This is a genomic window from Kitasatospora atroaurantiaca (assembly GCF_007828955.1).
Classification (GTDB): Bacteria; Actinomycetota; Actinomycetes; order Streptomycetales; family Streptomycetaceae; genus Kitasatospora; species Kitasatospora atroaurantiaca.
The window spans coordinates 6457591-6685382 of the sequence record NZ_VIVR01000001.1 but is presented as its reverse complement, the minus strand read 5'-3'; the positions used below and the strand labels follow the sequence as shown (position 1 = coordinate 6685382).

The window sequence follows — 227792 nt, the reverse complement described above, 5'->3', positions numbered from 1 at the left end:
GGAGACGATGCTGGTGCCGTGCTTCTTGTTGAAGTCCTCGAGGTACGGGACGTGCTGGAAGTAGTTGGCGTCCGCCGAACCGTCCTGGACGGCCGTGTTGGGGGTCACGTAGTCGGTGACCACCTTGACGTCGAGCTTGAGCCCGGCCTTGTCGGCCAGGTTCTTCTTGACGTAGTCCAGGATCTGCGCGTGCGGGGTCGGGCTCGCGATGACGGTGAGCGCCTTGTCCGCGTTGGCGGAGGATCCGGCCGAGGAGGAGGAGCTGCTGCTGCAGGCCGCCACGGACAGGGCGAGGCCGGCGGTGGCGAGGACGCTGGTGAACTTCAGGACGTTGCGCACGAAAAGTGCCTTTCTCCATGGAACGGACGGCCGGTCGGACGGTTTCCGGGTCCGGCGGCCAGGTCTCGCTGCAGGCCCGGTCGGGCCGGCAGCGTGGTCAGTGAGGGAGGACGAGTTCCTCGTCGGCGGTGGTCTCGGCGGTGCCGCGCGGGCGCAGCAGGCGGGTCGCGCCGCCGGAGTGGCCGCGGTGGGTCAGACGGCGGACGATGACGTCGCCGATCAGCTGGACGGCCATCACGAGGACGACCAGCTCGGCGACGATGACCCACATGAAGGTGGTCTCGAAGCGCTGGTAGCCGTAGTTGACCGCGAGCGTGCCGAGCCCGCCGCCGCCGACGGTGCCGGCCATCGCGGAGAACCCGATCAGCGCGATGATCGTGGTGGTGACGGAGGAGACCAGAGCGGGCAGCGACTCGGGGAGCAGCACCTTGCGGACGGTGGTCCAGGTGCTGCCGCCCATCGCGTGGACGGCCTCCAGCAGCCCGCCGTCCACCTCACGCACCGAGGTCTCCACCAGCCGCGCGAAGAACGGGATGGCGCCGATGGCGAGCGGAACGGTCGCGGCCTGCCAGCCGATGGTGGTGCCGACCAGAGACCGGGTGAAGGCCTGCAGGGCCACCATCAGGATGATGAACGGCAGCGAGCGGCCGACGTTGACGATCGTGCCGAGCACCCGGTTGACCGGCATGTTCTGCAGCGCGCCGCCCTTGTCGGTGAGCACCAGCAGCAGGCCGATCGGCAGGCCGAGCAGGACGGTGGCCAGGGTGGCGACGCCGACCATCTGGAGCGTCTCCCAGGTGGCGGGCCACATCAGCTCCTGCATCTGGTCCCAGGTCATGCCACCGCTCCGTTCGTGTCCTTCAGTACGTCGACCTGCAGGCCCTGCTCGCGCAGGAAGCCGATCGGCACCACGTTGTCCTGGTGGCCGCCGGGCAGCTCGACCCGCATCCGGCCGACCATCCGGCCGGCGATGGTCTCCACGGCCGCGCCGAGGATGTTGATGTCGATCTGGTACGTCCGGGCCAGCTGGGAGACGAAGGGCCGGGCCGAGGTGTCGCCCTGGAAGGTGATCTCCAGCACGGTGTTGCCCGCGTGACCGTGGCCGAACTCGCCGAGCGGGAAGAGCTCACGGGCGAGTTCCGAGTTCTCGGTGGCGAGCAGCTCGGTCAGCGCACCGGCCTCGATCACCTTGCCGCCGCGCATCAGGGCGGCGGAGTCGCAGACGGACTTGATGACGTCCATCTCATGGGTGATCAGCAGGACGGTGAGGCCCAGCTGCTGGTTGAGGTCGCGCAGCAGGGCGAGGATCGAGCGGGTGGTCTCCGGGTCGAGGGCCGAGGTGGCCTCGTCGGAGAGCAGCACCTTGGGGTCGCCGGCCAGCGCGCGGGCGATACCGACGCGCTGCTTCTGGCCGCCGGAGAGCTGACCCGGGTAGGTGCGGGCCTTGTCGGAGAGGCCGACCAGGTCGAGCAGTTCGGCGGCCTTGCGGCGGCGCTGGGAGCGGTCGAGGCCGATGATCTCCAGCGGAAGCTCGACGTTCTCCTGGACGGTGCGCGAGGAGAGCAGGTTGAAGTGCTGGAAGACCATGCCGATACGGCGGCGGGCCTCCCGCAGTTCGCGGCCTGCGCGGTGCTCCTGGCCGGAGAGGGCGGTGAGTTCGAGCCCGTCCACGGTCACGCTGCCGGAGCTGGGCCGCTCCAGCATGTTCACGCAGCGGATGAGGGTGCTCTTGCCGGCGCCGCTGGTACCGACGACTCCGTAGACCTCGCCCTCGCGGACATGGAGGTCGACGCCGGCGAGGGCGGTGACCTCGCGGCCTCGGGACCGGTAGACCTTCGTGAGGTCCTTGGTGGTGATCACAGCTGCTTCCGATGGTCGGGGGCGGACGGCTTGTGGCCGCCGCACCTGGTGCGGTCAGCGGCATGCGGGGGCACGCCTGTGAAGGGGGATCAGGTCCGGCCATGCCTCGATCGCCGCCGAGCGGCGGGGATGTACGCGGGCATGGCTCTCACGTGTCAGAAGTGATCACGCGGGACGGCGCCGAACGGGCGGCGCGGGGTACTCGCTTCGGGGGCGCGAGGAGGGGTACGAGGGCCCTCAGCAGTGACACATTCGACAACACATGCAGAGCCCACCTGCCGGCACGGTGCCGGTGGGGATGCAGGTCGTCGTCGCAGTCATGGGTGCAAGTAAATCAGACATACGGACCGGGTCCCAGTTATCAGGACCTGATGTCCGCAATGCGGACACGACGCAGGCGTACCAAGCAGAAAAGCGCCCAGCCCGTGACGGGCCGGGCGCTTTCCGGGGTTTGCTAGGCCGTCGCCGCCAGCGGGACGTGGACGGGCTTCTCCAGGGTCACGATGCTCAGCCGGCGGCTGACCTCCCGCACGCCGCGCTGCTGGTACCCGTGGCGCGCGTACAGGCGCAGGTTGCCCAGGCTGCGGTGGCCGGTGAACAGCTCGAAGGACGTCACCGGGTACTCGGACTGCAACAGACGCTCGACGGCGTCCAGCAGGCGTCCACCCAGGCCGTGACGCTGCATCCGGGGGTGGACCACCAGGCGGCCGATCTTCGCGGTGCCGTGCTCGTCCACCCGGCCGCGGACGGTGCCGACGACCTCGTCGCCGAGCCTGGCCACCAGCACGTGCCGCTCGGCCAGTTCGGCCCGCAGGCTGTCCAGGGTCTGCGTCAGCGGCTCGATGGCCCAGTCGCCGTAGAGCTCGGCCTCGCTCTGGTAGCCGAGGTACTGGAGCTTGAGGATCTGCTCCGCGTCCTCCTCGCTCGCGACCGAGATGATCACACTCATGCCCATGTGTGGGGGCCTCCCCATCGTTAGTTCCCGGTGCACGTGAGGGTTCGCGCACCGGTTGCCCTGCCGGAGGTGTGCCCGGACGGGGATCTGCCCTGACCGGGAGTGGCGCAGCGACGTCCCCCGGCGGTCACCGGGGCCGGACCTGCGCTCACGCTCAGTATCCGGCCGGTCCGGCCATCGTCAAGAGGGACGTTCGCCACCGCTCTACCCAGCCGCCGCCTGCTCTCAACCTTCCGGCCGCCTGACGTGGTGAGCGTCACTACGAGCGTCCGCCAGCTAGTGGGCAGACGGGTAGCCCAGGGGCGCGTGGGGGCACCTCCCGGCCGAAGGCTGGGGGAGAACTGCGCGAGATCGGAAGGCGACGGCCTGTGCCCTACCGCTTCGCGCAGTTCCCCGCGCCCCTGGGCCACCCAATCCTGGTCGGGTGCTCGCCTACTGGCGGAAGCTCTATGGGCGGTGCCCCTGGAGGAGGGCGCGCAGGCAGGCCAGGCAGCGCGAGCGGGTCGGTCCGATACTGCCGCGTGGCACGCCGAGCTCGTCGGCGAGCTGCCGGTACGTCAGTTCGGGCGACTCGGCGAGGGCGGTCATCAGCTGCGGGCAGCGGCCGGGCAGCCGGGCCAGGGCCCGCCTGACGGCCCGTCGGCGCTCGGCCGCCAGCAGGTGTTCCTCGGGTGTGCGATGGCGCTGTGGGACCCGTCCCACCGGCGTCTCGACTCTCGTGTAACGCCCCGCCGCGAGCACCTCCCGGACCACGATCCCCCGGAGCCAGGCGCGCCGGTCACGCGGCAGCCCGCCGGCACGCGACCGCTCGACCACGCGCAGCCAGACCGCCTGTTCCACCTCCTCGGCATCGAGCCGGCGGCCGCGGGCCAGGACGGTCAGGAACGCGGCGAGTTCAGGGCGCAGCTCGGCTACAGGAACCACGCCCGTAATGACCGTCGATGACTCGACCGCGACACGGGGAGCGTCGGGTGACCACCCGGACGGGGCGCTCAGACGCTGGGCGGGATGTTCTGGTTGACGCGGAAGAGGTTTCCGGGGTCGTACCTGTCCTTCAGGGCGGTGAGCCGCTCGAACTTCGCCAGGCCGTAGGCCTCGAGCACGCGGCCACGGCCCTCCTGCCCGAGGAAGTTCACGTACACCCCGCCCGAGGAGTACGGCCGCATCGCGCTCCAGAACCGCCCGGTCCACGCGATGTGCTCGTCCGGCGCTCCGGTCTCCCAGCGCGAGTTGATGTTGAGCAGGCAGGGCGCCGCCCGGTGGGTGTACGCCGTGTCGTCGGCGCCAACCCTGGCGATGGCGCCGCCGAGGAAGGCGAGCTCGATGCCCGAGAGCGGGGAGCTGATCCGGGCGACGTGGTCGGCGATGGTCTCGATGGCGGCGCCGTTCAGCACGGTCAGGTACTCCGCCTTCCAGTGGTTGAGCGCACCCGGGCCCCAGCCGGAGTCGAGCATCCGCTGCCAGACGACGTACGGCCGGGTCTGCACGGTGTCGGCCAGCGCGCCCTTCCATCCCCGCAGCGGCGCCAGCACGCTCACGCCCCGGTCGGGCGGCCCCGCCCAGCACATCCCGACCCGGACCACCGGGGTGCCGTGCACCTCGGCGGGCAGGAAGGGCGCCGCCGGGGCGGTGCTGAGGACGCAGGACACGAACAGCTCGTCGGGCGCGCCCGCGAGGTGGTCGCGCACCGCGCTCAGCACCTCGGGCAACCGCTCGGCCGGCAGGAAGACCGCGCCGCAGAGCACCTGCCGCCCGACCGGGTGCAGGCGGTAGGTGAAGGAGGTGACGATGCCGAAGTTGCCGCCACCGCCGCGGATGCCCCAGAAGAGGTCCGGGTGCTGCTCGCTGCTGGCCGTGACCAGCTTGCCGTCGGCCGTGACCACATCGGCCTCCAGCAGGTTGTCGCAGGCCAGGCCGTACGCGCGGCTCAGCCAGCCGAAGCCGCCGCCGAGGGTGAAGCCCGCGATGCCGGTGCTCGACATCAGGCAGCCTGGCGTCGCCAACGAGAAGGCCTGGGTCTCGTGGTCGAAGTCGCCCCAGGTGACGCCGGGCTGGGCCCGGGCCGTCCACCGCGCGGCGTCGACCCGCACGCCCTTCATCGGGGAGAGGTCGATCACCAGGCCGCCGTCGCAGACCCCGAGTCCGGCGATGTTGTGGCCACCGCCCCGGACGGCGGTCAGCAGCCCGTACCGGCGGGCCATCTCGACGGCGCGGAGCACGTCGGCGGTGCCGGTGCAGCGGGCGATCACGTCCGGCCGCCGGTCGATCGCGCCGTTCCACACCGCCCTGGCCCTGTCGTACTCGGGATCCCCCGGAACGATGACCTGCCCGCGAAAGCCCCGACGGAGAGCCACCGCCGTCTTGGCGTTCATGCCCCCAGTATCGGCCAACGGGCCCACCCGTCACGACGGGCCAACCCATAGGGGCGCGTGGGGGCACCTCCCGGCCGAAGGCTGGGGGAGAACTGCGCGCAGCGGAAGAGCACAGGCCGTCGCCTTCCGAACTCGCGCAGCTCCCCGCGCCCCTGGGACACCCGAACCAGATCAGGTGTCCTCAGTGCTGGGTCCACTCGTGCTGGGTGGCAAGGTCGGCCTTGATTTCTGCCAGCTGGGTGGCGACGGCGCTCGGGGCGGTGCCGCCGCGGCCGTTGCGGGAGGCGATCGCGCCGTGGACGCTGAGCACGGAGCGGACCTCGGGGGTGAGGTGCTCGGAGATCTCGGCGAACTGCTGGTCCGTCAGGTCGGACAGCTCGATGCCCTGGCCCTCGCAGACCTTGACGCAGGCGCCGGCCACCTCGTGCGCGACCCGGAACGGCACGCCCTGCTTGACCAGCCACTCGGCGATGTCGGTGGCGAGCGAGAACCCGGCCGGGGCCAGCTCCTCCAGCCGCTCCCGGTGCACGGTGAGGGTGGCCATCATGCCGGTGAAGGCCGGCAGCAGCACCTCAAGCGTGTCGCAGGAGTCGAAGACCGGCTCCTTGTCCTCCTGCAGGTCGCGGTTGTACGCGAGCGGCAGCGCCTTCAGCGTCGCCAGCAGGCCGGTGAGGTTGCCGATCAGGCGGCCGGACTTGCCCCGCGCCAGCTCGGCGATGTCCGGGTTCTTCTTCTGCGGCATGATCGAGGAGCCCGTGGAGAAGGCGTCGTGCAGCGTGATGAAGCCGAACTCCTTGGTGTTCCAGATGATCACCTCCTCCGCGATGCGGGAGAGGTTGATCCCGATCATCGCCGTCACGAAGGCGAACTCGGCGACGAAGTCCCGCGAGGCCGTGCCGTCGATCGAGTTGCCGGCCGAACCGTGCTCGAAGCCGAGCTCGGCGGCCACCGCCTCCGGGTCCAGGCCCAGCGAGGACCCGGCGAGCGCGCCGGAGCCGTACGGCGAAACGGCCGTCCGGGCGTCCCACTGGCGCAGCCGCTCGGCGTCCCGGCCGAGGGCCTGCACGTGCGCGAGGACGTGGTGGGCGAAGAGGACGGGCTGCGCGTGCTGGAGGTGGGTACGGCCCGGCATGGCGGTGTCGGGGTGCGCCTCGGCAAGGCCGACCAGCGCGTGCTGGAGGTCCAGGATCAGCCCGCCGATGATCTTCGCGTGGTCCCGCAGGTACATCCGGAAGAGCGTGGCGATCTGGTCGTTGCGCGAGCGACCGGCCCGCAGCTTGCCACCCAGATCCGGGCCGAGCCGCTCCAGCAGGCCGCGCTCCAGCGCGGTGTGCACGTCCTCGTCGGCGATCGTGCCGGTGAGGGCGCCCGACTCGACGTCCGCGAGCAGCTGGTCGAGCCCGGCCAGCATGCCGGCCAGCTCCTCGTCGCTCAGCAGCCCGGCCTTGTGCAGGACCCGGGCGTGCGCCTTGGAGCCGGCGATGTCGTACGGCGCCAGGCGCCAGTCGAAGTGCACCGAGGCGGAGAGCTTGGCCAGCGCCTCGGAGGGGCCGTCGGCGAAGCGGGCGCCCCAGAGGCGTACGTCTGCGGTCTGGTCGGACGACATCGCGTTGGCTCCTTGCTGGGTAGGGGGAGGTCCCGGCTGCGCAGCTGCAGCCGGGACCGGGAGGGGTACGGCTCAGGCCAGGTCGCGCCGGGCCGCGATCTTCGAGGACATGCCGAAGATCTCGATGAAGCCCTTGGACATCGACTGGTCGAAGGTGTCGCCGGTGTCGTACGTCGCCAGGTTGAAGTCGTACAGCGACTGGTCGGACTTGCGGCCGTTGACGACGGCGCGGCCGCCGTGCAGGACCATCCGGATCTCGCCCGTGACGTGCTGGTTGGCCTCGTTGATGAAGCCGTCCAGGGCGCGCTTGAGCGGGGAGAACCAGAGGCCGTCGTAGACCAGCTCGGCCCAGCGCTGCTCGACCTGCCGCTTGTAGCGGGCCAGCTCGCGCTCGACGGTGACGTTCTCCAGGGCCTGGTGGGCGGTGATCAGGGCGATCGCGCCGGGGGCCTCGTAGATCTCGCGGGACTTGATGCCGACGAGCCGGTCCTCGACCATGTCCAGGCGGCCGATGCCCTGGGCGCCGGCCCGCTTGTTGAGCTCCTCGATGGCCTGCAGGACGGTCACCTTGCGGCCGTCGATGGCGACCGGGACGCCGGCCTCGAAGGTGATGACGACGGTGTCGGCCTCGCGCGGCTGCGCCGGGTCCTGCGTGTACTCGTAGACGTCCTCGATCGGGGCGTTCCAGATGTCCTCCAGGAAGCCCGTCTCGACGGCGCGACCGAAGACGTTCTGGTCGATCGAGTACGGGTTCTTCTTGGTGGTGACGATCGGGAGGTTCTTGGCCTCGGCGAAGGCGATCGCCTTGTCCCGGGTCATCGCGTAGTCGCGGACCGGGGCGATGCACTTCAGCTCGGGGGCCAGCGACTGGATGCCGACCTCGAAGCGGACCTGGTCGTTGCCCTTGCCGGTGCAGCCGTGGGCGACGGTGGTGGCGCCGTGCTTCTTCGCGGCGGCGACCAGGTGCTTGACGATCGCCGGGCGGGAGAGCGCGGAGACCAGCGGATACTGGCCCTGGTAGAGGGCGTTGGCCTTCAGCGCCGGGAGGCAGTACTCGTCGGCGAACTCCTCGCGGGCGTCCGCGACCTCGGCCTCGACGGCGCCGCAGTCCAGCGCGCGCCGGCGGATCGCGTCGAGGTCCTCGCCACCCTGGCCGACGTCGACGGCGACGGCGATGACCTCGGCGCCCGTCTCCTCGGCGATCCAGCCGATGCAGACGGACGTGTCCAGACCGCCCGAGTAGGCGAGTACGACGCGCTCGGTCACGGCTTTCTCCTTCACAACAGTGCGAACAGGGTTACGGCGATAGGCATAAGTATGCACTACACCGTATGAAACTCAAAACAGTCTGCGGTGGCCGGTCTACTGGGTCTTCGCCTGTGCCAGCTGCATCAGGTGGTCGGCCAGCGCCTGGCCGCCGAACGGATCGCGGCTGATCAGCAGCACGGTGTCGTCACCGGCGATGGTGCCGATGATCTCGAACACCTCGGCGGCATCGATGGCCGAGGCCAGGAACTGGGCCGCACCGGGCGGCGTGCGCAGCACCACGAGGTTGCCCGAGGCGGTGGCCGAGACCATCAGCTCGCCGGCCAGCCGGGCCATCCGCCCCTCGCTGGCCGACTCCCCCATCGGGGCACGCGGCGTACGGTCACCGCCCTCGGCCGGGACGGCGTAGATGAGCGCGCCGTCCCGGTTACGGATCTTCACCGCGCCCAGCTCGTCCAGGTCCCGCGAGAGGGTGGCCTGCGTGACCACCAGTCCGTCGTCGGCGAGCAGCTTGGCGAGCTGGCTCTGGGAACGGACGGGCTGACGGGTCAACAGGTCCACGATCCGCCGGTGGCGCGCGGTGCGGGTCTGCGGGACCTGCGGCGTCGGACCGGCGGCGGGCTGGTCGGCGTGGGGTGCGGTCATATTGATAATTCTCCCGGACTACGCTCGGCTGTTCGCGCCGGGGGCCGACTCACGCACGCTGCGCAGGATCCCCGGCAGCGCGGCCAGGAACTGGTCCGCCTCCGCGGAGGTGAGCACCAGCGGCGGCACCAGCCGTACGGCGTCCGGAACGGCCGCGTTCACCAGGAAGCCGGCCTCCTGGGCCGCCGCCTGGATCTGCGCCGAAACGGGCTCGTTGAGCACGATCCCGAGCAGCAGCCCGGCGCCCCGGACGTGGCTGACCAGCGGGTCGCCGATCGCCTCGATGCCGCTGCGCAGCTGCTCGCCGACCTTCTGCACGTGCTCCAGCAGGCCGTCGGCCTCGATGGTGTCGAGCACGGCCAGTGCCGCCGCCGCGACCACCGGGTTTCCGCCGAAGGTGGTGCCGTGGTGGCCCGGCTGCAGCAGCTCGGCGGCCTCGCCGAAGGCGACGGCGGCGCCGATGGGCAGCCCGCCGCCGAGACCCTTGGCGAGCGTGACGACATCCGGCTCGACGCCCTCGTACGCCTGGTGGGCGAACCAGTGGCCGGTCCGGCCGATGCCGGTCTGCACCTCGTCCAGGACCAGCAGCGTGCCGGTCGCCCGGGTGATCTCGCGGGCCGCCTTCAGGTAGCCGTCCGGGAGGGGGATGGCACCGTTCTCGCCCTGGATGGGCTCCAGGAACACGGCGGCGGTCTCGGTGGTGACGGCCGCGCGCAGCGCCTCGACGTCGCCGAACGGGACGTGCGTGACGTCGCCGGGCAGCGGGCGGAACGGGTCCTGCTTGGCGGGCTGGGCGGTGAGTGCGAGGGCGCCCATGGTCCGGCCGTGGAAGCCGCCCTCGAGGGAGACCAGGTGGGTGCGGCCGGTCCGCCGGCTGATCTTGAAGGCGGCCTCGTTGGCCTCGGCGCCGGAGTTGCAGAAGAAGACCCGGCCCTCGCGGCCCGACAGCCGGATCAGCCGCTCGGCCAGCTTCACGGTCGGCTCGGCGATGAAGAGGTTGGAGACGTGGCCGAGCTCGCCGATCTGCCGGGTGACCGCCTCGACGACCGCCGGGTGGGCGGTGCCGAGCGCGTTGACGGCGATGCCGCCGACGAAGTCGACGTACTCCTTGCCGTCGGCGTCCCAGAGCTTCGCGCCGGCGCCGCGCACCAGCGGGATCCGGGGCGTGCCGTAGTTGTTCATCAGCGAGTGCTGCCACCGCTGGGTGAGTTCGGTGTTGCCCGTCATGCCAGTCCCCCGGTCACGATCGTGTCGTCGTCCGGCACGACCATCGTGCCGATGCCTTCGTCGGTGAAGATCTCCAGCAGCAGGGAGTGCTGCACCCGGCCGTCCAGGACACGGGCGGTGTGCACCCCCGAGCGGACGGCGCGCAGGCAGCCCTCCATCTTGGGGAGCATGCCGGTCGCCAGCGTGGGCAGCATCTCCTCCAGCTCGGCCGCGCTGAGCTGGCTGATCACGTCGTCGGAGTTCGGCCAGTCGGCGTACAGGCCCTCGACGTCGGTGAGGACGACCAGCATCTCCGCGCCGAGCGCGACCGCGAGCGCGGAGGCGGCGGTGTCGGCGTTGATGTTGTAGACGTGGCCGTCGGCGCCCCGGGCGATCGAGGAGATGACCGGGATCCGGCCGTCCCCGATCAACGCCTTCACGGCGCCGGCCTCGATGTTGACGATGTCACCGACCAGGCCGATGTCCACCTGCTCGCCGTCCACGACCGCGTACCGCTTGACGGCGGTCATGGTGTGCGCGTCCTCGCCGGTCATGCCGACCGCGAACGGGCCGTGCTCGTTGAGCAGGCCGACCAGCTCTCGCTGCACCTGGCCGGCCAGCACCATCCTGACCACGTCCATGGTCTCGGGGGTGGTGACCCGCAGCCCGTTGGTGAAGGAGGACTGGAGGCCGAGCTTGTCCAGCTGCGCGCTGATCTGCGGGCCGCCGCCGTGGACGACCACCGGGTGCAGGCCTGCGTAGCGCAGGAAGACCACGTCCTGGGCGAAGGCCGCCTTGAGCGACTCGTCGACCATGGCGTTGCCACCGAACTTGATCACCACGGTCTTGCCGTGGAAGCGCTCCAGCCACGGGAGCGCCTCGATCAGGGTGAGGGCCTTGGGCAACGCGGTGTTGTTGCGGGCCTGTTCGCCCTTGGGTGCGATCTGCACGATGTCCTCTGACTGTCAGGTCTCAAGTCTCAGGTGGAGTAGGCGCTGTTCTCGTGCACGTAGTCGGCGGTGAGGTCGTTGGTCCACACCGTGGCACTCGCCTGACCCGCGTTCAGGTCGGCGGTGATGACCACCTCACGGCCCGTCATGTCGACCAGGTCGCGGTCCTCGCCGACGCTGCCGCTCTTGCAGACCCAGACGCCGTTGATGGCGACGTCCAGCCGGTCGGGGTCGAAGGCGGCCTTGGTGGTGCCGATCGCGGCCAGCACCCGGCCCCAGTTCGGGTCCTCGCCGTGGAGGGCGCACTTGAGCAGGTTGTTCCGGGCGACGACGCGGGCGACGTCCACCGCCTCCTCCTCGGTGGCGGCGCCGGTGATGTCGATCCGGATGTCCTTGCTGGCACCCTCGGCGTCGCCGATCAGCTGCCGCGCCAGGTCGGCGCAGACCGTACGGACGGCCTCGGCGAACTCGCCCTGGTCGGGGGTGACTTCGGACGCGCCCGAGGCCAGCAGCAGCACGGTGTCGTTGGTCGACATGCAGCCGTCGGAGTCGATCCGGTCGAAGGTGGTGCGGGTCGAGGCGCGCAGCGCGGCGTCCAGGGCCGGCGCCTCCACGGCGGCGTCCGTGGTGAGGACCACCAGCATGGTGGCGAGGCCGGGTGCGAGCATCCCCGCGCCCTTGGCCATACCGCCGACCGTCCAGCCGGCGCCGCTGCTCACCTGCGCGGTCTTGTGCACGGTGTCGGTGGTCTTGATGGCGATCGCGGCGGCCTCGCCGCCGTCCGTGCCGAGCGCCTGGGCGGCCTGCTCCACGCCGGGCAGCAGGATGTCCATCGGGAGGCGCACGCCGATCAGGCCGGTGGACGCGACGGCGACCTCGCCGGCGTTCAGCTTGAGCTCCTCGGCGACCTTCTCGGCCGTCGCGTGGGTGTCCTGGAATCCTCCGGTGCCCGTACAGGCGTTGGCACCACCGGAGTTGAGAACGACGGCCGAGACCTGCCCACCCTTGAGGACCTGCTCCGACCAGAGGACGGGGGCGGCCTTGACCCGGTTCGAGGTGAAGACGCCGGCGGCGGCCAGCGAGGGGCCGTCGTTGACGACGAGGGCGAGGTCGGGGGTGCCCGACGCCTTGATGCCCGCGGTGACCCCCGAGGCGCGGAAGCCCTTTGCCGCCGTGACGCCGATGCTCTGGTTCTCTGTCACGGTGCGACTCCGTTCATGGGGAGGCCCAGCTCTTCGGGCAGGCCAAGGGCGATGTTCATGCTCTGCACCGCGCCGCCGGCGGTGCCCTTCACCAGGTTGTCGATCGCGCTGATCGCGATGATCCGCCCGGCGTGCTCGTCCAGGGCGACCTGAATGAGCGCGGCGTTGGAGCCGTAGACCGAGCTGGTCTGCGGCCACTGCCCCTCGGGCAGCAGGTGGACGAAGGGCTCGCCCGCGAGGGCCTCCTGGTACGCCGCGCGCAGCGCCTCCGCGGTGACGCCGGGCTTGGCCTTCGCGCTGCAGGTGGCGAGGATGCCGCGGGGCATCGGGGCGAGGGTCGGGGTGAAGGAGACGGTGACCGGCTCCCCCGCGACCGGGCCGAGGTTCTGCGCCATCTCGGGCGTGTGCCGGTGGCCGCCGCCGACGCCGTACGGGCTCATCGAGCCCATGACCTCACTGCCGAGCAGGTGCGCCTTGACCGCCTTGCCGGCGCCGGAGGTGCCGGAGGCCGCCACGATCACCGCCTCGGGCTCCGCCAGCTTCGCCGCGTACGCCGGGAAGAGGGCGAGCGAGACGGCCGTCGGGTAGCAGCCGGGGACGGCGATGCGCTTGGTGCCCTTGAGCGCGGCCCGGTGACCGGGCAGCTCGGGCAGGCCGTAGGGCCAGGTGCCCGCGTGCGGCGAACCGTAGAACTTCTCCCAGGTCGCGGCATCCTTGAGCCGGAAGTCGGCGCCGCAGTCGACCACGAGGACGTCCTCGCCGAGCGCCTCCGCCACGGCGGCGGACTGGCCGTGCGGCAGCCCGAGGAACACGATGTCGTGCCCGGCGAGCACCTCGGGCGTCGTCGGCTCGAGCACCCGGTCCGCCAGCGGCAGCAGGTGCGGCTGCAAGGTCCCGAATCTCGCCCCGGCGTTCGAGCCCCCGGTCAGCGCACCGATCTCGATCTCGGGATGCCCGAGCAGCAGGCGCAGAACCTCACCGCCCGCGTACCCGCTGGCGCCGGCGACGGCAACTCGCAAAGCCATGACGTTTCCTCCTAGGGCTTGGCATGAATATACGCACCACGGAACATTCATGCAAGGAGCTTCGGAACTGCTGTCGGAGCGGGCGGTACCCTCGTCCCATGGACCAGGTACGCCTCGCCAACCTTGCGCACCTGCGCCGGGCGCGGGATCTGATCGACCGGGAGTATGCGCGACCGCTCGACGTGCCGACAGTGGCTCGCCACGCGCTGATGTCGCCGGGGCACTTCTCCCGGGCCTTTCGGGCGGCCTACGGCGAGACGCCGTACAGCTACCTCATGACCCGGCGGGTCGAGCGGGCGATGGCGCTGCTGCGCGCGGGCATGAGTGTGACCGACGCGTGCATGGCGGTCGGCTGCACCTCCCTCGGCTCGTTCAGCTCGCGGTTCACCGAGGTCGTGGGGATGACGCCGAGCGCGTACCGGGCCCAGGAGCACCATGCCGTGCTGGCGATGCCCGCGTGCGTGGCCAAGGTGCGCACCCGGCCGACCAGGGACCAACCGATCAGGATTGAAGAAGCGGTCCGCGCGGCCGCCACCTAGCGTTGGCTCCATGAGCATCTCACTCCAGTACTGCCACATCACCGTCAACGAGCTCGACGAGTCGCTCGCCTTCTACCGTGACGCGCTCGGCCTTGAGGCGCGCAACGACGTCGCCTCGGGCGGGTTCCGCTGGGTCACCCTGGGCACCGCGTCCCAGCCGGACCTCGAGATCGTGCTCTCCGAGCCGCACGCCGGCCGGTCCCAGGCCGACGGCGACGCCCTGCAGGAGCTGCTGACCAAGGGGGTCCTGCCGATGATCGTGTTCCGCACCGACGATCTCGACGCGACCTTCGAGAAGGTGAGGGCCAGCGGCGCCGAGGTGCTGCAGGAGCCCATCGACCAGCCCTGGGGCCCGCGCGACTGCGCGTTCCGGGACCCCTCGGGCAACATGGTGCGCATCTCGCAGGCGCCCAAGGCCTAGGCGCCGCGAGCACTCGGCTCCCGCGCGTTGCCGACACCGGGTCGCCCCACACTGGTGTCGGCAACGCGCGGAACGCACCAGCGGCGCGCGCCGCTGGTGCGTTCCGCCTGTATGACGCCCGGCCGTCGTGGTGAGCGGGCCCTCAGACGTGGTTGACGCGCGCTGCGGCGATCGGGCGTTCGTTCATCTTCCACGGGGTGGGCGCGGTGACGCTGTGGCGGTACCCGGCGAAGAGCTTGGTGGCCGCGTCCGCGTAGAAGATCATGTGGCCGTAGCCGACGCCGGTGTAGCTGTTCCAGGTCGACCGGCCGGCGGCGTCGACGGTCTCCTCCCACCGGGTGTCGGGGAAGGCGCGGAAGAGGTCGAGCGCTGCGGTGCCGGTCGGGTTGCCGTGCGGCTCGCTGGTGCAGTCGATGACCTCGAACACGTACGGGATCACGTTGGGGCCGACCTTGATGTCCACCGCCGGGTCCTCCCAAGTCCCCTTGCGCTCGCGGATCATGACGATGTGGCCGGTGTATCCCCCTGGCGTGGTCGAGGCGTTCGGGAGGTAGTCCAGGGCCACCAGGTCGCCCGGGCGCAGGTTCACCGGCTTGGTGACGGGGTCGATGTGCGGGATGGCTGATGCGTTGGCGAATCCGGCCCGGAACTGCTCGGCGGTGGGGAAGTGCCTGTCGGGGTCCTTGGGGTCGACGCCGAAGCGCGCCCAGAACGTCTCGTCCGCCCACGCGTACGCCGTGGACGGCCACGGAGGCGTCGTGGCCCCGATCGGAGGCGTGGTCGCCGGAGTCGTCCCGTAGGCCCGTTCCAGCATCATGCCGATGAACGACGCGCACTGCGCCAGCGCGTTGAACTCCTCAGGGTGGCCGGGACGGCCGAAGATCGCGTGCGTGCCCGTCTCCCAGGTCTTGTCGTTCGCCCGGTACCTGTTCGCCGAGTTGCTCCAGGGCAGCAGCCGCAGGTACTCCACCAGCTGCTCGGCCTCGATCTGGTGCGCCGGCTTGACCGGGTACGGGTTCGGCGGCGGCACGGTGGGGACGGGCATCGCGGTCTCCGGCGTCGGCGTTGTCGCGGCGATGACCCGGTCGGCCGACGAGGCGGCGACGAGCGCGGCTCCGACGGCGGTTCCGGCCATGAGCGCGCGGCGGCTCAACGGCTTCTGTGACATGACAGGCCCCCCAAGGACATGGTGATGATCAGTCAGCTTGGATCATAGGACTCCCAGCGCGACCGCCCCCAGCACTCGGGTCACTGCTTGTAGGCAGCCTCCAACGCCGGAATGTCGATCTTCTTCATCTGCAGCATGGCCCGCATGACCCGGTCGGCCTTGGTCGCGTCGGGGTCGCTCAGCATCTCGGTCAGCACCCGCGGGACGATCTGCCAGGAGAGGCCGTACTTGTCCTTCAGCCAGCCGCACGGGCCTTCTTCTCCGCCCTCACCGAGCTTCGCCCAGAGCTCGTCGACCTCCTCCTGCGACTCACAGTCGACCTGGAGCGAGATCGCTTCGCTGAACTTGAACTGAGGGCCGCCGTTCAGGGCGACGAAGCGCTGCCCCGCGAGCTCGTAGGTGACGGTCATGACCGTACCCGCCTCGCCCGGCCCTGCCTTGCCGTACCGCTGGACGTCCACGATCCGGCCGTCCTTGAAGATGGAGGTGTAGTGCTTCGCCGCCTCCTCGGCCTCGGTGTCGAACCACAGGAAGGTGGTGATCTTCTGCATGATGCGTTCTCCCGGCTACGCGGCGACCAACGGCTGATCCGACGCTAACCGGCACCACCGACAAGGGCGCTCGGACGCGCCAGCCGAGTCGCCCGGTCGCACCGCCGCGCAGACCTGCATCGCCCACAGTCAGGCTTCACTCCTGGGCCTGCGCCGCCACCAGGACGTCCCCGGCGGCCGTTCGGTAGTAGAGCACCGACTTTCCGGCGCGCCGCCGTCCGACCAGGCGGGCGTCGAGCAGGACCTTGAGGTGGCGGCCCACCGACCCCAGCCCTTGGCCGGTCAGCGCCACCAGCTGCGTCGTGCTCTTCGGGCTGCCGAGCAGGACGAGTACGCCCGCCCGCGCGGGCCCGAGCAGGCGGCCGAGGGCCTCGGGCACCGAGGCCGGGACCGGCTCGGAGAGCACGCCCGAGCACGGGTAGACCACGGCGTAGCGGTGCGACGCTTCCCAGGAGACCCAGCCCCGGCGGGGTGTGACGGGGACGAACATCAGCTGGGCCCCGGAGAGCTCCCGCGGCGGGTAGTCGTACGCGTTGATCTGCAGCCGGCTCTCCCCCAGCCAGCGCATCCCCGGGCGCATGTCCTCCAGGGCCGCGGCCCAACCGCCCTGGCTCACCTGCGCCGTACGCGCGATGACGTCGGCCTCGAGGATCCGCCGACGCCGAGGCCAGGAGGGGAGCACCGATTCCGTCCACACCCACTCCAGGATGTCGGCGGCGCGTTCCGGCAGATCCGACCTGCGCAGTCGGGCGGGGAGCGGGCCGCCCAGGGACACGGTCAGGTCCGCGCGGGCGGCCTCGGCCGGCGTCTCGCGGATCCGCGCCAACTCCTGCTCGAAGGACCGCTCCCCCTCGCCCGTAGGCGTCGGGGTGAGGAAGTCGGCGTTCCAGCCGCGCCCGAGGCCGGTCCGTACGAGAAGCGCGGTGACCGGGTCCCCGGCCAGCCGCTCCCGGTAGGCGCTTCGGTGGACGTCGAGCCAGGCGCGCTCGCCCGGGTGCGCGGCCGTTCCCCGATCCAGGGTCTGCAGGCTCGCGGTGACCTCGGCCAGCGGGGAGATGACGAACCGGCTCCCCGCGAGCGTGTCCGCGTTGACCTGCCACCAGCCCATTCGTTTCGCCTCCCCGCGAAACAGTAACGCCCCGGTGGCGGCGCCACGGAGCCTTGGGCGATGCGCACCTACCAAGAACTCTTCCGGACACCGGAGTTCATGCCGCTCTTCCTGACCTGCGCCGGGCAGGTGGCGGCCCAGACGGTGAGCGGCCTGGCCCTGGGCACGCTCGTCTACGCGGCCACCGGCTCGCCGCTGCTGTCGGCGCTCAGCATGTTCGGTTCGTCCTTCGCCCAGGTGATCGGCGCGGTGGCACTGCTGTCGGCGGCCGACCGGCTGCCGCCGCGCGCGGCCATGAGCGGGATGGCGCTGGCCTTCGGCCTCGGCACCGCCGTCCTGGCCGTTCCCGGCCTGCCGCTGTGGGCCGTCTTCGCCGTCGTCCTGAGCCTGGGGCTGGTCGCCTCGGTGGGTGGCGGGGTGCGCTACGGCCTCCTCACCGAGCTCCTCTCCGAGGAGGGCTACCTGCTCGGCAGATCCGTGCTCAACATGACCTCCGGCACCATGCAGATCTGCGGGTTCGCCATCGGCGGCGTACTCGTGACCACGCTGTCGCCGCGCGGCACCCTGCTGGCCGCCGCCGGCCTCCACCTCCTCGCGGCGGTCACCGCCCGGCTCGGCCTGAGCCGCCGTTCCCCGCGCACCGTCGGACGGCCGTCGGTGGCCGTGACCTGGCGGACCAATGCACTGCTGTGGTCCGCCACGCCCCGCCGCTACGTCTTCCTCGCCCTGTGGGTGCCCAACGGACTCATCGTCGGCTGCGAGTCGCTCTTCATCCCGTACGCACCCGGGAACCCGGGGCTCCTCTTCGCCGTCGCCGCGTGCGGCATGCTCATCGGTGACACGGCGACCGGCCGGTTCGTCCCTCAGCGGTGGCGGGCCCGGATCGGCCTCCCGCTGCAACTGCTGCTCGCCGCACCGTACCTGGCCTTCGCGCTGCGCCCGGGGCTGCCCCTCGCGGCGGCCGTCGTCGTGCTCGCCTCGGTCGGGTACTCGGCAAGCCTGCTCCTCCAGGAACGCCTGGTGGCGCTGACGCCGACCGACGTACGCGGGCAGGCCCTCGGGCTGCACTCCGCCGGCATGCTGACCATGCAGGGGATCGGCGCCGCACTCGCGGGCGCAGTCGCCCAGCGCTCGTCGGCGACGACGGCGATGGCCGTGATGGCGACGGCCTCCGTCGCGGTCACCCTCGTGCTCGCACCCGGACTGCGGCCCACCCGCGCACCGGTGGGCTCGGTAAGGTCGTGAGCCATGACCGCGTCAGAGCCCACCATCCTTGCCACTTCAGGTGGTCACCGCGTCGGGGACCGTACCAGGGTGACCTTCGACGCTCTCGTGCATCACGCGGTCGACCTGTCAGGGGTCCACGGACGACGTCCTCGCGTGATGTACGTCGGCACGGCGATCGGCGACGCCGAGCACTTCACCGCACGCATGGCCGAGGCCGCTCGGGTCGCCGGGTTCGATCTGACGCCGCTTCACCTCTTCCCCATGCCGAACCTCAAGGACATCGAAGGCGCCGTCCTCGATCAGGACGTCGTCTGGGTCATGGGCGGCTCGGTGGCGAACCTGCTGGCCGTGTGGCGCGTTCACGGGCTGGACACGATCCTCCGAAGCGCCTGGGAGGCCGGTGTCGTGCTCAGCGGAGTCAGCGCGGGATCGATCTGCTGGTTCCAGGGCGGCCCCACGGACTCCTTCGGACCGGAACTGCGGCCGCTCACCAACGCACTCGGCCTGCTGCCCTACGGCAACGGTGTCCACTACGACAGTGACAAAGGGCGCCGCCCGCTGGTCCACCGGCTCGTCGCGGACGGGACCTTGCCCGTCACGCACTGCACCGATGACGGGGTGGGCCTGGTCTACCGCGGAACCGAGCTGGTCGAAGCCGTCACGGAGACGGCAGGAAAGGGCGCCTACGTCGTCGTACGGGAGGGCGACTCGGCCGTCGAGCAACGCCTTGAGCCCCGCCGGCTGCCTGTACCCCGCCACTAGCGGCACGCTGAACAGGTAAATTGACTGGACCATCGCAGGCGCCCCGGGCTCCACTCGGGCCCGGACCGGCCACCGGCGGACGGCATCCGCCCGAGAACAACAGTGCAAGAGGACCCACGCGCAGTGACCGAGATACACGAGAACGCGGAGCTCGACCGGGCCCGTGACGGCCTCCAGGGTGACTGCGCGAGCTGCTTCGGGCTCTGCTGCGTCGCACTGCCGTTCTCGGCCTCCGCGGACTTCGCGGTCAACAAGCCCGCCGGGAAGGCCTGCTCCAGTCTGCAGGCGGACTTCCGCTGTGGCATCCACACCCGCCTCAGGCAGCAGGGCTTTCCCGGCTGCACCGTCTACGACTGTTTCGGCGCCGGTCAGAAGGTCTCCCAGCTCACCTTCGGCGGGCAGGACTGGCGGCAGGCTCCCGGGACCGCGCAGCAGATGTTCGACGTGTTCCCGATCGTGCGGCAGCTCCACGAGCTGCTCTGGTACCTGACCGAGGCCCTGACCCTGCTGCAGGCCCGCCCGATCCACGGTGACATCCGCCTCGTACTCGACGAGACCGAACGTCTCACCCGCCTCGACCCCGAGACCCTCCGGGAACTGGACGTGGCGGCCCACCGGCAGACGGTCAACGCCCTGCTGCTCCGTACGAGCGAGCTCGTACGCGCCGGGACCCGTCGCAAGAAGCAGGACCGCCGAGGCGCCGACCTCATCGGGGCCAAGCTGAAGGGCGCCGACCTCAGAGGCGCCAACCTGCGAGGGGCGTACCTCATCGCCGCCGACCTCACGGGCGCCGACCTGAGGTTCGCCGACCTCATCGGAGCCGATCTCAGAGATGCCGACCTCTCGGGCGCCGACCTCACCGACAGCATCTTCCTCACCCAGCCCCAGCTCAACTCCGCGAAGGGCGACGCCGGAACGAAGGTGCCGCGCTCGCTGAACCGCCCGACGCAGTGGTCACGGTAGAGACGCAGCGGTCACGGTAGAGCGGCGCGGCGTTCGGCCGTCCGGCAGGGTGTGAGGCGGCCGGGAACCCCGGATCCCCGGCCGCCGGTCAGGGGCGCCAGGCCGGGTCGACGGCGATGGCCTTCAGCTGGTCGGTCGTCAGCGCCGGAGTGTCTGGACGGAACGTATAGCCGTTCTCGCCGTTCCACTCGGCGACCGTCACCCGGGTGCCGTCGGGGTGGAAGGCCTCGACATTCCAGGAGACCGCAGGACCGCCCCCGGACTTCGTGGCACCGCTCTCCCGGATGATCACCAGGGTGCCGTCCGGGAGGTGCTCGTTCGACTCCGCCTCGGGCCCCGCGTCGAAGTTCTTCCTCGCGCTGCGGTTCATCTCCGACGGCAGGGAGACCGTGACGGACAGCATGCTGGTCCGCCCGTCGACGGTGACCGGCAGGTGCGCCTGCCCCCGCCCGTGCTGGCCACCCTGGTCGCCGGTCTTCACCCCTGTGGGCAGCATCGTCACGGCCTTGGCCAGGATGTCGGCCGGCGCCGGAAACGCGGTGGGCGGCCCACCACGTTGCAGCCGTTTCGTGAACGGCGCCGGAGAGGCCGTCAGTTCTTGACGGTCCGCAGGATGACGAACTTCGGGTCGCTGGTGACGACCTCGCAGTTCCCGAAGAGCCGGCGCAGCTTCACGTGGTAGCCGAGGTGGCGGTTTCCGATGACCCAGAGCTCGCCTCCGGCGCGCAGCGCGTTGCGCGCACCGGTGAACATGCGCCAGGCCGTCGCGTCGGTCGTCGCCTGGTGGGTGTGGAAGGGCGGGTTGTTGAGCACCAGGTCCACCGTCCCGGCCGGTACGCCCGCGAGGCCGTCGCCGACCCGGAACTCTGCGACGGCTCCCGCACCGGCGTTGGCCCTGAAGGTGGCTTCCGCCGAGGCCACCGCCTGGTAGGACTCGTCGACGAACAGCACCTCGGCCTCCGGGTTGGCCAGCGCTGCCGCCGTCCCGACCACGCCGTTCCCGCAGCCGAGGTCCACGACGCGCTCGGGGCCGTGGCGCTTGGGCAGGTTGCGCAGGAAGAACCTGGTGCCGATGTCCAGGCGTTCGGCGCAGAAGATCCCCGCGTGGTTGGTGACGGTCAGCCCCGAGACAGCGCCGACGTCGGCGGGCAGAGCGTAGCGGACCGGCCACGGACTCGCGGCTCGGGCGAGCGTCGGGTCGGGCGAGCAGAAGATGAGCCGGGCCTTCTTCGCCGCCAGGGACGTCCGGGTCGGTCCGAGGATCTGCTCGAAGAGCTTCAGCGTCGAGGTGTGGATCTCGGTGACCATGCCCGTGCCGACGACGACGGTGCCGGCGTGGATGCGGGGTGCGAGGCGGTGCAGCTGGTCCTCCAGGAGCGCGAGGCTCTTGGGTACGCGGATCAGCAGCACGTCGATCCGGTCGGGCGGCGTGTCCCGGGTCGACAGGAGTCGTACGGCGTCCGGGGCGGCCCCGCTGCGCGCCAGGTTCGCCCGGGCCGCCTCCTGGCCGAGGAACGAGTCGGTGATCTGTACGGGGCGGTGGGCGGCGAGCGCGGTGACCAGCGCACCCCAGCGGTCGCCCACCACGACCACGGTGCCGGACAGGTCCGTCGGCTCTGCGTCGATTCCCGCGAGGTGCCGCAGCAGGTACTCGTCGGCGGCGTCCCAGGCGCGGAGCTGGTCGCGGGGGTCCTCGGGGAAGCGGGTGAGGTCGAACTCGCCCCATGACGTCGTCAAACGGTTCATTGTGCCCTCAGGCTAACCGAGTCCCCGGCCTGCCGGGCAATCGCGCCGAACGCGTCGGGCGAGGGTCGGACCGGGTCGCGGCGGAAGCCGGGAAGCCGCAGGAGTCGGCCGTTGTCGGACCCGGGTGATGGGATGCACGGGACGGAGCCGTCCGAGCCGAGGCGGCTGCAGGTGACGACCGTGGACAGGAGTGGTCGAGGTGGCTGAGTGGGCCGGCGGGCCGCAGGTACGGATCGAGCCCTGGGCGGACCACGCCCTCGATCTGCTGCGGCGCCTCAACGCACCGGAGATGACGGAACACCTCGGAGGTCCGGAGACCGAGGAGCAGATCCTCGCCCGCCACCAGCGGTACCTCGCGATCGCCGGCTCGGGGACGGGCCGGATGTTCCGCGTCGTCCTGCTGCCGGAGCGCGAGGAGGTCGGCAGCGTCGGGTACTGGGAGCGGGTCTGGCGGGGCGAGACCGTGTACGAGACCGGCTGGGGAGTCCTTCCGCAGTTCCAGGGGCGGGGCATCGCGGCCGCGGCCGTCGCGGCGGCCGTCCGCTGCGCCGCGGCGGAGGGCAAGCACCGGTACCTGCACGCGTTCCCGTCCCTCGACAACCCCCCGTCGAACGCGATCTGCCGCAAGGCCGGCTTCTCCTTCCTCTCCGAGTGCGACTTCGAGTACCCGCCGGGCACCTCCATGCGCTGCAACGACTGGCGCCTGGACCTCACGGCGGTCATCTGAGGCCGCCCTCGCAGAGAGAACAGGTGATGTGACACGCCGTCAGGCCTTCGCTGTGTGGCGATGGCCACGGCCGTGCTCTGCGGCCGATACTGGCCGAAGGCGTATCAGGGACCAACGGTGCGGAAGGACGGTGCGGCGTGGACTGGAAGCTCGAAGTGGTGGTGGTTCCCGTGGCGGACGTGGACCGGGCGAAGCTCTTCTACGGCGAGCAGGTCGGGTTCGTGGTCGACCACGACACCCGGATCGGCGACGAGATCCGCGTCGTGCAGCTGACACCACGAGGGTCTGCCTGCTCGATCGTGCTCGGCACCGGGGTCGCCGAAGGTGTGCCGGGCTCGGTGAAGGGCCTGCAGCTGGTGGTGTCCGACATCGACGCGGCACGGGCCGAACTGGTCGAACGGGGCGTGGACGTCAGCAAGGTCCAGCACTTCGACAACGGCGTGCAGGTCGAGGGCCGGGGTGGGGACTGGAACTCGTTCCTCTTCTTCAGCGACCCCGACGGCAACAGCTGGACCGTTCAGGAGTGCCCGGCCGGCAGCTGAACCTCAGGGCGAGAGTTTGATGCTCGCCGCGATCGGGAGGTGGTCACTGCCGGTCGCGGGGAGCGTCCAGGTGTCGGTGGGCGTCGCCGCGCGGGTCATGATGTGGTCGATCCGGGCCAGGGGGAAGGCGGCCGGCCAGCTGAAGCCAAAGCCCGACTCCGCGGGCGTCATCCGGGAGGTGACGGGGGCGAGGCCGCGATCGTCGAGGGTGCTGTTGAAGTCGCCCAGCAGGATGACCCGCTCCAGCGGCTCGGCGGCCAGAGCTGCGCCCAACGCGACCGCACTCTCATCCCGGCGGCCCGAGCTGAAGCCGCGAACCCCGATCCGGACCGACGGGAGGTGGGCCACGTACACCGCTGTGTCGCCGTGCGGGGTCCGCAGGGTGGAGCGCAGCCCGCGATTCCAGTCGGCCTCGAGATCCTTCGGCTTGATGTCGACCGGACGGGAGTCCACCAGGGGGTACTTGGACCAGAGGCCGACGGTGCCGACGACTGCGTGATAGGGGTACACGGGGGTGAGGACGGCCTCGTAGGCGGGCAGTGCAGCAGGTATCAGCTCCTCGAGTGCGAGGAGGTCGGCGCCGGTCCGGGCCAGGGACCGGGCGGATCCGGCGGGGTCGGGGTTCTCGTCGCTGATGTTGTGCTGAACCACCGTCAGGTCGTGTGCCGCTCCGCGATGGGCGGGCAGGAGCTGCCCGCCGAAGAGGACCAGCCAGGTGGCTGCGGGCAACGCGAGGGCGCCCAGCGCCAGGGCCGAACGGCGCAGCAGCGCCGGGATCAGCAGCACGGGAACGGCCAGGCCGACCCAGGGCAGGAATGCCTCGAGCAGGCTGCCGAGATGGGCCGCCATATTGGGCACGGCGCTGTGGAACGCCAGGAGCACGGAGACCAGTACGGCCATCGCCGCGACGGCCCGTCCCGGTCGTCGCGGTGCCGCAGGACCGTCCGACTGCTCCACCACCACTGACCGTCCCCCCGTAAGACCATCTGCCTACCGGGGAGGGGACGCCGCCGAACGCCCGGTGGTTGCGGGCCGGCACCTGCCCGCAACCGCCGGCCTCAGCCAAGTTCTGAGCCCGCGTCAGCTTCGGGGAACCGGACGACGGCCGCGCGGCGTCCCAAGACCTGCTGCCGTCGTCAATCGCTGGAGGTCTCGTCACATGTGGAGCGCGCTGGGCCTGCTCTTCGCAGCCGTTCCGCTGATCGCCTGGGCGATGGTGGCGCGGACCCGGCAGGCCGGTCCCGTGGTCGGCGTGGCGCTGTTGGCCTGCGCGGGTCTGCTGGTCGCGGTGCAGCACGGCTGGGTGTCCGCGAGCCGGGCCGACGCCCATGCCGTCTACGTGCCGGTGACGGGGCTGCTGATCGGCTTCGGGGTCCTCCTCGAACGACACCAGGAAGGCCCAGGCCAGGGCCGGTGGGTCCACCGGAGGAGCGGCGCCGTCGGCCTGCTGGTGGCCCAGCTGGCCCTGACCCTCTGCGGCTGCGCACTGTACGTGCTCATGCTCGCGGAGCCGTCCGAACCGCCGTCCGCCCGTGACGTCCCCAAGCTGCCGCCCGGCCTCACGGTGGTCTCGCAGAACAGCGGCTGCGGGACCAGCAACTGCTACCGCACGCTGGTGATCGGCAGTACGACCGGGCTCTCCCCCGACGGGATCGTTCACGCCCTCGGCCGTCCGCACGAGACCTGCCGCCCCAACGGATGGCTGCTGGATCGGCGCGACCTGTGCATAGGGGTCACGGCCTCGGACGAGCGGGTCGTGCTCTACGTCGCCCTTAACGGACTGTTCGACTGAGCACCCGCAGAGTGAAGCGTGGCCGGGGGATGCGCTGGTAGCGTCCGGGGTCATGGAGACGACGCTGCACGGCACGGCCGTCACCCTGCGACCGGCCACCGGTGAGGACGTCCCGGTGCTGGCCGGGATCCGAGCTGCGCCGGAGGTGTACGCGCGCTGGCGCGGAGGCGAGGATCTGACGGCCGAGGTGGCGGACGGCCTGGCCGAGCCCGGTACTTCGACGTTGGCGATCGAGTACGGCGGGCGGGTGGTCGGCGCCATCCAGTGGCATGCCGAGACCGAGCCGGACTACCGGCACGCGGGCATCGACATCTACCTGGATCCGGCCGTTCACGGCCGGGGTCTGGGCACCGACGCCGTCCGGACGCTCGCGCGTCATCTGGTCACCGACCATCGCTTCCACCGCCTGGTGATCGATCCGGCGGCCGACAACGCCGCCGCGATCCGGTGCTACGCCAAGGTCGGCTTCCGGCCGGTCGGCGTGATGCGCGACTACGAGCGCGGGCCCGACGGGTCCTGGCACGACGGCCTGTTGATGGACCTGCTGGCCGACGACCTGACCTGACCCCGGGCCTGATTCCCGACCGAGGCCGCCACCGACTCGGCGAGCAGTTCCGCAGCCCGTACCAGCCGCCGCTCCGGCAGACCCGCGTAACCGAGGGTCAGCGCGGGGCCGCCCGGGCTGAGCCGCATGCCGGCCACCGGCTCGACCCGCAGCCGGCGGGCAGCGGCGGCGGAGACCACGGCCGCCTCCGGGACGCCCGCCGGGAGGTCGAGGTAGAGGTGCAGCCCGGCGGCGACACCGCGCACCGTGGCCGTGGGCAGCGTCCGGTGGAGCGCGCCGACCAGCGCGTCCCGGCGGCTGCGGTACCGGGCCCGCACCGCCCGCAGGTGCCGGTCGTACGCGCCGTCGGCCAGCAGCCCGGCGAAGGCCAGCTGGTCGAGCACCCCGGTGCCGAGGTCGGCGTACCGCTTGGCCTCGCGGAAGTCCGCCGTCAGCCAGGCGGGTACGACGGCCCAGCCGAGGCGCAGCCCCGGGGCCAGCGACTTGCTCAGCGAGCCGAGATGAACCACCCGGTCGCGGGCGAGGCCCTGCAGGCAGCCGACCGGCTCGCGGTCGTACCGGAACTCGGCGTCGTAGTCGTCCTCCAGCACCACGCCGCCCGTGTCGCGCGCCCATGCCACCAGCGCGGCCCGGCGCGCCGGGGAGAGCACCACGCCCGTCGGGTACTGGTGAGCAGGGCTGACCAGGACGACGCTCGCGCCGCTCGCGGCGAGGGCGGCCACGACGATGCCCTCGTCGTCCACCGGGACGCCCACCGGCTCGAACCCGTGGGCCCGCAGCAGTTCCAGGGCGCCGGGCGAGGACGGGTCCTCGACCGCCAGCCGCCGGTGTCCCCGCGCTGCCAGGACCCCGGTGAGCAGGGCGAGGCTCTGCGAGACGCCGCTGACCACCATCACCTCCGAGGGATCGACGGCCGCGGCCCGCACCCGGCCGAGGTAGGAGGCGAGTTCGGCGCGCAGCTGCGGCGAACCGGCGGGGTCGCCGTAGCCGAGGTGGGTGTGCTGGGCCTCGGCGAGCGCGCGCCGGGTGGCCGCCAGCCAGGCGGTCCGTGGGAACGCCGCGAGGTCCGGGGTGCCCGGCTTGAGGTCGTACGCGATCGCGGGCTCCGGCGGAGCCGGTGGCGTGGCCGAGCCCGGCGCGGCGATGCCGGACGCGACCCGGGTGCCCGAGCCGTGGCGGCTCACCAGATAGCCCTCGGCCACGAGTTGGGCGTACGCCTCGACCGCGACCCCGCGCGAGACGCCGAGGTCGGTTGCGAGCGTACGGGTGGCCGGGAGCCGGACCCCGGCGCCGAGGCGGCCGTCGCGGACGGCCTCCCGCAGCGCCCTGGTGAGCTGCCCGGTCAGGTCGCCGGAGCCGTGATCGACGGTGATCAGCAGATCGCGCAAGTGGTCCTCCCGGCCGGGCTCCGAGTGGACCTGTATCGAGGACCACCTCGCTCCTAGCGTGGCAGACATGCCGATCTCCGACACCGCCTCGGGCAGTCTGCGCGCCGCGACCGCCATGACCCTGCTGGGCTGCTCGACCGGGGCCACCGCCGCTCTCACCGACTATCCACTGCTCGGCGGCCAGGCCGCCCGGTACCTGCTCGCCGCCCTGATCCTGGTGCCCATCGCCCTGCGGGCCGGGCGGCTCACCCCTCGGTTGAGCGCCTCGGAGCTGGGCCGGCTGGTGGTGCTGGCCGGGACGGGGCTGTTCGCGTTCAACGTGCTGCTGGTCCAGGCCCTGCGCGACACCGATCCGGCGGCGGTGGGCAGCGTGGTGGGCTGCACCCCGCTGCTGCTCACCGTGCTCGGGCCGCTGTTGGAGCGGCGCCGCCCTCGGCTGCGCCTGGTCGCGGCGGCCGGCGTGGTGGTCGCCGGGGCGGCCGTCACCCAGGGCTTCAGCTCGGGCGGTCCGGCCGGGTTCGCGTACGCGCTGGGGACGCTCGCCTGCGAGGCGGCGTTCTCACTGGTCGCCCTGCCGCTCCTCCCCCGGCTCGGTCCGGTCCGGGTCTCGGCGTACGTCACGGTGCTCGCGGTCCCGATGTTCGCGCTCGCGGGGCTGGCCGTGGACGGCTCCGCCCTCCTGCGCCGGCCGAGCGGCGCGGAGCTGGGCGCGCTCCTCTACCTCGGGACTGTCCTGACCGTCATCGCGTTCCTGCTCTGGTACGCGGCATTGGGCCGGCTCGGTGCCGAACGCGCGGGACTGTTCGCGGGGTTGATCCCGGTGACCGCCGCCCTGTCCGGAGCCGCGGTCGGCGCCGGGGCGCTCCACCCGGGCGAGCTGCTCGGCACCCTGCTGGTCGGTCTCGGCGTGTGCCTCGGGGTCGCCCCCGGGGTCACGGCGTCCCGCGGCCTGCCGGGTCGGCGGAGGCCTGCTGCCGCAGCCGATCGAAGGCGGCCGGTGCCGTCCGCCGGCCCAGGTACTCCTTGACGAGCAGCGCGCGGTCCTCGGCGCTAGTGGTGCCGGTGTCGACCTCGACGTCGTAGACGCCGTGGGCGTGCACCCGCTCGACCTGGAACGCCGCCAGGCCGGGCATGATCCGGTCAAGGATCACTGAAGCGGATGCCGGGCCGGGGAGAGGATGGTGAACCTGACAGAGCAACACCTCGTCGGCAGTCATCCCGGTTAGTGTGCAGGCATGTTGAATGCCACGGTGGTCGACCGGTATCTGCGGCGCCTCGGTGTGCCCGATCCCGGGGAGCCGTCGGTGGCGGCGCTGCGCGCGCTGCACGGGCCCACGTCGAGCGCATACCGTACGAGACCCTGGAGATCCTCCTGGCGCGGCCGACCACGGTCTCCCCGCAGGAGTCGATCGACCGCATCCTGCGGGGGCGCGGCGGCTACTGCTTCCACCTCAACGGCGCCTTCGCGACGCTGCTCGACGCACTCGGCTACCAAGTCCGTTGGCACGTCGGCGGGGTGCAGGTGGACGCCGCGACGCCTGCCGGGGCCAACGGCAACCACCTGGCGCTGACGGTGGACTGCGAGGGCGAGGCCTGGTTCGTCGACGTCGGGCTCGGTGAGGGCCTGCACGAGCCGCTGCCGCTGCGCGAAGGGACGTACCGGCAGGGGCCGTTCACCTTCGGGCTCGTGCCGTCGACGGCCGAACCGGGCGGATGGCGGCTCGACAACGACCCTCAGGGCGGCTTCCCCGGGATGGACTTCCGGCCCGAGCCCGCCGGGCCCGCCGACTTCACCGAGCAGCACGACTGGCTCTCGACCTCCCCGGACTCGCAGTTCGCCCGCTTCCCCTGCGCGTTCCGGCGGGACGCCGACAGCATCGACGCCCTGCGCGGCTGCGTGCTGGTCCGGACGGACGGCACCGGCCGGTACAAGCGCGAACTCACCAACTCGGCGGAGTGGTTCGCGGTTCTGCGCGACACCTTCGGGCTGGCCCTGCCGGATGTCGGCCCGGCCGAGCGGGAAGCCCTCTGGCGGCGGACCGCCGCCGCCCACCTGGCATGGAAGGAAGAGCTGCCGCAGCATGCGTAGCGCACCGGTCACCCCGAACGGCGATGTCATCCGCTGGGTCGAACTCCCCGGCACCGGGCCCACCCAGGGCCCCGGCCAACGGCCCGCGCGGGTGTACGTGCACGGGCTCGGGGTGAGCTCGCCCGCGTACTTCACCGAGGCCGCCCTGCACCCCTTGCTCGCCGGGCGGAGGTCACTCCTGGTCGACCTGCTCGGCTTCGGTCTCAGTGACCGCCCCACAGACTTCGACTACACCCTCGAGTCGCACGCCGACGCGCTGGCCGAGGCGCTCACCGCCGGCGGTGCCGAGGGCGCCGAGGTGATCGGCCACAGCATGGGCGGCTCGATCGCCGTCGTGCTCGCCGCACGGCACCCGCACCTGGTGTCCGAGCTGGTCCTGGTGGACGCCAATCTCGACCCGATTCCGGAGCCCGGCCCGCCCGGGGCCGGGAGCAGCGGGATCGCGAGCTTCACCGAGGAGTCCTTCCTCGCCGGCGACTGGGAGCAGGTCCGCGCGGCGGTCGGCGCCCCATGGTGGTCGACCATGCGGCTGGCGGGCCTGGAGGCCCTGCACCGCAGCGCCGTCCACCTCACCCGGGCCACCGTGCCGACCATGCGCGAGCTGCTGCTCGACCTGAAGATCCCCCGCACCTTCCTGTACCCGGCGGCCGACGGCACGTTCCCGGGTACGGCGGGGCTCCTGGAGGCCGGGGTACGCATGGTGCCGATCCCGGACTGCGGTCACAACATCATGCTGGACAACCCGGACGCCTTCGCCCGGGCCGTCTCCGACGCGCTGGGCCGAGCGGAGCAGGAGGGTCGGTAACCCGTGAGTGGTCTCGAATCGCCTGGCCGTTGCGCCCTGTCTAGGCTGTCAGGCAATGACTGTCGACCGACGTACCGTGCTGCGTTCCACGGCCCGACTCGCCGCTCTGACCGCGACCGGGGCCCTGGCCTCCTCCGCCTGCGCCGACACCGCTGAGAAGACCGCCCAGGAGCCGGTGTCGTTCGCCGCCCGGGTCCAGCCGTCGCACCTCAGTACCGTCGGGCCCGTCGCGGCCGGCCTGCCCCCCACGCCCGCCGCACCGAGCCCGCCGGCCGGTGCCGCTCCCACGTCCGCCTCGCCGTCCGCGGCAACCGGGGCGACGGCCTCGCCGCCGCTGGCGGCCGGTACCCCGGACGAGGTGGTGAACGGTCCGCGCGACCGCCGCGAGGTGGCCCTGACCTTCCACGGCCAGGGCGACCCGGCACTGGCCACGGCGGTCCTGGTGGCCGCCGAGCAGCACGGCGCCCGGCTGACCGTGCTGGCCGTGGGCAGCTGGCTGGACCAGCATCCCGAGATCGCCCGGCGGATCCTGGACGGCGGCCACGAGCTCGGCAACCACACCCAGAACCACCTCGACATCTCCGCGATGCCCGCCGACCGGGCCCGTGCGGAGATCGCCCAGTGCGCCGAGCGGCTGCAACGGCTGACGGGCTCGATCGGGCGCTGGTTCCGGCCCTCGGCCGCGCAGTACGCCACCCCGATGGTGCGCGAGCAGGCCCGGCTGGTCGGCTACCAGCACTGCCTCTCCTTCGACGTCGACCCGCGCGACTACACCGATCCCGGCGCGGAGGTGGTGCAGCGTCGGGTGCTCAAGGCGGTGAGCGGCGGCTCGGTCGTCGCGCTGCACATGGGCCACCGCGGCACGGCGGACGCGCTGCCGGGCGTCCTGGACGGGCTGTCGCAGCTCGGCCTCCGCGCGGTGACCGCCAGTCAGCTCTGCGCATAACCTCTCTCGGCACAAGCCGCTGTCCGGTGCGGAGCGGGGCGTGCCATGCTCTGGCTCATGCGCTACATCATCATCGGGGCAGGGGCGATCGGCGGAACGATCGGCGCGCGGCTGTTCGAGAGCGGGCACGAGGTTCTCCTGATCGCACGCGGCGCGCACGGCACGGCGCTGAGAACCGGCGGGCTGCGCTTCTCCACCCCGGAGGGCGTACGGACGCTGCCGGTCCCGACGGCGGAGGGCTCCGGCTCCGTCGAGCTGCGCCACGGCGACGTCCTGGTGCTCGCGGTCAAGACCCAGCACTCCGAGGCGCTGCTCGCCGAATGGGCCGCGCTTCCGGTGGCGGGCGGCGGCACGGCCGGGGAGCTGCTGCCGCTGGTCTGCGCACAGAACGGCGTGGAGAACGAGCGGCTCGCCCTGCGGCGGTTCCGGCACGTCTACGGCATGTGCGTCTGGATGCCCGCAACGCACCTCGAGCCCGGCCGGGTGTCCGCCGCCGGCGCCCCGCTGAGCGGCATCCTGCACCTCGGCTGCTACCCGTCGGGCCGCGACGAGACCGTCGAGCAGATCTCGGCCGACCTCGAGAAGTCGGTCTTCGCGGCGCCCGTCACCGACGACGTGATGCGCTGGAAGTACGGCAAGCTGCTCGGCAACGTGGGCAACGCGCTGGAGGCGGTCGCCGGTCCGATCGACGGCGAGCTGCGCCTGGCGCTGTACGAGCGCGCCCAGGCCGAGTGCGAGGCGGTCCTGCAGGCCGCGGGCATCCCGTACGTCGGCACGCGGGAGCAGCGCGAGGCCCGCGGTTCCCGGGTCGAGCTGGTGCCTCTGGAGGGCCAGGAGCGCACCGGGAGCTCGTCCACCCAGAGCCTGGTCCGCGGCACCGGCTCGATCGAGGCGGATCACCTCAACGGTGAGGTGGTGCTGCTGGGCCGCCTGCACGGCGTGCCGACTCCGGTGAACGAGGCCCTGCAGCGGTGGGCGAACGAGTTCGCGCGTACGGGGCGGCCGGCGGGCAGCCTGCCGGAGGCCGAGCTGGCCGCCCTGCTCGGGGGCTGAGCTGCTCTCAGCCCAGGCGAGGGCCTCAGGCCATGGGGTCGTCGTCGCCGTACGGCCGCAGCCGCAGGGTGCGCGCGTCCGCCTCGCGGATGGCGTCCGCCTCGGCGACCAGGTGTTCCAGGTTGTCCCGGCCCGCGTGGATGAATCGCCCGTGCAGGGCGTCGAAGCGGCCGCGGGCGGTGTCCACGGCGACGGCGACCATGTAGGGGATGCTCGCCCACTCCTTCGTTTCGGCGAACATCGGCATCCCGGCCGTCATGTCGGTCGCACATGCGCCGGGGCTGATGTCGAGCACCACCACGTGGTGGGCGGCGAGCGAGTCGGCGATGTTGTCCGAGAGCTGCAGCAGCGCGCCCTTGGAGGTGGCGTACGCGGTGTAGTTCCCGTCCGGGCGGAGCGCGAAGCCGGAGTTGAGGTTGAGCACCCGGCCGCTGCGGCGCTGGACCATGCCGGGGAGCACGCTGCGCATCAGGTTGAACGGGCCGCGCAGGTTGGTCTCCACGACCTGCCACCACTGGTTGGCGTCCGCCTCCCAGAGGGGTACCTCGGCGCGGTCCACCTGGCCCGCGTTGTTGACCAGGAAGTCGACCGGCCCGAGGTCGCGCTCGACCGAGCGGACGGCCTCCCGGACGGCGCCCGGCCGGGTGACGTCGGCGGTCACGGCAACACCGCGGGCACCGTGGCGTACGCACTGCTTGAGGGTCTCGATCAGCGTGTCGTGCGTGCGCCCGAGCAGGCCGACCGCCATGCCCTCGGCAGCCAGGCCGATGGCGATCTCCCGGCCGATGCCCCGGCCCGCTCCGGTGACCAGCGCGACCTGTCCTACGAGCGATCCCGTCGGCATCCGTGCTCCCTCCTCGGTTGCTCCGCATTCTTTCGGGCAGGTCACCGGGCACGGATCGACCACACGGGCGAACGTGATCCATCTCATCCGATCGGCCCAGCCGAGGTCCGGGCGAACAGCCTGCACGTTCGGAGTAGTAACGTCGTCGGGGCGGCGCGCATGGCCACGACACCGCGCGCGCAGCCGTACGCACCCGGCTGGGCACCCCCAGCACCACCGTGAAGGGCAACTGAGTGAGTGACATCGCGCGCGTCGGAGTAGTCGGCTGCGGCCTCATGGGGTCGGGCATCGCTGAGGTCTTCGCCCGCTCCGGGCTGGACGTCCTGGTCTCCGAGGCCACCGGCGAGGCCCTCGAGTTCGGCCGCACCCGGCTGACCAACTCCCTCGACACGGCCGTCAGCCGCGGCAAGCTGACCCAGGAGCAGCGCGACGAGGCGCTCGGCCGGATCTCCTTCACCACCGAGCTGGCCGACTTCGCCGACCGCGACCTGGTGGTCGAGGCGGTGGCCGAGCGCGAAGACATCAAGATCAAGATCTTCCAGACCCTGGACCAGGTCATCGAGCGCCGGGACGCCATCCTGGCCTCCAACACCTCCTCCATCCCGATCGTGAAGCTGGCCGCCGCCACCTCCCGTCCGGAGCAGGTGATCGGCCTGCACTTCTTCAACCCGGCACCGATCCAGAAGCTGGTCGAGGTCATCCCGACCCTCACCACCTCCGCCGAGACCACCGCGCGCGTCGAGGCCTTTGCCGTGCAGGTGCTCGGCAAGGAGCCGATCCGCGCCCGCGACCGGGCCGGCTTCGTGGTGAACGCCCTGCTGGTGCCCTACCTGCTCTCCGCCGTCCGGATGTTCGAGTCGGGCGTGGCCACCGCCTCCGACATCGACAAGGGCATGGAGGCGGGCTGCGCCCACCCGATGGGTCCGCTGCGGCTGTGCGACCTGATCGGCCTGGACACCATCGTGTCCATCGCCGAGTCGATGTACGACGAGTACAAGGAGCCGCTGTACGCCGCTCCCCCGCTGCTCTCCCGGATGGTCGACGCGGGCCTGCTGGGCCGCAAGTCCGGCCGCGGCTTCTACGACTACACCGCGAGCGCCTGACCTTCCCATTCCCGGGATCACTCCCTGACGCCACGCCACAGGCAGAACGGCCCGGCCCAGACCGCGAGGTACTGGACCGGGCCGTTCTGACGTGCCATCGACTGGCCGCCGGCAGAGCATACGTAGGGATCCATTTCTCGCGTGGGTACCGGCACGTCTCGGGAATTTGACGACTCCGAGTGCCACAGTCGCCCAGTTTCAGAGTTGAAGCCCGAGGGCGAGGACGGCCTTGGCTGCTGACGTCAGCCAGTTCGGGCTGCATCGGGCGTGACGGAAGATCCGCCGGCGCTTGAGAGTGGCCACGCCGCGTTCGACGGGGTAGCGGAGTCCGGGCGTGGGCCCGGTCCGGCGATCTCTGCCCGGCGCTGAGGTCCTTGCGGGGCACGCGCCTGGCCGGCACGGCGAACGTTCCGCCCGCGCCGGCGTACGCCATGTCATACCGACTACCCGGCCGTCACCCGATCCGAGCCCACCCTGAGAGCTCACTGATTCGTCGCCACATCAAGACGGCGTCCCGTTGGCGCCCTTCGAGCTGCGCGACGACTGGACCGCCTTCTCCCGCCGCTACCAGTGCGAGAGTGGCAGGGATCAGCTCCACCCAGGCAAGCAGGCTCACGTCTAACTGCCGCCCACCGCATGACCGTTAGGACACAGACACGACAGCATTTCAAGGGACACGACCCATATCAAGCAAAAAGAAAGCCGACCGTCCATAAGGTGAACATCTGTCAAAAAATACAAGTGCCTGGTCAGGATGGGCCGTGACAGGCTCTCCGCACAGTGACCGCCGGGGGGCGGCCACCGGCTCAACAGGGGCGACGTGGCCACAGCCGACATCAAGGTGGACCCGGATGTCCTGCGCGCGGCACGGAGCAGCACGCATGACATCCCGCACGCGGCGGAGACCGGTGGACGGAAGGCCGGATCTCCCGGCCAGCCGGCCGCGGACGGTCTCACCTCCCAGCACCTCGAGCACGTCTGACCAAGAGCAACCATTTGCATCAGGAGGACCACTGTGCGAGTCCTGTTCACCGCCCCCGGGGCGGTCGGCCACATCTTCCCCGTGATCCCCACCGCGCTGGCCCTGCGGGCGGCCGGCCACGACGTCCTGTTCGCCGGTCAGCCCCCGATCGCGAGCCTGCGCAACACCGGACTGCCCGTCGTCGAGGTCGGCGACGGCAGCACCCTCAGGGAGGCCTTCGCCCGCGCCCTCCCGAAGGACGTCCGTTTCGCCGACCAGGAGCGGACGGAGGAGCAGACGAATGAACTGAGCGCCCTCGGTTTCGCCGAGCTCGGCCGGTCGACCATCGACGGCCTGCTGAAGGTCGCGGAGGGCTGGCGACCGGACATCATCGTGCACGAGTCCTTCCAGGGCGCCGCGCCGCTGGTGGCCGCCAAGCTCGGCATACCTGCCGTGGCGCACAACTTCGGGGTGACCTCGGGCGGGGTGGCCGCTCGCCTGCGCCGACTGCTCGCCGACGACTACCGCGCACACGGGGTTGAGGCGACCGCTCCGTCCACCGTCCTGGACGTCGTGCCGGCTTCGCTCGGCGGGGACGGCGGGGGCTGGCGCGTGAGGTACGTGCCGTACAACGGCGGCGGGACGATCCCCGCCGACCTGATCGGGCGCGGCACCAGGCCGCGGATCGCGGTGACGCTGGGCACGGTGTTCACCGAGTGGGAGGGCATCGTGCCCATCTCCCGCCTGATCGAGCAGGCGGGGGCGCTGGACGCCGAGATCCTGCTCGCCGTCGGCGACGAGGATCTCACGCCGCTCGGTACGCTGCCCGGCAACGTCCGGTCGCTGCCATGGGTGCCGCTGAGCCAGCTGCTCCAAGCCAGCGACGGCGTCGTCCACCACGGCGGCTCGGGCAGCATGATGACCGCCGCCGCGCTGGGCGTCCCCCAGCTGATCCTCCCCCAGGGCGCCGACAACTTCGCCAACGCCGCCGCCGGCCAGGCCAACGGCTTCGCACTGACCTCCAGCCTGGACGCCGTCGACACCGCCCTGCTCGACCGGCTGGTCACGGACGATGCCTTGCGGAAGTCGGCCGCGGCCATGAAGGCGGAGATCGACGCCCTCCCGTCCCCTGCCGACCTGGTTGCGAACTTCGAATCACTGAGCTCTTTCAGGGTGGGCTCGGATCGGGTGACGGCCTGGTAGCCGGTATGAGGGGAGAACGAACGAGGCTCCCGGGCGCTTGAGCGAGATGTCTCACGTCTCAACCAGCCAGCCAGGGAGCCTCGTTGGTCATCCATCCTGCCGCACTGGATCTGCCGCACCCGCTCGTCGAGTGGGTCACCATGCTCATCGTCACCCGCGAGGGCGACCGTCACCGGCGCGGGCGGAAAGTTCGCCGTGCCGGCCAGGCGCGTGCCCCGCAAGGACCTCAGCGCCGGGCAGAGATCGCCGGACCGGGCCCACGCCCGACTCCGCTACCCCGTCGAACGCGGCGCGGCCACTCTCAAGCGCCGGCGGATCTTCCGTCACGCCCGATGCAGCCCGAACTGGCTGACGTCAGCAGCCAAGGCCGTCCTCACCCTCGAGCTTCAACTCTGAAAGGCCCACTGGATGGTCGAGCCCTTGGTCGCCCCTCGGTTTTCTGGTGGCCCTGCTCAATGATCGACCCGGCTGGTCCGCAACACTCGGCATGACGTCGCATCACGGCGCTGTCCATGTCGGGATTTACCCTGGCCGCATGATCAATGGTGGGCACGTCGTCATCTACAGCCGTGACGCGGAAGCGGACAGGGCCTTCTTCAGGGATGTGCTGGAGTATCCGCATGTCGATGCGGGAGGCGGCTGGCTGATCTTCAAGCTTCCGCCGACCGAGGTCGCCGTGCATCCCACGGACGGCCCGGAGTCGCAGGAGCTCTATCTGATGTGCGACGACGTCGACGCAACCATGAAGAGCCTGGCTGCGAAGGGAGTGGAATTCACGCAGCCGGTCACTGACGCACGCTGGGGACGGCTGACCAGGCTCCGCCTGCCGGGCGGTGGCGAGGTGGGAATGTACGAGCCCCGCCACGAGCGGGCGACCGATCTGTGAGGCACCCCGGCGCCGGGGAATCCTGGATGGCCGGGTCACCGACGACGCGTCGGTGACCGGGTCAACCGTCCGAGCAGAGCCACCGGATCAGAAGCGAAGGACGTAACGCTTCTGCCAGGGGGTTTCGACGGCCCGGGTGTCGTAGTTCCGGCGGACGAAGTCCACTGCCTCGCCGGCCGGTACTCCGTCCAGGACGGCGAGGCAGGCCAGGGCTGTGCCGGTTCGGCCACGGCCTCCGCCGCAGGCGATCTCGACGCGTTCGACGGCTGCCCGAGCCCACGCCTCGCCGAGGATGCCCTGAGCCTGCGCGTGGCTGCTGGGCAGCCAGAAGTCCGGCCATCGCAGCCACCGGACCTCCCAGGGGACCGCCGGAGGCTGCTTGCCGAGCAGATGGACGGCGAAGGTGGGCGTCGGGCCGGGCGGAAGCGGTCGGCGAAGCGCGCGACCCCGGACCAGGCGCCCGGAGGGCAGGCGCAGAACACCGGTGTCAGTAGCGTTCCAGGTTTCGGTCACCCGCCCACCGTAGTTGCCGGGGCGCGGAACCCGCCGCCGTCAGGCCTCGTACCGCCAGACCTTGTCGTCCCCGGCCAGAGCCGAGGCGGTCCGATGAGTCTGCACCGAGAGGCACCGACAGAAGAGAACTGACGGCACGACACCGACGCTGATCCCGGGGCGGCTTGGCACCGGCGGGGTTGTCGTTGTGCCGCCAGAAATTAACCTCCCGGGTCTACCCGCGTAAACCGGGGCGGGCCCATCATGACTGGGCACCGCGCACCCGAGTGTCTCGGGTTCCAACACCCTTACTCAGACCCGGAGTTACGCATGCCCAGGTTTCGTCATGCCCACCGGGCGGCCGCCGCTGCCGGCGCCCTGCTGCTCGCCGCGATATCCCTGCTGACAGGTGCCTCCCCCGTCCAGGCCGCCACCGGCACGTACTCGCTCGTCACCTTCCCCGACCAGAGCCACAGCGCCGTCTACGACTTCATCAACTCCGCCACCACGTCGGTGGATGTGACGATCTACGAGCTCCGCGACAGCAGCGCCGTCACCGCACTGGTGAACCGTCAGAAGGCGGGCGTGAAGGTCCGGGTGATCCTGGACGCGAAGCACACCTCCATCAACGGCTCGGCCTACTCCACGCTCAAGGCCGCCGGCGCCGGAGTGACCTACTCCTCCTCGGCATTCGTGTACACCCACCAGAAGACGATCACGGTGGACGCGGCCAAGTCGCTGATCCTGACCGGAAATCTGGATGCGACCTACTACTCGACCGGCCGGGACTTCGGCGTCTTCGACACCGATGCCAACGACGTGGCCGCGATCGAGCAGGTCTTCAACGCCGATTACGCCAAGACCTCGATCACGCCGTCCGACGGCGACAACCTGGTCTGGTCGCCGACCGACTCGCAGAGCCGGCTGCTGGCGCTGATCAACGGCGCTCAGCACTCCCTCGACCTGGAGCAGCTGGAGTTCGGCGACGCCGCGCTGGTGAACGCCATCGTCGCGGCGGAGAACCGTGGCGTGGCGGTCCGGGTGGTGGGCATGTACCCGGACAGCTACGGGAGTTACTTCGACCAGGTGGTCGCGGCCGGCGGCTCGGTCGTGACGTACTCCTCGACCGGCGGGCTCTACATCCACGCCAAGACCATCGTCGCCGACCACGGCACCGCGACCGCCAAGGTCTTCGCCGGCTCGGAGAACTTCTCCGACAACTCGCTCAACCACAACCGCGAACTCGGCCTGATCATCAGCGACTCGGGCGTCCTGAACGGCATCGAGTCCACCTTCGCCACGGACTTCGCCAACGGCACGGCCTACTGAGAAGAGCAGGCCCGAAAACGGTGACGGGGCCCGGGAGACGTATCCAGCTCCCGGGCCCCTCGTTTGCCACCCAATTGCTCGCGCCAGCACGTTTAAGAGCTGCGGATCATTCTCAGAGCGTAGTGTTCTACCTTTGAACAACCGTGCCATGGAGAGGCACGGGCGGGACTTGAACCCGCACCCGACGCTTTCCGTCCGCCCTCGGTCGATCTGGCGCTCGGCGGCGAATACTGAGACTGGAGCGAGAATCTGAGTTTCAGGGGCTGCCTCTACCCTTGGGCCACCCCGGCGTGATGTGCCGGGGGGAGGATTCGAACCTCCACCGTTACCCCTTGTTCAGCTTCAACATCAGTATCAGCTTGCGCTCTTCGCGCACCCCTCGCTCGCACGAGGGGCGATCATGAGGCTACCCGAACAGGTAGCCGAACACCGCATCACCGGCCAGCTTGTCGGTGACCACCGAACCGTTCGCCTCCTCACGGGCGAACTGCACGGCCCGCTGGAGCTTCTCGACCCGCTCCAGCAGTTCGTTGACCCGTCGGGCGGGCAGCGCGCCGGAGAACTTCACGGTGGTCCAGTAACCGACCGCGACATCCTCGTAGTAGACCTCGACCTGGGCCGGGTGCTTCTCGGTCGCCTCGGCCTTCACGTGGTTGCGCGGGACCTTCTTGGTCCGGATGGTCCGCACCGCGTCCGTCTTCCACGAGTCGGTGGAAGGGTCGAGGTTCCAGGACTCCGAGGCGTCCAGCACGGGGAGCTTGCGGACGAAGGTGTGCAGGTCGGTGAGCTGCTTCTCGAGGAACAGCAGATAGGTCACCGGCACCTCCTTCAGCAGCGGGCGCCCGTCCACCACGACGTCGGCCCGGGCCTCGCAGTTCGCCCAGTCCTTGGTGGCGGTCACGTCGAACAGACGGGTGAGCGAGGCGGCGGTGCTCCGCAGGATGTCCTCGGCCTTGACCTGGACCCGGGTGGACTCCGGGGGCAGCTGCTCGCCCTCCTCGTCCTTGGGCTGGTACGTCCGCGAGATGCCGGCCAGCAGGGCGGGCTTCTGGAGGTCGTGATGAGCCTGCGTAAGCTCCTGGAAGGACTTCGACTTGACGCCCTTTTCGACCGCGATGATCTGATTCAGCTTTGCCACGTCGAGCAAGCTATCAGCCCCGCCGTCGAGTTGCCGCTCATTTGTTCGCCCGGGGGGAAAGGCGGGAGGCGGAGGGCTGAGCCGACCACCTCCCGGCCGTCGGCTCAGCTGTTGATGGCGTACGGGTCGCCGTAGACCTTCCACTTCAGCGGCGGGTTCAGGTCGAAGTTGCCCGCCTTCAGGAAGACCCGCTGCTCGGTGTCGACCCTGCTGGTGTCGGAGTGTGCCTCCTCCGTCTTCATGGCGGCCTTGCGGGCGTCCAGGAATGCGTTCAGGTACGTGGCCTCGTCGCCGCCCTGGGCGGGGGTCTTGGCCTTCTTCATGGCGGTCCTGCGGATGCCGCCGAAGCTGGTCGAGTCGGTGCCGGGGCCGTGCATCACGATGGCGTCGTAGTAGATGAACTGGCCGAGCGCGCGCAGCCCGTCGGACTTCGCCTGGTTGACGGAGGGGTTGAAGTAGACGCGGTCCCGCTCGTCGTTCTGGGCCTGCTGGAAGACGGTGTCCTTGGCGGCCGTGGCCCAGTCCTTGGTGAAGGCGCTGCCGAGGCCGGAGTGCGACTCGCTGCCGTTGACCTTCTTCAGCGCGGGCAGGTACTTGGCGAGGATGTTGCCGGGCTTCAGGTCGGTGTAGTGCTCGACGAGTTCGAGCATGTCACCGGTGCCGGAACAGAAGCCGATGATGCCTGCGGTGTAGCCGCGGCCGTCACCGATGTCCTCGATGTACTTGTACTGGGCCTTCCAGTCGAGCGAGGAGTTCTCGGCGCTGGAGACGAGCTCCATCGCGATCTCCTTCTTGTGCGGGTCGTCCAGGCCGACCGAGGCGACCTGCACCTGGGCGGCGTGGCCCATCCCGGCGGTCGCGAGGGTGGCGGGTATGACGCAGAGGAGGACGGCGATGGCGGTGCGGGCCGTCCGGTGGTGCGACTTCATCTGACGCTCCGGCTTCTGTCGTCGCGGGCATGGGGGTACTGCCCGGTGAGAGTTAGGAAACTTTCCTAACTGATTGAAGCGCTCGACACCCGTACTCCGCAAGAGTCTTGTCCCGTGCATGTTGGATTCCGGCCTCGAGCAGCCGGAGGCCACATGGCTCAGTACCTTTTGACACCAAATGTCGTGCCTATCACCATCGGGTGGGCGGGCAACCACGGGAGACTTCGATGACGCGCGGGCCGAGTGACACCCCCGAGCAGGAGTTCGTCGAGGCCACCGTCGAGCTCCGGGACGGCACGGACGCCGACGAACTGGTCGAGTGGTGCGCCGGTCACGGCATCGACGTCCTGCCGATGTCCGCCGGCGCACTCCTCACCGGGCCGGCCTTTCGGTTCGAGGAGGCGTTCGGCATGAGCCCCGGCGGCCGCTCGCGTCCCCTGACGCTGCCGGTTCCGCAGGACCTGCGGGAGACCGTGCAGAGCGTCACCGTGCTGCCGATCCCTGAACTCCATACCGGTGACAGCCCATCAGCCCGGCGCCCGAGCCCCGGCGAACCCCCGGAGAAGACATGACGATTCCTGCGATCCTGAGAACCGGTCAACCTGCCCCCGAGACGGTGTTCGGCTATGTGTCGGCACAGTCGCAGGGCGGGGTTCCCGTGACCGACGCAAGCGCGTTCGACTCGGCCGAACCGTTCCGCGCCGACGGCAGCACACTGGACCGTGCCAGACGGCATGCGGAGGAGGCGGGCCTGACGGTCACCGCCGAGAGCCGACTGGGGTTCACGACCGCCGGTCCGCCCGCCGCGTACGAGGAGCTGACCGGCGGTCGGATCGAGTCGTACGAGGCGCTGCAACGTGTACAGGGCGGGAACGTCCGCTATGTCACCCATCTCGACATCGTCGGCACCGGCCAACCCAGCGATCTCGGGGTGGGTACCGCGCGGGGCGCCGACGCGATCGAGGCGGTCGTGCTGGAGCAGCCTCGCTCGCTCCACCACCTGTCCCCCTCGCCGCAGCCCCCGAACGTGGACAAGTTCCACCTGAGGCTCCCCGGGGACGTGGCCATGCTGCTCGGCGCCACACCCGCGCACGCGAACGGCGACGTGGGCGCCGGCGTGACGGTCGCCATGGTCGACACGGGACAGTACGCGCACACCTACTTCACCGTGCACGGGTACCGCGTCAACCCCACCGTCACCCTCGTGCCGGGTACCAGCCCCGCGAAGGACCCGGTCGGGCACGGAACCGGGGAGTCGGCCAACATCTTCGCCGTGGCACCCGGCGCGACGCTGCAGCCCTACCGGGTCAGCAACGCGCGCGGCCAGCTGACCAGCGCCGTCGCAGGCTTCCTCAAGGCGAAGAGCGGCCGCCCACAGGTGATCACCAACTCGTGGGGCGGCGACCTCGACTTCCCGCCCGCCGGACCCCTCCCTGCGGCGTACCGCGCCTGGGTCATGGAGATCCTCGACGCCGTGGAACAGGGGATCGTGGTCGTCTTCTCGGCGGGGAACGGCCAGTTCTCCGTCGAGCCGCAGGTCCCCGGTGTCATCTCCGCCGGAGGCGTGTTCGCCGGTCACGGCCTGGACCTCCGGGCCTCCGACTACGCGAGCGGGTACACCAGCCCGTGGTTCCGCGGTGTCGTCGTCCCCACCGTCTGCGGCCTGGTGGGCATGCGGCCGCGAGCCCAGTACCTCATGCTTCCCATCCCGCCCGGCTGCGAGATCGACATCACCGAGAGCCAGTCGAGCGACGGCCAGCTGCCGGACACCGGCGACGGCACCCGGCCGGACGACGGCTGGGCCCTGTTCTCGGGCACCTCCGCGGCCGCCCCGCAGATCGCCGGCGCCGCCGCGGTGCTGCTGGGCGCCCGGCCCGGGCTCACGCCTGCGCAGGTCGCCACGGCGCTCGCGAAGACCGCCACCGACATCACCGTCGGCCGCAACCACCCCAGGTACAACAAGTCGGCCGTTCGGGGGTTCGACGAGGCCACCGGCCCGGGACTGGTGAACGTCGCCGCTGCGCTGGCCTTCGTGCGCGCCAACTTCTGACGGAGCAGCACACCGCCCCGCCGGATGGATCCGGCGGGGCGGTGTGCTGCTCCGAAAAGGACGAACCGCGTCAGGCGCCGCGCAGCACCGCGCCCGTACGCGCCGTGGCGGCCGCCACGGCCGACTCACGGGCGGCCGAGGCCTCGTCGGCCGTCAGCGTGCGGTCCGCCGCGCGGAAGCGCAGCGTGTATGCCAGCGACTTCTTGCCCTCGCCCGCCTGCTCGCCGGTGAAGACGTCGAACAGCCGGATGGACTCGAGGAGTTCGCCCGCACCGTCACGCAGCGCGGTCTCCACCTCGGCGGCCGGGACGGCCGAGTCGACGATCAGCGCCACGTCCTGGGTGGCCACCGGGTAGGCGGACACGGCGGGGCCGCTGACCCGCTGCTCGCCGTCGGCGGCCAGCAGGTCGAGGTCGATCTCCATCGCGCTGGTGCGCTCCGGCAGGTGCAACGCCTTGATGACCCGCGGGTGCAGCTCGCCGGCGTACCCGACGACCCGCTCGGTGCCGGCCACGACCAGCTCCGCGCAGCGGCCCGGGTGCCACGGGGCACGCTGGGCCTGGCGGACCGTCAGCTCCACGCCTGCGGCGCGGGCGACCGTACGGGCCGCCTCGACGGCGTCCGCCCAACCGGCCTGCGCGCCCTTGGCCCACCAGCCGGACGGCAGCCGCTCACCCGCGAGGGCGACGGCGACCCGGCGCGGCTGGTCCGGCAGCGCCGCGTTGAGCTCGGCGATCTCCGCCTCGCTCGGACGGCGGTCGACGGGCAGCCGCGGCGCGACCCTCAGCTCCTCCTTGGGGAGGAAGACCGTGCCGGTCTCGAAGATGGCCAGGTCGGTGTTGCCCCGGCCGATGTTGCGCCGCAGCGCGCCGAGCAGGCCCGGCAGCAGCGTGGTGCGCAGCGCCGGCTCCTCGTCGCTGAGCGGGTTGACCAGCTTGACCGTACGGCGGCGCTCGTCGTCCTTCTCCAGGCCGAGCGCGTCGAGAACGGCCTCCCCGATGAACGGGTAGTTGTTGACCTCGACGTAGCCCGCGCCGGCCAGCGCGACACCGGTACGGCGGTGGAAGCGCTGGGCATCGGTGAGGCCGCGGCCCGGCGGGACGGTGGGCATCCGGGCGGGCACGTTGTCGTAGCCCTCCAGGCGGATGACCTCCTCCGCGAGGTCGTACGGGTCGGTGAGGTCGGGGCGCCAGGTCGGCGGGGTGACCTCCAGGATGTCGGCGCCCGCGACGGTGCAGCCGATCTCCTGCAGGCGCCGCGTGACGGTCTCGCGGCCGTACACGGTGCCCGCGACCCGGTCCGGCAGGTCCGCGTCGATGGCGATGGTGCGCAGCGGGTGCGGGGCCGCGATGTCGGTGACCCCGGCCTCGGCGGTGCCGCCGGCGATCAGGACCAGCAGGTCCACCGCGCGCTGGGCGGCGGCCCGGGCCGCCTCCGGGTCGACGCCGCGCTCGAAGCGCTTGGACGCCTCGGAGGGCAGCTTGTGCCGCTTGACCGCGCGGGCGATGGTGACCGGCTCGAAGTGTGCGGCCTCGATGATGACCTCGGTGGTGCCCGGCCCGGCGGCCGCGTCGAGGATCTCGGTGGAGGAGCCGCCCATGACACCGGCGAGCCCGATCGGCCCGCTGTTGTCGCAGATCAGCAGGTCCTCGGTGGAGAGCTTGCGCTTCACCCCGTCGAGGGTGGTGAGGGTCTCGCCCTCCTCCGCCCGGCGGACCTGGATCGGGCCGTCGACCCGGCTGCGGTCGTAGGCGTGCAGCGGCTGACCGACCTCCAGCATCACGTAGTTGGTGATGTCGACGGTCAGCGAGATCGGCCGGATGCCCGACTTCTGCAGGCGGCGCTGCAGCCAGATCGGCGACTGCGCGGTCGGGTCGACGCCGGTGACCGTACGGGCCACGAAGCGGTCGCAGCCGGCCGGGTCGGCGACCTTGACCAGGTAGCCGTACGCGTTGGCCGGGGGCACGTCCAGCAGCGCCGGGTCGGCCAGCGGCAGCCCGTACGCGGCGGCGGCCTCGCGGGCCACACCGCGCATGGAGAGGCAGTAGCCGCGGTCCGGGGTGACGGCGATGTCCAGCACCTCGTCGACCAGCTCGAGCAGCTGGATCGCGTCGGTGCCGGGCTCGTGGTGGGACTCCAGGACGATGATGCCGTTGTGGTCGTCGCCCATGCCGAGCTCGCGGGCGGAGCAGATCATGCCGGCCGAGGTGTGGCCGTAGGTCTGCCGCGCGGCGATCGGGAAGGGGCCGGGCAGCACGGCGCCCGGGAGGACCACGACGACCTTGTCGCCGACGGCGAAGTTGGTCGCGCCGCAGACGATCTCCTGCGGCTCACCGGTGCCGTTGGCGGTACCGACGTTGACGAAGCAGTGCCGGATCGGCTTCTTGAAGCCGGACAGCTCCTCGATGGAGAGCACCTCGCCGACCACCAGCGGGCCCTTGAGGTCGGCGCCGATCTGCTCGACGGTCTCGACCTCCAGACCCGCGCGGATCAGCCGCTCCGCCACATCGCGGCCGGTCTCACTCACGGGGAGGTCGACGTACTCGCGCAGCCAGGAAAGAGGGACGCGCATCAGATCTCCATCCCGAACGGGAGGGTGAAGCGGACGTCACCCTCGACCATGTCGCGCATGTCGGCGACGTTGTGGCGGTTCATCAGGATTCGCTCCAGGCCCAGGCCGAAGGCGAACCCGCTGTAGCGGCTCGGGTCGACCCCGCAGGCGACCAGCACGCGCGGGTTGACCACGCCGCAGCCGCCCAGTTCGATCCAGCCCTCGGAGGAGCAGGTGCGGCAGGGCCGGTCCGGGTTGCCGACGCTCTCGCCGCGGCAGACGAAGCACTGCAGGTCGATCTCGGCGCTCGGCTCGGTGAACGGGAAGTACGAGGGCCGCCAGCGCAGCTCCAGGCCGTCGCCGATCAGCTTGGAGACCAGCTGCTCGATGGTGCCCTTGAGGTCGGCGAAGGTGATGCCCTCGTCCACCGCCAGGCCCTCGACCTGCCGGAAGACCGGGGTGTGGGTGGCGTCCAGCTCGTCGGTCCGGTAGACCCGGCCGGGGCAGACGACGTAGACCGGGGGCTCGCGGTCGAGCAGGGTGCGGGCCTGGACCGGGGAGGTCTGGGTGCGCAGCACGACGCCGGAGTCGGGCGAGCCGTCCGGGGCCTGGACGAAGAAGGTGTCCTGCATCGAGCGGGCCGGGTGGTCCTCGCCGAGGTTGAGGGCGTCGAAGTTGAGCCACTCGGCCTCCACCTCGGGGCCCTCGGCGACCTCGTAGCCCATCGCGATGAAGGTGTCCTCGATGCGCTCCGCGAGCGTGGTCAGCGGGTGCCGGGCGCCGCGCGGGGTGCGGTCGTACGGCAGGGTGACGTCCACCGCCTCCTCGACCAGCACGCGGGCGTCGCGCTCCGCCTCCAGCTCCACCTGACGCTTCGCCAGCGCCTGGTTGACGGCGCCGCGGGCCTGGCCGATCAGCTTGCCGGCCGCCGCCTTGGCGTGCGGGGGCAGCGCGCCGATCTCGCGGTTGGCGAGCGAGAGGGCCGACCGGTCGCCGGTGTGGGCGACCTTGGCCTGCTTGAGCTCGTCGAGGGTGCCGGCCGCGGCGAAGGCCGCGACGGCCTCGTCCCGGGCTCGCTCGACCTCTTCGGGCTTGAGTGCCTCGACCTCTACCGGGTCGTACGACTTATTGGGTGCCGACATCTCTATCTTTCCCGTGCTCCTGCTCGTCCGTGCTCAGGTAAAGGTCTTCGCCTCTGCGTTACGCACTGCGTGGCCGGGGCACGGGCAGCCGATCTCCGCAGGTGGAGGAAGGATGTCCGCGGCACCGCCGCGCAGGGCGTCCCACAACGCCAAAGGTCGAGTGTAGTCGCAGCCCGCAGAACGCCCGTCGCTGGAAGTACTCACAGCACGCTGTGCTTGTCGTTCATGCTCTTTCAGAGCATGCTGTGCTTGTCGTTCATACTCTTTCAGAGCATGAAGTCGGGCACTCCTGCGGGCAGGATAAATCGGAAGCGGGCGCCGCCGCCGGGCGCGCGGCTGATCCGGATGGTGCCGCCGTGGGCCTCGACGATGCCCTTGACGATATAGAGGCCCAGGCCGGTGCCGCCGCGCTTGGAGCCGCGCCAGAACCGGGTGAAGACGCGCGGCATCGACTCCTCGGGGATGCCGGTACCTTCGTCGCTCACGGTGACCGCAGTTCCTTCCAGGACCCTGGGCGGGGTGCCGGGACGCTCCCAGCCGGCCGCCTCCACCACTTCCTTGGCGGGCGCCAGCTCGATCGTGACAGTTCCCTCGCCGTGCCGCACCGCATTTTCCAGCAGGTTGGCCAGCACCTGGTCGATCTTGTCGGGGTCGGCCCAGAGCTGGGTGAGCGGCTCGGCGATCCGGATGTCGAAGCGCTCGGCCGGGATGCCGGCCGCCACCTTGCCGTCCACGTGCCGCCGCACGGCGGCCGCCAGGTCGACCACCTGCTTGCGGATCTCCAGCCGCCCGGCGTCGATCCGGGAGATGTCGAGCAGCTCGGCGATCAGCCGGGTGACCCGGTCCGCGTCCGCGTCGACGGTCTCGAGCATCACGCGCTTCTGGCCGTCGGTGAACCGCTCCCACTTGGCCAGCAGCGTCGCGGTGAAGCCCTTGACGCTGGTGAGCGGGGAACGCAGCTCGTGGGCCACGGTGGCGATCAGCTCGGCGTGGCTGCGCTCGGTACGGCGGCGCGCCTCGGTGCCGCGCAGCGCGACCACCACCCGGTGCACCGGGCCCTGCGGGCGCTCGCGGACGTAGCGGGCGGAGACCAGCACCTCACGGCCGCCGGGCAGTAAGAGGTTGCGCTCGGGCTGTCCGGTACGGGTGGCCAGGCCGCCGTACGGGTCGGTCAGCTTCCACCAGCGGCGGCCGTCCAGGTCCTCCAGCGGGAGCGCCTGCTCCAGCGAGGCCCCCAGGGCCGTACCGGGACCGATGCCGGTGATCCGGGCGGCGGCGCGGTTGAAGCAGACCACCGCACCGGACGCGTCGGCGATCACCAAGCCGTCCGGCAGGTCGTCCGGGTTCACCACAGAACCGCTGCCGACCATGGGCGTCCTCCCCGCTTACCCACCGTATCCGTGCCCCCACTGCCCGACCCTAGCGCCCCTACCCCTGTGCGCGACACCCTCCGGGCGACCGCTGCGCGCGGGCGGAGGCGTAGAGGCAGACGGCGGCGGCCGTGGCGAGGTTGAGGCTCTCGGCGTGACCATGGATGGGCACGCGCACCACCTCGTCGGCGAGTGCGCGGGTCTCCTCCGGCAGGCCCCAGGCCTCGTTGCCGAAGACCCAGGCTCCGGGGGCGCCCAGGGTGCCCTCGTCCAGCTCCTGGTCGAGGTCCCGCTCCCCCGCCCCGTCGGCCGCCAGCACCCGTACGCCCGCCTCACGCAGCCGCCCGACGGCCTCCTCGACCGGGACGCCGACGGCGAACGGGAGGTGGAACAGGCTGCCGACGGAGGCCCGGACGGCCTTCGGGTTGTACGGGTCCACCGACGCGTCGGTGAGGATCACCGCGTCCGCACCGGCCGCGTCGGCGGTACGCAGCACGGTGCCGGCATTCCCGGGGTCGCGGACGTGGGCCAGCACGGCGACCAGCTGCGGGCGGGCCTTGAGCACCTCCTCGAAGGGGGTGTCCAGGAAGCGGCAGAGGGCGACGATGCCCTGCGGGGTGACGGTGTCGCAGATCTCGGCGATCACCTCGTCGCTGGCGGTGAGCACCGGCAGGCCTTCGGCTCGGGCGGCCGAGACGATGTCGGCGTGCCGCTCGGCGGCCTCCGGGGTCAGGTAGATCTCGACCACGACATGCTCGGCCGACCCCGTCGGCTGCCCGTACGCGACGGCCTCGCGGACGGCCTGCGGGCCCTCGGCGAGGAAGCGCCGCTCCTTGCTGCGCTGGTTCCGCTTGGCCAGCTTGCGGGCCGCGATGACGCGGGGCGAGCGCAGGGAGGTGAGCAGGGGGGCGTCGGGGCTGTGCATGGTCTCGTCTCTGTGGGAGTAAAGGCCCTGGATGCACTCAGACCCGCAGGCGAGCCTGCGGGTCTGAGTTACTCGGCTGACGGGATCAGCCGGAGTGGATCAGGCGGCAACCTTGGGAGCGTTGACGTCCTCGGGCAGCGCCTTCTGGGCCACCTCGACCAGCGCGGCGAACGCGCCCGGGTCGTTGACGGCCAGCTCGGCCAGCATCTTGCGGTCGATCTCGACGCTGGCGGCCTTCAGACCCTGCACGAAGCGGTTGTAGGTGATGCCGTTGGCACGGGCCGCAGCGTTGATGCGCTGGATCCAGAGCTGGCGGAAGTCACCCTTACGCTTCTTGCGGTCGTTGTAGTTGTAAACGAGCGAGTGGGTGACCTGCTCCTTGGCCTTGCGGTACAGGCGCGACCGCTGGCCGCGGTAGCCGCTGGCCCGCTCGAGGATGACCCGGCGCTTCTTGTGGGCGTTCACTGCCCGCTTGACGCGTGCCACTTCATTACTCCTTGGGTTGGACCACGGACTACTTCACGTGGTCCGTCATGACGAATGGATCGGGAGGATCAGCTGCCCCGCTGCTCCAGGAAGCGGCGGGTGGGCGATCACTTGCCGAGAAGCTTCTTGATCTTCTTCGCGTCGGCCGGGGCGAGCTCGACGGTGCCGGCGAGCTTGCGGGTCAGCGTCGAGGGCTTGTGCTCGAGCAGGTGGCGACGGCCGGCACGCTCGCGCAGCACCTTGCCGGAGCCGCTGATCTTGAAGCGCTTGCTGGCGCCGCTGTGGGTCTTTTGCTTCGGCATGTCGCCGTTTCTCCTCGTCGGTCCGTCCGACCGCCCGCGCGTTTCCGCACGGGCGGGGACTGGATTGATCCTGATACTCAGGGCAGGCCGCCCCGGTACCTCAGTGTGGCCGGTCCGCTCGGGCCGCCGTGAGCACTGGGCTCAGGCGTCCTGAGTGGCCTCGGCCGGCTGCTCGACCTCGGCGTCCTCGACGTCGGCCGCGTCGGCCTCCGCCTCGGCTGCCTCCGCCTCGGCCGCCGCGTTCTCGGCCTCGAGAGCAGCGTCGTCATCCGCGACCTGGGCGTCGTCCGAGCCGGTGTTCCGGCCCTGGCGCTCGGCCTTGCGGGCGTCCGCTGCGGCGCGGGCCTCGGCCATCGCCTCGGTCTTCTTCTTGTGCGGGCCGAGAACCATGATCATGTTGCGGCCGTCCTGCTTGGCCGAGGACTCCACGAAGCCCAGGTCCTGGACGTCGTTCGCCAGCCGCTGCAGCAGTCGGAAGCCCAGCTCGGGGCGGGACTGCTCACGACCGCGGAACATGATCGTGATCTTGACCTTGTCGCCCTGCTTGAGGAACCGGACGACGTGACCCTTCTTGGTGTCATAGTCGTGCGGGTCGATCTTCGGCCGGAGCTTCATCTCCTTGATGACCGTGTGCGCCTGGTTCTTGCGCGCCTCACGGGCCTTCATGGCCGACTCGTACTTGAACTTGCCGTAGTCCATGAGCTTGCACACCGGCGGCCGGGCGGTCGCCGCGACCTCGACCAGGTCGAGGTCGTACTCCTGCGCAAGCTCCAGCGCCTTGGCAAGCGGCACAATGCCGACCTGCTCGCCGCTGGGACCGACGAGTCGCACCTCGGGGACGCGAATCCGGTCGTTGATGCGGGGCTCGGTGCTGATGGGGCCTCCTCGGTTGCACCTTCTGCGATGCGGCCGTCGGACGGCGGTCGCACGTAGTGGACTCGACCACTGGGCGGGGCTTCATTCGTGCTGCGCTGCCTACTCGCTGGTGGGCTGCATGCACCGCGACACGAAAAAAGCCCCGCTCGGTACACAGGCGGGGCTCCACACAACCGGGGGCGGCGCCCTGGTGAGGGACGCTGCTGGCGACTACCGATACCTTGCGGCCGATGTCGCGGACCGGGACCCGTCGACCGCTAGGCCGATCAGGTGGGAGACTTTCGCGGTTGCCCTCTCGGGCCTCCTGAGTGGAGCCTCCACTTGCTGGCCGGGAGGTCTTGCGATCTCCTGGCCGGTCAGTCTCGAAGCATACCAGCGTTTCTCCCGGGAGTGTTATTCCGCTCAACCGACAGGCGAACCGTCCGTCACCTCACGGGCCCCTTGTACGCTCCCTGCTGTACGCATCAGCACTACGGAGTGAGCCACCTTGAGCAGCCAGCCCACCGACAGCAACGACGAGGCGACCGGCTTCGACGACCTCACCCGCGACATCGCCGAGGTCCCGGCCGTCGAGGTGATCACCACCGTCGCGGTGCACCTGATGAGCGCGGCCGCCGTGAAGTGCGGGCTCGCCGAGAGCGGCGAGGCGGACAAGGACCTGGACGAGGCCCGCAAGCTGATCACCGCGCTGGCCGGCCTGGTCACCGCCGGGGCTCCCGAGATCAGCAACTTCCACGCGGCTCCGCTGCGGGACGGCCTGAAGTCACTGCAGCTCGCCTTCCGCGAGGCCTCGCTCGTGCCGGACGCTCCCGGCGCGGGCCCCGGCGAGAAGTTCACCGGGCCCGTCTACAGCTGACGCGGCTCCGGCAGGCCCGACGCGACTTCGGCGAGCCTGACGACCTCGACGAGCCTGACGCGTTCGGCGAGCCAGGAGGGGCGCGGGGAACTGCGCGAATCGGAAGGCCCTCTCCGTCACCGCTCCGCTGTCAGCAAGAGGCACCCTGTTGCGCATTGCGCTTCGGGTTGCCACTTGTTCTCGGTGGTCCGGTGGGCGGTGGGGGCCTTCCGGTTTCGCGCAGTTCCCCGCGCCCCTGGTGGTTCGCCCTGCCTGCTGAGGGTTAGCCCTGGCTCTTGAGGAGGGCCAGGTCGAGGCCGTTGGTGAGTCGGACCCGTAGGACGGGGTCTGCCGCGAGGGCGGCGGCGAGTCGCTGGGACAGCTGCCGGACGGCGTCCTCGGAGAGACCGTCCGCCAGGCTCAGGGCCAGAATGCCGTCGGTCTCGGCGGACGGGCGGAACTCGGCGCGGAGCACGTCGGGCTCGGCCGCCAACAGGACGCCCACCGCCTCGTGGACCGCCGGGTCCTGCGCGGGCGGCAGGTACGTCCGGTTCTCGGCGACGGCCCGCATCCGGGCCCCGGTCAGCTGGTACGTGACCGGGCCCGCCGGGTCGATGAGCAGCGTGTCAGCACGCTCCGAGTACGCGGCGAGGACGGCCTGCGGCGCGGCGACCGGCGCCGGACGGGCGTCCGCGCGCCAGCGGGCCAGGGTCTCCAGCGAGGTGAAGGCGGGCAGCGCGCGGCGCCCGTCGGGGGCCTCGATCACCGGGACGGCCATGTCGCTGGTCTTCTCGTGCTTCAGCCCGGTGGCATCGGTCTCCACCTCGCCGAGCAGGGCGACGATCGGGACCATCAGCCGGCTCGGCGTCAGCGCGGCGAGCAGCTCGGGCTCGGCCGCCCGGTCCTTCGACCAGGCGGCCAGGGCCTGGGCGAGGCGCGGGTCAGCGGTGCCGTCGTCGTCGGCGAATCCGGGGTTCGGGATGTTCTTGTGGTCCACCCGGTGAGCGTATGCCACCACCGCCCGGGGATTCTCAGGAGGCGCTCACCCGCGGCTCAGGGCGGGCCAAGCGAGGCCGTCGAGCATCGGCGGCATGGCAGAAGGAAGTCGAAGGGCCGCCCGGGCCGCCGCCCGTCACCGGCGTCGGGTGTGGCGGACGGTGGTGTCGGCGCTGGTGCTCGCCCTGGCGGGGGCGGGGCTGTATCTGTCGTTGGCCACGGCGAGCCGCTCCGCGACCACCACCGTCGCCGCGGTGCAGAGCGCCAGCCCGTCCGCGAGCCCCACCGTCGATCTGGACGCCGTGCTCGCGACCGCCGTCGCCGGCGCCGCTTCGGAGGCCGAGGGACACGTCTCGGTGGCCGTCCTGGACGTGGCCTCGGGCGCCCGGGCCACGTACGGCTCGGACGCCGTCGTGACGGCCAGCATCGTGAAGGCCGACATCCTGGCCGCGCTGCTCTGGCAGGCGCAGCAGGCCGGGCGCGAGCTGACGGCCGCACAGAAGGCGGCGGCCGCGCTGATGATCGAGCAGAGTGACAACACCTCGGCCGGCACGCTCTTCGAGGCGGTCGGCGGGGCGGACGGCCTGGACGAGGCCAACCAGGCCTTCGGGCTGACCCGGACCACGGCGGGCACGGACGGGTACTGGGGGCTGACCAGCACCACCGCGGCCGACCAGTTGAGGCTGCTTCAGGTGATCTTCGGCGCCGACTCGGTGCTGGACGCGGACTCGCAGAGCTATCTCCAGGGCCTGATGGGGAAGATCAGCACCGACCAGGACTGGGGCGTGTCGGCGGCCGACGAGGACGGGGCCCACACCCTCAAGAACGGCTGGCTGCCCCGCTCCGACAGCGGCCTGTGGGTGGTGAACAGCATCGGGCGGGTCACCCATGACGGGCGTGACGTCCTGGTCGCCGTCCTCTCCGACGGGAACAGCACTCAGGCGACGGGCATCGCCACGGTCGAGTCGATGGCGGTCGCCGCCGTGGAGACACTGACCGGTCAGGCCTCCGGCTGACCTCTACCCACCGGTAGGGGCGGTGTGGCAGTCTGCGCCCATGGCGAACCTCGTGGCCTCCCCCGGAACCGCATCCGACCGCGCCCGCTACGACCGGGCCACCGCGCATCTCGACGCACCGCTGGCCATCGTCGACCTGGACGCCTTCGACGCCAACGCCGCCGACCTGGTGCGCCGGGCGGCCGGCAAGCCGATCCGGGTGGCGAGCAAGTCGGTGCGCTGCCGGGCCCTGCTCGAGCGGGTGCTGGCGATGGAGGGCTTCGCCGGGATCATGAGCTTCACGCTGGCCGAGTCGATCTGGCTGGCCCGCTCCGGCTTCGAGGACATCCTGCTCGCCTACCCCTCCGCCGACCGGGCCGGGTACGCCGAGCTGACCGCCGACCCCAAGCTGGCGGGCAGCATCACCGTGCTGCTGGACGACCCGGCGCAGCTGGACCTCATCGACGCCGCCCGCGAGGGCGCCGAGGAGGTGCGGGTCTGCCTGGAGCTGGACACCGCGCTGCACCTGTTGGGCGGCCGGGTCCGGGTCGGCGCGCGGCGCTCGCCGCTGCGCACGCCCGAGGCGCTGGGCGCCTTCGCGGAGCTGGTCCAGCGCCGCCCGGGCTTCCGGGTGGTCGGGCTGATGGCGTACGAGGGGCACATAGCGGGCGTCGGGGACCGCATCGCCGGGCGGCCGGTGCGCTCGCGCATGATCCAGCTGATGCAGTCCAAGGCGCGGACCGAGCTGGCCGAGCGGCGGGCCGCGGTGGTGCGGCGGCTGCGGCAGGTGGCCGAGCTGGAGTTCGTCAACGGCGGCGGGACGGGCAGCGTGGAGACCACGGTGGCCGAGCGGGCGGTCACGGAGGTGGCCGCGGGCTCGGGGCTGTACGTGCCCCGGCTGTTCGACAACTACCGCTCGTTCCAGGGCCGTCCGGCGGCGCTGTTCGCACAGCCGGTGGTCCGGCGGCCGGGCGTCGGGGTGGTGACGGTGCTGGGCGGCGGGTACCCGGCGTCGGGTGCCGCCGGCGCGGACCGCTCGCCGGTGCCGTACCTGCCCGAGGGGCTCAGGTACGACCCGCAGGAGGGGGCGGGCGAGGTGCAGACCCCGCTGTTGGGTTCGGCGGCCGACGACCTGCTGATCGGCGACCGGGTCTGGTTCCGGCATGCCAAGGCCGGCGAGCTGTGCGAGCGCTTCGCCGAGCTGCACCTGATCGAGGGCGACCGGGTGGTGGAGACCGTTCCGACGTACCGAGGGGAAGGACGGACCTTCCTGTGACGGGTGTCGGAGGGCTGCCGTAGGCTGACGGACAGTCAGAAGGATGAGGGGGAGGCCATGGAGGCGGAGATCGTCGCACTGGCGACGTCGGGGGCCACCACGCTGGTCGGCCTGATGGCCACCGAGCTGTGGACGCAGGCGCGGGGGCGCTTCGCGGCGCTGTTCGGGCGGGCGAGGGCGGAGGCCATGGCGGAGGAGCTGGAGGTGGTGCGCGAGGAGGTCCTGTCGGGGGGTGACAGCGAAGCGGCCGCCTCGGAGTGGGCGTCCCGGCTGCGCCGCGCGCTGGCCGCGGACCCGCAGGCGGCGGCCGCCCTGCGGGCGCTGCTGGACGAGTTCGCCCCGGGCGAGGCCGGTGGTCCGGCCACGGTGCAGAACACCGTCAACGCCAGGACGTTCCACGGGACCGTGATACAGACGGGCCGGATCGGGGACATGAGGATCAATCCGGGGTCCTGAGCCCCGGGGCGGGGCCTACGCGCGAGCCCCCGTTCCCCTTCCGCGGATCTGCCGGGAAGGGGGACGGGGATGCGGGTCCGTCAGGCCTTGGTACCGCCGGAGGCACCGCCGAGGCCCTTGCCGGTGTAGTCGGTGATGCTCTTGACGATGTCGTCCATCTGGTCCACCTTCGGTGCCTTCGCATCGATGTCGAAGCCGAGGCGTACGGAGACCAGGGACTTGCCGTTCGCGGTCGGGAAGACGACCGACTCCACGTAGCCGTCATTGCCCTGCGGCGCGTCGACCTTCCAGCGGACCAGGTAGCCGCTGCGGCCGTTGACGGTGACGGCCTCCGACTTCAGCTCCTCGTGCGACTTGATGTCGCCGTAGGACTCCTTCGCCGCCGCCGCGATGTCCTGCTGGGCCGCCTGCTTGGCGTCGGTGCCCTTCAGCCGGCCGGTGACCACACCGCCGAGCGAGCACTCCCCGCTGCCGCCGGGGCAGCTGTACGAGCCGACGGCGAGGGCGGCGAATCCGCTGCCGGTGGTGCCGCCGCTCCAGCCGGACGGGAACGGGAGGCTGATCCGGTTGACGACGTCGACGGCCACGCCGTCCGTGGCGGTGCCGCCGCCGCTGCCGCCGTTGGAGCCGTCGTTGGAACCCCCGCCGTTGCCGCCCGGGCCGCCCTGGCCGCCGAAGCCGTCACCGCCGAAGCGGTAGCCCGGCCGGCCGTCGCCCTGCCGAGCCGACTTGGTGTCGGACCTGCCGTCCATGGCCAGGTACGTGACCCCGGAGCCGACCGCAAGACCGGCCAGCGCCGCGATCGTCGCCGCGATCACCACCGGCTTGGGGAGCTTCCTGCGTGCGGCAGGGGCCGCGCCCGGCTCGGTACCCACCGTGGGCAGCTCGGGGAAGCGGACCGCCGGCCCGCTCTGCAGCACCTCCCCCTCCAGCACCTTGGTATCGGCGGTGCCGCCGTTGCCGGCCTCCGGGGCGGGCGCCGGCCCGTCGCCGGGGGCGGGCCTGGTGCTCGCCGTCCAGCCCTTGCCGTCCCACCAGCGCTGGGGCCGGGGGTCACTGGTGGTGTCCTGCGGATCCGGGTACCACCCGGCGGGAATCTGCTCGCTCACGGGAAAGAATCTAAGGGCCCGCAGATAAGCGGGATATCAGTGCAACGCTGAATCGGCCCCTTTCCCGATGAGATTCCGGTGAGAATCAACAGCAGGGCCGGGCCGGCCCGGCTACAGCGGAGTCACGTACGCCCCCGAGATCCCTCCGTCCACCAGGAACTCGCTCGCGGTGATGAAGGAGGAGTCGTCGCTGGCCAGGAAGGCGACCGCGGCGGCGATCTCCTCCGGCCGGGCGAACCGGCCGAGCGGGATGTGCACCAGCCGGCGGGCGGCCCGCTCCGGGTCCTTCGCGAACAGCTCCCGCAGCAGCGGGGTGTCGACCGGCCCCGGCGAGAGCGCGTTGACCCGGATGCCCTCCCGGGCGAACTGCACACCCAGCTCGCGCGACATCGCCAGCACTCCGCCCTTGGAGGCGGTGTAGGAGATCTGCGAGGTGGCCGCGCCCATCCGCGCCACGAAGCTCGCCGTGTTGATGATCGAGCCGCGGCCGTGCCGCCGCATGTACGGCAGTGCGGACCGGCAGCACAGGTAGACGGAGGTGAGGTTGGCCTCCTGCACCCGGCGCCAGACGTCCTGGCCGGTGGTGAGGATGGAGGCGTCCTCGGGCGGCGAGATGCCCGCGTTGTTGAAGGCCACATCGACGCTCCCGTACGTCTCGTACGCCTCGTCGAAGAGCGCCTCCACCATGTACGGGTCGGTGACGTCGGTGTGCACGAAGAGGCCGCCGACCTCCTGCGCGGCCGCCCGGCCCGTCGCCTCGTCGAGATCGGCGCAGACCACCTTGGCGCCCTCCGAGGCGAGCCGGCGCGCCGCGGCCAGACCGATGCCGCTGCCGGCCCCGGTGACCACGGCGACCCGGCCGGTCAGCCGGCGGCAGACGTGAGTGTCCGTCACAGGCACTCCCTCCTCGATCACTCAGGGAGATCTTTCGATTACCGAGAACCGTACGGCCTGCCACTGACACTGCGGCAGATGACTGGCCGTGCCCGGCGGGTTGACCGTGATTCGACCGCACCGCGGCAGCCGGACGAGGAGAATCCGGCCATGACGACGAAGCCCGTGATCGGCATCAGCACCTACCTCACCGACGCCAAGTGGGACCACTGGACCGCGCAGCGCGCCGTCCTGCTCCCCGAGCGCTACCCCTTGCTGGTCAGGGCCGCCGGCGGGGTGGCCTTCATGCTGCCGCCGGACGCGCCGGAGCTGGCGCCGGAGGTGGTCGCCCGGCTGGACGGGCTGGTGATCGCGGGCGGCCCGGACGTGAACCCGGCGCTGTACGGCGCGCAGCCGCACCCGCAGACCCGCGCGTGCGCGCCGGAACGCGACCTGTGGGAGGCCGCCCTGCTGCGCGCCGCGCTGGCGGCCAGGCTGCCCCTGCTCGGCGTCTGCCGGGGCATGCAGCTGCTGAACGTGGTGTGCGGCGGATCCCTGATCCAGCACCTCGACCAGGTGGAGCTGCACCTCGGGAAGGCCGACCGGTACGGGGAGCACGCCGTCCGGCCGGTGCCGGGCACGCTGCTGGGCGAGCTGCTGCCGGAGGAGTCCACGGTGGTACCGGCCTACCACCACCAGGGCGTGGAGCGGCTCGGCGAGGGTCTGACGGTCGGTGCGCTGGCCGAGGACGGCACCATCGAGGCGGTGGAGGGCACCGGCTTCACCCTCGGCGTGCAGTGGCACCCGGAGCAGGGCGCGGATCTGCGGGTGATGCAGGCCCTGATCCGGGCCGCGGCCGCGAAGCCGGCACCGGCCGAGCTGCTGCCCACGAGGGGCTGAGGACGGCTCAGCCCGGCGGCAGCCCCGCCAGGGTGGCCAGCACTCCGAGCGCCCCGGCGCCGAGCAGGCAGCTGACGGTCCCTCGGCGGGCCGCGAGCAGCCAGAGCAGGGCCAGGGCGAGGACCGCCGCCTGCCACGGGTACTGCAGGGCGAGCCCGAGCGGCACGGCCGAGCCCGCGATGGCGCCGGTGACGGCGGGGCCCGCGCCGGTCATGAAGTCCTGCACACGCCGGTCCGCGCGCAGCCGGTCGAAGTGGGCCGCACCGAACAGCACGAAGAGGAAGGAGGGCATGAAGGCCACGGCGGCGGCCAGCAGTCCGCCCGCGATCCCGGCGGCGGCGTACCCGACGACGGCGACGGTCTGCACCACCGGGCCCGGGGTCACCTGGCCGAGCGCCACGGCGTTCAGGAACTGGCCGTCCGTCATCCAGTGGTAGCGGTGCACGGCGTCGTACTGCATCAGCGGGATGATCACGAACCCGCCGCCGTACGACAGCGCCCCGACCTTGAACGCCACCCAGGCCAGCGCCCCGAGCCCGCCGGCCGCGGGCACCGAGCCGACGAGCAGCGGCAGCACGGCGCGGTGCCCGGCCCGGCGTACGGCGATCTCGGTGAGCCCGGACCCCAGCAGGACCAGGACCAGCCAGGGCCCGGTCAGCACCGCGGCCGCCCCGCCCGCCAGCGCGTAGCCGGCCCAGCGGGCCCGCGCCGCCCGGCCCGGGCCCGCGCGCTTCAGACTGGCGGGTACCAGCGCGGCGGCGGCCTGCAGGGCGACCGCCGGTACGGCCGCGCCCGCGCCCGCCGCCGCACCGAGCACCCAGGCCGGCGGGTCGCCCGCGAGGAAGAGCACGGACAGCGCGAGGATCAGCACGAGCCCGGGAGCGATGAAGCAGGCACCCCCGACCAGCGCGCCCGGCGCGCCGCGCAGCCGCCAGGCGGTGAAGATCGCAAGCTGGGTGGAGGCCGGTCCGGGCAGCAGGTTGGTGGCGGCGATCCCGTCCTCGAACTCGTCCGCGCGCAGCCAGCCGCGCCGCTCCACACAGAGGCGGCGCAGCAGCAGGATGTGCGCGGGAGGGCCGCCGAAGCCGAGGCAGCCGATCCGTCCCCACTCGCGGGCGATCGTGCGAAGTCCTACCCGTTCCATTGCCGCTCCCCTGTTCGCGTCCGCGCGCAGACCCTACCGGCCGGACTCCGGCCGGTGGAGGGCCGGTCGGGCGGCAACGACAACGGTCACCAGTGCAGCCTTTGGATCTTCGTCCGATCTGAGGTTCACTTCCGGTGCGGGGCGGATCGGCCCTGGCCGCTGAGCGTTCGGGAGAGGACGTCGATGTCCAGCCACGACCATGACCACGGCGCACACGACCACGGCGGGCACGGGAGCCACCGCGGCCACTCGCACGGTGTGGCCGCCGATGCCGACCGCCGCTGGCTGCTGAGCGCACTGACGCTGATCGTGGCCTTCATGGCGGGCGAGGTCGTGGTCGGCTTCGCCGCCAAGTCGCTGGCGCTGATCTCCGACGCGGCGCACATGCTGACCGACGCCGCCTCCATCGTGCTGGCGCTGGTGGCGATGCGGCTGTCCGCACGCCCGGCCCGCGGCGGATACACGTACGGGCTCAAGCGGGCCGAGATTCTCTCCGCCCAGGCCAACGGCGTCACCCTGCTGGTCCTGTCGGCCTGGCTCGGGTACGAGGCAATCAGGCGGCTGGTGAACCCACCCGAGGTGACGGGCTCGCTGGTACTGATCACCGCCCTGGTCGGCATCGTCATCAACCTCGCGGCGACCTGGTGCATGTCCAAGGCCAACCGGACCTCGCTGAACGTCGAGGGCGCCTTCCAGCACGTGGTGACCGACCTGTACGCCTTCATCGCGACCGCCGTCGCCGGTGTGATCATCCTGACCACCGGCTTCCTGCAGGCGGACGCGATCGCCTCGCTGATCGTGGTCGCGCTCATGCTGCGGGCCGGCATCGGCCTGGTCCGGGACTCCGGACGGATTTTCCTGGAGGCCGCCCCGGCCGGGATCGACCCGGACGCCGTGGCCGACCGGCTGGTGGCGGCCCCGCTGGTGGTGGAGATCCACGACCTGCACATCTGGGAGATCACCTCGGGCCAGCCCGCGCTCTCGGCGCACATCCTGGTCGCTCCCGGCGGCGACTGCCATGCGGTCCGCCGCGGGCTGCAGCGGCAGCTGCGGGACGACTACCGGATCACCCACGCCACCCTGCAGGTCGACCACGTGGGCACCGACGAGGACCAGGAGCTGCTGCAGATCACCGAGCCCGCCGCGGCCTTCCCGGACCACTGCGGCGACTCGCACGGCCCGGTGCACCGCAGCGGCCCGCACGAGCACTGAGCCGCTACCGGCGATCCGTCAGTCCGGTACGGCATGATCTGAGGGGTGACCGCACCCCGACTGATGCTGCTCGACTCGGCGAGCCTCTACTTCCGTGCCTACTTCGGCGTGCCGGAGTCCCTGAAGTCACCCGACGGGCAGCCGGTGAACGCCGTGCGCGGCCTGCTCGACTTCATCGCCCGCCTGGTCCAGGATCACCGCCCCGACCAGCTGGTCGCCTGCATGGACGCCGACTGGCGCCCGCAGTGGCGGGTGGACCTCATCCCGACGTACAAGACCCACCGGGTCGCCGCGGAGGCGACCCAGGAGGGCGAGGAGGAGATCCCGGACACCCTCGCCCCGCAGGTGCCGATCATCGAACAGGTGCTGGACGCCCTGGGCATCGCCCGGGTCGGCTCGCCGGGCTACGAGGCGGACGACGTGATCGGCACCCTCGCCACCCGTGCCAAGGGCCCGGTGCAGATCGTCACCGGGGACCGCGACCTCTTCCAGCTGGTCGACGACGAGCGGCAGATCACCGTGCTCTACCCCGTCAAGGGCGTCGGCAGCCTGCAGACCGTCGACGAGGCCGTGCTGGTGGAGAAGTACGGGGTGCGGGGCGCCCTGTACGCCGACCTGGCGGCGCTGCGCGGTGACCCGAGCGACGGGCTGCCGGGTGTCAAGGGCATCGGCGAGAAGACCGCCGCCCAGCTGCTGCAGACGTACGGCGACCTGGCGGGCATCCGGCGAGCCGCGCTGGACCCGGTCTCCAGGCTCACCCCGGCCCGCCGCAAGAACCTTCTCGAGGGCTCGGCGTACCTGGACGTCGCGCCGACCGTCGTGCGGGTGGCGACCGATGTACCGCTGCCCGAGTTCGACCCGGCCGTGCCGCACGAGCCGCTCGACCCGATGACCCTCGAGGAGCTCTCCACCCGCTGGGGCCTCGGCGGCTCACTGGACCGAGTCCTCTCCGTCCTGACCGCCTGAAAGCTGCGCAGGTGGGCACCCCCAACAGGGGCGCGGGGAACTGCGCTGCCAACCACGCACCTCGCTGAACTGTCCGCTCCCCCCGGTTGCACTCCCCAGGGGCGCGGGGAACTGCGCGACCAAGGCCCTACGAAGCTGCATCGCTGATCGCGCAGTTCCCCGCGCCCCTGGGGATACCCCTACCCGCACGGCCGACCAAAGCCGGGGAGCTGCGAGACGCTGCACGGCCGGTCGCGCAGGTGCCCGCGCCCCTGGTGGGGTGCCCGTCAGCCGACGGAGGAGTAGGCGATGATGCCGCGGCGCAGGGCGTCGACCGCCTTGCGGGCGGTGCCGCGCAGCTGGGCGTCCTCGCCGGCCGCGTCCTGGATCTGCCCGAGCACGTCGATCAGCTGCTTCGTCCAGCGGACGAAGTCGCCGGCCGGCATGTCGGCGTCGCGCAGGACGGAGTCCAGGTTGTGGCCGAGCGCCCAGCGGTACGCGACCCAGGCGAAGCCCAGGTCGGGCTCGCGCTGGCCGACGCCCTCGTCGGTGTTGATCCGGTGCTGCTCCTCCAGGGCGTCCAGGTGGCCCCAGATCCGGACCATCTTGCCGAGCGCCTCCTTGGCGTTGCCCTCGGGGACCCGGGGGGCGGCCGCGTCGTCGGCCTGCCGGGCCTCGTACACCAGCGCCGAGGCGCAGGCGGCGAGCTCGGCCGCGCCGAGTTCGCTCCAGACGCCCTCGCGGATGCACTCCGAGGCCAGCAGGTCGAGCTCGCCGTACAGCCGGCCGAGGCGCTTGCCGTCCGGGGTGACGGTGTCGCCCTGGAGGTAACCGAGGTCGGTGAGCAGGCCGCAGATCCGGTCGAAGGTGCGGGCGATGGTGTGGGTGCGGGAGCGCATCTTGCGTTCCAGCAGGTCGGTGTCGCGGTGCAGGCGGTGGTAGCGCTCGGCCCAGCGTGCGTGGTCCTCGCGCTCGTCGCAGCCGTGGCAGGGGTGCCGGCGCAGCGCCGTGCGCAGGCGGGTGATCTCCGGGTCGTCGGCGGCGGCCGCACGGCCCTTGCGGAACCGCTCGGGCTCCAGGTGGCCCGCCTTGGTCCGCAGGGCGGAGGCGAGGTCACGCCGGGACTGCGGGCTGCGCGGGTTGAAGGACTTGGGGATCTTCACCCGCTCGATCGCGCTGACCGGGTGCGGGAAGTCGATCATCGCGAGCCGCTTGACCTGCCGTTCGGCGGTGAGCACCACCGGGCGCGGCCCGTCCTGGTAGTCGGGGTGCCGGGTGGTCCGCGGTGAGCGGCTGACCGGCGGCAGGCCGGGGTCGAGGACCAGTGCGAGCCCGGCGAACTTGCCGGTCGGCACGTGGATCACGTCGCCCGGCTTGAGCTGCTCGATCGACTCGATGGCCGCGGACCGGCGCTGGCTGGTGCCCTCGCGGGCGAGCTCGTTCTCACGGTCCTTCAGCTCGCGGCGCAGGCCCATGTACTCGTCGAAGTCCCCGAGGTGACAGGTCATCGACTCGCGGTAGCCCTCCAGGCCCTCCTCGTTGCGCTGGACCTGCCGGGCGATGCCGACCACCGAGCGGTCGGCCTGGAACTGCGCGAAGGAGGTCTCCAGGAGCTCCCGCGAGCGGTGCCGGCCGAACTGGCCGACCAGGTTGACGGCCATGTTGTACGAGGGCCGGAACGAGGACCGCAGCGGGTAGGTGCGGGTGCCCGCCAGCCCGGCGAGGGCCTCGGGGTCGAGCCCGCGCTGCCAGAGCACGACCGCATGGCCCTCGACGTCGATGCCGCGCCGCCCGGCCCGGCCGGTGAGCTGGGTGTACTCGCCGGGGGTGACGTCGGCGTGGGTCTCGCCGTTCCACTTGACCAGCTTCTCCATGACCACCGAGCGGGCGGGCATGTTGATGCCGAGGGCGAGCGTCTCGGTGGCGAAGACCGCCTTGACCAGGCCCTTGACGAAGAGCTCCTCGACGACCTCCTTGAACCTCGGCAGCATGCCGGCGTGGTGGGCGGCGATGCCGCGCTCCAGGCCGTCCAGCCACTCGAAGTAGCCGAGGACGTGCAGGTCCTCGTCGGGGATGTCGGCGCAGCGCTCCTCGACGATCGCCCGCACCTGGTGCCGCTCGCTGTCGCGGTTGAGGCGAAGCCCGGAGGTCAGGCACTGCTGGACGGCCGCCTCGCAGCCGGCCCGGCTGAAGATGAAGGTGATCGCGGGCAGCAGGCCCTCGGCGTCGAGGCGGTCGATGACGTCCACCCGGCCCGGCGTCCAGACCCGGCCAGGTCGGCCGTTGGGCATCGAGCGGCCACGGCCCTTGCCGAAGCGGTCGCCGGCGCGCGGGTTGGCGGCCTGCTCGGAGCGGGCGAGCCGGACCAGCTCGGGGTTGACCGCCTTCGCCGGGTTGCGCGGCGCGTCCTTGGGCCGGCCGTCCCGGTCGGGGTTGGCGAAGAGGTCGTACATCCGGTTCCCGGCCATCACGTGCTGCCAGAGCGGCACCGGGCGGTGCTCGGAGACGATGACCTTGGTGCCGCCGCGGACGGTGTCCAGCCAGTCGCCGAACTCCTCGGCGTTGGAGACGGTGGCGGAGAGCGAGGCGAGGACGACGGACTCCGGGAGGTGGATGATCACCTCTTCCCAGACGGCGCCGCGGAAGCGGTCGGCGAGGTAGTGGACCTCGTCCATGACCACGTAGCCGAGGCCGTCGAGGGACTGCGAGCCCGCGTAGAGCATGTTGCGCAGCACCTCGGTGGTCATCACCACGATCGGTGCGTCGCCGTTGACGCTGTTGTCACCGGTGAGCAGACCGACCTTGGCGGCGCCGTAGCGCTTGACCAGATCGGTGAACTTCTGGTTCGACAGGGCCTTGATCGGCGTGGTGTAGAAGCACTTGCGGCCCGCCTGCAGGGCAAGGTGGACGGCGAACTCGCCGACGATGGTCTTGCCGGAGCCCGTGGGGGCGGCGACCAGGACGCCCGAACCTTCCTCCAGGGCCTGGCAGGCCTCGATCTGGAAGGGGTCGAGCGGGAAGTCGTAGAGCTGCTGGAAGCCGTAGAGGGCGGTGGCCTGCTCCTTGGCGCGGCGCCGGAAGGCCGCGTACGCCTCGGCGGGGCTGAGCTCCTCAGTCTCCCGGTTCTCGGGCATGGCGCTGTCCATCTGCGTCACCTCTTCTTCCCGTGGGAGTGCGGCCCGTGTGGGCGAGACGGGGGCGCAGACGGCGACGCCTGCGGCTGCGAGGACCGTCCGGCGGAGGCCGGCGCCTGCGTGCAGCACATGTGGTTGGTGTGGTGATCGAGCATCTCAGCCTGAGATTACCCCTCTGGACTGACATCGATAGCACCGTTTTCCGGCGGACCGAGCGCCCTCGCCGGGGTCGGGCGCTTTGGCGCCTTGTCGACTCGGTTCCGGCCACCGCCGTCGCAACCTGGCGCGTTCGAGCCTGTGCAGGGAGTCACAGGAGTGTTCGAATGACTCGGCACCAGGCACCAGGCACAGCACGCACACCGAACCCACCTTCCGAGAGAGGCACCGGCATGCTGGCGACCCGCCATCGGCTCACGTTCCGCCTGACGACCCTTCTGCTCAGCGTCCTCACCGCCTGCGGGCTCGGCCTGGCCGGCGCGGCGACCGCCGGCGCCACCGAGCTGAACGGCAAGAGCGAGTCGGGAGAGTTCTGCGTCTACGGCGGCCCCAACACCACGTACCAGATCCTCGACCTCTACCTCTCGCGCGGTGACTTCAGCCAGCTGAGCTGGCCGCTCTACGGCGGGTCACCCAACGACCGCAACGAGTCGTACTGGAACCTGGACAGCTACACCTGGCACGTCTACACCGACAGCAACCGGGGCGGGCGCCACGGCTGGATCGACCCGGGCGTCTCCTCCAACGCCTCCAGCACCTTCTGGCACCAGGTCTCCTCCGCGTACTACACCGCCTCCTGAGCCGACCCGGCACGCCACCGTGGCACTGCCCGCACCGCCGGGCGGTGCCACCGCCACTTCCCGACCGTCACCACCCCGCGCACCAGGAGCAGCCTTGCCCAGCCGGCCGAAGCCGACCACCTCGTCAGCCGTTCTCGCCCCAGCCCTCGCGGCGCTGGCCGCCCTCGTCCTGTCGGCCTGTTCGGGTACCGGCTCCGCCTCGGACGTCGCCGTGGCCACGACGCCGACGCTGCTGAACACGGCGACGCTCAGGCTGCCCATGCAGGACTACATCCCGAGCACCCGGCAGCTGAGCGAACTGGGCCGGGCGCAGCGGGTCCTCACGGCCCAGTGCATGGCCCGGTACGGCTACCGGTACCGCATCCCCGAGCTCCCCGAGCGGCCGTCCGAGGGCGGCGAGAACGGGCGCAGGTACGGGCTCACCGACCCGGAGGCCGCCGCCTCGACCGGGTACGGCGCGGACGAGGCGAACCAGCCCGCCAAGCCGGCCCGGCCCTCGATGGACGCGGCGGAGACGCTGGTGCTGAGCGGCTCGGGGAACCTGGATCCGAAAACCCTGCCGAAGACCCAGGCGGAGGCCGAGAAGTCCGGCCGCAGCGACGGTGAGGTGAACGGCAAGCCGGTGCCGGTCGGCGGCTGCACCCGCGAGGGGTACCTGAAGCTGTGGATGCCCGCCGCGGACTCCCGGGACCCGATGCGGGTGCAGGACCTGGACGCCGAGGCGTACAGCCGCTCCCGTCAGGACAGCCGGGTGGTCAAGGCGACCGAGGCCTGGACGGAGTGCATGGCGAAGAAGGGCTACCACGCCAAGAACCCGGTGAGCCCGCAGCCGGAGCTCGGGCTGACCCCGGCCACGTTCACCTCCCCGGAGGGGGTCACGGCGGCGACCGCCGACGTCGGCTGCAAGCGCGAGGTCAACCTGGTGGGGATCTGGTACTCGGTGGAGTCGGCCTACCAGAACCGGCTGATCGAGAAGAACACCGAGCTGCTGCGCGCCACCAGGAAGCAGCAGGACGACGCACTCCGGCTCGCCGCACAGTTGATCGCTCAGGCCGGATGAATCAGATCCACAGTTGCAAATGTCTTCAACCAGTCGATGATGCGTCGGACTTCACAGCCAATCCGGTCCGATTCGATCGCTTCTGATCATTCGTCATGACTCCGGAGGCTGCTCCCTACAGTCGGATCACCGAGCCCGCCGAACCGGTGCGGGCCTCGCCGACAGGAGGATCGCGATGGCGAATCTGGAGACCGCGCTCAAGGAAGCCATGGCCATCGACGGCGCGATGGGCGTCGCACTGGTGGACTACGGCAGCGGGATGGCCCTCGGCTCGCTCGGGGACGGCGCGGAGATCGACCTCAACGTCGCCGCGGCGGGCAACACCGACCTGGTCCGCGCCAAGATGCGCACGATGGAGATGCTCAACCTCCACGACAACGACATCGAGGACATCCTGATCAGCCTCACCACCCAGTACCACCTGATCCGGCCGCTGACCACGCAGACCGGCCGGGGCCTCTTCCTCTACCTGGCCCTCAACCGCGTCCGCGCCAACCTCGCGATGGCCCGGCACCAGCTCCGGATCATCGAGACGGGTCTTGAGATCTGACCGGGGACCATCTGCTGACGGACCGTCGGAAAGGGGCAGGAGGCGTGCCCGTACCGCTGTACCAAGCCAAGGCCGAGTTCTTCCGGATGCTCGGTCACCCGGTGCGGATCCGGGTACTGGAACTGCTGCAGGCCGGCCCCACCCCGGTTCGCGACCTCGTCGTGGCGCTGGACGTCGAGCCGTCCAGCCTCTCGCAGCAGCTCGCGCAGCTGCGCCGGGCCGGGCTGGTCACGGCCACCCGGGAGGGGTCGACGGTGGTGTACGCGCTGGCGGGTGCGGACGTCGCCGATCTGCTGCGGGCGGCCCGGCGGATCCTCACCGAGCTGCTCGCCGACCAGGGCGTACTGCTCGCCGAGCTGCGCGCGGCCGACTGAGGGCGTCCGCCGGTGGGCGAGGCAACGGGCCAACCACAGGGGCGCGGGGAACTGCGCGAGATCGGAAGGCAACGACCTGCGCCCTACCGCTTCGCGCAGTTCCTCGCGCCCCTGGGATACCCCATCCTGACGGTGCACCTACTGGCGGAGCCTCTGAGCGGCAATCGGGCGGCGGCGTCAGCGGCCGAGGAGCTCCCCGATCCCGGCCGCCAGCGCCCGGTACTCCTCCGGCCGGTTGTACAGCTGCGCGCTGATCCGCAGCACTCCCCCGCCCGCCCACGGCCGGACGGCGATCCGGGCGTTCAGCCGCCGCCGGACCGCCACCATCAGCGCCTTGGCGGTGTGCTCGCTCTCCGCACAGCCGGGCGGCAGCCGCACCGCCCGCATCGCCGACCCCTCCATCGCGGGCAGCGCCCGCAGCCCGGCCCGGTCCGTCAGCACCCGTTGCCCGTACGCGGCCAGCGCCGTGTTGTGGGCCCGGACTCGCCCGGGGCCGAGCCGCTCCAGCAGGGCGAAGCCCTTCGGTGCGGCCAGCCAGGGGGTGTAGTCGCAGGTCCCGCGCCACTCCACCCGGCCGGGGAAGCCGCGGTCGTGCTCCCAGGAGAGCATCAGCGGCCGGACCTGCGACCGCCGGGCGCCGTCGACGGCCAGGACCGCGGCGGCCCTCGGGGCGAAGGCCCACTTGTGCAGGTTGCCCACCCAGAAGTCGGCCCCGCCGGCCGCCTCCGCCAGGTCCACCGGCAGCATGCCGGGTGCGTGCGCGGCGTCCACCACGGTGATCACGCCCTGCTCGCGCAGTGCGGCGAGCAGGTCCTGCCCGGCGAGCTGACGCGCGGTGGGCGAGCTGACCAGGTCGAGGACGGCGACCCTGGTCCGCTCCCGGACGGCGGCCAGCACCTGCTCGCGAACGGCGGCCGGGTCGGGAGTGTGGAGCGACAGCCTGACGCTGCGCACCCGGGCGCCGGTCTCGGCGGCCCGGCGTTCGACGGCCCTGGTGACCGCGCCGTAGCCGTGGTCGGTCACCAGGATCTCGTCGCCCTCGGAGAGCGGGACGGACTCCAGCACCACCGCGATGCCCTCGGTGACGTTGGTCAGCAGGGCGAGGCGGTCGGCGCGGCCGCCGAGGGCGGCGGCCACCCGGGAGCGGGCGGCGGCGATCCGGTCCGGCAGATCGGCGAAGAAGCCGTCCGGGTCTCCTTCCTGCTCCGCCCGGAGGCGGGCCTGGGTGCGCTGGACCGGCAGCGGGACGGCACCGTACGAACCGTGGTTGAGGTGCGCCACGGCCGGGTCGAGGCTGAACAGCTCCCGGGCGCCCGGGACCGGGCCGGGCGGTTCGGCGGTCATACCGGCTCCCCGAAGATCAATGGTGTGTGACATTTCACACTGCATACTTCTAGCCGAGATCGGCCGCCCGCGGCAACCATCGGCCCGTGACCCACACCGATCCCTTCCTCGCCCTGAGCGCCCGCACCGGCCGCTTCAGCTACGGCTCACCACGCGCCGTCACCCTCTCCGCCGACGGCTCCCGGCTGCTGTTCCTCCGTTCCACCGGCCCGGAGGACCCGGTCGAGCGGCTCTGGCTGTTCGACCTGACCACCCGCCAGGAGCGCCTGGTGGCCGACCCGGCCGCACTCATCCCCCGGCGCACCGGAGCCCCGGCCGCACTGCCCGCCCTGGAACGGCGGCTGCGCGAGCGGCTGCGGCTGTGGGCGCCGGGCATCGGCACGTATGCCGCCACCGCCGACTGCGCCACCGCCGTGCTCGCCCTCGACGGACGGATCTTCCATACCGACACGGCGAGCGGCGTCACCGCCGAACTCCCCACCGACGGGCCGGCGTTCGACCCACGCCCCGATCCTGCCGGGCGGCGTGTCGCCTACGTCAGTGGCAGCGCCCTGTACCTCACGGGCCGGGTGGGCCCGCTCTCCCCGCGCGACGGCGCCGTCTGGGGCGTCGCCGAGTTCGCCGCCGCGGAGGAGCTCGGCCGCACCCGGGGCCACTGGTGGTCACCGGACGGCGAGGCCCTGCTGGCCACCCGGATCGACGAATCGGCCCTCCCCCGGCAGTACTTCGCCGACCCCGCCCACCCGGAGCGCGAGCCCGAGAGCTTCGCGTACCCGCAGGCCGGCGGGCCCAACGCCGATCTCCAGCTCTGGGTGCTCGGACTGAACGGCCGCCAGGTCCGACTGCGCTGGGACAGCCTCGCCTTCCCGTACGTCTGCGCCGCCGGCTGGGAGAGCGAGGGCGAGATCCTGCTCACCGTCGCCGACCGGCTGCAGCAGACGGTCCTGCTGCTCAGCGCCGACCCGGCCGACGGCTCCACCCATGAACTCTCCCGCACCACCGACGAGTTCTGGGTGGACGACCTGCCCGGCACCCCGGCCCGACTGGCGGACGGACGGCTGCTCACCGCCACCGACACCCCGGACGGAACCGCGCGCGGCCTCGCGCTCGACGGCAAAACCCTCACCGACGAGCGCATTCAGGTACGGAGGGTGGTCGGCAGGCTGCACGGCCGGCTTCTGATCGAGGCCGGCGAGGGCGACCCGGCCGACCAGCACGTCTATCTGCTCGACCCCGACGGCGGGCCCCTGGAGCGGCTCAGCGAGGGGCCCGGGGTGCACTCCGCGCTGGCGGGCGGCGAGACCCTGCTGATCACCTCGGCCACTCCGGACGGCATCCGGCGCCAACTCCACCACCAGGGCTCGGTGTTCCCCCTCCCCGACCACTCCGCCGCGCTCCCCTACCGGGTCACCCCGCAGCTGGCCCGCGTCACCGAACTCGGCCTGCCCACCGCCGTGGTGTACCCGCGCGGACACCTCGCCGGGCACCGGCTACCGGTGCTGCTCGACGTCTACGGAGGCCCCGGCTACCAGGCCGTCGCCAACGAGCCGCGTCGCTGGCAGCACCGGCAGTGGTGGGCCGACCAGGGCTTCGCGGTGGTCACCACCGACAACCGCGGCACCCCCTTCGTGTCACCGGGGTTCACCCGGGCGATCTTCCGCAGGTTCTCCCAGGTGGCGCTGGACGACCAGGTCGCCGCCCTGCGGGCGCTGGCCACGACCCACCCCGACCTGGACCTCTCCCGGGTCGGCGTGCGCGGCTGGTCCTACGGCGGCTACTTCGCGGCGCTCGCCATACTGCGCCGCCCGGACGTCTTCCACGCCGCCTGCGCGGGCGCCCCGCCAACCGACTTCCGGCACTACGACACCGCGTACACCGAGCGCTACCTCGGCCTGCCGCAGGACAACCCGGAGGGCTACGAGGCCGACTGCCTGATCCCCGACGCACCGTCACTCAGCCGCCCGTTGCTACTGATCCACGGACTGGCCGACGACAACGTGCACCCCTCGCACACCCTGCTGCTCTCCGAGGCGCTCACCCGCGCCGGACGGGCCCACAGCGTGCTGCCCCTGCCCGGGGTCAGCCATATGACACCGGACGGCGTGAGTGAGCGGGTGGCCGAGGCCGAGCTCGCCTTCCTTCGCACCGCGCTGAGTTGACGCTTCGTCGACCCTCTTCCATGTGACCGATGACATGTGAAATATTACGGCCCACCATCCACCGTCCGGAAAGGACCGGTCAGTTGCGCAGACTGTCCGCAGCCCTCGCCGCTGCGCTCACCACCAGCGCGATAGCAGCGACCCTCCTCGGCACTCCCGCCCAGGCCGCGCCGACTCCCAGGACCGTCGTCGCCGACCAGGGAGTCGACGGCACCGAGGGCCCCGAGCAGCCGCTCGCCCCGCTGGAGCGCGAGCGTCAGTCGCTGCGCACCAAAGCGCTGGAGCAGCTCAACAAGGGCGCCGTCGCCAAGACCTCCGACGGCCGCGCGCCGTCCAAGGTCAAGGTCGGCAACGACTACGTCCAACTCGCCCAGCAGCGCAAGGACAAGGTCTTCGTCATCCTCGCCCAGTTCGGCGACGAGGTCGACAACTCGACGCTCTACAACGGCCAGCCGCGCTACGGCGGCACCCCGGGCCCTCGGCACAACACCATCCCGAAGCCCGACAAGAGCGACACCCACACGCTCTGGAGCGGCGACTTCAACCGCAGCTACTACCAGCAGCTGTTCTTCGACGACACCCCGGGCGCGGTCTCACTGCGCAACTACTACCGCACCCAGTCCTCCGGCCGGTACGACGTCGAGGGCACGGTCAGCGACTGGGTCACCGTCCCGTACAACGAGGCCCGCTACGGCAGCAACAAGGGCCCGCAGGGCAGCGGTGCGTGGACGCAGGGGCAGGAGTTCATCCGGGACGCCGTCAAGGCCTGGTACGACGGCCAGATCGCCAAGGGCCGTTCGGCCGCGGACGTCAAGGCCGAGCTGGCCCAGTACGACGTCTACGACCGCTACGACCACGACAAGGACGGCAACTTCAACCAGCCCGACGGCTACCTCGACAACGTGGTCGTGGTGCACGCGGGCGTGGACGAGACCTGGGGCGGCGGCGCCCAGGGCGCGGACGCGCTGTGGGCGCACCGCAGTTGGGCCTTCGGCGATCCGACCGGCCAGACCGGTCCGGTGGGCAACCGGATCGGCGGCGTCCCGGTCGGCGACTCCGGCCTCTACGTCTACGACTATCTGCAGGGCGGCGAGAACAGCGGCGTCGGCCTGTTCTCCCACGAGTACGGCCACAACCTCGGCCTGCCCGACCTCTACTCGCTCACCGGCGGCGACAACAGCGTCAACTTCTGGTCGCTGATGTCCTCGGGGTCCTACCTGGGCAAGGGGAGAAACACCACCGGTGCCTACCCCGGCGACCTCGACGCGTGGAGCAAGCTGCAGTTCGGCTGGCTCAACTACGACGAGGCGCAGGCCGCGACCAGGTCCAGTCATGCGCTCGGGGTCAGCAGTTACAACACCGACCAGGCCCAGGCCGTCCTGGTCCACCTGCCGCCGGGCCGCACCACCACCGACCTGGCCGACCCCGCCGAGGGCAAGGCGCAGTGGTGGAGCGACACCGGTGACAACCTGGACAACTCCCTTGCCCGGACGGTGGATCTGACCGGCAAGGCCTCGGCCTCGCTGGACGCCGCCGCCTGGTACGACATCGAGCAGGACTACGACTTCCTCTCCGTCGAGGCCTCCACGGACAGCGGCAAGACCTGGAAGCCCCTCGGCGGCACGGTGAACGGCGCCCCGATCGGCAACACCACCGCCAACACGCCGGGCCTGAGCGGCACTTCGGGCGCCTGGGCACAGCTGCACATCCCGCTCGACGCCTACGCCGGCGGCCAGGTCAGGCTGCGCTTCCACGTCACCTCGGACGGCAACACCCATGGCAAGGGCGTACTGGTGGATGCCGTGAAGGTCACCGCGGACGGCTCCGAGCTGTTCGCGGACGGCGCCGAGAGTGGCGGCCAGGGCTGGACCGAGACCGGCTTCACCGTGCTCAACGGCCGGAGCGCGGTCAAGGAACACCCCCGGGCGTACCTGGTGGAGAACCGCCGCTACGTCGGCTACGGCGCCTTCCTGAAGACCGGCCCGTACAACTTCGGCTACAGCGGTGTGGAGGGCAAGCAGAACGTCATCGACAACTACCCCTACCAGGAAGGGGTGCTGATCTGGCTCTGGGACACCGCCTATGGTGACAACAACACCAAGGACCACCTGGGCGGAGGCCTGATCCTGCCGATCGACGCGCACCCGGCGCCGATCCGGTTCGCCGACGGCACGCTGGTCAACGGCCGGGCACAGAGCTTCGACGCGGCCTTCTCGCTCAAGCCGACCACGGCCTTCACCCTGCACAAGGCGGGCGTGGCGACCAGGTTCGGCGCGGAGCCGGCCGTCCCGGTCTTCAACGACCACACCGGTGTCTACACCGACCCGGCGACGCCGCAGCTCGCGGTGAACGTCCCGGACACCAACACCCGGATCGAGGTGGTCCGGGAGACCCGTGGCGGCATGCTGACCACCGTCAAGGTCGGCCCCGCCTCCTGAGTGACCCATCGGCGAGCCCCGGCCCCCGCGCAGTTGCGGGGGCCGGGGCTCGCCGCCGTTCAGTACCCGTGCCGGGCGGCTCCCGTGCGCAGCAGGGCGAAGGCCGTCCCCGCGTCGGCGACGGCCTGGCGGTGGGCCTCGTCCAGCGCCTGGCCGCCGGCCAGGCGGGCCCAGTTGGTGCGGCCCAGCACCTGGCGGACCGTGACGAACTGGGCGGCCAGCAGCCCCGCCGTCAGCTCCGACGGGCCGGGCAGGGTCTCGGCCAGCGCCTCGGTCAGGGCTTCGGTGTCGGCGGCGATGTAGTCGAGCAGGTGGGAGGAGAGGCTCGGGGTCTCGTAGATCAGCCGGTGGAACGCCAGCACCTGCGGGTGGTCGCACAACCCCGTGACGGGGTCGTGCTCGGCCAGCCGGTCGAGGTAGTGCCGCTCCAGGGACTCCAGCGGGGACATGCCGGCCGGGCGGTCGCGGACCACCCGGCCCGCCTCGCCCTGGTGGTCGGCGATGCGGTGCAGGACCAGCTCCTCCTTGGTGGCGAAGTAGCGGAAGAGCGTCGGCTTCGACACCTCGGCCCGAGCGGCGATCTCCGCCACCGAGACCTGGTCGAAGCCCTTGGCCAGGAAGAGCGAGATCGCCGCGTCGGCGATCGCCTGGCGGGTGCGTTCCTTCTTGAGGGTCCGCAGACCTCCGGTCTCGTTCATGGGGCAATCATAAACCTGGATACTTTTGTTACTGGGTTGCGTTTCTTACCCGGTTGCTGTTCCATGGGGTTACCGCCACAGGGAGGACGGCAGAGATGGCAACCGTGCTGATCGTGGGAGCGGGACCGACCGGGCTGACGCTGGCGTGCAGCCTCGCCCGGCAGGGCGTTCAGGTCCGCATCGTCGAGAAGTCACCCCGGTTCCACCGCAGTTCGCGGGGCAAGGCGCTCAACGCCCGCAGTCTGGAGGTGCTCGCCGACCTCGGGCTCGGTGCTCGGCTGCTCGCATCGGGCCGCACCCACCTGCGCTTCCGCAAGTACTTCGCCGGCGAGTTCGTCGCCGAGACCGACCCCTTCGCCGACTCCCGGCCCACCCCCGACGCCCCGTACGACAGCGGGCTGTTCCTCCCGCAGTGGCGGGTCGAGGAGCTGCTGAGGGAGCAGCTCGCCGAGTACGGCGTGAAGGTCGAACTCGGTGTCGAGCTGGTGGACCTCACCCAGGACGAGGACGGGGTGACGGCCCTGCTCGCGGACGGCGGCCGGATAGCCGCCGACTACCTGGTGGGCTGCGACGGCGGGCGCGGCCCGGTCCGCAAGCGGCTCGGCGTCGCCTTCGAGGGAACGAGTGACCCGGAGCAGGCCATGGTCTGCGGCGACGTCGAGGTCTCGGGCCTCGACCGGGACGTCTGGCACCAGTGGTTCGGTCCGGAGGGTGCAGTGCTGCTCTGCCCGTTCGAGGGCACCGACATGTGGCAGTTCCAGGCCGTCCCCGAGCGCGACGCCGAGGGCCGCCTGGTCGAGCCCTCGCTGGAGAGCTTCCAGCGGCTCTTCGACCGCTATGCCGGCCTGCCGGGCATCCGCCTGAGCAACGCGACCTGGCTCTCCACCTGGCGGGTCAACGTCCGGATGGCCGACCGCTACCGGGTCGGCCGGGTCTTCCTGGCCGGGGACGCCGCGCACGTCCACCCGATCGCGGGCGGCCTGGGCATGAACACCGGTATCCAGGACGCGTGGAACCTCGGCTGGAAGCTGGCCTACGTGCTCACCGGCCGCTCCGGGCCCGGCCTGCTGGACAGCTACCAGGAGGAACGCCTGCCGATCGCCGCCTGGACCCTCGACGTGACCGCCGCCGCCCTCACCGCCGTCATGGAGAGCGCCCGGACGCCGGGGGCCGGCCTGCACGCGGCCCGCATCACCGACGGCTCGGGGCTCGGCATCGGCTACCGCTGGAGCACCCTCTCGGACGACCGCCTCGGCGGCACCCTCCAGGCCGGCGACCGGGCACCGGACGCACCGGTCCTGGCCGCCGACGGCACGCCGGTCCGGCTCTTCGACCTCTACGCGGGCGGGCACTTCACCCTGCTGTCCTTCGGGTGCGGGCTTCCGGACCTCGACGGCCCGGTACGCGGCTTCGCCGTCGGCGCCGGTCCGGGGTCGCTCACCGACCTGGACGGCCACGCCCGCCGCGCGTACGGCGTCAGCGAGGACGCCGTGGTCCTGGTCCGGCCGGACAACCACGTCGCGCTGACCGTACCGGCGGCCGAGGCAGGGGCAGTCCGCGCCTACCTGAACGCACTCGGGCACTGACAGGGCACGGGTGGCGCGGTACGTACGATCAGTGCAGTTCAGGACGGCGGACAGAGGAGGGGACAGTGCCCACGTTGGGTTCGTTGGCCGAAGTACCGGAGCTGACGCTGGCGTTCACACCAGGCGCGTCCGAGCGCGAAGCGGAACGCACGGTGGTGGGCGCCGCCCTCGCCCCGGCGGAGGAGCCGCCGGGCCCGGACCTCGCGGACCGGATCGTCCGCACCGCCCTGGACTGCGGCTGGGCGGACGATCCGCGGCGGGCCGCCCGCCACCTGGGCCGGCTCGCCGCCGCCAAGGTGGCGGCGCTGGCGGTCCCGGCCACTGCCCTCCCCGCGGCTCTCGTGGAGGCGGCCGGCCGGCACGGGGTGCCTTTGCTGACGGTGAGCCCGGACGTCCCCTGGTCGCGGGTCGCACAGGTCGTCGCCGAGGAGCGGCTGCGCGAGACTCGGGAGCACCTGGCCCAGCTGGAGCAACTGCTGGGCCACGCCCGGGAGCAGGGCCCGGAGGACCGGCGGATCGAGCGGCTGCTCGGCTGGCTGGCCCGCACGGTCGGTGGCAGGGCCGTGGTGCGCTGCGGGCGGCACGACAGCCGCCCGGCCGAGGCCTGGACGCTCCCGACCGCGGTCGAGCGCACGACCACCGACATCGCCGAGGGGGGGCTGCGCTCTGCGGCCATCGACGACGCGGGGCTGCACATCCGGCTGCACGCGATCGGGCGGCGCCGTCCGTACCCGGTCCTGGCCGTCGGGCGGACGGCGCCGTTCGACGGCCGCGCCAACGCCCTGGTCACCCATGCGGCCGACCTCCTCGTTCCCCTGCTGCAGGTCGACGACGGCGAGGCGGACCGGCGGCGGCTGTCCGAGGTCGCGGCCGCCCTGCGCGTCGCGGTGTTCCAGCTGCTGATGGGCGGTGAGGTGACGCTCGCGCAGCGGACCGCCGAGGGCCTGGCGCAGGGCCTGCTGGACGCCGAGAACGCGCGCGTCTACGTCCTGGAGGGGCCGGCGGTCGAGCGGGACCGGCTGGCCCTGGAGTGCGCAGCGGCGACCAAGGGCCGTGCGCTGGTGGTCCGTTGTCCTGCGTACGACCAGCACCTGATCATCCTGGCGCCCTTGAAGCAGACCCCTTCCGCGTCACCGGACGGCTGGGACACCGTCGGGACCACCCTTCGGCGGCTCGTCGCCGACAACCCGGAGCGCTTCCTGGGCGGCAGCGGCCCGTTCCCGCTGTCGCAGACCGCGGGTTCGTACGGCGACGCCACCCGCGCCCTGGCGGTGGCCCGTCTGCAGCCCGCGCGCGCGGCCCTCTACGCCGCCGAGAGCCGGCTGGCCGAGGTGCTCGACCCGCGGGCGGCCGCAGGCTGGGCCGCCGCCGTGCTGAGGCCGCTGAGCACCCTTCCCCTGGGCAGCCAGGACCAGATGCTCGGCACCCTGCACCTCGGGTTGGAGTTCCCCGCGACCAGCGCGGGCAAGATCCTCGGCGTCAGCCGCAACACCGTCCGGGCCAGGCTGGACCGCGCCGCCGGTCTGCTGGGCCTCGACCTCTCGGAGGTGCGCGCCCGCGCGGTGCTCCACCTGGCCCTGCGGGTCTTCGACGGCGAGGCACCGGTGCCGGCCGAGGTGGACCTGCCGGACGTGCTGGCCGGTGAGGGTGCCCGCACGTGGGCCGCCGAGCTGCTGCGCCGCCTGGCGGAGGACGGCCGCGACCTGCGGGCAACGCTGCTGGCGTGGCTCGTCGGGAACACCAGCGTGGAGCAGACCGCAGGCTGCCTCGGTCTGCACCCCCAGACCGTCCGGGAGCACCTGCGCAGTGCCGAACGCCTGCTCCAGCGCCAGCTGTTGTCCGGTGGCGGGGGCGTCTACGAGGTGGCGCTGGCCTTCGCCGTCCTGGGCGAGCTGGCGCTGCCCGAGTGCTAGGCCTGGGCCTGAGCGGGCGGCCGGCCGTCGGACCGTGCACCGGTGACTGTCCCCGGCCGCCCGACCGTGCACCGGTGCGGTACCGCCGGGCCGGGCACCCGTCCTAGAGTCGGCTCAGCGGCCGCTCCGGGAGCGGGCCGCACCTGAGCTCACCAGGCGGATGTCCGCTGCTGCTGCGACCTCGGTCGCCGGCTCCGCCTGGTGCCAGAGGGGCTCACCGGGCGGCCTGCCATCGGCGCCGCCTGGTGAGCGACGGGCCGGCCCGGGCCGGGGGCCCCACTCCCCGCCCGGGCCATGCGGTGCCCGGTTACCGACGCAGGGTCAGCAGGCCGCCGAGCGGGACGTGCAGGGCGAGCTCCCGGCCGTCCACGGTCGGGGCGGCCTCGGCGACGGTACGGCCGAGGCAGTCCTGGACCAGCACGGCCAGCGGGCCCGGCGGCCGGTCGAAGGCGAGCCGGACCAGGGTGTCCGCGTCGGCGTTGCCGAGCAGCAGCACGTCCCAGTCCCCGCCGACCGGCACCGGCACCGGCGCGTACCGTCCGAAGGCCAGGCTCCGGCCGTGCCGGGCCTCGATCAGGGGGTAGGCGAGTTCCGGGCGGTGCGGGCGGAACTCGCCGCACTGGAGCAGATCGGTGTGCTCGCGCATGACGGAGAGCCAGAAGCGCAGGGCGGCCAGCTGCTCGTGGCGCTGCGCCCCCAGGTCGACCGACACCTGCGGGGTCGCGAAGAGCACCGACAGCAGCAGCACCGCGATCTGCTCGGGCCGCTCGGACGGATGCCAGGTCAGCGGGTCGGCGTGTACGGCGAGCGGCCCTGCGGTGAGCCGCAGGTCGGCCGTGCGGGCGCGGTTCTCGGCGGTGTTGTGCGGGCAGTCGGTGGCCCGGACCATGGTCGCGTACGGCCGCAGGCCGGGCCCCACATAGTCCTGCCGGTGCTCGATCAGCACCTCGGGGCGGGCGGCCCGCAACCGGTGGTCCAGCTCGGCGAGCAGCTTCTGCACGCCCTCGGCAACGGTCGCGCAGTCCGCCTCGGGCGAGGCGGCAGCGGTGACAGCCGTGGCGGCCGTGCGGGCGAAGGTGTCGATGAAGTCCACCTTGAGGCCGTCCACCCCGTACTTCTCCACGGCCGCGGACAGCCGCTCCACCTGGTGGCTCCGGACGGTGGCACTGCGCGGGTCGAGGACGTACGTCTCCAGCTGCGGCAGGTGCGCGAGCGAGTGCCCGGCCAGCTCCGCGACGGCGGCGCTGCGGTCTCCGGCGAACGGAACGGCATGCCAGAGCAGGTAGTTGAGGCCCAGCGCCCGCACCCGTGCGACGTGCCCGGCGAAGTCGGGGAAGGCGGCCGGGGCGGGCTGCCAGTCGCCCGTGGTGGCGTAGGAGCGGGAGGTCTCGTCGGTCTGCCAGCCGTCGTCCACGATGACGGTGCCGAAGCCGAGCGGGGCGGCGAGGGCGGCGAGCCGCTCGACGTCGACGGCGGTCATCGCCAGGTGCAGCGCGTACCAGGTGCAGAACACCGGCTCGAAGGCGGCGGGCGGAACGGCCACCGGCGGCAGCAGCGTGGCCCACCAAGCGGCGCAGCCCCGTACGGCGTCGGCGAAGTGACGCTGACTCAGGTCGAGGAGCAGGCGCAGGGACGGGCCCTCGTGCTCGACCCACCAGCTGAACTCCCCGGTCTCCTCGACGACTCCCTCGCCGATGCTCACCGGGAGCACGGGCTCGCCCACCGCGAAGGTGCACAGGGCTCTGTCACCGGTACCGACCAGGCTGCCGACCGGCGCTCCTTTCGGCAGCGAGGCGACGCGCGGGGCGAGCCAGGAGGGCGGCAGCCAGCGGGCGCCGGTGTCCGGCGTCCAGTAGGCGGTCGCCCCGGTGCACGGCAGCCGCCACTCGACCCTCAGCCGTTCGGGCAGTCGGTCGTCCGGCCGGACGGCGGCCACCTCCACCAGCACCACGCCCGGCACGTCCTGCGGCGTGACCGTGACGGTCAGGTCGCGTGCCCCGATGGCTGTGGCGCGGGCCCGCAGGCCCGGTACGTCCAGCTCCCGGGTGGTCTCGGTACGGCCGGAGGGGCGGGCGCTGCCGTCCCAGCCGATCGGGGTCTCGGTCACGTGGGTGGAGCCTTTCGGGTGGAACCCGTACGGGCCGGGCGCGGAAGCGGTCAGGACGCTCGGCCCGTACGGGAGTCGGGGGTTGAAGGTCAGCGGCGGAGCGGGCCCTCGCAGGTGAAGTCGGCGGTGCCGGCCTGGCCGCTCGGCCAGACGTCGACCTTGCCGAAGTAGCAGTTCATGTCGTCCAGGTTGTTGGCGACGCCCTTCGTCCGCTGCAGGATGAAGTAGTCCACCGTGGCCGACATGTCCTTGAACACCTGGTCCGCACTGGCGGAGTCGGCGAGGTTGGCGGTGATCCTGCCGGTGCAGACGAAGCGCATCGGCTTGTTGTCCCAGTCGCCGTTGTCCTTGCAGTTCGGCGTCATGTAGGCGGCCTTGGTGAAGGCGGCCTGCACCTCGGACGCGTAGGCGTACTGCAGGTTGCCGTTGGCGGTGAAGCCGGTAGTCGGGACGTACAGGGTGTCCACGATCTTGATCTGGGCATCCAGAAAGGCGTTGTACTCGGCCTGCAGGCCGGTGTCCGCGCCGACCCGGTTCCGCCAGGCGTTGAAGCCGGCCGGGTCGTCGGCGCGCTGGTAGCCGTACATCTCGCGGATCAGCGAGGGGTGCTTGAGCCAGAGGAACTCGAAGAACGTCCCGGCATAGTTGTAGAAGTGGAAGGCCGGGGTGTCGTTGTACGTCGCGTGGATCAGCTGGTTGACCGTCAGGCGCGGGATGCCGGCCGCCTCGTCCTGGGCCAGCTTCCTGACCAGCGACTTGCGGACCAGGATGCCCTGGTCCCGGGTCGAGCCGTCGAAGAACTCCGCCGTCCCCTCGTCCATCGCGGTGGTCATGTCGCCCGCGTACCAGCGGTCGTCACCGAAGTAGCCCGGCACTGCCCAGCGGCCGTTGAGGTAGTGGGTGTACTCGTGCCGGAACAGCTCCTCCAGCGTCAGGGTGGAGTCCTGCGGCACCCGGCGCTGGTAGGTGTAGAAGGTGGCGCCGCGCTCGATGTAGATGCCGCCGTTGTTGGTGCCCATCCCGGTGAGCAGCGGGTGGTAGACCTCGTAGTCGGCGCGCGAGGCGTACAGGTGGATGTGCAGCGTGGAGTTGGTGTCGCCGGCCAGCGGGACGTCGGTGCCGAGCACCCGGAAGTACTGCGTCTTGACCTGCTTGCTGGCGTAGTACATCTGGTCGACGGTGGCCTTGTCGAGGGCGGTGTGCACCTCGACGGCGCCGTTGTCGTACTTGTAGGTGTTCGGGAAGAGCTGCGCCTCGATCTGGTCGGTGCAGACGTTGTACTGGGCGCAGACGCCGTAGAAGTTGGCCCAGCCGACGATCTTCACCCACGGGTCGGAGAAGGCGCCGAAGGTGGCCTTGGTGGTGTTCAGCAGGTCGCCGAGCTCGGCGACGATGCCGGATTTGAGCGAGGCTATCTGGCCGAAGCGGCCGTACTCGCCCATCGCGTCGCGGGCCATCCAGGCGTTCTTGGTGCCCTTGAGGTGGGCGAAGCCGGCGAAGGAGCGGAAGGCCGCGCGGTAGGCGGCGTCGGCGGCGACCGCTGCGGTGAAGGGCGCGTCCCCGTTGTAGATGCCGAGGTAGTTGATGTTCAGCGCGGCGAGGCCGGCGGTGCCCCAGGCCCAGCTGTCGGCGACGGCGGTGCCCGGGCCGAACTTGGCGAGGATCTGCTTGACCAGGCCGAGGTTGTTCTGGCGCAGGCCGGTGCTGCCGGCGGTGATCGTCATCTCCCGGACGGTCGCGCCGGCCGCCTCGGTGCCGTCGAAGGCGTGCGCGCTGCCCGAGTAGGCGGTGATGGCCTGCTGGATCGCGGCCAGGGTGGGGGCGTCGGTGACGTCGATCTCGGAGTGGTTGAAGTCGAAGTACACCGTGGCGTGCAGGAAGGTCCACAGCTCGTAGAGGTGGGCCGAGCCGGTGCCGTCGTCGGTCGCGGCCAGCTGCACGATCCTGTTGGCGACGGCCTGGACGTGGGCGTCGTCCATGGTGGTGGCGTACCGGGCGTCCCAGGTCCACAGGAAGCTCTTCAGGCAGCCGTCCACGGTCACGGCGGGGTCGGTCAGGAAGGCCGTCAGCTGGGCGGGGCTGAGCCCGGTCATACCGTCGACGGTGCAGGGCACGCCTGCGGCGGTGGTGGCCGATCCGGAGGCGGACGCGGCCAGTTCGGCGGCCGTCGGCGCGGGCCGGCCGACCCGGTCGGGCAGCATGCCGGGGACCAGCGAGCTGCCGAGCGAGCCACCGCCGGGGGCGGGCGCCGCGCTGCCGGCCTTGGCGACGACGTCACCGACGCGGTCCACGTCGTCGTACGCGGTGGGCAGGGGCTCGGCCGGCGCGGTGGTCGAGCTGCCGGCCGCGGCCGGGCGGGTGAGGGCCTGCGCGGTCTGGACGGCCGGCAGCGTGAGGGAGGCGGCCAGTGCGGCGGCGAGCAGAACTCGGCGCGCGGTACGGGGGTTTGACACCTGTGCTCCTGATGATGTTGAGGTGTGGGGGTGAAGCGGAGCGGTGCGGTGGTGCGTCCGACGGTGCGGAAGTCAGGCCTCCGGGAAGTGGCAGGCGGCCTGGCGGGTGGTGCCGGCGGTGATCTGCAGCAGCGGGGGTTCGGTGCGGCAGACGTCCTGCGCCTTGGGGCACCTGGGGTGGAAGGTGCAGCCGCTCGGCGGGTTGGCGGGGCTCGGTGGGTCGCCGAGCAGGACGATCCGCTCCCGCGCCCGCTCGGCCGCCGGGTCGGGCAGCGGAACGGCGGAGAGCAGCGCCTTGGTGTAGGGGTGCGCGGGGTTGCCGTACACCTCCTGCTTGTCGCCGATCTCGACGATCCGGCCGAGGTACATCACGGCGACGCGGTGGCTGATGTGCTTCACCACGGCCAGGTCGTGGGCGATGAAGACGTAGGCCACGCCCAGTTCGCGCTGCAGGCGCTCCATCAGGCCGACGATCTGCGCCTGGATGGAGACGTCGAGGGCGGAGACGGGCTCGTCGGCGACGACCAGTTCGGGCCGGGTGGCCAGCGCGCGGGCGATGCCGATGCGCTGGGCCTGGCCGCCGGAGAACTGGTGCGGGTAGCGCTCCAGGTGCTCGGGGGCCAGCCCGACCAGCTCGATCAGCTCGCGCACCTCGCGGCGGACGGCGTCGGGCGCGGTGCCCTGGGCGCGCAGCGGCGCGGCGATGATCTGCTGGACGGTCTTCCGGGGGTTCAGCGAGGCGAACGGGTCCTGGAAGATGATCTGCAGCTTGCTGCGCAGCGGACGCAGCGCGCGCTGGCCGGTGCGGGTGATGTCCTGCCCCCGGAAGTCGACCTGACCGGCCGTCGGGTCCAGCAGCCGGACCAGCATCCGCCCGGTGGTGGACTTGCCGCACCCGGACTCGCCGACCAGTCCGAGGGTCTCCCCCGGCCTGACCTCGAAGCTCACCCCGTCCACGGCCTTGATGCCGGCCTGGCGGCGGAGGGTGCCGCGCGGGCCCGGGAAGGTCATCCCGAGGTCGCGTACGGTCAGCAGTGCGGTCATCCGGTCACCCCGTCGAGTCGGCAGGCGTTGTGGTGTGCCTCGGCGACCTGCCGCAGCAGCGGGCGCTCGCCCGTGCACAGCTCCGACTTCTCGGCCGCGTACACCGGGCAGCGCGGGTGGAAGGCGCAGCCCGCCGGCGGGTCGAGCAGGGACGGCGGGCTGCCCGGGATCGAGCGCAGGGCCTCGCCCTCCTCGGCGTCCAGCCTCGGCAGCGAGTCCAGCAGGCCGCGGGTGTACGGGTGCCTCGGGGCGGTGAACAGGGCGTCGGCGGGGGCCTGTTCGGCGGCCGAGCCGCCGTACATCACCAGCACCTCGTCGGCGACCCGGGCGATCACCCCGAGGTCGTGGGTGATCATGATGATGCCGAGGCCGCGGTCCTGCTGGAGCTTCATCAGCAGTTCCAGCACCTGGGCCTGGACGGTGACGTCCAGCGCCGTGGTCGGCTCGTCCGCGATGATCAGGTCGGGTTCGCAGGAGAGTGCGAGCGCGATCATGGCGCGCTGGCGCATACCGCCGGAGAACTGGTGCGGATGTTCCGTGGCCCGGCGGGCCGGTTCGGGGATACCCACGTCGCCGAGCACCTCGACGGCCCGCGCCCGGGCGGCCTTCCGGCTGCCGCCGTGGTGCTCCCGGTACGCCTCGGCGATCTGGTCGCCGATGGTGAAGTACGGGTGCAGGGCGGTCAGCGCGTCCTGGAAGACCATGGCGATCCGGCGGCCCCGCAGCCTGCGTACGGTCTCCTCCGGCGCCCCGAGCAGTTCGGTGCCCTCGAAGCGGACCGAGCCGGTGACCCTGGCGCCCCGGTGCAGGCCCATGACGGCCAGGGAGGTGACGGACTTTCCGGAGCCGGACTCGCCGACGATACCCAGGGTACGGCCGCGCCCGACGCTGAAGTCGACGCCCCTGACGGCTTGGACGACGCCTTCGGCGGTGTTGAACTCAACTGCCAGATCCTTGACTTGGAGCAGCGTGTTGACTTGGGGCAGCGTCACGACAGCCTCGCCCTCGGGTCGATCCAGGCGTAGACCAGGTCCACGACCAGGTTGGAGGTGACGATGAAGAAGGAGGCGAGCAGCGTGATCCCCATGATCACGGGCTGGTCGGCCTTGTTGAGCGAGTCGGCGAAGAGCTTGCCGACGCCGGGGAGGCTGAACAGCGACTCGGTGATCAGCGCACCGGCCAGCAGACCGCCGAGGTCCATGCCGAGCATGGTGGCCACCGGGGTCAGCGCCGGGCGCAGCCCGTGCTTGCCCACCACCCGCCGCTCCCGCAGGCCCTTGGCCCGGGCGGTCCGGACGAAGGGTTCCGCCATCGTCTCGATGACGGAGTTGCGGGTCATCCGGGCGTAGATCGCGGCGAACATCAGCGCGAGGGTGATCCAGGGGAGGATCAGGTTGCGGATCCAGCCGACCGGGTCCTCGTCGAAGGCGATGTAGCGCGGGTAGGGCATCAGCCCGAGGACCGAGACCACCAGGTAGAGCAGGATCATCGCGGTGAAGTAGACGGGCAGCGCGGCGATTCCGATGGTGCCGATCATCACGGTCCGGTCGATCCAGGTGTTGCGGCGCAGGGCGGAGAGCACACCGGCCGAGAGGCCGAGCACGAGCCACAGCACGGCGGCGCCGAGCGCGAGCGAGGCGCTGGCCGGCAGCCGGTCCATCATCAACTCCCAGACCGGCTGGGCACTCTGGAAGGAGTACCCGAAGCAGGGGAAGTCGCAGCTGACCGCGTAGTGGCCGCTGCCCATGGTCTGGCCGGCGAAGATGCCGAGCACGTAGCGGCCGAACTGGACGATCATCGGGTCGTCCAGGCCCATCTGCTGCCGGACGAGTTCGATGTGCTCGGTGGAGCAGTCCTTGCCGCAGAACTGGGCGGCCGGGTCGTTCGGCAGCAGGTAGAAGATGGCGAAGGTGAGCGCGCAGATGACCAGCAGGGTGGCGGCGATGCCGATCAGACGCCGCAGCAGGAATCCGATCACGCCCGGCTCCCCTTCGGGTCCAGGGCGTCGCGCAGCGCGTCGCCGAGCAGGGTGAAGGCCAGCACGATCAGGAAGAGACAGGCGCTGGGCAGGACGAAGAACATCGGGTCGACCTTGTAGTAGAGCACCGAGTCCGCGATCATCTGCCCCCAGGAGGGAGTCGGCGGCCGCACCCCGACGCCCAGGAAGGTCAGCGCCGCCTCGGCCCCGATCAGGCCGGGGATGGCGAGCGTGACGTACACGATGACGGTGCCGGTGAGGTTGGGCAGGATCTCGGTGAACAGGATCCGGGCGCTGGAGGTGCCGCAGGCACGGGCGGCCTCGATGTACTCGCGGTGCTTGAGGGACATCGTCTGACCTCGGATCACCCGGGCGATGTACGGCCAGCCGAAGACGCCCATCACCACGATCAGCAGCAGGATGCGGTTGACGTCCCGGGCCACCGAGAGCAGCGCGATCATGAAGATCAGGCTGGGGAAGGACATCATCACGTCCATGAACCGGCTGATCACGGTGTCGATCCGGCCGCCGAAGTAGCCGGCCGTGATGCCGAGCAGCACGCCGATCAGAGTGATCATCAGAGCCGCGCTGAACGCGACCAGCAGGCTGATCTGGGCGCCGTAGAGCAGCCGGGCGAAGATGTCCCGTCCGAGCATCGGCTCGACGCCGAGCCAGTGTTCCGGGCTCACCCCGCCGAGGCTGCCCTTGGGCAGGCCGCCGAGGTACTGGTTGACGGCCTTCTTGTCGGTGTCGGCCGGGCCCCTGCCGCTGATCGCGGTGAGGACCGGGGCGAGCAGGGCGGCCAGGACGAAGAAGCCGATGATGCCGAGGCCGGTCAGGGCCGCCTTCTGGCGGCGCAGCCTCGTCCGGGCCAGCTTCCAGGGGGAGGCGGGGAGTTGGGTCGGGTCTTCGGTGCGGGCGGGGACGGCGGGGCTGGCCGCCGCCCCCGCTCCCCCGGATGCGACCGGGGGGAGCGGGGCGGTCATGGGGCGGCTCCCGACTACTTGACGGACTTGAGGCCGATGGCGGCGTAGTCGATCTGGCCGGCCCAGACCGGGTGGGCGTACGCACCGGCGATGTTGGAGCCGACCAGCAGCGGCTTCTTCTGCCAGACCAGCGGCACGGCGGGCGACTCGTCCATGATCTTCGCGTCCAGCGCCAGCCAGGCCTGGTTGGCCTTCTGCAGGTCGGAGAGGCCGGCGATGCGGTCGAGTTCGGCGTTGACCTGGGGGTCGTTGAAGCGGCTGAGGTTGCCGTAGTTGTTCTTGTCGACGATCGAGCGGCCGTCGTAGATCATCGGCAGGAAGGTGGCCGCCGACGGGTAGTCGGGGCACCAGCCGCCGACCGAGAGTCCGGGCTGCTTGGCCTTGTCGCCCACGATGCCGGAGACGGCGGTCGGGTCGACGGTGCTGATGGTGACGGTGACGTTGACCTTCTTCAGCGCCGCCTGCAGCGCCTCGGCCTGCTGCTTGCCGCCGGTGGAGGTGATCAGCTCGGTGGAGAAGCCGTTCGGGAAGCCCGCCTCGGCCAGCAGTGCCTTGGCCTTCTCGGGGTCGCCGGCCGGCTTGATCAGGAAGTGGTCGACCGGGGCGCCCTCGGTGAGCACCGGCGGGAGGTAGGTGGTGGCGATGTCGTTGAAGGCCGGCCCGCCGAACGAGGCCTGGAACGCCTCCTTGTCCACCGCGTACTGCATCGCCAGGCGCACCTTGGCGTTGTCGAACGGCGCCTTGGTGTTGTTCATGTCCAACTTGGTGGTGCAGCCCGCGTTCTCGCTGATCAGACGCTTCTTCACGTCCGGGTTGGTGAGCACGTCGCTGACCTTGGCGGGAACGAGGTCGACGTACGAGATCGCGTTCCGGTCGTCGCCCTGGTCGGCGATCAGCCGGTCGGCGATGCCGGTGCCCTTGAGGGTCTGGTCGACGACGATCTTGTCCGGGTAGGCCTTGCGGACCGGGTCGGTCTTCTCGTCCCAGTAGGTGTTGCGGACCAGCACCATGCGCTTGCCCCGGTCGTACGACTCGATCTTGTACGGGCCGGAGGAGAACGGGTGGTTACTGTAGTTGGCGCCGGCCTCCTTGGCCTTCGGGACGGGCGCGAAGGTCGGCAGTGTGACGGTGTAGCCGAACTCGGCGACCGGGCGCTTGAGATGGAAGACGATGGTCCTCGCGTCCGGGACGTCGATCGCCTCCTTGCCCAGGCGCTCGCCGCCCAGCGGACCGGCGTACTTCTCGGGGGCGTTGAGGTAGCGACGGGCGTAGTCGGGGCCGCCGGGGAGCTCGGCTGAGAACGAGCGCTCGACGTTGTACTTGATGTCGTCGGCGACGATCGGCGTGCCGTCCTCGTACTTCAGACCGTCCTTCAGGTGGAAGGTCCAGGTCTTGGCGCCGTCGCTCGGGGTGCCGAGGTCGGTGGCGAGGTCGGGCTCGATCTTCAGGCCCTCGGAGCCCGGGGCCGCCTTGAAGGTGGTCAGGGTGCGGTAGAGCAGTCGCACGCCGACGTCCATCACGGGCATGGTCCAGTTGCGGGTGGGGTCGAGCTGGTCGAAGTCCACGTTGGACAGGATGTTGAGGGTCCCGCCCTTGACCGGCGTACCGCCGATGATTCCGTTGCCCTCGGTGGTGACACCCTTCTGGCCGGTGTCGTCGCCGGTGTCGGTGCTGCTGGTACACGCCCCGAGCCCGAGGGTGAGTGCTGCCGCGATCGCCGCCGCGATGGCAGCGTGAGTACGCCTGGTCATGTGCAACTCCGCAGTGGGGGGCCGCTGTTGTGGCCTGTTACGCCCCGGGGATGGTCCGGGGCCACCGGGGAGGGCGACCGCTGGGTCTAGCCGCTCCGAGGTGTGACCCGTAACATAGTAATGTGAAATTGCACTGCACAAGGGATGGCGCACGCCGTTATCGACCTGTGTCCTAGCGGGCCCCAACTCCCTTTCGGTGCAAGGACGTTCGCGCAGATCAGCGCGGTCGAGCAGGACAATCCACCCACTCGTCGCGACGGCAGAGGAGCCGCAGCAGTGACCACCGACCCCCAGCCCCGCCCGCTCAACACCGGCAGTCACGACCTGCCCGTCTCCCCTGCCCTCGACGCCTTCATGGGCACCGCCTGGGCCGCCACCCCGCTGCCGGCGAGCGACCGCGTCGCCGGGTACCAGGTCACTCCGGCCCGGCGCGCCCGGCTGGCCGCCGCCTTCCCCGGCGAGCGCCTGATCATCCCCGCCGGGCAGCTGAAGGTCCGCACCAACGACTGCGACCACCGGTTCCGCCCGCACAGCGCGTACGCCTGGCTCACCGGACTGACGGGCGAGGAGCAGGTCGGCCACGTGCTGGTCTTCGAGCCGACCGGCGAGACGGTCCTGTACCTGCGCCCGCGTTCCCCGCGCGGCGGCGGCAGCCCGTACGGCTCCGAGTTCTACCGGGACCGCCGCTACGGCGAGTTCTGGGTCGGCCGCCGCCCCGACCTGGCCGAGGCCGAGCAGCTGACGGGCATCCGCACCGCCCACCTGGACGACCTGGCCAAGCTGCTGACGGGCAGTCAGCCGCCGACCCGCGTGCTGGCCGGCGTTGACCAGGCCGTGGACGCCTTGACCGGCCGGCCCAGCGCCCAGGACACCGAGCGGGACGACCGGCTGGCCGGCGTCCTCTCCGAGCTGCGCCTGGTCAAGGACGCATGGGAGGTCGCCCAGCTCCAACTCGCCGTCGACCACACCACCACCGGCTTCGAGGACGTCGTCCGCGCCCTGCCCGCCGCCCTGCGCCACGGACGCGGCGAGCGCTGGCTCGAAGGCACCTTCAACCTCCGCGCCCGCGCCGAGGGCAACGGCACCGGGTACGACACCATCGTCGCCTCCGGCGCCCACGCCTGCGTGCTGCACTGGATCCGCAACGACGGTCCGCTGGACGCCTCCAAGCTGCTCCTGCTCGACGCGGGCGTGGAGACCGACACCCTGTACACCGCCGACATCACCCGCACCCTCCCGCTGAGCGGCACCTTCTCCCCCGTCCAGCGCCAGGTGTACGAGCTGGTGCTGGCCGCCCAGGACGCGGGCATCGCCGCGCTGCGCCCCGGCGCCAGCTTCCGCGACTTCCACCGGGCCGGGATGCGGGTGATCGCCGAGGGCCTGGCGGAGTGGGGCGTCCTGAAGATCTCCGCCGAGGAGGCGCTGCAGGAGGACAGCGGCCTCTACCGCCGCTACACCCTGTGCAGCAGCGGGCACATGCTCGGGCTGGACGTCCACGACTGCGCGAAGGCCCGTGCGCAGACGTACCTCGACGGCGTCCTGGAGGAGGGCCAGGTGCTCACCGTCGAGCCCGGTCTCTACCTCCAGCCCGACGACGAGACCCTGCCCGCCGAGCTGCGCGGCATCGGGGTCCGGATCGAGGACGACCTGGTGATCACCGCCGACGGCGCCCGGCTGATGTCCGGCGCCCTCCCGCGCACCGTGGCGGGCATCGAGGAGTGGATGGGCGGACTGCTCGCCTGAGCCGGCGGCGGGGTGCGGCCCTCCCGGCTCACCCCGCCGCGTCGAGGCGGGCCCGCTGATCGGCCGTCTGGAGTTCACTCCAGGTCAGGCGGCATGATCTGGGCCATGACCACGAGCACCTACCTGACCCCGGCTCAGGCCGTCGAGGAGTCGGGCTTCAGCCTGGACACCCTCCGCTACTACGAGCGGATCGGGCTCCTCGGCACCGTCGAGCGATCGAGCAGCGGCCACCGCCGCTTCACCCAGGACGACCTGGAGTGGCTCGGCATGCTGCGCTGCCTGCGCGAGACCGGCATGCCGATAGCGGAGATGTTCCGCTTCGCCGAGCTGGTCCGGGCGGGTGAGGAGACGTATCCCGAGCGGCTGGCCGTGCTGGAGGAGCACAACGAGCAGGTGGAGGCCCAGATCGCCAACCTACGGCAGCAACAGCGGCTCATCCACGCCAAGATCGGCTTCTACCGGACGGCGCTGCACTGACGGCGTCGCCAATATTTGCTGCACCAGCGACAGATTCCACTGTTTCTGCCGAGATTTGGCATAGACACAGCAAAATCTTCGGCCAGCGGCAGTCCGACCCATGGACGCCGACCGATCCGAGCTGGTTGGGTAACTCGCGCTTTCCCGCACGCAGTTCACCCCCAACCCAACCCTCGCTCGGGAGAACTCATGCGCATGTCCCCGCTCAGAGCCATCGCCCACACCACGGCCGTGCTTGCCCTGGCCGCGTTCGGCACCACCTCGCTCGCCTCCGGCGCGCAGGCCCAGCCCGCCCCCGCCCACCACGGACTGAAGCCTCTGGCGCCCGCCGCGAAGCAGCTTCAGCCGGCGGCCCATTCGAGAAACACCCTCAAGGTGGGCTCCGGCGACTCCCAGGGCGTGGTCTCCCCCAACCCCCAGGTGTACCTGGTCTTCTGGGGATCACAGTGGTCCTCCGACCCGGCCGGGGTCGCCACCGACATGCAGAACATGTTCAAGGGCCTCTACGGCAGCCAGGACACCTGGGGCACGATCCTCGACCAGTACTGCGAGGGCGTCGCCAAGGGCACCGTCACCTGCGGCAGCAACGGCATCCACGTCAACCACCCGGCCTCGTCCCCGCTGGCCGGCGCCTGGTTCGACAACACCTCGGCAGCGCCCACCAACGCCACCGCCGCCCAGATCGCCGCAGAGGCGGCCAACGCCGCCGCCCATTTCGGCAACACCACGCAGACGCCCAACCTCAACGCCCAGTACGTGATCGTCTCCCCCACCGGCACCCACCCGGACGGCTTCCCCAACTCCGGCTTCTGTGCCTGGCACGACTGGACCAGCTCCTCGTACGGCAAGCTCGCGTACACCAACCTGCCCTACATCCCGGACAGCGGTGCCGGCGCCTGCACCACCTTCACCGACGGCCGGCTGCTCTCCGGGATCGAGTCCACCGAGACCCACGAGTACGCCGAGACGGTGACCGACTTCTGGCCCAGCATCGGCTGGAACGGCGGCGGCGGTGAGATCGGTGACGCGTGCGTGCAACTGGACGCCTACGTCACGCTGAGCACCGGCACCTTCGACCTGCAGGGGCTCTGGTCCAACAGCGCGAACAAGTGCGTGACGCACGGCTGACCTCCGCCGTGGGCAACCGGCCAACCACAAGGGGGGCGGGGAACTGCGCGAAGCGGTAGGGCACAGGTGGTTGCCTTCCGGTCTCGCGCAGTTCCCCGCGCCCCTGGGGTTACCCGGTTGCCCCCCAGAGGCTCCGTCAGGCCGGTCTGATCAGGCCGCTGGTGAGGCCGGCCGCGATCGCGGCGGTTCGGCTGTCGACGCCGAGCTTGTCGTAGATGTGCACCAGGTGGGTCTTCACCGTCGCCTCGCTGATGAAGAGCCGCTTGGAGATCTGCCGGTTGGCCAGGCCCTCGGCGAGCAGCTGCAGGATCTCGGCCTCGCGCGGCGACAGGGTGGGACGCCCGGCCCGGACCCGGCCGAGCAGGCGGGCCGCCACCGGCGGGGCGAGCACGGTCTCGCCGCGTGAGGCGGCCCGCACGGCGGCGGCGACGTCCTCGGGAGGGGCGTCCTTGAGCAGGTAGCCGGTGGCGCCGGCCTCGACGGCGGCCAGGATGTCGGCATCCGTCGAGTAGGTGGTGAGGATCAGCACGGCCGGCGGGTCGGGCAGGGCGGTGATCCGCCGGGTGGCCTCCACCCCGTGCATACCGGTGCCCATCTGGAGGTCCATCAGGACCACGTCGGGCCGCTGTTCGAGCTCCTCCAGCACCTTCAGGGCCGCCACGCCGTCCGCCGCCTCGCCGACGGCCTCCAGCTCCGGCAGGTCGTCCACCATGGCGCGCAGCCCGCGCCGGACCACCGGGTGGTCGTCCACCAGCAGCACCCGGATCACCGCGCACCCGCCTCGGTCAGCACCCGCAGCGGCAGCGAGACCGCGACCGCCGTGCCCTCGCCCGGGGTCGACTCCACGGTCAGACTTCCGCCGAGCGCGGCGATCCGCTCCCGCATGCCGTGCAGGCCGAAGGAGCCGGGGGCAGGCGCGGCCGGGTCGAAGCCGACACCGTCGTCGAACACGTCCAGGGTCACCTCGTCGTCGAGATAGGTCAGGGTCACCGCGATGCGCCCGGCCTGGGCGTGCCGGACGGCGTTGGCCAGGGCCTCCTGGGTCAGGCGCAGCAGGGCCACCTCCGCCTCGACCGGCAGCGGGTAGGGCTCGCCGTCCAGGTGGAAGGCGGCACCGGGGCCGGCGGCGAGGCGGCGCAGCGCCTCGGCGAGGGTCGCGTCGTCCAGGGCCGGCGGGGTGAGGGCCTCGACGAACCGGCGGGCCTCGGCGAGGTTGGCGGAGGCGGTCTGCCCGACCTCGCGGATGCGCTCGGCCGCCGCCGCAGGGTCGGCGGGCAGGGCGGCGTCGGCGGAGCGGGCGAGCAGCACGATGCTGGACAGGCCCTGCGCCAGGGTGTCGTGGATCTCGCGTGCCAGGCGCTGCCGTTCGGCGAGCCGGCCCGCCTCGCGCTGGGTCGCGGCCAGTTCGTCGCGGGTGCGGACCAGGTCGTCGATCAGGCGCTGGCGCTCCCGGCTCTCCCGGTACAGCGCCGCGTAGCCGTACGCGGTGAGCAGGGCGACGGCCGCGCCGGCCAGCGGGCCGAGGATCTTGGCGGTGGTGAGACCGCCGTCGGTGCCCGCCTGCGCCGCGACCACGATCGCGGTGAGCCCCAGGACGGCGGGGACGGCCAGGCGGACGGGCATCAGGTGCAGGCAGACGAAGTACAGCGGGAACGCCAGGTAGCAGAACTCCGGATGCTGCAGCGTCAGCCCCACCCAGAGCAGCACCACCGCGGCCAGCCAGAGCCCCGCCCACAGCCGGGTGGTACGGATCCGCTCCACCACTCCGCCCGCCGCGTACACACCGGCCAGCGCGGCCGCGGTGACCAGCCCGCCGGGCCCGAGGCCGCCGTCGACCACGCCGCGGGCGACCAGCACACCCAGCAGGGTGAAGAACAGCCCGTGCAGGGCGAGGTTCATCAGGCGCAGCGCGGGGGTGTTCGCAGAATGTCCTGGCGGGGGCGGTTCGGTACGGCTCACGCCTCCCGAGGGTACGGGGTCCGGTCGGCGCGCCGGCCGGCCGCGGCATCAACCGTTCGATTGATTCCCCGGTCACCCGCCCGCAGGGGGTCAGGCCCGTTCCTCTCCCTGATGGAACCGGACACCCGCGCCGACAAGGTGGAGGAGCACTCACCCCCATGTCCCGGGAAGGTCCCCGTGTTCGTCGCACTGCGTGACATCCGCTTCGCCAAGGGCCGCTTCGCCCTGATGGGCGCGGTCGTCACCTTGATAACCACACTGGTCGTGTTCCTGTACGGCCTCACGGGCGGCCTCGCCTCCGCCGCCTCCTCGACCATTGCCGAGCTGCCGGCCGACCGGATCGTCTTCGGCGCCCCGGCAGGTGCCGCGCCGACGGTGTCGTTCAGCAACAGCACCGTCTCGCCCGCCCAGGAGGCCGCCTTCGGGAGCGCGCCGGGTGTCCGGTCCGCCCGGCCGCTGGGCATCTCGCTGACCCGGCTCACCGCGAGCGAGTCCGCGGCCTCGGTCAGCGTGGTCGGCGCACCGGCCGGGCTGCTGCCGCCGCTGGAGTCGGGCAGCGCGCCGACGGACGGTCAGGTGGCGGTGGGCGGTGACACGGCGGCGGAGTACCACCTCACGGTGGGCGAGCAGGTGAGGGTCGGCCCGAAGACGCTGACGGTCTCCGGCATCACGGCCGAGCGCTCGTACTCGCACGCCCCGACGGTGTGGACCACCCTCGGCACCTGGGAGCAGCTGAGCGGCCAGAACCGGCCGACCGCGCTGGCCCTGACCACCTCGGGCGCGAGCCTCGCCGCGGTGGACGCCGCGCAGGGCACCGGGACGGTGTCGCTGTCCGACGCACTGGCGGGCATCAACGGCTACTCGGCGGAGCAGGGCAGCCTGCAGATGATCCAGGGCTTCCTGTTCGCGGTGAGCGCGCTGGTGGTCGGTGCCTTCTTCACGGTCTGGACGGTCCAGCGCAGGCCCGACATCGCGGTGCTCAAGGCCGTCGGCGCGAGCAGCGCCTACCTGGTGCGGGACGCGCTGGCGCAGGCGGCGGCCGTGCTGCTCTGCGGGGCGCTGCTGGGCGGCACCATCGGGGCGGTCGGCGGGATCTTCGCCGCGGCCTCGGTGCCCTTCGACGTGAGCTTCGCGAGCGTCGCCGTGCCGGTGACGGTCATGGTCCTGCTCGGCCTGGTGGGCGCTGCCCTGGCCGTCCGCCGTATCACCTCTGTCGACCCGCTGGCCGCGCTGGGAGCCAACCGATGACCGCCGTCCTCAAGACCCGTACCGGCCTCGCCCTCCGCGAGGTGACGCTGACCTACCCGGACGGCGAGAGCCGGCTCACCGCCCTGGACCGGGTGACCCTGGAGGTGGCCCCGGGCGAGTTCGCGGCCGTCGCCGGGCCTTCCGGGTCGGGTAAGTCCAGTCTGCTCGCCGTCGCGGCGACGCTGCTTCGGCCGGACAGCGGGCAGGTGCTGATAGACGGCCAGGACGCGGGCGAGCTCAGCGACGGGGCCAGGACCGCGCTGCGCCGCGAGCGGCTGGGGATCGTCTTCCAGCAGTCCAACCTGCTGGCCTCGCTGACGGCCGTGGAGCAGCTGCTGGTCCTGGAGTCGGTACGCGGCGGCAAGCCGCGGGCCGCCCGTGAGCGGGCCGAGGAGCTGCTGGCCTCGGTCGGCCTGGACGGTGCGAAGCAGCGGCGACGCCCGCACCAGCTCTCCGGCGGCGAGCGGCAGCGGGTGAACATCGCCCGCGCCCTCTTCGGCCGACCCTCGGTCCTCCTGGTGGACGAGCCGACCTCGGCCCTCGACCACGAACGGGGCGCCCAGATCGTCGAGCTCCTCGCCGAGATCACCCGCACCCACGGGACGGCCACGGTCATGGTCACCCACGACCGCGACCTCCTCGGCCGGGTGGACCGCGTCCTGGCGATGCACGACGGCCGGCTGGCCTGAGCTACTTCTCGGGACCGAGGATGCTGTCGACGTCGAGTGTCACCGCAGCGCCGATGGACGCGGGGAGGGTGAAGAACTGCCCGGGGTGGTGGATCGCCTGGACGCGATACTCGCCATTGCTCGGCTCGGTGAGGACCATGACCTTGCGGTTCCTCCGGTCCACGATCACGTAGACCGGCACGCCCGCCCCGGCGTAGACCCCGGGCTTCACCTTCAGGTCCTGGAGGTAGGTCGAGGACGTGACCTCGAGCACCAGACGGAACACTGCCGGGTCGTAGCAGTTGTACTCGAGGAGGTGATCCTCGATGTCGGCGTCAACCACTGCCAGATCCGGGACGGCGTAGGCGGTCGGTCCGTCCGGGAGCCACAGACCGACGGCCTGAAGCACCTGCGATTCCTCACCGTCCAGCCCGGCCGCCAGGAGGGCGGCCATGATGAGGGTGAGCGCGCGACTGTGCGACGCATTGGCAGGTGGCGTCACAGCGATCTGGCCCCCGATGATCTCGACCCGATGCCCTGGCAGCTGACTGGAGATCATGTCAGCGGCTTCGAGCAGCGTGGGCTGCTCGAACGGGTGCTCTACTGCCGCGGCGGACATGGATTCCTCCTGGCTGCCGATGTCGGGACCATCATGCTAGTGCGCCGCTTGACACACCGACGATCGCGTCACACTCACTCGAACGAGTCACCGCGCCCCGAGGCGCAGGGCCGGCCGTTCGTCCACGACCGCGTCCGCGCCGGCGGCCCAGAGGGAGCGGATGTGGCCGAGGTGCTGGGCCATGCACTCCTCGGCGGCATCCGCGTCTCCGGAGATCATCAGGTCGAGCAGCTGCAGGTGCTCCTCGGCGGAGGAGACCAGCTCGCCGCGCTGGTCGAGCCGGTTGAGGCCGTAGAGGCGGGAACGCTTGCGGAGGTCGCCGACCACCTCGACCAGGCGGGCGTTGCCGGCCAGGCCGAGTAGGTCGAGGTGGAACTGGCGGTCCGCCTCGAGGTAGGCGATCAGGTCGTGCTTGCGGGCCGCCACCACGATGGCCTCCGCCTCGGGGCGCAGCGCCTCCAGCTGCTCGCGGGTCGCCGTTCTGGTGACCCGGCCGACGGTGGGGACCTCGATCAGGGCGCGGATCTCGGTGAAGTCGTCGAGGTCACGCTCGGTCAGTTCGGTGACCCGGAAGCCCTTGTTGCGGACGGCCTCGACCAGGCCCTCACGGGCGAGGTCCAGCATCGCCTCACGGACGGGGGTGGCCGAGACGCCGAAGTCAGCGGCCAGCGCCGGGGCGGAGTAGACGACGCCGGGGCGCAGCTCGCCGGAGATCAGCGCGGCGCGCAGGGCATGGGCGACCTGGTCGCGCAGGCGCTCCTGAACGGAGATGAGGGCGCGGGGCTTGAGGTCCGCCATGGTGTTCCTCCGGAGGTTTGCAGGACACCATTGTACAATGTCACGTTACGTTGATTGTGAAACATTTCGGCGCGCTGCGTGAAGCTCGTACTGAGCCGCCGCCACCGCGAGATCCTGCCAGGCCATCCCGACGCTCTTGAAGAACCTGGGCCGGTCGGTGGGCACAACTGCCGTTCCGTTGACCAGTTCTGACAGATTAGCAAGCCGTTCGGCCGCAACACCGGGGATCAGCAGATCGCCGGCCTCCCGCAGCGCGGCCGCGCGGGCCTCCACGTACAGGGCCGACCGCGCGACCAGCGCACCGTCCACCTCACGGGCCGACGCCTCGTGCGAGCCGACGGCCGCGACGGCGGCACGGCCGGGCACCAGGCGGCCGTCGAACAGCGGGGTGCGGGCCGTGGTGCAGCAGACCACGAGGTCGGCGCCTGAGACCGCGTCAGGGGTGCCGACGGAGGCGGCGAGCCCGTGGGACGTGGCGTACGCGGCCAGCTCGGCGGCAGGCCCGGCACTGCGCGCCACCACGGTGAGCCGGGTCAACGGGAGCACGGCACGCAGCGCGTCCAGGTGTCCGTACGCCTGCGGGCCCGCGCCGAACAGCACCAGGTGCCCGGCCTCCGGCACCGCCAGCCGCCGCAGCGCGAGAGCCGTGACGGCCGGGGTGCGCAGGGTGGTGAGCGCGGCGCCGTCCAGCAGGGCGAGCGGCCTCAGGGTGGGCCCGTCGAGCAGCAGGTAGCTGCCGGTGATCCGGGCGAGGCCGCGTCCGGGATTGGCGGGCGCCACCCCGGCGATCTTCACGCCCGCGTACGCGGCGCTCGCCGCCGGCATCAGCAGCAGCTCCCCCGCCGGCACGGGCACGCTGGTCCGCGGTGGAGCGGCCTCCGGGTCGAGGCCGTCGAGCAGGACGCGTTCCAGCGCCTCGACGGCCTGCGTCGGAGTGAGGTCGAGAGCGGGCTGAGCGAGCATCAGAGCAGGAACCCCGTCCCCAGTGCGTCGTGCGGGTCGAGGACGAAGCGGTGCTCGCCCGTGCGGTGGGCGGTGCCGGTGACCTCGGTGATCAGGCCGTCCGGATGCCCTCCGGCGAGCCGGCCCGTGAACACCGTACCGATGACCGACTCGTGCCGCAGTTCCTCACCCGCCGATAGGCGGCCGTCGGCGGCGAGCAGGGCGAGACGGGCGGAGGTGCCGGAGCCGCAGGGCGAGCGGTCGATCTGGCCGTCCGCGAAGACGGTGACGTTGCGCTGGCCGGGGCCTGACGGGGTGTCGGGCAGCTCCTCGTACAGGATCACGCCGTAGACGCCCGAGAGGCGCGGGTCGGAAGGGTGGCGAGTGGCCGGCTCGTCGGCCAGCGCGGCGCGGATCTCGCGGCCGACGGCGGTGAGCTCCGGCAGCTGATCCACAGCCACGCCGAGGCCGAGCGAGGCTGCGGGGACCGAGGCGTAGCAGGCTCCCGAGTGCACCAGGTCGACGGCGACGGTGCCGCGTGAGGTGGCGACGGGAAGCTTGCGGGCGGCGATCCGGGTGGGGACGTTGCGGAAGGTCACGGCCGTCGTGCGGCCCCCGCTGCGGTGTACGGCGGCCGTCACCCGGCCCGACGGCACGTCGATCCGGACCCTCGCCACGCCGTCCTGGGGAGCGGCGACCAGCCCGGAGTCCACCGCCCAGGCACCGAGCGCGATGGTGCCGTGGCCGCAGGCGGTGGAGTAGCCGTCCTTGTGCCAGAAGAGCACGCCGAGGTGCGCCTCGTCGTCGTCCGGTGGCACCACGAAACCGCCGTACATCCCCGCATGGCCGCGCGGCTCGCGGGTGAGCAGGCGGCGGATGTCGTCCAGGGCGCTCGGGCGCGGGTCGGTGGCGGTGCCGCCGGCGCCGAGCGCGACCGCGCGGCGCTCGGCGACGGTGTCGCCCGGGACGGGCGGCAGACCGGCGGTGACGATCCGGAAGGGCTCGCCCGCCGTGTGGTAGTCGACGGTCTCGACGGAGATCACCGCGCCGTCCCGGCGGGCAGCAGGGTCACCGTACGGCCGGCGGTGTAGAAGTCGAGCACGGCCTGGCCCTGCTCGCGGGCGCCGTAGCTCGCGGACTTGGCGCCGCCGAAGGGCAGGTGGAAGTCGACGCCGCTGGACGGGGCGTTGACCCGGATCATGCCGGCGTCGAGCCGGTCGGCGGCGGCCAGCGCGGTGTCCAGGTCGCGGGTGTGGACGGAGGTCGCCAGGCTGTGGGAGGTGCTGTTGGCGATCGCCACCGCCTCGTCCAGGTCGGCCGCGCGCAGCATGACCGCGACCGGACCGAAGAACTCCTCGGTCAGCAGCGGATCCGAGGCGGGCACGTCCGCCAGCAGGGTCGGCTCGATGAACCAGCCGGTCCGCTCGACCCGGTTGCCACCTGCCAGGACGCTCGCCCCGGCGGCCCGCGCCGAGTCGATCGCACCGGTCAGGCGGGTGAGCGCGGGCTCGTTGATGACCGGTCCGCACACGCTGTCGTCGATGGCGGCCAGCGCCTTGGCGAGCGCGTCGCGGAGCGGCTCGTACGCCGCGCCGACGGCGATCACCCTGCTGGTGGCCGTGCACTTCTGGCCCGCGTACCCGGCGATGGCGGCGGCGAGGTGGCCGGCCGCCTGGTCGATGTCGGCGTCGGGCAGCACCAGCGCCGCGTTGAGTCCGCCCATCTCGGCCTGCACCGGGACGCCGCGCGCCGTGGTGCGGGCGATCACGGCCTGGCCGACGGCGGTGGACCCGGTGAAGGAGACCACGTCCGCGGCGGAGACCAGCGCGTTGCCCTCCTCCGGGCCGCCCGGGACGACGGTCAGGACGTCCTCGGGCAGACCGGTGATCTCGGCGAGGCGCAGCGCGCAGGCGGTGCCCTCGGGCGCGGGCTTGAGGACGACGGTGTTGCCGACGGCGAGCGCGGGCGCGGCCTTCCAGGTGGGGATGGCCAGCGGGAAGTTCCAGGGGGTGATCAGCCCGGCCACCCCGTACGGGCGGCGGCGCGTGAGCAGCAGGCCCTCGCCGGCCGCCGTCTCGTGGGCGGCACCTGACGGGGCGTAGGGCGCCTGGGCGTAGTAGCGCCAGATCGCGGCCGTACGCGCCACCTCGCCGCGGGCCTCGGCGAGCGGCTTGCCCACCTCACGGACGATCAGCGCGGCGAGTTCCTCGGCGTGTGCCTCGACCGCCTCGGCGGCGCGGGTCAGGGCGGTGGAGCGGGCGGCCGCGCCGGCGGCCAGCCAGGCAGGCTGGGCGGTGCGGGCGCGCTCCACGAGGGCGGCGGTGCCGAAGGCTCCTGGCGCGTCGACGGAGACCACCAGGTCGGACGGGTCGGCGGGGTTGTACGAGCGGACGGTCACTTGGGACTCTCCAAGGAATCGGGGTACCCACAGGGGCGCGGGGAACTGCGCGACCAGGGCTCTACGGAGGTGTACGGTTGCGCGCGCACGCAGTTGATCAAACAGAGCCCCGCGCCCCCATTGGTTGCCCTTACGCGAAGTGATCTACAGCAGGAAGCCGGCCGGGAACGGGTCGGTCGGGTCGAGGAAGTACTGGGCGGTGCCGGTGATCCAGGCGCGGCCGGTGACGGTGGGGACGACGGCGGGGAGGCCCGCGACGGTGGTCTCCTCGACCAGGCGGCCGGTGAAGCTGGTGCCGATGAAGGAGTCGTTGACGAAGTCCTGGTGGAGCGGCAGTTCGCCCCGGGCGTGCAGCTGCGCCATCCGGGCGGAGGTGCCGGTGCCGCACGGTGAACGGTCGAACCAGCCCGGGTGGATGGCCATCGCGTGCCGGGAGTGCCGCGCGGTCGAGCCGGGGGCGAGCAGCTGGACGTGGTGGCAGCCGTGGATCGCCGGGTCCTCGGGGTGCACCGGGCGGGCAGAGCCGTTGATCGCCTCCATCACCGCCAGGCCGGCGTCCAGGATGTCCTGCTTGCGCTCGCGCTCGAACGGGAGCCCGAGCTCGGCGAGCGGCAGGATGGCGTAGAAGTTGCCGCCGTACGCGAGGTCGTAGCCGACGGTGCCGTAGCCGGGGACGTCCAGCTTCTGGTCCAGGGCGACGGAGTACGAGGGCACGTTGCGGATCGTCACCGCCTCGGCGGCGCCGTCCCGGACGTGCACCTCGGCGACGACCAGGCCGGCCGGGGTGTCCAGGCGGACGGTGGTGACGGGCTCGACCACCGGCACCATACCGGTCTCGACCAGCACGGTGGCGACGCCGATGGTGCCGTGGCCGCACATCGGCAGCAGGCCGGAGACCTCGATGTAGAGCACCCCGAAGTCGGCGTCCGGCCGGGTGGGCGGCTGCAGGATGGCGCCGCTCATCGCGGCGTGGCCGCGCGGCTCGTACATCAGCAGGGTACGGAAGTGGTCCAGGTGCTGCTGGAAGTGGACCCGGCGCTCGGCCATGGTGGCGCCGGGGATGGTGCCGAACCCGCCGGTGATCACCCGGGTCGGCATGCCCTCGGTGTGCGAGTCGACGGCGTGGAAGACGTGACGGCTGCGCATGGTGTCGGTTCCCTCGGGTCGAGGGCCGGCTGCCCCCGCAGCCGGCCTCTGGCGGATCGTCAGACCAGGCCCTCGGCGATGGCCTTCTCGGTGGCGGCGCGGACGGCCGCCTCGATCTCCGGCGACAGCGGGCCGCGCGGCGCACGAGTCGGGCCGCCGGGGCGCCCCGCGATGTCCATGGAGAGCTTGATGGCCTGGACGAACTCCGTCTTGGAGTCCCAGCGCAGCAGCGAGTGCAGCGACTTGTAGAGCGGCAGCGCGGTCTCCAGGTCGCCCGAGACGGCGGCCCGGTAGAGCTTGACGCTCGCCTGCGGCAGCGCGTTCGGGTACCCGGCGATCCAGCCGACCGCACCGGCCAGCGCCAGTTCGAGCAGGACGTCGTCGGCACCGATCAGCAGGTCCAGGCCCGGGGCGAGCTCGGCGATCTCGTACGCCCGGCGGACGTCGCCGCTGAACTCCTTGACCGCCACGATCGAGCCCTCGCCGTGCAGCTTGGCGAGCAGCTCGGGCACGAGGTCGACCTTGGTGTCGTACGGGTTGTTGTACGCCACGACCGGCAGGCCCGCCTTGGCCACCTCGGCGTAGTGGGCGCGGACGGTGTCGTGGTCGGCGCGGTAGGCGTTCGGCGGCAGCAGCAGGACGGACCCCGCCCCGGCCTCCGCGGCCTGCTCGGTCCAGCGGCGCGACTCCGCGCTGCCGTACGCGGCCACACCCGGCATCACCCGTGAGCCGTCACCGGCCGCCTCGACGGCGGTGGTGACGACGCGGGCGCGCTCCTCCGGGGTCAGCGTCTGGTACTCGCCGAGCGAACCGTTGGGCACGACCCCGTCGCAGCCCGAGTCGATCAGCCAGCGGACGTGTTCGGCGTAGGCGTCGTAGTCGACGGAGAGATCGGCCCGCAGGGGAAGCGTGGTGGCGACCATGATGCCGCGCCAGGGGCGGGTGGGCTCGTGCGGTGCGAGGGACACGGGGGCAACTCCCTAGTTGTGAGGTGTGACATTTTATTAGATGGAACAGGGAAGCCACAAGAGGGATCCCCCGCGAAAGGTCTAGGTCGGGTCGGCCAGCTGCGAGAGCGGGACGGGGCAGGCCAGCGGGCGGCTGTCGGCGCGCGGGTTCGGGTCTCCGGCGAGGCAGGCGACCGCCGGGCCGCACATCCGGCCCTGGCACCAGCCCATCCCGGCCCGGGTGAGCAGCTTGACCGTACGGGCGTCGCCGGCGCCGAGCTCGTCCACGGCCTCGCGGATCCGGGCGGCCGGGACCTCCTCGCAGCGGCAGACGTCGGTGTCGGGGCGCAGCCAGTCCGTCCAGCCGGGGCCCGGGCGGTGGGCGGCGGCCATCAGCTCGGCGAAGGCGCGGCGCCGCTCCCGGCGGCGCCGCAGGGCCGCCGGGACGGGCGCACCGGCGATGACGCGGGCCGCCAGCTCGCCCTCCACGACGGCGAGGTCTGCCCCGCCGACGCCGCAGGTCTCACCGGCCGCCCAGAGGCCGGGGAGGCTGGTGCGCTGCCCCGGGTCCACCTTCAGCGCGACCGTGCCGTCCGGGGTCACCCGCGTCTCGGCGCCCAGCTCGGTGGCCAGCTCGATCTGCGGCAGCAGCCCGTGGCCGACGGCGAGGGCGTCGCAGTCGATCCGCCGCTCGGTGCCGGGGACGGGCCGCCAGTCGCGGTCGAGCCGGGCCACCGTCACCCCGGTCACCCGGTCGGTGCCGTGGGCCTCGACGACGGCGCTGCTGCGCCGCAGCCGTACGCCGTGCCGCAGCAGGGCGGCACCGTGGTTGGCGCCCTCGAGCAGCTTTGCGGGGTTGGTGGCGAGGGTCCGGGCGCCGCGCGCATAGCCGAGGTAGTCGGTCGCCTCCACCACGGCCGGCACGGCGGCACCGGCGGTGACCAGCGACGAGGCGGCGGCCAGCAGCAGGGGCCCACTGCCCGCGACCACGATCCGGCGGCCGGGCAGCACCAGGCCCGCCTTGAGCATGGCCTGCGCACCGCCCGCCGTCACGACGCCCGGGAGCGTCCAGCCGGGGAAGGGCAGCTGGCGCTCGTACGCGCCGGTGGCGAGCAGCACCGAGCGGGCCCGGACGACGGCCCGGTCCGCCGCCTCGGGGCCGAGGGTCGCGTGCAGACGCCAGACCTCGCCCTGCTCGGCCGTCCAGACGTGATGGCCGGCCAGGTGGTCGACGCCGCTCGCGGCGAGGCGGTCGGACAGCGCGGCGAAGACGGACCAGCCGTGGTGCAGGCGCTCGGGGTGGGCGGCACCGAGGCCGGGGGCGGGGTGGCGGTAGTACTGGCCGCCGGGGCGGGCGCCGGCGTCCAGCAGGGCGCAGCGCAGGCCGAGCTCGGCGGCGGTGACGGCGGCGGCCAGCCCGGCGGGGCCGGCACCGATGACGGCGAGGTCGTAGGGCTCAGACGGCGAGGTCGGCACGGCCGTGGCCCTCCTGGGTGGCGACGGTGTCTCCGGGCTGCGCGGGCAGCAGGCAGGTGCGTTGGTTGGGGCGGCCGTTGACGGTGGCCAGGCAGTCGAAGCAGACGCCGATCCCGCAGAACGCGCCGCGCGGGCATCCCCCGACCCTGGTGGTCCGCCAGGCCAGGATGCCCTCGGCCCACAGGGCGGCGGCGATGGTCTGACCCGGCAGGGCGGGGATCTCCCGGCCGTCGAACTCGATGGTGTGCGCGGGTCCGGGCTCGGCGCCGGCCAGGGCGGCGGGGGTTCGGCGCATGGTGCTTCCAATCCTCATGACGCGGTGAACGCGGCGAAGCGGTCGGCACGGAAGGGCGTGAGGTCCAGCTCCGGCTGCTTCTGCGTCAGCTGGCGGCTGATCAGCAGGCCGGTCGCCGGGGCGAGGCCTATGCCGGCCCCCTCGTGGCCGCAGGCGTGGTGCAGACCGGGGACCCTCGGGTCGGCGCCGATCGCGGGCAGGTGGTCCGGCAGGTAGGGGCGGAAGCCGCGGTAGGCGCGCTGCACGGCGACGTCGGCGAGCACCGGGAAGAGCGCCGCCGCCTGGGCGGCGAGGCGGTGCAGCACCTCGACCGAGAGGGTGCGGTCGAAACCGACCCGCTCCCGGCTGGCGCCGATCAGCACCGGCCCGGCGGGCGTTCCCTCGACCACGGCGGAGGTCTGCAGGGCGGCCGAGCCGCTCGCGACGTCCGCCACGTAGTCGGCGGCGTACACCTTGTGGCGGACGATGCGCGGCAGCGGCTCGGTGACCAGCACGAAGCCGCGCCTCGGCAGGACGGGCAGGTCGACGCCGGCCAGCGCGGCGACCTCGCCGCCCCAGGTGCCGGCGGCGTTCACCACGGCCGGGGCGTCCAGGCTGCCCCGGTCGGTGGTGACGCCGAGGACGGCGCCGTCGGGGCGGGTTCGGATGCCGGTCACGGTCTCGCCGAGGTGCAGGACGGCGCCCGCCCGACGCGCTGCGCTCAGCAGGTGGGCGGCGGCCAGGGCGGGCTGGACCTGGGCGTCCTGCGGGTAGTGGAACCCGCCCGCGAGCCCGGGTGCCAGGTGCGGCTCCAGCTCGTGCAGCCTCCCGCCCGGGACCTCCTCGGCCTGTACCCCGGCCGTGCGCTGCGAGACGGCGAACGTGCGGAGGGCGTCCATCCCGGCCTCGCCGGAGGCGACGACCAGGCCGCCCTTCGGCTCGTACTCGATCCGCTCGCCGAGCTCCTCGGCGATCTCCCGCCACAGGCGGGTGGAGAACAGGGCGAGTTCGAGCTCGGGGCCCGGCTCCTTGTCGGAGACCAGCAGGTTTCCCTCACCGGCACCGGTGGTGCCGCCCGCGACCGGGCCGCGGTCGACCACCGCGACGGCCAGTCCGGCCAGCGCGGCGTAGTAGGCGCAGGCGGCACCGACGACTCCGGCGCCGATCACCACGACATCGTGGGAGGATCTCTTGAGCACGTCAGTAATATGTCACACTGCAGTCGCCGTGCCAAGAGCGCGCAAAGAACAGGGGCCCCGCCCCGCCGGTGCCGGCGGAACGAGGCCCCTGCGGGACGGCGTCGGATCAGGTGATGTCGTCCATCTGCTCATGGCGGGCGGCGGGCACCGGCGCGGAGGCGATCGGTGACGGCGTGGCCTCCACGGCCTCGGCCGCGCCGACCTCCTCGATCGAGAGGTCGAGGTGCGAGGCCTCCTCGTCGCTCAGCCCGGCGTCCGGGTTCCGGCGGGCCCGGCGCCGGTCGTTGAGCAGCGCGATGCCGACCGCGAGGAAGTAGAGCGCCCAGATCGGCGCCGCCAGCGCGAGCATGCTGAGCGGGTCGGCGCTGGGCGTGGCGAAGGCCGCGAAGACGGTGATCCCCATGACCATGCCGCGCCACCAGCCGCGCAGCCGCTTGCCGCTCAGGACCCCGCCGAAGTTCAGCATGACGAGCAGCAGCGGGAACTCGAAGGCCAGACCGAACACCACGACCATCCTGGTCGCGATGTCCAGGTAGTCCTCGGCCGGCATGATCGGCGTCACTTCGGTCGGGGTGAACGAGACCAGCATCCGCGCCGTGGTCGGCAGGATCAGGTACGCGAAGGTGGCGCCGGCCAGGAACAGCGGGGTACCGGCGGCCAGGAAGCCCAGCGAGTACCGGCGCTCGTGCCGGTGCAGACCCGGCGCCACGAAGCACCACAGCTGGTAGAGCCAGACCGGCACGGCCGCGACCACACCGGCCGTGAGGCAGACCTTCAGGGTCAGGGTGAACGGGGTGAGCAGGCCGATCGTCGCCGACACCGCACAGGTGCCGTGCTCCTTGGTCGCCGCGTCGGCGAAACTGCAGTTCGGCAGCGGCGCCAGCAGGAAGTTCATCAGCTGCTTGTGGAAGAACGCCGCGACGATCGTGAACAGCACGATGGCCAGGACCGACTTGACCAACCGGTTCCGCAGCTCACGGAGGTGGTCGGCGAGGGCCATCCGGCCCTCGGGGTCCTTGGGCGGTTTCGAAGACTTGCTCAACCCCGGTCCTCAACTCGTGCGACGGAACCCGCCGGGCGACGGGTTCCAGTACTGGCCTCAGCCCTGCTGGGAAGGCTGCTGCTCGGTCACCGGGCGGGATCCGGGGTCACCGGGCGCCGCCTTGATCGTCCTGGGTGCCTCCACCGAGGGCGGCACCGGAGCGTCCGGGCCGTCCTGACGCATCGCCTTGGTCTCGCTCTTCAGGATCCGCAGCGACTGGCCCAGCGAGCGGGCCAGGTCGGGCAGGCGCTTGGCACCGAAGAGCAGGATGGCGAAGACCACGATCACCAGGATCGCGGTCGGCGAGAACCTCATGTGCGACCACCTTCCTCGCAGGGGCGGCACGCCCCCACTTCGGGCGATGGTAGCCCCTGCGGGTGACGGCGCGGCAACACCGCCTCCCGAGGCTACCGCGCAGGCCCGGTCAGCTCACCGGCCGCCGCGGCGAGCGCCCGGGAGGCCGAGTCGACCTCCCGGGCCAGCGCCCGGACGTCCAGCCAGAGCCGGCACGCCAGCGTTCCGAGGACGAGCAGGCCCGCGGTGGCCAGGAGAACGGCGGCGACGATGGTCCATGACATGGTCACCGACTCTATCCGTCCACCGGCAGCAGGCGCATGGTGCTGACCCCGGCGCCGGTCAGCGCCGCCACGATCTTCTCCCCGGCGGGCTTGCGCACCGCCGCCCCGCACGCGGGGCAGGTGAAGCTGTAGAAGGTGCGCTCCTTGGTGGCGCCCAGCGCCAGCCGGAACGCGGCCGCCGCCAGCTCGACCTTCTCCCGGCACTCGGAGCAGTAGACCTTGAATCTGGTGCCGTCCCCCACCCCTCAGGCCTGCCCGTCCCGGTAACCCTCGAGCGCGGCCGCCGCGGCGGCCCTGGCCTGCTCGGCCAGCTCGGCGGGCGCGACGATCCGCCCGTCCCGGCCCAGGCGCAGCGCCAGCGGACGGAGCCCGGCCGGGTCGGCGCTGCGCAGAGTGATCCGCAGGCCGCCGTCGGGCAGTTCCTCCGCCGAGTCATGGGTGTAGTACTCGGCCACCCAGCGCCCGCCGGGGCCGACCTCGACGACCACCTCGGGGTCGTCGGCGGCCGGGCTGACCAGGCCGGCGGACAGGTCCCGCGGTTCCAGCCGGGGCGGGTTCGCGGGCTCGTCCAGCACCTTGATCTCGGCGACCCGGTCGAGCCGGAAGACCCGCCGGTCCTCGGAGACCCGGCACCAGCCCTCGAGGTAGGTGTGGCCCTCGGTCACCAGGCGGATCGGGTCGACCTCGCGCTCGGTCATACCGCCGCGACCGTGCGAGTAGTAGCGCAGCCAGATGAGCTTGCCCTCGCTCAGCGCGCGGTCTATGTCGGCGAAGACCTGGCCCTCGGCCTCGAAGGTCACGCCGACCCGGGCGCTGCTCTCGGCGCTCTCGCCGGCCGCGTCCTCGATCTTGGCGACGGCGCGGGTGAGCGCCTGCCGGTCCCGCTCACGCAGCCCGGGCAGGCCGGCCACGGCACGGGCGGCGACCAGCAGCGCGGTCGCCTCGTCGGCGGCCAGGCGCAGCGGCTGGGCCACGTCGTCGACGTTGTGCCACCAGATCCGCTCGCCGTCGGTGTCGATGTCCAGCAGGTCGCCGCCGCGGAAGCTGGTGCCGCACATCGGCAGCACATTGAGGTCGTTGATCAGCTCACGCTCGGTGATCCCGAACGCGCGGGCCACCTCGGCCACCTCCGCGCCGGGGCGCTCCCGCAGGTAGGTGACCAGGGAGAGCATCCGTCGGGTCTGGTCGATCGCGTTACTCACAGCTCCCCCTCCACAGCGAGGCCGGCCACCGCGCGCAGCCGGTCGATGACGTCCGCCCGCAGGTCGTCCGGGCCGAGGACGACCAGGTCGGGTCCGAACTCGGCGAGGTCGGCGCCGAGGCCGTTGCCGTACGGGATCTCGAGCTCGTCCCACGTCTCGTCGATCCGACGGGTGCTCAGGGCCTTGGTGCGCAGCGGGAACCCGGCGCCCCGGCGCAGCCGTACGGTCGCGGTCGCCGTGGCCCCCTCGCCCGCGAAGGCGGCGACCACGGCGCGGACGTCCACGTGCTCGGGGACGGTGCCGGTGAACTCGCCCACGCGGGAGCGGACCTTGCCGGTGATCCGGCTCAGCCGGAACACCCGGGCGTCCTTGCGGTCGCGGTCCCAGCCGGCCAGGTACCAGTGGCCGCGCCAGCACTCCAGCGCCCAGGGCTCGACCGAGCGCTGCTCGGTGGCGGCCGCGCCGGCCTTGCGGTACTCGAAACTGACGGGCCGTCGGTCGCGGGCGGCGACCAGCAGCGGTTCGAAGGCGGCCTCGCGGGCCGGGATGCGCGGCTGGAGCGCGGTGTGCTCGGCGTCCTCGGTGAACGGGACGCCGGCCGCGCGCAGCTTCTGCAGGGCACCGCTGGCGGCGCCGGACATCTTGGCCTGCTGCCAGACCCGGGCGGCCAGCGTGAGCGCCGCCGCCTCCTCGGCGTCCAGGGCGATCTCGGGCAGCCGGTTGCGGTCGCGGCGGGCGAGGTAGCCGATCTCGCCGTCCAGGGCGTTCTCGTCGACGTCGATGACCAGGCCGAGCTCGCGCAGGTCGTCCTTGTCGCGCTCGAACATCCGGTTGAAGGCTTCCTCGCTGCCCTGCTGCCAGGCTTCGCGGTAGGCCTCGACGGACTCCCGCAGCTCCTTCTTGGAGAGCGGACGTCTGGTGTTCATCAGGCACAGGGCGAGGTTCATCAGCCGCTCTGCCTTGGCGATCGCCATCGCTGACCCTTCCGGTACGGCGCGCCGCGCGCGAGTACGTCCGCCGGGAATCTTGGACCCGGCGACCCGACCGTACCGGTACCGGCACACACTGCAAAAGCGAGACCCCGGCAGCAGGCTGCCGGGGTCTCCAACGCGACGTCAGACGCTGATCAGGTCCACGACGAAGATCAGGGTCTCGCCGGCCTTGATCAGCGGGCTCGGCGACTGGTTCCCGTAGGCCTTGTTGGCCGGGATGATCAGCTCGCGACGGCCGCCGACCCGCATCCCCTGGACGCCCTCGTCCCAGCCCTTGATGACCCGGCCGCCGCCCAGCGGGAAGCGGAAGGTCTGGCCGCGGTTCCAGGAGGCGTCGAACTCCTCGCCGGTGCTGAACGCCACGCCCACGTAGTGGACCTCGACGACGGAGCCGGCCTTGGCCTCGGCGCCGTCACCGACGACGATGTCGCGGATCTGCAGGTCGGCCGGCGGCTCGCCGCCCGGGAAGTCGATCTCCGGCTTCGTAAGGCTCACAACAGACTCTTCTCGTTCGGTGGTACGTACATGACGGAGCGGCAGGAGCCCGCACCGCGATCCTGTTCCAGGACCTACGTTACGGGCGCCCACCGCCCATCGAGATCAGGCCCTCGGCGGGTCGCCCCGTCGAAGGTCACCGACCCATTGTCGACTAGCTGTCGGCCGCGCCGACACCCGCATCCAGAATGTCGATCACGAAGACCAGTGTCGAATTGGCCGGGATCGGCCCCGACGCCTGGTCCTTGTAGCCGAGCGCCGGCGGGATCACGACCTCGATCCGGCTGCCGACGGTCTGGCCGGTGACGGCCTTGTCCCAGCCCTCGATGACGCCGCCGCCACCGGTGACGAAGCTGAACGCCTGGCCCCGGTCCAGCGAGGAGTCGAACTTCTTGCCGTCCTTGTAGAGCACGCCCGTGTACTGGACGACGACCTTCTCGCCCGACTCGATCTTGCGGCCCTTGCCCTGGATCAGCACCGAGGACTTCAGCTCGGTCGGCGCCTCGACGCCCGGCACCGGGGTGATGTCGGCGGCCTTCTTGCCGTTGTCCTTCACCTTCGGCATCCCGGCGGCGGGCTCGGTCATGTCACCGCCCAGGGTGGCGTCCGGCGCGGTCGCCTGCTTGATGTCGATCACGAAGACCAGGTTGTCGGTCGGCCCGACGCCCATGCCGGTGTTGCCCTGCGCACCGAAGGCCGCCGCCGGCGGAGCCACCACCAGCAGTCGGCTGCCGGCCTTGTGCCCGGCCACGACGCCGTCCAGCGCCGGGATCAGCTTGCCCGAGCCGGCCTGGAACAGCTGCGGCTTGCCGCTCTCGAAGGAGCCGGCGATCTCCTTGCCGGTCGCCCAGTCCTTCGCGGTGAAGTCGACGGTGACCCAGTTGCCCTTGTCGACCTTCGGCCCGCTGCCCTCGGAGAGCTGCTTCACCACGAAGGAGCCGTCGGGCGCCTCCTTCGGCAGCTCGATGGCGGCCTTCTTGCCGAACTCGCCGGTGACCGTCGGCAGCACCTTGGCGCTGTCCTTGATCGGCGGCACCGCGTCCGCCGTCGGCGCGGCCGAGGTCGGCGCCGCGTCCGCCGTCTTGGCCTTGCCGGAGTCCGGGCGGTTCACCGCCCACAGGGTGACGCCGCTGCCGACCAGCAGCAGGGCCAGCACCGTGCCGAGGATCACACCGAGCTTGCCCGCACCGGGCGGGTTCTCGTCGTACCCCGCCTCGGAGATGTCCTTCTTGCGGACGGTCGACGCGAAGACCTGCGGCGCCTCGTCCTTCGCCCCGTCCGCGATCGGCTGAGCCGGGGCCGGACCCCAGCCCGCCTGCTGCTTCAGGATCGACGGCGGCACGATGATCGACTCACCGTCGCCCGGCAGCGGGCCGCCGGGCCGCGAGGCGGCCGGGTCACCAGCAGTGCTGCCGTTCGCGGTGCCGGCCTCGCCCGGGCTCGACGTTTTCTCAGACATGACTCCCCATCCATCTCGCCGTGCTGCGCCCTCACCGGGGGCCTGACGACTCATACCACAGTGCGGAAGGGCAGCAGTATGTCAGGTGATGATGAGGGCCAGCGTTCCTGGTGCACCAACGTCACGAACGTACGGGCTACACGGCCTCAAGAATGTCGATCACGAAGACCAGCGTCGAGTTGGCCGGCACCGCCGACTGCGCCTTGTCCCCGTACCCGAGCGACGGCGGCACCACGAGCATCACCCGGCTGCCCACCGTCTGGCCGACCAGCCCCTGGTCCCAGCCCTTGATCAGGCTGCCCGTGCCCACCTGCAGGGCCTGGGCGCCGCCGTGGCTCCACGAGGAGTCGAACTGCTGGCCGTTGCTCCACAGCACGCCCGTGTACTGCACCACCAGCGTCTGGCCCGACTGGACCTGCTTGCCGTCGCCCTTGACCAGGACGAACGTCTGCAGCTCGGTCGGCGGCGCCTGCCCGGCCGGAATGGTGATCGTCGGCGCGGCCTTCCCGTTGTCCTTCACCTGCGGCGAGGTGGCCGGCGGCTGGGTGATGGCTCCGGCGATCGTGGAGTCCTGCGGCACGTCCTCCATGATGTCCAGCACGAACACCACCGTGTCCCCGGCGTTCACCCCGAGCGTCGCGTTGCCCTGGGCGCCGAAGGCCGCCGCCGGCGGGGCGACCACCAGCAGGCGGCTGCCGACCTTCTTGCCGATCACGCTCTGGTCGAAGGCCGGCACCAGCTGGCCGCTGCCCGCCTGGTACAGCTGCGGCTTCCCGCCGGAGTCGTACGAGCTGGAGATGTCCTTGCCGGTCATCCAGTCCTTCGCGGTGTAGTTGACCGTCACCCAGTCGTTCTTGGCCACCGCCGCGCCGTCCCCGTCGCTCACCGTGCTCACCACGAACTGGCCGCTCGGCTGGCCGGCCGGGATCGTGATGGTGGCCTTGCTGCCGAAGTCGCCCGAGACCGTCGGCATCGGCGAGGCCGAGGCCACCGGGCTGGGCACGGTGAGGGCCGAGGCCGAGGCGCTCGGAGTGGCCCCCGAGCCGGTGGACGAGCCACTGCTGCACGCGGCGAGCAGGAGCATGGGCAGCACTACCAGCCATCCGGCGATACGACGCATGCCCGCCAGCGTATGGCCCGATCCGCCCGTCGCGCCGGAGGCACAAGCAGGAACGAAAGGGGTGGTGATCGGACAATCCGCCCGATCACCACCCCTACCGCCCCGCATCAGGACCCCTGCGTCCGCTACATCCCCGCGATGAGCTTCTCCACCCGCTCGTCCACCGAGCGGAACGGGTCCTTGCACAGCACCGTGCGCTGCGCCTGGTCGTTCAGCTTCAGGTGCACCCAGTCCACCGTGAAGTCGCGGCGCTGCTCCTGCGCGCGGCGGATGAAGTCGCCGCGCAGCCGGGCCCGGGTGGTCTGCGGCGGCACCGACTTGGCCTCGAAGGTCTTCAGGTCCGTGGTCACCCGCGCGGCCTGCCCCTTGTTCTGCAGCAGGTAGAAGAGCCCGCGCCGGCGGTGGATGTCGTGGTACGCGAGGTCGATCTGGGCGATCCGCGGGTTGGACATGCTCATCTGGTGCTTCTCGCGGTAGCGCTCGATGAGCTTGTACTTCATGATCCAGTCGATCTCGGTGGAGACCCTGGCGAGGTCCTCCGTCCGCACCGCCTCCAGCGTGCGGCCCCAGAGGTCCAGCACCCGGGCCACCGTGCCGGTGTTGATGCCCTTGCGGTCGGCGAAGTCCAGCGCCTTGGTGAAGTACTCCTCCTGGATGTCCAGCGCGCTGGCCTCCCGGCCGTTGGCGAGCCGGACCTGGTGGGTGCCGGTGAGGTCGTGGCTGACCTCGCGGATCGCCCGGATCGGGTTCTCCAGGGTGAGGTCGCGCATCACCACTCCGGCCTCGATCAGGCGCAGCACCAGGTCGGTGGCGCCGACCTTGAGCAGGGTGGTGGTCTCCGACATGTTGGAGTCGCCGACGATCACGTGCAGCCTGCGGTAGCGCTCGGCGTCGGCGTGCGGCTCGTCGCGGGTGTTGATGATCGGACGGGAGCGGGTGGTCGCCGAGCTGACGCCCTCCCAGATGTGCTCGGCCCGCTGGCTGACGCAGTAGACCGCGCCGCGCGGCGTCTGCAGCACCTTGCCGGCGCCGCAGATCAGCTGGCGGGTCACCAGGAAGGGGATCAGGACGTCGGCCAGCCGGGAGAACTCGCCGTGCCGGGCCACCAGGTAGTTCTCGTGGCAGCCGTAGGAGTTGCCGGCCGAGTCGGTGTTGTTCTTGAAGAGGTAGACGTCCCCGGCGATGCCCTCCTCGTGCAGCCGCCGCTCGGCGTCCACCAGGAGACCTTCGAGGATGCGTTCGCCCGCCTTGTCGTGCGTCACCAGCTCGGTGACGTCATCGCACTCCGGAGTTGCGTACTCGGGGTGCGAGCCGACGTCGAGGTACAGGCGAGCACCGTTGCGCAGGAAGACATTGCTGCTGCGGCCCCAGGAAACTACGCGGCGGAAGAGGTACCTGGCCACCTCGTCCGGAGACAGACGTCGTTGTCCCCGGAACGTACACGTGACACCGTACTCGTTCTCCAGCCCGAAAATTCGGCGGTCCATGAGGCATCTTTTCTCTTATCGGGGCCATCCGAAACCCCTTCGGGTGATGGCAATCCGATCACGATGCGCTGTCAATTGACCGCAGGCGCACGTGAATCCCGCACGACGGCTCGTCGCCGTCGTACGGGATTCACGCGGCCGGGCTACTCGGCCGTGGCCGGCGGATCCTTGTCGATGTCGGCCGCGATCTCGGCGGCGGCCTCTTCGGTGTCGTCCGTGGCGGCGGATTCGTCACCGCTCAGCAGCCGGCTGAGCTGGCTGCCGAGAATACGCTTGAACTTGCGCTTCTGGAAGCGCTGGCGGTCCAGTACCGCGACCTCCAGCTGCTCGGGGGTCAGGGTGCGCGGAGTGCCGCCGTTCGGGTCCCTGGCGAGGCCGTCCACGGCCACCTTGAGGGCCTCGGCGAGGCTCAGCCCGGCGCGGTGGCGCTGACCGATGTAGTTGCCGATGGAGTCGGAGTTCCCGCCGACCACGACCGAGTTCTTCTCGTCGACCACCGAACCGTCCGGCGTCAGCCGGTAGATCTGGTCGTCCTCGGCCGTCCGGCCGACCTCGGCCACGATCAGCTCGACCTCGTACGGCTTCTCGCCGACCGAGGAGAAGATCGTGCCGAGCGTCTGGGCGTAGACGTTGGCGAGGCCACGGGCCGTCACATCGGCCCGGTCGTAGGAGTACCCGCGCAGGTCGGCGTAGCGGACGCCGCCGATCCGCAGGTTCTCGAACTCGTTGTAGCGGCCGACCGCCGCGAAGGCGATCTTGTCGTAGATCTCGGAGACCTTGTGCAGGGCGCGGGAGGTGTTCTCGGCGACGAAGACGATGCCGTCGGCATAGGTGAGCACGACCACACTGCGGCCGCGCGCGATGCCCTTGCGGGCGTACTCCGCGCGGTCCGCCATGGCCTGCTGAGGCGAGACGTAGAACGGTGTGGACACCGGCGGTCGTCTCCTTCCGGTGAGAAGTGTGGCGGACTAGAGGAGCGGGGCCTGGGGCCCGTTGGGGTGCTCCAGGCGCTGGTCGGTGATCGAGTGCGCGATCTCGGAGACCTCCGGCTCGGACAGGCGGCGGAAGCCCTCGTCGGTGATCAGCGAGACGATCGGGAAGATCTTCCGTGCGAGGTCCGGCCCACCGGTCGCCGAGTCGTCGTCGGCGGCGTCGTAGAGCGCCTGGACGACGAGTGTGGAGGCCTGCTGGGCCGTCAGATCGTCGCGGTAGAGCTTCTTCATCGAGCCCCGGGCGAAGACCGAGCCGGAGCCGGTGGCCGCGAAGCCGCGCTCCTCGGACCGGCCGCCGGTGACGTCGTAGGTGAAGATCCGGCCCCGGCCGAGGTCCAGGTCGTAGCCGGCGAACATCGGGACCACGGCCAGGCCCTGCATGGCCATCCCGAGGTTGCCCCGGATCATCGTGGTGAGGCGGTTGGCCTTGCCCTCCAGGGAGAGGACGGTGCCCTCGATCTTCTCGTAGTGCTCGAGCTCCAGTTGGAACAGCCGGACCATCTCGACCGCGAGGCCCGCCGTGCCGGCGATGCCGACCGCGCTGTACTCGTCGGCCGGGAAGACCTTCTCGATGTCCCGCTGGGCGATCACGTTTCCCATGGTGGCGCGGCGGTCGCCGGCGATCACCACACCGCCGTCGAACACCGCGGAGACGATGGTGGTGCCGTGCGGCGCCTCGATCGTCATCCCCTCGGGCAGGCCGCGGCGGCCGGGGATCAGCTCCGGCGAGTGCCGGCCCAGGAAGTCGATGAACGACGAGGACCCGGGGGTCAGGAAGGCAGCCGGTAGACGCCCGGTGCCACCAGTGTTGGCTTCCACTCGATTCCTTCCAGGTAGATCAACAGCGGATGCCTCGGACCCTACCCGGTTCGAGGCCGTGATCCACATGCCGGACCATCCGATTCTGCATTCGCGCGCAACGAGTCGGCGTCGACTCATTGCGCGCGAACGAAACCCAGGTCATGTCAGATATCGAGTCACTCTCGATATCGAGCGGTGCCCGATCAGGAATCGGACATCCAGGTCACTGTCCACCCTTCTGGACAAATTGCCGCACGAAATCTTCGGCATTCGACTCGAGAACGTCGTCGATTTCGTCCAGGACCGCGTCGACGTCATCGCTCAGCTTTTCCTGGCGTTCCTTGAGGTCCTCGGAGTTCTGCGCCTCCGCAGCCTGCTCCTCGACCTCCTCGGAGGAGCGGTTCGCCCGCTGCTGGCCGCCACCGGTGTCCTTGCTCGCCATTTCCCTCACCCCGCTCGATTCGTCTGGCACGGCTTGGTCTAGCACTACTGCTCAGACCCTATACACCGGGGGCGGATATCGCCTCCAGTTCTACTTCAACGCTCCGCGCTCCCCCGGATGATTCCCATCCGGGGAGCGTTCACCCGTGGTGATCGAAAAGTTACCCGACGTCTCAGCCGCCGGACAGCACCCGGACCAGGTCCTCGGCCGTACGGCACCTGTCCAGCAGTTCCTTGACGTGGTTGCGGGTACCCCGCAGCGGCTCCAGGGTGGGGACCCGCTGCAGCGAGTCCCGCCCCGGGAGGTCGAAGATGACCGAGTCCCAGGAGGCCGCCGCGACGTGCTCGGCGTACTGCTCCAGACAGCGGCCCCGGAAGTACGCCCTGGTGTCCTCCGGCGGCTTGCCGACGGCCCTGGCGACCTCCTCCTCGGTCACCAGCCTCTCGAAGCGCCCACGGGCCACCAGGCGGTTGTACAGGCCCTTGTCGAGCCGTACGTCGCTGTACTGGAGGTCGACCAGGTGCAGCCTGGAGTTGTCCCAGTCGAGGCCGTCGCGCTGGCGGTAGCCCTCCAGGAGCTCCTTCTTGGCGATCCAGTCGAGCTGCTTGGACAGGCTCATCGGATCCCGCTCCAGGCGGCCCAGGACGTCCTCCCAGCGGGCTAGGACGTCCACGGTCTGGTCGTCGGCGTCCTGCCCGTAGCGGTCCTCGACGTACTTGCGGGCCAGCTCGCAGTACTCCATCTGGAGCTGGACCGCGGTGAGTTTCCGGCCGCTGCGCAGCGTGATCAGGTACTCGAGCGCTGGGTCGTGGGAGACCCGGTGCAGGGTGCGGACGGGCTGGTCGACGGCGAGGTCGACCGCGATGAAGCCCTCCTCGATCATCGCCAGCACCAGCGAGGTCATGCCCAGCTTGAGGTAGGTGGAGATCTCGGAGAGGTTGGCGTCCCCGATGATCACATGCAGCCGGCGGTACTTCTCGGCGTCGGCGTGCGGCTCGTCGCGGGTGTTGATGATCGGGCGCTTGAGGGTCGTCTCCAGGCCGACCTCGACCTCGAAGTAGTCGGCGCGCTGACTGAGCTGGAAGCCGTTGGCGGAGCCGTCCTGGCCGATGCCGACCCGGCCGGCGCCGGTGATCACCTGGCGGGAGACGAAGAACGGGGTGAGGTGGCGGACGATGTCGGCGAACGGGGTCGCCCGCTTCATCAGGTAGTTCTCGTGGGTGCCGTAGGAGGCGCCCTTGTTGTCGGTGTTGTTCTTGTAAAGGTTGATCTTCTGCCCGTTCGGCAGCTCCAGGGCGCGGGCGGCGGCCTCCGCCATGACGCGCTCGCCGGCCTTGTCCCAGAGCACGGCGTCGCGCGGGTTGGTGACCTCCGGCGAGCTGTACTCGGGGTGCGCGTGGTCCACGTAGAACCGGGCCCCGTTGGTGAGGATGATGTTGGCGAGGCCGATGTCCTCGTCGGTGAGCTGGCTGGCGTCCGCGACGTCGCGCGCGAGGTCGAAGCCCCGGGCGTCGCGCAGCGGATTCTCCTCCTCGAAGTCCCAGCGAGCCCGCCGCGCCCGGTGCATCGCCGCCGCGTACGCGTTGACGATCTGGGACGAGGTGAGCATGGCGTTGGCGTTCGGGTGCCCGGGCACGGAGATTCCGTACTCGGTCTCGATCCCCATCACGCGCCGTACGGTCATGCGGCCCTCCTTGCCCTGCGCTCCGCCCCCACCGGGCCGAGCACTGACGTACCGCCTACATCACCAACGCCGCCGGGCCGTCCCGTCGGCGATGGGTCGAGCCTAGATCGCCGTACCGACAATCGGGAGAGCACCACCCCGACGGCCCCTGACCGGTCGCCGGAGCGCCTCCCGAGACACACCGTCCGGCTGCGGGGCCGATGGGCGCCGCAGCCGGACGGTGAAGTACGACGAACTACAGGTACTGCCCCGTGTTGGCGACAGTGTCGATGGAGCGGCCGGACTCGGCGCCCTGCTTTCCGGTGACGAGGGTGCGGATGAAGACGATCCGCTCGCCCTTCTTTCCGGAGATCCGGGCCCAGTCGTCCGGGTTGGTGGTGTTCGGCAGGTCCTCGTTCTCCTTGAACTCGTCCACGCAGGCGGCGAGCAGGTGGGAGACGCGAAGACCGCGCTGACCGTGGTCGAGGAAGTCCTTGATGGCCATCTTCTTCGCCCGGTCCACGATGTTCTGGATCATCGCGCCGGAGTTGAAGTCCTTGAAGTACAGGACTTCCTTGTCACCGTTGGCGTAGGTGACCTCCAGGAAACGGTTCTCCTCGGTCTCGGTGTACATCCGCTCGACGACCGCCTGGATCATCGCGGCCACCGTGGCCCCGACGGAGCCGTCGTGCTCCTTGAGGTCGTCCGGGTGGAACGGCAGCGAGTCCTTGAGGTACTTCGAGAAGATGTCCTTGGCCGCCTCGGCGTCCGGACGCTCGATCTTGATCTTGACGTCCAGGCGGCCGGGCCGCAGGATCGCCGGGTCGATCATGTCCTCGCGGTTCGAGGCACCGATCACGATGACGTTCTCGAGGCCCTCCACACCGTCGATCTCGGCCAGCAGCTGCGGGACGATGGTGTTCTCCACGTCCGAGCTGACGCCCGAGCCACGGGTGCGGAAGAGCGACTCCATCTCGTCGAAGAAGACGATGACGGGCGTGCCCTCGCTCGCCTTCTCCCGCGCCCGCTGGAAGACCAGCCGGATCTGCCGCTCGGTCTCGCCCACGTACTTGTTGAGCAGCTCCGGGCCCTTGATGTTCAGGAAGTAGCTCTTCCCCTGCGGCCGGCCGGTGACCTCCGCCACCTTCTTGGCCAGGGAGTTGGCGACCGCCTTGGCGATGAGCGTCTTGCCACAGCCGGGCGGACCGTAGAGCAGCACGCCCTTGGGCGGGCGCAGCTCGTACTCCTTGAACAGCTCGGAGTGCAGGTACGGGAGCTCGACCGCGTCGCGGATCTGCTCGATCTGGTTGTGCAGACCGCCGATCTGCCGGTAGTCGATGTCCGGGACCTCTTCGAGGACGAGCTCCTCGACCTCCGACTTGGGGATCACCTCGTAGACGTAGCCGGAGCGGGGCTCCAGCAGGAGGGCCTCCCCCGGGCGGAGCTTGATGTCGCGCAGCGGCTCGGCGAGGCGGACCACCCGCTCCTCGTCCGCGTGCCCGGTGACCAGGGCGCGCTCGCCGTCCTCGAGGACCTCCTTGAGGGTGACGATGTCGCCGATGCTCTCGAAGGCCATCGCGTCCACGATGTTGAGGGCCTCGTTGAGCATGACTTCCTGGCCGCGGCGCAGCTCGTCGAGGTCCACGCTCGGACTGACGTTGACGCGGAGCTTGCGGCCGCCGGTGAAGATGTCGGCCGTGCCGTCCTCGTTCTGGCTGAGGAACGTGCCGAATCCGGCGGGGGGCTGGGCGAGCCGGTCCACTTCCTCCTTGAGGGCCACGATCTGGTCGCGGGCCTCGCGCAGGGTGGAGGCGAGCCGTTCGTTCTGGGCGGTGACTCCGGCCAGATTGGTCTGGAGCTCGACGATGCGCTCCTCGAGGATTCTCGAGTTGCGCGGCGAGTCGGCGAGCTTGCGGCGCAGGACGGCGATCTCCTGCTCGAGGTACGAGACCTCTGCGGCCTCGTCGGAACCACGAGCGGGCCGGCCGGCGTTGCGGTTGTAGTCGTCATCGTGGGCTGCCACGGTCCTCACCTCCTCCGGGGGGAGCTGGACGCTTCCAGACCCTACCTGGGACCAGGGGTCCGTAAACCCCTAGATCAGAAAGATGGAACGGGCGTGTCCGATCTTCGCCCTTGCATGCTTCCCCTCTGCTAGGGAGATACCCACCGCTCAACGCTCAAAGCGGACCAGATGTATCGTCGGTCGAGTCAATACCTGATCGTGACCGTGGATTGCGGTCGGATCGTTGTACGAATGGCAGGAATGCCCCAAGAAGGGGCGACCTGGGACAGAAACGGCAGGGGACATGTCGGTAACCGGCGAGGCGGCGACGGGCGAAGCGCTCGAAGTCTGGATCGACCAGGATCTGTGCACCGGAGACGGCATCTGTGCGCAGTACGCGCCGGAGGTCTTCGAGCTGGACATCGACGGGCTGGCGTACGTGAAGGGCGACGACGACGAGCTGCGCCAGCAGCCGGGCGAGACCGTGCCCGTGCCGCTGACGCTGCTTCAGGACGTGGTGGACTCTGCGAAGGAGTGCCCCGGCGACTGCATCCACGTCCGCCGGGTGCACGACCAGGTCGAGGTCTTCGGGCCCGACGCGGACTAACACTCCGCCAGGAGCCAGTTGCACTGTCCAGGGGCGCGGGGAACTGCGCGAAGCGGAAGACTGCGGGCCTGCACCTTCCGACCTCGCGCAGTTCCCCGCGCCCCTGTTGTGGTTGCTCGTATGCCTAGACGCCGGCTGCCGGGGCCCTGGTCTCGGTGCGGACCCACTGGCCGGCCTTGTGGGTCCAGGTGAGGTCGAGGACGAGGTCGGGGCAGCAGCGCGGGACGTCGTCGTTGGAGTAGCCCCTGGCCCGGCCGACGATGGTGCCGTCGCTGCGGAGCTTGAGCTCGGTGACGGTGAGCCCCTCCTCGGGCCGCACCAGCGTCGCCTTGACCACCGGCTTGCCGTCCGGCCCCGCGGTCAGCAGGTACGCGCCGTCCGGCGGGGTGCCGTTGTCGGCCGCGCAGTGTGCGGCGGCCACGGTGGTGGGCCGACCCTCCAGCTGCGCGCTGAAGTGGAGGCCCACGGTCACGGGGAACGGCCCGCAGTCAAGGGGAAGTTCGGCCTTCGTCGGGTCGGGCGCCTCGGCGGGCTGGAGCGCCTGGACGGGCGGCCTGGTCGGGGTGACCCCGCCCTCGGCCGGGTTGGCGGCCAGTGCGCCGGCGACCACTGCGGCACAGCCGGCGGCCACCACGGCCCAGTGCCGGAAGCCGGATCTGGCGTGCGCGGGGGCCTTCGTCTCGTCCGTCATCGGCACGTCCTGAACCGTCTCGACCGCTGCTTCCACCAGGCATTCCCCTCCGCGGTGGGTGGTGTGAGCGAGCATCGTCCCATACCCCGGCGCAGGTGCACCCACCGGGGCGGACCGGCCGTCAGAGCGCATACGCAAGGGGCGGTACGGCGGGTGGTGGCCCGTCGTACCGCCCCTTGCGGTCGTGCTGTCATGGCGTCAGCCCAGGTCGGGGGTTTCGCTCGTCTCGCGGGCGGCGGCACGGGCCGCGGCACGCTCCTGCAGGCTCGGCTCGGGCGAGCCGTTGTCGTAGTCCTCACCGTACGCGCCCTTGGCGGGGCGGCGGCGGCGCAGCGGCGGCTCGACGCCGTCCGCGAGCCGGCGGGAGGTCAGCAGGAAGCCGGTGTGGCCGATCATGCGGTGGTCCGGGCGGACGGCGAGGCCCTCGACGTGCCAGGTGCGGACCATGGTCTCCCAGGACTGCGGCTCGGTGAAGGTGCCGTGCTCGCGCAGCGCCTCGACGGTCCGCGACAGCTGGGTGGTGGTGGCCACGTAGCAGCAGATCAGGCCGCCGGGGACGAGCGCCTTGGAGGCGACGTCCAGGCACTCCCAGGGGGCGAGCATGTCGAGGATGATGCGGTCGACCTCGGTCTCCACCAGGTTGTCCTGGAGGTCGCCCACGGTGAGCTTCCAGGCCGGGTGGGGGCTGCCGAAGTAGCGCTCGACGTTGGCCTTCGCGATGTCGGCGAAGTCCTGGCGGCGCTCGTACGAGGCGAGCATGCCGGTGTCGCCGACGGCGCGCAGCAGGTAGGTGCTGAGCGCGCCGGATCCGACGCCGGCCTCGACCACGCGGGCGCCCGCGAAGATGTCGGCCATCGCCAGGATCTGCCCCGCGTCCTTGGGGTAGATCACGGCGGCGCCGCGCGGCATGGACAGGACGTAGTCGGGGAGCAGGGGGCGCAGCGCGAGATACGGGACGTTCCCCGTGGTGCGCACGACAGTGCCCTCGGGGGCGCCGATCAGCTCGTCGTGGGGGAACGCACCCTTGTGGGTGTGGAACTGGTTCCCGGCCTGGAGCGTGAACGTGTAGTGGCGGCCCTTGGGGTCGGTCAGCTGGACCTGGTCCCCGACCTGGAAGGGCCCGCGTCGGCGGGTGGCACCGGTCGGTTCGGACATGCGGACAATCCTAAGGGAACCGGGACGCTCCGCCGACCAGTAGATCGTTTCAGCCTCTCGGACGCCCGGAGACTGCCGCGCTGAGCCGCCGCTCGACGTCCATCAGCGAGAGCACGCCGTACACCGAGCCGTCGGGGCGGACCACCAGGTACTCGGTCGCGGGCGAGCGGCGCAGGGCGGCGAGCAGCTCCTCGCCGGTGAGGTCGACCCGCAGCCGCATCCCCGGCTCCAGGTCGCGGGCGAGGGCGCCGACCGCGATCCACGGGCGGCGGTGTTCGGGCACGCCCCGGACGGCGGCCTCCTTGACCAGGCCGGTGGGCTCGCCGCGGCCGTCGACCACGACCACCGCACCGGCCTCGGCCTCGCGGGCCCGGCGCAGCGCCTCGCCGAGCGGGGTGTCGGCGGTGACCTCCACCGCGCGGCGGGCCAGGTCGGGGATGTGCAGCCCGGGCAGTGCTTCCTTGAGGCGGGCGTTGCGTACGCTGCCGGTCGCGCCGTTCCAGATGATCACGGCGAGGACTGCGGAGAGCACCCCGTCGATCAGGCTGTCGGTGGTGGTGCGGTCCGGGCCGCCCCGGGCGGCGGCGATGGCCGGCAGGCCGAAGAGCACCGCGACGGCGAGCGCCCGGCCGACCCAGGCGGCGGCGACCGTACCGGTCATCGCGCGGCCGGTCACGGCCCAGACGAGGGCGCGCAGCATCCGGCCGCCGTCCAGCGGCAGGCCGGGCAGCAGGTTGAAGGCGGCTACCACGAGGTTGCTGACCATCAGCCCGGCCAGCAGCACCCCGGGGACGGTGGACGGCTCGACACCGAGAAGGGCGAGGTAGAAGACGCCGCCGAGCAGCAGCGAGAGCAGCGGGCCGACGAAGGCCAGCCAGAACTCGCGGCCGGGGGTCTCGGCCTCCTTGTCGATCTCCGAGACGCCGCCGAAGAACTGCAGCTGGATACGGCGCACACCCAGCTTGTAGCGGAGCGCGACCAGGGTGTGGGCGAGTTCGTGGACCAGGACGGAGCCGTAGAAGGCGATCGCGAAGGAGAGTGAGACCAGGTAGCGGGTGCCGCCGAGCTCGGGGAGGACGCTGGCCAGCTGGCCGCCGAAGATCCAGGTGATCAGGGCCGCGATGACGAACCAGGACGGGGTGACGTAGATCGGCACGCCGAACGGACGGCCCATCAGGATGCCGCCGGGCCGATCGGATCCGTCGGGCGTCTTGGCGCCGCCCGTCGGTGGCTGTGCGGAGGTCTGCTGCCCCCTGATGTCACTCACCGTGGCCCCTTCGCTCGGTACATCCCCGCTGTGCGCCCACGCTACGTGATCTCTTCGGGATTCCGGCGCGCGCCCCTCCTAGCTGTCATACCCGTTCAACGCCTGCGGCAGCGGCCTCGGTGCCACTCGGAACCGACCGGTGTGGGTGGCTTGGCAGCGGGATGACAGCAACGGGCAATAGGGTCGGGGTATGCACCAGACCGACAGCGCCCCGACCACCGCCGTCGTGCCCAGGCAGGCCGTGGCGCCGACGGGGCTCTCCCCGTCCCGGGCGGGGGATTTCATGACCTGCCCGCTGTTGTACCGCCTGCGCGTGATCGACCGGCTGCCTGAGCCCCCGAGCGCGGCGGCCACGCGCGGCACGGTGGTGCACGCGGTGCTGGAGCGGCTCTTCGACAGCCCGGCGGCCGAGCGTACGCCCGAGCGTGCGCTGGGCCTGCTGCGCCCGCAGTGGGAGCGGCTGCTCGGCGAGCGCCCTCAGCTGGGCGAACTGTTCCCGGGGGACGAGGACGGCGCCGCGCTGACCCGCTGGCTGGCCGACGCGGAGAAGCTGCTGGGCCAGTGGTTCCGGCTGGAGGACCCGACCCGTCTGCACCCCGTGGAGCGCGAGCTGTACGTGGAGACGGTGCTGGAGTCGGGCCTGCTGCTGCGCGGGTACATCGACCGGGTCGACGTCGCCCCGACGGGCGAGGTCCGGCTGGTGGACTACAAGACCGGGCGGGCGCCCTCGCGGGACTTCGAGGGCAAGGCCATGTTCCAGATGAAGTTCTACGCCCTGGTGGTGTGGCGCTGGAAGGGTGTGATCCCCAAGCGCCTGCAGCTGGTCTACCTGGGCGGCGGTGGCGACGTGGTCACGTACGACCCCGACGAGGCCGACCTGCTGTCGACGGAGCGCAAGCTTCAGGCCCTCTGGGAGACGATCTCCCAGGCGGTCGCCACCGGGGAGTTCCCGGCCACCCGCAACCGGCTGTGCGACTGGTGCGACCACCAGGCGAGCTGCCCCGAGTTCGGTGGGACTCCCCCGCCGTACCCGCTGCCCATCAGGGCGAGACCTGACGACGGTCCCACGGGGGGCCAGATGAGCAAGGAGTCGTAGGTGACGATCCGAGTGCTGCTGGTCGACGACCAGCCACTGCTGCGCACCGGTTTCCGGATGATCCTGGAGGCCGAGTCCGACCTGGTGGTGGTCGGCGAGGCCGGGGACGGGCAGCAGGCGCTGGAGCAGGTCCGCGCGCTGCAGCCGGATGTGGTGCTGATGGACATCCGGATGCCCCGGATGGACGGGGTGGAGGCCACCCGACGGATCGCCGGGCCCGGCCGGGACGGCCCGGCCAAGGTCCTGGTGCTGACCACCTTCGACCTGGACGAGTACGTGGTCGAGGCGCTGCGGGCGGGGGCCAGCGGCTTCCTGCTCAAGGACGTCCCGGCCGAGGAGCTGGTGCAGGCGATCCGGGTGGTCGCGGACGGCGCCGCGATGCTCGCCCCGAGCATCACCCGACGGCTGCTGGACATGTACGCCACCAAGCTGCCCTCCGGCGACGAGGCGCCGCCGCAGGCGCTCACCGCACTGACGGAGCGTGAGCTGGAGGTGCTGAAGCTGGTCGCCCGGGGCCTGTCCAACGCGGAGATCGCCGGCGAACTCTTCGTCAGCGAGACGACGGTGAAGACGCACGTCGGCCATGTGCTGACCAAGCTTCAGCTGCGCGACCGGGTGCAGGCCGCCGTGTACGCCTACGAGAGCGGCCTGGTCCGCCCGGGCGCGCAGTAGCGGGAAAGCCGAAGGCCCGCCCCTCCTCGTGCGAGGAGGGGCGGGCCTTCCGGCGTACGGCTACTTCTTGGTTCGGCCGATCTCCCAGAAGCGGAAGACGCCCGAGGTGTCCACCGTCGAGTCCACGCCGGTGATGTCGGCGCGCGAGGCGTAGAAGGACTTGTTCTGGAACAGCGGCAGCACCGGGACGGCGTCCGCCACGATGGACTGGATCTGCCCGTAGGCGCCACCCGCCGTACGGTCGGTCTGCTTGATGCTCTCCGGGACCAGCTTCTGGCTGATCTTCGGGTCGTCCCAGCCGTTGTGGAAGGCACCGCCGTCGACCACCAGCGGGGTGATGAAGTCGTCCGCGTCGGCGTAGTCCGGGGTCCAGCCGACGGTGTAGGCCTGGTAGCTGCCGGCCTTCCAGCCCTTCTGGAAGGCCTTCCAGTCCGGCTCCTGCTGGACCGTCACCTGGAACAGGCCGCTGGCCTCCAGCTGCTTCTTGATCTCGTTCATCTCGGCGGCACCGGCACGGGCCCGGGACCACGTGAGGTTCAGCTTCACCGGCAGCGAGACCCTGGCGCCGTTGAGGATCTTCTTCGCCTTGCCGGCGTCCGGCTCGACGTACCTGTCGAAGAAGGCGGTGTTGTGGCCGGCGATCCCGGCCGGGACGACCGAGTAGAGCGGCTGGACGGTCCGCGCGTAGACGTCACGGGCGAGCACCTTGCGGTCCAGCAGCTGGGCGATCGCCTGGCGCACGGCCGGGTTGCCGGTGACGGCGTCCTTGGTGTTGAAGACGAGGAAGCGGACCTCCGCGCTCTCGCCCTCGGCGACCTTGAAGTCGCTCTTGCCGGTCAGCTGGTCGTCCTTCAGCTTGGCGGCCGTGGGGGGCTCGAGGCTGTTGTCCGCGAGGTCGATGTCGCCCTTGTCCAAGGCGGCCTTGAGGTCCTCGGCCTTGTCGAAGTACCGCAGCACGAACTTGTTGTTCTGCAGCTTGTCCTCGCCCTGGTACTGGCTGTTGGCGGAGAGCGTGACCTTGCCGGGGGCGTGGCCGTCACCGCCGGCCATCGGCTCGATCGAGTCGATCTTGTACGGGCCGGAGCCGACCAGCTTGTCGTTGTCGAGGAGCTTGTCGGCCGGGAAGACCTGGTGGTCCACGATGGCGCCCGCGGCCGAGGCCAGCTTGGCAGGGAGCACCGCGTCCGGCGTGGAGAGGTGGAACACCACGTCGGCACCCTTGGCCTCGACCGACTTGATCGTCGACAGCAGCGAGGAGGGGCCGCTGGGGTCGTTGATCTTCTGCATCCGCTGGATGGAGAAGACCACGTCCTCGGCGGTCAGCGGGTGCCCGTTGGAGAACTTCAGCCCGCTGCGCACCGTGCACTGGTACGTGGTCGCGTCGGAGCCGGCGAACGCGCAGGACTGCGCCGCGTCCGGCTGCGGCACGGTGGCGCCGGAGGGGAACCTGAGCAGCGACTGGAAGGTGTTGTTCAGGAGCAGCCAGGAGCCCGCGTCGTAGGCACCGGCCGGGTCCAGCACGTTGGTCACGTTGACCGTGCCCATGGTGATCGCGCTGCTCTTCGAGTCGCCGCCCGTGACGGCCTTGGTGGCCGAGGCGCAGCCCGCAGCCGTGGTGGCGACCAGTGCGGCACAGCCGAGCACGGCCAGGCGGTTGGCTGAAGTCATGCGGAATACGTTCCTTCTCCATGCGGACCGGCCGTGAATGCCGGTGGCTGCCGCGTGACGCTGCCGGGGTGTGGCGAGTGCCTGCGGGTCCGTACGACCGCAACGCCGGGGAACCGGTGGGATCACCCGCCGGTCTCGGTGGTGCGGTATGGGGGTCGGGGCAGCCGTGGGGGGACTGGTCGGAGTTAGCGTGCCACATCGAACACGTACGAATATCACCACTTCGTACGCTCAGTGAGCGGCCCGGCGGCGGTCAGTCCGGCCGAGCCGACGAGTTGTCAGACAATGCCCGATTTCTCCCCTTCGGCATGCACAGCCCGTTGCCACCGGGCCGCAGCGCGACAGCAACGGGCGCGGAGAAAGAGACCAATCTCACACTCGGGCGGCGACCAGCGAGTGCAGCAGGGGCAGGTCGACCAGCTCCAGCGAGGACAGCACGGTACGCCCGGGGCCCGGCTCGATCCGCGCCACGGACGGGACGGCGATCACCGGGCAGCCGGCCGCCTCGGCGGCCAGTACGCCCGTCGGCGCGTCCTCGACGACCACGCAGCGCCCGGGCTCGGCACCGAGCCGGGCGACGGCGGCCAGGTACGGGTCCGGGTGCGGCTTGGTGCGCGGCACCTCGTCCCCCGCCACCGAGAAGGCGAAGTGGTGGGCGCCCAGGCTCTCCAGCACGATGTCGATGATGTGCCGGTGCGAGGCGGAGACCAGCGCGGCCGGGATGCCGTGCGCGTTCAGGGTGTTGAGCAGGAGCTCGGCGCCCGGCATCAGCGGCACACCGCCGGCCAGCAGGTCGACGAAGCGCTGGTTGATCAGCACGGTCAGCTCGGCCGGGCTGAGGTTCACCTTGGTGGTGGCGATCAGGTAGTCGATGACCCGGCTCATCGGGCCGCCCACCACATGGGCGCGGTCCGTCTCGTCCAGCTGGTGGCCCAGCTCGGCGAAGAGCGAGAACTCGGCCTGCCACCAGAAGTCCTCGGTGTCGACCAGCGTGCCGTCCATGTCGAGCAGCACGGCCTGCAGTCCGTCGCCCCCGGCGCGGTCGAGGGTGCCGGTGAGAGTCGAGATGGTCGTCATGCTGCGGGTCCTTCCCAGTCGTGCGCACCCCGGGGATGGGCACGGGCCGGCCCGCTGGTCTGCGGACCGGCCCGTTAGGGATCATCCAGAATACGCCCACTCCGCCCGAAAGGGGCGAACGCAGCGCAGCGTACGGGTTACCTCGCGTTGAAGTACTTCGCCTCCGGGTGGTGGATGACGATCGCGTCGGTGGACTGCTCGGGGTGGAGCTGGAACTCCTCGGACAGCACCACGCCGATCCGCTCGGGCTTCAGCAGCTCGGCGATCTTGGCCCGGTCCTCCAGCTCGGGGCAGGCCCCGTAGCCGAGCGAGAAGCGGGCGCCGCGGTACTTCAGCGCGAACATGTCCTTGACGTCCTGGGGGTCCTCGTCGCCGAAGCCGAGCTCGTAGCGGACCCGGGCGTGCCAGAACTCGGCCAGCGCCTCGGCCAGCTGGACGGAGAGGCCGTGCAGCTCCAGGTAGTCGCGGTAGGCGTTGGCCGCGAACAGCTCGTTGGCGGCCTCCGAGATCCTGTTCCCCATGGTGACGACCTGCAGGCCGAGCACGTCCTTCTCGCCGCTCTCCTCCGGGCGGAAGAAGTCCGCCAGGCAGAGCCGGCGCCCCCGGCGCTGGCGCGGGAAGGTGAAGCGGGTGTGCTCGCTGCCGTCCTCGTTGTAGACGATCAGGTCGTCGCCCTTGGACGCGGCCGGGTAGTAGCCGTAGACCACGGCAGCCTCCAGCCAGCCCTCGGTCTGCAGCCGGTCCAGCCACATCCGCAGCCGCGGCCGGCCCTCGGTCTCCACCAGCTCCTCGTACGAGGGGCCCTCACCGCTGCGGGCGGCCTTCAGGCCCCACTGGCCCTTGAACAGGGCGTCCTCGTCCAGCCAGGACGAGTAGTCCGCGAACGGGATGCCCTTGACGATCCGGTCGCCCCAGAACGGCGGCGTGGGCACCCGGTTGTCGACCGTGACGTCGGAGCGGATCTGGCCGAGGTTCTCCTCCTCGACCTCCTCGACCTCGACCTTGGCGTGCCGCCGCTGGCGCAGCTCGGGCAGCGCGGCGCCCGGGACACCCCGCTTGACCGCGATCAGCGCGTCCATCAGACGCAGGCCCTCGAAGGCGTCGCGGGCGTAGCGGACCTCGCCCTCGTAGATCTCGTGCAGGTCCTGCTCGACGTACGCCCGGGTGAGCGCGGCGCCGCCGAGGATCACGGGGTAGTCGGTGGCGAGCTTGCGCTGGTTGAGCTCCTGCAGGTTCTCCTTCATGATCACCGTGGACTTGACCAGCAGACCGGACATGCCGATCACGTCGGCCTTGTGCTCGACGGCGGCGTCCAGGATCGCCGAGACGGGCTGCTTGATGCCGAGGTTGACCACGGTGTAGCCGTTGTTCGACAGGATGATGTCGACCAGGTTCTTGCCGATGTCGTGGACGTCGCCCTTGACGGTGGCCAGCACGATGGTGCCCTTGCCCTCGTCGTCGGACTTCTCCATGTGCGGCTCGAGGTACGCCACGGCGGTCTTCATCACCTCGGCCGACTGCAGCACGAAGGGCAGCTGCATCTGGCCGGAGCCGAACAGCTCACCGACCACCTTCATGCCGGCCAGCAGTGTGGTGTTGACGATGTCCAGCGCCGGGCGGTCGGCCAGCGCCTCGTCGAGGTCCGCCTCCAGGCCCTTGCGCTCGCCGTCGATGATCCGGCGCTGCAGCCGCTCCTCCAGCGGGAGCGCGGCCAGCTCCTCGGCCTTGGAGGCCGCGCTGGAGGCCGCGCTGACGCCCTCGAAGAGCTGGAGCAGCTTCTGCAGCGGGTCGTAGTCGCCGTCCCGGCGGTCGTAGACCAGGTCGAGGGCGACCTGGCGCTGCTCCTCGGGGATCCGCGCCATCGGCAGGATCTTCGAGGCGTGCACGATCGCCGAGTCCAGGCCGGCCTCGACGCACTCGTTCAGGAAGACCGAGTTGATCACCTGGCGGGCGGCGGGGCTGAGGCCGAAGGAGATGTTCGACAGACCCAGGGTGGTCTGCACCGAGGGGTGCCGGCGCTTGAGCTCGCGGATGGCCTCGATCGTCTCGATGCCGTCGCGGCGGGACTCCTCCTGGCCGGTGCCCAGGGTGAAGGCCAGGCAGTCGACGATGATGTCGTGCTCGGCGATGCCGTAGTCGGTGGTCAGCTCGTTGATCAGGCGCTCGGCGATGGCGACCTTGGTCTCGGCGGTCCGGGCCTGGCCCTCCTCGTCGATGGTCAGCGCGATCAGCGCGGCGCCGTGCTCGCGGGCGAGGTTGGCCACCTTGGCGAAACGGGAGTCGGGGCCGTCGCCGTCCTCGTAGTTGACCGAGTTGAGCACCGCGCGGCCGCCGAGCATCTCCAGACCGGCCCGGAGCACGTCCGTCTCGGTGGAGTCCAGCACGATCGGCAGCGTGGAGGCGGTCGCCAGGCGGCCGGCGATCTCCTTCATGTCGGCCACGCCGTCCCGGCCGACGTAGTCGACGCAGAGGTCCAGCAGGTGGGAGCCGTCCCGGATCTGCTCGCGGGCGATCTCCACGCAGGCCTGCCAGTCACCGGCCAGCATCGACTCGCGGAACTTCTTGGAGCCGTTGGCGTTGGTGCGCTCGCCGATCGCCAGGTACGAGGTGTCCTGGCGGAACGGCACCGACTGGTAGAGCGAGGCGGCGGCGGGCTCGGGCTGCGGGTTGCGCTGCGCGATCTCGCGGCCCTGGACGCGCTCGACCACCGCGCGCAGGTGCTCCGGGGTGGTGCCGCAGCAGCCGCCGACCAGCGAGAGACCGTACTCGCGGGTGAAGGTGTCGTGCGCGTCGGCCAGCTCGGCCGGGCTCAGCGGGTAGTGCGCGCCGTCCTTGCCGAGCACCGGCAGACCGGCGTTCGGCATGCAGGAGAGGCCGATCCGGGCGTTCTTCGCCAGGTAGCGCAGGTGCTCGCTCATCTCGGCGGGGCCGGTGGCGCAGTTCATGCCGATGTAGTCGATGCCCAGCGGCTCCAGCGCGGTGAGCGCGGCGCCGATCTCGGAGCCGAGCAGCATGGTGCCGGTGGTCTCGACCGTCACCTGGGCGAGGATCGGCAGGTCCAGGCCGGCCTCGGCGAGGGCAAGCTTGCAGCCCAGGATGGCCGCCTTGGTCTGCAGCAGGTCCTGGCTGGTCTCCACCAGCAGCGCGTCGGCGCCACCGGAGATCAGACCGGCGGCGTTCTGCTGGAAGCCGTCGCGCAGCGTGTCGTACGGGGCGTGGCCCAGGGTGGGCAGCTTGGTGCCGGGGCCGATCGAGCCGAGCACCCAGCGGCCGCGGCCGTCCCCGGCGGTGTGCGCGTCGGCGGCCTCGCGGGCGATCCGGGCACCGGCCTCGGACAGCTCGAAGATCCGCTCGGGGATGTCGTACTCGGCCAGCGCGGCGAAGTTGGCCCCGAAGGTGTTGGTCTCCACGCAGTCCACGCCGACCGCGAAGTACGCGTCGTGCACCGAGCGGACGATGTCCGGGCGGGTCACGTTGAGGATCTCGTTGCAGCCCTCCAGCTGCTCGAAGTCCTCCATGGTCGGGTCCTGCGCCTGGAGCATCGTGCCCATCGCACCGTCGGCCACCACCACCCGGGTGGCGAGGGCTTCGCGCAGGGCATTGGCGCGCTCTTGAGGTGCGGAGACGGGGACGGCGGTGGCCATGGGGCTACTCCCTGGGTGCGACGGCTGTCGGCTTTGCGGCCCCTCCGATTACGGGGTCGCACGAGGTCAGGGTAGCCGGACCGACGGTCACGCTCCGAGCGTGTTCCGTATCCTGGGCGTTTCGAGTCGCGGGGGGCAGATCCGAGATGCGGATGATCAAGGCACGGCTGCGTGCGGCGCGGGCCGTCTGGCGAGGCTGGTCGCGGTGGCGGCGGGTGGCGACGGCGGCCGTGCTGGGGCTGGCCGTCCTGCTGGTGCCGGTCGCGTCGGCAGCACTCGCGTTACGCCTCCAGTACGCGGGCGAACCGTCCGCCGAGGCCCGTACCCGGGGGCGGGACGCGGTCTGGCTCGGCCATGCGTGGGTGGACGGCCGAAAGGGGGAGGCCGACGTCGCCGGACTGGCGCAGCTGCTCGCCGGGACGGGCGTACGCGACCTGTACGTCCACGCCGGCCCGCTGGAGCACGACGGCTCACTCGACCCGGCGCGGTACCCGCAGGCCCGGACGTTCGTGGAGAACGTGCACCGGACGCTTCCCCGGCTGCGGGTACAGGCCTGGCTCGGCGACGTGGTGGCGCCCGAGAAGGACGGCCTGCACCTGGACCGCCCGGACGTACGGGACCGGATCACCGCCTCTTCCGGGCAGGTGCTGGCGCAGGGCTTCGACGGCGTCCACTTCGACATGGAGCCGGTCCACTCGGGCTCGGACGGCTTCCTCGCCCTGCTCGACCAGGTGCACGCGGTGACGGCCGCGCGCGGGGTGCCGCTGTCCGCGGCCGCGCCGCAGATCGACCCGCTGCCCGGACTGCACGCGGCGGGCCTCGCGTTCTCCGGTCACGCCAAGTGGTGGTCACAGGCCTACTTCGCGCAGGTGGCGCGCCGGGTGGACCAGATCGCGCTGATGTCCTACGACACCTCGATGCAGCTGGAATCCCTCTACGGCGGCTATGTCGCGCAGCAGACCACGCTCGCCCTGGAGGTCACGCCGCCCGGGGTCGACCTGCTGATGGGCCTGCCCGCCTACTGGGACGACACCTTCAGCCACCGCGGCTCGGCCGAGACCGTGTCGGCGGCGGTACGCGGGGCCCGGCTCTCGCTGAGCCGGAACGCCCCCGGACGTCAGGCCTTCGGACTCGCCCTGTACGTCGACTTCACGGCCACCCCCGAGCACTGGGCCGCGTACCGCCGCGGCTGGGGCGCGTAGCCCCCTACGCAGGCGGCCAACCAAGAAGGGGCGCGGGGAACTGCGCGAGTTCGGAAGGCACCGGCCTGCACCCTCCCGCCTCGCGCAGTTCCAGTTCCCCGCGCCCCTGGACAGTGCATGGCTGAGCACGTGCCTACGAGCTAGCCGAGGGGCGTGCGGTGGAGGGCGAGGAGGAGGCGCCAGACCTGGGCGGCGATCTCCTCCGGGGTGCCGGGCACGAGGTCGTGCAGCCAGTCGGCCAGCAGGCCCGCGAAGGTCGCGGCGACGGCCGTGGCGATCAGGTCCGCGTGCGGGGCGCCGGCCAACTCGCGCTCGGTGCGGCTGCGTTCACGCAACTGACGGTTCATCAGCTCGCCGAGTGGACCGCTCCCGCCGGGCCGCAGCAAGGTGCGGTAGAGCGCAGCGTGCGGGGTGATGCCCGCGAAGAAGGCGGCCAGGGCCGGCGGGGGCGCGGCCGGGTCGGCCGTGCCGCGCCAGGCGTGAAGCGCGTCGACCGCGTCGCGGACCACCTCGGCACAGGCGTCCACGGCGAGCGCCTGGAGGTCCTCGTAGTGCAGGTAGAAGGTGGCCCGGCCGAGGCCCGCGCGGCGGACCAGGGCCGAGACGCTGACCCCCTCGAGCGGCCGCTCGGCGCACTCGGCGAGCAGCGCCTCGCGGAGCCTGGCCCTGGTGCGCTCGGCGCGGGGGTCGCCGGCCGGGGAGCTCATCCGGCCGCCAGGACGGCGGCGAGGGCGATCGCGCCGGGCAGGGCCTGCGCGAACAGGATGCGGCGGTTCGCGGTGGCCGCGCCGTACAGGCCGGCAACGACCACGCAGCTCAGGAAGAACACCTGTACCCGGTAGCCGGTCGGGTCGGCCGCGATCAGCCCCCAGACCAGGCCTGCGGCGAGGAAGCCGTTGTAGAGGCCCTGGTTGGCCGCGAGCGGCGCGGTGGCCTTGGCCATCGAGGCATCGAAGCCCGAGAGCTTCCGCCCGGGCTTGCGCTCCCAGAGAAACATCTCCAGCACCAGGATGTACGCGTGCAACGCGGCCACCAGGCCCACCAGTATGTTCGCGGCCGTCTGCATGATCACTCGCTCTCGTTGATGGACACCTGTCCATGAACTATAGACACCTGTCCAGAATATCACCACCCCGAGCCTTGCCCCCGCCCGGCGCCCGGCCTAGGCTCGGAAGCATGACCGAGCACCTGCCTCCCGTGACGCCGCGTCAGACCGTCGACGGCGGGCTGGTGTACGACGGCATCAGCTACTCGATGCCGCTCGGCTACCGCCCCGTCCTCATGGACCTGCACCGGCCCCCGGCCGAGGGCCCCGTCCCCGTGGTCGTCTGGATCCACGGCGGCGGCTTCCAGTCGGGAGACCGCCGCTACCTGCCGGAGACCGTCGCTCCCGGGGCGATCTTCGAGGCGCTGACCGGCGCCGGTATCGCCGTCGCGACCATCGACTACCGCCACACCGCCGAGGCGCACTACCCGGCGCAGCTGGACGACGTCAACGCGGCCCTCTCCTACCTGCAGGAGTACGCCGAGGTGCTGGGGCTGGACGCCGGCCGGATCGGCGTCTGGGGCGAGTCCGCAGGCGCCGCCCTCGCGGCACAGGCCGCGCTCACCGGCAGCCCGGTGTCGGCGGTCGTCACCTGGTACGCGCCGACCGACATGCGTACCCGCCGCCCCGCCGACGCCGACACCACGGAAGCGCTGCTGCTCGGCGGCCCGCCCGACGAGCTGCCCGAACTCGCCGCCGAGGCAAGCCCCGTGACGCACGTCTCGGCCGCCGCTCCCCCGTTCCTGCTGATCCACGGCACCGGGGACACGGTCGTGCCCGCCGGCCACAGCGAGCGCCTGCACGAGCTGCTGCTGAAGGCCGGCGCCGACTCGACCTACCTCCTGGTGCCCGGCGCCGGGCACATCTTCGAGGGCTACGACGACGTCCCCGGCCTGATCACCGCCTCCGTCGACTTCCTCGCCCGCAGGCTCCTCAGCAGCTGAGCCAGACCGCCGTGTCCGTGGGCAGCAGGCCGTCGGCCGTCGGCCCGCCGGCGAGCAGCACGGCGGCGTCCGTGGGCAGCGGGACGGCCTCGGCCGACAGGTTGACCAGGCAGCGGAAGACCTCACCGCGACGGAACTCCAGCACGCCCGGGCCTGACGGCACCCAGCTGAAGGGGCCGTCCACGACGGTCCGCCGCAGGCGCAGGGCCTCCCGGTAGAGCTCCAGCATCGAGCCGGGGTCGCCCGACTGAGCCTCAACCGTCAGCCCCGACCAGTCGGCGGGCTGGGGAAGCCAGGTCACCACCCCCTCCGGCGAGAAGCCGTACGGCGGCTCGGTGCCCGACCAGGGAAGCGGCACGCGGCAGCCGTCGCGGCCGGGGTCGGTGCCGCCGGAGCGGAAGTGCATCGGGTCCTGGAGGCGGTCGAGCGGCAGGTCCTCGACCTCGGGCAGGCCCAACTCCTCGCCCTGGTACAGGTAGACGGCGCCGGGCAGGGCCAGTGAGAGCAGCGCCGCCGCCCGGGCCCTGCGCCGGCCGAGTACGAGGTCGCTGGGCGTGCCGAAGGCCTTGGCGGCGAACTCGAAGCGGGTGTCGGCGCGGCCGTAGCGGGTGACCGTCCGGGTGATGTCGTGGTTGCTGAGCACCCAGGTGGCCGGGGCGCCGACCGGGGCGTGGGCGGCGAGGGTGGTGTCGATCGAGGCCCGCAGCTGCCCGGCCTCCCAAGGGCGGGCCAGGAAGTCGAAGTTGAAGGCCGTGTGCAGCTCGTCCGGCCGCAGGTAGCGGGCGAAGCGTTCGGCGTCGGGCACCCAGATCTCGCCGATCAGGACGCGCGGCTCCGCGTAGGAGTCGGCGATGGCCCGCCAGGAGCGGTAGATCTCGTGCAGGTCGTCCCGGTCGGCGTACGGGTGCGGGCCGCTGCCCGGAGTGAGGTCGGGCAGGGCCGGGTCCTTGGTGAGCAGGCCGGCGGAGTCGATCCGGACGCCCGCCGCGCCCCGGTCGAACCAGAACCGCAGGATCGCCTCGTGCTCGGAACGCACCTGCGGGTGCGCCCAGTTGAGGTCGGGCTGGCCGGCGGCGAAGAGGTGCAGGTACCACTCCCCCGGCCGGCCGTCGGCGTCGACCGTCCGCGTCCAGGCGCAGCCGCCGAACTCGGAGACCCAGTCGTTGGGCGGCAGCGCACCGTCGGTCCCGCGCCCCGGCCGGAAGTGGAAGAGCTCCCGTTCCGCCCCGCCCGGCCCGGCGGCGAGCGCGGCGCGGAACCAGGGGTGGGCGTCGGAGACATGGTTGGGGACGATGTCGACGATGGTGCGGATGCCGAGTCCGAGCCCCTCGGCGATCAGCTTCTCGGCCTCGGCGAGCGTGCCGAAGACCGGGTCCACGTCGCGGTAGTCGGCGACGTCGTAGCCTCCGTCGGCCATCGGTGAGGGGTACCAGGGGTTGAACCAGACGGCGTCGACGCCGAGTTCGGCCAGGTACGGGAGTCGGGAGCGGACCCCGGCGAGGTCCCCGGTGCCGTCGCCGTTGCCGTCGGCGAAGCTGCGCGGGTACACCTGGTAGATCGCCGCGTCTCGCCACCAGTCCGAGTGCTCGGGTCGGCGCGGGGGCTGCTGTACCACGGTGGGAGGTCCTTTCGGAGGAGGGGCGGTCAGCCCTTGAGGCTGCCCGAGGTCAGGCCGGCCATGATGTTGCGCTGGAAGACCAGGAAGACCACGACGGTCGGTGCCGAGGCGATCGCCAGCGCGGCGATGATCACGTTCTGCGGTACCCCCGTCGACAGTGAGTTGATGCCGATGTTGAGCGGCTGGTTCGCCGGGTCCGGCTGTACCAGCATCGGCCAGAGGAAGTCCTTCCAGACGTTCACCACGGCGAAGATCGAGACGACCCCGAGGATCGGCCGGGACATCGGCAGCACGATCGACCACAGGGCCCGCAGCGGGGTCGCCCCGTCCATGGCCGCGGCCGCCATCAGGTCCTCCGGGATCGAGTCGAAGAACCGCTTCAGCAGGAAGATGTTGAAGGCGTTGGCCACCGTGGGCAGCCAGATCGCCCACGGGGTGTTGATCAGGTTCAGGTGCAGGAGCGGCAGATCGAGGACGGTCAGGTACTGCGGAACGATCAGCACGGCCGCCGGGATCATCAGGGTGGCCAGCATCATGCCGAGGATCAGGTTCCCCAGCACCGGCCGCAGTTTCGACAGCGCGTACGCCGCCGCGACGTCGAGGACCAACTGGAAGGCGAGCGCGCCGAAGGCGTAGTAGAGGGTGTTGAAGAGCAGTCGGCCCATCCGGAGCTTGCTCCACGCCGTCGCGTAGGTGTCCGGGTGCAGCTGCTCGGGGAAGAGGGTCGGCGGGTTCTGGATCACCTCCGCCGTGGACTTGAGGCCGCCGGTGACCAGCCAGTACAGCGGGCCGAGGAAGACCAGGGTGAAGACCGCCACCACCAGGGTGAGAACCGTCCAGTAGGCGATCTTCCCGCTGCGGCGGTCGAGCTGGGTCTGCGAGATGAGAGTGCGGGCCATCGCTGATCCCCCTAGTCGGCGTTGCGGCTCAGCCGCACGTACAGACCGGAGAACCCGGCGAGTAGCAGCAGCATGACCAGGCCGAGCGCCGAGGCGCTTCCGTAGTTGTTGAAGTTGAAGGCGTACTGGTAGATGAGGTGGACGACGGTGAGCGTGGAGCCCTGCGGGCCGTTGCCGCCGGTGAGCAGGTACGGTTCGACGAAGACCTGCATGGTGGCGACGATCTGGAGCAGCAGCAGGAGCGAGAGGATCAGCCTGGTCTGCGGGACGGTGACGTACCAGATCCTCCGCAGCAGTCCGGCGCCGTCGAGTTCGGCGGCCTCGTAGAGCTCGCCGGGGATGCCCTGGAGAGCGGCGAGGTAGATCAGGGTGGCGCCGCCCATGTTCATCCAGGTGGCCGCGATCACCACCGAGACCATCGCCGTGTCGGGCGAGTTGAGCCAGGCCGAGGTCGGCAGGTGCAGGGCCGCCAACAGGTGGTTGAAGAGCCCGTGGCCCGGGTCGTAGAAGTACTTGAAGAGCAGCACCGAGGCGACCGGCGGCATCATCACCGGCAGGTAGACCAGGATCCGCAGGTAGGACCGCGCGTGCCGGAGCTCGTTGAGCAGGATCGCGACCAGGAACGGCACGGCGAAGCCGAACAGCAGGGCCAGCACGGTGAAGAGCAGGGTGTTGCGCCAGGCCTGCCAGAAGGCCGGGTCCTGGAGGATGTGGTCCAGGTTGTCGAGACCGACCCAGGTGGTCCTGCCCCGCCTGGTCCGCTGGAAGCTCATGACGATCTCGCGGACCATCGGGTACCACGAGAAGTACCCGAAGCAGAGCACCGCACCGATCAGGAAGCCGTGTGCGGTGAGGTTCTGACGCACCTTCCGGCGAAGTGAGACGTTGATCGCTGCCATCGGTACTCCTGGTTGATGGTGGCGGGGGGCCGCCCCCGGACGGCCCCCCGCCCGGTCGGCTACTGGAGGCTCGCCAGGACCTGGTTGACCTGGGTCTCGGCGTCGGACAGCAGCTTCGAGACGTTGGCGTTCCGGTCGGTCAGGACGGCCGAGACCGGGTTGTCCAGCACCTTGTAGATCTGCTGGGCGTTGGCCGGCTCGGTCCTGCCGGGCACCGAAGTGGCCAGGTACGGGGCGTAGTTCTGGACCGGGACGGTCGCGCTGGCGGCCTTGGCCCGGTTGTCGCCCGCCAGGCTCGCGCCGGTGAAGAAGAACGGCTGCGGGAGGCCGACGGGCAGGTTGTCGGCCTTGGTGCGGGCGTAGTCGAACTGGCCCTTGCCGAGGGTGAGGTACTTGAAGTTGATCCAGGCGATGCCCGCCTTGATCTGGTCCGGGCTGGACCCCTTCTTGAACATGTAGTCGTTGCCGCCGAGCAGTGCGCTCTTCCCGCCGGGCATGGGGCCCATGCCGTAGTCGGCGTAGTTGCCCTTGAGGGTCTGCACCATGTACGTGATGTCGTCCGGGGCGCCGACGTACATGCCGAGCTTGTCGGAGGCCATCCGGGTCATCAGGTCGGGCCACTTGAGGCCCTGAGTGGCGCCCATGCTGTTGTCGGTCCACCGCATGTCGTACAGGTTCTGCAGGACCTGCCTGCCCTCGGGGGTGTTGAAGGCGGCCTTCTTGCCGTCCTCGCTGACCATCGCACCGCCCAGGCCGTAGAGCTCGGCGGTGTAGTGCCAGCCGCCCTGGTTGGTGGCGCTGTAGTCGCCGTAGCCGTTGACGCCGTTGCCGAGCGCGGCGAGCTTCCTGGCGGCGGCGCGGACCTCGTCCCAGGTGGCCGGCGGCTTGTCGGGGTCGAGGCCGGCCCGGGTGAAGAGCTTGCGGTTGTAGAGCAGGCCCATCCTGTAGTTGGAGGTCGGCAGGCCGTAGAGCTTGCCGTCGGCCTTGAGGGTGGCGAGGACGGACGGGTCGATGTCCTTGAGGGCCGGCACGGTGGTCTCGTTGACGTACGGCGTGATGTCCTCGGCCTGGCCCTCGTCGAGCACCTGGCCCAGGTCGGTGAAGTAGGTGTAGAAGACGTCGGTCTGCGTCCTGCCCTTGAGCTGTGCGGTGAACGGCGCCGGCTCCTCGCAGGGGGACGCGTCCTTGCTGTTGATCGTGACGTTCGGGTAGAGCCTGTTGAACGCCGCGATGTCCTCCGCCCACTGCTTGCGCTCGGCGGTCTTGGTGACCGGCGGCTCGCAGTCGATGCTGATCGTCACCTTGGCGGCCGGGTCCAGCGTCGCGGAGACGCTGCTGCCGGCGCCGTCCTTCGACGAGCCGCTGCCGCTGGCGCTGCCGGAGCAGGCCGCGACGGAGAGGGCCAGGCCGGCCGCGGCGGCCAGCGCGACCGATCTGTGCAGGAACAGGTCTGTGTTCACGGGACTGGGCCTTTCTTCATGCACGGGTGGGGGCAGGCGGTGCCGAGGGCACGGCGCCGGGGCGCGAAGAGGGAGATGGCGATTACTTAACCAGCGCGGACAGCTGCCCACAAGATATCGACGAAACTTCGCAAAAATTCGACTGCTCTTGCAATCGCCCACCGCGCGCGGGCATGCCGGGCAGGGCGGACACGGTGGTGTGTCCGCCCTGCCCGGGTGGCTCCCGCTACGGGTTGACGGTGATGGTGAAGGTGGACGTGGTGTTCTTGATGTCCTGGTAGTTGTTGCTCAGCGTCAGGTGGTTGAACGTCACCGACCCGACCGCCGGTCCCTGACCGGGCTCGGCCGACTCGTTGGCCCAGATCCCGAAGCCGGACTTGGCGTCGAAGGCGTCACCGCTCTTCCGGGCGCCCGTGATCGAGATGTTGGTGAAGACCGTGTCCGTGACCGGGTTCTGCGGCTGACCGCCCGAGTAGTTGGTCTGGAACATGATCCCGTGGTACGTCGGGTCGACGATGTCCACGTCGCTCACCCTGATGCCCTGGAAGACCTTCGAGGCCGAGAACACCCAGATGCCCGGGAAGGTCTGCGATCCCCAGAAGTGGCCGCCGGCCCGGACGACGGAGATGTTCTGGAGGTTCGTCGGGTCGGTGCCGAAGCCGTTCATCGGGTAGCCGAAGTCCAGCGAGCTGATGGTGACGCCCGAGTAGACCAGGGTGTCCGCGATGTAGATGTTCCGGAAGGTGTTCGCGTACCCGCCGTAGACCGCGATCCCGGCGGCGCGCCAGGTCAGGACGGCGGTCAGGTTCTCGAACACGTTGTTCTTCTCGTCGGCCCCGCCCGCGTCGATGGCGGAGAACAGCGCGAAGCTGTCGTCACCCGTCGCCCGGGCCTCGTTGTTGCTGACGAGGTTGTCCGTGCTGCCGTTGGTCATGTTGATGCCGTCGGCGAAGGTGTCGCGGATCCGCGAGTTCCTGATCGTCATGAAGTCCGTGTTGGCACCCCAGTACATGCAGACCATGTGCTCGGTCCAGATGTTGTCGATCGTCATATGGGCGAGGTTGGCGAAGTCGAACACCTTCCCCGGCCCGTCGATGCGCGAGGTGTAGTTCCCGAAGTAGGCGAAGCCCGCGAAGGTGGAGCCGTTCGCCGAGGCCTCCGAGCGGAAGCCGATGTCCGTGTTCGCCTGGCTCGACGGTGCGGAGAACCGGGTGAACCAGGGCCCTGCCCCGATCACCTGGACGGCCTTGCCGTACACCTGGAACTTGCTCGCCGTCTGGTACTCGCCCGCCGGCAGGTAGACGCCGACCAGCGAACCGGTGGTGTCCATCCGGACCTTGTCGAGCGCGTTCTGGACGTCCTGGTGGGTGAAGCCGGCCGGCACCGCGTACTTGGCCGGATCCGGGTTGGCGATCGGCGTCGCCTGCTCAAGGCTGATGAAGTCGATCGCGTAGGAGGTGGTGTTGGCCGCGTCCTTCTGCAGCCGGATCCTGCTGCCGGCCGGGACGGTGGTCCCGAGCAGCACGTTGGCCTCGTCGTAGATGTGGCGCGGGCCGCCCGCGCTCGGCAAGTTGCCCGGGCCGGTCTCGCTCCCGTACAGCCAGGCGTACTTCGAGGTGAGGTCGATGGCCTTGAGGAAGCTGCCGTTGACGTAGACGTCGAGCGTCGCGTTGATGCCGTCGCCGCCCGCCGCGTCCGGGATGGAGAAGCGGGTGACCAGGGTGTTGGTGCTGGCCTTCGTGGTGAACTCGACCGAGCTGCCGGTGCTGTTCAGGGTGACGGCCCTTCGGCCGGAGGCCTCGCCCGCCAGGTCCCCCACCGTCCGGTTCGGGCCGACGACCGCGGCCCCGCCGGCGAGCACGCCGTCCTCCGCCTCGTAGGTGTCGTACGGCATGTTGGCGCCCCGGCCGACGTACAGCGCCTGGCTGCCGGTGTTGTTGGCCTGCTTGACCGGCAGCTCGTTGGCGTCGTTGGCCAGCACCGTCTTCACGGTGTACTTGCCGTTGGCCGCCGTCCACGTCCCCAGGTTGACCGGGGCGGTGGTGGCGCCGGGCGCGATCGTGCCGCCGTACGAGCCGGTCAGGGTGCGCACGACGGTGCCGGTGGTGGCATCGGCGACCGTCAGGGTGATGCCGTGGGCGCCGCTCGCCGAGGCGGTGGTCCCCTGGTTCTTGATGGCCACGGTGAAGCTGACGGTGTTGCCCGCGGCCGGGTTGCCCGGGGTCCAGCCGACCGGGGAGGCGATCAGGTCGGAGCTTGCGACCGGGCTGACGGTCAGTGAGCCCGTGAAACCGTTGTTGGTCTCGTCCTGCTCGATGACGGCGTTGGACTCGTCGACCTTGGCGGTGAGTTGGTAGGTGCCCGCGTTCTGCGCGCCGACGGCGGCCGAGACCGTGGCGGACGCACCGGCGGCCAGCGCACCGACCTGCGTGGTACCCACCTTGGCGGCGCCCAGGTAGAAGTTCACGCTCGTCGCGCCGGAGCCCGCGGTGCCGAGGTTCTTCACCGTGGCCGAGAGGGTGACGGCGTCGGTCTCGACCGGACCGGCGGGCGCGGACGACACGGCCGTGACGGTCAGGTCCGGGTTCGGCGCCGGGGTGCCGATGACCTGGAACTCGGCAACCTGCCCGCCGGTGGACCCGGAGTTGGCGGTGATCCTCAGCTGGACGTCGGCCACCGTCGCGGCGAGCGGAACGGTCACCGTGTTACCGGACGCCGGGTCGAAGGTGTACGTCTTCGGGGCGACCAGGCTGGTGAAACTGCCCGAGCTCTGCTCCCGGCCGAGCACCTCGATGGTCTGGATACGGCTCGACCAGGCGGCCGCCGGGTTGAGCTTGAGCACCACCGAGCCGACCTCGGCGTTGGCGCCCAGGGCCACGGTCAGCGTGTCGGGGTAGCTGTTGGCGTTGCCCTCCCAGTAGGTGGTCACGTCGTTGTCGTTCGCGTTGGCCGCGACGAAGGTGTAGATGCTGGAGGAGGCCGTGATGGCTTTGCCCGCCGCCAGGTTGGTGCCGGTGCCGCCGCTGCCGGTACGGACCACGGTGTTGCTGTTGGCGGACTGGTTGCCCGCCGCGTCCTTGGCCCGGACGAAGTACGAGACGGTCGCGCTGTCCGGGCGGCTGTCCGTGTAGGTGAGCACGGTGCCCGCCACACTGGTGAGCAGCACGTTGTCGGCGTAGACGTCGTACCCGGTCACCCCCACGTTGTCGGTGGAGGCGTTCCAGGTCAGCTTGATCTGCCCCGAGGCCGGCTGCGTGTACGCGAGATTGGACGGTGCGGTGGGCGCCTGGGTGTCGCCGCCGGCCGGGCCGTAGACCTCGAACTCCGAGAGCTGGGCCGCCGGCCAGACCGAGTTGGCCGTGACGTTCAGCCGCAGGTAACGGGTCGTGGTGGTGCTGAGGTTGACGGTGACGGTGTTGCCGCTCGCCGGGTTGAAGGTGTAGCCGGCCGAGGCGACGAGGTCGGCGAAGCTGCTGCCGTTGGTGCTGCCCTGCACCGTCAGGGATTCCGTCCTGGTCCCCCAGCCGGTGGGGAGCTTGAGGACCAGCTTGTTGACCGGAACGGCCGCGCCGAGGTCCACCTGGATCCACTGCGGGAAGGCGTTGTTGGCGCTCTCCCAGTAGGTGGCCTGGTTTCCGTCGTTCGCGTTGCCGGGCACGTACGGGGAGTTGGAGCTGTTGGCCGTCAGCGTCCTGCCCTGGGCGAGGTCGGCACTCGCACTGGTCGCGCCGTAGACCTCGAACTCGGCGACCTGGGCGGCCGGCCAGCCGGTGTTGGCCGTCACGTTCAACCGCACGTACCGGGTGATGGTGGCCCCGAAGTCGATCCGGACGGTGTTGGCGGAGGCCGGATCGAAGGTGTAACCCGCCGATCCCACCAGGGTGGTGAAGCTGGTCCCGTCGGCGCTGCCCTGCACCGCCAGTGTCTGGGTACGTGCCTCCCAGCTCGCCGGGAGTCGGAGTACCAGCTGCTCGATGGCGGTGGCACTGCCGAGGTCGACCTGGACCCACTGCGGCAGCGCGTTGTTGGTGCTCTCCCAGTAGGTGGCCTGGTTCCCGTCGTTGACGTTGCCGACCGCCTGGGGGCCGGTGGCACTACTGGCCGTGACCGTCCGGCCCGCCGCGAGGTTGGGGCCGCCCGCCGCCGAGGCCGGGAGTACCGGCCCGGCCAGGAGGAGCAGCCCGATCGTGACCACCGCGGCCGTCAGCCGCGACAGTATGCGCTGAGATCTCATTACGTCCCTCTCAGTCAAGGAACTGACGTTGATCTGTTAATGTTTTGCGCGATTGCAGGCAAGAGTTACAGAGGTGCTACAGACATGTCAACGGATCCACGGCGTCAGGAGAGGCGGAAAAGGGCGGGCACCGGAGTGCCCGCCCTTGGTCCGTACGGAGGTTCGCGAGTGCGATCAGCCTCGATCGCGGGCCGGGGCGGTGGAACCGCGCACCACCAGCTCCGGCTCGAAGAGCAGCTCGTCGTGGGTGACCTTGGCGCCGGCGATCTCGCCCACCAGCAGCTCCACCGCAGCCCGGCCCATCGCCTCGATCGGCTGCCGCACGGTGGTCAGCGGCGGATCGGTGCAGGTCATGAAGGAGGAGTCGTCGTACCCGATCACCGACACGTCGTCAGGTACGGAGAGTCCGGCCCGCCGCACCGCCCGGATCGCACCGAGCGCCAGCGGGTCGCTCGCACAGACCAGGCCCGTGACGCCCTGGCGCAGCAGCCGGGTGGTCGCCGCCTGCCCGCCCTCCAGGCTGAACAGCGCCCGCTCGACCTGCTCGTCCGGCAGCTCGAGACCGGCCCGCTCGGCCGCCGTGCGCGCCGCGGCGAGCTTCCGCCGGGACGGCACATGGTCGGCCGGGCCGAGCACCAGGCCGATCTTCCGGTGCCCCAACTGCCGCAGGTGGCCCACCGCCTGCTCGACCGCCACCGCGTCGTCGCAGGACACCCGGGGGAAGTCGAGGTCGTCGATGGCCGCGTTCAGCAGCACCGTCGGCAGGCTGCGCTCGGCGAGCCGGTCGTAGTGGTCGTGCGGGGCGTCGCCCTGGGCGTACAGGCCGCCGAAGAAGACCACGCCGGAGACGTGCTGCTCCAGCAGCAGGTCCACGTAGTCGGCCTCGGAGACCCCTCCGGCGGTCTGGGTGCACAGCACCGGGGTGAAGCCCTGGCCGGCCAGCGCTCCGCCGACCACCTCGGCGAATGCCGGGAAGATCGGGTTCTGCAGCTCAGGCAGTACCAGGCCGACCAACCGGGCCCGCTCGCCGCGCAGTTGGGTGGGCCGCTCGTAGCCGAGCACGTCGAGCGCCGTCAGCACCGCCGCCCTGGTGGCGTCGGACACCCCGGGCTTCTCGTTGAGCACCCGGCTGACCGTGGCCTCGCTCACCCCGACCTTCTGGGCCACCTGGGCAAGTCGTCGTGTCATGTTTGCGATTGTACGTCACTCTACGCAAATTCCTTGCGTAGATTTGCAATCTCGCCAGAGCGCGACCTTGAGTGATCGTGACATTACGATGCGTGATCAACGGGCCGTGGCAGACCGCGCACGGCCGCCGGCCAGCCATCGGAGTACCCCGTGCGCCACCAGATCCTCGCCGCCGCCGTCGCCCTCCCCCTCGTCCTGGGCGCGAGCCCCGCCTCTGCCGCCCAGCCCGGCGCGCACTACGCCGCCCTCGGCGACTCGTACGCCGCCGGGGTCGCCGCCGGCTCGTACGACAAGGCCAGCGGCGACTGCCACCGCAGCGCCCGCTCCTACCCCGCGCTCTGGGCCGCCGAGCACCACCCGGCCGCCTTCCTGTCCGTCGCCTGCAGTGGTGCCGCCACCCAGCACGTGATCCGCGACCAGCTCCCGAGAGTCCCGGCCGACAGCACCCTGGTCACGCTCACCGTGGGCGGCAACGACCTGGACTTCGCCACCGCGGCGGCCGCCTGCCTGCAGCCGCTCACCACCGACGCCCGCTGCGACCGGGCCCTGGACGAGTCCGAGCGCCTCCTGCGGGAGGAGCTGCCGGGGAACCTGGAACAGACCTACCGGGCCGTCAGCGCGGCGGCCCCGGCGGCCCGCGTGGTGGTGACGGGCTACCCGCACCTGCTGGAGACCGGGACCACCTGCTGGGTCGGCACGGACGCCCGCCGGGCCCGGTTCAACGCGCTCACCGACCGGCTCGACGAGCTGATCCAACGTCAGGCCGACAAGCAGGGCTTCCGGTTCGCCGACGTCCGGAGCCCCTTCTCCGGTCACGGAGTGTGCGCCAGGAGTGGCGAGGAGTGGATCACCCGCATCGTCCTCACCAGTATCTGGGAGTCCTTCCACCCGACCCCCGAGGGCCAGGCCCGCGGCTACCTCCCGAACGTGTCCGCGGCCGCCGCCGAGTAGGCTCTGCCCCTTGCCGGGCCGGGTATCAAAAACCCGTAGGCTGGGCAGGTAGGGACCATGGGACAGGCCGTTCCATGCGGACAACGTTCAGAGGTTCAGCAGTCGGCAGCCGGCCGCAGGTTCCCGTACTGGCAAGGCGGGGCGGGCCGCTGACCGACCGGAGGGAGACGCTGGGTGATCGAGCTGGAAGATGTTCCCGAGTTGATCGACCCGGTGATGGTCTGCGCGTTCGAGGGCTGGAACGACGCGGGTGACGCCGCCTCGGCGGCCGTGGGGCATCTGGACGAGACCTGGGGCGGCAAGGTGTTCGCCGCGCTGGATGCCGAGGACTACTACGACTTCCAGGTCAACCGGCCCACCGTGTGGCTGGACGGCGGGGTGCGCCGGATCACCTGGCCGACCACCCGGCTCTCGGTGGTGCGGGTGACCGAGCCCAAGACCCGGGACCTGGTCCTGGTCCGCGGCATCGAGCCGAGCATGCGCTGGCGCTCGTACTGCAACGAGCTGCTCGGCTTCGCCCACGAGCTGGGCGTCGAGCTGGTGGTGATCCTCGGCGCGCTGCTCGGGGACACCCCGCACAGCCGTCCGGTGCCGGTCAGCGGGGTCACCTCGGACGCCGCGCTGGCCAGGTCGCTGGACCTCGAGGAGAGCCGGTACGAGGGGCCGACCGGGATCGTCGGCGTGCTGCAGGAGGCCTGCGCGCACGCCGGGGTGCCGGCCGTCACGCTCTGGGCGGCCGTGCCGCACTACGTCGCCCAGCCGCCGAACCCCAAGGCCACCCTGGCGCTCATCAACAAGCTGGAGGACCTGCTCGACCTGCGGATCCCGCCGGGCGACCTGACCGAGGACTCCCGCGCCTGGCAGCTCGGGGTGGACCAGCTCGCCGCCGAGGACAGCGAGGTGGCCGAGTACGTCCAGCAGTTGGAGGAGGCCCAGGACACCGCGGAGCTGCCGGAGGCCTCGGGCGATGCGATCGCCCGGGAGTTCGAGCGCTACCTGCGGCGCCGGGACAACCTCGGGCCGACGGGCGAGAAGCCGGTCGCCGGGCACGCCACGGCGGAGCGCCCGACCGAGCCGGAGCCGAAGGACGGCAAGGACTCCAAGGAGACCAAGGACGGCAAGGACACCACGGAGGACGGGGACGACGAACCGGAGTCCGACGAGGAGTGAGAACGGTGAAGGGGCGTCAGGGAGATCCCTGACGCCCCTTCACCACCTCCTAGAGCGCGACGCCCAGCAGCGCGTCCACCGTGCGCGACACCAGCCCGGGTGCGCCGATCTCGGTGCCGCCGGTCTCGGCCTGCTGCGCCGCCCAGCGGTCCACCGCGGCCAGCGCCGCGGGTGCGTCCAGGTCCTCCGCGAGCGCGGCCCGGACCTCGGCCAGCAGCGCCTCGGCCGACGGCCCGTCAGGACGGGACACCGCCGCACGCCAGCGGGCCAGCCGCTCCACGGCGCGGTCCAGGTCGCCCTTGGTCCACTCCCAGTCACTGCGGTAGTGGTGCGCGAGCAGCGCGAGCCGGATCGCCGCCGGGTCGACGCCCTCGCGGCGAAGCGTGGAGACGAAGACCAGGTTGCCCCGGGACTTGGACATCTTGTGGCCGTCCAGCGCCACCATGCCGGCGTGGACGTACGCGCGGGCGTACGGGTGGTTCCCGCTGGCGACCTGGGCGTGCGAGGCGCCCATCTCGTGGTGCGGGAAGGAGAGGTCGCTGCCTCCGCCCTGGATGTCGAAGGACATGCCCAGGAACTCCAGCGCGATGGCCACGCACTCGATGTGCCAGCCGGGGCGGCCGTGGCCGAGCTCGGTGTCCCAGGCGGGTTCGCCGGGGCGGGCCGAGAGCCAGAGCAGGGCGTCCAGCGGGTGCTTCTTGCCGGGGCGGTCCGGGTCGCCGCCGCGCTCGGCGAAGACCGGGATCATCTCCTCGCGGCTGAGCCCCGACACCTGGCCGAAGCGCGGGTCGGACTCCACGGAGAAGTAGATGTCGCCGTCGACCTCGTACGCGGCGCCGCTCGCCAGCAGCTTCTTGACCAGCGGGACGATCCACGGGATGGACTCGACGGCGCCGATGTAGTGGGCCGGCGGGAGCATCCGCAGCGCGGTCATGTCCTCGCGGAACAGCGCGGTCTCACGCTCGGCCAGCACCGTCCAGTCCTGGCCGGTCTCGACGGCCCGCGCCAGCAGCGGGTCGTCCACGTCGGTGACGTTCTGGACGTAGAGGACGTCGTGGCCGGCGTCCTTCCAGACCCGCTGCACCAGGTCGAAGGCGTTGTAGGTCGCGGCGTGGCCCAGGTGGGTGGCGTCGTAGGGGGTGATGCCGCAGACGTACAGCCGGGCGGTGCCGTCCTGCGGCACGACCTCCCGGGTACAGCCCGCGGCGGTGTCGTGGATACGAAGGGGGAGCCCCTGACCAGGCAGGGCGGGAACCTCGGAGGCGGGCCAGGCATGCATGGCACCGACTCTAACCTTGCGATCATTTGAAAGGCTAACCAGTGGCCTGGATCGGCTTGAATCAGTTTCCGACCGATCGTGCTCGTCGGGGCCCGGCGGGCGATCGTGCCCGTCCGGGCCCGGCGGGTCAGACCGGCGGCCAGGGAATCGACGGCCAGTCAGGCGAGGGCAGCGGGTGGCGTCCGGTGCGGCGCAGCTCGGCGACGCGGCCCCGGGTGGCCTGCAGCTCGGCCTCGGTGAGGTGAGGGCGCAGACGCTCGGCAAGTGCGCCGTCCAGCGTCTCCGCAAGCCCGCCGAGGACGTCGAGGGCGTCCTCGGGGACGGGCTGTTCGGCCCAGCCCCAGAGCAGCGTCCTGAGCTTGCCGGGGACGGCGAAGGTGACACCGTGGTCGATGCCGTAGAGCCGGCCGTCGGCGGCCGCGATCCAGTGGCCGCCCTTGCGGTCGGCGTTGTTCAGGACGGCGTCCAGCAGAGCCAGCCGACGGAGCCGGTCGTCGTCCCGGTGGACCAGCAGCGCCGTACGGCCCTCCCCCACCTCGGCCCGGATGATCGGCAGCCAGCCGGGCTCGGCACCCGCCGGGTCCTGCAGGTCGAGCAGCTCGGGGGCCTCGGGGTCGGGCTCGACCCAGAGCTGGACCATCCCGGCGCCGTGCGGCCCCTCGCGCAGCACGGTGGGCGGTATCAGCGCCCAGCCGGTGGCGGCGGACACCTCGTACGAGGCGACCTCGCGGCCGGCCAGCGTGCCGTCGGGGAAGTCCCAGAGCGGCCGCTCGCCCGCGACGGGCTTGTAGACGCAGGGGGCGGTCACCCCGTCGAGGGTGGCGGTGCAGTACAGCACCGCGTTGGACGCGTCGGCGACCCGGCCGTGGACGGTGAGGGCGCCCTCGCGCAGCAGCCTCAGGGCGCCGTCGGCATCGGCGGCCAGGGCCGCGCTGACGGCGGGGTCGGCCATGGGTACGGCTTCGGCGTTCAGCGCCGGTAGCCGTTCGCGCGCGGGCACAGGTGGCCCTCCGGGTCCAGCGGCAGGTTGCAGAACGGGCAGGGCCTGCGCCCGGCGGCGACGAGGTCGAGGGCGCGCTTGGCGAAGACCCGGGCCATCGCACCGGTCATCCGGACCCGGAGCATGTCGGGGCCGTTCTCCTCGTCCTCGAAGACGGCCTCGGCCTCCTCCTCGTCGTCCTCGGCGCCCTCCACCACAGCCTGCGCCTCGACCACCAGGCACTCGTCCAGGCTGTCCCAGGCGAGGGCCATCGTGCCGACCCGGAACTCCTGCTCCAGCGGGAGGTCCAGCGGTGCGGCGTCGGCCAGCTCGGACGGGGCGACGGCGGGGATCGCGGCCGAGCCCCCGCTGCGCCGCAGGGCCTCGTCCAGGACCTGGTCGATCCGTTCGGCGAGCGCCGCGACCTGGGTCTTCTCCAGCAGCACGCTGGTGATCCGGCCTCTGGCGCTGGCCTGCAGGTAGAACGCCCGCGCGCCTGGCTGACCGACGGTGCCGGCCACGAACCGCTCGGGCTGGTCGTAGAAGAAGACCTGACGAGGCACTCTCTCGCTCCGGGTTCTGATCGATCGTGGGCTCACTGGCCACCCTACGGCCTGGGCGACGGCCCGGCGGCGTCAGGTGCCGACTCGTCCGTCAGGTGCCGAGCGGTCCGTCAGGTGCCGAGCAGTCCGTCAGGTACCGGCCCGGTCCGCCCCGGCCTCAGCTCCGGCCGGTGTCGCCGCCGACGACGGCGTCGCCGCTCGGGGCCGGTGCGTCGGGCCGCGGTGCCAGCGAGGCGAGGCTGCCGGTGTCGCCGACACGCAGGACGAACGGGCGCTGCGGGGTGTAGCGGATCGCGGTGACGGAGCAGGGCTCGACGGAGATCCGCTGGAAGTGGTCGAGGTGCAGACCGAGCGCGTCGGCGACGACGGCCTTGATGACGTCGCCGTGCGAGCAGGCGATCCACACCGCGTCGGCGCCGTGCTCGACGGCGATCTTGTCGTTCCACTCCCGGACGGCGGTGACGGTGCGGTGGCTGAGCTCCCGCAGCGACTCCCCGCCCGGGAAGGCGGCGGCCGCGGCGTGGTCCTGGACGGTGCGCCACAGCGGCTCGGTGGCCAGCTCGCCGAGCGGGCGGCCGGTCCAGTCGCCGTAGTGGCACTCACCCAGCCGCTCGTCCAGCGCGGCCGGTCCGAGCTCGGGGCGGGCCGCGAGCAGCGGCTCCAGGGTCTGCCGGCAGCGCTCCAGCGGGCTGCTGACGGCCTGGACCAGCGGGATCCCGGCCAGCCGGCCTGCCAGCGCCACGGCCTGGGTGCGTCCGGTGTCGTCGAGGTCCACCCCCGGGGTCCAACCGGCGAGGATTCCGGCCGTGTTCGCGGTCGAGCGGCCGTGGCGGACGAGCAGCAGGGTCGGCATGGGGCCAGCGTACGGCCTCCGGCGGAGGTGATCAGCGGAGATGGCGGGTCCTGTGCGCTTTCAGCGGATGTGACGTCCGCCGGAGCCCGCAGGCGCGACAATTGCCCACATGATCGTCGATTGTGCCGTCTACCGGAACGGCCACCGCACCGAGGACCCGGTCGACTTCTCGGACGCCCTCGATGCCGCCCGGGCGGCGGGCGACAGCTTCGTCTGGCTCGGGATGTACGAGCCGACCGAGGAGGAGTTCGACCTGGTCTCGGATGAGTTCAGCCTGCACCCGCTGGCCATCGAGGACGCGGTGAGCGCGCACCAGCGGCCGAAGCTGGAGACCTACCAGGACTCCCTCTTCATGGTGCTGAAGACGATCGGCTACCACGAGGACGGCCATGCGGTCAGCACCGGCGAGGTGATGATCTTCCTGGGCGACTGCTTCGTGGTGACCGTCCGCCACGGCACCGACAGTCCGCTCGCCAAGCTGCGGGCCGAGCTGGAGAAGCAGCCGGACGTCCTGAAGCACGGGCCGAGCGCGGTGCTGCACTCGGTCTGCGACACCGTGGTGGACCACTACGTCGACGTCGCCGCCGAGCTGCAGACCGACCTCGACGAGCTGGAGGCCTCGGTCTTCGCCCCGGGCCGGGCCGCGGTCGGCACGGCCGAGCGCATCTACGACTTCAAGCGGCAGTTGGTGGCCTGCCGGCGCGCCACCGCCCCGCTCCAGGAACCGCTGCTGCGGCTGGCCGGGGGCAGCGTCCCGTTCATCGAGGAGAAGGCGCTGCCCTACCTGCGGGACGTGGCGGACCACCTGGCCAAGGCCAACGATCAGGTGGAGTCGCTGGACCGGCTGCTCTCCGACATCCTGAGCGCCAACCTCGCCCAGGTCAGCGTGCAGCAGAACAACGACATGCGGAAGATCTCGGCCTGGGCGGCCCTGGTGGCCGTGCCGACCATGATCGCCGGCATCTACGGGATGAACTTCCAGCACATGCCGGAGCTCAGGCTGATCTGGGGGTACCCGGCCGCGGTCGCGGCGATGGTGCTGGTGTGCATCCTGCTGTACCGCGTCTTCAAGCGCAGCGGCTGGCTCTGAACGGCGGACCGGGAACGGCGGACCGGGAGGGCACCATCAGGGGCGGGGAACTGCGCGAGAACCATGCACCTCCGTGGAGGGCCGCTCGCCCAGATCCCCGCACCCAGGGGCGCCTCACGCGAGACCGGCGAGCTCCAAGGCCTCGACGCCGGTGCGCAGCGCGGTGATCCGCTCCTCCAGCGTGAACCCGGCCGGGGCCAGGGTCAGGGTGGTGACGCCCGCGTCGGCGTAGGCCTGCATACGGTCGGCGATCCGCTCCTTGGTGCCGAGCAGCGAGGTGGAGTCGATCAGGTCGTGCGGGACGGCCGCGGCGGCACCCGCGTAGTCCTTGGCGAGGTACTTCTCCTGGATCTCGTCGGCGGCCTGCTCGTAGCCCATCCGGCGGGCGAGCTGGTTGTAGAAGTTCTTCTCCTTGCTGCCCATGCCGCCGATGTAGAGCGCCGCGTACGAGCGCTGGGTGTCGGCGGCGGCCTTGACGTCCTCGCCGACCGAGATGGTGACGGTGGGGCAGAGGTCGAAGCCGTCCAGGGTCTGGCCCACCTTGGCGCGGCCGGCCTTCAGCGGGTCGATGGAGAGCGCGGCGTGCTCGGGGTCGAAGAAGATGCCCAGCCAGCCGTCGGCGATCTCGCCGGTCTGCTCCAGGTTCTTCGGGCCGATCGCGGCGATGTAGAGCGGGATGTGCTCGCGCACCGGGTGCACGGTCAGCTTGAGCGGCTTGCCGGGGCCGCCGGGCAGCGGGAGCGTCCAGTTGGCGCCCTCGTGGACCAGGCGCTCGCGGGACATCGCCTTGCGGATGATCTCCACGTACTCGCGGGTGCGGGCCAGCGGCTTGTCGAACTTGACGCCGTACCAGCCCTCGGAGACCTGCGGCCCGGAGACGCCCAGGCCCAGGCGGAAGCGGCCGCCGGAGAGGGTGTCGAGGGTGGCTGCCGTCATCGCGGTCATCGCGGGGGTGCGGGCCGGGATCTGGAAGATGGCCGAGCCGACGTCGATCCGCTCGGTCTTGGCGGCGACGAAGCTGAGGACGGTCGCGGCGTCGGAGCCGTACGCCTCGGCGGCCCAGCACACCGAGTAGCCGAGCCGGTCGGCCTCCTGGGCGACCGCGATGTTGTCGGCGTCCATGCCGAGTCCCCAGTAGCCGAGGTTGATGCCGAGTCGCATAGGGATGCCAAGCCTTCCAGTCGGTCGTTGTGCCGAGCGTAACCGCGTTGTCGCGGCTCATGCTACTGGCCGGTAGGTGTGTCCTGCGTCACCCGGCCCTGCGGGTCGGCGAGGCCAGGCCGGGCACGGGCCGCTACGCTCTGCCGACGTGGGGAGAACCCTCCTCACCTGCGTCTTTATCAGCTGACGGAGGCTCTTCCCGATGGAAAAGCGTCATCTCGGCCGGACCGGGCTGCGGGTCTCCAGACTCGGTCTCGGCACCATGACCTGGGGCCGGGACACCGACGAGCACGAGGCCGCCGAGCAGCTCAAGGCCTTCGTCGACGCGGGCGGCACCCTGGTGGACACCGCGGACGTGTACGCGGACGGCGGCGCCGAGTACCTGCTCTCCCGGCTGACGGACAGTCTGATCCCGCGTTCCGAGCTGGTGATCGCCACCAAGGCCGGCAGCGTCCCGGACTCCGACCGCCGCTTCGACGCCTCCCGCGGGCGGCTGCTGGCCGCCCTCGACGCCTCCCTGCACCGGCTCGGCACCGACTACGTCGACCTGTGGCAGGTCCACGCCTTCGACCCGGCCACCCCGGCCGAGGAGACCCTCCAGGCCCTCGACCTGGCGGTCGCCTCCGGGCGCGCCCGGTACGTCGGGGTTTCCAACTTCAGCGGCTGGCAGCTCGCCAAGGCCGCCACCTGGCAGCGCGGCCACGCCTCCCGGGTGCCGCTCGCCAGTACGCAGATGGAGTACTCCCTGCTGCAGCGCGGCATCGAACGCGAGGTGCTGCCCGCCGCGCTCGACGCCGGGGTCGGGCTGCTCGCCTCCTCCCCGCTCGGCCGGGGCGTGCTCACCGGCAAGTACCGGCACGGTGTCCCGCCGGACTCCCGCGGCGCCTCCCCGTACCTCTCCGGCTTCGTCCAGCCCTACCTCGGCGACCGCTCGCGACGCATCGTCGACGCCCTCGCCACCGCCGCCGACGGGTTGGCCAGCAGCCCGCTCGCGGTCGCGCTCGCCTGGGTCCGGGACCGGCCCGGTGTTTCGAGCACGCTGGTCGGCGCCCGGACGGCCACTCAGCTGCAGTCGGCACTGTCGGTGGAGGCCCTTACGCTTCCGGGTGAGATCCGCGGTGCGCTGGACGACGTGTCGGCGCCGGTGCACCGCTACCCCGATCCGGGCTGGACGGAGCTGTGACGAAGCTGTGAGGAGCGAATGATGAGCGACGTGGATCCCGGCAGGGACAACGCTCCCGGGCAACGTGCGGACGCCGTCGCGGCGCTGGCTGAGGCGATCCGGGTGGTGGGGCAGCAGCCGCCCGGCCCCGACACGGCCGGCGCCGAGGCCGCCCCGGCCGCCGCAGCCGACGAGCACCGGGCCGAGGCGCTGCGGGCCACCGGCGAGGTGCTGACGGCGGGCGGCGCCCCGGCGGAGTTCGCGGCCGCCGCCGTGACCGCGCTCGGCGAGGGCGCGGCCGAGACGCTGAAGGCCGACCCGTGGGCGGTGCTCTCGCTGCCGGGCGTACGGCCCGAGCAGGCGGACGGTTTCGCGCGCGGGCTGCTGGGCTCAGAGGCCGGCCCCGGCGACCCGCGCCGCGCGCAGGCCCTGGTCCCCTGGTTGCTGGAGCAGGAGGCGCTGCGCGGGCACTCGGCGGTGGAGATCGGCGAGGTGGCCACGGGCCTGGAGAAGCTCGCCCTGCCGGACGCGGCCGCCGCGCTCCAGGAGGTCGTGGTGGACGGCCGGGTGATGGCCTTTCAGGAGGAGCTGCCCGGCCACCGGAGCACCTCCGAGGAGGACGAGCCGCCGATGCGGACGGTGCTCGCCCTGGAGCGGCTCGCGCTCGCCGAGGAGAGCCTGGCGGACGGGCTGGTACGGGTGATGTCGACCTTCGTACCGGGCGAGGAGGAACCAGGCGAGGACGGTCCGGGCGAGGAGGCTGCTGAGGAGGAGGCAGCCGCTCCCGGGCCTGCCGCCTGGGAGGCCGCGGCCGCCGCCGCTCCGTCTGCCTCGGCCGCCGCGCTGATCCGGGCCGTCGCCGACAGCGCCCTGGTCGCGCACACCGGCGGCGAGGCGTCCCGCGCCGAGCCGGCCGCGCTGCTGAGCGCTGCGCAGGGCCTCGGGCTCCGCGCCTGGGCGGCCACCTGGACGGACCAGGGCCGTGACAGCCTGGCCGCCCTGCTGCCGGACTCCGGTTCGACGGCCGCGCAGGTGACCACCCTCCCCGAGCTTCTGGCGGGCACCGCCGGTCCCGGCCGGGCCGAGGACGGCTCGCTCGCGCTCGACGTCCTCCTGGTCCTCGACGCCCCGCTGCTGGACGTCGAACTCGCCGCGACCCTCCTGGAGGCCGTGGCCGACGGCACCCGGCTGGTCCTCAGCGGCGACCCCGGCCAGCTCTGGTCCGCCGGGCCCGGCCGGTTCTTCGCCGACCTGCTGGCGGCCAAGGCATGCCCGACGGTCGCCTCCCGGACGCCCGACTTCGGGCCGATCGGCGAGCTGGTCTCCGGCATCGGCATCGGCGAGCTGCAGACCGTCGAGGCGCCGGAGAAGGAGGTGGTGATCCTCACCGCCAAGGACGGCGGCGAGGCCGTGCACCGCGCCGTCCAGCTGCTCACCGACTCCATCCCGCGCGCGCTGGGCATCCCGGTCGAGCAGGTGGTGCTGCTGACTCCGGGCCACGGCGGAAGCGCCGGCACCCGGGCCCTGAACGCCGCGGCCAAGGCCAGGCTCAACCCGGGCCCGGGGAGGTTCGGTGGCTTCGACCCGGGCGACCGGGTGGTGTACTCCCCCGCCCCCGGCATCACCCGCCCGGGCCGGGTGCTCGACGGCGACGCGTCCGGGCTGCACCTGGAGCTCTCCGACGGCACGCGCCTGACGGTCACCCCGGCCCAGGCCTCGCGGCTCCGGCACGGCTGGGCACTGACCGTCCACCAGGCGGTCGGGCGGCGCTGGCCCGGCGTGGTGGCGGTGCTGCCGGACGACGCGGCCGCCGGGCTGACCCGGCAGTGGGTCTACACGGCCTTCGGCCGGGCCGAGCGGCACCTGTCCGTGGTGCACGCGGCCGGTCAGGCGCTGCCGCAGGCCGTCGCCGAGCGGCCGGCCCGGCCGCGCACCACGCGTCTGCGGGCCATCCTGGCCGAGCACGGCGAGCAGGCGCACTGACCGTGGCCGGTGGTGCGGGAGCGGCTCGCTCCCGCACCACCGGCCGGGATGTCAGGTGTCCGCGTCGAGGCCGTCCAGGTCGTCGTCGTAGACCTCGCTGACGTCGAAGCGGCAGATCAGCAGCTGCGGGTCGGCCCCCTCGAAGGGCTCGGGCAGCCACTCCCCCGGTTCGGCGGGCTCGGTCGCGGCGACCCAGAGCGTCGAGTCGCCCTCCTCCAGACCGAACTCCTCGCACCGGGCCGCGATCTCGTCCGGTTCGAACTCGCCGAACAGCACCCCGATCGCCGCGTTCACGCCGCCGGCCGGCCCGCCGCCCGGCGTGAGCGAGCTCTCCACCCGCTCGGCCTGGGCCCGCAGCCGCTTGGCATCGGTGACCAGGTAGTCGCGGCGGATCAGCACACTGATCGCCTCGGGCTGCTCAGGGCCGAGGTAGCCGCCGGGGCTCTCGTCGCCGGGGACTTCGAACGGAGTGACCTCGTCGTAGACCTCGTACAGGATCTGGTCGTAGGCGATGGCCGCCGCGGCGAGCTCCTCGTAAGCGGTGGCGACAGCGGGATCATCCGCTGCGGCCGGAGTGGAAACCGCTTCCAGGTGACGGTCGATGGCGGCCTTGACCGCCTCGGCGGCGGCGCGTACCTCGGTGATGGTGGGCTGCGCGGCATCAGACATGGTGCTGACGCTATCTCTCCCAGGTGGCGACACGCACAGGGGTTGTCGCGTACGTCCCCGATTTCGCCGCAACTTACGCCCGGATGTCCGGTCCGGGTGGTTCTGTGACCGGCCGGACGCGCCCCGTAGGACCTCCGCGCGGCCCTCCGCTTGCATCTCCGGCGCCGGTCCGGGGTATCTCGTCACCAGGACCAAAACTGATTGACTGTCACCGCCGTCGGCGACAGTCTCACTGCCAGGAGGAGCACCCCCGGCCCCCGGGGCCGGTCCAGTTGTCGCAGGCAGGTCGTACCCTTGCCTGCATGCGTCCCGCAGGAGGAGAGCGTTGACCCCACCCAAGCTGGTCCGGCAACCGGAGTACGAGTACCAGTCGCTGCGCATGCCGCGCGGCACGACCCGCAATGCCGCCCGGCAGCTGCTCACCGAGCACGCCGAGTACGGGCACTGGGAGTTGGACCGCCTGCGGCTCTTCCCCGACGGCAGCCGTACGGTGCTGCTCCGTCGCCGGATCATCCGGCAGGTCAGGAGCTGGTAGAGCCGGGCAGGCCGGTCGGTCACCGGCCGCCCGGGTCCGGTGCCGGGCCCCTGGACGCCGCTCTGCGACGCCCAGGGTGGTGCGCGCCCGCAGCCGTACCCCCACAGCTACGGGCGCATGCTCAGCCGGTGGGCCGAGCGGCGGCGGTCAACGAGCCCCGACGCGGGAGCGGCGGTAGAGCACACCACCGGCGAGCAGCAGCGCGATGCCGGCCGGCGCGATCAGCTCAAGGCCGTTCGCTCCGGTCGAGGCGAGCTGCTCACGGGCGGCCGACGTGGTGGTCGACTGGGTGGGCTGCTCGGGGATGCTGACCCGGGTGGTGCCGGTGCCCGCCGGCGGGGTCTGGTTGGTGCCGCCGGTGCTCGGCGGCGTGTTACCAGGGGGCGTGCTGGTGGGCGGGGTGCTGCGCGGCGGCGGGGTGTGCTCCGTGCCACCGGGCGGGCAGTCCTCCTCGTGACCGGGCGGGCTGCTGGGCGGGGTGGCGGTGGACGAGCCGTGGTTGCCGCAGTCGTTGCCGAACGCGGGGTTACCGAGGCCGACCACGTTGACCGAGTTCCCGCAGGCGTCCACCGGGACGCTCACCGGGGCCTGCACGTTGTTCCCCGAGGCGACGCCCGGCGAGCCGTGCGTCCCACCCTCCGCCGAGGACCCGGAGCCCGCGGACCCCGAGCCTCCGGACCCCGAGCCTCCGTGACCTGCGTCGCCCGACTCGGTGTTGCCGCAGTGGTTGCCCATGGCCGGGTTGAGCAGGCCGACCACGCTGACCGTGTTGCCGCAGGCGTTCACGGGGACGTCCACGGGAGCCTGAACGGCATTCCCGGAGCCCACCCCGGGCGAGTTCGCCGCGCCGCCCTGGGCCTCGGCACTCGCGTACGCGTAGCCTGCGGTCGAGGCCAGCACGCTGCCGGTGGCGACGGCGGTGAGGATTCCCCTCTTTGCGACCTGTCGCATGTACTCCCCTGACTTGTGATTGTAAGAATTCCTGACGAGGCCTTTGCCCGTACAACCCACAACGAGGCGCACCGGCAAAGGTTGAGCCGAACGGAGCCGACTCACCCGATCGAGTGATCCATCGCCCATCACGTTCACGCCGATCCGGGGCCCCGGGATCCGGTATCCGGGATTCGCGTGAACGCGGACAAGGATGTGCCCCCGGTGGCGGTTCATTCGCCGCCCGAGGGCACATCGATCATGAGACCGGTATCAACAACCGGGTATTGATCAGAAGTTCTGGCAGTTGTTGCCGAACGCCGGGTTCAGCAGGCCGATCACGTTGATGGTGTTGCCGCAGACGTTCACCGGCACGTGCACGGGGACCTGGATCAGGTTGCCCGAGGCCACGCCCGGGGAGTTCACGGCAGCACCCTCGGCCTGCGCACCACCGTGGGCGGCGGCGACACCCGCACCCGCGAGAACCAGCCCACCGGTGGCGGCGGCGACAGCAGCGATCTTCTTGACCTTCATGGGTTCCTCCTGGTCGATTCCGCAACCCGTTCTCCGAGCTGCATATGGGTGAACGAGGGTGTGGCAAACGGGGTACGGAGGCGATCACCCATTCACCCGCAGCGGTGACAGCTCGCACACGTAATCGACCATCTATTGGGGGAAGTATCGTTTCTCCGACGCTTCCAGAGCCGCTCTCCGGTCATTAGCTCCGACAATGCGGACGGCCCGCCCTCGGGAGGGCGGGCCGTCCGCATCCGGTCCGGAATCCGAGAAGCTCTCAGCAGGCGTCGATGAACCTGTCCAGCACGCGCACGCCGAACTTGAGCCCCTCCACCGGCACCCGCTCGTCCACGCCGTGGAACATCCCGGCGAAGTCCAGCTCCGGCGGCAGCTGCAGCGGCGCGAACCCGAAGCAGCGGATGCCGAGGTCCTGGAAGGACTTGGCATCGGTGCCGCCCGACAGGCAGTACGGCACGGCCCGGGCGATCGGGTCCTCGGCGCGCAGTGCGGACTGCATCGCCTCCACCAGGGCGCCGTCGAAGCTGGTCTCGATCGCCTTGTCCGAGTGCAGGCTCTCCCGCTTCACCCGCGGCCCGAGCACCCGGTCCAGGTCGGCCAGGAACTCCTCCTCGTAGCCGGGCAGGAAGCGCCCGTCCACGTGCGCGGTGGCCTGGCCGGGGATGACGTTCACCTTGTAGCCGGCGCCGAGCATGGTCGGCTGGGCGGTGTTGCGCAGCGTGGTGCCGATCATCTTGGCGATGCCGCCGAGCACCCGCAGCGTCTCGTCCATGTTCTCGGGGTCGAGCTCGACCCCGAGCGCGTCCGACAGCTCGTCGAGGAAGGCCCGGACGGTCTTGGTGATCCGCAGCGGGAACTTGTGCCGCCCCAGCCGGGCGACCGCCTCGCAGAGCTCGGTGATGGCGTTGTCGTCGTTCTCCATCGACCCGTGCCCGGCCCGGCCCTCGACCGTGAGCCGCATCCAGTGCATGCCCTTCTCGGCCGTCTCGATCAGGTACAGCCGCACGTCGTTGTTGACCGTGAAGGAGAACCCGCCGACCTCCCCGATGCCCTCCGTGACACCCTCGAACAGCTCGGGGTGCTTGTCGACCAGGTAGCGGGCGCCGTACGTGCCGCCCGCCTCCTCGTCCGCGACGAAGGCGAGCACGATGTCACGCGGGGGCTTGCGCCCCGTCCGCAGCCGGTCGCGGATCACCGCGAGCGTCATCGCGTCCATGTCCTTCATGTCCACCGCGCCACGGCCCCAGACGCAGCCGTCCGCGATCTCCCCGGAGAACGGGTCGTACGTCCAGTCGGCGGCGTTGGCCGGCACCACGTCGGTGTGGCCGTGGATCAGCAGGCCGGGACGGGAGCGGTCCTCGCCCTCGATCCGGACCACCGTCGAGGCCCGTCCCTTGGCGGACTCGAAGATCTGCGGCTCGAGCCCGAACTCGGCCAGCTGCTCCGCGACGTACTCCGCCGCGCCCCGCTCCCCCGGGCCCGTGCCGTCACCGTAGTTACTGGTGTCGATCCGGATCAGGTCGCGGCAGATCTCGGCGACCTCCGACTCGGCCGTCACCTTCGGGGCAGCCACCCGCTCCGCCTTCGACTCGCTCACGGTCACTCCTCGTCTCTGGCCCGGCCGGCGCACCGCCGCGCCACCCCCGGCCCACGGCCGAGGTCCTTCGGGCACGATGCCGCCATCCTCCCTCAGCAATCGCGCCACCCCAAGGCCATTCCCGCGGATCGAAGCCCCATGGCCCCCGCCACGGACGGTTTTGGGCCCGCAAGCCGATCTTTGCTACAGTTATGGAGTCAGCGCGGCGGAGAGCCGCGAGGGCGACACCCGGTCCGGGTGGCGGAATGGCAGACGCGCTAGCTTGAGGTGCTAGTGCCCTTTATCGGGCGTGGGGGTTCAAGTCCCCCCTCGGACACTCAGCTCCATAGGTGAGATGTGCGGACCGTGACTCAACAGTCACGGTCCGCTTTTTCACGTCGTGGACACGATTCAGATCTCCGGGCTGGCCGATCCGTCCGGCGGTGGTGGGGTCGCCCCGTGAGGCCGGCGGCGGTCGTGCTGGTGGATGGCGGTGCCGGCGAGGACGGCCGTCAGGCTGCGGGGGCGGAGCCACTGGACGTCATGGCGATCGTGCGCGCCGAACGGGCGGTACTTGTACGGCTCGTCGCCGCGCAGGAAGTCGAAGGTCCGCACTCCGTGCTCGGCCGCTGCGGAGATGGCTCGGTTGACGAGGACTGTACCGAGGCTCAGGCGGGCGTAGGCCGGGTCCCATCCGCCGTTGTAGTAGGCGAAGGTGTTGCTCCACAGAAAGCCGTAGACCGCTCCGATCACAGTGCCCTGGTGTTCGGCCACCAGTGCCGCGGGCCCGCGGTCTGCGTCGGCGCGCTGCTGGAGCCGCAGGTGGAAGCCTCGCCGCTCGGGGCCGAAGCCGGTGGTGTTCCCCTTGTGGTCCTGGCGCAGCCGGTGCAGCCTCAGCACGGCGTCCAGCACCTCGGCGGTCATGTCCGGCGGCGCCACCCAGCGGAAGGACACCTCCTGCTGGGCGAGTTGTCGCTCGTAGCGGCGGACGTCCTTGCGGAACCCGCTGGATCCGACGGCGGCGCCCGGACCGATCGCCAGCCGGGGGCAGGTGTTCCTGGCGATGCGGCGAGTACCGGGTGGGAGGAGGTAGGGGTCGGCCTCGGGATCCATGGCCGGCAACCAGAAGCTGCTCCACCGAGTGCGGCGACGAAGCCAGGCCCTGACCTCCTCTCGGCGGTGCGGCGCGGCGGGGAGGAGACCGTGGTCGGCCGCGTCGGCCGCGTACCCCAGGAGGGTCCAACTGGTCACGGGCAGCGGGAGCCGATGGTGCAGTCTGCCTCGGACGCGGAGGACCGGGGCCACCGCCTCGACCCGACCGGCTGGCCCGCTCCATACCGCCACCTCGACCGTGGCCGGGGTGTCCGGGTCCATGGTCTCCCAGGCACCGAGCACCCAGTCGGGGGTCATGAAGTACGAGGAGCCGGGCAGCGATGCGACCAGGTCCCGCCAGCCCGGTTCCAGCGGCGCGAGCGTGCCGGGTGTGCGGTGGACCTGCAGGCCGGGGGTGGCCTGCGCAGCAAGCGCGCTGGACGGGTCAGCGGGTCGGGTCATCGCGCGGTGTCCTCCAGCAGGCGTACGAGCCCCTCGACGAACCGGCGGCTCATCTCCTCGATGGTGTAGCGCTGCGCGTCGTTTCCGCATTCGCGTCGCATGGCGTCGAGCTCTCCGGGGTTGCCGAGCAGATCGGCCACGGCGCGGGCGTACTGCCCAGGGTCATCCGGTGCGACGAGTGCGTTGCGGCCGTGCTCCAGGTATTCGAACTCCGGAGCGTGCCACGGCCAGGCGGTCGTGACGACAGGTACCTGGAGGACGAAGGAGTCCACCGCGCACAGCCCCACCAGACCTGGCATCAGCAGCACGTCGGACACCGCCCCGAGCAACGCCTTGCGCGCGCCGAACGCCTGGCCCACCGGGACCACCGCGCTCGATCTGGCCGCCGCTTCCTCGACCAGAGCCCTCTGCTGGCCCGTTCCCGCGACCAGCAGCCGGAACCCCGGCAACCTTGCGGCGATCTCGTCGGCCGCCTCGATCAGGAACGGGATGCGCTTGCTGGGGCTCAGCGCGCCGACGAACAGCCCGGTCCGGCCGGGTGTGAGCCCGTACTCGTGGTGCAGTTCCGAGAGCTGGTCATCCGTCACATTCCGATAGGCCGCGCTGAGCTCGGCGGTGTCGATGGTGTTCTGCACGACCGTCACCCGCTGTCGGGGGAATCCCCGCTCGGTCACCGCCTGCGCACCGCCTGCGGTGTAGGAGAAGAACCAGCTGGCGCGCCGCGTGAGGGCGTACTTGAGCGACTGTTCCAGCCGCGACTGCGGCCGGGTGTAGGTCCGGCCGTGATCCCACATGGCGACCGTCGGCCCCCGGCCGACCAGCTGCCGGAGCAGGAGCGGGTACAGCTCCAGGTTGCGCAGCGACTGGTCGACCACCAGCACGTCCGAGGAGCGCACCAGGGAGCCGAGCCGCTTGTGGACCAGCGGGCGGCCTGCCACATGGGCGCTCCACTGCGGCAGCCGTACCGCGCCCTCGATGTCGACGACGTCCTGGCGCTCGCGCTGATCTCGGTTGTACGGGGCTCCGTAGGCAACCACGAGGCCTACCCCCCGGTCGTTCAGGTCCTCCGCCATCCTCCGGAAGAAGGACTGCCGGAACTCCGAGAGGAACGGCATGATCAAGGTGATCTGTGGACGCCGCGCGCAGTGGCGTGTCGCCCGGTGCTCCGTAGTCATGGTGGATAAATTGCCATAGCCCGACCAACCGGACGTCAGAAGTCCGGTCCAACGCGGGATAAGTGACACATTAGGAGCAGTCATGAAGCACGATGAGCCGACCCGGCGCATCGCCACGAGCCCGCCGGCTCCTCTCGCCACGCTTCCTGATCGCCTCGCGGCCGCGGCCCGCCACAACGCGGGGGGCGGCCTCGGCGCCTCCTTCCCCGCTCCGGTCCGGGCGTGAACCCGGCCGTCAGGGCGAGGCTCGCGCCCTGGTACGCGCGCTGCAACGCCTGGGAGGGTGCAGATGCCGCACTGCGTCGATCCCCGGCTCAGGCCTGGTTCCGGCGCAGGTCCGCGGGCCGGCTCGCCGTCCTCGGCTATCACGGGATCGAGGATGCCGCGGGGTTCGAGGCCCATCTCGACCAGCTGCAGCGCTCTTCGGTGCCGGTCTCGCTGCGCCAGGTCGAGGAGGCCGCGCGCGGCGGTCCGCCCTTGCCGCCGCGCAGTGTGCTGATCACCTTTGACGACGGGGACCGAACCGTGCACACGCACGCCCTGCCCCTGCTGGCAGCGCGCGGGATCCCGGCCGTGTGCTTCGTCATCCCCGGTCTCCTCGGGACCGACCAGCCGTTCTGGTGGGACGAGGTGGAGCATCTGGCCCGCCACGGCGGCACCACCGGCCGTGTCCCCGCCGCCCGGCCCGAGGCCACCGTCCACCTGCTGAAGCTGCTGTCGGAGCACGAACGGCAGCTGGCCCTGGACGAGTTGCGCGCGAGCGCCGCCACGCCCGCGCCCCGGCGACACCAGCTCACCGCCGACGACCTGCAGGAGCTGGAGGCGGGCGGTGTCGTCATCGGCAACCACACCCTGACCCACCCGTGCCTCGACCGCTGCGACGACGACCAGGTGCGGGCCGAGGTGCTGGAGGCTCACGCGCTGCTGAGTCGGGCGCTCGGCCGTCCGCCGACCACCTTCGCCTATCCCAACGGCAACACCGACGAGCGGGCGCACCGCCTCCTCGCCGGTGCCGGGTACCGCTCAGGGTTCCTGTACAACCACCGGCTGGCCGCTCTCGAGGGCCTGAATCCCCTGCGGATCGACCGGCTGGTGGTCTCCACCCGGACCAGCTCGGACCGGCTGGAGACGATCCTGTCCGGCCTCCACCCGGCCGTGTTCAGGGTCGCCCGCCGCGCCGCCCGTACCGCGGCGCACGCGGGTCAGCTGCTCAGCAGCAAGTCCTGACGGAAAGTCGGTTGTGCGGCGATCCGGCGCACGATCCGGAACGAATCCGCAAATGGATGATTTCCGCCGGACCCGCCGCTGACGCGATCCGGCTGCTCGCCCGGCCGACCTATCGTGGACACGACGTCGACGCCTCCGCCGAGAACGGCGCAGCCGGACCTCGATGGGAGAGTCCTTGTCCGTCGGAACCGCAAGCCCGGAGGCGCGCACCAGTTTCAGGGCACTGCTCTGGAACTACTCCGCAGCCGTCGCGGGGGTGCTCCTCCAGCTCTGCTACACGGCCTACACCGCTCGCGTGGTGTCCCCCCGCCACTTCGGTGACTACGCCGCGGCGAGCGCCTCCCTTGCCGCTCTCGGCAACATCGCAGACGCGGGCCTGTTCACCTACCTGCTGCGTGCAGAGCACCTGACCCGGCAGACGGTGCGCACCGCCTACCGCGTCGCGGCGGTCAGCGGCGCGCTGTGCTTCGCCACGACCCAGGCGGTGGCCTCGCTGTGCGCCAACGTGTGGGGGCTGCCGGAGATCGAGCCCACAGTCCGACTGTTCGGGTTGCTCTTTCTCACCGAGCCTCTTCTCTACGCATCCACTGCGGCGCTACGGCGCATGGATCTCGCCCGCTTCGCCTCGTTCACCGAGACGGGCGCGCTCCTCGTCGGCATGGCCGTCGGCTCGGCCCTGCTTGCCGCAGGATGGAGCCCGTACGGCTTGGTGGCCGCTCGGATCGTCACTACGGTGGTGACGCTGGGAATTGCCGGCCTACGGCTCGCCCGCTGTCCGCTACCGGTGGGCCCCCGGGTACCGGCCCGCTCCATGGTCGGAGTGTCCGGGGCCTTCGCCGGGTACAGAGTGATCCAGATTCTCGCCACCAACGTACCCATGTACGCGGTCACCCGCGTCCTCGGGCCGACCGCCACCGGTCAGTACTCCCGGGCTTCGCTCGTGGTGGGGCTGCCGATGGGCACCCTGTGCCACCGCCTGCGCTGCTCCGTCATGCCCTCTCTGGCGCGAATCAACGGCGAAGGCCGGACACTCGGCAACGCCCTGCCCGATCTGCTCAGCGCCGCCTCGGCCATCGCCTTCGTCTCCTTCGGCGTGCTGGCCGCCGTCGGTCCAGCGGCGCTACGGCTCTTGCTGGGGCCCGGCTGGGGAACCGCGGGTGAGTTGATGACGGTCTTCGCCGCGGGCGCGCCGTTGGTGCTGTTGTGTCAAGTCGGCTACACGGTCGATGAGGTCCGCAAAGCCATGGGAGCGCTGCTGCAGACCCAACTACTCGTCGTGGCGATCACGGCCGGTGTCGTCGCGCTCGGGGTAGCCGCGGGCCGAAGCCTTGCGCTCGTCGCCGCGGCCTACTCCGCCGCCTCCGCCGTCGGTCATCTGGCGCAGCTCGTCCGCTGGCATCGCGCACGGCTGTGCCATCTGCCGTCGCTCGTCCGGCCTTATCTCATCCACGCGGCGGTCGGAGGGGCCCTGTACGTCAGCGGATCCCTGGCTGCGCGATGGGGGGACGGGCCGCTGTCACAGATCATGCACGGGCTGCTCGGCATGGCACCTGTTGCCCTGGTGTGCGTAGCAGCCCGGCGCCGGCTTCCCTTCTACTCCACCGCCGTCGCCCGCGGGCTCGTCACCCAGTGAACCGACGCTCTCTTCCGGTACGGGCGAGCTCGAAGCCGGTCACGGACGTCGCAGGAGCGTGCTGATCCTGACCAGCTGCGTGTAGAGCGGCTTCAGGCGATTCTGCGCACGCTCACTGGTGACCCGCTCGATGATGTCACCGCAGAAGTTGAGCAGAGCCCGCTGCGGAGTCTGATGGGTGGCCGACATCATTGCCCCGGCCTTGTCACGGAACTCCTCCGGGGAGGATCTCCAGAACCACGACAGCGGATCAGCAGCACAGCCGTACATACGCTGGAAACCCATATCCTTCTCATGGATGAGATGCCACAGAGTCAACCCGCGGATAATGTCCGGGTCGGTGAGGAAGCGACGCCACGGCGCGGTGGGGATACTCCGGACATAACTGCCCATCTCCATCACAGGCACGGCACGAACCGCATAGTTCATGATCGGCTCCTCCGTCGAGAACGTCGGCCTGCCTTGCTCGAATCGCACCAGCGACAGCTTCCACGCCCTCTCGATGCGCTCCAGCAGCAACGGCGTCCAACGCTCCGGGACGGCGTAGAAGTGACCGCCGTACATCCCGTGCTCGAGCGTCGCCTCTCCCAGCTCCGGATACATCTCCGCACATGTCTGGCGATATCCCTTGAACTTGTCCGAGGACGGCTTCTGGAGATCCTGAAGCCGCTCCCCCTGCACCCCGACCGCCTCACCGAGCGAGGCCACCAGATCATCGAGAGGGCGCACACAGAGAACGTCCGGATCAATGAAAATCTGGAGCCCGCCCTTCCCTCTCAGCTTCTCCAGAGCATCGAACAGGAAGAGCGAACCTCCCCATTTTCCGAGGCCTTCGGGGGGACGATGCCCGAAGTGTGCCAGCACGATCTGGACACCCAGTCGATCCAACTGGCCGCAGAACGGCTCCGGCAGGGAATCCGCCGAGACAAGCACAAGGTCGACATTCGGGTTCCAGCGGCGAATCGAAGCGAAACACACCACGATGCATCGATAATAAGCACACATGGCATCTTCTCCGATCCTGCCCTTGGACAGGGGATTCTGAGAGGACGGCATCCTGGCGAAGGCGACAGCCACGGTAATCCTGGGGAGTGAAGCTGACATCGAATGATCTCCATCACTTCAAATAGCCACCATTCGGCCCACTCAACGGCACGCTAGCGCAACGTTCGATACCGATCCGACTTCGGCGGGCCCGACACACCGGTCACGCCCCGATGGCCTAACGTCGGCAGCCGCTCCATCCGGTGCCTCGACTTCAGCCACCTCCCTTGGCCGATAGGCGCAAGCCGGACGGACGACCGGCCATCGACACACGTGCCGCCTTGCGAGCTCACGGACGCTGCTGGGCATATGCTCCAGGCCGGCGATTGGTTTCACCGCCTTTCTGTGCACGTATCGCAAAAAGGGGTGCCAGATGCTTTCCCTTGATGTTTCCGTTCCGGCCCTGCTCGTGAAGATCGGCCACTATCCACTGCATCACGGCGGCGTAGCGGCGATCCGCACCCTGGGACGGCTCGGGGTACCGATGTACGCCGTCACCGAGGACCGCTTCACTCCAGCCGGCGTCTCGCGCTATCTCAGGGAGGCCTTCGTCTGGCCGACGACGGGTGCCGAAGACCCGGAGAGGCTCGTGGCAGGCCTGGTCCGGATCGGTCGGCGGATCGGGCGCCGCACTCTGCTCATCCCCACCGACGAGCGAGCCGCAGTCCTGATCGCGGAGCACCTGGACGAGCTCGCGGAGTACTTCCTCGCGCCGAGAACCCCGGCGGGACTGACCCGCCGGCTCGCCAGCAAGCAGGGGTTGTACGAGCTCTGCCTGCAGCACGACGTTCCTACGCCGGCGACCACATCTCCCGCCCACTACAGGGAGATTGAGGAGTTCGCCGCCAGTGCGCGCTTCCCGGTCATCGCCAAGAACCGGGACCCGTGCGCCCGGACGGTCGAAACGCCGCTCCGCAGGACCACCCTCGTCGCAACCCCCCGCGAACTGCTCACCCGGGCAGCGGAGTGGGGCCGGCAGCCCGAGGTGATCCTCCAGGAGTGGCTGCCGCGCAGCGAGGCCGAGGACTGGGCAGTCCAACTGCACCTCGGGGCGGAGTCCGGTTCGCGGCTGCTGTTCACCGGGGTCAAGGTCCGCTCCTTTCCCGCGGATGCGGGGATCACGGCCTGCGCGTACTCGGTACCCAACACTCAGCTCGCGGAGATGGCAGCAGACTTCTGCAAAAAGATCGGGTACGTGGGGGTCGCCTCTCTGGACTGGCGCTTCGACCGCCGGGACGGACAGTACAAGCTGGTCGACTTCAATCCGCGGATCGGCGCTCAGTTTCGCGTCTTCGAGACCGAAGGCGGAGTTGATGTGGTGCGCGCACTGCACCTGGAGATGACGGGACGTCGGACTCCGGAATCACCGCCGGTCAACGGACGCCGGTTGATCGTCGAGCACATCGACCCACGGACGCGGTGGGCTTACCGGCGCAACGGCTACACCTCCCCGTCGGCCCCTGCGCGGGCCACGGAGACGGAGTGGGGCTGGTGGGCAAGGGACGACCTGGCGCCCGTCCTCGCCATGCTCGCGCGCTCCGTCCCGTCAGCAGCTCGCATGGTGGCCGGAGCCTGGCGCGAGCGTCGCGGCATCGGCAGGTAGACCGGGAGGCAGGACCTCACGGTCGTACCCGCTCCTGGGCGCGTCGAACGTCTGGACAGTCCGATCGGTGATGGTCCAGGCTTCGTCCCCATGACCGAGTCCTCTGCTCGTACCTCCGTGAGTACACAACTGATCGAGGCGACCGTGGCCACGGCCGAGGACATCGCCCGGATACTCCGGTCCACCCCTTACGCGACGGCTCGAATACCGGGAGCAGCGTGGTCCGTGGGTGAGGCGGCAGCACACCTCGCACTGGCCAACCAGCTGATGGCGGAGGTCGCCCGCGGCCTGGACCGCCCCTACGGCGACGGAACCCCGGCGGGCCTCGCGGCGGCCAACGCCGAATCGCTAGCGGCCTACCCCGAGCGCGACCCGGCCGTCCTCGCCGACGCGATCGTCCACCACACCCGTACCTTCGCCGAGGACAGCGCCGCTCGGCCCGCCACCGAGCCCGTGCTCACCCCGATGGGCCCGATGGACCTGGAGACGCTGGCCTCCTACCTGCTCACCCACATGCTGGGGCACGGATACGACCTGGCCCGCGCCCTGAAGCAGCCGCACATGATCGACCGCGAGCGCGTCGACCTGTCCCTTCCGTTCCTCCTCACCGCCATGCCCCGCGTCGTCGACCCCCGCGCGACCGCCGGCCGCCACGCCCGCTACGCGATCGGACTGCGCGGTGGCGCGCGCTTCGGCGTCACCATCGCCGACGGCACGGTGACGGTCACTCGGCAACCGCCGCACCGCCCCGACTGCACGATCGTCTCCGAACACGTCACCTTCTTCCTCATGGCCCTCGGTCGCTGCACCCCCATGCAGGCCATCTCCCGGGGCAAAACACTCGCCTGGGGCCGCAAACCCTGGCTCGCACCCGGCTTCCCCACGTACTTCAGGGCGCCCTGAGGCCCGGGGCTTTCAGGACTGCCACGCGGTGGCTGTTAATCGATGGATTCGCACTCCTCGGGTTCGTACATTGTGGCGAGTCACAACCTCGTCGCCGGGAGCGGATCATGCACGTGCAGTACCCCCGCACGCCGCATCTCCCCTGGTCTCCGGGCGCGGCGTCGGACGACGTACGGGTCGGTGAGCTGTCAGGGCTGCGGGGCCAGGAGGTCGTGGTCACCGAGAAGCTCGACGGGGAGAACACCACCCTCTATCCGGACGGGCTGCACGCCCGCTCGCTGGATTCCGCACACCATCCGTCACGGGCCTGGGTCAAGGCCCTGCATGGGCGGATCGGCGCGGCGATCCCGCAGGGGTGGCGGGTGTGCGGGGAGAACCTGTACGCGCGGCACTCGATCGCGTACGAGGAGCTGGAGAGCTGGTTCTACGGGTTCTCCGTCTGGGACGGCGGGGACCGCTGCCTGGACTGGGACCGGACGGTGCTCTTCCTGCGCCGTCGGGGAGTGCCGACGCCGCGTGTGCTGTGGCGCGGCACCTTCGACGAGCGGGCACTGCGAGCACTGCGGCTGGACACCGAACGGCAGGAGGGGTACGTCGTCCGGACGGTCGAGGGCTTCGGCCGGGCGGAGTTCACCCGGCGGGTGGCCAAGTGGGTGCGCCCGAGGCACGTACAGACCGACACGCACTGGATGCACGCCGCCGTCGTGGAGAACGGGCTGGCCCCGGCCGCCGCCCTGTGGGCGGTGCGTTCGGGCGCGGCCCCCGATGTGCCCGCCCTGCTCGCGGCCGTGGGGATGGCCGGGGAGGAGCCGGCCTCCGCCGAGGCAGCCGTGGCAGATGTCTCCGCCAGCCTTGATGCGCTGGGGCGTTCGGGCGACGCGCGGCTGGCCGGTGTGCTGGCCGCGTTGTTGCGCGACGCCCGGCGGGCCTCGCTGGCGCCCCGGCTGATCGGGCCCTTGGGCCTGCCGCTGGCCCGACGCGTCGCCGATCTCGTCGGGCTGCACCCCCGCCTGCACCGCCCCTACCCGGACGAGGAGCGCCGGACCGGTCTGGTACGCATGTCGCTCGCCGCCGATCTCGGAGTCCTGCACGCGGTCGCCGCAGCAGCCCTGAACGGCAGTGCAGGTACGGAAGTTACCGAGGCGCGTGCGCAGATCGACTGGTCCGCACTGTACTCCGAGGACGCCGGCCTGCTCGGCGAGGCGCCGCTCGAGCCGCTGCGGGCGGGCCTGCGCGAGGCGCTCTCCGGCCTGGAGACCGAGGCGGCAGACCGGTGCTGGGCCGAGGCGCGGGAGGCGTACGCCCGGGGGCGGATCGCCGTCGTCGAGGAGGCCGTGGCGGCCGTCTGGCGCTGGCGGTCCGGGGGCTTTCCGCGGCTGATCCACCTGGTCGGTCCGTCCGGCAGCGGGAAGAGCACCTTCGCGGGCCGTCTCCCCGGTGTCGACGCGCACGTCAGCCTCGACGACCTGCGCGCGGCACGAGGGTCCCGCGCGGACCAACGGGACAACGGGGACGTCCTGCGGGCGGGTCTGGACCGCCTGGACCGCGCCCTGGCCCCCGGCGCAACCGTGGTGTGGGACGCCACCTCTCTCAACCAGCACCAGCGGTCCCTGGTCCAGGCGGTGGCGCAGCGCCGCGACGCCCTGGTCACGCACGCGGTCGTGCTGGTCGAGGAGGCCGAGCTGACCCGCCGCAACGCGGGCCGGGCCCACCCAGTGCCACCCGACGTGCTCGCCTCGCAGCTGCACCGCTTCACCCCGCCGTACCCCGGCCAGGCGCACCGCACCTGGTACGTCGGGCCGGACGGAGACGTCGGAGACGTCGCCGGCACGCTCGGTGGAGCTGCCTCGCTCGAGGGGGAGGGCGTCTGATGCGCACGAGCGAGGAGATCTACCACCGGGTGCGCTGGGACCCTCGGTTCGACCCGGGCAGGTTCGTGCTGGGTGTCTATCAGCGCGGCGCCGCCCCCAAGCGGATACCGCTCGACACCTTCGCCCCGGGAGGCGACATCCCCTGGCACCGGGTGCTGTTCGTCGAGGCGGACGGCGAGCTGGTGTGGGACCGGTCCGCCGGGGTGGACCGGCTCGATGCGATGGAGGCCGGCCGGGTGAGGGACCCGCGTCGGCTACGGGCGCCCTTCTTCACGGCCAGGACGCCGTACACGTGGGAGCCCGCCGCCGGGTGGCGCCCCGCGGACGGCACACCGACGACGGCCGCGCCGGCCACGGCGAGCCTGCGGGTGCTGACCTGGAACACCCTGTGGGACCGGTACGACAGCGACCGGATCGACACCGCCCGGCGCCGCCCACTGCTCCTGGCGGCTCTGGAGGAGGCCGACGCGGACATCATCGCCTTGCAGGAGGTCGAGGCCGGGCTGCTCGCCATGCTGACGCAGGCCCCCTGGGTCCGCGCGGGCTACACCCTGGGCACCGACCCGACCGGGCGGGACGTCGAGGACAGCGGGCTGCTGCTGCTCAGCCGGCTGCCCGTACGTGAGGCGGGGTACCACCTCCTCGGCCCGCACAAAGCCGTCACCGCCGTCACCGTCCAGGCCGCCTCCGGCCCGCTCGTGGTGGCCGCCACCCACCTGAGCAGCGACCACTCCGACCAGGGAGCAGCCCGGCGGCAGGCCGAACTGGCCCGAATCACCGAGGGGTTGGCCGGCGTGGACGGCAACCTGATCCTGGTGGGCGACTTCAACGACGGCAGCGACGGCCCGGACGGCCCGGCCGCCGTGCTCGGGATGCGGGACGCCTGGACCCAGGCCCACGGGCCCGAGGACCGGACCCCCACGTTCGACCCGGGCGTCAATCCACTGGCTGCGGTGTCCTCACTGTCCGGCCGGGCCTCCCGGCTGGACCGGGTCCTGCTGCGTGCGGGCGGGCCGCAGGCGACCCGAGCCCGCCTTCGAGGCGACTCGCCCGCGCCGGACGGGCTGTTCGTGTCGGACCATTACGGTGTGGAAGCGGAACTGAGCTTCGGTGGGGCCGAGCCCGCCGACGTCCTCGACGCCGCACCGACGGCCCGCACGGCGGTGGCGTGGATGCCGCCCGAGGAACTCTGGCCGACGATCCAGGACATCCGCTGGGAGCACGATCCCCAGATCCGCCGGTGGCCGCCGCACGTCAATCTGCTCTTCGGTTTCGTGCCGGAGTCCGACTTCGAGCGAGCGGCCCCACTGCTCGCCGCGGCGGCGGCCGGAACTGCGGCGTTCACCGCCCGGCTGGCCGGGGTGCACAGCTTCAGGCACCGCGAGGACGCCACGGTCTGGCTCGACCCGGCAGCGGCCGGCGACAAGCCTTGGGCCGAGCTCTACCGGGCGCTGGAGGAGCGGTTCCCGCGCTGCCGTGGTCGCTCCGAGGGTTTCACCCCGCACCTGTCCCTGGGCCGGACCCGGCAGCCGCGGCAGCTCGCCGCCGAGTGCGCCGCCCGGCTCGGCACCATGTCGGCACGAGTAGGGGACGTTGTCCTGCTCTCCCGCCGGGGCGGCGAGCCGATGCGGCCACGGGCCACGATCGCGCTGGGCACGGGCGAGCTCCGCTGGCTTCCCGAGGCCGGCACGGGCAAGCCCGCCACCGACGGCGACGACGCCCGGGACGCTCGCGCGCAGCAGATCGCCCAGCGTGTCTCCGAGGCGCTGCACGAAGGAGTCGTCCACGTCGTCGGATCGCGGCGGATGGGCTGTGCCCTGGCCGGGGCGGACCTCGACCTCGTGGCGGCGCTCCCGGGCGACGTCGACATGTCGGAGGTCCTGGCGCGGGTCGCCGAGGCGGTGCCGGACGCCACCCGGATGAGGCAGGTGACCGGCAACAGGGTGCCGGGCCTACGGCTGAGCATCGGGGATCCGGACACCGGTGGTCTGGACGTCGACCTCGTCGTGGTCGGCACCGGAGCGCTCGCCCCGGCCGAGGCGGTGGCCCGTCGCGCCGAGCTGGGCGAGGCTGCCGCCATCGCGTTGAGCGCGGTCAGCGACGCGGACGCGGTGCGCGCCGCGGTCGGCCATCACGCCGACTTCGCCCGGCTGGCCCGGCAGGTGAAGGCATGGGCGAAGGCGCGCGGCCTCGACTCGGCCCCGTTCGGCGGACTGCCGGGGCTTGCCTGGTCCGTGCTGGCCGCTCGGACGACGCGCGAGGCCGGGGACCTTGCGGACGATGAGCTGCTCCGGCACTTCTTCGGCACCTGGGCCGCCTGGGACTGGCGGGAACCGGTCGGCCTCACCACCACGACCGACCAGGCGCCCTCGGCGGCGGTGTCGGTCACGACGCCGACCCGTCCGGTGCGAAGCTGCACCGAGCAGGTCGGCTGGGGCGGCCTGGACCTGCTGACCCAGGAGCTGTACCGAGCCTGGGAGATCCTGGAAGCGGCAGCCGAGACCGGCGCCGACCCATGGCCCGAGCTGCTCTCGCCCCCACCCCTGCACCGTCGGCACGCGGCCTGGGCGGTCCTGGCCGTACACCCCGTCCACGCCGAGGAGTTCGAGGAGACCGTGGGCCGCGTCAGAGGTCGCATCCGGGCCCTGCTCACCGCCATCGAGGGCATCGGAGCAGCGGACGCCCATGCCTGGCCCCGCCCGTTCGAGACCGGACCGGCGGTGACCCGGTACGCGATCGGCCTCGGTCACACACCGCCGGACACGGCCCGGCTCACCGAGATCGCGGAGCGGTGGGGCCGGGGCCTGCCCGGTGTGGAGCTCACGGTGGTCGAGTGCGGCGCCGTGCCGACCCTGCACTGACGGGAGAGAGCCCGGACTGCGCTCAAGGGCGATCGGGGGCGTCGGCGCCCGTGGCGGCAGCATCCGGGCCGGCGGCATCCGGGCCGGCGGCGCCGCGGGTGCCCCGACGCCGGAGGAAAAGCGCCACCGCGATCAGGATCGCTCCGACCACACCGCACACGATGGGCAGGATGGTGCCCACCAGCGAGATGGCGTCGCGGCCGTCCTTGGCGTCGTCCGCAGCGCCCTTCACGGAGTCGGCGGTCTGCTGGTAGGAGACGTCGGAGACCGGCAGCAGCGGAAGGAAGGTGCCGTCCTTCGGGGCGACGACCCCGGCCACGCGCTGCTGGGAGCGGTGCGTGTCGACCACCACGCCGGTCTCGGGCTCGATCCAGAAGGTGTCGGCGCTCTGCAGCGTGTAGGAGAGCGGCACCGGATCACCCAAGGTCGGCAGCAGTGCGGCCAGTTGCAGCTTGGCCGCGGCCGAGAGGGTTCCGAGCTGGGCGACCAGCGCCAGGGTCTTCTGCGGGACGGCCGGCGGCAGCCCGGCGAGCACCTCGGTGTCGGTGATGCGGGTGGGAGGCAGACTCGCCTCGTACACGTAGGTGTTGAGGCCCGACTTGCTCTCCGTACGCGAGTACGTCAGCGGGGTCGTGGTCTTGGTCTCCGGCCGCCATCCGGTGTACGTCGTCTTCTTCGACCCGATCGGCCAACTCACCGTCAGGCCCTGGGCATCGACCACCGTCCAGCTCGAGGGGTGGCTGCTGGCCGGCTCGAGGGTCTTGCGGTTGACGGCATACTGCCAGGTCGTCTTCTCGACCGCGTTGCCCGCGGCGGTCGTCGTCCGGCTGTCGCTGACCAGGGCGGTGTTGCCCGAGGTGGCCTCGACCTTGACGGCCCGCTCGATGGCCAGCGGGACGTTCTGCTTGACGGCCGACACCAGGTTGCCCTTCGCCACCTCCTGGGCGTCGAGCAGGGTCTTGAAGGTACCGGTGTAGGTGCGTTTGGTGTCGGTGTCTCCGGGCAGCCGGGCCACGTAGTTCGGCGTGACGAAGTACGCGAGCACGAACGCGCCGGCGATCAGGACCGCACCGACCACGACGGCGATGACTCGGAGCACGTTGTTCGTCCGCATGATCCGCTCTCCCGGTGAAGTCGGTCCGTGATGCTGCCCTGCCTGCGCCCAGTGTTCGGCCCACCTCGCGCTCGCGCCACAGCAGCGGGGCTCCCTCCTCCGGCCGTATGCACCGCCTGTGACCAGCACAGATGTGACCGAGCGAGGCTTCCTGACACCGCGCCGGCCCGACTGCCGTCCGGGTGACCCGGCTCCACCCCGAACCTGCGAGAGGTGCCCGGCCGACCGGCCGGACACCTCTCGCAGAGCCGGAGCCGGCCCGGACGGTCACGCAGGGGTCGTCGGGGTGAGCACCACGAAGTCCGCCCCGGACGGGTCGACGCAGACGGCGAGCCGCCCGACGCCCTCCGCGTCCTCCGGGCCCATCTGCACGGTGCCGCCGTTCCCGGTGACCTTGGCGACCGTGGCGTCGCAGTCGGCTACCGCGAACACCGGGTGCCAGTAGGGCCGGCCGCCGGTCAGGGTCAGCATCTCCGACGGGAGCTGCATGAGGCCGCCGTGCATGCGCTCCTTGGGGAGGCCGCCCGGGGTGATGAGGACGTACGTCCCTCCGCCGCCCGGCAGGTCCATGTCCTCGTACTGCCAGCCGAAGAGGCCGCTGTAGAACTCCTTCGCCGCCGCCGCGTCGGTGGTGTAGAGCTCCGTCCAGCTCAGGCTGCCCGGCTTGTCGACCGTCTCCAGGCCCGGGCTCTTCCCCGGCTGCCAGACGGCGAACTGACCGCCCTGCGGGTCCGTGAGCTGGGCCATCCAGCCCCACTCCTCGGCACCCATCGGGGCGACCCGCACCGTGCCGCCCGAGCGCTCCACGGCCTTGGCGGTGGCCTCGGCGTCGGCGGTGTTGAAGTAGATCATCCAGGCCGAGCGGGCACCCTCCTCGGTGAGCCGGCCGATTCCTCCGACGGTCTTGCCGTCCAGCTTGAAGAGGCTGTACCCGCCCGCGTCCTCGCCCATGGACTCGCGCTCCCAGCCGAACACCGCGCCGTAAAAGGCCGCCGCCGCATCGACATCGGGGGCACCGAGATCGAGCCAGCACGGCGAGCCGGGAACAAAGTCAGTGGTGATCATGAAAAAAAGTCCCTTCGCAGATCCCTTTCACAGGTCCCTTCTCGAATCAGCCTGACACCCGTCACTGCCGCTCGCCCTCCGGCCGGACGGTTCGTGAACGTCCCGTCCGGTTGCCGTCGACCGGTGCCGCGCGGAGGCTGGTTATGCCGACTGCTCTCGAGGCAGCGCCCGCCGAATCGCGGCGGGCAGTCGGGCCTGACTCCCGGGCCACATCGTTCCCACCCGAGTGAGACGCTCTCCCGACCTGAGGACTACCCGATGCTTCCCGTGATCTACGTCCGCGGTTTCGGCGGGGGAACCCGCGGAATCGACAAGCAGGTTGACGACCCGTTCTACGGATTCAACGACGGATCGACCCACATCCGGATCGGCGGTGACGGCTCCCCGCAGTACTACCAGTTCGAGAGCCCGCTGCTGCGGCTGTTCGCGGAGGACGGCTACCAACCGCTGGTCTCCGGGGACCCGAAGGCCTATCTGGAGTCCCGGGAGGCGGACACCGTGCCGGCCGGGACGGTGTGGATCCACCGCTTCTACGACGAAGCCGCCGACACCTTCGGCAAGGAGGCCGTCGACTTCAACATCGAGAAGGCCGCCGCCGACCTGTACGACCTCGTCCAGCTCGTCCGCTCGAGGACCGGCGCCCCGAAGGTCATCCTGATCGCCCACTCGATGGGCGGCCTGGTGTGCCGCAGCATGATCCAGAAGATCTCCTACCTGCCCAAGGACGGCGCCCCACGCACGCCCGGCAAGGAGCTGGTCGACAAGCTGTTCACCTACGGCACCCCGCACGGCGGCATCACCTTCGAGGCCGGTGGCGGCCTCTTCGACTGGGCCATGGAGACCTTCGGCCCGTCGGGCGCCGACATCTTCGCCCCGGAGTTGATGTACGGCTACCTGTACCGCGGCGCGAAGTGGGGCGACCGCGCCCCCGACACCTGGCGGCCGAACGAGGTCCCGGAGGAGGACTTCCCGACGGACCGGATCTTCTGCCTGGTCGGCACCGACCCGGCCGACTACGGAGTCGCCAAGAAGGCGGTCGGCCCGAAGAGCGACGGCCTGGTCGCCATCGAGAACGCCTATGTGCACAAGGCCCACCGCGCCTACGTGCACCGCTCGCACTCCGGCCGCTACGGGCTCGTCAACTCCGAGGAGGGGTACCAGAACCTGCGCCGCTTCCTGTTCGGGGCCAGACGGGTGGACGTCGGCTTGTCCGGGCTGCAGCTACCGCCGTCCGGAGCCGACGGCGAGGTGGTCTGGCAGGCCGAGGTGCAGCTCTCGGTCCGGGGCCTGCCGATCGTGATGCACGAACAGCTCGCCGCGCACTACTGCCCGATCCAGTTGAACGCGGAACAGGACCGGCAGTCGCTGCGCCCCGACGGGCAGGTGCCGCTCACGACCGTCTTCCTGCTCGACCCGGCGAAGTTGGGCCACGACCCGCTGACGCCGCCACCCGCCCGCTGCCGCTACGCCCTGCACCTCCGGGTGATCCGGCTGGAGGAGAAGCACGGGCTGCTCTTCTGGCGGGACCACCTCGCCCAGGCCGCGGACTGGGACGACATCCTGGTCGTCGACATCGGCCGCCAGGACGGCGAGGCGACCGGCTCGCTGCAGGCATGGGCCGCCTGGAACTCGACACTTCCCGGGGCCATCGCCGACCACGACCCGGTCAGCGAGAAGCCCATCGGCCTGACGAACGGGACGGTGTCGGTACCCCTGCCGCCCAGCGCCACCAGGATCCTCGGGGACCAGGCGGCACTGACGCTCGCGATCGACACCTGGAGCTGACCGTCCGTCAGCCGGACTGCCGTGTACACAGATGCGGGTCGAGGTCCTCCTCGACCCGCATCTCCGCCTGCTCCGCCGAGTAGTCAGCCCTGCACCGCGGCCGGGTCCATGTAGAGGACCTCCCAGAGGTGACCGTCCAGGTCCTGGAAGCTGCGGCCGTACATGAAGCCCTGGTCGCTGGTCTCGTTGGAGGGCCGCGCGCCGGCGGCGAAGGCCTTGTCGACCAGCTCGTCGACGCGCTGCCTGCTCTCCACCCCGAGCGCCACGATCGCCTCCGTGCTGGTGGTGGCGTCGGCGATCTCCTTCTTGGTGAAGTTCTTGAAGAACGGCTCCACGAGCAGCATCGCGAAGATGTCGTCACCGATGACCAGACAGCCGGCGTTCTCGTCGGTGAACTGCTGGTTGAAGGTGAAACCGAGCTTGGTGAAGAACTCGATCGACCTGGCGAGGTCCTTGACGGGGAGATTGACGAAGATCTTCGTGGCCATGGGAATCCCACTCTCTCTCGTGATCGAACGGTGCGTCAGCACCCTCAAGCCGCTCACAGCATGGCAGCCGGGTACGACAGAGCCCGGACCTCCGCGGCGGCCTCAGCGTGTCGGGCAGTGTTGCGCGAAGTTGATGTTTTGAGCTAGTAATGAGCAACTTTGAGCATCAGCCCACCGCCGTGGGCACGCCTTGCGGGAGGGAACGCGCTCGTGATCGTCACCGTCACGCTCAACGCCGCCGTCGACGTCACCTACCGGCTCGACCGGCTCGACCGGCACGGCAGCAACCGGGTGCGGGAGGTGGCCCAGCGGGCCGGCGGCAAGGGGGTCAACGTGTCCCGGGTGCTCGGCGCGCTCGGGCACGAGACCGTCGTCACCGGACTGGCCGGCGGTGCCGCCGGGCAGGCGCTGCGCGCGGATCTGGCGGCGGCGGGGCTGCGCGAGGAGCTGGTGCCGGTCGCCGGGGAGACCCGCCGTACCGTCGCCGTCGTCGAGGAGGCGGACGGCGACACCACGATCCTGCTCGAACCGGGGCCGGCCGTCTCCCCGGCGGAGTGGTCCGCCTTCCTGACCCGGTACGAGCGGCTGCTCGCAGGCGCAGCCGCCGTCGTCCTCTCCGGCAGTCTGCCCGTCGGCCTGCCGCCGGACGCGTACGGCGTCCTGGTCGGCCTCGCGCGTGCGCAGCGGGTGCCCGCGGTGCTGGACGCGGACGGCGAGGCCCTGCGCGGCGGGCTCCCCGCCGGCCCCGCGCTGGTCAAGCCGAACGCGGCGGAGCTGGCCGCCGTGACCGGCGCCGCCGACCCCCGCGCCGGAGCCGGGTGGCTGCGCGCGGCGGGGGCCGGGTCGGTGGTGGCTTCGCTGGGGCCGGACGGGCTGCTCGCCTGTACGCCCCAAGGCAGTTGGCGGGCCCGGCCGCCGGAGCGGGTCGCCGGGAATCCGACCGGCGCCGGGGATGCGGCGGTCGCCGCGCTCACGGTCGGCCTGGTCGCCGGTACGCCGTGGCCGGACCGGCTCGCCGATGCCGTGGCGCTGTCGGCCGCCACCGTGCTCGCCCCGCTGGCCGGCAGTTACGACGCCGACGCCTACCGGAGCATGCGGCAGCGCGTGCGGGTCGAGCCGCTCGGAGCGGACGGACCGTGCACGGCTGAACAGGCCTGAGCCGAGCCCGTCAGCGGCGGCGCCGGTTCCGGTGCCGGTGCAAGTGGCGGACAGCGGCGATGGTCGCACCGACCAGGGAGGCCGCCACCACACCGACGGCCAGGGCGGCCCAGCGGCTTTCGCCGACCCGCACTCCGGCGACCAGCACCACCAGCAGGGACACCACGGGCAGCACCGCCCCGAGGAAGGTGCGCACGGCGATGAGCGCACCCGCCGGGCGCCAGCCGCCCTGCGGGCCCAGTATGATCCGCGGCTCCGGGTGGTAGTAGTCGCAGGACCGCTGCCCGAGCCGGGTGGTGGCGCGCTGGTAGGAGATTCCCATCGCCGGGACCCAGATCAGCGGCAGTACGAACCCGATCACGATCACCGCCGCGACGCTGACCCATCCCGCGACCGCGCGCAGACGGCTGCTGCTCGGGCCACCACCGCCGATGACGCCGAGCAGGTAGGCGAGTCGCCTGACGGAGACGAGCCAGTTCTGTCGTCGGCCGTCCACGGGCTCGGCCCGCTCGGCAGCGGTGAGAGCGGCTGCGGCCTCCTGTTCGGTGGGGTGGGCCCCTTGCAGGACGAGCAGTTCGACCACCCGTTCCCGGTCGGCCGGATCGCGCTCGTCCAGCACCGCCAGGGCCAGGACCATCCGGATCTGCACCAGCAGCGCCGCACAGAACGCCACCGGGATCAGCAGGACGAACGGGCCACCGATCACGCTTCCCTCGAGGACGGTCAGCCTCGTGCCCCTGGTCACGACCTCCGCGCGAAGTTCCTGCGAGGTCGCGTCCGGCAGGTCCCGGTGGACGCGGGCCACCAGAGCCGCCGCGCGGCCGCTCTCCGCCCGGACCGCGAACAGCGCCAGGCGTTCCGGCAGCCGTCTCGGGTCCGCCATGACGGCGTGCCACAGTTCGGCGGCCAGGCTTCTGGAGGCTTTTGGCGGAGCCACTGAGTCGGTCACTACTGAAAGGCTACCTAGCCGGACCCTCCGAGCACCCGCCCGACGCGTCCAGGACCCCGGTTGGCGCAGGCATCGGGTCAGTCGGCGAGCAGCACCGCCGCACCGGTCACCCGGTCGGCGGCGAGGTCCGCCAGCGCCTCGTCGGCCCGGCTCATGGCGTACGGCTGCACGTGGACGGCCGGCGGGTGCGCGCCCACCTCGGCCAGGAAGGCACGGCCGTCGGCGCGCGTGTTGGCGGTGACGCTGCGCAGCGTGCGCTCCCGGAAGAGGTGCCGCTGGTAGTCGAGGCCCGGGACGTCGGTGAGATGGATCCCGGCGATGGCGAGGGTGCCGCCCCGGTCCAGGGCGGCGAGCGCCACCGGGACCAGGTCCCCGACCGGTGCGAACAGGATGGCGGAGTCCAGTGGCTCGGGCGGGCTGTCGTAGGCACCGCCGGCCGACGCCGCGCCCAGCTCCAGTGCCAGTCGGCGCGCCTCCTCGGCCCGGGTGAAGGCGTGCACGGTGGCTCCCCGGGCCAGCGCCAGCTGGGCCGTCAGGTGGGCGGAGGCGCCGAAGCCGTAGATGCCCAGCCGCCCGCCCGGCGGCAGCTCGGCTCGTTCCAGCGCCCGGTAGCCGATGATGCCCGCGCAGAGCAGCGGTGCGAGCTGCGCGTCGGACGAGCCGGAGGGCAGCCGATAGGCGAAGCGGCTGTCCACGACGGTCTGCCGGGCGTACCCGCCGTGGATGTCCCAGCCGGTGTACCGGGAGTGCGGACAGAGGTTCTCCCGGCCCGCCCGGCAGTACCGGCAGGCGCCGCAGGTGCGGGCCAGCCAGGCGGCGCCGACCCGGTCGCCCGGCCGGAAGCCCGCCACCGCGGAGCCCGTCCGGAGCACCGTGCCGACGATCTCGTGGCCGGGCGTGCACGCGGGCAGGTGCGTCGGCAGGTCTCCCTCGGCCACGTGCAGGTCGGTGCGGCACACCCCGCAGGCCGTGACCTCCACGAGCATGCCGTTCGGCCCGGTTCCGGGCAGCGGCCGTTCGACCAGCCGCAGGGGGTGCTCGGCCGCCGGTGCGGCGCGGGCCACCACCCAGGCGCGCGTGGTGGCCACGTCCCTCGATCCGGTGCTCATCGGCCGCTCCTCTCGTCCGGCGGCCGGAGTCCCCGTCAGTGCTCATACCCACAAACCGTCAACGGCTGCGTCATGGCAGGTCGGTCCACCAGTCCTGGCGGTCGTTGACGCTCGGGTCGGGGCGCACCCGGTCGAGGAACACCGCGTCCAGAGGCCTCACCACGGCCCGTAGTTCCCGGGCTGCGCGCAGCGGGAGGTGGCGCAGGGCCTGCTCGATGAGTGTCCGGGGGACGGTGTCGTCACAGCACGGACAGTCCGCCCGGCCCAGGCTCCCGGGTTCGTGACGGCGGCTTCCGTGGACCAGCTTCGACCAGGCCGCGACGGCCAGGCCGACGGCGCCCGGGCTGCCGTGGACGCGCTCGAAGTCGGCGATACAGCGCTGTGCGGCCATCGAGACCCCGGGCACCACGCGGGCGGGGCTGCGGTCGTACGGCCTGGGCATTCTGGCGAGGCCCGCTCGCACGCGGGCGGGCGGCTTACGCGCCATGGGCCTTTCGTCGGCAAGTCATGGCCGCATTCTGCCCGTCGGCGGCCCGCCGGGCGAGCCGTTTTCGGCGCGCCCGCCCACGGAGGCCTGCACCACCCCCAGGTAGGCTGCGGCTGCCCCTTCCGACCTGCGAGGACCACCAGAGGAGTACCCGTTGGCCGCCGCACCGCGCTCCGCACCGATCACCGTTGTCGGGATCGGCGCCGACGGCTGGACCGGCCTGGCCGACAGCTCGCGCGCGGCCTTGCGCGAAGCGGACACCGTGATCGGCGGGCCACGCCAGCTCGACCTCCTGCCGCCCGAGGTCACGGCGAGCCGGGTGCCCTGGCCCTCCCCCCTCCGCCCGGCCGTGCCCTGGCTGCTCGCCGCCCACGCCGACCGGCGCCTCTGCGTCCTGGCCAGCGGCGACCCGATGTTCTTCGGCATCGGCCGTGCCCTCGCCGAGACCGTCGGCCCCGAGCGGCTGCGCGTGCTGCCGCATCCCTCCTCCGTGTCGTACGCCTGTGCCCGGCTCGGCTGGCCGGTGGAGGACACCGAGGTGGTGAGCCTGGTCGGCCGGCCGCTGGACTCCCTCACGCTCTCGCTCCACCCCGGCCGCCGGCTCCTGGTGCTCAGCACGGACGCCCGGACGCCCGCCGCCGTGGCGGCGCTGCTCACCGAGCGCGGCTACGGCCCGAGCCGGCTGCAGGTGCTGGAGCAGCTCGGCGGCCCGGACGAGAACCGGTACGAGGGCCCGGCCGACGGCTGGCCGCACCCGCCCGGCGACCCGCTGAACCTCATCGCCGTCGAGTGCGCGGCCTCCCCGTCGGCGCCGCGCCGTTCACTGGTCCCGGGTCTGCCCGATGACGCGTACGAGTCCGACGGACAGTTGACGAAGCGTCACATCCGGGCCGCGACCCTCGCCACGCTCGCACCGGAGCCCGGCGAGCTGCTCTGGGACGTCGGCGGCGGCTCGGGCAGCATCGCGATCGAGTGGCTGCGGGCCCACCGCGACTGCCGGGCCGTCAGCGTGGAGCGCGATCCGGTCCGGGCCGAGCGGATCGCCCGCAACGCGGCCGCGCTCGGCGTGCCCCGGCTTCAGGTGGTGACCGGCCCGGCACCCGCCGCACTCTCCGGTCTGCCGACGCCCGACGCGGTGTTCGTCGGCGGCGGGCTGACCGCACCCGGCCTGCTGCAGGCCTGCTGGGACGCGCTGCCGGCGGGCGGCAGGCTGGTGGCCAACACGGTGACGCTGGAGTCCGAGGCGCTGCTCACCGAGTGGTACCGCCGCCACGGCGGCGAGCTGCTGCGTCTTGCGGTCGCGCACGCCGTCCCCGTCGGGGGATTCACGGGCTGGCGGCAGGCGATGCCCGTCACGCAATGGTCGGTAGTCAAACACGTGGTCGAGCAGGAAGAACAGGAAGCGGAATGACCGTCTACTTCATCGGGGCGGGCCCCGGCGCCGCCGACCTGATCACCGTGCGCGGGCAGCGCATCCTGGCGGCCGGCGGGGTCTGCCTGTACGCGGGCAGCCTGGTGCCGCGTGAGCTGCTGGCCGAGTGCCCGCCGGGCACCCGGCTGGTGGACACCGCCAACCTGAACCTCGATCAGATCATCGCGGAGATCGTCCGGGCCCACGAGGACGGGCAGGACGTCGCCCGGCTGCACTCCGGCGACCCGTCGGTGTTCAGCGCGGTCGCCGAGCAGATGCGGCGGCTCGACGCCGTGGGCATCCCGTACGAGATCGTGCCCGGCGTGCCCGCCTTCGCCGCGGCCGCCGCCGCGCTGAAGCGCGAGCTGACGGTGCCGACGGTGGGTCAGACCGTCATCCTCACCCGGGTGGCCCGGCAGGCGACGCCGATGCCGGAGGGCGAGGACCTGGCGACGCTGGGGCGCAGCGGCGCGCTGCTGGTGCTGCACCTGGCGGCCCGCTACGTGGACAGCGTGGTCGACGAGCTGCTGCCGCACTACGGCGTGGACTGCCCGGCGGCGGTGGTCGCGATGGCCAGCCGCCCGGACGAGCTGGTGCTGCGGGGGACGCTCGGTGACATCGCCGGCCAGGTGAAGGAGGCGGGGGTGCTGCGGACCGCCGTGATCCTGGTCGGCCGCACCCTCGGCGCGGAGCAGTTCCGGGACAGCCACCTGTACTCCGCCGAGCGCGAGCGCCCGCACGAGCCGTGCGGCTAGGGCCTGTCCGGCCGGGATCGGGCAGGTGGTCAGCCATGCACTCTCCAGGGGCTCGGGGAACTGCGCGAGTATCCGCGGCATGGGGTAGCTCCTCAGGGGCGCGGGGAACTGCGCTGCCAACCATGCACGTCCGTAGAGGGTTGGTCGCGCAGTTCCCCGCGCCCCTGAAGGTGCCCCTACCAGTGAGGGTGGCCCTACCCGGCAGGCTCGGCCCGGCCGACGATGGTGCCGGCTCGGTCGATGCAGATGACGTCGACCGCGACCGGCGAGCCGGTCAGGACGCCCAGTGCGGTGGCCCTGGCCGCCTCGGCCACCAGGTCACCGAGCGGCACCCCGGCGGACGAGCAGAGCTGGACGGCCTCCAGGCCGGTGTTGGCCGAGGCCACGGCGGCGACCAGGAGCTCGTCCGCCCCGCCCTGCCGGGCGAGAGCGGCGAGGTAGCCCTTGTCGACCTGCGAGCGGGCCGAGTGGAGGTCCAGGTGCCCGGCGGCGAGCTTGGAGAGCTTGGCGAAGCCGCCCGCGATGGTCAGCCTCGGCACGGGGTGGCGCTTGAGGTATTTCAGTACCGCGCCCGCGAAGTCGCCCATGTCCAGCAGGGCGTCCTCCGGCAGGCCGTGCACGGCGACGGCGACCTTCTCCGAGGTCGATCCGGTGCAGCCCGCGACATGCGTACGCCCGGCCGCGCGGGCCACGTCCACACCGCGCCGGATGGAGTCGATCCAGGCGGAGCACGAGTAGGGCACGACGATGCCGGTGGTGCCGAGGATGGAGAGGCCGCCCAGGATGCCCAGGCGCGGGTTCCAGGTGCTGCGGGCGATCTCCTCGCCGTGGTCGACGGAGATCTCCACCTCGACGTCCCCGCTGCCGCCGTGCCGGGCGGCGACCTCGGCGACGGCGTCCCGGATCATCTGCCGGGGCACCGGGTTGATCGCGGGCTCGCCGACCGCGAGCGGCAGCCCGGCCTTGGTGACGGTGCCCACGCCCGGGCCCGCGCGGAACACCACGCCGGTGCCGGGGAGCCCGGCGCGTACCGTCGAGCGGATCAGCGCGCCGTGGGTGACGTCCGGGTCGTCCCCGGCGTCCTTGACCACTCCCGCCATCGCCTGATGGTCCGTCAACTCCTCGGTGGCCAGTGCGAAGGCGGGCTGCTGACCCTTGGGCAGGGTGATCGTCACCGGGTCGGGGAACTCCCCGGTCAGCAGCGCGGTGTACGCGGCGGTGGTCGCCGCCGTCGCACAGGCACCCGTCGTCCAGCCGTGCCGCAGCCCGCTGCTCTTCAGCTGCGCCGCGCGGCCTCCCGTCTCAGCCACGTCCGTCCCCTGGAGTCCCGATGCACGTCCTGATCCTCGGCGGCACCACCGAGGCCCGCAGGCTGGCCGCCGAGCTGGCGGCCGACCCGGCGCTGCGGGTGACCAGCTCACTGGCGGGCCGGGTGGCCGAGCCCCGGCTGCCCGCCGGGGAGGTGCGGATCGGCGGCTTCGGCGGCCCGTCCGGGCTCGCCGACTGGCTGCGCGAGCAGCACGTGGACGCGCTCATCGACGCCACCCATCCCTTCGCCGGCACCATCAGTCGCAACGCGGCCGAGGCGGCCGCCGAGGTCCATGTTCCCCTGCTGGCTCTGCGCCGCCCCAGCTGGGTGCCGGTTGACGGTGACCGCTGGCACCCGGTCGGCTCCCTGGAGGAGGCCGCCGCGGCCCTCCCCGCGCTCGGCCGCCGGGTCTTCCTGACCACCGGGCGCCAGGGCCTGGCCGCCTTCACGGGCCTCGACGACCTCTTCTTCCTCGCTCGCTCGGTCGACGCCCCGGAGCCCCCGATGCCCGCGCAGACCGCCGTCCTGCTGGACCGCGGCCCGTTCACCCTGGACGGCGAACGGGCCGTGCTGCGCGAGCACCGCATCGACGTGCTGGTGACCAAGGACAGCGGCGGGGCGGCCACCGCACCCAAGCTCACGGCCGCCCGCGAGCTCGGCGTGCCGGTGGTGATCGTCCGCCGCCCGGCGCTTCCGCCCGGTGTCCGCACCGTCGCGGACGTCGCCGGCGCCGTCGACTGGCTGGCCCGCCTCGGGGCCTGACCGATCCGGCCCAGCGCGTCCTCGATGGCCGCATCGTCCCCGGTCCGCAGACGCTGTCGAGAGCGCACGTACCGTCAACCAGAGTCGGAGGGCACCGAGTTGAGGAGGCGTCGCAGTCTGGTCCAGGTCCAGGTGTTGATCACGTCGTCCTTGGTGAGCCAGCCGCGCTGCGCCGTTCCGATGCCGTACCGCAGGTTCGCCAGGTGCAGTGGGGAGTGCGCGTCGCTGTCGACGGCGAAGCGGACGCCGTGCCGCCGCGCCGCCAGGATCTGCTCGTCGTTCAGGTCGAGGCGCTCGGGAGAGGCGTTGATCTCCAGCACGGTGCCGGTGCGGGCGCAGGCGGCGAACACCTCGTCGAGGTCCACGTCCAGGCCAGGTCTCCGGCCCAGGAGGCGGGTGGTCGGGTGGCCGATGATGTGGACGTACGGGTTCTCGCAGGCGCGTACCAGGCGCCGGGTCTGCGCGTCCCGGCCGGCCCTGAAGTGGGAGTGGACCGAGGCCACGCAGAGGTCGAATCCGGCGAGGAACTCCGGCGGCCAGTCGACGCCACCGTCGGGGTCGATGTTGAGCTCGGTGCCGTGCAGCACCCTCATCCCCTTGAAGCGCCGGTCGAGTTCGCGTACCTGCTGCCGCTGGGCCAGCATCTTCTCGTCGGTCATCCGCTGCATGTACAGGTTCGGGGCGTGGTCGGTGACGGCGTAGTAGGCGTACCCGCGCTCGGCGGCCGTGGCGAGCATCTCCTCCAGCGGGGCGAGACCGTCGGTCAGGTCGGTGTGGGTGTGCAGGTCGCCTCGGACGTCCCGCTCGGTCACCACCTCCGGCAGCTCCCCGCGCAGCGCCGCGTCGATCTCGCCCCGGTCCTCGCGCAGCGTCGGCGGTATCCACGGCAGCCCGAGAGCGGCGTACACCTCCTCCTCGCTCGCCGAGACGACCTTCCGGCCGCTCTCGACCTCGAAGAGGCCGTACTCGGAGAGCTTGAGGCCTGCCTTGACGGCCCTGGTGCGCAGGCGGATGTTGTGAGCCTTGGAGCCGGTGAAGTAGACCATCGCCGCTCCCCAGGCATCCGCCGGGACGACGCGCAGGTCGACCTGCATGCCCTTGGTGGTACGGATCGACGTCTTGGTGGTGCCGTGGCCGATGACGTCGGCGGCGTACGGCAGGGCGGTGAGCGCCTCCATCAGCGGCGCGGAGTCCTCGGCCGCCGCCAGGACGTCGATGTCGCCGATGGTCTCCCGCATCCGCCGCAGCGACCCCGCGTACGCGCAGCGCTCGCAACCCGGGACCCGGGAGAGCTCGGCGACGATCTCCTCGGCGAGCTCGGTCGCCGTGTTGAGGAGCACCCGGCCGCCACTCTGCCCGAGCACCTCGATGCCGTGCAGGATGTTCTCGGCGGAGCGCTCGCCGAAGCCGGGGACCTCGCTGAGCCGGTCGGCCCTGGCCGCGTCCAGGAGTTCCGCGACCGAGGAGATGCCGAGGTCCCGGTGGAGCACCGCCGCCTTCTTCGGGCCGACGCCGGGGATCGCCATGATCTCGCGCACGCCGGCGGGCACCTTCTCGCGCAGCTGGTCGACGGCGGGGAGGTGGCCGGTGGCGAGGTACTCGGCGATCTTGGCGGCGATGGACTTCCCGACGCCGGGGATCTCCTGCAGCCCCTTGACGTCCAGGTGGGCGACGTCCCCGGGGTGCCCGCCGACGGCCCGGGCCGCCTTCTCGTAGGAACGCGCCCGGTAGGCGTCACCGCCGGTGAGCAGGATGAGGTCGGCGTACTCCTGGAGAAGGGCCTCGACCTCGTCGTTGCGTCGGCCCATGTCGCCAGTCTAGGTCGGGCGCCTCGGCCCGGCGCCGTGAGAGCGCCGGGCCGAAGGCCTCCGGTCAGACCGGCGGATACCGCCGGGGGGTCCAGACCACCTCGGTGCCGTTGTCGCGCTCGACGGCCTGGGTCTGCGAGGAGCCGATCAGCAGGATGGTCCGCATGTCGACCTGGGCGGGGTCGAGTTCGCCCAGGCGCACGGTCCGCACACGTTCGGTCGGGCCGCCGACGTCACGGGCCATCACCACCGGGGTGTCCGGGGCGCGGTGTTCGAGCAGCAGGTCGCGGGCCAGGCCGACCTGGGTGGTGCGGGTCTGCGAGCCGGGGTTGTACAGCGCCAGCACCAGGTCGGCGGCGGCGGCTGCGCGCAGGCGCTCGGCCACCACCTCCCAGGGCTTGAGCCGGTCGGAGAGCGAGACCACCGCGTAGTCGTGGCCGAGCGGGGCGCCGGCCCGGGAGGCGGCGGCGTGCGCGGCGGTCATGCCGGGCAGCACGCGCACCTTGACCGAGCGGTACGGGTCGGCGCAGGCGGCCTCCAGGACGGCGGTCGCCATCGCGAAGACGCCCGGGTCGCCCGAGGAGACCACGGCGACCCGGCGGCCGCGCCGGGCCAGGTCGAGGGCGAACTCGGCGCGCTCGGCCTCGACCTTGTTGTCCGAGCCGTGGCGCTGCTGGCCTCGGCGGACGGGCACGCGGTCCAGGTAGGTGGTGTAGCCGACCAGGTCGGTGGCCCGGGCCAGGGCGCCGCGCGCCTCGGGGGTGAGCCAGAGCGGTCCGGCAGGACCGGTGCCGACCACGACGACCTCGCCCTCACCGGAGGGCTCGGTGTGCTCCAGCGGCGCGACCTTGCTGGGCAGGACGGCGACGGAGAAGTACGGCACGGTGGACGGGTCGACGTCGGCCAGCGGCTCGGTGCGCTCACCGTCCATCGTGGCCCGCTCGACGTACTGGGCGTCCTCCAGCCGGCCCGCTCGCTCCAGGGCGCGGCGGACGGCCGGGAAGGTGCGGCCGAGCTTCATGACGACCGCCGAGTCGGTGGCGGCCAGACGTGCCGTCAGCTCCTCCTCGGGCAGGGTGCCCGGGATGATGGTCAGGACTTCCTCGGCCTCGACCAGCGGCATGCCGAGCCGGGCGGCGGCGGCGCTGATCGAGGTGACGCCGGGCACCACCTCGGTCGGGTAGCGGTACGCGAGGCGCTTGTGCATGTGCTGGTACGAACCGTAGAAGAACGGGTCGCCCTCGGCGAGCACGACGACGTCGCGGCCCGCGTCCAGGTGGGCGGCCAGCCGGTCGGCGGCCTCCTCGTAGAACTCGTCCAGCGCGCCCCGGTAGCCGCCGGGGTGGTCGGTGGTCTCGACCGTGATCGGGTAGACCAGCTTCTCCTCGATCTGACCGCCGGTCAGGTAGCGGGCGGCGATGGAGCGCGCGATCGAACGGCCGTGCCGGGCGCTGTGGTACGCCACCACGTCGGCCTTGCCGATGAGTTCGGCGGCGCGGACGGTGATCAGCGACGGATCGCCCGGGCCGAGGCCGACACCGTAGAGACGGCCGGTCATTCTTCCTCACTCGCAATCGCGTTGATGGCGGCGGCGGCTATCGCACTGCCGCCTCGCCGGCCGCGCACCACGAGGTGCTCCAGGCCGGAGGGGTGCTCGGCGAGCGCCTGCTTGGACTCGGCGGCGCCGATGAAGCCGACCGGCACACCGATCACCGCGGCCGGACGCGGGGCGCCGGCCTCGATCATCTCCAGCAGCCGGAACAGCGAGGTCGGCGCGTTGCCGACGGCGACCACCGCACCTTCGAGGCGGGGCAGCCACAGCTCCATCGCCGCGGCGCTGCGGGTGTTGCCGAGCTCCTTCGCGAGAGCGGGCACCGAGGGGTCGGAGAGGGTGCAGATGACCTCGTTGTCGGCCGGCAGCCGCTTGCGGGTGACACCGCTGGCCACCATCGACACGTCGCAGAGGATCGGCGCACCGGCGTGCAGCGCCTTGCGGGCGCTCGCCACCACGCCCGGCGACCAGAGCAGGTCCTTGACCAGGTCGGTCATACCGCAGGCGTGGATCATCCGCACCGCGACCTGCGAGACGTCGGCGGGCAGGTGGGCCAGGTCGGCCTCGGCCCGGATGGTGGCAAAGGACTCGCGGTAGATGGCCGCGCCGTCCCTCTCGTACTCGATCACTTGGTCCTCCGGGCCTCGGCCACTGCTTCGGCCATCTGTTCTGTCATCACATCGTGAGAGGTCTCTGCGGGTCGTACGGTCACCCGATAGCCCTGCCCAGTGGCGAGGACGTCCACCCACTCACCCGCCGGGTGTCCGCAACGCCGCTCGCAGCCGGACCAGTGGACGGGCAGCCCGCCACCGCGAGCCGTGTCGAGCGCCTGCGCCGCGTCGGCCCGGACGTCGGCCAGCGACTTGGCGCAGCCGGGCCTGCCGGTGCAGGCAGTGGCCCGCTCCCAGGGCGAGCCCGGGTCGGTACGGAAGCCCGCCGCCGCCAGGTCCGCCAGCCGTTCGGCCGGCACCCCCGGCAGGACGACGCCACGCCAGGGAGTGACGCGCAGCTCGCCGGCCGCCGTACGGGCCAGCAGGCGCCACTGCTCGGCGCTCACCCGCCCGAAGCGCATGCCGACCGAGACGCCGCCGGGTACGGCGCCGACGGGCGGGGGCGTGCCGAGCGGGGGCAGGGCCTCGGCACCCGGGTCCAGCAGCTCGGGCGCCTCGCGCACGTGCCAGGCCTTGGTGGCGCTCTCGCGGCAGGCCTCGAGGAACTCGCAAGCGGCCGCGAGCGCGGCGGGCACCGCCCGGTGAGCCGGTACGCGGCGCGCGGTGGCCGTGCGGCCGAGGCGCAGCAGGGCTGTGCCGTCCGGCCTTGCGATCAATGTCACATCGGCGTCGAGGCCCGCGACGTCGCCGCGTCCGTCGTCGAGCGCGAAGAGGAACTTGCCGGAGAGCGCGGCCGCCGGGTCACTCGCGCAGAGCACGGAGTCCAGCTCGCGCGTCCAGGCCTGGACGTCCGCGTGCCCGATGCCGTCGAGGCCCGCGAGCGGCGAGGCGACGATGTTGCGGACGCGTTCGTGGGAGTCGGAGGGCAGCAGGCCTGCCGCCCGCAGGCGGCGGCCGAGCTCCAGGCCCGAGTCCGAAGGCAGGCCGCGCAGTTGGACGTTGCCGCGCGAGGTGGTCTCGAGCTCGCCGTCGCCCAGCTCGCTCGCGGCGTCGGCGAGCACCATCGCCTGACTGACAGTCAGCAGGCCGCCCGGCACCCGGATCCGGGCGAGGGCTCCGTCGTCGGCCGTGTGTAGACGAAGGGCCCCCGGGCAGGCGTCCGAGCGCCCGCGGTCGGGCGCCCCGGGGCCCGGCTCGGCGGCGTCAGGTGTCGGTGGCATGGCGGCGAGCATACAGAGGATCGGACCGGACGCTCTGTCCTGTAGATCACGTTCGTGCTGTCCCGCAGATCACCCGCAGCCCGTACGATGCTCCCGGACGGTCCCCTGTGGGCCGTCCACGCCAGCGACGGCGCAAAGGGGAGGAAACCGGTGCAAACCCGGTGCGGTCCCGCCACTGTGACCACGGCTCACCGGCCGTGGGAGCCAGGAACTCCTGCCGTCCTCCCATTGCCCGGGGCGCGGACCCCGAGGAAGGCTCGACCTATGCGCTGCCGCATGCCCATCGCCGGTGACAAGGCCGGGAGGGCCGCCGCATGATCCTGCTCCTGTCGACCTCGGACACCGACCTGCTGAGCGCCCGCGCCTCGCAGGGCCCCGTGCCCTACCGCCTCGGCAACCCGGCCCGCCTGGGCGCCGACGAGCTCCCCGCGCTGCTGGAGGGCACCGACCTGGTCGTGGTCCGCCTGCTCGGCGGACGCCGCGCCTGGGAGGAGGGCCTGGACGCGCTGCTGGCCGGCCCCCGGCCGGTCATCGTGCTGACGGGCGAACAGGCGCCGGACGCCCAGCTGATGGAGCTGTCCACCGTCCCTGCCGGCATCGCCGCCGAGGCGCACGCCTACCTCGCGCACGGCGGCCCGGCCAACCTGGCGGAGCTCGGCGCCTTCCTCTCCGACACCGTGCTGCTCACCGGCCACGGCTTCGCCGCGCCCGCCTCCGCTCCCGCCTGGGGCCCCCTGGAGCGCACCGAGCGCGCAGTACCGGATTCTCAGGGCGACGGCCCGGTCGTCGCGGTGCTCTACTACCGCGCCCACCACATGAGCGGCAACACCGCCTTCGTCGAGTCCCTCTGCCAGGCCATCGAGGACCAGGGCGCCCGCCCCCGAGCCTTCTTCTGCGCCTCGCTGCGCGGCGCCGAGCCGGAGCTGCTCGCCGAGCTGGGCCAGGCCGACGCGATCGTCACCACCGTGCTCGCCGCAGGCGGCACCCGGCCGGCCGACGCCTCGGCGGGCGGCGACGAGGAGGCCTGGGACGCGGGCGCACTGGCCGCCCTCGACCGCCCCATCCTGCAGGCCCTCTGCCTGACCTGGTCCCGCGCCGCATGGGAGGCCAGCGACGACGGCCTCTCCCCTCTCGACACCGCGACCCAGGTGGCCGTCCCCGAGTTCGACGGCCGCCTGATCACCGTCCCGTTCTCCTTCAAGGAGCTGGACGAGGACGGCCTCACCGTCTACGCCGCCGACCCCGAGCGCTCCGCCCGCGTCGCGGGCATCGCCGTACGGCACGCCCGTCTGCGCCACATCCCGGCCGCCGAGCGCCGCCTGGCGCTGGTGCTCTCCGCGTACCCGACCAAGCACGCGCGCGTCGGCAACGCGGTCGGCCTCGACACCCCCGCCAGCGCGATCCGGCTGCTCACCCGCCTGCGCGAGGAGGGCATGGACCTGGGGAACGACCTTCCCGGCCTCGACTCGACCGATGACGGTCATGAGGGTGACGCTCTGATCCACGCGCTGATCGCGGCAGGCGGGTACGACCAGGACTGGCTGACGGAGGATCAGCTCGCCCGCAATCCCGTCCGCATCCCCGCCGCCGACTACCGCCGCTGGTACGCCACCCTCCCCGAGGGCCTGCGCAGCAACGTCGAGCAGCACTGGGGCCCGCCGCCCGGTGAGCTCTACGTCGACCGCAGCCAGAACCCGGACGGCGACATCGTGCTGGCCGCCATCCGCTCGGGCAATCTGCTGGTCCTGATCCAGCCCCCGCGCGGCTTCGGCGAGAACCCGGTCGCGATCTACCACGACCCGGACCTCCCCCCGAGCCACCACTACCTCGCCGCCTACCGCTGGATCGCGGCCGCGCAGAGCGACGGCGGCTTCGGCGCCGACGCGGTGATCCACCTCGGCAAGCACGGCAACCTGGAGTGGCTGCCCGGCAAGACCGCCGCGCTCTCCGCCGAGTGCGGCCCGGATGCCGTCATCGGCGACCTGCCGCTGATCTACCCCTTCCTGGTCAACGACCCGGGCGAGGGCACCCAGGCCAAGCGCCGCGCCCACGCGACCCTTGTCGACCACCTCGTCCCGCCGATGGCCCGCGCCGACTCCTACGGCGACATCGCGCGCCTGGAGCAGCTGCTGGACGAGCACTCCAACATCGCCGCGATGGACCCGGCCAAGCTGCCCGCCATCCGCGCCCAGATCTGGACGCTGATCCAGGCCGCCCGCCTCGACCACGACCTCGGTCTGGACGAGCGCCCCGAGGACGACGGCTTCGACGACTTCCTGCTGCACGTCGACGGCTGGCTCTGCGAGGTGAAGGACGCTCAGATCCGCGACGGTCTGCACGTCCTCGGCCAGGCACCCGCCGGGACCGACCGGGTCAACATCGTCCTTGCCATTCTGCGCGCCCGCCAGATCTGGGGCGGTGTCGCCGCACTGCCCGGCCTGCGCGAGGCGCTCGGCCTGGACGAGGCGGCGCTCACCCTGGGCGCGACCGACGCCGCCGAGGCGAAGGCCCGCGAACTGGTCGAGGCCATGGAGGCCGAGGACTGGGCACCCGAGGCGGTCGAGAAGGTCGCCGCCGGGTTCGCCCCGGCCGTCCGCGAGGTCCTCGACTTCGCCGCCCGCCAGGTGGTCCCCCGGCTCGCCGCGACCACCGACGAGCTGGACGCGGTCGTGCACGCGCTGGGCGGCGGCTTCGTCCCCGCCGGGCCGTCGGGATCGCCCCTGCGCGGACTGGTCAACGTGCTCCCGACGGGCCGTAACTTCTACTCCGTCGACCCGAAGGCCGTCCCGAGCCGCCTCGCCTGGGAGACCGGCCAGGCGCTCGCCACCTCCCTCCTGGACCGCTACCAGGCGGACAACGACGGCGCGTACCCGCCCTCGGTCGGCCTCTCGCTCTGGGGCACCAGCGCGATGCGCACCGCCGGCGACGACATCGCCGAGGCCTTCGCCCTGCTGGGCGTGCGCCCGGTCTGGGACGACGCCTCGCGCCGGGTCACCGGCCTGGAGGCGATCCCGCCGGCGGAGCTCGGCCGCCCGCGCATCGACGTGACGCTGCGCATCTCCGGCTTCTTCCGCGACGCCTTCCCGCACGTGGTCGCCCTGCTGGACGACGCCGTGCGCCTGGCGGCCCGCCAGGAGGAGCCGGCCGAGCAGAACTACGTCCGGGCCCACGTCCAGGCGGACCTCGCCGAGCACGGCGACGAGCGCAAGGCCACCATCCGGGTCTTCGGCTCCCGCCCGGGCACGTACGGCGCCGGGCTGCTCCAGCTGATCGACAGCCGGGACTGGCGCACCGACGCCGACCTGGCCGAGGTCTACACGGTCTGGGGCGGCTACGCGTACGGCCGCGACCTCGGCGGCCGCCCGGCCCGTGAGGAGATGGAGACCGCCTACAAGCGGATCACCGTGGCCGCGAAGAACACCGACACCCGCGAGCACGACATCGCGGACTCGGACGACTACTTCCAGTACCACGGCGGCATGGTCGCCACCGTGCGGGCTCTCACCGGCAAGGCCCCGACCGCCTACATCGGCGACTCGACCCGCCCGGAGACGGTCCGCACCCGCACCCTGACCGAGGAGGCGGCCCGCGTCTTCCGCGCCCGCGTGGTCAACCCGCGCTGGATGGAGGCGATGCGGCGCCACGGGTACAAGGGCGCCTTCGAGATGGCCGCGACGGTCGACTACCTCTTCGGCTACGACGCCACCACCGGCGTGGTCGCCGACTGGATGTACGAGAAGCTGACCCAGGAGTACGTCCTGGACCCGACCAACCGGGAGTTCCTCAACGGCGCCAACCCCTGGGCCCTGCACGGCATCAGTGAGCGCCTGCTGGAGGCGGCCGAGCGCGGTCTGTGGGCCGAGCCCGACCCGGAGCTGATCGACGCCCTGCGGGCGGCCTTCCTGGAGACCGAGGGCGACCTGGAGGGCGACAGCTGACGGCCCTGGCGGGTAATCCCGACACGCGGCGGTTCCGCTGGATGGTGCATGGCCGGGCGAGGCGGACAATCAGGGCATGACGCTGCGCGCCGCCCTCGCCCGCCCCGCCCGGTACGCCTCGCTCGCCGCGGGCGCGCTGCCCGTGCTCGCCTTCCCGGCGCCGGGGCTCGCCGCGCTGGCCTGGGTCGCGCTGGTGCCCGGTCTGCTGCTGATGCAACGGGCACCGAGCGGGCGGGAGGCGGCGGTGCGGGGGTGGTGCTTCGGGGCCGGCTTCATCCTGACGGCGATGTACTGGCTGGTGCCGTCGATCGGCCCCGGGCTGATCGTGCTGGCGGTGCTGTTCGGCGCTCTGCAGGCGGGCCTGGGGCTGGCGGTGTGGCGGCTGCTGCACCCGCCGGTGACCGCGCTCAGGGCGCTGGCCGCCCTGGTGGTCGTCCCGTCGGTCTGGGTGAGCACCGAGTTCATCCGCTCCTGGCACGCCCTCGGCGGGCCCTGGGCACTGCTCGGGGCGAGCCAGTGGCAGCACCCGGCCGTGCTGGCGCTGGCCTCGGTCGGCGGCGCCTGGCTGGTCAGTGCGGCCGTGGTGGCGGCGAACACGGGCGTTCTGATCCTGCTGACCGCCCGTCGGCCGACGGTGCGGGTGGCGGCCGTGGGGGTCACCGCACTGGCGGTGGCCGCCGGGCCGGCGCTGTTCGCCCTCCGTACCCAGCCGACGCCCGGCGAGTACGCCACGGTGGCGCTGGTCCAACCGGGCCAGGTGGCGGACGCCACCGCGCGCTTCGACACCAGTGCCCGGATCACCGCCGACCTGGTCGGCCGACCGCTCGACCTGGTCGTCTGGGCCGAGAGCAGCACCACCGCCGACCTGGACCGCGACACCGCCGCCCTGGACCGGCTGCGCGCCCTCTCCACCGCCACCGGCGCCCAGCTGCTGGCCGGCGAGGACGCCCGCAAGGCGGACGGCCGGATCTCCAAGGACGCCGTCCTGATCACCCCCGACGGCGTGATCAGCCGCTACCGCAAGATCCGCCTGGTCCCGTTCGGCGAGTACATCCCGCTGCGGCCCGCGCTCGGCTGGATCGCCGGCATCAGCAAGGCGGCCGGTGAGAACCGCGCCCCCGGCGCCGCCTTCCACCTGCTCCAGGCCTCCGACCGCACCGGCCGACCGCTCCCCCTGGGCGCCCTGATCTGCTTCGAGTCCGCCTTCCCCGACATGTCCCGGGCGGCCTCCGACGACGGCGCCAAGCTGATCGTCTACCAGTCGGCCACCTCGACCTTCCAGCACACCTGGGCGCCGCAGCAGCACGCCTCGCTGGGCGCCCTTCGGGCTGCCGAGACCGGCCGCCCGGTGGTCCAGGCCTCGCTCACCGGCGAGTCCGTCGCGTACGACCGCCAGGGCCGGCGGCTGGCCCACCTGGGCACCTCGGCGACCGGCGCGGTCACCGTCCGGCTGCCGCTGGCCGACCCGGCGGCGCGTACCTGGTACGACCGGCTCGGCGACTGGGTTCCGCTGACGGCGGCCGGCATCACCCTGGCGGCAGCTGCGGCCGCCCTCCGCCCGGCACGGCGGAAGGACGGCCCGGCGGCGGTGCCCGCACCGTCCACCGAACCGTCCCAGAGCACCGCCGACGCGTGACCCTCAGCCCTCGCTGCCCGCGATGTGGATGCCGAAGACGGCGCCCTGCTTGTCGCGGATCACCGACAGCCGGGGCCCGTCGGGCACGTCGGTGGGCGGGAGCATCACGGTGGCGCCCAGACCCGCCGCCCGTTCGGCGGTGAGGTCGACGTCCGCGACGGCGAAGTACGGCATCCAGTACGGCGGCACGTCGGCGGGGAACTGCTCCGCCATGTCGAGCATGCCGCCGAAGTCGGCGCCGCCCAGGCCCCACTGGGTGTACATCTCGCCCGGATTGACGCTCCAGCCGAAGACCCGGGTGTAGAAGTCCTTCGCGCGGTCCGTGTCCCGGGTGGCGAGCTCGACCCAGCCGAGCGCGCCGGGCTCGTTCAGCACACCGGCGCCCCGGAAGGCGCGGGCCTGCCAGATCGAGAAGGCCGCGCCGGACGGGTCGGTGAGGACGGCGAAGCGGCCGAGGTCGAAGACCTCCATGGGCTCCATCACGACGCGGCCGCCGGCCTCGGTGACGGCGGCGGCGGTGGCATCGGCGTCGGCGGTCGCGAAGGAGACCGTCCAGGCGGTGGGCTGCTCCGGTGCGTACAGCGGGGAGAGCGCGGCCGCCGGGGCGCCGTTCAGCGAGAGGACGGTGTAGCCACCCGCCTCCGGCCGTGGGTCGGTCTCGACGGTCCAGCCGAAGAGCTCGCTGTAGAAGGCCTTGGCGGCCTCGGGGTCGGAGGTGCCGAGTTCGACCCAGCAGGGCGCTCCGACGGTGGGAGTGGTGATCTTCATGGACTCGCTTTCCTGTCAGCCGACTGTCAGCCGATTTCGATGACCAACTTGCCGTGCGCGTGCCTGGACTCGACCTCGGCCAGAGCCTCGCCGGCACGCTCCAGCGGGTACGTCGCGGTGATGTTCGGATCAAGGTCGCCGGAGGCCACCAGCTCGGCCAGCGCGGCCAGCGTGGCGCCGTTGCCGGTGCGCCGGATGTAGGAGCCGCCCAGCTCGGCGGCGGTGGCGGAGTCGGCCGTGGAGACCAGCTTGGAGGGGTCGGTCAGCGTCTCGGCGGCGGCCCGCGCGTCCGCTCCCCCGACCAGGTCGAAGATGCCGTCCACCCCGCCGGGGGCGACGGCCCTGATCCGCTCGGCCACGCCCTCCCCGTACCGCACCTGGGTGGCGCCGAGCGACTCGACGTAGGCGCGGTTCGGGTCGCTCGCCGTGCCGAGCACCGTGATCCCGCGCGCCCGGGCGATCTGGGCGGCGGCACTGCCGACACCCCCCGCGATGCCGAGGATCAGCAGGGTCCTGCCGGGTTCCAGGCCGAGCTGCTGGACCCCGTCGTACGCGGTCGCGCCCGCCACCGGCAGGGCCGCCGCCTGGACGAACGAGACGCCCTCGGGCTTGCGGGCGGTGTTCGCCGCGGCGAGCAGGGTGTGTTCGGCGTAGCCACCGGCCAGCGCAATTCCGAAGACCGCGTCCCCGGCCGCGAAGCCCCCGGCCCCGTCGCCCGCTTCCTGGACCACCCCGGCCACCTCGTAGCCGAGCACGGCGGGCAGGGGCAGCTCCCTCGAGAACAGGCCCCTGCGCATCTTCCAGTCCGCCGGGTTCACCCCGGCCGCGCGGACGGCGATCAGCAGCTCGCCCGGCCCCGGTACCGGTACCGGACGGTCCAGGAGCTCCTGGGTCTCCGGCCCGCCGAACGCCGTGAATCCGAATGCCTTCGACATGCTGGTCCTCCGGTCCGCGACACAGTCCTCCTCAGCTTGCAGGCGGGCGTCGGAATGCGGCCGGGAATGCTGGGCCGAACGAGGCTGCTGGTACTCCTGGAAAGGATGTTGTTCAAATTGGAACTACGGTGTACGGTCGAGCGAGTTCACCGGTTCGAATGTGAACCACTGACGTACCCATGGAGGCCGGGCATGCCGAGCACCGAGAACCACCCGCAGCTCCGCCCCGAGCCGGGTCCGGCGACCGTACGCTCGCGCGTGCGCATCCCGCTCAGCTTCCCGGACGGCTTCAGGGTCGAGACCGAGGTCTTCACCTTCCACGGTCTGGCCGACGGCGCCGAGCACATCGCGCTCGCCATCGGCGATCCCGGTGCCGCGGAGTACCCGCTGGTGCGGCTGCACTCGGAGTGCCTGACCGGTGACGTCTTCGGATCGGACCGCTGCGACTGCGGCCCCCAGCTGCGCGAGGCCGTCGAGCGGATCGCCGAGGCCGGCGGCTACCTGCTGTACCTCCGGCAGGAGGGCCGTGGCATCGGCCTCTACAACAAGCTGGACGCGTACGCCCTGCAGGACTCCGGGCTCGACACCTACCAGGCGAACACCGCCCTCGGCCTGCCGGAGGACGGGCGCGACTACACCGCCGCCGCCCAGATGCTGACCACCCTCGGCGCCACCACCGTCGGCCTGCTGAGCAACAACCCCGACAAGGCCGACCAGCTGTCCGCGCTCGGCATCGAGGTCGCCGACCGCGTCCCCACCGGCGTGCACGTCTCCGAGAGCAACGTCCGCTACCTGCGCGCCAAGGTGGAGCACACCGGCCACTCCATCCCGCTCGCCCGCCTGGTCGGCTGACAGCCGCGCATCCGGCTGCGGTCAGTCGCCGCGTCCGCAGGCCACGCCGTCCTTGTTCTTGTCCAGCTTCAGCTTGTCCTTGTCCGCCGCCTTGGCCCGGTTGTGGACTTTGAGCTCCTTGAAGCCGTGGGCCTTCAGCCAGTCACAGCGCTCCTGCGTCGAGGTGCCCACTCCCGGCGGGAAGGCCACCGGGACGCACTGCCCGATGACGCCGTAGTCGTGGTCGCAGCCGTCCACATCGACGGGCTGCGGCACCGCGGTGGCCGAGGCGGGCAGCTTCTTGGGCGAGTCCTTCAGGCCGTGGGCGAAGTCCAGGATGTGCGGCGCCGGGGTCGCCTGGGCCGAGTCCTGCTGGACCACCGTGGCCGGCGCCGGTGCGGCGGTCGGCGAGGCCTGCGCCAGGCCGAGGGTGGTCCCGGCGGCCGCGCCCGCGACCGCCACCGCGACCAGCACGGATGGAATTGACTTCAGCATGACTTCCTCCGGTTGGCTCCGGCTCACATCACGTGCACCCAGCTGGCCACCGACGGAACGCCGTTGGCGTTGACGACGAAGAGCATGTAGTAGCCGGGGGGCGCGAGGTTCGGGTTGGTGGTCAGGTTCAGGTTGGTGCTGCCGTCGGTGTTCACCGTGAGCGGCAGGTCGACGAAGCGCTGGTTCGGGTCGGAGGAGTGGGTCACCGCCTCCGGGCGGATCAGCTCGGCCTTCACGATCGGGGTGTCGGTGACGACGCGCTGACTGGAGCCGTAGGACCAGTGGGTGCTGTCGACCGAGGTGATCTGCGGCCGGGCACCCTGGTACAGGTAGGGCGGCGAGTAGATGGAGACGCGCCCCTCGAAGGTGCCGTCGCCCGGGTTGTTGCCCACGGCCATCACCCGGCCGTCCGGCAGCAGGAAGGCCGACGAGTGGTAGCCGCGCGGCACCGGGTCGGTGGCCATGCCCGCCGTGAAGGCGTTGGTGGCCGGGTCGAACATCGAGGCCTCGTACACCGGGTCGGCCCGGTTGTGCAGCGCACCGCCGGTCTCGAAGACGTTGCCGTCGGGCAGCAGCACCGCCGAGACGTACATCTTGCCCTGGGCGCCGGTCTCCGGGACGCCGCCGGTCAGGGTGCCCTGGGGCACGAGCGGGCCGGGGGTGTACGTCGGGTTGGGGGCCTTGAGGTCGATCAGGTCGGTGAGCCGGTTGGCGTCCGGGTCGGTGACGACGTTGCCGCCACCGATGGTCAGCACCCGCTGCTGTTGCGCCGGGGGCAGCAGCACGCTCATCGACTGGTCCCGCTGGTCCTTGTTCTGCAGGCCTGAGACGTCGGCGAGGGAGTTCGCGTTGTAGTCGTAGATGGAGGCGCCGGTCCCGGGGGTGCCGTTGCCGAAGACATGGCTGCCGCTGTAGAAGAGCCTGCCGTCCTGCATCAGGATCATCGACGGGTAGAGGCCGAAGTACGACCAGGTCTGGTGGACCTGCCAGAGCGGCTGCCACTGCTTGACGGCGTCGGAGAACAGCTCGGCCGTGACGCTGCCGCTCGAGTCCTCGCGCAGGCCGCCGAAGGAGAGGATGTCCCCGTTTCCCATCTCGGTGAACGAGGGGTACCAGTGCCCGTCGTTCAGGTCGTTGGTGCGGGCGTAGCTCTGGGTGGCCGGGTCGAAGATGTAGGAGTCCTTCAGCCCTTCGTAGCCGTGGCTGCCGTCGGCCGCGGGGTACGCCTTGTTGCCGCCCATGATCAGCAGGCGGCCGTCCGAGAGCATCACGTGCCCGGAGCAGAACATGTCGCTGGGCGTCGGAATGGTGGTGAAGGAGCCGGTAGCGGGGTCGTAGACGGCCGAGGTGAACGTGCCGGCCGCGAACAGGTCGGGGTCGTTGCCGGAGCCGGCTATCAGCAGCACCTTGCCGTCGTGCAGGACGGCGGCGTGCATGCTGCGCACGGGGTTGTTCAGCGGCTGTACCAGCCAGGAGCCCTTGGTGCAGGCATCGCCCGCGGTGCAGCCGGTGGGCGGGGCGGGGACGGTGGCGTCCTGCATGGCGTAGTCGTCCGTGATCAGCGTGCCGGTGCCGTAGACGGCGACGCCCCAGGTGATCTGGTCCGTGTTCGGGGGGATCTGCGGGGTGCGCACGCCGGTCTGGGTCCAACTGGCGGCGACCGGGAGGGTCTTCAGGTCGGTCCAGTACTGCCAGCCCTGGGTGGTGTCGTGCCGGAAGGCGGTGACCACGGTGTTCGGCGTGGTCGTCTTGTACCAGAGGTTCAGGTCGTACTGGTGGCCCGCCGTCACTTTCGGTGCGCACGGGGGGCTCTCGAACATCATCGTCTTGCGGTCGCCGACGGTCACACCGGCTACAGAGAGCTTGACGGCCTTGGAGCCCTTGTGTGCGTCGCTGACCACCTGGTAGGACGCGGTGCCGTTTCCCCAGCCGGACTGCTCCCAGCACTGCGGCCACCCCTTGGAGTCGAGCTTCTCGAATCCCGGGTTGGTGATCAGGTTCGTGGCGGCCGAAGCGTAGTAGGTGCTCAGCACGGGGGTGAACAGACCCAATGCGCCAAGGACGGCTCCGGTGATGGTGCCCAGGACCACCCCGGTGCGGTGGCGGAACGCCTTGTTCGTCATGGGAGACACTCCCTTCGGGTGCGTTGGGTGGAATCGGTGGGCTCAGGTGTCTGCTGCGGCTGTTCGGCCGCCGCTCGGGCACTGCTGCCGCGCAGCGGGACCGGCAGGTAGATGGCGCGCTCGGCGACCAGCCAGCGCAGCACACAGGAGACGACCAGGCTGAGTACCGTGGCGGGGGCCGCGCCCAGGCCCAACCCGCTGACCAGCAGCGCCAGTAGCGGGATCCGCAGCAGCAGGTCCAGGTTGGCGACGCCGACGAAGCGCAGCACCCGGTCGGCCCAGTGGCGCTGCCTGCGGTGGCGGTAGACGGTCCACTCCAGCAAGGCGAGGTTCCAGGCGATGCCGGCCTGGTTGGCCAGGATCGCGGCGGGCAGGTAGTGCATGCCCAGGTGCGTCAGCAGTTCCAGTGCCAGCAGGTTGGGCAGGATCCCGCTCAGTCCGATCAGCGCGAACGCCGCGGCCCGGCCCAGGGGTGTGGACAGCCGCAGTCCGGCCAGGTGTCCCAGGGATCGCAGCCCTTCGCGCAGACCTGGCCTGGGCTCCCGGGCGAGGCGGGTGGCGAAGCGGTACGGCACCTCGACCACCCGGCGCAGCCTCCCCCGTACCGTCAGCTCCAGCAGGATCCGGCAGCCGAGCGGGCGCAGCCCGGCCAGGTCCACCGCGTCGCGGCGGACCGCGAAGAAGCCGCTCATCGGGTCGCTGATCCGGCGCAGCTCGCGGGCGAACAGCAGCTTGGTGAACAGCGTCGAGGAGCGCGGACCCGTTCGCGTGGCCACCGCCAGGTCGGCCCCGGCGGCCCGGCCGGTCGCGACCAGTTCCGGCACGAGCTGCGGGGGGTGCTGGAGACCGGCGTCCATCACCACGGCCCACTCGCCCTCGGCGGCGCGCAGCCCTTCGGTGACCGCGCCGCCCACGCCGCCGACGGGTTCGTCCCGGTGCAGCAGGGTGACCGGCAGCGGGTAGTCCCGTACGGCCGCGCGGATCACGGCTGGAGTGTGGTCGGTGCTGTCGTCGACGAAGAGCAGGCGTGGCCCTGGACGCCCTGGCCGCACCGACAGGGCCTCGGCGAGCCGGGCCAGCAGCTCGACGATGGTGGCCGACTCGTTGCGGGTCGGGATGACGACGGTGAAAGGCGTGCCGTCGGGCCGGAGGCTGATCGTGGTCATGGCCCCTCCGTGGCAGGCAGGGTGACGATTTGTCGGATCTCTATCAGGTCCGTGCCGCTGCCGAACGAGGCGACGACGGTGGAGTGCGCGAGTGCGGTCTGGACGGTGGTGAGTCGGGTGTTCGACGGTTGCCGGACGGTGGGGCTGGAGACGATGTAGTCGAGGTCCTGCCAGCCATGCGGCAGCAGCCCGGCGACAGCGGGGTCGAGGTCGAGCTTGTAGAACCAGATCGCCCCGATGCCCGGGCGCAGACCGTCGCGCACCAGGTCCATCCAGAGCACGTCGTCCACGGCGACCTGCGCGTGGGCCGGGTCGCTGATGTGGGTCCGCAGCCACTGCGCGGCCCGGTCGTACCCGTCGTTGGCGTGGGCGGTGACGGCGATACGGTCCCCGTGGTACCAGTGCGGCGCGACGAGGCCGGTCGCGAGCAGCCCCACCAGCGCGACCGCTGCCAGGCGCAGCGGCTGCCGCGCGGCGGGCATGACCCTGCCGACCGGCGTCACCGCCCGTTGGACCAGCGTCACCACACGCTCGGCCACGCCGGCCAGCGCGAGCGCGAGGAAGGGCAGCGCCTGGATGACGAACATCGAGGGCAGGTACCCGGGACGGATCGCGGTCAGTGCCAGCAGGGCGACGGCCAGGGCGATCGGCCTCATCGGACGCCGGGCGAGCAGCAGCAGCGCCGCCACCAGCCCGCCGAGCAGGAGCACCTTGTCGTAGTAGAGCCAGGAGTCGAGCATCTGACGGTTCGCCGACCCCGGTGACAGCAGTGAGCCGCCGCCTGCGCGGCTCATCTGGAATTTGAGTCCGCCCCACAGTGAGACGTGTCCGTGGCCCGGCAGCAGCTCGTTCTTGAGCAGCGCGTAGAGCGGATAGAGGGCGAGGATCAGGGTGAACCCGCTGGCCGCGCCCGCCAGCGAGAACTTGCGGGTGCTCGGGTGGCTGCGCTGCCACAGCAGCAGAGCCAGGGCGGGGAGCAGGACGATGATGGTCTCCTTGGAGAGCACGGCCACTCCTGCGGCGACGCCGGCGGCGGTGTGCTGCCACAGATCCCGGCGCGGTGAGGCACACAGCACCATGGCGGCGAGGATCCACAGCACGGCGAAGTTGTCGAGCAGCACCTCGCGCTGCAGGCTCACCGAGAGCGGCGAGAGCCCGAACAGCAGCACCGCGAGCGAGCCGGCCCACCGGGGCAGGCCGAGCCTCCGGGCCAGGAGGTAGAGCAGCAGGCAGCTCGCCGCCGTCACCGGCAGCATCACCACCCGCAGCGAAGCGGTGAGGACATGCGCCGAAGAGGCGAACAGCCCGGGCAGCCAGGACATCATGGCTATCTGGAGCCAGCCGAGCGGCGGATGGTCGTACCAGTAGGTGTAGTGCGCGAGACCGTGGCCGTGCTGGACGGCCCAGGCCTGGGACAGGTAGGTGCCCTCGTCGTCGTTGGCGATGGGCCAGCCGCCGATGTTGACCGCCTGCACCGCGAGGACGGCCAGGGTGGGCAGCAGCACGGCGACCGGTCCGAGCCACGTGGGACTGCGGCCGGGTCGGCGCGGCACCGCGGGCTTCGGGGGCCGTTTCGCGATGTCGAGAACGGTGGAGGCCACGTTCATCCCTCACTCCGTACTTCGCAGGGAACCCGGATGTCCGGCTCGTTGAGGTGTGCGCCGACATGGTGGGTGAGCTCCCAGCCGTGCTGTCCGCGCATCTCCCGCCAGACCGCGCGCATGGCCGCCGCCGACAGGACCATCTGGTAGAACGGGCTGCCGAGAACGAGCTTGACGTAGTGCCAGGATCGGACCCGCATCCCGTACTGGACCCCGAAGTCGTGCAGCCCGACCGCCTCGAAGGCGACGGTCACCAGGGCCGGAAGGAGCGGCGCGAAGCTGATCAGGGCTATCCCGACCGGGACTTCGGCGAGGAGCGCCAGGGCGATTCCGAGCGGGATCACCAGCCCGGCGAAGGCCTGGAGGAACGGGTTGCCCAGAGTCCACCGGGCCAGCAGCCGCTGATTGAGCGTGGGCAGCCGGGTCCACTCACGCTTCCGGTAGACCTGCAGGAAGCCCTGGTTCCATCGGGTGCGCTGCTTGAGCAGGCCGTACAGCGAGTCCGGGGTCTCCTCGCGGGTGACCATGTCCGCGTCGTAGGCGACGACCACCCGGGCGCCCGCGCTGGACAGCCGGACTCCCAGGTCGCAGTCCTCCGCCAGGCAGTCCGGGTCCCAGCCGCCGATGTCGCGCAGGACCCGGCTCCGGACGAACACGGTGTTGCCGCCGAGCGGGATGAACCCGTGCCGCGCGTGCAGGTGCAGCCGGCTGCGGAACCAGAAGAAGTACTCCATGCAGTTGCGCAGGCTGTACCAGCTGGAGGTGAAGTTGATCAGCTGGACCCCGCCCTGCACGACCGCCACATCGGTCGAGCGGAAGGCGTGGTCCACATGCCCGAGCAGGCTCGGATGCACCTGGTCCTCGGCGTCGAACACGCCCACGACCTCGCCCCGGCAGTACGGCAGTGCGGTGTTCAACGCCTTCGGCTTGCTCTTGACCTCGTGCGTGTCGACCACCACCCGCACCCGCTCGGGATGACGGGCCGCCACCTCCTGGGCCACGGCAGTGGTGCCGGGGTCGTCGTGGCCGACGATCACCAGGACCTCGTAGTCGCTGTACCGGGACTCCAGCAGCCGGCCGACCGTGTGCGCGAGCACCGCCTGCTCGTGCCGGGCCGGCACCAACAGAGAGAAGAAAAGGCCCTGCGTCCCGTCCGGCTCCGTGAAGCGGGTCTCCGCCAGGTTCTCCGGGGTCCGCCAGGCGTACATCATCCACCACAGCGTTCCGAAGGCCATAGCGAAGAGGAACATCGAGGCGAAGATCAGAACGATGGAGACGATCAAGGCCAGCTCCTTTCAAAGACCGATCGGCGGCTCGCCGATCGGACGGGCAAGGGCGGCGCGGATACGCCGGTAGGCACGCCAGCCTTTGACCCGGAGAGGCTCGGGAAACGGCGCCACCGGAGCCCCCCGGCCCTGGACCCACTCCTGGAAACGCTCCGGCGAGGTATCGGCCCGCACACTCAACCGCGCGATCCGCAGCGGGTCGTCGACCGACGAGCTGAACGCGTCCGGTGCCGCGGCGCCCGAGGTCCAGCCCGCCTTCTGCACCCTGCGGCGGACCAGGGCGTTCGAGTAGCCGCCCGGGTATGCGAACGCCGTCACCGGGTGGCCCACGGCGTCCTCCAACTGTCTTCTGCAGCCTGCGATCTCGTCGTCGAGGCGCCGGCCGCCGAGGGTGTCCAGTTCCGCGTGCGTGCGCGAGTGGCCGCCGATCTCGATCCCCAGCGCATCCAGGTTGGCGATCTGCCGCCAGCTCAGCATCGGCGCGGGGGGAAGCAGGCTGCCCTCGGCGGGCCGGCCGGGCACGTGGACCGCGCCCGTGGTGACGTACAGGGTGGCCGGCAGGTCGCGTTCGGCGAGGATCGGGGCAACTGCCCAGTAGAAGTCCTCGTACCCGTCGTCGAAGGTGAGCACCGCGCAGTGGGCGGGCAGCGCCGCTCCCCCGCGCAGCGCCGACACCAGCCGTCGCAGGGGCACGACGGTGCGGCCGCCGTCGGCGATCCGGTCGAGCTGCTCGGCGAAGGCCCGCGGCGTCACGGTGTACGGCGCGATCCACGGTTCCGGGCGATCCGACACGGAGTGATAGACGAGGACGGGTACGGCGTCGTTCATGGCACGCCTCCCGGGCTTCGCGTCCGCGGAAGGGAGGTACGCAGGAGCGGCAGGACGCGGAGAGCGGCCCGGACCCTGGCGCGCAGCAAGGTGCTGTACGAGCACTGGCACGGCAGTGGGCAGGGGCAGCCGGAGACCCGTTCGGCGTGCGGGGAGACGGTACGCGGCGCCATGGCGGCTCACCTCCCGACGGCCCGCGCCCGCGGGCCGTACCGCCCACGGGCCGGCACCTCGGCGGGGTCGCTCGAGGGGGCGCCGGCCGTGGGCGGTTCCGCGAGCACCCGGGCGCAGCCGGCCCGACACGAACGCACCACGGGTGTTGCGGTGGACTGACGGGGAACAGAGCGTTCCCGGCGAACGGCATCGACCAGCGCCCGGCACAGCGTGGCGGACCTGCCTGCTGTTCCGGTGGTGTCGACCAATCCGAGCGGGTGTCCGTGCAGCCGCACCAACGCCAACACGCGTCCGTCGGGGCCGACCGGAACGAGTCCGCCGAGCGAGCTCAGCCCGCTCGGCTCGTCCAGGTCCAGTTCGACGACCCTGACGGGGGTGCAGAGCGAGTCGCGGGCGGCAGAGCAGGGGCAGGCAGCTGCGGTGCGCCGGTCAAAGCCATTCATCTCATGCCTTCCCCTCCGGCAAGGGGCGCCGCGGTCCGGGAGCCGGGACGCTCGGCGATCAAGGTCCGCAGCACCCTTAGGCCGTCGGAGACGGCGGGCAGGTGCGAGCGACCACTGCGGCGGGGAAGTTCAAGGCTCGGCACTTCGGCGATCCGAAGGCCGGAGCGGAGGGCGTGCGCGACCATCTCGACCTCGATCTCGAAGTCGGGGGCGCGCAGGTCGAGCTCCGCCAGGAGGCTGCGGCGGAAGGCGCAGAAGCCGTAGCAGAGGTCGGTCAGCACGGTGTGATAGAGCCGGTTGACCACGGCGATCAGCAGGTGGTTGCCGATCGAACCCATCCGGGTGCGCGCCGGCGAGCCGCCCCCGACGAGGCGGCGCGAGCCCTTCACGAAGTCGTAGCCGTTGTCGAGGAAGTGCAGGTAGTGCGGGATCTCGCCGGGCCACATCGAGCCGTCGGCGTTCATCAGCACGATGTACTCGCCGGTAGCGGCGGCGAAGCCGGCGCGCAGCGCGCTGCCACTGCCGGCGCCACGGACCAGGATGACCTCGTCCACGCAACACGGGATCTGCTCGAACACCCAGGGGATGTCCTGGGCCTCGTCGTGGGCCGGGACGACCAGGCTGACCGAGTGATCGGTGGTCGGCCCGTCGCCTGCGCGGCGCATCGGCCGGCCGTCGCGGGTGACGCGTGTGGCGTACGGAAGGACCGGGGAAGGCAGGGTGATGCTCATCGCGAGCGGCCTCTCGGGAGGCTACGGGCACGCCGGTACCCACGAACGTGCCGCGATCGACGAGGCCGTGCCCCGGTGCGCGACTGGGCGCAGGGCTGAGCCCCGATATGCGAGCGATCCTCGGCGCGGAGGGCTTTTAGTGAACTCCCCTGAAGCCCCTATGAGATGCGCCGGTCGGTCTCGGGCGCCGAAGCGCCGACTGGAACAGCCAACTGGCAGATGTACCGTCCGCTCGAAAGCGATGCCAGGGCCTCATCATCGAACGCCCTCTCATCCCACGTCAAGAGGTTTGTCCGGATATTTCCTATTTTGCCTGCGCCGGCGGACCCGTCTCGGCGATCCGTCGGGCGATCTCGGACGGCCGCATCGGACGCCCGAAGTGCCAGCCCTGTGCCCAGTCGCACCCCATCAGCCGTAGCCGGTCGGCGTCGTTGCCGCTCTCCACACCCTCGGCGGTGACCGTGAGCCCGAGGGTGTGGGCCAGGGAGACCAGACCGCTGACGATCCGCCAGCCCAGATGGGTGTCCTTGGCCGGGTCGTGCAGGTCGCCGACGAAGGAGCCGGCGATCTTCAGCCCGGAGACCGGCAGGTCACGCAGGTACGCCAGGTTGGACCAGCCGGTGCCGAAGTCGTCCACGGCCAGCGAGACGCCCATGTCGACCACCGAGTGCAGGGCCTTCAGCGCCTCGTCCTCGGGGCCGACCACGGTGCTCTCGGTGATCTCCAGCTGCAGCTTGGCCGGGTCGAGGCCGGTGGCCCGCAGGATCCGGTCGAGGTCCGACACCAGGCCGGCGTTGCGCGCCTGACGCACCGCCAGGTTGACGTTGAGCTGCGGAGCGGCGGCACCGAACTGCTGGACCCAGTCGGCCGCCTGTCCGCACGCCTGCTCCAGCACCCAGCGGCCGAGCGGCATGATCAGGCCGGTCTCCTCGGCCGTCGCGATGAACTCCTCCGGGCCCAGCACGCCCAGCTGCGGGTGGCGCCAGCGCACCAGCGCCTCGACCGCGACCAGCGAACCGGTCCCGAGCGAGACCAGCGGCTGGTAGTCGATGAAGAACTCGCCCCGGTCCAGCGCGGCAGGCATCCGCACCGACACCGCGTACCGGCTCACCGCCCGCGCGTTCTCCTTGGGGTCGAAGAGCGTCCACCGGCCGCGCCCGGCCTCCTTGGCCCGATAGAGCGTCAGGTCCGCGGCCCGTACGGCCGCCCCCGGGGTGGTGGTGGCCACCCGGCGCTCCAGCACACCGACGCTGGCCCCCACGGCCAGCTTGTGATCGCCGACCAGCACCGGCTTGGCGAGCGCCGCCAGCACGGTCTTGGCCGCCGCCACCGCCTCCTGCTCACCGCGGCAGTTCTCGAGCAGCACCACGAACTCGTCGCCGCCGAGGCGGGCCACCAGGTGGCCCAGGGGCGTCAGAACGGCCTCCAGGCGGCCGGCCACGGCGGCCAGCAGCTGGTCGCCCATGTCGTGGCCGAGGCTGTCGTTGACCACCTTGAAGCCGTCCAGGTCGACGTAGCACAGGCCGAAGCGAGCACCCGGTTCCGGCTCCTCGAAGAGCTTCTCCAGCCGGTCGAAGAAGGCCACCCGGTTCGGCAGCCCGGTGAGCGGGTCGTGGGTGGCCTGGTGGCGCAGGCGCTCCTGCAGGCGGTAGCGGTCGGTGATGTCCTCGAGCATCGCCACCTGGTACTGCGGCCGGCCCTCGTCGTCGCGGATCAGCGAGACGGTCAGGTGGGTCCAGACCACCTCGCCGTCGCGGCGGTAGTACGGCTTGTCGAACTGGAAGAACTCGCGCTTGCCGGAGACCAGCTCCTCGTACGCCTCCCAGACCCCCGGGGTGTCTTCCGGGTGGACCAGCTCGTGCACCCGGTGGCCCTGGAGGTCCTCCGGGCCGGCCCCGAAGATCTCCTGGAGAGCCCGGTTGACCGCCAGGATGTTGCCCTCGACGTCGCCGATCCCGATACCGATCGCGGCGCTCTCGAACAGCGCACGGAACCGGGCCTCCGAGGCGCGCAGAGCCTTCTCCACCTCCTGGCGCGCGGTGTCCGCCGCCAGCCGGATGGCCTCCTGCTCGCGCAGGGTCCGCTCACGCAGGGCCGCCGCCCAGCCCGCGGCGAAGGCGCCGCAGAGCGCGGGCCCGCGCTCGTCCACGACCGGATGCTCCTGCAGCAGCTCCACCGCGCGGGCCAGCACCACCGGGTCGGTGAACTGGGCGTCGACCAGCAGCGCACCGGCCTCGGCGGCCAGTGCGGTCTGGAACGGCTCCTCCTGCTGGGCGCGGTGCAGCAGGTCGGCCGTCCGGGAGACCAGCCGGCGGAGGATCCCGGGGTGCACCGCGCTGCCGTGGCCGCCCTCCAGCAGCCGCGCCCACTCCTGGTGGAAGAGTTCGGCGCTGCTGCCGCCTTCCGGCGGCCTCACGGTCACGAGAGGAGTCCGACGCCTGCCAGGCCGGTCATCCGCTCCGGGTGCGGCCCGACCGACTCCGGGTTCTCGGGGCGCCACTCCGGGAGGTAGACCACGCCGGGATCGACCAGCTCGAAGCCGTCGAACAGCGCGGTGATCGCCTCGCGGTTGCGCATGGTGAGCGGGGTCGAGGTGCGCTTGTACAGGTCCTGGTGCGGGCCCGCCTGGTCCGGCCGGCCCTCCAGCGAGGCGTGGCTGATCACCAGCGCACTGCCGGGCGGCAGGGCGTCCCGCAGCACCGCAACCAGCTTGTACGGGTCCTCCGCGTCCGAGATGAAGTGCAGCACGGCGACCAGCATCAGGGCGACCGGCTCGCCTGCACCGATCAGCTCCGCTACCTCGGGGCGGCCGAGCAGGTCGTCGACGGCACGCAGATCGGCCTCCACGACGCGGCTCAGCGGGTCGGCCTTGAGCAGCAGGCGGCTGTGTGCGACGGCGACCGGGTCCCGGTCGACGTACACCACGCGGGCCTCGGGGCGGATGCTCCTGGCCACCTCGTGGACCGGGCCGAAGGTCGGGATGCCGGAACCGATGTCGAGGAAGCGGGTGAAACCGGCCTCCGCCAGGTACTGCACCGCGCGGCGCAGGAACGCCCGGTTGGCCCGCATGATCGTGGGGAGTTCCGGCCACAGGGCGATGGCCTTGCGGGCCATCTCGCGGTCGGCCTCGAAGTTGTGCGAACCGCCCAGGTAGTAGTCGTACACCCGGGCGGCATTGGGCTTGTCGAGGTCAGTTCCGGCGGGTACCCAGTTCGGTCGCCGCATCACGGCACCCCTTCCGGAGCTGAAGAAGACAACAGGCCATAAAGATCTTCCTATCATCGGGCCGCCCGTGCAAGCGGGGAAACCCGTCAACGGCTGGGGCGGATGTGACAGGTGAGGTGGCCGGTACCCCGATTCGGCGGACAATTGAGGGCGATGGCCGGACTCATCGAGGACTACGCCCTCATCGGAGATCTGCAGACCGCCGCCCTGGTCGGACGGGACGGCTCGGTCGACTGGCTCTGTCTGCCCCGGTTCGACTCCCCCAGCTGCTTCGCCGGCCTGCTCGGCGACCGCCGCCACGGCGCCTGGCTGCTCGCCCCCGTCGGCGGCGGGCTCTGCACCTCCCGCCGGTACCGGGGCGACAGCCTCGTCCTGGAATCGCTCTGGGAGTCCCCCGCCGGCGCCGTCCGCATCATCGACTTCATGCCGCAGCGTGACCGCGTCCCCCAGCTGATGCGGATCGTCGAGGGGGTACGCGGCACCGTACGGATGCGCGGCGAGCTGCGACTGCGCTTCAACCACGGCCGGATCGAACCCTGGGTGCGCCGCACCGAGCACCACCGGATCGCGGTGGCCGGACCCGACTCCGCCTGGCTGCGCATCCCGCCCGGTGTGCACACCTACGGCCAGGACGGCGCCACCAGCTCGGACTTCACGGTCCGTGAGGGTGAGCGGGTGCCCTTCGTCCTCACCTGGCAGCCCTCGCACCAGCACAACATTCCGCGCACCGATGCGGAGACCGCGCTGCTCAGAACCCTCTCGGCCTGGCAGAGCTGGGCCGCAGGCTGCCGCTACCAGGGCGAGTGGCGGGAGCAGGTGCTGCGCTCGCTGATCACCCTCAAGGCCCTCACCTACGAGCCCACCGGGGGCATCGTGGCGGCCCCCACCGCCTCGCTGCCCGAGCAGATCGGCGGCGAGCGCAACTGGGACTACCGGTTCTGCTGGCTGCGGGACTCCAGCATGACGCTCTCCGCCCTGCTGCGCAGCGGCTTCCGCGAGGAGGCCGCGACCTGGCGCAAGTGGCTGCTGCGGGCGATCGCGGGCGACCCGAGCGACCTTCAGGCGGTCTACGGCGTCGCGGGTGAACGCGGGCTCCGCGAGATCCAGGCCGACTGGCTGCCCGGCTACCAGGATTCGATGCCGGTCCGGTTCGGCAACGCGGCCACCCACCAGCTCCAACTCGACGTCTACGGCGAGGTGGTGGACACCCTCCACCTCGCCCTGCTGGCGGGCATCCCGATGGAGCGCAACGTCTGGGTCCTGCTCCGCACCCTGATGTCCTACCTGGAACAGCACTGGCAGGAACCGGACGAGGGCCTGTGGGAGGTCCGCGGCGGGCGGCAGCACTTCGTGCACTCCAAGGTGATGTCCTGGGTCGCAGCCGACCGGGCCGTCCGGATGGCCGAGGCCACCGGGCTGCCCGGCCCGGTCGACCGCTGGCGGGCGATGCGCGAGGCGGTGCACGCCGACGTCTGCGCCCATGGCTACGACAAGCGCCGCGGGGTCTTCGTCCAGCGTTACGGCGGACGGGAGTTGGACGCGGCGACGCTCTTCATCGCGACGACCGGCTTCCTGCCGCCCGACGACCCGCGGGTGGTGCGTACGGTGGACGCCGTACGGACCGGGCTGGACCACGGCGGATTCGTCCGGCGCTACTCGGCACAGCCGGGGACCGACGGGCTGGCCGGCACCGAAGGGACCTTCCTGGCCTGCTCGTTCTGGCTCGCCGACGCCCTGTCGGCGATCGGACGGCGGGACGAGGCCCGGGAGCTCTTCGGGCGGGTGGTGGCACTGGGCAACGACCTGGGCCTGCTCTCGGAGGAGTGGGACCCGGTGGAACGCCGCCAACTCGGCAACACCCCGCAGGCGTTCACCCATGTCGCCCTGGTCAACACCGCCTTCACCCTGGCCGCGAACGGGAACGGCACGCCAGCGGCCGGCCCCACCGCCGTGGGGTCGGCCGCCGTTCTCGACTGAGCCTCAGCTCGCGGTGCAGGTGAGCGTGGGCGCTGTGTTGGTACCGGAGTTGCTCGCCCCGAAGCCGAAGGCGGTGCTGCCGCCGACCGCGATCGCGCCGTTGTACGAGGCGTTGGTCACCGTGACCGCCTTGCCGGACTGGGTGTAGGACCCGTTCCAGAGGTTGGTGATCTGCTGGCTGCCGGCCCAGGTCCAGGTCACCTTCCAGCTCGTGGTCGCGGCGGTGCCGGTGTTGGTCACCGTGACGTCGGCATTGAAGCCGGCGCCCCAGTCACTGCTGACCTTGTACGTCGCGGTGCAGCCCGCGTTGCCCGTACCGCCTCCGCTCGACGCGGTGGTGGCGGAGACGCTGTTGGAGGCCGCCGAGACGTTGCCGGCCGCGTCGCGCGCCTTGACGGTGTAGCTGTAGGCGGTGGAGGCGGTGAGCCCGCTGTCGGTGTACGAGGTGGCGGTGGCGGAGCCCACCAGGGTGGTGCCGCGGTAGACGTCGTAGCCGGTGACGCCGACGTTGTCGGTCGAGGCCGTCCAGGACAGCGAGACGCTCGACGCGGTGGTGGCGGTGGACTTCAGCGCGGTCGGGGCGGTGGGAGCCGTGGTGTCGGAGGTGCCGCCACCGCCGCCGGAGACCGGCGGGTAGGCGTTCTTCAGCAGCTCCTGGAACTGCGCGGAGAACCAGTGGCCGGCCAACGGGGCGTTGGGGAGCGCGCCGGACATGTTGTTGCCGTTGCGCGCGTTGCCCGTGTAGGTCGGGTCGCACATCCGGTCGAAGCCCTTGCCCTCGTCGTTGGCGATCTGGGAGCTGGCGCCGTCGGACTCACCCGGGGGCTTGACCCAGACGTAGGCGTCGATGCCGGCTGCCGGAGCTGCGGTGGGACGCTCGCCGAGGCCCGCGCCGGACTGGTTGCACCAGTTGCCGGCCTGCAGGCGACGGTCGATCCGGCCGCCGTTGACGTAGGCGTCGCCGCTGGTGGTCGGGCCGGGGCCGGTGGGCCGGTTGGCGCCGCCCCAGCCGTTGCGGGAGGTGTCGATCAGCACGCCGACGCCGGAGTCGAAGCCGGCCGCGATCGCCTTCTGCCGGAAGGCCTGGGCGTACCCGAGTTCGTCGGCGTACCTGTTCCAGTCCACCCACTTGGAGGTGGCCCGGACCGGCTGGCCCGCCACCACGTCGTCGACGGTGAAGTAAGGCTCCTTCAGCGCCGAGTAGTTGGCGGTGTTGACGATGAAGCCGTGCACGTTGGCGACCGTGGAGCCGGAGGCGGTGGCGGCCTGGTGGAGCAGTTGGACGGCAGGGTCGAAGTTGGAGTCCCAGCCGAGCCAGCCGTGGTGGCCGCCGTCGATGTAGTTGTAGACGTTCGGGATCGCGCCCAACTTGGCCAGCGCGTACCCGACTCCGTTGACGTAGTTGCCGTTGGCCTTCATGGTGTCGCAGGCCGCCGTGGCGGTGGCGGTGCCGCCGGCGTTGGTGACCAGGTTCGGCAGCGAGTCGATCTCGATGGTGGTGACGATCCGCAGGTTCGCATAGGCCGGGTCGGCCAGGATCGTGGCGATCGGGTCGATGAACTCCGACTTGTAGCGCGGGAGTTCGGTCGGCCCCAGCTCACCGTTCGAGGCCAGCGCGGCACAGTCGCGGCCGGGCAGGTCGTAGATGACGAGCTGGACCACGAACGGCTTGCCGGCGGCCTGGGTGACGGCGGCGTTCAGGTGGGCCCGCAGACCCATCGAGCTGCTCGAACCCGAGATCGCGGCGATGCGGTCCAGCCACACGGCGGTCGGCTGGTTGGAGACCGCGCTGCCGCCCGGCTCGGCGGCGGCATGGGCGGCCCACTCCGGATTCACGTACACGCCGGCGCCCACGTACGGGTTGTCGACCTTGGTGGCGGCGTGGGCGGCGGGTGCGGCCATGGCGATCGGGAGGACGGTCGCGGCGCTGAGCACTGCCGCGGCAGCCGCTGTTCTGAGTCTGCGGAGTAGCTGTCCTGACACGGGTGGATCCTTTCGGGTGGGGGGATCCTGTGGGGGGTGTGCTGTGGGCCTCGCGTGTGGGAGCGCTCCCACCTTGCAGAATGCGGGCGGTGTCGCGAGAGGTGCGGGGGGAGGTGCGGCGACACCTGGTGGAGCCGGCGGGCGAATGACACCCCGCATCTCAGGGCGGCCCCTGAGCACACCGCATATCAACCCATGAAGGCGGAGCACCGTCAAGCGTTATGACGCAGTTCAAGTCTCGAACGAGGTGAACTCCATGGGAGCGCTCCCGATCTCGGCACTGACGGTGCGTCATGAGACTCTCGGGACGGCACCGCATCGAACCCGCCCGGAGGCCCCGCATGAGCGCCCGCCCGAAGATCGACACCGCCCAGCGCCGAGCCCGCCTGGCCATGCGCCACCTGCTCGCCCCGGCACACCGCTGCACCTCGCCCGAGCAAGTGGCCCAGGCCGTGGTCGCGCTGCACGCCACCGACCCCGCGACGGTCTTCCTCTCCACCGGCGCCCGGCTCGACCGGCCCGGTACGGCCGCGCTGGAGCGGGCCCTCTACGAGGACCGCACCCTGGTACGGATGCACGGAATGCGGCACACGCTCTTCGTCTTCCCGGCGGAGCTGGCGCCCGTCGTCCAGGCGTCCACCATGCGCAAGGTGGCCGAGAAGGAGCGGCGCGGCCTGCTCGCCTTCGCGGCCGAGGGCGGTTTCGACGCGGCCTGGCTGGCGAAGACGGAGCAGCGGACGCTGGCCGCGCTGGGCGAGGCCGGCCAGGCTACCGGCGCCCGACTCGGCGAGCTGGTCCCGGAGTTGCGCGAGGCGATCACGGTCGCCGCCGGCAAGCCGTACGAGGCGAAGCAGACGATCGGTGTGCGGCTGCTGCGCGTGATGGGCATGGAGGGCTCGATCGTCCGCGACCGTCCGATCGGAGGCTGGACCAGCGGGCAGCATCAGTGGGCCCTGCGGGAGGCCCTGCCCGAGCTACCGGTCGCGGCGGCGCAGGCGGAGCTGGTCCGGCACTGGCTCGCCTCCTACGGCCCGGCCACCGAGGAGGACGTGAAGTGGTGGACGGGCTGGGGCCTGCGCGAGGTCCGGGCCGCGCTGGCCGCCTGCGAGGCCGTCCCGGTCGACCTGACGGAGGGCACGGGCTTCGTGCTGGCCGACGCCACCGATCCCGTCCCCGAGCCCGCGCCCTGGGCGGCCCTGCTCCCGGCCCTCGACCCCACCCCGATGGGCTGGCGGCAACGCGACTGGTACCTGCCGACCGAGAACCGGGCCGAACTCTTCGACCGCTCGGGCAACATCGGGCCGACGGTGTGGTGGAACGGCCGGATCGTCGGCGGCTGGGCGCAGCGGGCCGACGGAGAGCTCGCTCTGGAGTACCTGGAGGAGGTCGGTGCGGACGCCGAGGCGGCGGTCGCGGCCGAGGCGGCCGGGCTGCAGGCCTGGCTGGGCACCACCCGGGTCACCCCGCGGTTCCGCACCCCGCTGGAGCGCCGGCTCTCCGGGTGACGGGGTTCCGGGGGCAACCGATCAGGATCGGGCATCCCAGGGGCGCGAGGAGCTGCGCGAGGCGGGAGGCTGCAGGCCGTTGCCTTCCGATCTCGCGCAGTTCCCCGCGCCCCTTGTGGTTGGCCCGAAGCCTCACCTGGCGGTTCCCGCCTACGAGGGGAAGAGCCAGCGGCGCAGCAGCCCGGTGGCCGCCGGCAGTGCCAGATAGGTCATCAGGACGCTCAGCACCGGGGCCAGGACGAGCGAGCGGACGGGGACCGGAAGGCTCAGCAGGTGCGGGGTCAGGAACAGGTTGGCCAGGATGGTGAGCGGCGCGATGGCCAGCGTCGACGCGACCGCCATCTTCCAGCGGGGGGCCGGGGTGCGATGGGCGCCGGCCGGCGTGGTGGCGAACCAGCCTTCCATACCGAGGAGTTCGCGCCGGGCGACCTCCACGTGATGCCCGTCCATCTCGGCGAAGCAGGCCGCGCGGGCCGGCGACTCCTGCCAGCCCCGGAAGGCCTCGGCGTCCTGGAAGTGCAGGAGCAGGTGCCAGGGTTCGCCGGGGCCGGCCGGCCGCAGCAGGCCCGTGCCCAGGTTGCCGGGGTGCTCGGCGGCCGCGCCCAGGGTGCCCCGGGCCCAGCGGTCGAAGTCCTCCTCGTGGCCCGGGTCGACCCGTCGCGCCACGAAGAGGGTGACCTCCTCCCCCGCCCGTGTACCGTCGCTCATGCCGTGCTCCCGTTCCGGATCACCAGCAGAGTACGCCGTTCGAGCCGGCCCCCCGCGATCTGACGAAGCGCCGGGTCCACGTCCTGCCGGTGGGTCCCCGGGCGCCCGGGTAGCGTGGGCAGCCCGTACCCCGTCCGCAGGGAGCCGTGCGATGGAGCTGTTCGACCGCAGCGGTACCGGCAGCAGCAAGTGGGCCAGGGCCGGGGCGGGGAGGATCGCGCTGGGTCTGGCCGACATGGACCTGCCGGGCCCGCCCGAGATCGGCGCGGCGCTCGCTGCCCGGGCCGGGCACAGCGCGTTCGGGTACACGGTCTGCGATCCGCGCGGCCGCGGCCTGGTCGCCGACTGGTACCGCGACCGCCATGACGTGGCGGTCGACCCGGACTGGGTGCTGCTGCTGCCGTTCAGCCCCAGGACCGCCCTGCGGCTGCTGCTGGAGGCGGCGGCGCCCCGGCGTCCCGTGCTGTTCCCGAGCCCCGAGTGGGGCGGCTTCGCCCAGCTCTGCCGCGCCGCCGGGCTGCCCCACCGCGAGGTGCCGCTGGCCCGGAACTCGGACGGCTACAGGCTCCCCGTCCCGGCCTTCGCCGGCGCCGACCTCGTCATGCTCAGCAGCCCGCACAACCCGTCCGGGCGGGTCTGGACGCGGGCCGAGATCCGGGCGCTGGCCGAGTCGGCCGCCGAGTCCGGCGGGCTGCTGCTCTCGGACGAGGTCCACAGCGACCTCGTCCACCCCGACCACGGGCTTCGTCACCCCGTCGCCGTGGACGCCGCCGGGGAGTTCGCCCGGCACGCCGTGACGCTCAACTCCGTCGGCAAGACCTTCAACACCTCGGGCATCCCGAGCTGCTTCGCGCTCGTCCCCGACCCGCGGCTGCGCGAGCGGCTGCTCAGCCTGATGGCGGGGTACGGCCTCTGGGAGGGCGGGCTGCTGGAACAGGTCGTCCAGCACACCGCGCTCCGGCACGGCGGCCCGTGGCTGGAGACGCTGCTCGGCAACCTCGTCAGCGCCCGGGATCTCGTCCTGGGCGAGCTGGCGGAGGCCGTGCTGTCCCGCCCGGAGGCCTCCTATCTGGTGTGGCTGGACGCCACCGCGCTCGGCCTGTCCGCCGACCGGGCTCGCGAGCAACTGCTCACGGAGCGTGGCGTGGAGCTCGCCGACGGCGCCGACTTCGGCCCGTCCTGGCGCGGCTGCCTGCGGCTGAACTACGCGCTCCCGCTTCCGCTGCTGCGGGCCGCGCTCACCCGTTTGACCGGCCCGTGACGCGCTTTTGACCAGCGAGAACGTCCCATGAGAAGCACACATGTTTGGTCCGTAGCAGACTGAGCAGGAAGAACCGGGCCGCAATCGCGAACCGAGGATGGTGAGTCCGGTGATACCCGTACGCCCGAACCGAACGCCCCTGCAACACCCGGCACCGAAGCCGTTGCAACCGAGCGTGACGCCTGACTGCGTCACGCCCGACAGTGTCACGCCGTTGACGGAGTCCACGGCCGAGATGCACCTGGCGGGCATCTGTTTCAAGATCGGTCCTCCCCGGTTGGTGGGGGTGGAGGCCGAGTGGTTCGTCCACGACGCACGATGTCCTGATTTACTCGTCGATCCGCGGCGCATCGCGGACGCCCTGGCGGCCGTGACGGCCCCGGCGGCGCAGCCCGACGGCCAGTACCCCGACGGCCAGTACCCCGACGGCCGGTACCCCGACGGCCAGTACCCCGACGGCCGGCACCCCGACGGCCAGTACCCCGATGACCCGCACCTCCCGGCAGGCGCCCGCCTCACCCGTGAGCCCGGCGGCCAGGTAGAGCTCAGCTCCCAGCCCGCCGACAACCCCGCCCGCTGCGCCGAGGACCTGCTGCTGGACCAGGCGGCCCTGCGGACCGCCCTCGCCGCGCAGGGCCTTCGGCTCACCGGCTCCGGCACCGACCCGCTGGCCCGCGAGCGCCGGATGCAACTGGACCACCCCCGCTACCTGGCCATGGAGAAGCACTTCGACCGGGCCGGGCCCTGGGGCCGGATCATGATGTGCGGCACCGCCTCCGTCCAGGTCTGCGTGGACTCGGGCACGGACGCCGGCTCACAGTCGCTCTCGGCGCGCTGGCGGCTGGCCCAGCTGCTCGGGCCGGTGCTGGTCGCCGCCTTCGCCAACTCCCCCCTGCTGGACGGCCGGCCGACCGGCTACCGCTCCACCCGCCAGATGGTCTGGTCCCGGATGGATCCGAGCCGCACCCTCGCGCCCTCGGTCCCGGACGGCGACCCGCGCGAGAGCTGGGCCCGCTACGTCCTGGACGCCGAGGTGCTCTGCGTGCGCCGCGCCGACGGGCAGCCGTGGACGGCCCCCGCCGGGCTCACCTTCCGCGACTGGCTGCGCGGTGCGGGCGACCGCCGCCCCACGCTGGCCGACCTCGACTACCACCGGACCACGCTGTTCCCGCCGGTCCGTCCGCGCGGCCATCTGGAGCTGCGCATGATCGACGCCCAACCCGGTGACGGCTGGCTCGCGCCACTCGCCCTGGTCACCGCGCTGCTGGACGACCCGGTGGCCGCCGACACGGCGCTGGCCGCGCTGGAACCGCTGGGCGCGGCCGAGGAGCTCTGCCCGCCCCGGACCGAGCTGTGGCGCCGGGCGGCCACCCTCGCGGTCACCGACCCGGGACTGCGCCGGGCCGCGCTCGCCTGCTTCGGCGCCGCCGACCAGGCCCTCGCCCGGCGCCCCGGCTCCGGCCGGCTGCGCACCACGCTGGCCGAGTTCGCCGAACGCTACCCGGCGCGCGGCCGCTGCCCCGCCGACGACCAGTTGGACGCGCTGCGCGCCGGCGCCGACCCCGTCTTCCAGGAGACCGCACCATGCTGAACGCAGATCCGACGCCTGACACCGGCACGGACGCCCTGCGCGACCGGATCGCCGCCGAGCTGTTCACCGCCCGGGAGCGCACGGCCGGCCTCACCGACTGCATCGACGACCGCGACCTCACCGCCCAGCACTCCCCCCTGATGTCGCCGCTGGTCTGGGACCTCGCGCACATCGGCAACCAGGAGGAGCTCTGGCTGCTGCGCAACGTCGGCGGCCGCGACCCGCTGCACCCCGAGATCGACCCGCTCTACGACGCCTTCGAGCACCCGCGCGCCGAACGCCCCAGCCTGCCGCTGCTCCCGCCGGACGAGGCCCGCAAGTACGCCCACGAGGTGCGCGGCCGGGTACTCGACCTGCTGGCAGCCAGCCCCCTCGAAGGGCCGCCGCTGCTGCGGGACGGCTTCGCCTTCGGCATGATCGTCCAGCACGAACAGCAGCACGACGAGACGATGCTGATCACCCACCAGCTCCGCCAGGGTCCGGTCGCGCTCACCGCGCCGCCGCCCCCGGCTCCGGCGCAGGCCGAGGATCTCCCGGCCGAGGTGCTGATACCCGCCGGCCCGTTCACGATGGGCACCGACACCGAGCCCTGGGCCCTGGACAACGAGCGCCCCGCCCACCAGGTCGACCTGCCGGACTTCCTGCTCGACACCACTCCCGTGAGCAATGCCGCCTACCAGCGGTTCATCGCCGACGGCGGATACCAGGACCCGCGCTGGTGGACGCCGGAGGGCTGGGAGCACCGCAACCGGGCCGGTCTGACGGCCCCGCTGTTCTGGAGCCGGGACGGCGGCCAGTGGCTGCGCCGCCGCTTCGGCACCGTCGAGCCCGTACCGGACGAGGAGCCGGTGCTCCACGTCAGCTGGTACGAGGCCGACGCGTACGCGCGCTGGGCGGGCCGGCGGCTGCCGACCGAGGCCGAGTGGGAGAAGGCCGCCCGGCACGACCCCGCCACCGGCCGCTCGCGCCGCTACCCGTGGGGCGACGGCGAGCCCGGCACCGAGCACGCCAACCTCGGCCAGCGCCACCTCCAGCCGGCCCCCGTCGGCAGCTACCCGGCGGGCGCCTCACCGTACGGGGTGCGCCAGCTGATGGGTGACGTGTGGGAGTGGACGGCGAGCGACTTCCGGCCGTACCCGGACTTCCGGGCCTGGCCGTACCGGGAGTACTCCGAGGTCTTCTTCGGCCCGGAGTACAAGGTGCTGCGCGGCGGTTGCTTCGCCGTCGCGCCGGTGGCCTGCCGGGGGACCTTCCGCAACTGGGACTACCCGATCCGGCGGCAGATCTTCGCCGGCTTCCGCACCGCCCGTACCGTGGAACAGAACTGATGTGCCGTCATCTCGCCTACCTGGGCCCGTCGGTACCGATCCAGCGGCTGGTGGTCGACCCCCCGCTGGGTCTGTACCGGCAGTCCTGGGCGCCGCAGAACCAGAAGTACGGCACCGTCAACGTCGACGGCTTCGGCGTCGGCTGGTACGCCGACGCGGACCCGGTGCCGGCCCGCTACCGGCGGGCCGGGCCGATCTGGGCGGACGCCGGCTTCGCCGACCTCGCCCGGGTCGTGCGGACCGGGGCGCTGCTCGCCGCCGTACGCTCCGCCACTGACGGCTGTGCGGCGGGCGAGGCGGCGGCCGCGCCGTTCGTCGCCGAGCGCTGGCTGTTCAGCCACAACGGCGCCCTGCCCGGCTGGCCGCGGCAACTCGGCGACCTGGCGGCCACGTTGCCGCCGGCCGAGCTACTCGCGCTGGAGGCCCGCACCGACTCGGCCCTGGTCTGGGCCCTGGTGCTGCACCGGCTGCGCGAGGGCGCCGCGCTCGGCGAAGCGCTGGCGAGCACCGTCCGGGAGGTCGCCGAGCACGGTGACGCCCGGCTCAACCTGCTGCTGACCGACGGAGTCTCGATCGCCGCCACCACCTGGGGCGACACCCTCTGCTACCGGTCCGATCCGGGCCGCGGCGTGCTGGTCGCCTCGGAACCGTCCGACGACGAGCCCGGCTGGATCCACCTGCCCGACCGTTCACTGCTGGTCGCCACCGCCGACGGCGTGACCGCGCAAACCATCGACTGAAAGCGAGAGGACGCCTCGCCGTGAGTACCTTTGACCTCACCCGCCTGCTGCCCGCCGACCACTTCAGCCATGCCCTACGGCATGACGTGCAGCACGGCCTGACCGCGAGTCCCAAGTGGCTGCCGCCGAAGTGGTTCTACGACGCCCGGGGCAGCGAGCTGTTCGAGGAGATCACCCGGCTGCCCGAGTACTACCCGACCCGGGCCGAGCGCGAGATCCTCACCGCCCGGGCCCGCGAGATAGCGGCCGCCACCCGGGCCAGGACGCTGGTGGAGCTCGGCTCCGGCTCGTCCGAGAAGACCCGCTTGCTGCTGGACGCACTGCGCGAACTCGGCACCCTGAAGGCGTACGTGCCGGTGGACGTCAGCGAGAGCGCGCTGGAGGCCGCCGGCAAGGCGCTGACCTCCGAGTACCCGGACCTCGCGGTGCACGCGGTGGTCTCGGACTTCACCCACGGCCTCGGCCTGCCCCCCGGCGGCGGCCCCCGGCTGGTCGCCTTCCTCGGCGGCACGCTCGGGAACCTGCTGCCCGCCGAGCGGGCGGACTTCCTGAGCACCCTGCGCGGCGCGCTGGAGCCCGGCGACGCGGTGCTGCTCGGCACCGACCTGGTCAAGGATCCGGCGGTGCTGGTGGCCGCGTACGACGACTCGGCCGGTGTCACGGCGGCCTTCAACAAGAACGTGCTGAACGTGCTCAACCGTGAGCTGGAGGCCGACTTCGACCCCGAGATGTTCGAACATGTGGCGCTCTGGGACGCCGAGCGGGAGTGGATCGAGATGCGGCTGCGGTCGCTGAGGTCGCAGACCGTGAAGATCCCCGCGCTCGACCTGCCGGTGCACTTCGACGAGGGCGAGGAGCTGCGGACCGAGGTCTCCGCGAAGTTCCGGCGGGCCCGGGTGGCCGAGGAGCTGGCGGCGGCCGGGCTGCGGCTCTCCGAGTGGTGGACGGACGAGGAGGGACGCTTCGGGCTGTCGCTCGCCGTGCCTGCGTAGCGGCTCCGCCGGGTAGGTGGGCCATCGATCAGGAGTGGGCATGCCTGTGGTTGGCCCACCTACTGGCGGACGCCCTTGGCGGCCCCCGCAGGTTGGCGCGCGGCGCTCCGGCTGCGGACGCAGAGTGGAGGGGACGGCAGAGGAGAGATCCGATGGACGGTCCACTGCACTGGTCACGGCTGCCCCGGGAGAGCGACGCGTACCGCCGGGCGCGCGACGACCTGCTCCGGGCGGAGATCGAGCTGCGCCGGCAGACCGAGGCCGTGGCCGCCCAGCGCCGGCGGCTTCCGCTCGGGGGCGAGGTCCGCCTGGACTACTCGTTCGACGCGTGGGATCCGAGCGTCGGCACGGTCCTCGACGTCAGGCTCTCGGAGCTGTTCGAGGACGGGAAGGACGCGCTGTTCCTCTACAGCTTCATGTACCTGCCGGGACGAAACGAGCCGGCGGAAACGCCCTGCCCCGTCTGCACGTCGATCATCGACGGCATCGACGGCGCCGTCCCGCACATCACCCAGCACGTCAACTTCGCCGTCGTCGCCAAGGCCCCGGTCGAGCGCTTCGGTGCGCACGCGCGCGCCCGGGGCTGGCGGAACGTCCGGCTGCTCTCCTCGCGGCGCACGACGTTCAACGTCGACTACCTCGCCGAGGATGCGGACGGCGCGCAGTCCGCCGTGGCGACCGTGTTCGTCCGCCGTGGCGGCAGGATCCACCACTTCTGGAGCAGCGAGCTGCAGCTCGTCGACACCGAGCCCGGCCAGCACCCGCGGCACGTCGACTTCATGTGGCCGCTCTGGGCCGTCGTCGACCGCACCCCGGCGGGCCGCGAGGGCAGTTGGATGCCCCGCCTCGAGTACGACTGACGCGTTCGGGACGCCGGCGGCCGTCCGAGGCACCATAGCGCCGATCGCCCAGCTCGGGGCCCGATTCGCTCACTCTGCGCGCCCGAGGACACACATCCGGTACCCATGGACCTGGGAGGGATGTGTCCTTGATCTTCAGTCGGCTTCGTACTCGCAAGACCGCCCCGGCCGGGGTGTGCCCCTACGCCCAGCCTCCGTCGGTACCCGACGACCGCTCGGTGGTGGGCCAGGCCGTCGCCTTCGTCCGGCAGTTCCACCTCGAGCAGCCCGGCGAGAGCGACCCGGCGCCGAGGGTCCGTCAGGTGGTGGCGGAGATCGAGCGCACCGGCACGTACGTGCACACCACGGAGGAGCTCGCCTTCGGCGCCAAACTGGCCTGGCGGAACGCGGCCCGCTGCATCGGGCGGCTGTACTGGCGCAGCCTGGTGGTGCGCGACCTACGACACGTCAGCTCGCCGGACGGGATGGCCGAGCAGTGCTTCGAGCACCTCCGGGCGGCCACCAACGGCGGCCGGATCCGTCCGGTGATCACCGTCTTCGCCCCGGACCGGCCCGGCCGTCCGGCGCCGCGGATCGTCAACCAGCAGCTGGTCAGGTACGCGGGCCATCCACGACCGGACGGCAGGTGGATCGGCGACCCGGCGGGGGCCGTACTGGCCGCGCGGGCACGGGAGTTGGGCTGGAAGTGCGGCGAGGAGCCGTTCGAGGTGCTGCCGCTGCTCATCCAGGAGCGGGCGGGGGCCGCCCCCCACTGGTACGAGGTGCCGGACGACGCCGCGCTGGAGGTGCCGCTCAGCCACCCCGAGCACGGCTGGTTCGCCGAGCTCGGACTCCGCTGGTACGCGGTGCCCGCGATCAGCGACATGACCCTCGAGATCGGCGGGATCCGTTACCCGGCCGCGCCGTTCAACGGCTGGTACATGGGGACCGAGATCGGCGCCCGCAACCTGGCCGACGCCGACCGCTACAACCTGCTGACGGAGGTGGCCGGCCGGCTGGGCCTGGACACCTCGACCTCCCGGACGCTGTGGCGGGACCGCGCCCTGGTCGAGCTCAACATCGCCGTCCTGCACTCGTTCCAGGAGGCCGGCGTCACGATGGCCGACCACCACACCGAGTCGGAGCGCTTCCTGAAGCACATCGCCCAGGAGAAGCGGCTGGGCCGGCCGACCCCCGCCGACTGGAGCTGGATCGTCCCGCCGGTGTCGGGCGGGCTGACGCCGGTGTACCACCGGTACTACGACCCGGTGGATCCCGAACTCCGGCCGGCCTTCCTGGCCCGGGAGCCCTGGTAATTCGCTTGCGCGATCGGCGGGAGCGCCTGAGACTGCGCGGATGGTTCAGACGGCGGGGCGTACGGTGACGGTGCTGGTGACGTGGCAGGGCGAACGGCTCGGCGCCGTCGGACCGTTCGAGGTGGCGACGCCCCGTTGGCACGATGTCGGCCCGGTCGCCGAGCAGTTGGAGGCGGAGCTGGGTGTGCCCGCGCTGGTGCTGCGGCTGGTCTCGGTCGAGGGGGGCGAGGACGGTCGCGGCGGCCACGTGACCTACCACGCGGAGGCGCTGCGGCGGCCCGTCATCGCGCTGGAGGCTTCCGACGCCACGCTCTCGCCCGATGCACTGCGGTCGGACTGGGCCACCCCCGAGGGGCTGCGGTCGGCGTTGAGCTGGGCGGACGACGCCTTGCGGGCGGCCGGGCGGCCCGCCGTGGGCCCGGTCGAGCAGGTGAAGACGTGGAACCTGTCCGGGCTTTACCGCATTCCGACGGGCGGCGGCCCGGTGTGGTTGAAGACGACCCCTCGGTTCGGCGCGTGTGAGGCGCAGGTGATCGAGCTGTTCGGGTCGGTGGACGCGACGCTCGTCCCGACCGTCCTGGCGGCGGACACCGCCGGCCGCCGGGTGCTGCTCGACCATGTGCCGGGCCAGGACTGCTGGGGCGTGCCGGAGGACTCGATGCTGTCGGCGGTCGGCCGGCTGGTCGCGGCCCAGGCGGCGCTGGCCGGGCAGTCGCCCGCCGGCCTGCCGGACCGTACGCCCCAGGCGCTGATCGGCGGGGTGCGGGCGTTGCTGGCGGGCGAGGCCGTCCAGGAGCTCTCGGCGGACGAGCTGGCGCGGGTGCGGCGCCTGGCGGAGGAACTCCCCGGGATGGTGAAGGAGTTGGCGGCCTGCGGGCTGCCGGAGACCGTGGTGCACGGCGACTTCCATCCGGGCAACTGGCGTTCCGACGGGCGTGACACGGTCGTCGTGGACTTCTCCGACAGCTACCTGGGCCACCCGGCCTTCGACGGCCTGCGGCCGCGCGCCTTTCTGTCCGCCGACCGCTGGGAGCAGGTGCGGGAGGTCTGGACGCAGGCCTGGTCGGCGCAGCTGCCGGGTGCGGACCCCGGGCGGGCGCTGGAGATCGCCGAGCCGCTGATGCACCTGGCGTACGCGGTGCGGTACCAGGAGTTCCTGGACAACATCGAGGCGAGCGAGCGGATCTACCACGAGGGTGACCCGGCCTCCGAGCTTCGCGCGGCGATCGCCTCGGCAGTCTGAGGTGGTCGCCTCAGCTTGAGGTGACGGTGCGCCGGTACCGGAGGTCGAGGCCGTCGAGAAGGGCCTCCAGGCCGGTCTCGAAGGCGCCCTCGTCGATCCGGCGCTGGTGCTCGGCCAGCAGGTGGGCCTCGCCGAGGTGCGGGTACTCGGCCGCGTAGAGCTCGGCGTCCTCGGGGAAGCCGGCCGCGAAGGAGCCGAGGGCGGAGCCGGTGATGAAGTACCGCATCAGCGCGCCGATCCGGGTGGCCTGTCCGCGCGGCCACCCGGCGTCGACCAGGCAGCCGAAGACGGCGTCGGCGAGGCGCAGCGCGTTGGGGCGGCGGCCGGGGCCCTGGGCGAGCACGGGGACGATGTTGGGGTGCGCGGCCAGCGCTGCGCGGTAGGAGCGGGCCCAGTCGCGCAGGGCGGTCCGCCAGTCGGTGGCGGCGCTGAACATCGAGAGGTCCACCTCGCCCATCACGCTGTCCACCACGGCGTCGAGCAACTCGTCCTTGGTGGCGAAGTGGTTGTAGAGCGAGGGGCCGCTGACCGAGAGCTCGGTGGCGAGGCGGCGGGTGGAGAGCCCGTCCAGGCCCTCGGCGTCGACCAGGACGAGGGCTGCCACGACGATGCGCTCACGGCTCAGCAGGGGTGTGCGCGGGCGCGCCATCGTCGTTTCCTCCGCTCGGGTGGGTATCCGTGCATTCTGACAGGTGGCCCTTCACAGAAGGCGTGGGCCGGGCTAGAGTCCGGATTAAAACTTGCACCGCTAGTTTAAATGAGGTCCGCCGCCATGAACCTGGAGCTCTCCGAGGAGCAGGCCGCCGTGCGCGAGCTCGCCGCCGAGTTCACGGACCGCGAGATCGTGCCCCACGCCGCCGAGTGGGACCGCGCCGAGTCGGTGGACCGGGCGATCGTGGGCAAGCTGGGCAAGCTCGGCTTCCTGGGCCTGACCATCCCCGAGGAGTACGGCGGCAGCGGCGGCGACCACCTGGCGTACTGCCTGGTGCTCGAGGAGCTGGGCCGCGGCGACTCCTCGGTGCGCGGCATCGTCTCCGTCTCGCTCGGCCTGGTCGGCAA

The 227792-nt window shown here is 71.7% G+C and carries 203 protein-coding genes, 1 tRNA gene, 2 pseudogenes and 1 riboswitch (2 of these 207 only partly in view); of the genes and pseudogenes, 81 read left to right on the top strand and 125 right to left on the bottom strand.

Translation table 11 applies throughout. The features are described from left to right. The 13 genes from FB465_RS30030 to argC all read right to left on the bottom strand — a co-directional run. Positions 1-339, bottom strand: partial view of a MetQ/NlpA family ABC transporter substrate-binding protein gene (locus tag FB465_RS30030; RefSeq protein ID WP_145795598.1) — the start only. It extends 498 nt beyond the left edge of the window; 339 of the gene's 837 nt are visible here — the first part of the coding sequence; the start codon lies at positions 337-339; its stop codon lies beyond the left edge, outside the window. A 97-nt stretch (positions 340-436) separates the two neighbouring features. Further along, positions 437-1177: a methionine ABC transporter permease gene (locus FB465_RS30025; protein ID WP_145795597.1), complete on the bottom strand. Its 741-nt coding sequence runs from the start codon at positions 1175-1177 to the stop codon at positions 437-439. Beyond that, a complete protein-coding gene (locus tag FB465_RS30020) occupies positions 1174-2199 on the bottom strand; it encodes a methionine ABC transporter ATP-binding protein (protein ID WP_145795595.1) in 1026 nt (341 codons plus the stop codon). Before FB465_RS30020 ends, FB465_RS30025 begins: the two co-directional genes overlap by 4 nt. Before the next feature lie 454 nt (positions 2200-2653). Then, the gene (locus FB465_RS30015) at positions 2654-3154 is read right to left on the bottom strand and encodes a GNAT family N-acetyltransferase (RefSeq protein ID WP_145795593.1); all 501 of its coding nucleotides are present in this window, start codon (positions 3152-3154) and stop codon (positions 2654-2656) included. 447 nt (positions 3155-3601) lie between these two features. Continuing rightward, positions 3602-4078 carry an RNA polymerase sigma factor gene (locus FB465_RS30010; protein WP_246192921.1) on the bottom strand — a complete coding sequence of 159 codons (477 nt, stop codon included), beginning with the start codon at positions 4076-4078 and terminating at the stop codon, positions 3602-3604. 68 nt (positions 4079-4146) lie between these two features. Next, positions 4147-5526 carry an FAD-binding oxidoreductase gene (locus FB465_RS30005; protein ID WP_145795591.1) on the bottom strand — a complete coding sequence of 460 codons (1380 nt, stop codon included), beginning with the start codon at positions 5524-5526 and terminating at the stop codon, positions 4147-4149. A 181-nt stretch (positions 5527-5707) separates the two neighbouring features. Continuing rightward, the gene (gene argH, locus FB465_RS30000; protein ID WP_145795589.1) at positions 5708-7132 is read right to left on the bottom strand and encodes an argininosuccinate lyase; all 1425 of its coding nucleotides are present in this window, start codon (positions 7130-7132) and stop codon (positions 5708-5710) included. Between the two features lie 72 nt (positions 7133-7204). Beyond that, positions 7205-8398, bottom strand: coding sequence for an argininosuccinate synthase (locus FB465_RS29995; RefSeq protein WP_145795587.1), 1194 nt, complete (start codon positions 8396-8398; stop codon positions 7205-7207). Between the two features lie 96 nt (positions 8399-8494). Then, a complete protein-coding gene (locus FB465_RS29990; protein WP_145795586.1) occupies positions 8495-9043 on the bottom strand; it encodes an arginine repressor in 549 nt (182 codons plus the stop codon). 18 nt (positions 9044-9061) lie between these two features. Then, positions 9062-10270 carry an acetylornithine transaminase gene (locus FB465_RS29985; RefSeq protein WP_145795584.1) on the bottom strand — a complete coding sequence of 403 codons (1209 nt, stop codon included), beginning with the start codon at positions 10268-10270 and terminating at the stop codon, positions 9062-9064. Continuing rightward, complete coding sequence (argB, locus tag FB465_RS29980) at positions 10267-11199, bottom strand: acetylglutamate kinase (RefSeq protein WP_145795583.1); 933 nt, start codon at positions 11197-11199, stop codon at positions 10267-10269. Before argB ends, FB465_RS29985 begins: the two co-directional genes overlap by 4 nt. A gap of 29 nt (positions 11200-11228) precedes the next feature. Continuing rightward, the gene (argJ, locus tag FB465_RS29975; RefSeq protein ID WP_145797674.1) at positions 11229-12383 is read right to left on the bottom strand and encodes a bifunctional glutamate N-acetyltransferase/amino-acid acetyltransferase ArgJ; all 1155 of its coding nucleotides are present in this window, start codon (positions 12381-12383) and stop codon (positions 11229-11231) included. A gap of 14 nt (positions 12384-12397) precedes the next feature. Continuing rightward, positions 12398-13426: an N-acetyl-gamma-glutamyl-phosphate reductase gene (gene argC, locus FB465_RS29970; RefSeq protein ID WP_145795581.1), complete on the bottom strand. Its 1029-nt coding sequence runs from the start codon at positions 13424-13426 to the stop codon at positions 12398-12400. A gap of 98 nt (positions 13427-13524) precedes the next feature. On the opposite strand from argC, the gene FB465_RS29965 reads away from it, so the two are divergent. Both FB465_RS29965 and FB465_RS29960 read left to right on the top strand, forming a co-directional pair. Then, entirely contained in the window at positions 13525-13965 is a 441-nt protein-coding gene (locus FB465_RS29965; protein ID WP_145795580.1) for a helix-turn-helix transcriptional regulator, read from the top strand. A 10-nt stretch (positions 13966-13975) separates the two neighbouring features. After that, the gene (locus tag FB465_RS29960) at positions 13976-14386 is read left to right on the top strand and encodes a VOC family protein (protein ID WP_145795578.1); all 411 of its coding nucleotides are present in this window, start codon (positions 13976-13978) and stop codon (positions 14384-14386) included. Between the two features lie 142 nt (positions 14387-14528). On the opposite strand, the gene FB465_RS29955 is transcribed toward FB465_RS29960, so the two are convergent. The 3 genes from FB465_RS29955 to FB465_RS29945 form a co-directional block, all read right to left on the bottom strand. Further along, positions 14529-15554, bottom strand: coding sequence for a hypothetical protein (locus FB465_RS29955; protein WP_145795576.1), 1026 nt, complete (start codon positions 15552-15554; stop codon positions 14529-14531). Between the two features lie 80 nt (positions 15555-15634). Then, complete coding sequence (locus FB465_RS29950) at positions 15635-16105, bottom strand: VOC family protein (RefSeq protein ID WP_145795575.1); 471 nt, start codon at positions 16103-16105, stop codon at positions 15635-15637. 136 nt (positions 16106-16241) lie between these two features. Continuing rightward, positions 16242-17213, bottom strand: coding sequence for an ArsR/SmtB family transcription factor (locus tag FB465_RS29945; RefSeq protein WP_145795573.1), 972 nt, complete (start codon positions 17211-17213; stop codon positions 16242-16244). Positions 17214-17273: 60 nt separating this feature from the next. Here FB465_RS29945 and FB465_RS29940 point away from each other — a divergent pair, with 60 nt between their 5' ends. The 3 genes from FB465_RS29940 (at position 17274) to FB465_RS29930 (ending at position 20165) form a co-directional block, all read left to right on the top strand. Further along, entirely contained in the window at positions 17274-18458 is a 1185-nt protein-coding gene (locus FB465_RS29940; protein WP_145795571.1) for an MFS transporter, read from the top strand. A gap of 3 nt (positions 18459-18461) precedes the next feature. Beyond that, a complete protein-coding gene (locus tag FB465_RS29935; protein WP_145795570.1) occupies positions 18462-19202 on the top strand; it encodes a Type 1 glutamine amidotransferase-like domain-containing protein in 741 nt (246 codons plus the stop codon). A 123-nt stretch (positions 19203-19325) separates the two neighbouring features. Next, complete coding sequence (locus FB465_RS29930) at positions 19326-20165, top strand: pentapeptide repeat-containing protein (protein WP_145795568.1); 840 nt, start codon at positions 19326-19328, stop codon at positions 20163-20165. A gap of 88 nt (positions 20166-20253) precedes the next feature. Here FB465_RS29930 and FB465_RS29925 read toward each other — a convergent pair whose 3' ends face one another. Both FB465_RS29925 and FB465_RS29920 read right to left on the bottom strand, forming a co-directional pair. Continuing rightward, positions 20254-20667 (bottom strand): hypothetical protein, encoded by a 414-nt coding sequence (locus FB465_RS29925; RefSeq protein WP_145795566.1) that lies wholly within the window; start codon positions 20665-20667, stop codon positions 20254-20256. Between the two features lie 89 nt (positions 20668-20756). Then, positions 20757-21911, bottom strand: coding sequence for a methyltransferase (locus tag FB465_RS29920; protein WP_211785886.1), 1155 nt, complete (start codon positions 21909-21911; stop codon positions 20757-20759). A gap of 199 nt (positions 21912-22110) precedes the next feature. On the opposite strand from FB465_RS29920, the gene FB465_RS29915 reads away from it, so the two are divergent. Both FB465_RS29915 and FB465_RS29910 read left to right on the top strand, forming a co-directional pair. Beyond that, on the top strand, positions 22111-22638 hold the full coding sequence (locus FB465_RS29915) for a GNAT family N-acetyltransferase (RefSeq protein WP_145795562.1): 528 nt from the start codon (positions 22111-22113) through the stop codon (positions 22636-22638). Positions 22639-22775: 137 nt separating this feature from the next. Then, positions 22776-23180 carry a VOC family protein gene (locus FB465_RS29910; RefSeq protein ID WP_145795560.1) on the top strand — a complete coding sequence of 135 codons (405 nt, stop codon included), beginning with the start codon at positions 22776-22778 and terminating at the stop codon, positions 23178-23180. A 3-nt stretch (positions 23181-23183) separates the two neighbouring features. Here the strand turns inward: FB465_RS29910 and FB465_RS29905 are convergent, their stop codons facing one another. Then, the gene (locus FB465_RS29905) at positions 23184-24143 is read right to left on the bottom strand and encodes an endonuclease/exonuclease/phosphatase family protein (RefSeq protein WP_425461223.1); all 960 of its coding nucleotides are present in this window, start codon (positions 24141-24143) and stop codon (positions 23184-23186) included. A 196-nt stretch (positions 24144-24339) separates the two neighbouring features. On the opposite strand from FB465_RS29905, the gene FB465_RS29900 reads away from it, so the two are divergent. Next, positions 24340-24972 (top strand): MFS transporter, encoded by a 633-nt coding sequence (locus FB465_RS29900; RefSeq protein ID WP_145795558.1) that lies wholly within the window; start codon positions 24340-24342, stop codon positions 24970-24972. Between the two features lie 52 nt (positions 24973-25024). Beyond that, entirely contained in the window at positions 25025-25537 is a 513-nt protein-coding gene (locus FB465_RS29895) for a GNAT family N-acetyltransferase (protein ID WP_145795556.1), read from the top strand. Here FB465_RS29895 and pdxR read toward each other — a convergent pair. Beyond that, entirely contained in the window at positions 25465-26925 is a 1461-nt protein-coding gene (gene pdxR / locus FB465_RS29890) for a MocR-like pyridoxine biosynthesis transcription factor PdxR (protein WP_170290721.1), read from the bottom strand. The two genes, FB465_RS29895 and pdxR, sit on opposite strands and share 73 nt — an antisense overlap. Positions 26926-26992: 67 nt before the next feature. Between pdxR and FB465_RS29885 the strand changes: the two genes are divergently transcribed. Next, positions 26993-27952 carry a DMT family transporter gene (locus tag FB465_RS29885; protein ID WP_145795552.1) on the top strand — a complete coding sequence of 320 codons (960 nt, stop codon included), beginning with the start codon at positions 26993-26995 and terminating at the stop codon, positions 27950-27952. On the opposite strand, the gene FB465_RS29880 is transcribed toward FB465_RS29885, so the two are convergent. Beyond that, the gene (locus tag FB465_RS29880; RefSeq protein WP_246192919.1) at positions 27858-28058 is read right to left on the bottom strand and encodes a phosphotransferase-like protein; all 201 of its coding nucleotides are present in this window, start codon (positions 28056-28058) and stop codon (positions 27858-27860) included. The two genes, FB465_RS29885 and FB465_RS29880, sit on opposite strands and share 95 nt — an antisense overlap. Before the next feature lie 92 nt (positions 28059-28150). On the opposite strand from FB465_RS29880, the gene FB465_RS29875 reads away from it, so the two are divergent. The 4 genes from FB465_RS29875 to FB465_RS29860 are packed head-to-tail and all read left to right on the top strand — an operon-like array spanning position 28151 to position 31818. Continuing rightward, on the top strand, positions 28151-29014 hold the full coding sequence (locus tag FB465_RS29875) for an arylamine N-acetyltransferase family protein (RefSeq protein WP_211785885.1): 864 nt from the start codon (positions 28151-28153) through the stop codon (positions 29012-29014). After that, positions 29007-29819, top strand: coding sequence for an alpha/beta fold hydrolase (locus tag FB465_RS29870; RefSeq protein ID WP_145795548.1), 813 nt, complete (start codon positions 29007-29009; stop codon positions 29817-29819). Before FB465_RS29875 ends, FB465_RS29870 begins: the two co-directional genes overlap by 8 nt. A gap of 55 nt (positions 29820-29874) precedes the next feature. Beyond that, the gene (locus FB465_RS29865; protein WP_145795546.1) at positions 29875-30765 is read left to right on the top strand and encodes a polysaccharide deacetylase family protein; all 891 of its coding nucleotides are present in this window, start codon (positions 29875-29877) and stop codon (positions 30763-30765) included. Between the two features lie 57 nt (positions 30766-30822). Further along, positions 30823-31818 (top strand): ketopantoate reductase family protein, encoded by a 996-nt coding sequence (locus FB465_RS29860; protein WP_145795544.1) that lies wholly within the window; start codon positions 30823-30825, stop codon positions 31816-31818. 25 nt (positions 31819-31843) lie between these two features. Here the strand turns inward: FB465_RS29860 and FB465_RS29855 are convergent, their stop codons facing one another. Next, positions 31844-32662, bottom strand: coding sequence for an SDR family NAD(P)-dependent oxidoreductase (locus tag FB465_RS29855; RefSeq protein WP_145795542.1), 819 nt, complete (start codon positions 32660-32662; stop codon positions 31844-31846). A gap of 233 nt (positions 32663-32895) precedes the next feature. Between FB465_RS29855 and FB465_RS29850 the strand changes: the two genes are divergently transcribed. Then, entirely contained in the window at positions 32896-33765 is an 870-nt protein-coding gene (locus FB465_RS29850; protein ID WP_145795540.1) for a 3-hydroxybutyryl-CoA dehydrogenase, read from the top strand. A gap of 198 nt (positions 33766-33963) precedes the next feature. Here the strand turns inward: FB465_RS29850 and FB465_RS38005 are convergent. Beyond that, a pseudogene (locus FB465_RS38005) lies at positions 33964-34095 on the bottom strand (IS5/IS1182 family transposase); the annotation flags it as partial. A gap of 490 nt (positions 34096-34585) precedes the next feature. Between FB465_RS38005 and FB465_RS36040 the strand changes: the two are divergent. The 5 genes and pseudogenes from FB465_RS36040 to FB465_RS29835 all read left to right on the top strand — a co-directional run bounded on the left by FB465_RS36040 (position 34586) and on the right by FB465_RS29835 (position 36815). Beyond that, positions 34586-34747, top strand: coding sequence for a hypothetical protein (locus tag FB465_RS36040; RefSeq protein ID WP_170290720.1), 162 nt, complete (start codon positions 34586-34588; stop codon positions 34745-34747). 33 nt (positions 34748-34780) lie between these two features. Continuing rightward, a complete protein-coding gene (locus tag FB465_RS29845; RefSeq protein WP_145795538.1) occupies positions 34781-35929 on the top strand; it encodes a nucleotide disphospho-sugar-binding domain-containing protein in 1149 nt (382 codons plus the stop codon). Positions 35930-36012: 83 nt separating this feature from the next. Next, positions 36013-36099, top strand: a pseudogene (locus FB465_RS38000) (IS5/IS1182 family transposase); the annotation flags it as partial. 25 nt (positions 36100-36124) lie between these two features. After that, positions 36125-36325, top strand: coding sequence for a transposase family protein (locus FB465_RS29840; protein WP_145795536.1), 201 nt, complete (start codon positions 36125-36127; stop codon positions 36323-36325). A 46-nt stretch (positions 36326-36371) separates the two neighbouring features. Then, a complete protein-coding gene (locus FB465_RS29835) occupies positions 36372-36815 on the top strand; it encodes a VOC family protein (RefSeq protein WP_246192917.1) in 444 nt (147 codons plus the stop codon). Between the two features lie 87 nt (positions 36816-36902). Here the strand turns inward: FB465_RS29835 and FB465_RS29830 are convergent, their stop codons facing one another. Continuing rightward, entirely contained in the window at positions 36903-37328 is a 426-nt protein-coding gene (locus FB465_RS29830; protein ID WP_145795534.1) for a phosphatase domain-containing protein, read from the bottom strand. Positions 37329-37637: 309 nt separating this feature from the next. On the opposite strand from FB465_RS29830, the gene FB465_RS29825 reads away from it, so the two are divergent. After that, entirely contained in the window at positions 37638-38636 is a 999-nt protein-coding gene (locus tag FB465_RS29825) for a phospholipase D-like domain-containing protein (protein ID WP_145795533.1), read from the top strand. 406 nt (positions 38637-39042) lie between these two features. On the opposite strand, the gene FB465_RS29820 is transcribed toward FB465_RS29825, so the two are convergent. Together FB465_RS29820 and FB465_RS29815 are read right to left on the bottom strand one after the other, a co-directional pair. Beyond that, on the bottom strand, positions 39043-39774 hold the full coding sequence (locus FB465_RS29820; RefSeq protein WP_145795531.1) for a DUF7873 family protein: 732 nt from the start codon (positions 39772-39774) through the stop codon (positions 39043-39045). Positions 39775-39878: 104 nt separating this feature from the next. Continuing rightward, positions 39879-40622: a chitosanase gene (locus FB465_RS29815; RefSeq protein ID WP_425461267.1), complete on the bottom strand. Its 744-nt coding sequence runs from the start codon at positions 40620-40622 to the stop codon at positions 39879-39881. Positions 40623-40930: 308 nt separating this feature from the next. Between FB465_RS29815 and FB465_RS29810 the strand changes: the two genes are divergently transcribed. Both FB465_RS29810 and FB465_RS29805 read left to right on the top strand, forming a co-directional pair. Then, positions 40931-41275, top strand: coding sequence for a hypothetical protein (locus tag FB465_RS29810; RefSeq protein WP_145795528.1), 345 nt, complete (start codon positions 40931-40933; stop codon positions 41273-41275). Positions 41276-41361: 86 nt separating this feature from the next. Next, entirely contained in the window at positions 41362-42753 is a 1392-nt protein-coding gene (locus tag FB465_RS29805; RefSeq protein ID WP_246192916.1) for a S8 family serine peptidase, read from the top strand. 70 nt (positions 42754-42823) lie between these two features. On the opposite strand, the gene pheT is transcribed toward FB465_RS29805, so the two are convergent. The 7 genes from pheT to infC form a co-directional block, all read right to left on the bottom strand. Further along, on the bottom strand, positions 42824-45325 hold the full coding sequence (pheT, locus tag FB465_RS29800; protein WP_145795524.1) for a phenylalanine--tRNA ligase subunit beta: 2502 nt from the start codon (positions 45323-45325) through the stop codon (positions 42824-42826). Then, entirely contained in the window at positions 45325-46446 is a 1122-nt protein-coding gene (gene pheS, locus FB465_RS29795; RefSeq protein ID WP_145795522.1) for a phenylalanine--tRNA ligase subunit alpha, read from the bottom strand. The genes pheT and pheS overlap by 1 nt, the downstream gene beginning before the upstream one ends. A 266-nt stretch (positions 46447-46712) precedes the next feature. Further along, a complete protein-coding gene (locus FB465_RS29790; protein ID WP_145795520.1) occupies positions 46713-47816 on the bottom strand; it encodes a sensor histidine kinase in 1104 nt (367 codons plus the stop codon). A 58-nt stretch (positions 47817-47874) separates the two neighbouring features. After that, on the bottom strand, positions 47875-48741 hold the full coding sequence (locus FB465_RS29785; RefSeq protein WP_145795518.1) for a TrmH family RNA methyltransferase: 867 nt from the start codon (positions 48739-48741) through the stop codon (positions 47875-47877). Positions 48742-48840: 99 nt separating this feature from the next. Then, entirely contained in the window at positions 48841-49227 is a 387-nt protein-coding gene (rplT, locus tag FB465_RS29780; RefSeq protein WP_145795516.1) for a 50S ribosomal protein L20, read from the bottom strand. A 107-nt stretch (positions 49228-49334) separates the two neighbouring features. Then, complete coding sequence (rpmI, locus tag FB465_RS29775) at positions 49335-49529, bottom strand: 50S ribosomal protein L35 (protein ID WP_030055648.1); 195 nt, start codon at positions 49527-49529, stop codon at positions 49335-49337. Positions 49530-49670: 141 nt separating this feature from the next. After that, the gene (gene infC / locus FB465_RS29770; RefSeq protein WP_145795514.1) at positions 49671-50405 is read right to left on the bottom strand and encodes a translation initiation factor IF-3; all 735 of its coding nucleotides are present in this window, start codon (positions 50403-50405) and stop codon (positions 49671-49673) included. Positions 50406-50892: 487 nt separating this feature from the next. On the opposite strand from infC, the gene FB465_RS29765 reads away from it, so the two are divergent. Next, positions 50893-51261, top strand: coding sequence for a DUF1844 domain-containing protein (locus FB465_RS29765; RefSeq protein ID WP_145795512.1), 369 nt, complete (start codon positions 50893-50895; stop codon positions 51259-51261). Positions 51262-51523: 262 nt separating this feature from the next. On the opposite strand, the gene FB465_RS29760 is transcribed toward FB465_RS29765, so the two are convergent. Continuing rightward, on the bottom strand, positions 51524-52237 hold the full coding sequence (locus FB465_RS29760; RefSeq protein WP_145795510.1) for an SseB family protein: 714 nt from the start codon (positions 52235-52237) through the stop codon (positions 51524-51526). A 94-nt stretch (positions 52238-52331) separates the two neighbouring features. Between FB465_RS29760 and FB465_RS29755 the strand changes: the two genes are divergently transcribed. From FB465_RS29755 to FB465_RS29745, 3 genes are read left to right on the top strand one after another with little or no spacing between them, the layout of a single operon-like run. Next, complete coding sequence (locus FB465_RS29755) at positions 52332-53252, top strand: serine hydrolase (RefSeq protein WP_145795508.1); 921 nt, start codon at positions 52332-52334, stop codon at positions 53250-53252. A gap of 40 nt (positions 53253-53292) precedes the next feature. Next, positions 53293-54507, top strand: a complete 1215-nt coding sequence (locus FB465_RS29750; RefSeq protein ID WP_145795506.1) for an amino acid deaminase/aldolase — start codon at positions 53293-53295, stop codon at positions 54505-54507. A gap of 57 nt (positions 54508-54564) precedes the next feature. Further along, on the top strand, positions 54565-54963 hold the full coding sequence (locus FB465_RS29745) for a hypothetical protein (RefSeq protein ID WP_145795504.1): 399 nt from the start codon (positions 54565-54567) through the stop codon (positions 54961-54963). An 80-nt stretch (positions 54964-55043) separates the two neighbouring features. Here the strand turns inward: FB465_RS29745 and FB465_RS29740 are convergent, their stop codons facing one another. Both FB465_RS29740 and FB465_RS29735 read right to left on the bottom strand, forming a co-directional pair. Next, complete coding sequence (locus tag FB465_RS29740; protein WP_145795502.1) at positions 55044-56072, bottom strand: DUF2510 domain-containing protein; 1029 nt, start codon at positions 56070-56072, stop codon at positions 55044-55046. Positions 56073-56183: 111 nt separating this feature from the next. Next, the gene (locus tag FB465_RS29735; protein WP_145795500.1) at positions 56184-56966 is read right to left on the bottom strand and encodes a 3-oxoacyl-ACP reductase; all 783 of its coding nucleotides are present in this window, start codon (positions 56964-56966) and stop codon (positions 56184-56186) included. A 150-nt stretch (positions 56967-57116) separates the two neighbouring features. On the opposite strand from FB465_RS29735, the gene FB465_RS29730 reads away from it, so the two are divergent. Beyond that, positions 57117-57845: a gamma-glutamyl-gamma-aminobutyrate hydrolase family protein gene (locus FB465_RS29730; RefSeq protein WP_145795499.1), complete on the top strand. Its 729-nt coding sequence runs from the start codon at positions 57117-57119 to the stop codon at positions 57843-57845. A gap of 7 nt (positions 57846-57852) precedes the next feature. Here FB465_RS29730 and chrA read toward each other — a convergent pair whose 3' ends face one another. Continuing rightward, complete coding sequence (gene chrA / locus FB465_RS29725) at positions 57853-58989, bottom strand: chromate efflux transporter (protein WP_145795497.1); 1137 nt, start codon at positions 58987-58989, stop codon at positions 57853-57855. Positions 58990-59172: 183 nt separating this feature from the next. On the opposite strand from chrA, the gene FB465_RS29720 reads away from it, so the two are divergent. Together FB465_RS29720 and FB465_RS29715 are read left to right on the top strand one after the other, a co-directional pair. Beyond that, positions 59173-60201 (top strand): cation diffusion facilitator family transporter, encoded by a 1029-nt coding sequence (locus tag FB465_RS29720; RefSeq protein ID WP_145795495.1) that lies wholly within the window; start codon positions 59173-59175, stop codon positions 60199-60201. Positions 60202-60264: 63 nt separating this feature from the next. Beyond that, entirely contained in the window at positions 60265-61167 is a 903-nt protein-coding gene (locus FB465_RS29715; RefSeq protein ID WP_145797671.1) for a 5'-3' exonuclease, read from the top strand. A gap of 266 nt (positions 61168-61433) precedes the next feature. Here the strand turns inward: FB465_RS29715 and FB465_RS29710 are convergent, their stop codons facing one another. Next, on the bottom strand, positions 61434-64292 hold the full coding sequence (locus tag FB465_RS29710; protein ID WP_145795494.1) for a DEAD/DEAH box helicase: 2859 nt from the start codon (positions 64290-64292) through the stop codon (positions 61434-61436). Between the two features lie 377 nt (positions 64293-64669). Here FB465_RS29710 and FB465_RS29705 point away from each other — a divergent pair, with 377 nt between their 5' ends. The 4 genes from FB465_RS29705 to FB465_RS29690 all read left to right on the top strand — a co-directional run bounded on the left by FB465_RS29705 (position 64670) and on the right by FB465_RS29690 (position 67061). After that, on the top strand, positions 64670-65077 hold the full coding sequence (locus tag FB465_RS29705; RefSeq protein WP_170290719.1) for a peptidase inhibitor family I36 protein: 408 nt from the start codon (positions 64670-64672) through the stop codon (positions 65075-65077). A gap of 94 nt (positions 65078-65171) precedes the next feature. Next, positions 65172-66137 (top strand): hypothetical protein, encoded by a 966-nt coding sequence (locus FB465_RS29700; RefSeq protein WP_145795490.1) that lies wholly within the window; start codon positions 65172-65174, stop codon positions 66135-66137. Positions 66138-66312: 175 nt separating this feature from the next. Next, positions 66313-66687: a hypothetical protein gene (locus tag FB465_RS29695; protein ID WP_145795488.1), complete on the top strand. Its 375-nt coding sequence runs from the start codon at positions 66313-66315 to the stop codon at positions 66685-66687. Positions 66688-66731: 44 nt separating this feature from the next. Further along, a complete protein-coding gene (locus FB465_RS29690; protein WP_145795486.1) occupies positions 66732-67061 on the top strand; it encodes an ArsR/SmtB family transcription factor in 330 nt (109 codons plus the stop codon). Between the two features lie 177 nt (positions 67062-67238). Here FB465_RS29690 and FB465_RS29685 read toward each other — a convergent pair whose 3' ends face one another. Continuing rightward, complete coding sequence (locus FB465_RS29685; RefSeq protein ID WP_145795485.1) at positions 67239-68405, bottom strand: aminotransferase class V-fold PLP-dependent enzyme; 1167 nt, start codon at positions 68403-68405, stop codon at positions 67239-67241. Positions 68406-68491: 86 nt separating this feature from the next. On the opposite strand from FB465_RS29685, the gene FB465_RS29680 reads away from it, so the two are divergent. Then, positions 68492-70564, top strand: a complete 2073-nt coding sequence (locus tag FB465_RS29680; protein ID WP_145795483.1) for a S9 family peptidase — start codon at positions 68492-68494, stop codon at positions 70562-70564. An 83-nt stretch (positions 70565-70647) separates the two neighbouring features. Further along, on the top strand, positions 70648-73002 hold the full coding sequence (locus FB465_RS29675) for an immune inhibitor A domain-containing protein (protein WP_246192914.1): 2355 nt from the start codon (positions 70648-70650) through the stop codon (positions 73000-73002). Positions 73003-73061: 59 nt separating this feature from the next. On the opposite strand, the gene FB465_RS29670 is transcribed toward FB465_RS29675, so the two are convergent. Next, positions 73062-73700 (bottom strand): TetR/AcrR family transcriptional regulator, encoded by a 639-nt coding sequence (locus tag FB465_RS29670; RefSeq protein WP_145795479.1) that lies wholly within the window; start codon positions 73698-73700, stop codon positions 73062-73064. Between the two features lie 95 nt (positions 73701-73795). Between FB465_RS29670 and FB465_RS29665 the strand changes: the two genes are divergently transcribed. Further along, positions 73796-75286, top strand: a complete 1491-nt coding sequence (locus FB465_RS29665; protein ID WP_145795477.1) for an FAD-dependent monooxygenase — start codon at positions 73796-73798, stop codon at positions 75284-75286. Positions 75287-75369: 83 nt separating this feature from the next. Further along, complete coding sequence (locus tag FB465_RS29660) at positions 75370-77199, top strand: helix-turn-helix domain-containing protein (RefSeq protein WP_145795476.1); 1830 nt, start codon at positions 75370-75372, stop codon at positions 77197-77199. A 307-nt stretch (positions 77200-77506) separates the two neighbouring features. Here FB465_RS29660 and FB465_RS29655 read toward each other — a convergent pair whose 3' ends face one another. The 7 genes from FB465_RS29655 to FB465_RS29625 all read right to left on the bottom strand — a co-directional run bounded on the left by FB465_RS29655 (position 77507) and on the right by FB465_RS29625 (position 87518). Further along, positions 77507-79306 carry a glycoside hydrolase family 36 protein gene (locus FB465_RS29655; RefSeq protein WP_145795474.1) on the bottom strand — a complete coding sequence of 600 codons (1800 nt, stop codon included), beginning with the start codon at positions 79304-79306 and terminating at the stop codon, positions 77507-77509. 89 nt (positions 79307-79395) lie between these two features. Then, complete coding sequence (locus FB465_RS29650) at positions 79396-81759, bottom strand: collagenase (RefSeq protein WP_145795472.1); 2364 nt, start codon at positions 81757-81759, stop codon at positions 79396-79398. Positions 81760-81831: 72 nt separating this feature from the next. Further along, a complete protein-coding gene (locus FB465_RS29645; RefSeq protein WP_145795470.1) occupies positions 81832-82803 on the bottom strand; it encodes an ABC transporter ATP-binding protein in 972 nt (323 codons plus the stop codon). Next, positions 82800-83789, bottom strand: a complete 990-nt coding sequence (locus FB465_RS29640) for an ABC transporter ATP-binding protein (protein WP_145797670.1) — start codon at positions 83787-83789, stop codon at positions 82800-82802. Before FB465_RS29640 ends, FB465_RS29645 begins: the two co-directional genes overlap by 4 nt. Positions 83790-83791: 2 nt before the next feature. Continuing rightward, entirely contained in the window at positions 83792-84781 is a 990-nt protein-coding gene (locus FB465_RS29635) for an ABC transporter permease (protein WP_145795468.1), read from the bottom strand. Beyond that, positions 84778-85767, bottom strand: coding sequence for an ABC transporter permease (locus tag FB465_RS29630; RefSeq protein WP_145795466.1), 990 nt, complete (start codon positions 85765-85767; stop codon positions 84778-84780). The genes FB465_RS29635 and FB465_RS29630 overlap by 4 nt, the downstream gene beginning before the upstream one ends. Before the next feature lie 14 nt (positions 85768-85781). Continuing rightward, positions 85782-87518, bottom strand: coding sequence for an ABC transporter substrate-binding protein (locus FB465_RS29625; protein ID WP_145795464.1), 1737 nt, complete (start codon positions 87516-87518; stop codon positions 85782-85784). Positions 87519-87794: 276 nt separating this feature from the next. Here FB465_RS29625 and FB465_RS29620 point away from each other — a divergent pair, with 276 nt between their 5' ends. From FB465_RS29620 to FB465_RS29610, 3 genes are all read left to right on the top strand, one after another. After that, positions 87795-89261, top strand: coding sequence for an aminopeptidase P family protein (locus FB465_RS29620; RefSeq protein ID WP_246192910.1), 1467 nt, complete (start codon positions 87795-87797; stop codon positions 89259-89261). 105 nt (positions 89262-89366) lie between these two features. Then, positions 89367-89738, top strand: coding sequence for a MerR family transcriptional regulator (locus FB465_RS29615; protein WP_145795461.1), 372 nt, complete (start codon positions 89367-89369; stop codon positions 89736-89738). Positions 89739-89933: 195 nt separating this feature from the next. Beyond that, positions 89934-90866 carry a hypothetical protein gene (locus tag FB465_RS29610; protein ID WP_145795459.1) on the top strand — a complete coding sequence of 311 codons (933 nt, stop codon included), beginning with the start codon at positions 89934-89936 and terminating at the stop codon, positions 90864-90866. Between the two features lie 136 nt (positions 90867-91002). Here the strand turns inward: FB465_RS29610 and FB465_RS29605 are convergent, their stop codons facing one another. Then, the gene (locus tag FB465_RS29605; RefSeq protein WP_145795457.1) at positions 91003-91635 is read right to left on the bottom strand and encodes a response regulator; all 633 of its coding nucleotides are present in this window, start codon (positions 91633-91635) and stop codon (positions 91003-91005) included. Then, a complete protein-coding gene (locus FB465_RS29600; RefSeq protein WP_246192908.1) occupies positions 91632-92825 on the bottom strand; it encodes a sensor histidine kinase in 1194 nt (397 codons plus the stop codon). Before FB465_RS29600 ends, FB465_RS29605 begins: the two co-directional genes overlap by 4 nt. A 177-nt stretch (positions 92826-93002) precedes the next feature. Here FB465_RS29600 and FB465_RS29595 point away from each other — a divergent pair, with 177 nt between their 5' ends. Then, complete coding sequence (locus FB465_RS29595) at positions 93003-94073, top strand: ABC transporter permease (protein ID WP_145795455.1); 1071 nt, start codon at positions 93003-93005, stop codon at positions 94071-94073. Then, positions 94070-94762, top strand: a complete 693-nt coding sequence (locus tag FB465_RS29590; RefSeq protein WP_145795453.1) for an ABC transporter ATP-binding protein — start codon at positions 94070-94072, stop codon at positions 94760-94762. Before FB465_RS29595 ends, FB465_RS29590 begins: the two co-directional genes overlap by 4 nt. A 1-nt stretch (position 94763) precedes the next feature. Here FB465_RS29590 and FB465_RS29585 read toward each other — a convergent pair whose 3' ends face one another. The 25 genes from FB465_RS29585 to arc form a co-directional block, all read right to left on the bottom strand. Beyond that, positions 94764-95360, bottom strand: a complete 597-nt coding sequence (locus tag FB465_RS29585) for a Uma2 family endonuclease (RefSeq protein ID WP_145795451.1) — start codon at positions 95358-95360, stop codon at positions 94764-94766. Between the two features lie 87 nt (positions 95361-95447). Next, positions 95448-96158: a GntR family transcriptional regulator gene (locus FB465_RS29580; protein ID WP_145795449.1), complete on the bottom strand. Its 711-nt coding sequence runs from the start codon at positions 96156-96158 to the stop codon at positions 95448-95450. 45 nt (positions 96159-96203) lie between these two features. Further along, positions 96204-97121: an ornithine cyclodeaminase family protein gene (locus FB465_RS29575; protein WP_145795447.1), complete on the bottom strand. Its 918-nt coding sequence runs from the start codon at positions 97119-97121 to the stop codon at positions 96204-96206. After that, on the bottom strand, positions 97121-98143 hold the full coding sequence (locus tag FB465_RS29570) for a proline racemase family protein (protein WP_145795445.1): 1023 nt from the start codon (positions 98141-98143) through the stop codon (positions 97121-97123). Before FB465_RS29570 ends, FB465_RS29575 begins: the two co-directional genes overlap by 1 nt. Continuing rightward, positions 98140-99498 (bottom strand): aldehyde dehydrogenase family protein, encoded by a 1359-nt coding sequence (locus tag FB465_RS29565; RefSeq protein ID WP_145795443.1) that lies wholly within the window; start codon positions 99496-99498, stop codon positions 98140-98142. The genes FB465_RS29570 and FB465_RS29565 overlap by 4 nt, the downstream gene beginning before the upstream one ends. Positions 99499-99642: 144 nt before the next feature. Next, positions 99643-100644, bottom strand: coding sequence for a proline racemase family protein (locus FB465_RS29560; protein WP_145795442.1), 1002 nt, complete (start codon positions 100642-100644; stop codon positions 99643-99645). Between the two features lie 59 nt (positions 100645-100703). Continuing rightward, positions 100704-101567: a dihydrodipicolinate synthase family protein gene (locus FB465_RS29555; RefSeq protein ID WP_145797668.1), complete on the bottom strand. Its 864-nt coding sequence runs from the start codon at positions 101565-101567 to the stop codon at positions 100704-100706. Between the two features lie 126 nt (positions 101568-101693). Next, positions 101694-103067, bottom strand: coding sequence for an FAD/NAD(P)-dependent oxidoreductase (locus FB465_RS29550; protein ID WP_145795440.1), 1374 nt, complete (start codon positions 103065-103067; stop codon positions 101694-101696). Continuing rightward, a complete protein-coding gene (locus tag FB465_RS29545; protein WP_145795438.1) occupies positions 103048-103362 on the bottom strand; it encodes a (2Fe-2S)-binding protein in 315 nt (104 codons plus the stop codon). Before FB465_RS29545 ends, FB465_RS29550 begins: the two co-directional genes overlap by 20 nt. A 14-nt stretch (positions 103363-103376) precedes the next feature. Continuing rightward, positions 103377-104540 (bottom strand): NAD(P)/FAD-dependent oxidoreductase, encoded by a 1164-nt coding sequence (locus tag FB465_RS29540; RefSeq protein WP_145795436.1) that lies wholly within the window; start codon positions 104538-104540, stop codon positions 103377-103379. Between the two features lie 106 nt (positions 104541-104646). After that, positions 104647-105540 (bottom strand): twin-arginine translocase subunit TatC, encoded by an 894-nt coding sequence (gene tatC, locus FB465_RS29535; RefSeq protein ID WP_145797667.1) that lies wholly within the window; start codon positions 105538-105540, stop codon positions 104647-104649. A gap of 99 nt (positions 105541-105639) precedes the next feature. Then, complete coding sequence (tatA, locus tag FB465_RS29530) at positions 105640-105897, bottom strand: Sec-independent protein translocase subunit TatA (RefSeq protein WP_145795434.1); 258 nt, start codon at positions 105895-105897, stop codon at positions 105640-105642. Positions 105898-105989: 92 nt separating this feature from the next. Continuing rightward, positions 105990-106160 (bottom strand): hypothetical protein, encoded by a 171-nt coding sequence (locus FB465_RS36035; RefSeq protein WP_170290718.1) that lies wholly within the window; start codon positions 106158-106160, stop codon positions 105990-105992. An 11-nt stretch (positions 106161-106171) separates the two neighbouring features. Then, positions 106172-106402 (bottom strand): hypothetical protein, encoded by a 231-nt coding sequence (locus FB465_RS29525; RefSeq protein WP_145795432.1) that lies wholly within the window; start codon positions 106400-106402, stop codon positions 106172-106174. Between the two features lie 3 nt (positions 106403-106405). Beyond that, entirely contained in the window at positions 106406-107332 is a 927-nt protein-coding gene (locus FB465_RS29520) for a helix-turn-helix transcriptional regulator (RefSeq protein ID WP_170290827.1), read from the bottom strand. A 26-nt stretch (positions 107333-107358) separates the two neighbouring features. Next, positions 107359-108336 (bottom strand): helix-turn-helix transcriptional regulator, encoded by a 978-nt coding sequence (locus FB465_RS29515; protein WP_145795429.1) that lies wholly within the window; start codon positions 108334-108336, stop codon positions 107359-107361. Between the two features lie 141 nt (positions 108337-108477). Next, complete coding sequence (locus FB465_RS29510; protein ID WP_145795427.1) at positions 108478-108849, bottom strand: FKBP-type peptidyl-prolyl cis-trans isomerase; 372 nt, start codon at positions 108847-108849, stop codon at positions 108478-108480. 154 nt (positions 108850-109003) lie between these two features. Next, the gene (locus FB465_RS29505) at positions 109004-110308 is read right to left on the bottom strand and encodes an FKBP-type peptidyl-prolyl cis-trans isomerase (protein WP_145795425.1); all 1305 of its coding nucleotides are present in this window, start codon (positions 110306-110308) and stop codon (positions 109004-109006) included. Positions 110309-110444: 136 nt separating this feature from the next. Continuing rightward, positions 110445-111428, bottom strand: a complete 984-nt coding sequence (locus FB465_RS29500) for an FKBP-type peptidyl-prolyl cis-trans isomerase (protein WP_145795423.1) — start codon at positions 111426-111428, stop codon at positions 110445-110447. A gap of 125 nt (positions 111429-111553) precedes the next feature. Continuing rightward, the gene (gene pafA, locus FB465_RS29495) at positions 111554-112915 is read right to left on the bottom strand and encodes a Pup--protein ligase (protein WP_145795421.1); all 1362 of its coding nucleotides are present in this window, start codon (positions 112913-112915) and stop codon (positions 111554-111556) included. Between the two features lie 143 nt (positions 112916-113058). Next, positions 113059-113847 (bottom strand): proteasome subunit alpha, encoded by a 789-nt coding sequence (gene prcA / locus FB465_RS29490; RefSeq protein ID WP_145795419.1) that lies wholly within the window; start codon positions 113845-113847, stop codon positions 113059-113061. A 36-nt stretch (positions 113848-113883) separates the two neighbouring features. Beyond that, positions 113884-114726, bottom strand: a complete 843-nt coding sequence (gene prcB, locus FB465_RS29485; protein ID WP_145795417.1) for a proteasome subunit beta — start codon at positions 114724-114726, stop codon at positions 113884-113886. A gap of 205 nt (positions 114727-114931) precedes the next feature. Then, positions 114932-115150, bottom strand: a complete 219-nt coding sequence (locus FB465_RS29480; protein WP_145795415.1) for a ubiquitin-like protein Pup — start codon at positions 115148-115150, stop codon at positions 114932-114934. A 172-nt stretch (positions 115151-115322) separates the two neighbouring features. Continuing rightward, entirely contained in the window at positions 115323-116834 is a 1512-nt protein-coding gene (dop, locus tag FB465_RS29475) for a depupylase/deamidase Dop (protein WP_145795414.1), read from the bottom strand. A gap of 235 nt (positions 116835-117069) precedes the next feature. Beyond that, positions 117070-118836, bottom strand: a complete 1767-nt coding sequence (gene arc / locus FB465_RS29470) for a proteasome ATPase (protein ID WP_145795412.1) — start codon at positions 118834-118836, stop codon at positions 117070-117072. A gap of 283 nt (positions 118837-119119) precedes the next feature. Here arc and FB465_RS29465 point away from each other — a divergent pair, with 283 nt between their 5' ends. Beyond that, positions 119120-119422 (top strand): ferredoxin, encoded by a 303-nt coding sequence (locus tag FB465_RS29465; protein WP_145795410.1) that lies wholly within the window; start codon positions 119120-119122, stop codon positions 119420-119422. A 124-nt stretch (positions 119423-119546) separates the two neighbouring features. Here the strand turns inward: FB465_RS29465 and FB465_RS29460 are convergent, their stop codons facing one another. The 3 genes from FB465_RS29460 to FB465_RS29450 all read right to left on the bottom strand — a co-directional run bounded on the left by FB465_RS29460 (position 119547) and on the right by FB465_RS29450 (position 122535). Then, positions 119547-120113, bottom strand: a complete 567-nt coding sequence (locus FB465_RS29460; protein ID WP_145795408.1) for a hypothetical protein — start codon at positions 120111-120113, stop codon at positions 119547-119549. Between the two features lie 198 nt (positions 120114-120311). After that, positions 120312-121268: a tRNA (adenine-N1)-methyltransferase gene (locus FB465_RS29455; protein ID WP_145795406.1), complete on the bottom strand. Its 957-nt coding sequence runs from the start codon at positions 121266-121268 to the stop codon at positions 120312-120314. Between the two features lie 49 nt (positions 121269-121317). Beyond that, positions 121318-122535: a site-2 protease family protein gene (locus FB465_RS29450; RefSeq protein ID WP_425461220.1), complete on the bottom strand. Its 1218-nt coding sequence runs from the start codon at positions 122533-122535 to the stop codon at positions 121318-121320. 190 nt (positions 122536-122725) lie between these two features. Between FB465_RS29450 and FB465_RS29445 the strand changes: the two genes are divergently transcribed. Further along, positions 122726-123631: a RecB family exonuclease gene (locus tag FB465_RS29445; protein WP_145795404.1), complete on the top strand. Its 906-nt coding sequence runs from the start codon at positions 122726-122728 to the stop codon at positions 123629-123631. Next, the gene (locus FB465_RS29440) at positions 123632-124303 is read left to right on the top strand and encodes a response regulator (RefSeq protein WP_145795402.1); all 672 of its coding nucleotides are present in this window, start codon (positions 123632-123634) and stop codon (positions 124301-124303) included. A gap of 60 nt (positions 124304-124363) precedes the next feature. On the opposite strand, the gene FB465_RS29435 is transcribed toward FB465_RS29440, so the two are convergent. The 3 genes from FB465_RS29435 to metH all read right to left on the bottom strand — a co-directional run bounded on the left by FB465_RS29435 (position 124364) and on the right by metH (position 130692). Further along, positions 124364-125971: an ABC transporter substrate-binding protein gene (locus FB465_RS29435; protein ID WP_145795401.1), complete on the bottom strand. Its 1608-nt coding sequence runs from the start codon at positions 125969-125971 to the stop codon at positions 124364-124366. Positions 125972-126343: 372 nt separating this feature from the next. Next, entirely contained in the window at positions 126344-127048 is a 705-nt protein-coding gene (locus FB465_RS29430) for an HAD family hydrolase (protein WP_145795400.1), read from the bottom strand. Positions 127049-127185: 137 nt separating this feature from the next. After that, positions 127186-130692: a methionine synthase gene (gene metH / locus FB465_RS29425; RefSeq protein ID WP_145795398.1), complete on the bottom strand. Its 3507-nt coding sequence runs from the start codon at positions 130690-130692 to the stop codon at positions 127186-127188. A 146-nt stretch (positions 130693-130838) separates the two neighbouring features. On the opposite strand from metH, the gene FB465_RS29420 reads away from it, so the two are divergent. Then, the gene (locus tag FB465_RS29420; RefSeq protein ID WP_145795396.1) at positions 130839-131894 is read left to right on the top strand and encodes a glycoside hydrolase family 18 protein; all 1056 of its coding nucleotides are present in this window, start codon (positions 130839-130841) and stop codon (positions 131892-131894) included. 140 nt (positions 131895-132034) lie between these two features. On the opposite strand, the gene FB465_RS29415 is transcribed toward FB465_RS29420, so the two are convergent. Then, the gene (locus FB465_RS29415; RefSeq protein WP_145795394.1) at positions 132035-132601 is read right to left on the bottom strand and encodes a TetR/AcrR family transcriptional regulator; all 567 of its coding nucleotides are present in this window, start codon (positions 132599-132601) and stop codon (positions 132035-132037) included. Beyond that, entirely contained in the window at positions 132598-132960 is a 363-nt protein-coding gene (locus tag FB465_RS29410) for a DUF1304 domain-containing protein (protein WP_145797665.1), read from the bottom strand. Before FB465_RS29410 ends, FB465_RS29415 begins: the two co-directional genes overlap by 4 nt. A gap of 110 nt (positions 132961-133070) precedes the next feature. On the opposite strand from FB465_RS29410, the gene FB465_RS29405 reads away from it, so the two are divergent. After that, positions 133071-133883 carry an alpha/beta hydrolase gene (locus tag FB465_RS29405; protein WP_170290717.1) on the top strand — a complete coding sequence of 271 codons (813 nt, stop codon included), beginning with the start codon at positions 133071-133073 and terminating at the stop codon, positions 133881-133883. On the opposite strand, the gene FB465_RS29400 is transcribed toward FB465_RS29405, so the two are convergent. The 6 genes from FB465_RS29400 to FB465_RS29375 form a co-directional block, all read right to left on the bottom strand. Then, positions 133873-135498, bottom strand: a complete 1626-nt coding sequence (locus FB465_RS29400) for a glycoside hydrolase family 13 protein (protein ID WP_145795391.1) — start codon at positions 135496-135498, stop codon at positions 133873-133875. The two genes, FB465_RS29405 and FB465_RS29400, sit on opposite strands and share 11 nt — an antisense overlap. 29 nt (positions 135499-135527) lie before the next feature. Continuing rightward, positions 135528-136400, bottom strand: coding sequence for a carbohydrate ABC transporter permease (locus FB465_RS29395; RefSeq protein WP_145795389.1), 873 nt, complete (start codon positions 136398-136400; stop codon positions 135528-135530). Positions 136401-136411: 11 nt separating this feature from the next. Beyond that, positions 136412-137299 (bottom strand): carbohydrate ABC transporter permease, encoded by an 888-nt coding sequence (locus tag FB465_RS29390; protein ID WP_145795387.1) that lies wholly within the window; start codon positions 137297-137299, stop codon positions 136412-136414. Between the two features lie 59 nt (positions 137300-137358). Further along, the gene (locus FB465_RS29385; RefSeq protein WP_246192906.1) at positions 137359-138759 is read right to left on the bottom strand and encodes an ABC transporter substrate-binding protein; all 1401 of its coding nucleotides are present in this window, start codon (positions 138757-138759) and stop codon (positions 137359-137361) included. Between the two features lie 226 nt (positions 138760-138985). Then, a complete protein-coding gene (locus tag FB465_RS29380; RefSeq protein WP_145795385.1) occupies positions 138986-142993 on the bottom strand; it encodes a discoidin domain-containing protein in 4008 nt (1335 codons plus the stop codon). Between the two features lie 174 nt (positions 142994-143167). Beyond that, positions 143168-144181, bottom strand: coding sequence for a LacI family DNA-binding transcriptional regulator (locus FB465_RS29375; protein WP_145795383.1), 1014 nt, complete (start codon positions 144179-144181; stop codon positions 143168-143170). 150 nt (positions 144182-144331) lie between these two features. On the opposite strand from FB465_RS29375, the gene FB465_RS29370 reads away from it, so the two are divergent. Beyond that, entirely contained in the window at positions 144332-145132 is an 801-nt protein-coding gene (locus tag FB465_RS29370) for an SGNH/GDSL hydrolase family protein (protein ID WP_145795382.1), read from the top strand. Between the two features lie 174 nt (positions 145133-145306). Further along, positions 145307-146302 (top strand): PAC2 family protein, encoded by a 996-nt coding sequence (locus FB465_RS29365; protein WP_145795381.1) that lies wholly within the window; start codon positions 145307-145309, stop codon positions 146300-146302. 49 nt (positions 146303-146351) lie between these two features. Here FB465_RS29365 and mshC read toward each other — a convergent pair whose 3' ends face one another. The 4 genes from mshC to FB465_RS29345 form a co-directional block, all read right to left on the bottom strand. Next, positions 146352-147581: a cysteine--1-D-myo-inosityl 2-amino-2-deoxy-alpha-D-glucopyranoside ligase gene (mshC, locus tag FB465_RS29360; RefSeq protein WP_145795379.1), complete on the bottom strand. Its 1230-nt coding sequence runs from the start codon at positions 147579-147581 to the stop codon at positions 146352-146354. A 127-nt stretch (positions 147582-147708) separates the two neighbouring features. Further along, positions 147709-148533 (bottom strand): SCO1664 family protein, encoded by an 825-nt coding sequence (locus FB465_RS29355; RefSeq protein ID WP_145795377.1) that lies wholly within the window; start codon positions 148531-148533, stop codon positions 147709-147711. 17 nt (positions 148534-148550) lie between these two features. Further along, entirely contained in the window at positions 148551-149123 is a 573-nt protein-coding gene (locus FB465_RS29350; RefSeq protein ID WP_145795375.1) for a DUF3090 domain-containing protein, read from the bottom strand. Positions 149124-149280: 157 nt separating this feature from the next. Then, positions 149281-149976, bottom strand: a complete 696-nt coding sequence (locus FB465_RS29345) for a histidine phosphatase family protein (RefSeq protein ID WP_145795373.1) — start codon at positions 149974-149976, stop codon at positions 149281-149283. 109 nt (positions 149977-150085) lie between these two features. Here FB465_RS29345 and corA point away from each other — a divergent pair, with 109 nt between their 5' ends. Then, positions 150086-151066 (top strand): magnesium/cobalt transporter CorA, encoded by a 981-nt coding sequence (corA, locus tag FB465_RS29340; RefSeq protein WP_211785883.1) that lies wholly within the window; start codon positions 150086-150088, stop codon positions 151064-151066. A 114-nt stretch (positions 151067-151180) separates the two neighbouring features. On the opposite strand, the gene FB465_RS29335 is transcribed toward corA, so the two are convergent. After that, the gene (locus FB465_RS29335) at positions 151181-152227 is read right to left on the bottom strand and encodes an LLM class F420-dependent oxidoreductase (protein ID WP_145795369.1); all 1047 of its coding nucleotides are present in this window, start codon (positions 152225-152227) and stop codon (positions 151181-151183) included. 202 nt (positions 152228-152429) lie between these two features. On the opposite strand from FB465_RS29335, the gene FB465_RS29330 reads away from it, so the two are divergent. Continuing rightward, positions 152430-153410: an aldo/keto reductase gene (locus tag FB465_RS29330; protein WP_145795367.1), complete on the top strand. Its 981-nt coding sequence runs from the start codon at positions 152430-152432 to the stop codon at positions 153408-153410. A 21-nt stretch (positions 153411-153431) separates the two neighbouring features. Next, positions 153432-155372 carry an ATP-binding domain-containing protein gene (locus FB465_RS29325; protein WP_246192904.1) on the top strand — a complete coding sequence of 647 codons (1941 nt, stop codon included), beginning with the start codon at positions 153432-153434 and terminating at the stop codon, positions 155370-155372. A 51-nt stretch (positions 155373-155423) separates the two neighbouring features. On the opposite strand, the gene FB465_RS29320 is transcribed toward FB465_RS29325, so the two are convergent. Next, positions 155424-156041, bottom strand: coding sequence for a hypothetical protein (locus FB465_RS29320; RefSeq protein ID WP_145795363.1), 618 nt, complete (start codon positions 156039-156041; stop codon positions 155424-155426). 340 nt (positions 156042-156381) lie between these two features. On the opposite strand from FB465_RS29320, the gene FB465_RS29315 reads away from it, so the two are divergent. Continuing rightward, positions 156382-156576 (top strand): DUF5703 family protein, encoded by a 195-nt coding sequence (locus FB465_RS29315; protein ID WP_266301036.1) that lies wholly within the window; start codon positions 156382-156384, stop codon positions 156574-156576. A 147-nt stretch (positions 156577-156723) separates the two neighbouring features. On the opposite strand, the gene FB465_RS29310 is transcribed toward FB465_RS29315, so the two are convergent. The 3 genes from FB465_RS29310 to FB465_RS29300 form a co-directional block, all read right to left on the bottom strand. Continuing rightward, positions 156724-157527, bottom strand: a complete 804-nt coding sequence (locus tag FB465_RS29310; RefSeq protein ID WP_145795359.1) for a chaplin — start codon at positions 157525-157527, stop codon at positions 156724-156726. Between the two features lie 270 nt (positions 157528-157797). Then, positions 157798-158040 (bottom strand): chaplin, encoded by a 243-nt coding sequence (locus FB465_RS29305; RefSeq protein WP_145795357.1) that lies wholly within the window; start codon positions 158038-158040, stop codon positions 157798-157800. 259 nt (positions 158041-158299) lie between these two features. After that, positions 158300-159637 carry a M20/M25/M40 family metallo-hydrolase gene (locus FB465_RS29300; RefSeq protein WP_145795355.1) on the bottom strand — a complete coding sequence of 446 codons (1338 nt, stop codon included), beginning with the start codon at positions 159635-159637 and terminating at the stop codon, positions 158300-158302. A 231-nt stretch (positions 159638-159868) separates the two neighbouring features. On the opposite strand from FB465_RS29300, the gene FB465_RS29295 reads away from it, so the two are divergent. Next, a tRNA-Leu gene (locus FB465_RS29295) sits at positions 159869-159953 on the top strand. A gap of 74 nt (positions 159954-160027) precedes the next feature. Here the strand turns inward: FB465_RS29295 and FB465_RS29290 are convergent. Next, positions 160028-161170: a GNAT family N-acetyltransferase gene (locus FB465_RS29290; protein WP_170290716.1), complete on the bottom strand. Its 1143-nt coding sequence runs from the start codon at positions 161168-161170 to the stop codon at positions 160028-160030. Then, positions 161167-162285 carry a glycosyltransferase family 4 protein gene (locus tag FB465_RS29285; RefSeq protein ID WP_145795351.1) on the bottom strand — a complete coding sequence of 373 codons (1119 nt, stop codon included), beginning with the start codon at positions 162283-162285 and terminating at the stop codon, positions 161167-161169. The genes FB465_RS29290 and FB465_RS29285 overlap by 4 nt, the downstream gene beginning before the upstream one ends. 142 nt (positions 162286-162427) lie before the next feature. On the opposite strand from FB465_RS29285, the gene FB465_RS36030 reads away from it, so the two are divergent. The 3 genes from FB465_RS36030 to FB465_RS29275 all read left to right on the top strand — a co-directional run bounded on the left by FB465_RS36030 (position 162428) and on the right by FB465_RS29275 (position 165205). Continuing rightward, on the top strand, positions 162428-162571 hold the full coding sequence (locus FB465_RS36030) for a hypothetical protein (RefSeq protein WP_170290715.1): 144 nt from the start codon (positions 162428-162430) through the stop codon (positions 162569-162571). Then, positions 162568-163572 (top strand): polysaccharide deacetylase family protein, encoded by a 1005-nt coding sequence (locus FB465_RS29280; protein ID WP_145795349.1) that lies wholly within the window; start codon positions 162568-162570, stop codon positions 163570-163572. The genes FB465_RS36030 and FB465_RS29280 overlap by 4 nt, the downstream gene beginning before the upstream one ends. A gap of 175 nt (positions 163573-163747) precedes the next feature. Next, entirely contained in the window at positions 163748-165205 is a 1458-nt protein-coding gene (locus tag FB465_RS29275; protein WP_170290714.1) for an oligosaccharide flippase family protein, read from the top strand. A gap of 39 nt (positions 165206-165244) precedes the next feature. Here FB465_RS29275 and FB465_RS29270 read toward each other — a convergent pair whose 3' ends face one another. Continuing rightward, complete coding sequence (locus tag FB465_RS29270) at positions 165245-166282, bottom strand: hypothetical protein (protein ID WP_145795345.1); 1038 nt, start codon at positions 166280-166282, stop codon at positions 165245-165247. 340 nt (positions 166283-166622) lie between these two features. Between FB465_RS29270 and FB465_RS29265 the strand changes: the two genes are divergently transcribed. The 4 genes from FB465_RS29265 (at position 166623) to FB465_RS29250 (ending at position 173487) form a co-directional block, all read left to right on the top strand. Beyond that, positions 166623-167852 (top strand): carboxylate--amine ligase, encoded by a 1230-nt coding sequence (locus FB465_RS29265; protein WP_145795343.1) that lies wholly within the window; start codon positions 166623-166625, stop codon positions 167850-167852. 90 nt (positions 167853-167942) lie between these two features. Next, on the top strand, positions 167943-168755 hold the full coding sequence (locus FB465_RS29260; protein ID WP_145795341.1) for a maleylpyruvate isomerase family mycothiol-dependent enzyme: 813 nt from the start codon (positions 167943-167945) through the stop codon (positions 168753-168755). A 107-nt stretch (positions 168756-168862) separates the two neighbouring features. Then, the gene (locus FB465_RS29255; RefSeq protein WP_145795339.1) at positions 168863-170626 is read left to right on the top strand and encodes an RNA ligase family protein; all 1764 of its coding nucleotides are present in this window, start codon (positions 168863-168865) and stop codon (positions 170624-170626) included. Further along, positions 170626-173487, top strand: a complete 2862-nt coding sequence (locus FB465_RS29250; RefSeq protein WP_145795338.1) for a poly(A) polymerase — start codon at positions 170626-170628, stop codon at positions 173485-173487. Before FB465_RS29255 ends, FB465_RS29250 begins: the two co-directional genes overlap by 1 nt. Before the next feature lie 22 nt (positions 173488-173509). Here the strand turns inward: FB465_RS29250 and FB465_RS29245 are convergent, their stop codons facing one another. Both FB465_RS29245 and FB465_RS29240 read right to left on the bottom strand, forming a co-directional pair. Continuing rightward, positions 173510-174601, bottom strand: a complete 1092-nt coding sequence (locus FB465_RS29245) for a PorA family protein (protein ID WP_145795336.1) — start codon at positions 174599-174601, stop codon at positions 173510-173512. Between the two features lie 267 nt (positions 174602-174868). Then, positions 174869-175666 (bottom strand): VOC family protein, encoded by a 798-nt coding sequence (locus FB465_RS29240; RefSeq protein ID WP_145795334.1) that lies wholly within the window; start codon positions 175664-175666, stop codon positions 174869-174871. 258 nt (positions 175667-175924) lie between these two features. Here FB465_RS29240 and FB465_RS29235 point away from each other — a divergent pair, with 258 nt between their 5' ends. After that, positions 175925-177451, top strand: a complete 1527-nt coding sequence (locus tag FB465_RS29235; protein ID WP_145795332.1) for an esterase/lipase family protein — start codon at positions 175925-175927, stop codon at positions 177449-177451. A gap of 83 nt (positions 177452-177534) precedes the next feature. Here FB465_RS29235 and FB465_RS29230 read toward each other — a convergent pair whose 3' ends face one another. After that, positions 177535-177939 (bottom strand): VOC family protein, encoded by a 405-nt coding sequence (locus FB465_RS29230; RefSeq protein WP_145795330.1) that lies wholly within the window; start codon positions 177937-177939, stop codon positions 177535-177537. Positions 177940-178149: 210 nt separating this feature from the next. On the opposite strand from FB465_RS29230, the gene FB465_RS29225 reads away from it, so the two are divergent. Continuing rightward, positions 178150-179097 (top strand): 1-phosphofructokinase family hexose kinase, encoded by a 948-nt coding sequence (locus tag FB465_RS29225; protein ID WP_145795328.1) that lies wholly within the window; start codon positions 178150-178152, stop codon positions 179095-179097. 10 nt (positions 179098-179107) lie between these two features. Here the strand turns inward: FB465_RS29225 and FB465_RS29220 are convergent, their stop codons facing one another. The 3 genes from FB465_RS29220 to FB465_RS29210 all read right to left on the bottom strand — a co-directional run bounded on the left by FB465_RS29220 (position 179108) and on the right by FB465_RS29210 (position 181642). Further along, positions 179108-180046, bottom strand: coding sequence for a hypothetical protein (locus FB465_RS29220; protein ID WP_145795326.1), 939 nt, complete (start codon positions 180044-180046; stop codon positions 179108-179110). 77 nt (positions 180047-180123) lie between these two features. Further along, a complete protein-coding gene (locus tag FB465_RS29215; RefSeq protein ID WP_145795325.1) occupies positions 180124-181155 on the bottom strand; it encodes a zinc-dependent alcohol dehydrogenase family protein in 1032 nt (343 codons plus the stop codon). 70 nt (positions 181156-181225) lie between these two features. Continuing rightward, entirely contained in the window at positions 181226-181642 is a 417-nt protein-coding gene (locus FB465_RS29210; RefSeq protein ID WP_145795323.1) for a hypothetical protein, read from the bottom strand. 154 nt (positions 181643-181796) lie between these two features. On the opposite strand from FB465_RS29210, the gene cbiE reads away from it, so the two are divergent. Together cbiE and cobM are read left to right on the top strand one after the other, a co-directional pair. After that, entirely contained in the window at positions 181797-183053 is a 1257-nt protein-coding gene (cbiE, locus tag FB465_RS29205; protein WP_145795322.1) for a precorrin-6y C5,15-methyltransferase (decarboxylating) subunit CbiE, read from the top strand. Beyond that, complete coding sequence (cobM, locus tag FB465_RS29200) at positions 183050-183808, top strand: precorrin-4 C(11)-methyltransferase (RefSeq protein ID WP_145795320.1); 759 nt, start codon at positions 183050-183052, stop codon at positions 183806-183808. The genes cbiE and cobM overlap by 4 nt, the downstream gene beginning before the upstream one ends. A gap of 194 nt (positions 183809-184002) precedes the next feature. On the opposite strand, the gene FB465_RS29195 is transcribed toward cobM, so the two are convergent. Next, positions 184003-185118, bottom strand: a complete 1116-nt coding sequence (locus tag FB465_RS29195) for a cobalt-precorrin-5B (C(1))-methyltransferase (RefSeq protein ID WP_145795318.1) — start codon at positions 185116-185118, stop codon at positions 184003-184005. 20 nt (positions 185119-185138) lie between these two features. On the opposite strand from FB465_RS29195, the gene FB465_RS29190 reads away from it, so the two are divergent. Further along, positions 185139-185879, top strand: coding sequence for a cobalt-precorrin-6A reductase (locus FB465_RS29190; protein ID WP_145795316.1), 741 nt, complete (start codon positions 185139-185141; stop codon positions 185877-185879). Between the two features lie 74 nt (positions 185880-185953). Here FB465_RS29190 and polX read toward each other — a convergent pair whose 3' ends face one another. From polX to FB465_RS29170, 4 genes are all read right to left on the bottom strand, one after another. Beyond that, a complete protein-coding gene (polX, locus tag FB465_RS29185) occupies positions 185954-187687 on the bottom strand; it encodes a DNA polymerase/3'-5' exonuclease PolX (protein WP_145795314.1) in 1734 nt (577 codons plus the stop codon). 64 nt (positions 187688-187751) lie between these two features. Then, complete coding sequence (locus FB465_RS29180) at positions 187752-189245, bottom strand: precorrin-2 C(20)-methyltransferase (protein WP_145795312.1); 1494 nt, start codon at positions 189243-189245, stop codon at positions 187752-187754. Then, positions 189242-189868, bottom strand: coding sequence for a precorrin-8X methylmutase (locus FB465_RS29175; protein WP_145795311.1), 627 nt, complete (start codon positions 189866-189868; stop codon positions 189242-189244). The genes FB465_RS29180 and FB465_RS29175 overlap by 4 nt, the downstream gene beginning before the upstream one ends. Next, a complete protein-coding gene (locus FB465_RS29170; protein ID WP_145795309.1) occupies positions 189865-191082 on the bottom strand; it encodes a cobalamin biosynthesis protein CobG in 1218 nt (405 codons plus the stop codon). The genes FB465_RS29175 and FB465_RS29170 overlap by 4 nt, the downstream gene beginning before the upstream one ends. A gap of 69 nt (positions 191083-191151) precedes the next feature. Next, positions 191152-191306: riboswitch (cobalamin riboswitch) on the top strand. Positions 191307-191384: 78 nt separating this feature from the next. On the opposite strand from FB465_RS29170, the gene cobN reads away from it, so the two are divergent. Then, the gene (gene cobN / locus FB465_RS29165) at positions 191385-195008 is read left to right on the top strand and encodes a cobaltochelatase subunit CobN (protein ID WP_145795307.1); all 3624 of its coding nucleotides are present in this window, start codon (positions 191385-191387) and stop codon (positions 195006-195008) included. 76 nt (positions 195009-195084) lie between these two features. After that, positions 195085-196644: an apolipoprotein N-acyltransferase gene (gene lnt / locus FB465_RS29160; RefSeq protein ID WP_145795305.1), complete on the top strand. Its 1560-nt coding sequence runs from the start codon at positions 195085-195087 to the stop codon at positions 196642-196644. A 3-nt stretch (positions 196645-196647) separates the two neighbouring features. Here the strand turns inward: lnt and FB465_RS29155 are convergent, their stop codons facing one another. Together FB465_RS29155 and FB465_RS29150 are read right to left on the bottom strand one after the other, a co-directional pair. After that, positions 196648-197412, bottom strand: coding sequence for a VOC family protein (locus FB465_RS29155; RefSeq protein ID WP_145795304.1), 765 nt, complete (start codon positions 197410-197412; stop codon positions 196648-196650). A 26-nt stretch (positions 197413-197438) separates the two neighbouring features. Continuing rightward, positions 197439-198347: an NADP-dependent oxidoreductase gene (locus FB465_RS29150; RefSeq protein WP_145795302.1), complete on the bottom strand. Its 909-nt coding sequence runs from the start codon at positions 198345-198347 to the stop codon at positions 197439-197441. A 192-nt stretch (positions 198348-198539) separates the two neighbouring features. Here FB465_RS29150 and FB465_RS29145 point away from each other — a divergent pair, with 192 nt between their 5' ends. Further along, on the top strand, positions 198540-199199 hold the full coding sequence (locus tag FB465_RS29145) for a GTP cyclohydrolase II (RefSeq protein ID WP_246192898.1): 660 nt from the start codon (positions 198540-198542) through the stop codon (positions 199197-199199). 21 nt (positions 199200-199220) lie between these two features. Here FB465_RS29145 and FB465_RS29140 read toward each other — a convergent pair whose 3' ends face one another. The 9 genes from FB465_RS29140 to FB465_RS29100 form a co-directional block, all read right to left on the bottom strand. Beyond that, complete coding sequence (locus FB465_RS29140; RefSeq protein ID WP_145795298.1) at positions 199221-199673, bottom strand: hypothetical protein; 453 nt, start codon at positions 199671-199673, stop codon at positions 199221-199223. Positions 199674-199696: 23 nt separating this feature from the next. Then, the gene (locus tag FB465_RS29135) at positions 199697-201796 is read right to left on the bottom strand and encodes a galactose oxidase early set domain-containing protein (RefSeq protein WP_145795297.1); all 2100 of its coding nucleotides are present in this window, start codon (positions 201794-201796) and stop codon (positions 199697-199699) included. Beyond that, the gene (locus FB465_RS29130) at positions 201793-202962 is read right to left on the bottom strand and encodes a glycosyltransferase (protein ID WP_145795295.1); all 1170 of its coding nucleotides are present in this window, start codon (positions 202960-202962) and stop codon (positions 201793-201795) included. Before FB465_RS29130 ends, FB465_RS29135 begins: the two co-directional genes overlap by 4 nt. Continuing rightward, on the bottom strand, positions 202959-204569 hold the full coding sequence (locus tag FB465_RS29125) for a glycosyltransferase family 39 protein (protein WP_145795293.1): 1611 nt from the start codon (positions 204567-204569) through the stop codon (positions 202959-202961). The genes FB465_RS29130 and FB465_RS29125 overlap by 4 nt, the downstream gene beginning before the upstream one ends. Then, positions 204566-205813 (bottom strand): glycosyltransferase, encoded by a 1248-nt coding sequence (locus tag FB465_RS29120; RefSeq protein WP_425461266.1) that lies wholly within the window; start codon positions 205811-205813, stop codon positions 204566-204568. The genes FB465_RS29125 and FB465_RS29120 overlap by 4 nt, the downstream gene beginning before the upstream one ends. 45 nt (positions 205814-205858) lie before the next feature. Further along, positions 205859-206677 (bottom strand): polysaccharide deacetylase family protein, encoded by an 819-nt coding sequence (locus tag FB465_RS29115; RefSeq protein ID WP_145795289.1) that lies wholly within the window; start codon positions 206675-206677, stop codon positions 205859-205861. 613 nt (positions 206678-207290) lie between these two features. Continuing rightward, positions 207291-208025, bottom strand: a complete 735-nt coding sequence (locus FB465_RS29110; RefSeq protein ID WP_145795288.1) for a glycosyltransferase family 2 protein — start codon at positions 208023-208025, stop codon at positions 207291-207293. A 304-nt stretch (positions 208026-208329) separates the two neighbouring features. After that, positions 208330-210447 carry a putative bifunctional diguanylate cyclase/phosphodiesterase gene (locus FB465_RS29105; protein ID WP_145795286.1) on the bottom strand — a complete coding sequence of 706 codons (2118 nt, stop codon included), beginning with the start codon at positions 210445-210447 and terminating at the stop codon, positions 208330-208332. Then, positions 210444-211250, bottom strand: a complete 807-nt coding sequence (locus tag FB465_RS29100; protein WP_145795284.1) for an SAM-dependent methyltransferase — start codon at positions 211248-211250, stop codon at positions 210444-210446. The genes FB465_RS29105 and FB465_RS29100 overlap by 4 nt, the downstream gene beginning before the upstream one ends. 153 nt (positions 211251-211403) lie before the next feature. On the opposite strand from FB465_RS29100, the gene FB465_RS29095 reads away from it, so the two are divergent. Continuing rightward, on the top strand, positions 211404-213227 hold the full coding sequence (locus FB465_RS29095; protein WP_145795282.1) for a glycoside hydrolase family 15 protein: 1824 nt from the start codon (positions 211404-211406) through the stop codon (positions 213225-213227). A 3-nt stretch (positions 213228-213230) separates the two neighbouring features. Here the strand turns inward: FB465_RS29095 and FB465_RS29090 are convergent, their stop codons facing one another. Next, the gene (locus FB465_RS29090; RefSeq protein ID WP_425461219.1) at positions 213231-215210 is read right to left on the bottom strand and encodes a glycoside hydrolase family 6 protein; all 1980 of its coding nucleotides are present in this window, start codon (positions 215208-215210) and stop codon (positions 213231-213233) included. A 341-nt stretch (positions 215211-215551) separates the two neighbouring features. Between FB465_RS29090 and FB465_RS29085 the strand changes: the two genes are divergently transcribed. Further along, complete coding sequence (locus FB465_RS29085) at positions 215552-216715, top strand: winged helix DNA-binding domain-containing protein (RefSeq protein ID WP_145795278.1); 1164 nt, start codon at positions 215552-215554, stop codon at positions 216713-216715. 150 nt (positions 216716-216865) lie between these two features. Here FB465_RS29085 and FB465_RS29080 read toward each other — a convergent pair whose 3' ends face one another. Further along, positions 216866-217423 (bottom strand): antibiotic biosynthesis monooxygenase, encoded by a 558-nt coding sequence (locus tag FB465_RS29080; protein ID WP_145795276.1) that lies wholly within the window; start codon positions 217421-217423, stop codon positions 216866-216868. A gap of 151 nt (positions 217424-217574) precedes the next feature. Here FB465_RS29080 and FB465_RS29075 point away from each other — a divergent pair, with 151 nt between their 5' ends. From FB465_RS29075 to FB465_RS29040, 8 genes are all read left to right on the top strand, one after another. After that, complete coding sequence (locus FB465_RS29075; RefSeq protein WP_170290713.1) at positions 217575-218684, top strand: aminotransferase class I/II-fold pyridoxal phosphate-dependent enzyme; 1110 nt, start codon at positions 217575-217577, stop codon at positions 218682-218684. Positions 218685-218898: 214 nt separating this feature from the next. Then, positions 218899-220275: an ergothioneine biosynthesis glutamate--cysteine ligase EgtA gene (egtA, locus tag FB465_RS29070; protein ID WP_342791855.1), complete on the top strand. Its 1377-nt coding sequence runs from the start codon at positions 218899-218901 to the stop codon at positions 220273-220275. Continuing rightward, positions 220269-221603 (top strand): ergothioneine biosynthesis protein EgtB, encoded by a 1335-nt coding sequence (gene egtB, locus FB465_RS29065; protein WP_145795270.1) that lies wholly within the window; start codon positions 220269-220271, stop codon positions 221601-221603. Before egtA ends, egtB begins: the two co-directional genes overlap by 7 nt. Then, the gene (gene egtC, locus FB465_RS29060; RefSeq protein WP_145795268.1) at positions 221603-222343 is read left to right on the top strand and encodes an ergothioneine biosynthesis protein EgtC; all 741 of its coding nucleotides are present in this window, start codon (positions 221603-221605) and stop codon (positions 222341-222343) included. Before egtB ends, egtC begins: the two co-directional genes overlap by 1 nt. Before the next feature lie 20 nt (positions 222344-222363). After that, positions 222364-223335, top strand: coding sequence for an L-histidine N(alpha)-methyltransferase (egtD, locus tag FB465_RS29055; RefSeq protein ID WP_145795266.1), 972 nt, complete (start codon positions 222364-222366; stop codon positions 223333-223335). 152 nt (positions 223336-223487) lie between these two features. Then, complete coding sequence (locus FB465_RS29050) at positions 223488-224195, top strand: DUF899 family protein (protein WP_145795264.1); 708 nt, start codon at positions 223488-223490, stop codon at positions 224193-224195. Positions 224196-224323: 128 nt separating this feature from the next. Next, the gene (locus tag FB465_RS29045) at positions 224324-225490 is read left to right on the top strand and encodes a nitric oxide synthase oxygenase (protein WP_425461218.1); all 1167 of its coding nucleotides are present in this window, start codon (positions 224324-224326) and stop codon (positions 225488-225490) included. A 40-nt stretch (positions 225491-225530) separates the two neighbouring features. Next, positions 225531-226733, top strand: a complete 1203-nt coding sequence (locus FB465_RS29040) for an aminoglycoside phosphotransferase family protein (RefSeq protein WP_170290712.1) — start codon at positions 225531-225533, stop codon at positions 226731-226733. A 10-nt stretch (positions 226734-226743) separates the two neighbouring features. On the opposite strand, the gene FB465_RS29035 is transcribed toward FB465_RS29040, so the two are convergent. Continuing rightward, positions 226744-227382 carry a TetR/AcrR family transcriptional regulator C-terminal domain-containing protein gene (locus FB465_RS29035; RefSeq protein ID WP_145795260.1) on the bottom strand — a complete coding sequence of 213 codons (639 nt, stop codon included), beginning with the start codon at positions 227380-227382 and terminating at the stop codon, positions 226744-226746. A gap of 123 nt (positions 227383-227505) precedes the next feature. Between FB465_RS29035 and FB465_RS29030 the strand changes: the two genes are divergently transcribed. Then, positions 227506-227792 carry the start of an acyl-CoA dehydrogenase family protein gene (locus tag FB465_RS29030; protein ID WP_145795259.1) on the top strand. The gene runs 862 nt beyond the window's last position, so 287 of the gene's 1149 nt are visible here — the first part of the coding sequence; its start codon is at positions 227506-227508; the stop codon falls past the right edge of the window.

Coding starts and splice junctions, on each gene's coding strand:
- FB465_RS30025 (WP_145795597.1), bottom strand. CDS start 1,177: ATGACCTGGGACCAGATGCAGGAGCTGATGTGGCCCGCCACCTGGGAG.
- FB465_RS30015 (WP_145795593.1), bottom strand. CDS start 3,154: ATGGGCATGAGTGTGATCATCTCGGTCGCGAGCGAGGAGGACGCGGAG.
- FB465_RS30005 (WP_145795591.1), bottom strand. CDS start 5,526: ATGAACGCCAAGACGGCGGTGGCTCTCCGTCGGGGCTTTCGCGGGCAG.
- argH (WP_145795589.1), bottom strand. CDS start 7,132: ATGTCGTCCGACCAGACCGCAGACGTACGCCTCTGGGGCGCCCGCTTC.
- FB465_RS29990 (WP_145795586.1), bottom strand. CDS start 9,043: ATGACCGCACCCCACGCCGACCAGCCCGCCGCCGGTCCGACGCCGCAG.
- FB465_RS29985 (WP_145795584.1), bottom strand. CDS start 10,270: ATGACGGGCAACACCGAACTCACCCAGCGGTGGCAGCACTCGCTGATG.
- argC (WP_145795581.1), bottom strand. CDS start 13,426: ATGGCTTTGCGAGTTGCCGTCGCCGGCGCCAGCGGGTACGCGGGCGGT.
- FB465_RS29965 (WP_145795580.1), top strand. CDS start 13,525: ATGGACCAGGTACGCCTCGCCAACCTTGCGCACCTGCGCCGGGCGCGG.
- FB465_RS29960 (WP_145795578.1), top strand. CDS start 13,976: ATGAGCATCTCACTCCAGTACTGCCACATCACCGTCAACGAGCTCGAC.
- FB465_RS29955 (WP_145795576.1), bottom strand. CDS start 15,554: ATGTCACAGAAGCCGTTGAGCCGCCGCGCGCTCATGGCCGGAACCGCC.
- FB465_RS29950 (WP_145795575.1), bottom strand. CDS start 16,105: ATGCAGAAGATCACCACCTTCCTGTGGTTCGACACCGAGGCCGAGGAG.
- FB465_RS29945 (WP_145795573.1), bottom strand. CDS start 17,213: ATGGGCTGGTGGCAGGTCAACGCGGACACGCTCGCGGGGAGCCGGTTC.
- FB465_RS29940 (WP_145795571.1), top strand. CDS start 17,274: ATGCGCACCTACCAAGAACTCTTCCGGACACCGGAGTTCATGCCGCTC.
- FB465_RS29935 (WP_145795570.1), top strand. CDS start 18,462: ATGACCGCGTCAGAGCCCACCATCCTTGCCACTTCAGGTGGTCACCGC.
- FB465_RS29920 (WP_211785886.1), bottom strand. CDS start 21,911: ATGAACCGTTTGACGACGTCATGGGGCGAGTTCGACCTCACCCGCTTC.
- FB465_RS29900 (WP_145795558.1), top strand. CDS start 24,340: ATGTGGAGCGCGCTGGGCCTGCTCTTCGCAGCCGTTCCGCTGATCGCC.
- FB465_RS29895 (WP_145795556.1), top strand. CDS start 25,025: ATGGAGACGACGCTGCACGGCACGGCCGTCACCCTGCGACCGGCCACC.
- FB465_RS29885 (WP_145795552.1), top strand. CDS start 26,993: ATGCCGATCTCCGACACCGCCTCGGGCAGTCTGCGCGCCGCGACCGCC.
- FB465_RS29880 (WP_246192919.1), bottom strand. CDS start 28,058: ATGCCCGGCCTGGCGGCGTTCCAGGTCGAGCGGGTGCACGCCCACGGC.
- FB465_RS29870 (WP_145795548.1), top strand. CDS start 29,007: ATGCGTAGCGCACCGGTCACCCCGAACGGCGATGTCATCCGCTGGGTC.
- FB465_RS29865 (WP_145795546.1), top strand. CDS start 29,875: ATGACTGTCGACCGACGTACCGTGCTGCGTTCCACGGCCCGACTCGCC.
- FB465_RS29860 (WP_145795544.1), top strand. CDS start 30,823: ATGCGCTACATCATCATCGGGGCAGGGGCGATCGGCGGAACGATCGGC.
- FB465_RS29855 (WP_145795542.1), bottom strand. CDS start 32,662: ATGCCGACGGGATCGCTCGTAGGACAGGTCGCGCTGGTCACCGGAGCG.
- FB465_RS29825 (WP_145795533.1), top strand. CDS start 37,638: ATGCCCAGGTTTCGTCATGCCCACCGGGCGGCCGCCGCTGCCGGCGCC.
- FB465_RS29815 (WP_425461267.1), bottom strand. CDS start 40,622: ATGGGCCACGCCGCCCAGGTGCAGGTCGCCTCGGTCGGCCTGGACGAC.
- FB465_RS29810 (WP_145795528.1), top strand. CDS start 40,931: ATGACGCGCGGGCCGAGTGACACCCCCGAGCAGGAGTTCGTCGAGGCC.
- pheT (WP_145795524.1), bottom strand. CDS start 45,325: ATGCGCGTCCCTCTTTCCTGGCTGCGCGAGTACGTCGACCTCCCCGTG.
- pheS (WP_145795522.1), bottom strand. CDS start 46,446: ATGTCGGCACCCAATAAGTCGTACGACCCGGTAGAGGTCGAGGCACTC.
- FB465_RS29790 (WP_145795520.1), bottom strand. CDS start 47,816: ATGGTCGGCAGCGGTTCTGTGGTGAACCCGGACGACCTGCCGGACGGC.
- FB465_RS29785 (WP_145795518.1), bottom strand. CDS start 48,741: ATGCACAGCCCCGACGCCCCCCTGCTCACCTCCCTGCGCTCGCCCCGC.
- rpmI (WP_030055648.1), bottom strand. CDS start 49,529: ATGCCGAAGCAAAAGACCCACAGCGGCGCCAGCAAGCGCTTCAAGATC.
- FB465_RS29755 (WP_145795508.1), top strand. CDS start 52,332: ATGGCAGAAGGAAGTCGAAGGGCCGCCCGGGCCGCCGCCCGTCACCGG.
- FB465_RS29750 (WP_145795506.1), top strand. CDS start 53,293: ATGGCGAACCTCGTGGCCTCCCCCGGAACCGCATCCGACCGCGCCCGC.
- FB465_RS29745 (WP_145795504.1), top strand. CDS start 54,565: ATGGAGGCGGAGATCGTCGCACTGGCGACGTCGGGGGCCACCACGCTG.
- FB465_RS29730 (WP_145795499.1), top strand. CDS start 57,117: ATGACGACGAAGCCCGTGATCGGCATCAGCACCTACCTCACCGACGCC.
- chrA (WP_145795497.1), bottom strand. CDS start 58,989: ATGGAACGGGTAGGACTTCGCACGATCGCCCGCGAGTGGGGACGGATC.
- FB465_RS29720 (WP_145795495.1), top strand. CDS start 59,173: ATGTCCAGCCACGACCATGACCACGGCGCACACGACCACGGCGGGCAC.
- FB465_RS29715 (WP_145797671.1), top strand. CDS start 60,265: ATGCTGCTCGACTCGGCGAGCCTCTACTTCCGTGCCTACTTCGGCGTG.
- FB465_RS29710 (WP_145795494.1), bottom strand. CDS start 64,292: ATGGACAGCGCCATGCCCGAGAACCGGGAGACTGAGGAGCTCAGCCCC.
- FB465_RS29705 (WP_170290719.1), top strand. CDS start 64,670: ATGCTGGCGACCCGCCATCGGCTCACGTTCCGCCTGACGACCCTTCTG.
- FB465_RS29695 (WP_145795488.1), top strand. CDS start 66,313: ATGGCGAATCTGGAGACCGCGCTCAAGGAAGCCATGGCCATCGACGGC.
- FB465_RS29685 (WP_145795485.1), bottom strand. CDS start 68,405: ATGACCGCCGAACCGCCCGGCCCGGTCCCGGGCGCCCGGGAGCTGTTC.
- FB465_RS29670 (WP_145795479.1), bottom strand. CDS start 73,700: ATGAACGAGACCGGAGGTCTGCGGACCCTCAAGAAGGAACGCACCCGC.
- FB465_RS29665 (WP_145795477.1), top strand. CDS start 73,796: ATGGCAACCGTGCTGATCGTGGGAGCGGGACCGACCGGGCTGACGCTG.
- FB465_RS29645 (WP_145795470.1), bottom strand. CDS start 82,803: ATGACCGCACTGCTGACCGTACGCGACCTCGGGATGACCTTCCCGGGC.
- FB465_RS29630 (WP_145795466.1), bottom strand. CDS start 85,767: ATGACCGCCCCGCTCCCCCCGGTCGCATCCGGGGGAGCGGGGGCGGCG.
- FB465_RS29625 (WP_145795464.1), bottom strand. CDS start 87,518: ATGACCAGGCGTACTCACGCTGCCATCGCGGCGGCGATCGCGGCAGCA.
- FB465_RS29615 (WP_145795461.1), top strand. CDS start 89,367: ATGACCACGAGCACCTACCTGACCCCGGCTCAGGCCGTCGAGGAGTCG.
- FB465_RS29610 (WP_145795459.1), top strand. CDS start 89,934: ATGTCCCCGCTCAGAGCCATCGCCCACACCACGGCCGTGCTTGCCCTG.
- FB465_RS29590 (WP_145795453.1), top strand. CDS start 94,070: ATGACCGCCGTCCTCAAGACCCGTACCGGCCTCGCCCTCCGCGAGGTG.
- FB465_RS29585 (WP_145795451.1), bottom strand. CDS start 95,360: ATGTCCGCCGCGGCAGTAGAGCACCCGTTCGAGCAGCCCACGCTGCTC.
- FB465_RS29580 (WP_145795449.1), bottom strand. CDS start 96,158: ATGGCGGACCTCAAGCCCCGCGCCCTCATCTCCGTTCAGGAGCGCCTG.
- FB465_RS29575 (WP_145795447.1), bottom strand. CDS start 97,121: ATGCTCGCTCAGCCCGCTCTCGACCTCACTCCGACGCAGGCCGTCGAG.
- FB465_RS29560 (WP_145795442.1), bottom strand. CDS start 100,644: ATGCGCAGCCGTCACGTCTTCCACGCCGTCGACTCGCACACCGAGGGC.
- FB465_RS29555 (WP_145797668.1), bottom strand. CDS start 101,567: ATGGTCGCCACCACGCTTCCCCTGCGGGCCGATCTCTCCGTCGACTAC.
- FB465_RS29545 (WP_145795438.1), bottom strand. CDS start 103,362: ATGCGCCGAACCCCCGCCGCCCTGGCCGGCGCCGAGCCCGGACCCGCG.
- tatC (WP_145797667.1), bottom strand. CDS start 105,540: ATGGCCCTCGCCGACCACCTCCGTGAGCTGCGGAACCGGTTGGTCAAG.
- tatA (WP_145795434.1), bottom strand. CDS start 105,897: ATGAGGTTCTCGCCGACCGCGATCCTGGTGATCGTGGTCTTCGCCATC.
- FB465_RS36035 (WP_170290718.1), bottom strand. CDS start 106,160: ATGTCATGGACCATCGTCGCCGCCGTTCTCCTGGCCACCGCGGGCCTG.
- FB465_RS29520 (WP_170290827.1), bottom strand. CDS start 107,332: ATGCTCTCCCTGGTCACCTACCTGCGGGAGCGCCCCGGCGCGGAGGTG.
- FB465_RS29515 (WP_145795429.1), bottom strand. CDS start 108,336: ATGGCGATCGCCAAGGCAGAGCGGCTGATGAACCTCGCCCTGTGCCTG.
- FB465_RS29505 (WP_145795425.1), bottom strand. CDS start 110,308: ATGTCTGAGAAAACGTCGAGCCCGGGCGAGGCCGGCACCGCGAACGGC.
- FB465_RS29500 (WP_145795423.1), bottom strand. CDS start 111,428: ATGCGTCGTATCGCCGGATGGCTGGTAGTGCTGCCCATGCTCCTGCTC.
- pafA (WP_145795421.1), bottom strand. CDS start 112,915: ATGGACCGCCGAATTTTCGGGCTGGAGAACGAGTACGGTGTCACGTGT.
- FB465_RS29480 (WP_145795415.1), bottom strand. CDS start 115,150: ATGGCGAGCAAGGACACCGGTGGCGGCCAGCAGCGGGCGAACCGCTCC.
- dop (WP_145795414.1), bottom strand. CDS start 116,834: ATGACCGTACGGCGCGTGATGGGGATCGAGACCGAGTACGGAATCTCC.
- FB465_RS29465 (WP_145795410.1), top strand. CDS start 119,120: ATGTCGGTAACCGGCGAGGCGGCGACGGGCGAAGCGCTCGAAGTCTGG.
- FB465_RS29460 (WP_145795408.1), bottom strand. CDS start 120,113: ATGACGGACGAGACGAAGGCCCCCGCGCACGCCAGATCCGGCTTCCGG.
- FB465_RS29455 (WP_145795406.1), bottom strand. CDS start 121,268: ATGTCCGAACCGACCGGTGCCACCCGCCGACGCGGGCCCTTCCAGGTC.
- FB465_RS29445 (WP_145795404.1), top strand. CDS start 122,726: ATGCACCAGACCGACAGCGCCCCGACCACCGCCGTCGTGCCCAGGCAG.
- FB465_RS29435 (WP_145795401.1), bottom strand. CDS start 125,971: ATGACTTCAGCCAACCGCCTGGCCGTGCTCGGCTGTGCCGCACTGGTC.
- FB465_RS29430 (WP_145795400.1), bottom strand. CDS start 127,048: ATGACGACCATCTCGACTCTCACCGGCACCCTCGACCGCGCCGGGGGC.
- metH (WP_145795398.1), bottom strand. CDS start 130,692: ATGGCCACCGCCGTCCCCGTCTCCGCACCTCAAGAGCGCGCCAATGCC.
- FB465_RS29420 (WP_145795396.1), top strand. CDS start 130,839: ATGCGGATGATCAAGGCACGGCTGCGTGCGGCGCGGGCCGTCTGGCGA.
- FB465_RS29415 (WP_145795394.1), bottom strand. CDS start 132,601: ATGAGCTCCCCGGCCGGCGACCCCCGCGCCGAGCGCACCAGGGCCAGG.
- FB465_RS29410 (WP_145797665.1), bottom strand. CDS start 132,960: ATGCAGACGGCCGCGAACATACTGGTGGGCCTGGTGGCCGCGTTGCAC.
- FB465_RS29405 (WP_170290717.1), top strand. CDS start 133,071: ATGACCGAGCACCTGCCTCCCGTGACGCCGCGTCAGACCGTCGACGGC.
- FB465_RS29395 (WP_145795389.1), bottom strand. CDS start 136,400: ATGGCCCGCACTCTCATCTCGCAGACCCAGCTCGACCGCCGCAGCGGG.
- FB465_RS29390 (WP_145795387.1), bottom strand. CDS start 137,299: ATGGCAGCGATCAACGTCTCACTTCGCCGGAAGGTGCGTCAGAACCTC.
- FB465_RS29380 (WP_145795385.1), bottom strand. CDS start 142,993: ATGAGATCTCAGCGCATACTGTCGCGGCTGACGGCCGCGGTGGTCACG.
- FB465_RS29375 (WP_145795383.1), bottom strand. CDS start 144,181: ATGACACGACGACTTGCCCAGGTGGCCCAGAAGGTCGGGGTGAGCGAG.
- mshC (WP_145795379.1), bottom strand. CDS start 147,581: ATGCATGCCTGGCCCGCCTCCGAGGTTCCCGCCCTGCCTGGTCAGGGG.
- FB465_RS29355 (WP_145795377.1), bottom strand. CDS start 148,533: ATGGCCGACCCCGCCGTCAGCGCGGCCCTGGCCGCCGATGCCGACGGC.
- FB465_RS29345 (WP_145795373.1), bottom strand. CDS start 149,976: ATGCCGACCCTGCTGCTCGTCCGCCACGGCCGCTCGACCGCGAACACG.
- corA (WP_211785883.1), top strand. CDS start 150,086: ATGATCGTCGATTGTGCCGTCTACCGGAACGGCCACCGCACCGAGGAC.
- FB465_RS29335 (WP_145795369.1), bottom strand. CDS start 152,227: ATGCGACTCGGCATCAACCTCGGCTACTGGGGACTCGGCATGGACGCC.
- FB465_RS29330 (WP_145795367.1), top strand. CDS start 152,430: ATGGAAAAGCGTCATCTCGGCCGGACCGGGCTGCGGGTCTCCAGACTC.
- FB465_RS29325 (WP_246192904.1), top strand. CDS start 153,432: ATGAGCGACGTGGATCCCGGCAGGGACAACGCTCCCGGGCAACGTGCG.
- FB465_RS29320 (WP_145795363.1), bottom strand. CDS start 156,041: ATGTCTGATGCCGCGCAGCCCACCATCACCGAGGTACGCGCCGCCGCC.
- FB465_RS29310 (WP_145795359.1), bottom strand. CDS start 157,527: ATGCGACAGGTCGCAAAGAGGGGAATCCTCACCGCCGTCGCCACCGGC.
- FB465_RS29305 (WP_145795357.1), bottom strand. CDS start 158,040: ATGAAGGTCAAGAAGATCGCTGCTGTCGCCGCCGCCACCGGTGGGCTG.
- FB465_RS29290 (WP_170290716.1), bottom strand. CDS start 161,170: ATGACCCGACCCGCTGACCCGTCCAGCGCGCTTGCTGCGCAGGCCACC.
- FB465_RS29285 (WP_145795351.1), bottom strand. CDS start 162,285: ATGCCGTTCCTCTCGGAGTTCCGGCAGTCCTTCTTCCGGAGGATGGCG.
- FB465_RS36030 (WP_170290715.1), top strand. CDS start 162,428: ATGAAGCACGATGAGCCGACCCGGCGCATCGCCACGAGCCCGCCGGCT.
- FB465_RS29265 (WP_145795343.1), top strand. CDS start 166,623: ATGCTTTCCCTTGATGTTTCCGTTCCGGCCCTGCTCGTGAAGATCGGC.
- FB465_RS29260 (WP_145795341.1), top strand. CDS start 167,943: ATGACCGAGTCCTCTGCTCGTACCTCCGTGAGTACACAACTGATCGAG.
- FB465_RS29255 (WP_145795339.1), top strand. CDS start 168,863: ATGCACGTGCAGTACCCCCGCACGCCGCATCTCCCCTGGTCTCCGGGC.
- FB465_RS29250 (WP_145795338.1), top strand. CDS start 170,626: ATGCGCACGAGCGAGGAGATCTACCACCGGGTGCGCTGGGACCCTCGG.
- FB465_RS29245 (WP_145795336.1), bottom strand. CDS start 174,601: ATGCGGACGAACAACGTGCTCCGAGTCATCGCCGTCGTGGTCGGTGCG.
- FB465_RS29240 (WP_145795334.1), bottom strand. CDS start 175,666: ATGATCACCACTGACTTTGTTCCCGGCTCGCCGTGCTGGCTCGATCTC.
- FB465_RS29235 (WP_145795332.1), top strand. CDS start 175,925: ATGCTTCCCGTGATCTACGTCCGCGGTTTCGGCGGGGGAACCCGCGGA.
- FB465_RS29230 (WP_145795330.1), bottom strand. CDS start 177,939: ATGGCCACGAAGATCTTCGTCAATCTCCCCGTCAAGGACCTCGCCAGG.
- FB465_RS29215 (WP_145795325.1), bottom strand. CDS start 181,155: ATGAGCACCGGATCGAGGGACGTGGCCACCACGCGCGCCTGGGTGGTG.
- FB465_RS29210 (WP_145795323.1), bottom strand. CDS start 181,642: ATGGCGCGTAAGCCGCCCGCCCGCGTGCGAGCGGGCCTCGCCAGAATG.
- cobM (WP_145795320.1), top strand. CDS start 183,050: ATGACCGTCTACTTCATCGGGGCGGGCCCCGGCGCCGCCGACCTGATC.
- FB465_RS29190 (WP_145795316.1), top strand. CDS start 185,139: ATGCACGTCCTGATCCTCGGCGGCACCACCGAGGCCCGCAGGCTGGCC.
- polX (WP_145795314.1), bottom strand. CDS start 187,687: ATGGGCCGACGCAACGACGAGGTCGAGGCCCTTCTCCAGGAGTACGCC.
- FB465_RS29180 (WP_145795312.1), bottom strand. CDS start 189,245: ATGACCGGCCGTCTCTACGGTGTCGGCCTCGGCCCGGGCGATCCGTCG.
- FB465_RS29170 (WP_145795309.1), bottom strand. CDS start 191,082: ATGCTCGCCGCCATGCCACCGACACCTGACGCCGCCGAGCCGGGCCCC.
- cobN (WP_145795307.1), top strand. CDS start 191,385: ATGATCCTGCTCCTGTCGACCTCGGACACCGACCTGCTGAGCGCCCGC.
- lnt (WP_145795305.1), top strand. CDS start 195,085: ATGACGCTGCGCGCCGCCCTCGCCCGCCCCGCCCGGTACGCCTCGCTC.
- FB465_RS29155 (WP_145795304.1), bottom strand. CDS start 197,412: ATGAAGATCACCACTCCCACCGTCGGAGCGCCCTGCTGGGTCGAACTC.
- FB465_RS29150 (WP_145795302.1), bottom strand. CDS start 198,347: ATGTCGAAGGCATTCGGATTCACGGCGTTCGGCGGGCCGGAGACCCAG.
- FB465_RS29145 (WP_246192898.1), top strand. CDS start 198,540: ATGCCGAGCACCGAGAACCACCCGCAGCTCCGCCCCGAGCCGGGTCCG.
- FB465_RS29140 (WP_145795298.1), bottom strand. CDS start 199,673: ATGCTGAAGTCAATTCCATCCGTGCTGGTCGCGGTGGCGGTCGCGGGC.
- FB465_RS29135 (WP_145795297.1), bottom strand. CDS start 201,796: ATGACGAACAAGGCGTTCCGCCACCGCACCGGGGTGGTCCTGGGCACC.
- FB465_RS29130 (WP_145795295.1), bottom strand. CDS start 202,962: ATGACCACGATCAGCCTCCGGCCCGACGGCACGCCTTTCACCGTCGTC.
- FB465_RS29125 (WP_145795293.1), bottom strand. CDS start 204,569: ATGAACGTGGCCTCCACCGTTCTCGACATCGCGAAACGGCCCCCGAAG.
- FB465_RS29120 (WP_425461266.1), bottom strand. CDS start 205,813: ATGTTCCTCTTCGCTATGGCCTTCGGAACGCTGTGGTGGATGATGTAC.
- FB465_RS29115 (WP_145795289.1), bottom strand. CDS start 206,677: ATGAACGACGCCGTACCCGTCCTCGTCTATCACTCCGTGTCGGATCGC.
- FB465_RS29110 (WP_145795288.1), bottom strand. CDS start 208,025: ATGAGCATCACCCTGCCTTCCCCGGTCCTTCCGTACGCCACACGCGTC.
- FB465_RS29100 (WP_145795284.1), bottom strand. CDS start 211,250: ATGCGGCGACCGAACTGGGTACCCGCCGGAACTGACCTCGACAAGCCC.
- FB465_RS29095 (WP_145795282.1), top strand. CDS start 211,404: ATGGCCGGACTCATCGAGGACTACGCCCTCATCGGAGATCTGCAGACC.
- FB465_RS29085 (WP_145795278.1), top strand. CDS start 215,552: ATGAGCGCCCGCCCGAAGATCGACACCGCCCAGCGCCGAGCCCGCCTG.
- FB465_RS29080 (WP_145795276.1), bottom strand. CDS start 217,423: ATGAGCGACGGTACACGGGCGGGGGAGGAGGTCACCCTCTTCGTGGCG.
- FB465_RS29075 (WP_170290713.1), top strand. CDS start 217,575: ATGGAGCTGTTCGACCGCAGCGGTACCGGCAGCAGCAAGTGGGCCAGG.
- egtB (WP_145795270.1), top strand. CDS start 220,269: ATGCTGAACGCAGATCCGACGCCTGACACCGGCACGGACGCCCTGCGC.
- egtC (WP_145795268.1), top strand. CDS start 221,603: ATGTGCCGTCATCTCGCCTACCTGGGCCCGTCGGTACCGATCCAGCGG.
- FB465_RS29050 (WP_145795264.1), top strand. CDS start 223,488: ATGGACGGTCCACTGCACTGGTCACGGCTGCCCCGGGAGAGCGACGCG.
- FB465_RS29040 (WP_170290712.1), top strand. CDS start 225,531: ATGGTTCAGACGGCGGGGCGTACGGTGACGGTGCTGGTGACGTGGCAG.
- FB465_RS29035 (WP_145795260.1), bottom strand. CDS start 227,382: ATGGCGCGCCCGCGCACACCCCTGCTGAGCCGTGAGCGCATCGTCGTG.